This window comes from Rathayibacter sp. AY1D1, from assembly GCF_002932635.1.
Classification (GTDB): domain Bacteria; phylum Actinomycetota; class Actinomycetes; order Actinomycetales; family Microbacteriaceae; genus Rathayibacter.
In genome coordinates this window covers 57092-283389 of record NZ_PSVY01000001.1, presented here as the reverse complement: position 1 = coordinate 283389, position 226298 = coordinate 57092, and the positions used below count along the sequence as shown (strand labels likewise).

Here is a 226298-nt window from a genome sequence, read left to right as displayed (position 1 = left end):
AGATCGACGGCGGCACCAGCGAGGTGCTCCGCGAGCTCGCCGAGCGCCTGCCCGCGCGCCGCACCGCCGCCCTCTGAGCTCCCGCCCGCTCCGCACCCGACCTCCCGAGAGGCCCCTGTGACCCAGCTCACCCTCGTCCGCCACGGCCAGACCGACTGGAACGCCGCCCGGCGCATCCAGGGCAGGAGCGACATCCCGCTCAACGCGACCGGGCGCGCCCAGGCGCGGGCGGCGGCGCGGCTGCTCGCCGACCGGCGCTTCGACGCGGTGGTCGCCAGTCCGCTGCAGCGCGCCTTCGACACCGGAGCGATCATCGCGCGCGGTCTCGGACTCGACGAGCCGCTGGCGGTGCCGGGCCTGGCCGAGCGCGCCTACGGCGAGGCGGAGGGGATGACCGGTCCCGAGCTCGCCGAGCGCTTCCCCGGAGGCATCGAGCGCGCGCCGATCCCCGGCTGCGAGACCCGCGCCGAGGTCGTCGAGCGGGCGACCGCCGCGCTGCTCGAGGTGGCCGAGCGCTTCCCCGACGCGTCCGTCGTCGTCGCCACGCACGGTGCGGTCATCGGCAGCCTGATCCGCGCGCTCAGCAGCGAGGACCTCCCCGTGCACGGCGTCTCGGTCGGCAACGGCTCCCGGCACGACTTCGCGATCGTCGACGGGGCACTGCGCATCGTCGGCGTCGACGACTCCGGCGACGTGGTCGTGGCGGACGTCGACCTCGACGACGTGCTCAGCCCGGCCCCGGGAGCCTGACGGCCCGCCTCCCGGAGGCGGTCCGATCGCCGGACCGCGTCAGCGCCGGCCGAGGTCCTGCAGGAGCCCGAAGAGCACCCGGGCGGAGTCGCGCCAGGAGAAGGCCGCGGCCCGCTCCCTCGCCCGGGCCGAGTGCGTCCGCCACACGGCGCCGTCCTCGAGCGACCGCACGCCGTCCGCGATGCCCTTCGCGCTCGACGGGTCGACGTACACGGCGGCGTCCTGGGCGATCTCGCGGAAGATCGGGATGTCGCTCACCACGACCGGCGTCCCGAGCGCCATCGCCTCGACCAGCGGGATCCCGAAGCCCTCGTCCCTGCTCGCCGTCACGAGAGCGGTCGCCCGCGCGAGCACCGCACGGTACTCCGCGTCCGGCGCCCCCTGGTGGAACACCAGCTTCGCGGTCGGCGCCAGGGCCCGGAGCGTCTCGACGGTCTCGTCGCTCGCCCGGCTCATCAGGTGCAGCTCGTAGTCGGGCAGCAGCCGCATCGCGCGCGCGAGCGTCTCGACGTTCTTGTAGGGCATGAACGAGCCCATGTAGACGAGCGAGCGCGCGGCCGACCGGTCGGGCAGCGATCCCGCCAGAGCGGCGCTCGCCTCGTCGGGCTCGGTCGCCGCGTTCGGGACGACGACCACCGGCCGGGTGGTGAGGCGGTGGGAGCGGATCAGGTCGCGGGTCGTCTCCGAGACGGTGACGACCGCGTCGGCGCGCTGGAGGAGCCTCCGCTGCGGCCACCAGGCGAGGTGGTAGAGCCGCCAGAGCGCGCGCACGGGAGCGGCCAGGTCGCGCGGCGGAGTGCGGTGGCGGTAGTAGATGAGGTCGTGCACGGTCAGGACGAGCCGGTAGCGGCGGCCGAGCGAGCCCATGGTCTGCATCGGCGAGAAGACCACGTCGGGCCGCAGCCGGTTCACCAGCAGCGCGACGAACGGCTCGAACGGGCTGGTCGGCCCGGTCACGCGCTCCCACGGGAGCGACGGGAGCATCGCGAGCTGGCGGCGGTCGCTGATCAGCATGGTCACGTCGTGCAGCTTCGCGAGCTCGCGGACGAGCTCCGCGGTGTAGCGGCTGATCCCGTCGTGCCGCTCGAGCCGGGTGTACCGGCAGTCGACGACGATCCTCATCGGTCGATCCCCTCCTCGAGGGCCGTCCGCAGCACGGCGGCGGCCTCGTCCGGCGTCTCGTAGTGGATCAGGTGGCCGACTCCGTCGATGACGTGCAGGCGGGCGTGCGGCAGCCTCTCGAGCAGGCGGTACTGCGCCGGGAGCGGAGTGATGTCGTCCTGCGCCGCGGCGATCAGCTGCGTCGGCACGCCGATCCGGGAGGCGTACTCGCCGACGTCGTGCGAGACGGAGGCGCGGAACGCCTCGAGGACCGTGTCGCGGGAGGCGAAGGCGCTGAAGTAGCGGTCGTGCTGGTCGTGCACGAAGCGTCGCAGCGCCGGCTCCTTCGTCTTCACCATCGCCAGGCTCATCACCCGCACGATCAGCGGGTCGCTGAGCAGGCGGCGTCCGAGGGGCCCCGGCAGGAGCGCGCCGAGCCGGTAGTAGAGGACGGCGAGCCTGGTCAGGACGCCGCGCGGACCCTGCAGGGCGGGCGCGCCGATCGGGTTGACCAGCACCAGGAGCGGAGCGGGCAGCCCGTCCGCGACGGCCGCGGCCGCGACGATCGAGCCGAAGGAGTGGCCGAGGACGGCCGCCTCGCCGCGGAGCCCCAGCGCGTCGAGGAAGGAGCCGAGCCAGGAGGCGTAGCCGTCCACGTCGTGCGGCAGGCGCGTCATCGGGGTCGAGGCGCCGAAGCCGGGCAGGTCGGGAGCGACGACCCGCACGTCCGCTCCCCCGGCGAGCAGACGGGCGACGACGGGCTCGAGGCCGTGGTGCTCGCCGCGGAACCCGTGCACCAGCACGAGGACGGTCGAGGCGTCCGGAGCGCCGTAGGTCCAGTAGGCGGTGCGGGATCCGGCGACGTCCACCGCGGCCTCGCGGACGGGGACACGGCCGAGATCGGAGGCGTAGGGGGAGGGAGTGGTCATCGCGTTCCTTATCGTAGGGAAACCCCGTCGAAGATCTGGCCGCAACGCCTTGCGTGGCCTCGATCCGAGCCGGGAGCATGATCACGCGCTCGCAACACGGCGCACCGCCCACCCGTCTCGCGAGACGGTCATCCGCTCAGGCAGCAGCAGAAGGAGCACCGTGAGCTTCACGTCGCCGATCCAACTCCCCGGACTCGCCCTCGACCCCCAGTGGTACCGCCGGGCGGTGTTCTACGAGGTGATGATCCGGTCGTACTACGACTCCAACGGCGACGGCGCCGGCGACATCAACGGGCTCGCCTCCAAGCTCGACTACCTGCAGTGGCTCGGGATCGACGCCCTCTGGCTCCCGCCGTTCTACATGTCGCCTCTGCGCGACGGCGGCTACGACGTCTCCGACTTCAAGGCGATCCTCCCCGAGTTCGGCACGATGGAGGACTTCCGCGACCTCGTGCGGAAGGCCCACGAGCGCAACATGCGCATCGTGATGGACTTCCCGCTCAACCACACCAGCGACCAGCACGAGTGGTTCCAGCAGTCCCGGTCCGACCCCGAGGGCCCCTACGGCGACTTCTACGTCTGGAACGACACCGACGACAAGTGGCCGGACATCCGCATCATCTTCGTCGACACCGAGGACTCGAACTGGGCCTTCGACGCCGAGCGCCGCCAGTTCTACTTCCACCGCTTCTTCTCGCACCAGCCGGACCTCAACTTCGAGAACCCCGCCGTGCACGAGGCGATCCACGACGTGGTCAAGTTCTGGCTCGACCTCGGCGTCGACGGCATCCGGCTCGACGCGATCCCCTACCTCTACGAGTCCGACGAGGGCAACGGAGAGGGCGAACCGCCGACCCACGAGTTCATCAAGAACCTCCGCACCATGGTCGACCGCGACTACCCCGGCCGCATCCTGATCGCCGAGGCGAACCAGTGGCCGCGAGAGGTTGCCGCGTTCTTCGGCACGGAGGAGGAGCCCGAGTGCCACATGGCGTTCGACTTCCCGGTCATGCCGCGCATCTTCTACTCCCTCCGCGCGCAGACGGCGAACGAGCTGAAGAAGGTGCTCTCCGAGACGTTCGACATCCCCAGCGGCGCCGCCTGGGGCGTATTCCTCCGCAACCACGACGAGCTCACGCTCGAGATGGTGTCCGAGGAGTACCGCCAGGCCATGTACGGCTGGTACGCCTACGACCCGCGGATGCGCTCGAACATCGGCATCCGCCGCAGGCTCGCGCCGCTGCTGGACAACTCGCGCGCCGAGCTCGAGCTGATCAACGCCCTGCTCTTCTCCCTCGCCGGCAGCCCGTTCCTGTACTACGGCGACGAGATCGGCATGGGCGACAACATCTGGCTCAACGACCGCGACGCGTCGCGCACGCCGATGCAGTGGACGCCCGACCGCAACGCCGGCTTCTCGGCAGCCGACCCCGGCAAGCTCGTGCAGCCGATCGTCCAGTCGCTCGTCTACCACTACAACCAGGTCAACGTGGAGGCGCAGCTGGCGCAGTCCCGCTCCCTGCTGCACTGGATGCGGAACGTCCTGCACGTGCGCCGCGGCCACCCGGCGTTCGGCCTCGGGTCGATGCGCGTCCTGGAGACGGACCACGAGTCGGTGCTCGCCTTCGTGCGGGACTACGCCGGCTCGGGCTCCGAGATGGGCGACCAGCCCGAGGAGGTGCTCTGCGTCTTCAGCTTCAACCACAACCCGGTCTCGGTCACGATCACCGACCCCGAGAACCCCGGATCGACGCTGAGCGACCTGTTCGGCGGCGGCCGCTTCCCCGGATTCTCGGACGACGGCACGCTGACGATGACGCTCGGCACGCAGGGCTTCTTCTGGCTCCACGTCGCCAAGGCGCACGAGGCCCGCTGACCCGGCAGCACGCCGAGGGGCCTCCGGCCGATGTCGGAGGCCCCCTTTAGGCTGTCGGCGTGAGCACCACCGGAACGACCGAGACGCAGACCGAGCCGATGCTGTTCGACGACGCCGAGCAGGAGCTCGTCCCCTCCGAGGGGGCGCGGTGGTTCGATCTGCTGGCCGTGTTCGACCTCGAGACCACCGGCATCGACGTCCGCACGAGCCGCATCGTCACCGCGCACGTCGGCGTGATCGACGCGGCGGGCGAGCCGATCGAGGGCACGACCTGGCTCGCCGATCCCGGGGTCGAGATCCCGGCCGGCGCCTCCGCCGTCCACGGGATCAGCACCGAGCACGCCCGCGCGCACGGCCGCCCCGCCGGCGAGGTCGTGGCCGAGATCTCCGAGGCGCTGCGCTCGCTCCTCGCCCGCGGCATCCCGGTCGTCGTCTACAACGCCCCCTACGACCTCTCGCTCCTCGCCCACGAGGCGCGCCGCTGGGGCGTGCCCGTGCTGCTCGACCCGAGCCCCGTCGTCGATCCGCTCGTGATCGACAAGGCGGTGGACCGCTACCGCAAGGGCAAGCGCACCCTGACCCTCGCCGCCGAGCACTACGGCGTCGCCCTCACCGAGGCGCACGACGCGGGCGCGGACGCGATCGCGGCGGGTCGGGTCGCCCAGGCGCTGGGCCGCGCCTTCGCCGACGAGCTCGGAGTCGGCGCGGAGGCCCTGCACGCGCTCCAGGTCGACTGGTGCCGCACCCAGGCCGAGTCCTTCCAGGAGTACATGCGCCGCGTCCGCGACGAGTCCTTCGTCGCCGACGGGGGCTGGCCGGTCCGCCACTGACCCCTCAGGTCAGCGTGCGCCCCTCGCGCAGGAGCGCCACGTACTCCGCGATCCGCCGCTCCCGCGTCGCCGCCCGCTTCAGCTGCGAGAGGCGGAAGAGGAACGCGAAGCGCTTCTGCCCGCCGACGGTCGCGAAGAAGGCCAGGGCCTGCGGATCCGCGTCGAGCGCCCGCTGGAAGTCGTCCGGCACCTCCGCATCGCGCTGCCGGTAGGCCGCGTCCCAGCGCCCGTCGGCGCGTGCCCGCTCGACCTCGGCCAGCCCGCCCGGCAGCATCCGGCCCTCCGCCAGCAGCCGTGCGACGTGATCGCGGTTGACCTTGGACCACGGGCTAGCGCGACGCCGCGGGGTGAAGGCCTGGAGCTTGAACTGCTCGTCGAAGGCTCCCGCCTGACCGTCGATCCAGCCGTGGCAGAGCGCGATGTCGAGCGCCTCGGCGTAGGTGATCCCCGGATCGACGGCGGCCTTCTTCCGCAGCTTCAGCCGGACTCCGTCCGGGTCGGGCTCGCCGCGGAGGTAGGCGTCCCACTCTTCAGGAGTCGTGAACGGCAGGATCGGCTTGTCGGCGAAGGACACCATGCCGGGACGCTACCGCGCCGGCTCCCCGACGGCCACGGCCCGCCCGTCGGCGCAAGCCCTCGCTCCGCGGACCGCGGCGCTGTGGGATCGGGTGAGCACGTGTTCCCCCTCCCCCCCTCTCGCAAGGAGAAGTCATGCCCACGATCCGCACGGTCACCGTCCTCGGCAGCGGAGTGCTCGGCTCCCAGATCGCCTTCCAGTCGTCCTTCCACGGCTTCGCCGTCACCGTCTACGACCTCTCCGACGACGTCCTCGAGTCGGCGCGCGAGCGGCTCCGCGGTCTCGCGGGCGTCTACGAGTCGGTGCCCGGCGGCGTCGCCGGCGGACCGCAGGAGGCGCTCGACTCCCTCCGCCTCACCTCCGACCTCGCGGAGGCTGTCGCCGACGCCGACCTCGTGATCGAGGCCGTCCCCGAGGACCTGGGCCTGAAGCAGGAGCTGTACGGCCGCCTGGGTGCGCTCGCTCCCGAGCGCACGGTCTTCGCGACCAACTCGTCCACGCTGCTCCCCAGCGACCTGAAGGCCTCGACCGGCCGACCCGACCGGTTCCTCGCGCTGCACTACGCCAACCACGTCTGGGCGCAGAACACGGCCGAGATCATGGGGACGGCGGACACGGACCCCGCCGTGGTCGACGCCGTCGTGGAGTTCGCCGTCTCCAGCGGCCTCGAGCCCATCAGGCTGCAGAAGGAGAAGGCCGGCTACGTCCTCAACTCGCTGCTGGTGCCGCTCCTCAACGCCGCGTCGGGTCTGCTCATGGGCGGCTACGCCGACCACGAGACCATCGACAAGACCTGGAGGATCGGCACCGGCGCCCCTCTCGGACCCTTCCAGATCTTCGACGTCGTCGGTCTGCGGACCGCCTACAACATCGCCGCCGCGGCCCCGGACGAGGCCTCCCAGGCCTTCGCCGCCCACCTGAAGACGGAGTACCTCGATCGCGGCCGCCTCGGAACGGCCACCGGAGAGGGCTTCTACCGCTACTGAGGACCGCCCCGCGGGAACGACGAAGGGCCCCCGACCGTGAGGTCGAGGGCCCTTCGAGGAGTGCTACTTGCCGAAGTTCTTGTAGCGGCTGTTGAACTTCTCGACGCGGCCGGCCGAGTCCATGATGCGCTGCTTGCCCGTGTAGAACGGGTGCGAGGCGGAGGAGATCTCGACGTCGATGACGGGGTAGGTCACGCCGTCGAGCTCGATCGTCTTGCTGCTCTTCGCGGTCGAGCGGGTGAGGAAGGTCTCACCGGACGCGAGGTCGCGGAAGACGATCGCGGAGTACTCGGGGTGGATGTCGGTCTTCATGGTCGTGTCCTGTCGTCGATGGTCCTGAACCGCACCTGTCGTCGACGGGAACGGGTGGATGAGGGCGGGCGCACCGCGAACGGGCCCGAACCAGCTACCGAGAATACCAGACCGGCAGCGTGTGCAGAAGTCGCGCCGCGCCCGGACCCCGGAGCCGGGGTCAGCCGCGGGCGCGGGCCGAGAAGCGCCCGTTCTCGCGGGTGAGAGCGATGTCGAGCCCGAAGGTCTCGGCGAGCGTCGCCTCGGTCAGGGACTCGGCCAGCGGGCCCGCCGCCACCACCGCTCCGTCGCGGAGGAGCAGGGCGTGGGTGAAGCCGTCGGGGATCTCCTCGACGTGGTGGGTCACCATCACGATCGCGGGCGATGCCGGGTCCTTAGCGAAGCCGCCCAGCAGCTGGACGAGCTCCTCGCGGGCGCCGAGGTCGAGGCTCGCGGCCGGCTCGTCGAGCAGGAGCAGCTCGGGGTCGGTCATGATCGCGCGGGCGATCTGGACGCGCTTCTGCTCGCCGTCCGAGAGCGTCCCGAAGGTGCGCTCGGCGAGGTGCTCGAGCTTCCACTCGGACAGCACGCGGCGGGCGCGGCGCTCGTCGATCGCGTCGTAGCCCTCGTTCCAGCGGCCGGTGACGGCGTAGGCGGCGGTCATCACGACGTCGAGCACGCTCTCGCCGGCCGGGAGGCGGCGCGCCATCGCGGTCGAGGCGTAGCCGATGCGCGGACGCAGCTCGAACACGTCGACCCGGCCGAGGGTCTCCTCGAGCAGGTGCGCGGCACCGGTCGAGGGGTAGTTCTGCGCGGCGGCGATCTGCAGGATCGAGGTCTTGCCCGCCCCGTTGGGGCCGAGGATCACCCAGCGCTCGTCCTCGGCCACGTCCCACGACACGTGGTCGAGGATCCGCTTGCCGTTCCGGACGAAGGACACATCGACGAACGAGACAACGCTGGGCATGGGAGCCATTCTAAAGGAGGCGGCCGGGAGGCTCAGACGAGCGAGTCGTAGATCGCCCGGGTGTCCCGCGCGATCTGCGTCCAGCTGAAGTGGCTCTGCGCGCGCTCGCGGCCCGCGGCGCCCATCCGCTTCGCCGTCTCCGGGTCGGCGACGACCTCGGCGAGGACGGCGGCCAGGTCGGCGACGTAGCGCTCCGGGTTCACGGGGGTGCCGGTGCCGTCGGTGACCTGCTCGATCGGGACGAGACGGCCGGTCACGCCGTCGTCGACGACCTCCGGGATGCCGCCGGTCGCCGTCCCGACGACCGCCGCACCGCAGGCCATCGCCTCGAGGTTGACGATGCCGAGGGGCTCGTAGATCGAGGGGCAGACGAACGTGGTCGCGTTCGTCAGGACCGCGGAGAGCTGGTGGCGCGGCAGATGCCGGTCGATCCAGACGACGCCGGTGCGCTCCTCCTGGAGGCTGCGGACGAGGGAGGTGACCTCGGCCATGATCTCGGGGGTGTCGGGGGCGCCCGCGCAGAGCACGAGCTGCACCTCGGGAGGCAGGGTCGCTGCAGCGCGGAGCAGGTAGGGCAGGCCCTTCTGCCGGGTGATGCGGCCGACGAAGACCACGGAGGGGCGCGAGGGGTCGATGCCCAGCTCGGCGAGGACGGCCTCGTCCTCGACCGGGTGCCAGGCGTCGAGGTCGATGCCGTTGTATACCACGTGGACCTTCGCCGGGTCCAGGGCCGGGTAGGAGCGGAGGATGTCCTCGCGCATGCCGCCGGACACCGCGATCACGGCGTCGGCGTTCTCGTACGCCTCCCGCTCGATCCAGCTCGAGACGCGGTAGCCGCCGCCGAGCTGCTCGGCCTTCCACGGACGCAGCGGCTCGAGGCTGTGCGCCGAGACCACGTGCGGGATGCCGTGCAGGAGCTGGGCGAGACGCCCCGCGGCGTTGGCGTACCAGGTGTGGGAGTGGACCAGGTCGGCCCCCGCCGCGTCCTGCGCGATCTGCAGGTCGACCCCGAGGGTCTGCAGCGCGCCGTTCGCCTCGGCGAGCTCCGCGGGGACGGAGTACGCGAACGTGCCCTCCTCCTCGCGCGGCGCGCCGAAGCAGCGCACCACGACCTCCAGGTCGCTGCGCAGCGCCTTGGTGAGCTCGGCCACGTGGACACCGGCTCCCCCGTACACCTCGGGCGGGTATTCCTTGGTCAGCAGATCGACTCGCACCCCCGAACCGTAGTACAGGGCGCTCCCCCGGCGACAGCCGGGGTCCACGGGGAAGCCCGAGCCCCTACTGTGGTGCCATGCAGTCAAAGAAGATCTTCGGCATCGTCCTCGCCGGCGGCGAGGGAAAGCGCCTCATGCCCCTCACGGCGGACCGGGCCAAGCCCGCGGTGCCGTTCGGCGGGCAGTACCGGCTGATCGACTTCGCGCTGTCCAACCTGATCAACTCCGGTCTCACCCAGATCGTCGTGCTGACGCAGTACAAGTCGCACTCGCTCGACCGCCACGTCTCGCAGACCTGGCGCCTCTCCGGGCTCCTGAACTCCTACGTCGCCTCGGTCCCCGCGCAGCAGCGCCTGGGCAAGCGCTGGTTCAGCGGCTCGGCCGACGCGATCCTGCAGAGCCTCAACCTGATCCGCGACGAGAAGCCCGACATCGTCGTCGTGGTCGGCGCCGACCACGTCTACCGCATGGACTTCTCGCAGATGATCGACGCGCACATCACGTCCGGTGCGAAGGCGACCGTCGCGGCCATCCGCCAGCCGATCGAGCTCGCGGACCAGTTCGGCGTCATCCAGCTCGCCGGTGACGAGGCGGGCGACGGCATCGTCCCGACGATGATCTCCGAGTTCCTCGAGAAGCCCAAGGACGCCGTCGGCCTGGCCGACTCCCCGCACGAGGTCCTCGCCTCCATGGGCAACTACGTCTTCGACGCGGACGCCCTGATCGACGCGGTCATCCGCGACGGCGAGTCCTCCACGTCTGACCACGACATGGGCGGCGACATCATCCCCGACTTCGTCGCGCGCGGCGAGGCGGGCGTCTACGACCTCAAGCTCAACGACGTCCCCGGCTCGACCGACCGCGACCGTTACTACTGGCGGGACGTCGGCACCATCGACTCCTTCTTCGAGGCCCACCAGGACCTCATCTCGGCGCTGCCGGTCTTCAACCTCTACAACCAGCAGTGGCCGATCTTCTCGTCGCAGCTGAACTCCCCGCCGGCCAAGATCGTCCGCGACGGCAAGGGCAACATGGGATCGACGGTCGACTCGGTCGTCTCGCTCGGCACCGTGATCTCGGGCGCGCACATCGAGCGCAGCGTCGTCGGGCCCTGGACGGTCATCGAGTCGAACGCGACGGTCACCGACTCGGTGGTCTTCGACAAGGTCCGCATCGGCCCGGACGCGCTGGTCGTCCGCGCTATCCTCGACAAGGACGTCGTCGTCGAGCCCGGTGCTCGAGTCGGCGTGGACCACGACCGCGATCGCGAGCGCGGGTTCACCGTCACCGAGTCGGGCATCACCGTCGTCGGCAAGGGCGTCGTCGTCCACCCGTAGCACCCCCGCGGGTCGAGCTCTGCGCCCCGGCGCGCCCACCCGACCGATCGGACCGGCCCATGAGTGAGCGTCCTGCGACGCCTGCCCGCTTCCTCGTCGTCCTCGACGCGGACTCCACCCTCCTCCAGGACGAGGTGATTGAGCTCCTCGCGGTGCACGCCGGCTCCGAGGAGCGCGTCGCCGCCGTCACGGAGCGGGCGATGCGCGGCGAGCTCGACTTCGGCGAGAGCCTCCGCGAGCGGGTCGCCACTCTCGCCGGGGTCCCGGAGTCGGTGCTCCCCGGTGTGAGCTCGGGCGTCCGCGTCACGCCCGGCGCCGCCGAGCTCGTGGCCGGCGTCCACGCCGCCGGCGGCCGCGTCGGTGTGGTGTCCGGAGGGTTCCACGAGGTCCTCGACCCGGTCGCCGGTGCGCTCGGCCTCGACTTCGTCCGGGCCAACCGCCTCTGCTGCGGGGACGGCCTGCTGACCGGAGCGGTCGACGGGGAGGTCATCGACGCCGCGGCCAAGGCGGAGGCGCTCCGCGAGTGGGCGGCGGTCTCGGGCGTCCCGCCGCAGCGCACGATCGCCGTCGGCGACGGTGCGAACGACCTGGAGATGATGGCGGTCGCCTCCCTCGCGGTCGCCTTCAACGCCAAGCCCCTGGTGCGCGAGCGCGCCGACCTCGTCGTCGGCGGCCTCGACCTGTCGCAGCTGCTGCCTGTCCTCGGCCTCCGCGGCTGAGGCCCGCCTCCCCCGGCCTCAGGAAGGTCAGCGGCCCGCGATCGCGACGAGTCCGGCGCAGCCGAGCGCCAGCGCCCAGCTGACGAGCGAGCCCACCAGGAAGTACTCCGCCTTCTCGCCGCTGCCGCCGTCGCGGGAGATCTCGGGGAAGCGCACGATCCCCTTGGCCGCGAGCACGGCACCGGCGAGGCCGATCGCTCCGGCGAGCGTGAGGCCGGCGATCAGCAGCCGCTCCAGCGGTCCGATCGTGCGCCCGCCCTGGAGGTCCGGCAGGCGGGCGTCGGCCGGCTCCCGACGCGCGAACCGCTCGCTCCAGCGCGGACGCGGCGCGGGCTCGGCCTGCGGGAGCTCGCGGAACAGTGCCGCCCGCACGATCACGTTGCCGCTCTCCAGCAGGAAGAGCCCGGCTCCGACCGCCAGAGCGAGCTGCTCGATCGGAGGGAGCGTGCTCGCGACGATGGTCGGCGCGAGCGGCCCCGTCGGGATGCCGACGGCGCGGTCGACAGCGGTCAGCACCAGGACCGCCGCGACGAGGGCGACGGCCGGACGCAGACCCCCGGGCGGCCGCGCGTTCTCGACGGTCGTGGTCGTCAGCAGCCAGGCTCCGGCCAGGACGACGACGATCGCCGCACCGAGCGGCGGGGCTCCGGCGAGGAGCGCTGCGGTCACGGCTGCGGCGGCGAGCACGGGGATCGCGAGGAGGGCCGCACGGCGGCGGAGGTGCGTGCGCGCGAGGTCGCCGAGGCCGATCACGGCGAGCAGCAGCGCCGTCAGCACGTCTCCTCCAGCAGGCGCGCGCCGGCGAGGAGGGCGCCCGCTCCCGCGCGCCGCAGCGCCTGCGAGACGGCGGGCTGCGAGATCGACTCCTGCTCGCCCAGCTCCTTCTGCGACGCTCCGCGCAGGCTCCCCAGCACGAGTCGGCGATCGCGCGCGCTGAGCGCTCCGACCAGCGCGTCGCGGGAGAGGAGGTAGGCGTTGACGGCCGCCTCGCCGGAGTCCCCGGCGACGAACCATCCGCGGGCCGTGGGCACGGCACCGTCCTCGAGCGCGTGGGCGCGATCGATGGCCTCGCGCGCGCGCCACCAGCCGGACCCGTCCTCGAGGTCCCCGGCGATCCCCGACCCGACCACCCGCACCTCGCCCAGGCCGATGCCCGCGCGGCAGTCGACGCCGGCCGGGAGCGAGAGGCGCGCCTGCAGCGTCGCCCGGAGCGCGGCGTGGACGGAGGGGTAGATCGCCTGGAACTCGTCGCCGACCGTCGGGTGCAGGGGCTGGATCGCCGGGACCGCGGCCTCCACCTCGGCGAAGCCCCGCTCGATCTCGCGCTGAGCACCCGCGCGGTCGACGAGGGAGCGGGAGGTCACCAGATCCAGGAGCACGGCGACGACATCGGAGGAGGTCATCGCATAAGCCTAGAGCTTATATCCGTCGGATATAAGCCCAGGGCTTATCGGTCAGTGGCCCATCCCGAGGCCGCCGTCGACCGGGATCACGGCACCCGAGATGTACGCCGCCTCGTCGCCGGCCAGCCAGCGCGTGACCTTCGCGACCTCGGCAGCGGTGCCGTAGCGGGCGAGCGGGATGCTCTTCCGGTACTCCGCCTGCTGCTCCGGCGAGAGCTCCGCGGTCATGTCGGTCTCGATGAAGCCGGGAGCGACGACATTGGCGGTGATGTTGCGGGCGCCGAGCTCGCGGGTCAGCGAGCGGGCGAAGCCCACGAGGGCGGCCTTCGACGAGGAGTAGTTGATCTGGCCCGGCGACCCGTAGAGGCCGACCACGCTGGAGATGAGGACGACGCGGCCGAAGCGCTGCTTGAGCATCCCCTTCGATGCGCGCTTGACGACGCGGAACGCCCCGGTGAGGTTCGTGTCGACGACGGACGTGAAGTCCTCCTCCGTCATGCGCAGCAGCAGGGTGTCGCGGGTGATGCCCGCGTTCGCCACCAGGATCTCGACCGGGCCCAGCTCGGCCTCGACCTGCGTGAACGCGGCGTCGATGGAGGCGGCGTCGGTCACGTCCGCGACGACGGTGAGAGAGCCCTCCGGACCGGATCCCGAGCGCGCGGTCACGGCGACCCGGTGACCGGCGGCCACGAACTCCTGGGCGATGGCGAAGCCGATCCCCCGGTTGCCCCCGGTGACGAGGACGGTGCGCGGCGTGGTCATGGTGTCCCTCCTGCCGGCGCTCGTGCGGCGCCGGGCGACCCGTACATCCTAGAGGCGCGTCGCGCAACAGATTCCGGGATGAGGCCCTCCCGGCCTGCACCCGCTCGCCGCGACGTAGGCTTGCAGGGCTGTGAAACCACGCGAGACACTCACCTCCCTACCGCCGTCGCCGAGCGCCGAGCGGCGCTCCCGCGCGATCAAGTACTCGATCGCCATGGGCATCAGAATGCTCTGCGTCATCTGCCTGCTCTTCGCCCACGGCTGGTGGCTGCTGTTCTTCGCCATCGGCGCCGTGGTCCTGCCCTACTTCGCCGTCGTGCTGGCCAACGTCGGCAGTGCGGGCGAGCGCGGCAACGTCGAGCGGCCGGGTGCGATCGTCCTCTCCCGGCCGGTCCCGCCGCCCCCCGCCCCCGACTCCGAGGCGCCGACCGGCCCCGAGGGCGGCGACCCGCGGGGAGACCGGCCGTGATCCCGCTCGGCCGGGTCCCCGACGCGCACGCCTGCTCCCGAGCGGGCTGCCCGCGGACGGCGACATTCGCGATCGAGTGGCGGAACCCGAGGATCCACGCGGAGGACCGTCGGAAGACCTGGCTGGCCTGCGGCGAGCACCGGGAGTTCCTGCGCGAGTTCCTCCTCGCCCGCGACTTCCCGCTCGAGGTGAAGCCGCTCTACACGGTCGATCGCGGAGCGGAACGATGAGCGGCGACGCGCCCCGTCCCTCCTGGCGCTTCGTCTTCTCGCGACGCTGGTTCGGCTACCTCGCTCTCGCGATCGTCTTCGCCGTCGCCTGCGTGCTGCTCTCGCGCTGGCAGGTCGCGCGGCTCGACCAGGCCGCCTCGACCAACCGGCTGGTCACGGCGAACTGGACCGCCGACCCGGTGGCGCTCGACGGGCTGCTCCCCGCCGACTCCACGTGGGACGACGCCCTCGAGTACCGCCCGGTCGAGATCACCGGCGTCTACGAGACGCAGGGGCAGACCCTCGTCCGCAACCGGCCCTACAACGGCAACCCCGGCTTCGAGATCCTGACGCCGCTGCGGCTCGACGACGGCAGCGTGTTCGTCGTCGACCGCGGCTGGGTCCCCGTCGGCTCGACCCGGGACTCCCCCGACGCGATCCCCGCGCCGCCCGAGGGGGAGGTGACCGTCGTCGCCCGCCTGAAGCCCGCGGAGGGACGGATCGACGGACGCTCCGCACCGGCCGGACAGATCGCCACGATCCAGCTCGACGACCTGTCGGCGCAGCTGGACGAGCCCCTGCGGACCTCGGCGTACGGCCTGCTGGTCGCCGAGGCGCCGGCGCCGGTCGACGCTCCCCCGCTGGCCGCGATCAAGCCGGTCGCCGACGAGGGCCTGCACATCAGCTACGCCGTCCAGTGGGTGCTGTTCGCCGTCATGGGCTTCGGCGGGCTCGGCTGGGCGATCCGCCACGAGTACCGCATCCGCAACGCCGACGACCCCGAGGTCGTCGCGGCCGAGGAGCGGCGCGAGGAGCGCCGCCGACGCCGCGGCCGCAGCGACTCCGAGGTCGAGGACGAGCTGCTCGACGCCCGCTAGGCGAGCGTGATCAGGTCGAGGTAGTCGGCCGCCCAGTGGTCCTCGGTGCCCTCCGGCATGATCAGGACGCGCTCGGGGTTCAGCGCCTCGACGGCTCCCTCGTCGTGGCTGACCAGGACGACCGCGCCCTCGTAGTGCGCGAGCGCGTCGAGGATCTCCTCGCGGCTCGCGGGGTCGAGGTTGTTGGTGGGCTCGTCGAGCAGGAGCACGTTCGCGCCCGAGACCACGATCATCGCCAGGGCGAGACGGGTCTTCTCTCCGCCGGAGAGGACCCCGGCCGGCTTGTGCGAGTCGTCCCCGGTGAACAGGAACGAGCCCAGGACCCGGCGCGCCTCGGTCTCGGTGAGGTTCGGGCTGGAGGAGACCATGTTCTCGAGCACCGAGCGCTTGACGTCGATCGTCTCGTGCTCCTGCGCGTAGTAGCCGATCCGGAGGCCGTGCCCGGCCTCGATCACTCCGGTGTCGGGCTGGTCGACGCCGCCCAGGATGCGCAGGAGCGTCGTCTTGCCCGCTCCGTTGAGCCCCAGGATGACGACCTTGGAGCCGCGGTCGATCGCGAGGTCGACGGCGGTGAAGATCTCGAGCGAGCCGTAGCTCTTCGACAGGTTCTGAGCCTGCAGAGGGGTGCGACCGCAGGCGGACGGGGTCGGGAACCGGAGCTTCGCGACGCGGTCGACCGCGCGGACCTCCTCGAGCCCGCTGAGCATGCGCTCGGCACGCGCGACCATCTGGTGCGCCGCTGCGGCCTTCGAGGCCTTCGCGCCGAACTTGGCGGCCTGCAGCTGGAGGGCACCGGCCTTCTTCTCGACGTTGACCCGCTCCTTCTTGCGGCGCTCCTCGTCGGCGGCGCGCTGGCGCTGATAGTTCTTCCAGTTCATGTTGTAGACGTCGATGACCTGGCGGTTGGCGTCGAGGTAGAAGACGCGGTTCACGGTCTCGCCGACCAGCTCGATGTCGTGGCTGATCACGATGAAGCCGCCGCGGTAGTTCTTGAGGAACTCGCGGAGCCAGACGACGGAGTCGGCGTCGAGGTGGTTCGTCGGCTCGTCGAGGATGAGCGTGCTCGCGTCGGAGAAGAGGATGCGCGCGAGCTCGATGCGGCGCCGCTGGCCACCGGAGAGCGTCTTGAGCGGCTGGTCGAGGATCCGGTCGGGGAGGTTGAGGTTGCTCGCGATCGACGCGGCCTCCGCCTCAGCCGCGTATCCGCCCAGGGAGAGGAAGCGATCCGTGAGGTTGCCGTACTTCTTCATGCCGGCCTCGCTCACGGAGGTGTCGCTGCTCGACATCGCGACCGTCGCCTCCTGCATGCCGAGCACCAGCTGCCCCAGCCCGCGGGCGTCGAGGATGCGGGTGCGCGCGAGCTCCTCCGGGTCGCCGGAGCGCGGGTCCTGAGGGAGGTAGCCGATCTCGCCGCCGCGGTCGACCGTGCCCTTCGAGGCGATGAGGTCGCCCGCGAGGACCTTGGTCAGCGTCGTCTTCCCCGCCCCGTTGCGGCCGACGAGGCCGACCTTGTCGCCGTCGCCCACCCGGAAGGAGACGTTCTCCATCAGGAGTCGGGCGCCGACTCGGAGTTCGAGGTCGTGCACGCTGAGCACAGTGCTGTCCGTTCCCGCCAAGAAATGGCGTTCGGTTCGGGAGGAGTGGGGCAAGGGGCCGCGATGCGGCAGCCCCCTAGTATATTTCCTGAGCCGCGGGGCGGATCCACGTCCGCTCACCGCGGACGCGCTCGCTCCTCGCTCTCGGGCGACCAGGACTCTCGGAGATCACCCATGTCCCCTTCCTCTTCCGCCCTCCCGCGCCCGGTCCTCGCCGACCGGCTCGTCACCCGCTCCGTCGCGACCGACGCCCTGCTGGTGCTCGCGGGTGCGGGTCTCACCGCGGCGATGGCGCAGCTGTTCATCCCGATGTGGCCGGTCCCCTTCACGGGCCAGACCTTCGCGGTCCTCCTGGTCGGCACGACGCTCGGCGCACTCCGCGGCGCGCTCTCCATGCTCGTGTACGCGCTCGTCGGCGCTCTCGGCGCCCCGGTCTTCACCGAGGGCTCGCACGGCTGGGCGGTCCTCGCGGGTCCCACCGGCGGCTACATCGTCGGCTTCGTCCTCGCGTCGATCGTCACCGGGTGGCTCGCCCAGCGGCAGTGGGACCGTCGCGTCCTCGGCACGCTGGTGACCTTCCTCGCCGGCACCGCCACCATTTACCTCGTCGGCCTGCCCTGGCTGGCCGCCGCCCTCGCCTCGCTGGGGCTGCCAGCCGACCTCGGCTCCGTCCTCTCCGCGGGACTCGTGCCCTTCCTGGTCGGCGACGCGCTCAAGGCGCTGGTCGCCGCCGCGCTGCTCCCCACCACCTGGGCGATGCTCTCGCGACGCTCGCGCTGAGCGGTCGCACGGACGCCGAAGGGCCGGGAGGACGATTCCTCCCGGCCCTTCGGGCGTCCGGCAGAGGTCGAGCCGCCCGGTCCTCCTGCTCGACCTCGGTGGGCACCTCCACCGACTCGACCGGCGGGGACGACGACGGCCCCGGACTCCGGAGCCGTCCCGCCCGGCCGTTCCGACTCCACGACGGACTGCGACCGGCTGAAGACGACAGGAACGCCGAAGGGCCGGGAGGACGACTCCTCCCGGCCCTTCGGCGTCGGTGTGCAGCGGCTAGATCGAGAAGCCGAGTGCGCGCATCATGTCGCGCCCGTCCTCGGTGATCCGGTCGGGACCCCACGGCGGCATCCAGACCCAGTTGATCCGGAACGCCTCGACGATGCCGTCGAGCGACTCGGCGGTCTGCTCCTCGAGCACGTCGGTCAGCGGGCAGCCCGCCGAGGTGAGGGTCATGTGGATGACGAGGGCGTCGTTCTCGTCGTCCCAGCCCAGGTCGTAGATGAGTCCCAGGTCGACCACGTTGACCCCGAGCTCGGGGTCCATGACGTCCTTGAGGGCCTCCTCGACCTGGTCGAAGAGCTTCGGCTCGAGAGTGGTGACCGCCATGATCAGACCGTCGCCGAGGTCAGGAAGCGGTCGTAGCCCTCGTCCTCGAGCCGGGTGGCGAGCTCCTTGCCGCCCTGCTCGGCGACGCGGCCGGCGACGAAGACGTGGACGAAGTCGGGCTGGATGTAGCGGAGGATCCGCGTGTAGTGCGTGATCAGCAGCACGCCGAGACCGGTGCTCTGGTGGGCGCGGTTGACGCCCTCCGACACGATCTTGAGCGCGTCGACGTCGAGGCCGGAGTCGGTCTCGTCGAGGACGGCGAACTGCGGGGCGAGCAGCTCGAGCTGGAGGATCTCGTTGCGCTTCTTTTCGCCGCCCGAGAAGCCCTCGTTGACGTTGCGCGCCGCGAAGGACGAGTCCATGCGGAGGTTCGCCATCGCCGACTTGACGTCCTTCGTCCACGTGCGGATGGCGGGCGCCTCGCCGGCGATCGCGGTCTTGGCAGTGCGGAGGAAGTTGGTGTTGGTCACACCGGGGATCTCGACCGGGTACTGCATGGCGAGGAAGAGGCCCGCGCGGGCGCGCTCGTCGACGGACATGTCGAGGACCTCGACGCCGTCGAGGGTGATCGAGCCGCCGTCGACGTGGTACTTGGGGTGTCCCGCGATCGTGTACGCGAGGGTGGACTTGCCGGACCCGTTGGGGCCCATGATCGCGTGGATCTCACCCTGGTTGATGGTGAGATCGACACCGCGGAGGATCTGCTTGGTCCCCTGCTCGGTCTCGACACTGACGTGGAGATCGCTGATCTGGAGAACGGACATTCAGACTTCCTTCGTGACGGTCGGGTCGATGTAGACGTCGCCGTCGATGATCTCGACGACGAAGACGGGGACCGGCTCGTAGGCCGGGAGGTTCATGGGGGTGCCGGTGCGGAGGGAGAACTGGGAGCCGTGCGCCCAGCACTCGAGGCTGTCGCCCTCGACGAAGCCCTCGGAGAGCGAGATCTCGCCGTGCGTGCACGTGTCGCCGATGGCGTGGATCTCGCCGGCGGAGTCCTGCACGACCGCGATCGCGACTCCGTCGACCTCGACACGCATGGCCTGGTTGGGGATCAGCTCGGAGACCGAGCAGATCATCGCGGCGTTGCTCATGCGGTGACCGCCGCTCCGCGGGAGGAGCCGGTCTGGCCGGCGCTGCCGGCGAGCTCCGCCTCGATCGCGAGCTGCAGGCGGTCCTCGAGCTCGGCGACCTTGATCTGCTGCACGATCTCGCTGAGGAACCCGCGCACGACCAGGCGTCGCGCCTCGTCCTCGCGGATCCCGCGGGACTGCAGGTAGAAGAGCTGCTCGTCGTCGAAGCGGCCGGTCGCCGAGGCGTGCCCCGCTCCGGCGATGTCACCGGTCTCGATCTCGAGGTTCGGGATGGAGTCGGCGCGCGTGCCGTCCGAGAGGACGAGGTTGCGGTTCTGCTCGTAGCTGTCGGTGCCGGTGGCGCTGTTGCGGATCAGGACGTCGCCGATCCAGACGGTGCGCGCGCCCTCGCCCTGCAGCGCGCCCTTGTAGGTCACGCGGCTGCGGGTGTCGGGGGCGTCGTGGTCGACGTACACCTGCTGCTCGAGGTGCTGGCCGCCGTCGGCGAAGTACAGGCCGAAGAGTTCGCCGTCCGCTCCGCGCTCGACGAGGTGCGCCGAGGGGTTCACCCGGACGATGGAGCCGCCGAGGGTGACCACGATGTGCTTCACCTTCGCGTCGCGTCCGACCCGCACGAAGTGGTTGGCCAGGTGCCGGGCGTCATCCGCCCACTCCTGCACGGTGACGACGGTGAGCTGCGCGCCCTCGCCGACGAGGATCTCCACGTTCTCCGCGAGGGAGGCCTCCCCCTCGTTCTGCAGCACGACGACGGCGCGGGCGTAGGGCGCCGCCTCGATGATCGTGTGCGCGGCGCGGGGTGCGGAGCCGAGGCCCGAGCGGACGAGGGTGGCGACCTTCTCGTCCTCGCCCGTCACGCGGACGGCGAGGGCCTTCACGAAGCTCGACCAGGCGTTCGCGGCGGCGCGGTCCTCGGGGAGGCCGGCGGTGCCGATCCGCTGGTCGTCGCGGCCGACCCACGAGACGTCCACACCGTCCACCGCCGCGTGCTCGAGGGGGGCGGGCGAGCCGTCGAGCGCGCCGTCGATCAGATCGCCGAGGCGGGCGACGGGCGTCAGCTTCCAGGCGATCTCGCGGCCGGTGACGGCCTCGAAGGCCTCGACGTCGGCCGACGCGAAGCGCTCGGAGCGCGTCTGCACGGGCGTGAACGCCCCGTCGGAGTGGGCGCTGATGCCCAGGCGCTCAGCGGCGGCCGCGCCGTCGATCTCGGGGGTCGCGGCGCTCGTGGGGACCGTCATCTGGCGGTGGTTCCTTTCGATGGGTGCGGGGCGCCCCGTCCGGGCGCCCCTTCGAGGGGGGAGGCGGGCGTCAACCGACGCTGCCCTCCATCCCCATCTCGATGAGCTTGTTCAGCTCGAGGGCGTACTCCATGGGCAGCTCGCGCGCGATCGGCTCGATGAAGCCGCGGACGATCATGGCCATCGCCTCGTCCTCCGGCAGGCCGCGCGACATCAGGTAGAAGAGCTGCTCCTCGCTGACCTTCGACACCGTCGCCTCGTGGCCGAGCTGCACGTCGTCGACACGGATGTCGATCGCCGGGTAGGTGTCGGAGCGCGAGATGGTGTCGACCAGGAGGGCGTCGCAGCGCACGGTGTTCGCCGAGTGGTGCGCGTTCGCGTCCACCCGGACCTCGCCTCGGTATCCGGCGCGACCGCCGCCGCGGGCGATCGACTTCGAGACGATCGACGACTGCGTGTACGGCGCCATGTGGACCATCTTCGCGCCGGCGTCCTGGTGCTGGCCGGGGCCCGCGAACGCGACGGAGAGGGTCTCGCCCTTGGCGTGCTCGCCGACCAGGAAGATCGACGGGTACTTCATCGTGACCTTGGAGCCGATGTTGCCGTCGATCCACTCCATCGTCGCGCCCTCGTGCGCGATCGCGCGCTTGGTGACGAGGTTGTAGACGTTGTTCGACCAGTTCTGGATCGTCGTGTAGCGCACGCGGGCGTTCTTCTTCACGATGATCTCGACCACGGCCGAGTGCAGCGAGTCCGACTTGTAGATCGGAGCCGTGCAGCCCTCGATGTAGTGGACGTAGCTGTCCTCGTCCGCGATGATCAGGGTCCGCTCGAACTGGCCCATGTTCTCGGTGTTGATCCGGAAGTAGGCCTGCAGCGGGATGTCCACGTGGACGCCCTTGGGGACGTACACGAAGGAGCCGCCGGACCAGACCGCGGTGTTCAGCGCCGCGAACTTGTTGTCGCCCGCGGGGATGACGGTGCCGAAGTACTCCTCGAAGATCTCGGGGTGCTCGCGCAGCGCCGTGTCGGTGTCCATGAAGATGACGCCCTGCTCCTCCAGGTCCTCGCGGATCTGGTGGTAGACGACCTCGGACTCGTACTGGGCCGCGACGCCGCCGACGAGGCGCTGGCGCTCCGCCTCCGGGATGCCGAGCTTCTCGTACGTGTTCTTGATGTCGTCCGGGAGGTCGTCCCAGGTCTGCGCCTGCTTCTCGGTGGAGCGGACGAAGTACTTGATGTTGTCGAAGTCGATGTCCGACAGGTCGGCGCCCCACGTCGGCATGGGCTTGCGCTCGAAGAGCTTCAGGGCCTTCATGCGGCGGTCGCGCATCCAGGCGGGCTCGTTCTTGAGCGCGGAGATGTCGGAGACGACCTCGGGCGAGATGCCGCGTCGCGCGGAGGCTCCGGCGGAGTCCGAGTCGGACCAGCCGAACTCGTAGACGCCCAGGCTCTCGAGCTCGGGGCGGTCGATCAGGATGTCTGACATGTGTACCTCGTTTCCTACCCACTGCTAACCGGTCGGGTCCCGGAGTCATTCCCCCGGGGGTGGCCCGCGGGTGCTCTCCGGCCGGTCGCGCGATCGATCTGATGCGCGGAGCGGATGATGTGCGTCCCTGGATTCCGGAGGTGTGCGTCGGCGCTCCATCGGGCCGTGTGCGGATCACGTGCGCAGGGTGCGTCGAACCGTGACCAGCTTCTCATTCTACCGGCGTCCGCCGTTCAGCGGAACCTCCGCACCTGGGTGTCGGCCGGGCACCGGTGACGTGCCTCCAGACGCGCATGGCCATACCGGTGTCGGTGGTCCGTGATTCGGTTCCGCCATGACGAACGATGCATCGACCCCGATCCCCGCACGACTCGTGACCGCACTGGTGGGCGCCGGCCTGCCGACCGGACCCGCACGGGCGTTCGGCCCTCTCGCCCGCGCGATCGCGGCCGACCTCCCGCTGCGGGCGCTCCCCCGCGTGCTCCTGCGCCTCCGGCGGCACCTGCTCTCCGCCGAGCCGGAGCCCGCGGTCAGGCGGCGGGCTGGAGCTCCTGGGCGGCGTCCCGGCGCTGGGCGCGCACGGTGAACAGCCTCGGGTTGACGTCGAGCAGCACGCGGACCGCGCCGACCCAGATGAGCGCCGAGCCGAGCAGGTGCACCGCGACGAGCGTCTCGGGCAGCGCGGTGAGCGACTGCGCGACCCCGACCAGCGCCTGCAGCACGACGACCACGAGGAAGGCGACCACGCGCCGCCGGGCGAGCTCCGAGCCCGCCGCCCGCGACAGGCGCAGGAGCAGCGCGGCGCCCACGACGAGCACCGCCGTGCCGAGCACGCCGTGGACGACGGTCACGCTCTCCCAGTGGAACTGCATGCGGGGCACCTCCGCGGAGTCGCCGGCGTGCGGGCCGGTCCCCGTCACGAGGGTCCCCACGAGGATCACGAGGAGCGTCAGGCCGACGAGCCCGATGCTGAGCGCCCGCGTCGGGCGGTCAGGCTCGAAGGCCACGGACTGCGAGCGGTGGGCGCGGTGCCACGTCAGTGCGGTGGTGGTGAGGAGGGCGATGGCGAGAACGAAGTGCCCGGCCACGATGTACGGGTTGAGGCCCGAGTGGACGGTCGCGCCGCCCGCGAGGGCGTTCGCGACGACGAGCCAGAACTGCGACCAAGCGAGCCGGGTCATGGTGCGGTCGCGCGGCTTCTGCAGGCGCGCGGCCGTGATCGCCCAGCCCACCGCGACCACGAGGACGCCGGTGAACGCGCGGTTCGTGAACTCGATGAAGCCGTGGATCCCGAGCTCGGGGGTCGAGGTGAGCGAGCCCGGCTCGCACGCCGGCCAGGTGGGGCAGCCGAGGCCAGAGCCGGTCAGCCGGACGACGCCCCCGAAGAAGATGATCAGGATGCTCGCGACGAGCGCCGCGGTGGTCCCCCAGCGCAGTGCGCGCGGACCCAGGGTCACCCGCTCGGCGAGCAAGGAGAACGGCGTCACCATCAGAAGGGGAGCAGCGGGTCGATGCCGACGGCGAGGAAGAGCAGGGTGAGGTATCCGATGGACCCGTGGAACACCCGCATCGGCGAGACGTGCTCGTGACGGATCGCGAGGCTGTAGAGGCGGTGCGTCTCGGCGATGAACCAGACTCCGCTGCCGAGCGCGACCACCGTGTAGAGCACCCCCATTCCGGCGACGGGGATCAGCAGGAGCGAGCAGGCGACGGTGGCCCAGGCGTAGAGGATGACCTGGAGCCCGACGATCGTGCGTCCGCGCACGACGGCCAGCATCGGCACGCCGGCGGCCTGGTAGTCGTCCCGGTACTTCATCGACAGCGGCCAGTAGTGCGGCGGCGTCCAGAGGAAGATGACGGAGAAGAGGATGACGGGGGCCCAGTCGAGCGAGCCGGTGACCGCCGCCCAGCCGATCAGCACCGGCATGCAGCCCGCGATGCCGCCCCACACGATGTTCTGCGGCGTCCGGCGCTTGAGGAAGAGCGTGTAGAACACGACGTAGATCAGGATCGCGGCGAGCGAGAGGCCCGCGGAGAGCCAGTTGGCCGTGAGGCCGAGCCAGACGATCGACAGGACGCCGATCGTGGTCGCGAAGACGAGCGCGGACCGGTCCGAGATCTCCCCGGTCACGAGCGGCCGGTTCTTCGTCCGGTTCATGATCCGGTCGATGTCGCGGTCGAAGTAGCAGTTGAACGCGCCCGCGGACCCGGCGCTCAGCGCGCCGCCGATCAGGACGTTGAGGACCAGCAGCAGATTGGGGATCCCGCCCTGCGCCAGGATCATCGTCGGAGCGGTCACCACGAGGAGCAGCTCGATCACGCGCGGCTTCGTCAGAGCGACGAAGGCCTTCACCTTGCGCGAGAGGGTCGTCGGCGACGCCCCGTCCCGCTCGACGGCGGTGGTCTCCACGACTGCGTCCATTGCTCCTCTAACGATTCGATGATCCCGAACGAGTGTAATGCGCCCGTCCGGGAGCCGGGCCCGGCGTGCACGCTTGTCCAATCGGACGCAGACATATGCGACCACGCAACCCCCGGTCAGCGGCGCACCCCCCTCCGTATACTCGGGACTGCTCGCCAGAGCGCCCGGCACGCACCCGAGCCCGCCCGACGATCGTCGGCACGGGGCCGAGAGGGCCGTCGCCGGAGCATCGTGTCGAAGTCGTCATGCGGCGTGCTCCACCATGCGAGAGGGCGGACGGTCCCCGTCTGCCCCACGTCTCGAGAAGGGTCAGTACCAAGTGTCAGAACTGCAATGGGAATCCATTGACGAGAAGGCAGTCGACACGGCGAGGGTTCTCGCCGCGGATGCGGTCGAGAAGGTCGGCAACGGCCATCCCGGAACCGCCATGAGCCTCGCGCCCGCCGCCTACCTCCTGTTCCAGAAGGTCATGCGCCGCGATCCGTCCGACGCGACCTGGATCGGCCGCGACCGGTTCATCCTGTCGGTCGGCCACTCCTCGCTGACCCAGTACGTCCAGTTCTACCTGGGCGGCTACGGACTCGAGCTCGACGACCTCAAGGCGCTGCGCACCTGGGGCTCGAAGACCCCGGGCCACCCGGAGTACGGCCACACCGACGGCGTCGAGATCACCACCGGGCCGCTCGGCCAGGGCCTCGCCTCCGCCGTGGGCTTCGCCTACGCCTCGCGCTTCGAGCGCGAGCTGTTCGACCCGGAGGCCGCCGCGGGCACCTCCCCGTTCGACCACTTCGTCTACGTGATCGCCGGCGACGGCGACCTGCAGGAGGGCGTCACCAGCGAGGCCTCCTCGCTGGCCGGCCACCAGAAGCTCGGCAACCTGGTCGTCATCTACGACTCCAACCAGATCTCGATCGAGGACGACACCAACATCGCCTTCACCGAGGACGTCAAGGCGCGCTACGAGGCCTACGACTGGCAGGTCCAGGTCGTCGACTGGAAGAAGACCGGCGAGTACCACGAGGACGTCGCCGAGCTGCACGCCGCGATCGAGGCCGCGAAGGGCGAGACCGACAAGCCGTCGCTCATCATCCTGCGCACCATCATCGGCTGGCCGTCGCCGAAGAAGCAGAACACCGGCAAGATCCACGGCTCCGCCCTGGGCGCCGACGAGCTCCGCGGACTCAAGGAGGTGCTCGGCTTCGACCCCGAGAAGACCTTCGACGTCGCCGACGAGGTCATCGGGCACACCCGCAAGGCCGTCGAGCGCGGCCAGGCCCAGCACGCCGAGTGGGACGAGCAGCTCGCCGCCTGGGCGTCCGCGAACCCCGAGAAGAAGGAGCTGCTCGACCGGGTCCTCTCGGGCGAGCTGCCCGAGGGCGTCCAGGAGGCGCTCCCCGTCTTCGAGCCCGGCAAGGAGGTCTCGACCCGCGCCGCGTCCGGCAAGGTCATCAACGCCCTCGCCGGCGTGATCCCCGAGCTGTGGGGCGGCTCCGCCGACCTCGCCGAGTCGAACAACACGACGATCGAGGGAGCCGGCTCCTTCGTCCCGACGGAGTTCTCGACCCACGAGTGGACCGGGAAGAAGGGCGGCCGCGTGCTGCACTTCGGCATCCGCGAGCACGCCATGGGCGCGATCCTCAACGGGATCGTCCTGCACGGCAACACCCGTCCCTTCGGCGGCACCTTCCTGATCTTCTCCGACTACATGCGCCCGGCGGTCCGTCTCGCCGCGCTCATGAAGGCGCCGGCCATCTACGTCTGGACCCACGACTCCGTGGCGCTCGGCGAGGACGGCCCGACGCACCAGCCGGTCGAGCAGCTGTCGACCCTCCGCGCGATCCCGGGCCTGGACGTCGTCCGCCCCGGCGACGCGAACGAGGTCGCCTACGCCTGGAAGACCATCCTCGAGCGCCGCGAGGGCCCCGCCGGCCTCGCGCTCACCCGTCAGAACATCCCGGTGTTCGAGCGCGGCGAGGGCGACGCGGAGGGCGAGACCTTCGCCTCCGCCGCGAACGTCGCCCGCGGTGCCTACATCCTGGCCGAGGCGCCGGGCGGCACCCCGGACGTGATCTTCATCGCGACCGGCTCCGAGGTCCAGATCGCCGTCGAGGCGCGCGAGGCCCTGAGGAGCGAGGGCGTCAACGCCCGCGTCGTCTCGGCTCCGTCCCTCGAGTGGTTCGAGGAGCAGGACGCCGAGTACCGCGAGAAGGTCCTGCCCTCCTCGGTGAAGGCGCGCGTCTCGATCGAGGCCGGCCTGAGCCTGGGCTGGCAGAAGTACGTCGGCGACGCCGGCCGCTCCGTCTCGATCGAGCACTTCGGCGCCTCGGCCGACTACAAGACCCTGTTCCGCGAGTTCGGGATCACCACCGAGGCGGCACTGTCCGCCGCCAAGGAGTCGCTCGCAGCCTCCTGACCCGAAGGCCGCGTCCACCACGGACGCGGCCTTCGCCGTCGGAGCAGCGGCTCCCCTTCACACCACGCACCACCTACGCAGAAGAAGAAGAGACATGACCGAGAACACCCCCACCGCAGAGCTCTCCGCCGCCGGCGTCAGCATCTGGCTCGACGACCTCTCCCGCTCGCGCATCTCCACCGGAGGGCTGCAGAAGCTCATCGAGGAGAAGAACGTCGTCGGAGTCACCACGAACCCCACGATCTTCGCCGCGGCCCTGACCAACGGCGAGTCCTACGACGCCCAGGTGCGCGAGCTCGCCTCCGCCGGCACCTCGGTGACCGACGCCGTCTTCGAGATCACCACCGACGACGTCGCCGCGGCGTCCGACATCTTCCGCCCGATCTACGACGCGACGAACGGCTACGACGGCCGCGTGTCGATCGAGGTCGAGCCCGGCCTGGCGCACGACGCCCAGGGCACCATCGAGCAGGCCAAGGCCCTCTGGGCCAAGGTCGACCGCCCCAACGCGATGATCAAGATCCCCGCGACCGTCGAGGGCCTCGAGGCCATCACGGAGGTCATCGGCTCCGGCATCTCGGTGAACGTCACCCTGATCTTCTCGCTCGCCCGCTACCGCGCCGTCATCAACGCGTACCTGGCCGGCCTCGAGAAGGCCAAGGACGCCGGCATCGACCTGTCGACCATCCACTCCGTCGCCTCGTTCTTCGTCTCGCGCGTAGACACCGAGATCGACAAGCGCCTCGAGGCCGTCGGCACCGACGAGGCCCGCGCCCTCAAGAGCAAGTCCGGCGTCGCCAACGCGCAGCTGGCCTACGAGGTCTTCGTCGAGGCGTTCGCCACCGAGCGCGCCCTGCTGCTCCAGGAGTCCGGCGCCAACCGCCAGCGCCCCCTCTGGGCCTCGACCGGCGTCAAGTCGACCGACCTCCCCGACACCCTCTACGTGACTGAGCTCGTCGCGGCCGGCGTGGTCAACACGATGCCCGAGAAGACCCTCGAGGCGACCTTCGACCACGGCGTCATCACCGGCGACACCGTCACGGGCTCGTACGCCGACGCGAACGCCGTCCTCGACGCCGTCGCGGCGCAGGGCGTCTCGTACGCCGACGTCACCGAGCTGCTCGAGAAGGAGGGCGTGGAGAAGTTCATCGTCTCCTGGAACGAGCTGCTCGACACCGTCACCGCGGCGCTCGAGGGCGCGAAGGCGCAGGCCTGATCATGGCCATCCAGATCCACGTCAGCGGAGACGCCGAGAAGGCCGTCGACCGCGTCGTCCCGGAGCTCGTCGCCGACGAGGTCGCCTCCGGCATCACCGCCCAGGTCCCCACCCTGTGGGGCGCCGCGGCGGAGGAGGAGGCGGCCAAGCGCCTCGGGTGGACCGAGTCGACCACCGTCTCCCGCCCCCTGATCCCCCAGATCCTCGCCCTGCGCGAGGAGTTCCAGGCCAAGGGCGTCGACCACATCGTCCTCGGCGGCATGGGCGGCTCCTCGCTCGCGCCCGAGGTCATCACCCGCACCGCCGGCGTCGAGCTCACCGTGCTCGACTCGACGGCGCCCGGCCAGGTGCTCGCGGCCCTGAACGACCGGCTCGCGTCGACCGCGGTCGTCATCTCCTCGAAGTCCGGCTCGACCGTCGAGACCGCGAGCCAGAAGAAGGCCTACGAGAAGGCGTTCACGGAGGCGGGCATCGATCCGCTCGACCGCATCGTCATCGTGACCGACCCGGGCTCGCCCCTGGACACCTCCTCCCGCGAGGCCGGCTACCGCGTGTTCAACGCCGACCCGAACATCGGCGGGCGCTTCTCGGCGCTCTCCGCGTTCGGCCTCGTGCCGTCCGGGCTCGCCGGCGCCGACATCGAGGCCCTCCTCGACGAGGCGGCCGAGGCCTCCCTCGGGCTCGCCGTGGACTCCCCCGAGAACCCGGGCCTGATCCTCGGAGCGGCGATCGCCGCGACCAGCCCGCGCCGCGACAAGCTCGCGATCGTCGCCGACGGGACCGACATCGTCGGCTTCGCCGACTGGGCGGAGCAGCTCATCGCCGAGTCCACCGGCAAGGACGGCACGGGCATCCTCCCCGTCGTCCTCGGCACGCTGGCCCCCGAGCTCTCGGAGGACCTGCCCGACGTGCAGGTCGTCCGCCTGGTCGAGGACGCCACGGCGCTGCACCTGTTCCCGCGCGACCGCCACGAGGGCGAGATCCTCCTCTCCGGCTCGCTCGGCGCTCAGATGCTGACGTGGGAGTACGCCGTCGCCGTCGCGGGTCGCCTCCTGGGCATCAACCCGTTCGACCAGCCCGACGTCGAGTCGGCGAAGGTCGCGACCCGGGCCCTGCTCGAGAAGCGCCCCGAGCCCGAGGCGCCCGCGTTCACCGACGCGGGCATCGAGGTCACCGGCAGCAGCAGCGTCACCGAGGGCGTCTCGACCGTCGCCGCCGCTGTCGACCGCCTCCTCGCGCAGCTGGGCGACGGCGGCTACGTCTCGATCCAGGCGTACGTCGACCGCCTCGCGCTCCCGCAGCTCGAGGGCGTGCGCGACCTCCTCGCCGCGCAGGCCCAGCGCCCCGTCACCTTCGGGTGGGGCCCGCGCTTCCTGCACTCGACCGGGCAGTACCACAAGGGCGGGGCGCCGACCGGCGTGTTCCTCCAGATCACCGAGCGCTCCGACGTGGACCTCGAGATCCCGGACAGCCCGTTCACCTTCGGCCAGCTCATCCTGGCGCAGGCCGCCGGCGACGCGAGCGTGCTCGCCGAGCACGGCCGGCCGGTGCTGACCCTCACGCTGACCGACCCCGAGGCCGACCTCGAGGCGCTCTTCGAGGCCCTCAACACCTGATCCGACGGGCACGCCGCCGCTGCGCTCTCGAGCGCGCGGCGGCGTGCCCGCGGTCGTCCCGCGACCACTTCCCGGGGCAGCAGCCGGGCCCGCCCGCTCCTCCCCCTCCCTCACCGATAGCAGTGCGCCGGTCCCACCGGCACACAGAAGGACACTGCACATGTCTGTGGACATCACCCCCGAGTTCAACCCGCTGAGGTTGAGCTTCGACCGCCGGTTGAACCGGATCGCCGGGCCCAGCGGCCTCGTCATCTTCGGCGTGACCGGCGACCTCTCCCGCAAGAAGCTCATGCCCGCGGTCTACGATCTCGCCAACCGCGGCCTCCTGCCTCCCGGCTTCGCCCTCGTCGGATTCGCCCGGCGCGACTGGGACGACCAGGACTTCGAGCAGGTCGTCCACGACTCCGTGAAGAAGCACGCCCGCACCGAGTTCCACGAGGAGGTCTGGGCGCAGCTCGCGCAGGGCATCCGGTTCGTGCAGGGCGAGTTCGACGACCCCGAGGCGTTCGCCCGCCTGAAGACGACCGTCGACGACCTCGACCGCGAGCGCGGCACGAACGGCAACTTCGCCTTCTACCTCTCGATCCCCCCGAAGTCCTTCCCGCAGGTCACCGAGCAGCTGCGCAGCTCCGGCCTCGCCGAGCAGAAGGACGGCCAGTGGCGCCGCGTCGTCATCGAGAAGCCGTTCGGCAGCGACCTGAAGACGGCTCGCGAGCTGAACGACGTCGTCGAGTCGGTCTTCCCGCCCGACTCCGTCTTCCGGATCGACCACTACCTCGGCAAGGAGACGGTCCAGAACATCCTGGCCCTCCGCTTCGCCAACATGATGTACGAGCCGCTCTGGAACTCGAACTACGTCGACCACGTGCAGATCACCATGGCCGAGGACATCGGCGTGGGCGGGCGCGCGGGCTACTACGACGGCATCGGAGCGGCGCGCGACGTCATCCAGAACCACCTGCTGCAGCTGCTCGCCCTGACCGCCATGGAGGAGCCGATCTCGTTCGACGCGGCCGACCTCCGTGCGGAGAAGGAGAAGGTCCTCGCGGCCGTCCGCCTCCCCGCCGACCTCTCCACTTCTACCGCCCGCGGACAGTACGCCGGCGGCTGGCAGGGCGGCGAGAAGGTGCTCGGCTTCCTCGAGGAGGACGGCATGAGCCCCACCTCGACCACCGAGACCTATGCCGCCATGCGCCTGGACATCGGCACCCGACGCTGGGCCGGCGTGCCGTTCTACCTGCGGGCCGGCAAGCGCCTCGGCCGCCGCGTCACCGAGATCGCGGTCGTGTTCAAGCGGGCACCGAAGCAGCTCTTCGCCGAGAGCCAGACCACGTCGCTGGGCCAGAACGCGCTCGTCATCCGGGTCCAGCCCGACGAGGGCGTCACCATGCGATTCGGCTCGAAGGTGCCCGGCGCCGGCATGCAGGTGCGCGACGTGACGATGGACTTCGGCTACGGCCACGCGTTCACCGAGGCGAGCCCCGAGGCGTACGAGCGCCTCATCCTCGACGTCCTCCTGGGCGAGCCGCCGCTCTTCCCCCGGCACGAGGAGGTCGAGCTGTCCTGGAAGATCCTCGACCCGATCGAGGAGTTCTGGGCCACGCAGGGCCAGCCCGAGCAGTACCGCCCCGGAACATGGGGCCCCGATTCCGCCGACGAGCTCCTCGCCCGCGACGGCCGCACCTGGAGGCGTCCATGATCGTCGATCTGCCCGACACCACGACGAGCGAGGTCTCGAAGACCCTCGTCAAGATCCGCGAGGAGGGCGGCGCCGTCGCCCTCGGCCGCGTCCTCACCCTCATCATCGCGACCTCCCGGGGTCACGAGGAGGAGGCCATCGAGGCCGCGAACGACGCGTCCCGCGAGCACCCGATGCGCGTCATCGTGGTCTCGAAGGACGACGGCACCACCACGGTCCCGGTCGACGCGACGGCGCGGGTCGACGCGCAGATCCGGGTCGGAGGCGACGCCGGCGCGAGCGAGGTCGTCGTGCTCCGTCCCTACGGAGACGCGGCCGAGGACGAGGAGAGCCTGGTCACGGGCCTGCTCCTCCCCGACGCCCCCGTCGTGGCTTGGTGGCCGAACAGCGCTCCGGACAACGCCTCCGCGTCCCCGATCGGCCGGATCGCCACTCGGCGGATCACCGACGCGTCGGCCCAGTCGAACCCGGCGGAAGCGCTGCACCACCTCGCGTCCACCTACGCCCCCGGCGACACCGACTTCGCCTGGACCCGCCTCACCCTCTGGCGCGCGCAGCTCGCCGCCGTGCTCGACCAGCCGCCCTACGAGCCGATCACGGCCGTCGAGGTCTCGGGCGCGCCCGACTCCCCCTCCACGATCCTGCTCGCCGCCTGGCTGCAGCTCGAGCTCGACATCCCCGTCGACCACGAGCTCACGATCAGCGCGACCGGGTCCAGCGGGATCCACGGCGTCCGGCTCATCCGCGACTCCGGAGTGATCGAGCTCGAGCGCTCGGTGCCCAACGTCGCGACGCTCACGCAGCCCGATCAGCCGGTCCACGACATCTCGCTCCCCCGCCGCAGCCTCCGGGACTGCCTGGCGGAGGAGCTGCGCCGGCTCGACCCGGATGACCTGTACGGTGAAGTGATCTCGCGCGGGGTCGACATGCTCACTGAGAAGGCCGAGGCCCGCAGCGCCTCCTGAGGTGTGGGCGCCCGTCCAGGGCGCCCGCACCTCAGAGCTTCCCGACACGGAGCCGAACCCCGCCGATCGGCACCCGAACCCGAAGGAGTCCCCTGAGATGACCACCGAACGCCGCGTGCTGGTCCACCGCGACAAGCAGACCCTCGCCGGCTCGGTCGCCGCCCGGTTCCTCACCAAGACGATCGACGTCCTCGACGACCTGGGTTCGGCGAACGTCGTGCTCACCGGAGGGACGATGGGAGCCGCCACGCTCAAGGAGATCGGCTCCTCCTCCGCCGCCGGCAACGTGGACTGGTCGCGCGTGCACTTCTGGTGGGGCGACGAGCGCTGGGTGCCCCGCGGCCACGAGGACCGCAACGACGTCCAGGCCGGGGACCTCTTCAGCGTCCTCGATGTGCCGGCGGCGAACGTGCACTCCTACCCGGCCTCGGACGAGGGCCTGGACCTCGACGGCGCCGCCGCTGCCTACGACGCGGAGCTGCGCGAGCACGCCTCCGAGGGGCGCGACTACCCGCGCTTCGACATCACCTTCCTCGGCGTCGGGCCGGACGGGCACATCGCGTCGCTGTTCCCCGAGCGCTCCGCGATCCGCTCCACGACGCCCGGCGTCCTCGCCGTCCGCAACTCTCCGAAGCCGCCGCCCGAGCGCCTCACCCTCACGCTGCCGCTGATCAACCAGTCGGACCGCATCTGGATGGTGCTCGCCGGCGCCGACAAGGCCTCGGCCCTGGGCCTCGCGCTCGCGGGTGCCAGCACGAACGAGGTGCCCGCGTCGGGCGCGTTCGGTCGCAAGCGCACGGTGTTCTTTGTCGACCAGGAGGCTGCGGCCGAGGTCCCCGAGTCGCTCATCGCTCCGAGCTACTGAGGCCGGTCCGGAAACGACGGAAGGCCCGTCCCCTGAGGGGGCGGGCCTTCCGTCGTTCGTCGTGCGGTGAGGATCAGGACGGGGTCGCGGTGCCTCGTCGGGCGCGCAGCTGCTGCAGCGCCTCCTCGAGGAGCTGAGCCGCCTCGGCCTCGGTGCGGCGCTCCTTCACGTAGGCGAGGTGCGTCTTGTAGGGCTCGGTCTTCGCGACCTGGGGCGGGTTCGCCCGGTCGCGGCCCGCGGGGAGACCGGACTGCGGGGAGTCGATCACCTCGGGTATCTCGTCCTCGGGGAGGGCCGCCGAGAAGTGGCGCACCGTCTCATTGCCGAGAGCGTCCCAGTAGGAGACCGCGACGCGCTCCGCGTGGAAGCCCCGGTCCTGCTCGCCCATGGGTCCTGCGCCGACGCGCGAACCGCGGATTGCACTGCCGCCTGATGCCATTGCGAGTACCCCTATGCTCCGGTGGTGAACTTGGTGATGAGTCCGAGCACCACGATGCAGGCCAGCCAGACGACGCCCAGGATCACGGTGATGCGGTTGAGGTTGCGCTCGGCGACGCCCGACGCGCCGAGGTTGGAGGTGACTCCGCCCCCGAACATGTCGGACAGACCGCCGCCGCGCCCCTTGTGGAGCAGGATCAGCATGGTGAGCAGGAGGCTCGTGATGCCCAGGATGACCTGGAGCACGACCTGGAGGATGTCCACGCGGTACCTTTCGAAGTTCTGGCGCGTTGCGCGCCCCGACGAGTATAACGGCGCCTGCGAATCCGCGAGGAATGCGTCGTCCCGTGTTCGGGGCGATGTATACGAGTGTCCGTCGAGGGGCGGAGCGGGTGGCCTCGTCGCGGTGCCCTCGACAACCTCTTCAGTCGCCGGACCGCGAGCCTGTGATCCACGTACCAGCGGACCGATCGAGCCGAACGCGCCACTCTCTCGGAGAGCACCCCGCGACGAGCCGACAGCACCGCACCGGCCAACGCGCGAAGCCGGTGTGGGATCTCCGAGGCGAACCGGCGATCCGCGTCCCAGCGGATCTCCGTAGCCGAACGCATCCCGCTCTCGGAACCGCGCCCCGTCGCGAAGCCGACCCCGCCACGCCGCGCGGGGAGCGGCGTGGACGAAGCGAGGCGAACCGGTGATCCGCGTTCCAGCGGATCGACGTAGCCGGACGCATCCCGCTCTCGGAACCGCGCCCCGTCGCGAAGCCGACCGCGCCACGCCGCGCAGGGAGCGGCGTGGACGACGAGAGGGCGGGCCCGATGGGCCCGCCCTCTCGTCGCAGCAACTCAGACCCCGACGTGGTTCCGGAATCGTGCGATCGCCGCGAACTCGTCGACCTGGAGGCTGGCGCCTCCGACGAGTGCTCCGTCGACGTCGGGCTCGCGCATGAAGCCGGCGATGTTTCCGGACTTCACGGAGCCGCCGTAGAGGATGCGGGTCTTCGCGGCGGTGTCGGCGCCGAGGACGTCGGCGACGACTCCGCGGAGCGCCTTGCAGACCTGCTGGGCCTGCTCGGGCGTCGCGGCCTGTCCGGAGCCGATGGCCCAGACCGGCTCGTAGGCGACGACGAGGTCGGCGTCCGCGGGGAGGCCGGTGAGGGCCTCCTTCAGCTGGGCGACCGGCACAGCCGACGGGCCGTGCTTCTCGAGGTCCTCCGCGGTCTCGCCGACGCAGATGATCGGAGCGACGCCGTGATTGACGGCCGCGGCCGACTTGGCGGCGATGTCCGCGTCCGTCTCGCCGTGGAGCGTGCGACGCTCCGAGTGGCCGACGATCACGTAGTCGCAGTCGAGCTGCTTCAGGAACTGGCCCGAGATCTCACCGGTGTAGGCGCCGCTGTCGAACTTCGAGACGTCCTGCGCGCCGTACTTGAGCGGCAGCTTGTCCGAGTCGACGAGGATCTGCACGGGCCGGAGGTCCGTGAAGGGCGGGAACACCGCGACCTCGACACCGTCGAAGTCGTGGTCGGCGTCCTTGAGGCTCCACGCCAGCTTCTGCACGAAGGCGATGGCCTGGAGGTGGTCCAGGTTCATCTTCCAGTTGCCGGCGATGAGCGGGGTGCGGGCGGCGGTGTCTACCATCCGAGGACCTCCAGTCCGGGGAGGCGCTTGCCCTCGAGGAATTCGAGGCTCGCTCCGCCTCCCGTCGAGATGTGGCCGAACTGGTCGTCGCGGAACCCGAGGGCGCGGACGGCCGCGGCGGAGTCGCCTCCGCCGACGACGCTGAGGCCGTCGACCTCGGTGAGCGCCTGCGCGACGGTCTTGGTGCCCGCCGCGAACGGCTCGAGCTCGAAGACGCCCATGGGGCCGTTCCAGAACACCGTCTCGGACGCCGCGGTGATCTCGGCGAAGTGCGCGGCGGTGTCCGGTCCGATGTCCAGGCCGAGGCCCTTCTCACCGAAGGGCGTGCCCTCGATCGCGTCGGCCGAGGCGACCTGGTGCTCGGCGTCGGGGCCGAACTCCGACGCCACGACGACGTCCGTCGGCAGGACGATCTCCACGCCCAGCTCCTTCGCCTTCGCGAGGTAGCCGAGCACGGTGTCGACCTGGTCCGCCTCCAGCAGGCTGGCGCCGACCTCGTGGCCCTGGGCCTTGAGGAAGGTGAACAGCATTCCGCCGCCGATGAGGATCGAGTCGACCTTCGGCAGCAGGTGCTCGATCACGCCGAGCTTGTCCGAGACCTTCGAGCCGCCGAGGACGACCGCGTAGGGGCGCTCGGGCTTCTCGGTGAGCCGCTCCAGCACCTCGAGCTCGGCCGCGATCAGCGTGCCGGCGGCGCTGGGGAGAAGCTCGGCGAGCTCGTAGACGCTCGCCTGCTTGCGGTGCACGACGCCGAACCCGTCGGAGACGAAGGCGTCGCCGTAGGCGGCCAGCTTCTCGGCGAAGGTGCGGCGCTCGGCTTCGTCCTTGCTCGTCTCGCCGGCGTTGAACCGGAGGTTCTCGAGGACGACGACCTGGCCGTCCTCGAGGGCGTCGACGGCGGCCGACGCCGCCTCCCCGACGGTGTCCTCGGCGAAGGCCACCGGAGCGTCGAGCAGCTCGCCGAGGCGGGCGGCGACGGGAGCGAGGCTGTACTTCGCCTCGGGCTTCCCCTCGGGGCGCCCGAGGTGGCTCACGACCACGACTCGGGCGCCCTCGGAGACCAGACGCTGGAGCGTGGGCACCGACGCGCGCACGCGGCCGTCGTCCGTGATCGTTCCGTCCTTCAGGGGGACGTTCAGATCGCAGCGGACGACGACGCGCTTGCCTGCGAGGGAGCCCAGTGAGTCCAGAGTGCGGAGCGTCACTGCGCGCAGCCCTTAGAGCTTGCCGGCGACGAACTCGGTGACGTCGACGAGGCGGTTGGAGTAGCCCCACTCGTTGTCGTACCAGGAGGCGACCTTGACCTGGCTGCCGATGACCTTCGTGAGGCCCGCGTCGAAGATCGACGAGTGCGGGTCGGTCACGATGTCGCTCGAGACGATCGGGTCCTCGGTGTACTTGAGGATGCCCTTGAGGTCTCCCTCGGAGGCCGCCTTGTACGCCGCGTTGATCTCCTCGACGGTGGCGGGCTTGGTCAGCTCGACGGTGAGGTCGGTGATCGAGCCGGTCGGGACCGGGACGCGGAGGGCGTAGCCGTCGAGCTTGCCGACGAGCTCCGGGATGACCAGGCCGAGCGCCTTGGCGGCACCGGTCGAGGTCGGGATGATGTTGACGGCGGCAGCGCGGGCGCGACGCAGGTCGCTGTGCGGGCCGTCCTGGAGGTTCTGGTCGGCGGTGTACGCGTGGACCGTGGTCATCAGGCCGCGCTCGATGCCGAAGTTGTCGAGCAGCACCTTGGCGAGCGGCGCGAGGCAGTTCGTGGTGCAGGACGCGTTCGAGATGATGTCGTGCGTCGCGGGGTCGTAGGTGTTCTCGTTCACGCCGAGGACCAGGGTCGCGACGTCGCTGCCGGTGGCGGGAGCGGAGACGATGACCTTCTTGGCACCCGCGGTGATGTGCTTGCGCGCGTCCTCCGACTTGGTGAAGCGGCCGGTCGACTCGATGACGACGTCGACTCCCAGCTCGCCCCAGGGAAGGTTCGCGGGGTCGCGCTCCTCGAGGACGATGATCGGCTTGCCGTTGACGACGATGCGGTCGCCGTCGAGCTCGACGGTCGCGTCGAGGCGTCCCGTGATGGAGTCGTACTTCAGGAGGTGCGCGAGGGCCTTGTTGTCGGTGAGGTCGTTGACCGCGACGATCTCGAGGTCGCTGCCCTTGGCGAGGGCTGCACGGAAGAAGTTACGGCCGATACGGCCGAAGCCGTTGATGCCGATCTTGACGGACACAGATATCTCCTGGTGAGGAAAGGCACCTCGACGGTGCAGTGGAGGGGTGGAAGCCGACGACAGGGCGTCCCGGACGCGGGGCCCGGGACGCCGAGATCGCTACGACAGTAGCAGCAGGCCCGAAGTCTTCTCGCGGGCCTTCTCGAAGCGCGCGGAGACGTCGGCCCAGTTCACGATGTTCCAGAACGCCTTGACGTAGTCGGCCTTCACGTTGACGTAGTCGAGGTAGAAGGCGTGCTCCCACATGTCGAGGAGGAGGACCGGGACGGTCGCCGCGGCGAGGTTGCCCTGGTGGTCGTAGAGCTGCTCGATGATGAGCTTCTCGCCGAGAGAGTCCCAGGCGAGGATCGACCAGCCGGAGCCCTGGATGCCGAGGGCCGAGGCGGTGAAGTGGGCGCGGAACTTGTCGAACGACCCGAAGTTGTCGTCGATGGCCGCGGCGAGCTCGCCGACGGGCTTGTCGCCGCCGTCCGGCGAGAGGTTGTTCCAGAACACGGTGTGGTTCACGTGACCGGCGAGGTTGAAGGCGAGGTCCTTCTGGAGCTTGTTCACGTTCGCGAGGTTCTCGCTGTCGCGAGCCTCCTGCAGCGAGGCGAGGGCGGTGTTCGCCCCGGCCACGTACGTCGCGTGGTGCTTGTCGTGGTGGAGCTCCATGATCCGCCCACTGATGTTCGGCTCGAGGGCCGAGTAGTCGTAGGGCAGTTCGGCGAGCGTGTAGTCAGCCATGTGCGATCTCCTGTTCGTGGTCGTCGCTCCCGTGCGACCCGCCGGCGTCTCGGCGTCCTCCGCGAGGCGGAGGAGGAGGGCCGGGAGTGTCTTGAGCGACCCGGTCAGTCTAGCGAGGGGGCCCCTCCGCGTTCGGAGGGCTTGCGTTGTTCGACCAGGAGACACTCAGCGTTCGCCGGGCGGGGCGCGCCGTGCGGCCGGACCTACAGGTCCTGCAGCTCGGCCGGGAGGTTCGCGTCGGTGCCCGGGATGTCGAGGTCGGACGCGCGCTTGTCGGCCATCGCGAGGAGGCGGCGGATGCGGCCGGCGACGGCGTCCTTCGTCATCGGCGGATCGGCGTGGTGGCCGAGCTCGTCGAGGCTCGCTTCGCGGTGCGCGAGGCGCAGGCGCCCGGCGTAGCGGAGGTGCTCGGGGATGTCGTCGCCCAGGATCTCCATCGCGCGCTCGACGCGGGCGCACGCCGCGACGGCGGCCTGGGCGGAGCGGCGGAGGTTCGCGTCGTCGAAGTTGACGAGGCGGTTCGCGGTCGCCCGCACCTCGCGGCGCTGGCGCAGCTCCTCCCAGCTCGCGACGGTCGCGGTCGCGCCCATCAGGGTGAGCATCGCGCTGATGCTCTCGCCGTCGCGGATGACGACCCGGTGGACCCCGCGCACCTCGCGGGACTTGGCCTGGACTCCCAGGCGTCCGGCGGCTCCGACGATCGCCATGGCCGCCTCGTTGCCGGGGCAGATGATCTCGAGCGCCGCGGAGCGGCCCGGGTCGGTCAGCGAGCCCTGGGCGAGGAAGGCGCCGCGCCACAGGGCGGCGAGCTCCTCGCGGGAGCCGGTCGTGAGGCGGTTGGGCAGGCCGCGGACGGGCCGGCCCCGCTGGTCGAGGAGGCCGGTCTGCCGGGCGAGGGTGTCCCCGCCCTCGACGACGCGCACCAGCCAGCTCGTGGTCCTCCGGGATCCGCCGGCCGAGACGATGCTGCCCTCGCTGCGGACGCCGTACAGCTCGGCGAGGTCGCGGCGCACGCGGGTCGCGAGCGGGGCGGAGTCGAGCTCGACCTCGACCGCGAGGCGGTTGGAGATGATGTGCAGTCCTCCGGAGAAGCGGAGGATGGTCGCCAGTTCGGCGGCACGGACGGTGTTCTTGCGCGAGACGATCGCGACCAGTTCGCCCTTGACGTCTGCGGTGAGGGCCACGGAGTCTTCCTTACGTCGGGTGCGCGGCTGAGCGCGCGGGGATCATTCTCGGCCGAGGTCGCGGTGCGCCACGTTGACTGCGACGCCCGGCAGCTCGGCCAGACGGGCCGCGACACGGCCCGCGACCGCGACGGAGCGGTGCTTGCCTCCCGTGCAGCCGATCGCGATGGTCGCGTGGCGCTTGTTCTCGCGCTGGTAGCCGTCGAGCACGGGGCGCAGGGCCCGGGAGTAGGAGTCGATGAACTCCTCGGCGCCCTGCTGGGCCAGCACGTAGTCTCTCACCTCTTCGTCGAGACCCGTGTGCGGACGCAGCTCCGGGATCCAGTACGGGTTCGGCAGGAACCGCGCGTCGGCCACCATGTCGGCGTCCGTCGGCAGCCCGTACTTGAAGCCGAAGCTCATCACCGTGACCTGGAGGCCCGCGCGGCCGGCCTCGGCGAAGCGCTCGGTGATGCTGGTGGCCAGCTGGTGGATGTTGAGGTCCGAGGTGTCGATGACGATGTCGGCCGACTCCCGCAGCTGAGCGAGGCGCGTCCGCTCGGCGGAGATGCCGTCGAGGAGGGTCCCCCGGCCCTGCAGCGGGTGCGGACGGCGCACCTGCTCGAAGCGGCGGACGAGCGCGGCGTCGGTGGCCTCGAGGAACACCACTCGGAGGTCGACCCCGGCGCGCAGCTCGCGGACGATGTCGCCGAGGTCCTCGAAGAAGTCGCGTCCGCGGACGTCGACGACCGCCGCGATCTTCGGCAGCGTGTCCCCTGCACGCTGCGCCAGGTCGACCAGCGGGCGCAGCATCTGCGGCGGCAGGTTGTCGACGACGTACCAGCCGAGGTCCTCCAGCGCGTTCGCGGCCGTGGACCGGCCCGCTCCGGACATCCCCGTGACGATCAGCACGTCCTGCTGCTCGCTCTCCGTGCTCATGCGCTCTCCGTGCTCGTGTCTGCTCGTGTCCTCGGTGCCGGGCACCGGCCGCTCTCCCCCGGAGCGCGGGCCTCCAGCCTAGGGCGTGCCCCCGACGGCGGACCCGTCCGGATGCAGGTGCGCGTGGATCGCGCCCGCCAGCGTCGGGCCGATGCCCTTGACCTCGGCGATCTCGGCCTCGCCCGCCTCGCGGAGCCGGGCGACGGATCCGAAGTGCTTCAGCAGGTCGCGAACTCGCGTGCCTCCGAGCCCGGGCACCTCGGCCAGCTGCGACGAGATGTCGCGCTTGCGACGCGTCCTCTGGTGGGTGATCGCGAAGCGGTGCGCCTCGTCGCGGATGCGCTGGAAGAGGAAGAGCGCATCGCTGTTGCGCGGCAGGATGACGGGGAAGTCGGAGTCCGGCAGCCAGATCTCCTCGAGGCGCTTGGCGATCCCGCAGAGGGTGATGCCGGTCACCCCGGACTCGTCGAGCGCGCGCTGCGCGGCTGCGACCTGCGGCTGACCGCCGTCGACGATCAGCAGCTGCGGGGGGTACGAGAACTTGCGCCGCTTGGCCTCGCCGGTCTCGGGGTCGACCGCCGCGGGCTCGACCGGCTCGCGGAGGTACGCGAGGCGGCGGGTCAGCACCTGGTGCAGCGACTCGGTGTCGTCCGTCGACTCCGCGATGGAGAACCGCCGGTACTGGTCCTTCCGCGCGAGCCCGTCCTCGAAGACCACCATCGAGGCGACGATGTTGGTGCCGCTGAGGTGGGAGACGTCGTAGCACTCCATCCGGAGCGGCGCCTCGCTCATGCCGAGGGCGTCGCGGATGTCCTCCAGGGCCTGCGTCCGAGCGGTGAAGTCGGCGGAGCGGCGGGTCTTGTAGAGCATCAGCGAGTGCTTCGCGTTCTGCGTCGCCGTCTCGAGGAGGGCGGCCTTGTCTCCGCGCTGGGCCGCTCGGAGGCGCACGTTCGTGCCGCGCAGTCCGCTCAGCCACTCCTCGAGCGCCTCGGTGTCCTCGGGCAGCTCCGGCACGACGACCTCCCGGGGCGGGACGTCGCCGGTCTCGTAGGCGGCCTGCAGTGCCGTGTCGACGAGCTCCGCCGTGCTCATGTCGAGCTCCTTGTCGACGACCCAGCCCCGCTCGCCGCGGATGCGCCCGCCGCGGACCCGGAACTGCTGCACGGAGGCGGCGAGCTCGTCGTGGACGATCGCGTAGAGGTCGACGTCCACGTTGTCCTTGAGCACGACCGCGCTCTTGGCGAGGACCGCGTCGAGGGCGGCGGCCTGATCGCGCAGCTTCCCGGCGCGCTCGTACTCCATCGCGGCGGCGGCCTCGCGCATCTCCTTCTCGAGCTCGCCGATCATCCGGCGGTCGTGGCTGCCCATGAAGGCGACGAAGCGGTCGACCATCTCGCGGTGCTCGGCGAAGGTGACGCGGTGGGAGCAGGGCCCGCCGCAGCGGCCGATCTGCGACGCGAAGCAGGGCTTGCCGCTCTGCATGGCGCGCTTGTAGTTGGAGTCGTTGCAGGTCCTGATCGGGAACGCCTTGATCATCAGGTCGATCGTCTCGTGGATCGCCCAGATCTTGGGGTAGGGCCCGAAGTAGCGGGCCTTCCTGATCTTGGCGTTCCGCGTGACCATCACCCGCGGGGCCTCGTCGCCGAGCGTCACCGCCATGTAGGGGTAGGACTTGTCGTCGCGGAACTTGACGTTGAAGGGGGGATCGAACTCGTTGATCCAGGTGAACTCGAGCTGCAGGGCCTCGACGTCGGTGCCGACGACGGTCCACTCGACGCCGGAGGCCGAGGTGACCATCCGCCGGGTGCGCTCGTGCAGGCTCGGCAGCGGGGCGAAGTAGTTGCTCAGCCGCGCGCGGAGGTTCTTGGCCTTGCCCACGTAGAGCACCCGCCCCCGGGCGTCCGTGAAGCGGTACACGCCGGGGAGGGTCGGGATCTCACCCGGCTTCGGCCGGAAGTCGACTGTCTGCGCCATGCCTCTCGCTCGCGTCAGCCGAGGATCTCGGCGAGGAACATGCCGGTGTGGCTGCCCTCGACCTTCGCCACGTGCTCGGGGGTGCCCACCGCGACCACCTGTCCGCCGCCGGCGCCGCCCTCGGGACCCATGTCGATCAGCCAGTCGGCGGACTTGATGACGTCGAGGTTGTGCTCGATGGTGATCACCGTGTTGCCCTTGTCGACCAGGCCGTTGAGGACGAGGAGGAGCTTGCGGACGTCCTCGAAGTGCAGGCCCGTCGTCGGCTCGTCGAGCACGTAGACGCTGCGGCCGTTGGAGCGGCGCTGGAGCTCGGTGGCCAGCTTGACGCGCTGCGCCTCGCCGCCGGAGAGCGTGGTCGCGCTCTGGCCGAGGCGGACGTAGCCGAGGCCCACCTCCACCAGCGTGCGGAGGAAGCGGTGGATCGCCGTGATGGGCTCGAAGAAGTCGGCCGCCTCGGCGATCGGCATGTCGAGCACCTCGGCGATGTTCTTGCCCTTGTAGTGCACGGTCAGTGTGTCGCGGTTGTAGCGCGCTCCCCCGCAGACCTCGCACGCCACGTAGACGTCGGGCAGGAAGTTCATCTCGATCTTGATGGTGCCGTCGCCCGAGCAGGCCTCGCAGCGGCCGCCCTTGACGTTGAAGCTGAAGCGTCCGGGCAGGTACCCCCGCGCCTTCGCCTCGGTGGTCTCGGCGAAGAGGTTACGGATGCGGTCGAACACGCCCGTGTAGGTGGCGGGGTTCGAGCGCGGCGTGCGGCCGATCGGGTTCTGGTCGACGTGCACGACCTTGTCGAGGTTCTCGAGGCCGGTGACGCGCGTGTGCTTGCCCGGCACCTTGCGGGCGCCGTTGAGCTGGTTGGCGAGCACGCGGTAGAGGATGTCGTTCACGAGGGTGCTCTTGCCGGAGCCGGAGACCCCGGTGACCGCGACGAACGTGCCGAGCGGGAACTCCGCGTCGACCTTGCGGAGGTTGTTGGCGTTCGCCCCGACGACCTTGATCATCCGCTTGCGGTCGATCTTCCGCCGCTTCTTCGGGACCTCGATCGCCTTGCGGCCCGAGACGTAGTCGCCGGTGAGCGAGTGGGTGTTCTCGAGCAGCGACTCGTAGGAGCCGGAGTGCACGACCTTGCCGCCGTTGACCCCGGCGCCCGGGCCGATGTCGACGATCCAGTCGGCGGTGCGGATGGTGTCCTCGTCGTGCTCGACCACGATCAGCGTGTTGCCCAGGTCGCGCAGCTTGATGAGGGTGTCGATCAGGCGGCGGTTGTCGCGCTGGTGCAGGCCGATGCTCGGCTCGTCGAGCACGTAGAGCACGCCGGTCAGCCCGGAGCCGATCTGGGTCGCCAGGCGGATGCGCTGCGCCTCGCCGCCCGACAGGGAGGCGGCGGCGCGCGAGAGGTTGAGGTAGTTGAGCCCGACCTCGATGAGGAAGTCGATGCGCGCGCGGATCTCGCGCAGCACCTGCGCGGCGATGTGCGCCTCGCGGTCGGTCAGCTCGAGCCGGCTCATGAAGTCCTGGGCGTCGCCGAGGCTGAGGTCGGCCACGTCCGCGATGCTCGCCCCGTGCACGAGCACGGCGAGCACCTCGGGCTTGAGGCGGGAGCCCTTGCACACGGGGCAGGGCACCTCGCGGAGGAACTCGGACCAGCGGGTGCGCTGGACGTCGGTCTCGGCCTGGACGAACTGGCGCTCGATGTAGGGCACGACGCCCTCGAAGCCCGAGGTGTAGCTCATCTCGCGGCCGTAGCGGTTCTTCCACTTGACCTTGACCTCGAAGTTGTCGCCGTGGAGGACGGCCTGCTGCACCTCGGTGCTGAGGCGCTTCCACGGGGTGGTGAGCGTGAAGCCGAGGTCGCGGGAGAGGCCGTCGAGCAGCTTCTCGTAGTACTGGAACAAGCCCTTGCCCTGGGTGGTCCAGGGGATGATGACGCCCTCGGCGATGCTCAGGTCGGGGTCGCCGAGCAGCAGCTCGTCGTCGACCGACATGCGCGTGCCGAGGCCCGAGCACTCCGGGCAGGCGCCGAAGGGCGCGTTGAAGGAGAAGGTCCGCGGCTCGATCTCGGTCAGCGAGATCGGGTGGTTGTTGGGGCAGGACAGCTTCTCGGAGTAGGTGGTCCAGGCGCCGTCGCCCTCGCCGTCGACGTAGTTGATCTGCACGATGCCGTCGGTGAGCCGCAGGGCCGTCTCGAGCGAGTCGGTGAGGCGCCCGAGGATGTCGGGGCCGGCCACGAGCCGGTCGACCACGACCGAGATGTCGTGCTTGTACTGCTTCTTGAGCACCGGCGGCTCGCTCAGCTGGACGAGCTTCCCGTCCACCATGGCGCGGGAGTAGCCGCCCGCGGTCAGCTCCTTGAAGAGGTCGACGAACTCGCCCTTCTTCTGCGAGACGACGGGGCTGAGGATCTGGTAGCGGGTACCGGTCTCGAGCTCCATCAGCTGGTCGGCGATCTGCTGCACGGTCTGCGCGGAGATCCGCTCGCTGCAGATGGGGCAGTGCGGGACGCCGATGCGCGCCCACAGCAGACGCATGTAGTCGAAGATCTCGGTGATCGTGCCGACGGTGGAGCGCGGGTTGCGGTTCGTCGACTTCTGGTCGATCGAGACCGCGGGGCTGAGGCCCTCGATGAAGTCGACGTCCGGCCGGTCCACCTGCCCGAGGAACTGGCGGGCGTACGCGGAGAGGGACTCGACGTAGCGCCGCTGGCCCTCCGCGAAGATCGTGTCGAAGGCCAGCGAGGACTTGCCCGAGCCCGAGAGACCGGTGAACACCACCATCGAGTCGCGCGGGATCTCGAGGTCGACGTTCTGCAGGTTGTGCACCCGCGCGCCGCTCACCACCAGCTTCGAGGACGACTCGTCGAGCGAGGAGACGAAGCGGTGGAAGGAGGGAGAGGGGGTGGAGGAGGGGTCCGTAACGGCGTTCAGGATCGACACTCCGAAAGTGTATGCGGAGCCACCGACATCGCCCGTGGCGTTCGCTGGGCGCTGATCCGCGGGCCCCTCCCCTTGCGGATCAGCGCCTCCGATCAGGACAGGTGCCCGGCCTTCTCCATCTGGCGGAGCTCGCGCTTGAGCTCCTGGACCTCGTCCCGCAGCCGGGCCGCGAGCTCGAACTTGAGCTCGCCCGCCGCCTGGAGCATCTGCCCGTTGAGGTCGGAGATGATCGCCTCGAGGTCGTTGCCGCCGTTCGCGGCGAGACCCTGACGGCGCAGGTTCGGCGTCGGGCTCTTCTTCTTGGCGTCGCGCCCGGCGAGCAGCTTGGCGGTGTCAGCCCCCTCGCGGGCGAGGGCGTCGGTGATGTCGGCGATCTTCTTCCGCAGCGGCGTCGGGTCGATGCCGTGGTCGAGGTTGTAGGCGACCTGCTTCTCGCGTCGGCGGTCGGTCTCGTCGATCGCGAGCCGCATCGAGTCCGTCACCTTGTCGGCGTACATGTGGACCTCGCCCGAGACGTTGCGCGCCGCACGGCCGATCGTCTGGATCAGCGACGTGGACGAGCGGAGGAAGCCCTCCTTGTCGGCGTCGAGGATCGCCACGAGCGAGACCTCCGGCAGGTCGAGCCCCTCGCGCAGCAGGTTGATGCCGACCAGGACGTCGTACACGCCCGCCCGCAGCTCCGAGAGGAGCTCGACGCGGCGCAGGGTGTCGACATCGGAGTGCAGGTAGCGGACGCGGACGCCGGCCTCCGTGAGGAAGTCGGTGAGCTCCTCGGCCATGCGCTTCGTCAGCGTCGTGACGAGCACGCGCTCGTCGCGCTCGGTGCGGCGCTTGATCTCCTCGAGCAGGTCGTCGATCTGGCCCTTCGTCGGCTTGACGACGATCTCGGGGTCGATCAGGCCGGTCGGGCGGATGATCTGCTCGACGATGCCGTCGGCGATGCCCATCTCGTAGCGGCCCGGGGTCGCCGAGAGGTAGACGGTCTGACCGACGCGCGACTTGAACTCCTCCCACTTCAGGGGCCGGTTGTCCATCGCCGAGGGCAGGCGGAAGCCGTGCTCGACCAGCGTGCGCTTGCGGGACGCGTCGCCCTCGTACATCGCACCGATCTGCGGCACCGTCACGTGCGACTCGTCGATCACGACGAGGAAGTCGTCCGGGAAGTAGTCGAGCAGGCAGTGCGGGGCCTCGCCCGACTCGCGGCCGTCGATGTGGCGGGAGTAGTTCTCGATGCCGGAGCAGAATCCGATCTGCTGCATCATCTCGAGATCGAAGGTCGTGCGCATCCGCAGGCGCTGCGCCTCGAGGAGCTTGTTCTGCTTCTCGAGGTCGGCCAGGCGCACCTCGAGCTCCTGCTGGATGGTGTCGATCGCACGGTGCATGACGTCCTGGCTGGCGACGTAGTGCGAGCCGGGGAAGACCGACACGGAGTCGAGCTTCCGGACGATGTCGCCGGTGAGCGGGTGGAGCGTGTAGAGCGCCTCGATCTCGTCGCCGAACATCTCGATCCGGATCGCGAGCTCCTCGTACATCGGGATGATCTCGATCGTGTCGCCCCGCACCCGGAAGGTGCCGCGGGCGAAGTCGACGTCGTTGCGCGCGTACTGCATCGACACGAACTTGCGGATGAGGCGGTCCCGGTCGACCCGCTGGCCGACCTGGAGCGCCACCATCGCCTCGAGGTACTGCTCGGGCTGGCCGAGGCCGTAGATGCACGAGACGGTCGACACCACGATCACGTCGCGGCGGCTCAGGAGCGAGTTCGTGGTGGAGTGGCGCAGCCGCTCGACCTCGGCGTTGACCGAGCTGTCCTTCTCGATGAAGGTGTCGGTCTGCGGGACGTAGGCCTCGGGCTGGTAGTAGTCGTAGTACGAGACGAAGTACTCGACGGCGTTGTTGGGGAACAGCTCGCGGAACTCGTTGGCGAGCTGCGCGGCGAGGGTCTTGTTGTGCGCGAGCACGAGCGTGGGGCGCTGCACGGCCTCGACGAGCCAGGCCGTGGTCGCGGACTTGCCGGTCCCGGTGGCGCCCAGCAGGACGACATCGGTCTCGCCGGCGTTGATGCGGGCGCTCAGATCGGCGATCGCGCCGGGCTGGTCACCGCTCGGCTTGTACTCGCTGATGACCTCGAACGGGTGCACGGCACGGGTTGGCTCCATGGTTCGAAGCGTAGCCGCGACCACCGACACCAGACGGCGCGTGCGCTGGCGGCGAACGGGGGTGCGCTCTCCGGCCGGGCCGCTCGGCCACGAGGGCGGGTGTCCGGGACGGACCGTCAGCGGGCGAGACGCTCCCACAGCGCGTCGGTCCGAGCGAGCGTCTCCTCCAGCGTGCCGGAGGAGTCGATCACGACGTCGGCGAGGGCGAGGCGCTCCTCGTCGCTCGCCTGCGACGAGACCCGCGCACGAGCCTCCTCCTCGGTCAGTCCCCGGAGGGCGACGAGACGCTCGATGCGGAGGTGCTGCGGCGCGTGCACGACGACCACCTCGTCGAACTCCCCCGCTCCACGGCCCTCGGCGAGGAGGGGGACGTCGTAGACGACCACCGCGGCCGGGTCCGCCTCGGCGGCCTCCGCGAACAGCCGCTGCGAACGGAGGGTCACCGCCGGATGGGTGATGGCATTGAGGTCGGCGCGGGCCGCCGCGTCCGAGAAGACGATCGCGCCGAGCGCCGGGCGGTCGAGCGCGCCGTCCGCGCGGATCACGGACGGGCCGAAGCGCTCGGCGATCGCCGCCAGCGCCGGCTCCCCCGGCTCGACGACCTCGCGCGCGAGGACGTCGGCGTCGACCACCACCGCTCCGTGCTCGGCGAGACGGCGGGCGACGGTGGACTTGCCCGAGGCGATGCCTCCGGTGAGGGCGACGAGATGCACCCGGCCACCCTACCCAGCGCCGTCGCCCGGAACGCCGAACGGCCGGCCCCCGAGGGGACCGGCCGTTCGATGCGATGTGCTCGCGATCAGTTGTTCGAGGACAGCTTCTCGCGGAGCGCGGCGAGCGACTCGTCGTCGGCGAGGGTGCCGCCGGTGGTCGACTCGCTAGTGAAGCCGGCGCCGACCGAGACGCCCTCGGAGACGGTGGCCGCCTCCTCCTGCGACTTGGCGACCTGGGCCTTGTGAGCCTCCCAGCGCGCCTGAGCAGCGGCGTACTCCAGCTCCCAGGCCTCGCGCTGCGACTCGAAGCCCTCGCGCCACTCGTTGGTCTCGGGGTCGAAGCCCTCGGGGTACTTGTAGTTCCCCTGGTCGTCGTACTCCGTGGCCATGCCGTAGAGCGCCGGGTCGAACTCGGTGCCCTCGGGGTCGACGTTCTCGTTCGCCTGCTTGAGCGAGAGGGAGATGCGGCGACGGTCGAGGTCGATGTCGATGACCTTGACGAACACCTCTTCGCCGACCGACACGACCTGCTCGGCGAGCTCGACGTGCTTGCCCGACAGCTCGGAGATGTGGACCAGGCCCTCGATGCCGTCCGCGACGCGGACGAAGGCACCGAACGGGACCAGCTTCGTGACCTTGCCCGGCGCGACCTGTCCGATCGCGTGGGTGCGGGCGAAGACCTGCCACGGGTCCTCCTGGGTCGCCTTGAGCGAGAGCGACACGCGCTCGCGGTCGAGGTCGACCTCGAGGATCTCGACGGTGACCTCCTGGCCCACCTCGACGACCTCGGAGGCGTGCTCGATGTGCTTCCAGGAGAGCTCGGAGACGTGGACGAGACCGTCGACGCCGCCGAGGTCGACGAACGCACCGAAGTTGACGATCGACGACACGACGCCCTTGCGGACCTGACCCTTGTGCAGGTTGTTCAGGAACGTGGTGCGGCTCTCGGACTGGGTCTGCTCGAGGAGCGCGCGACGCGACAGGACCACGTTGTTGCGGTTCTTGTCGAGCTCGAGGATCTTCGCCTCGATCTCCTGGCCGAGGTACGGCGTGAGATCGCGGACGCGGCGCAGCTCGATGAGCGAGGCCGGGAGGAAGCCGCGGAGGCCGATGTCGACGATGAGACCGCCCTTGACGACCTCGATGACCGAGCCGGTGACGACGCCGTCCGACTCCTTGATCTTCTCGACGTCGCCCCACGCGCGCTCGTACTGCGCACGCTTCTTGGACAGGATCAGGCGACCCTCCTTGTCCTCCTTCTGGAGGACGAGGGCCTCGACGCTGTCGCCCACGTTGACGACCTCGGAGGGGTCGACGTCGTGCTTGATGGAGAGCTCGCGCGAGGGGATGACGCCCTCGGTCTTGTAGCCGACGTCGAGGAGGACCTCGTCGCGGTCGATCTTCACGACGGTGCCTTCGATGAGGTCTCCGTCGTTGAAGAACTTCAGAGTCTTTTCGACCGCGGCAAGAAAGTCTTCAGCAGACCCGATGTCGTTGATCGCGACCTGCTTGGTTGCCTTGTCGGTCGTTGCGGTTGTCATTAAGGGATGCTCCAGGATGGATGGGTCTCGGGCGGCGGCCGCCTGCGGGCCTCGCGGCTCGGCGGAGTGGTGACCACTGCGGTGGTGAGGGATGTGCCTCCGGCCCGGGAGCCGCGCTCGACCGGCCGGAGGACCGGCCTTCCTCGCGCGCCGCGGGCACGGCGGCGCCACAGATGTGACACCCCAGCTTAGACGCCCCGGGAGGCGCACGGCAATCTCGCCGCGCCCGTCCAGGCGCGGGTTCCGGAGTCAGCCGGCGAGGGAGGAGCGGAGGGTGTCGAGACCGACGCCGCCGAGGTCGAGCGCCCTCCGGTGGAAGGCCGCGAGCGAGAACGCGGCGCCCTCGCGCGCCTCCGCCTCGTCGCGCAGCTGCTCCCAGATCCGCTGCCCGATCTTGTAGGACGGAGCCTGCCCCGGCCAGCCGAGGTACCGGTTCACCTCGAAGCGCACGAACGCGTCGTCCATGTTCACGTTGGCGCGCATGAAGTCGAGGGCCGACTCGGCGGTCCAGACGGTGCCGGAGCCCGGCATCGCCTTCTGGAGGTGCACGCCGATGTCCAGCACGACGCGCGCCGCGCGCATCCGCTGGCCGTCGAGCATGCCCAGGCGGTCGGCCGGGTCGTCGAGGTAGCCGAAGCGCTCCATCAGCCGCTCCGCGTAGAGCGCCCAGCCCTCGGCGTGGCCGGAGGTCCCGGCGAGCTGACGGCGCCAGGTGTTGAGGCAGGCGCGGTTGTGGACGGCCTGGCCGATCTGCAGGTGATGGCCCGGGACGCCCTCGTGGTAGACCGTGGTCAGCTCCCGCCAGGTGGCGAACTCGGTGACTCCGGCCGGGACCGACCACCACATCCGCCCCGGGCGCGAGAAGTCGTCGCTCGGACCGGTGTAGTAGATGCCGCCCTCCTGGGTCGGCGCGATCCTGCACTCGAGGCGGCGCACCTCCTCCGGGATGTCGAAGGCGGTGCCGGCGAGCTCGCGGACGGAGCGGTCGCTGGTCTCCTGCATCCACGCCTGCAGAGCGTCGACGCCGTGCAGAGTGCGGGCCGGGTCCGCCTCGAGGTGGGCGATCGCCTCGGCGACGGAGGCGCCGGGCAGGATCTCGCGCGCGATCGCCTCCTGCTCGGACGTCATGCGGGCCAGCTCCTCGATCCCCCACTCGTAGGTCTCGTCGAGGTCGACGACAGCGCCGAGGAAGCGGCGGGAGTGCAGCGCGTACAGCTCCCGGCCGACGGCGTCCTGCTCGGTCGCGGCGGGGGCGAGCTCGCCCCGGAGGAACTGCGCGAGCGACCCGTAGGCGGCCGAGGCACGGCGGGCGCCGTCCTCCAGCCGCTGAGCGAGCGACGCGGGCAGGGATCCGGCGGCGGGAGCGGCCTCCGCGGCCAGCTCGGCGAAGAACCCGCGGGGAGCGGCGATCTTCCGCGCCTGCTCGGCGACGAGCTCGACCTGGCGGCGGGCGGGGACCACGCCGGTGCGGATCCCCTCGCGCAGGGTCTCCGCGTAGCCCTCGAGGGCGGCCGGCACGGCCAGCAGCCGCTCGGCGACCGCCTCCCAGTCGGCGACCTCGTCCGTCGGCATCAGGTCGAAGACGTCGCGCAGCTCCTGCGCCGGGGACGCGATCACGTTGAGGTCCCGCAGCGGCAGACCGGCGTCGTGCCCCTCCAGGGAGAGCCGGAGCTCGGCGCCGAGGTCGGCGGCCGTGACGCGGTCGACGTCGTCCACGGGGTCGGCGGCCTCGAGCTCGGCGAGGGCCGAGGCGGTCGCCGCCCGGGCCTGCTCGAGACCGGCCGGCGAGTAGTCGCCCAGACGGCCGTTCGCGCCGCTGCGTCCGATCGCGGTGCCGAGGGTGGGGTCGAGGTCGACGAGCGTGTCGACCCAGCGCTCGGCGACGGCGTCGACGGCGGTGGGCTCGCGGGGGGTGTCGGTGCTCATGCCTCCGAGCCTAGCCAGGCCCTGCGGCCGGCTCAGTGCGCGGCGACGTCCCAGTCGGACCCGTGGCCCACCTGCACCTCGAGCGGGACGCTCAGGTCGGCGGCACCCGCCATCCGGCCGCGGACGACCGCCTCGAGCGACTCCTCCTCGCCGGGGGCGACGTCGAAGATCAGCTCGTCGTGCACCTGGAGGAGCATCCGCGAGCCGAGCCCCTGCTCGTCGAGGTCGGCCTGCACGCCGATCATCGCGCGCTTCATGATGTCGGCGGCCGAGCCCTGGATCGGCGAGTTGAGTGCCGCCCTCTCGGCGTTGTCGCGGAGGACGCGGTTCGCGCTCTGCAGGTCGGGGAACGGACGCCGGCGTCCGAAGATCGTCTCGGTGTAGCCGGTCTCGCGGGCCTGCTCGACGACGCTGCGGAGGTAGTCGCGCACCGCGCCGAAGCGGACGAAGTAGTCGGTCATCAGCTGCTTGGCCTCGGCGCTCGAGATGCGCAGCTGCTTCGACAGGCCGAAGGCGCTCAGGCCGTAGGCGAGACCGTACGACATCGCCTTGACCTTGTTGCGCATGGCCGAGGTGACGTCGCCCGGATCGACGCCGAAGATCCGCGACCCGACGAAGCGGTGCAGGTCCTCGCCGGAGTGGAAGGCCTCGATCAGCCCGGCGTCGCCGGAGAGGTGCGCCATGATCCGCATCTCGATCTGCGAGTAGTCGGCGGTGAGGAGGGTGCTCGCGTCCGCTCCGTGGACGAAGGCGGTGCGGATGCGGCGGCCCACCTCGCTGCGGACGGGGATGTTCTGCAGGTTCGGGTCGTTGGAGGAGATCCGGCCGGTGGCCGTGCCGGTCTGGTCGTAGCTGGTGTGGATCCGGCCGTCGGCGGTGACCGACTTCTCGAGCGTCTCGATGATCTGCTTGAGCTTGGTCGCGTCGCGGTGCTCGAGGAGCAGCCCGAGGAACGGGTGCGGGTGGGACTCCTGCAGGTCGGCGAGGGCGGAGGCGTCGGTGGTGTAGCCCGTCTTCGTGGCCCGGGTGCGCGGCATGTCGAGCTCCTCGAAGAGGACCTGCTGCAGCTGCTTGGGCGAGCCGAGGTTCATCTCGTGGCCGATCTCGGCGAACGCGCGGCTCGCGAGGTCGGCGGCCGAGACGGTCAGCTCGGCGCGGAGGCGCGCCAGCACGTCGGCGTCGATCGCGACGCCGGTGAGCTCCATCGTCGCGAGGACCTGGACGATCGGCAGCTCGATGTCGACGAGCACCGAGAGCATCCCCTCGCCCAGCCGCTCGCGCAGCGGAGCGACGAGCCGGTACGCGTACCAGGCCTCGGTGGCGGGCCCCATCGGCTCGACGGTGGGGACCAGCTGGTTCGGGTCGCCCTGCGCCATGGTCTCGTCGAGGTGCTGCGCGACCTGCGCCGCGAGCGTGGCCGGATGCCCGGTGGGCTGCACCAGCCAGGAGGCGACGCGGGTGTCGAACGCGAGCCCCGCGACGGGGAGTCCGGCCCTCCGAAGCGCCTTGATCTGGGGCTTCGCGTCGGCGAAGTACTTGGGGGCGGGCCCGGCCAGCCACTGCTCGAGCGCGGTGTAGTCGGGCCGCTCGGCGGCCCACGGGACGAACGCCGTCTCCTTCTCGACCGCGAGGCCCACACCCTCGAGCCCGCCGGCTCCGAGCAGGACCTGCACGGCAACCGGCGCGGTGCCCTTCGCCGACACGCGGTCGAGCCAGTGCGCGAGCTCCTCGTCGACCAGGGTGCGGACGGCGGGTGCGGAGGTCGTGACCACGTCGCCCGCCAGGGCCGCGGCAGCGCCGTCGACGCCCTCCTCCGCGGCGATCGTGAGGACCCGCTCCTGCAGGGTCTTGAACTCGAGGCGGCTGAAGATCTCGCGGACCGCGTCGGGATCGATCGGACGGCGCGTCAGATCGTGCGGCCCGAGGGGGAGCTCGACGTCCGTCACCAGCCGGTTGAGGCGGCGGTTGCGGAGCGCGTTCTCCTTCTGCTCGCGTAGCTTCTCGCCGACCACGCCCTTGATCTCGTCGGCGTGGGCGATGATGTCGGCGACCGTGCCGTACTGGTTGACCCACTTCGCGGCCGTCTTGGGGCCGACCTTGTCGACGCCGGGCAGGTTGTCGCTGGTCTCGCCGACGAGGGCGGCGATCTCGGGGTACTGGTGCGGCTCGACGCCGTACTTCTCGAACACCTTGTCGCGGTCGTAGCGGGTGAGCTGCGAGACGCCCTGGGTGGAGGGGTAGAGCAGGGTGACGTCCGGGGTCACCAGCTGGATGGTGTCGCGATCGCCCGAGACGACCAGCACGCGGAAGCCGGCCTCGGCCCCCTGGCGCGCGAGCGTCGCGAGGATGTCGTCGGCCTCGAAGTCCTCCTTCGAGACGGTCCGGATGTTCATGGCGTGCAGCGCCTCCTCGAGGAGGGGGACCTGGCCCTTGAACTCGGGCGGCGTCTCGCCGCGGGTGCCCTTGTACTCCGGGTACTCGCGCGTGCGGAACGAGTAGCGGGAGATGTCGAACGCGACGCCGAGGTGGGTCGGCTTCTCGTTCTTCAGCAGCAGGATCAGCATCGAGAGGAAGCCGTGGATGGCGTTCGTGTGCTGGCCCTCGCGGGTCTGGAAGCTGTCGACCGGGAGCGCGTAGAACGCCCGGAACGCCAGGGAATGGCCGTCGACGAGCAGGAGGGTAGGCTGTTCCGGATCTGACACAGGGCCAGACTACACAGCGCCTCCGACACCGGATCGGCCCGCTCGCGCCCGCCGGTCAGGGCCGCTCCGAGGCTCCAGCGCGAGGAGCGACGTGACCGAGCCGACCCCCACCACGACCGCCTGGATCCGCCCGCCCGCGCTCGACCTGGTCGCCGGGATCGGCCGCGGCATGGGCGAGCTCGCCGAGCGGATGGGGATCCTCTGGCACGAGCTCACCCCGCAGCACTCGGTGGCCTCGATGCCCGTCGAGGGCAACCGGCAGCCGGTCGGCATCCTGCACGGCGGCGCGCACGTCGTGCTCGCCGAGTCGATGGGCTCGATCGCGGCGAACGTGCACGCCGGCGCGGGCCGCCTGGCGATGGGCATCGAGCTGAACGCGAGCCACAGCCGGTCGGTCCACTCGGGCTTCGTGATCGCCACCTGCGACGCGATCCACCTGGGCTCCACCCTCACCACCCACGAGATCGTCGTGCGCGACCAGGAGGGGCGCCGCCTCTCCACCGTGCGGATCACCAACATCATCCGCGACGCCCGCTGACGGGAGCGGACGGGTCCCCCTCGCGGGAGCGGAGGGCGACGACCGCGCCCAGGACCGCGACCGCCGTCGGGACCGCCCGCGCCTGCGAGCGACGGGGGATCGACCGGTCGGCCGCGCCGCTCGGGGACCCGGCACCGCGGCGAGCGGCACTGTCAAGCGACGGCGCGCGACTGTGCCCGGTGGTGCCCGAAGGGCGACACTGAGCGGATGAGCCTTCGCCATCTCCTCAAGAGCCTCCCGTCCATGCCCTCCGAGCTGCCCTCGTTCGATGCGGAGGCGGCTCCGGCCGATCCTCTCGAGCTGTTCGCGCAGTGGCTCGAGGAGGCGAAGGACGCGGGCCAGCTCCTCCCCCACGGCGCCACGCTCTCCACCGCCTCCGACGACGGCACGGTCTCGGCGCGCGTGCTCGTGCTGCGCGAGATCGACGAGGCGGGCTGGGCGTTCTCCACCCATGCCACCAGCCCCAAGGGACGCGCCATGGAGGAGAACCCGCACGCCGCGCTGACCTTCTTCTGGCCGGTCCAGGGCCGTCAGGTCCGGGTCGAGGGCCGGGTCGAGCGCGCCTCCGCGCAGGAGTCGGCCGACGACTTCCGCCGCCGCTCCGAGGCCGCTCGCACCGCCCTGCTCGTCGGACGCCAGAGCGAGCCGATGCGCAGCGCGCAGGACTTCGGCCTCGTCACGCTCCAGACCAGCGTCGCCGTGGGCTGCTCGCCCGCGACGCTCGACCGGGAGTGGGCCGTCTACCGCGTCGTGCCCGAGCGCATCGAGTTCTGGCAGGGCTCGACCGCGCCGGAGCAGGATCACACCCGTCTCGAGTACCGCCCGGGAACGACGGAGGCGGGCGGCTCCCCGTGGGAGCGCGCCCGCCTCTGGCCCTGAGGCCGTGGGCCCTCGGGCCCGGCCTCGCGCTACGCCTTCTTCGTGCTCAGCTGCTCGATGATCGCCTGCGCGACGTCGTGCATGGTGAGCCGGCGGTCCATGGAGGCCTTCTGGATCCAGCGGAACGCCTCGGGCTCGGTGAGCCCCATCTTCTCGTTGAGCAGGCCCTTGGCGCGGTCGACGAGCTTGCGGGTCTCGAAGCGCTCGACCATGTCGGCGACCTCGGCCTCGAGGGTGAGGATCTGGGCGTACCGCGAGAGGGCGATCTCGATCGCGGGCAGCAGGTCGTTGGGCGTGAAGGGCTTCACGACGTAGGCGAGCGCTCCGGCCTCGCTGGCGCGCTCGACGAGCTCCTTCTGGCTGAAGGCGGTGAGCAGGACGACGGGCGCGATGTGCGCCTTCGAGAGGCGCTCGGCCGCCGAGATGCCGTCGAGCTGGGGCATCTTGACGTCCATGATGACGAGATCGGGGCGCAGCTCGGTGGCGAGGGCCACAGCGGTCTCGCCGTCGCCGGCCTCGCCGACGACCTCGAAGCCGTTGTCGCGGAGGATCTCCACGATGTCGAGGCGGATGAGGGATTCGTCTTCGGCGACGACGACCCGACGGGGTGCGGTCGACGAGGGTTCCTGGTCAGTCACGCCGATGAGCCTACGGTATTCTCGACGGGCTGGTGATGAGCCGGTGTGGCGGAATGGCAGACGCGGGGCACTCAAAATGCTCTGTCCGAGAGGGCTTGTGGGTTCGAGTCCCACCACCGGTACCCGCCTGGTCGCGCGGTGCGCGCCTCCGTTCGCTAGCGTCGTCGGATGAGCACCGACCCCTGGCCCCTGTTCTCACTGGAGCTGCGCACGCCGCGGCTCGAGCTGCATCCGGTCCGCGACGCCGACCTCGGCCCTCTCGCCGAGGCAGCCCTCGCGGGCGTGCACGAGAGCGGCCGCTCGCCGTTCCCCTCCCCCTGGGCCGAGGCGCCGGCGGAGCGCCTGCCCGGCGAGCTCGCCCGCTTCCACTGGTCGCAGCGCGCGCAGACGACGCGGGAGGCGTGGCGCGTCGCGTTCGCCGTGGTCGAGGACGGCCGGGTCGTCGGCTGCCAGGACGTGGTCGCCGAGTCCTTCGCCGCCACCCGCACCCTGACCTCGGGCTCGTGGCTCACCCGCTCGGCGCAGGGCCGCGGCCTCGGGCGGGAGATGCGCGCCGCCGTGCTCCTCCTCGCCTTCGACCACCTCGGAGCCGAGGTCGCCGAGAGCGCCGCTCTCGCCTGGAACACCCGCTCGATCCGGGTCTCGGAGGCCCTCGGCTACCGGCCGAACGGGACGCACCGGATCGTCGGTCCGGACGGTGCGCCGGTCGAGGAGCTGCGGTTCCGCGTCACGCCGGAGACTTTGGTGCGGCCGGAATGGACACTGGAGGCCTCGGGGATCGACGCCGCACGAGCGGTCCTCGTCCAGGACCCGCTCGGTCCGCCCTCCCCTGTCTGATTCACCAGAACATCGTGCCCGGCGAGCCCTTGAACGGACCGACCACGCGCGAGGTGATCCAGCCGCCGTAGAAGTCGCCCGGCTGCGGCTGGACCGTCTCGCCGTCGACGGTGCAGGAGTCCATCCGGCCGGGGTAGAGGGCGACCGTGTCGACGAGGGCCTCGAAGCCGGCCATCGGCTCGGGGTACGTCCAGCCCGCCGCCTCCGCGACCGCTCCTCCTCCCCCGCGCACGGTGAGGTAGGAGGCCGCGCCCTTGAACTCGCAGATGCTGCGGCCGGGCGCGGGCTCGAGCGCCCCGGGCGCGAACGAGGACACGGGGAGGTAGTAGACGGGAGGGTGGCTCGTCTCGAGGACGCGGAGAGCGTCACAGGTCTCGGCGACGACGACGCCGCCCAGCCGCACGACCACGTGCTCGGTGGTGGTCTCGACCCTCGGGGGTCGCGGGTAGTCCCAGACGGATTCCTGGCCCTCGGCGGGCGGCAAGCGCTTCATCCCGCTCACGCTACGCGGCGGGGAGCGGTGCTCCGGCGCCTCCCAGAGGATGCCCGGGCGGACGCCGCGGCCCGGCAGATCCCCGCCGCCGGGACGCGCGGGGGCCCCGGTCGCGTAACGTCGTCCCTGCGGCGGAACCCCGAGCCCGCGCGCAGAAGGAATCCAGAGTGCCCACCGAATGCATCCACGGCCTCGACATCGCGCTCTGCGACGTCTGCACCCCGAAGAAGCTCCCCGAGCAGGTCGGCCGTGCCACCCGCGTCCCCGCGCGCGTGCCCGGGACCTCCCGTGCGGCCACCGCCCGCGCCGCCGCCCGCGGCACGGCGCGTGAGAAGCCCCTGCCGAAGGTCGACATCGCCGCGCAGCGGATCTACCACGTCACCCACCTCGACAACCTCGAGGCGATCGTCGCCGCCGGCGCGATCCTGGCGGACCAGCAGCTCCAGGAGCGCCCCGCGATCGACGTCAGCGCCGAGACCACCCGCGAGCACCGCCGTGCCGTGCAGGTGAAGGACGGCGTCAGCGTCGCCGGCTTCGTGCCCTTCTTCCTCTCCCCCGACGCCGCGCTCTGGGCCGACCTGCGCGGCGAGCGGGTCGCTCCGCACTGGTCGCCGAGCGCCCACGAGACCACCGCCTCGCAGTACGTCGTCCTGGTGGGCTCGCTCGCCTCCGCCCCGGTGCTGAGCGACGGCGACGCCTCCCACGTCCTCACGCGCTTCACCGAGGGCGACGCGCTCGTGCGCACCTTCGCGCGCCTCCTGGTCGACGAGCCGGCCCTGCGCAGCGCCGAGGCGCTCGTGCCCGAGCGCTTCCCGCTCGAGGGCGTCGCGACGGTCGGCGTGGCGTCGGTCGCCGCCCGCAACCGCGTCAAAGCTCTCTTCGAGGGCATCGACGCCTCTCCCCGCGTCGCCGTCTACCCGCCGTGGTTCCACCCGGTGGCCGAGGAGGAGTGACCCGGCGCTAGTCGGCCTCGAGGAGGTCGAGGCGGTCGGCCAGGTACCGGCGCAGCGGCATCAGTCCCTGCTCGCCCAGACCGGGCGCCCAGCGCACGAGCACCTCGGAGCCGCGCAGTGCCAGCGGCTCCTGGCCCGACTCGAGCGCTGCGGCGTCCAGCGCGAGGCGCCGCCAGCCGTAGTTGACGATCTCGCCCTCCTGGAACGGACCGTCGAAGGCGGCGCGCCGGATCTCGCGGCGCGCCTCCTGCGACTCGGACTGGTTGTTGGCGTGAAGCGGAGCGACGGCACGAGTGACCGAGCCCGTCGCGAGGAGCTCGCCCTCGCGTCCGAGGAGCACCACGCCGAGGCGCCACGCGCGGGTCACCGGCGCCATCACCGGCTTGCGGCGGAAGCCGAGGATCGCGCGCGGCGTCTGCAGCTCGGCGACGGCCTGGTCGGCGATGCCGCGAGCGTCGAGCTCGGCGGAGACCTGGCGCAGGAGCGCGGCCAGATCGGCGGCGGCCTGCTCGGCCCCGGGTGCTGCGGGCATCGCTCCTCCTCGGCTCGTCCCGCCAGCCTACGGGCGCGGTGTGCACCGGCCACCCCGCTCCGCACCGCTAGCATCGCCTGACGACACCGAGGAGGACGAGCGATGCGCGTCATCATGATGGGCCCGCCCGGCGTGGGCAAGGGCACCCAGGCGGCCGTGCTGTCGCGCGAGCTGGGGGTGCCGGCGATCTCCACCGGCGATCTGTTCCGCGCGCACGTCGCCGACGGCACCGACCTCGGACGGCGTCTGCGGGCGCTCGTGGAGGCCGGCGAGTACGTGCCGGACGAGCTGACGAACGCCCTGGTCGCCGAGCGCATCGCCGAGGAGGACGCCCGGGACGGGTTCATCCTCGACGGCTACCCGCGCACGCTCGCCCAGGTGGACGCGCTGGCGGAGCTCCTCGAGGAGCGGGGCACGCCGCTCTCGTGCGTCGTGCTGCTGACGGCCGACGCGGACGTGGTCCTCGAACGGCTGCACGTGCGGGCGCAGGAGCAGGACCGCGCCGACGACGACCCCGAGGTGGTGCGGAACCGGATCGAGGTCTACGAGCGCGAGACGGCTCCTCTGGCGGAGGTCTACGACGAGCGCGAGCTCCTGGTGCGGATCGACGGCTCCGCCTCGCAGGACGAGGTCGCCGCGAGGATCATCGCGGCGTGCCGGCCCGAGTGAGCCGACCCGCCGCGACGCGGGGTCAGATCGCCGAGGCGAGGACCTCGTCGAGCTTGGCCGAGGCCTCCTCGTCGGTGCCCTTCAGGGCGAGCGAGAGCTCCGACACGAGGATCTGACGCGCCTTGAGGAGCATCCGCTTCTCGCCGGCCGAGACGCCGCCCGCCTGCTCGCGGCGCCACAGGTCGCGGACGACCTCGCTGACGCGGTACACGCTGCCGCTGGCCATCTTCTCCTGGTTGGCCTTGAAGCGGCGGGACCAGTTGCTGGCCTCCTCCGCGACGTCGCTGCGCAGGACGTCGTAGACCGCCTGGACTCCGGCGTCGTCGATGATCTCGCGGACGCCGACGAGCTCGGCGTTCTCGACGGGGAGGGTGATGGTGAGCTCGCTGGTGTGCACGTTCATCGTCATGAACGTCTTCTCGACGCCCTTGACCGAGCGCTTCTCGAGCCCGGTGATCGTCACCGCTCCGTGGTGCGGGTAGACCAGGGTCTCGCCGACCTCGAATGTCATCATGTCGTGCCTTTCGTCGTGGGGCGTGGTGGGAGTGAGGAGTCCAGGGGGCGCAGCGGCGCAGCGGCGAGCCAGGCCGGGAGCAGCGCGACGAGGTGCTCGACCAGCTCCTCGTCGGTGCCGTCGAGGGAGCCGGCGAGCCAGGCGCCGACCACGGAGAGGACGCCGCCGGCCGCGAAGACCGCGGTGAGCTCGGGGTCGACCGCTGCGGGGACGTCGACCCGGGCGAGCACCTCGCGGTGCAGGGCGAGCGCCGTGTCGAGCACGGCGTCGTCGGAGGCGACCCGGGCGGAGGCCCGCGCGCGGAGCCGGGCATGGAAGGCGTGGCGGTCGACCAGCCGCTCGACGAGCCGCGAGTAGCCGCGCTGCAGGGCGTCGGCTCCGGAGCGGTCGGCGGGATCGCCCTCGGCGACGTCGGCGACCACGAGGTCCTGGCGGAGCAGCGCGGAGGCGACTCCCGCCGCGTCGTCGAAGTGGGCGTAGAACGAGCTGCGGCTGATCCCGGCCTCGCGCACGATGTCGCTCACCGCGATGCCCTCGGCCCTCTCGCCGTCGCTCTGCATGACGAGCCGCTCGACCGCGTCGAACACGCGGCGGCGGGTGCGCCGGGCTCGCGGATCGGCGGAGCCGAGCGCCGAGGGGGACTCCGCCGCGGGCACGGAGGCGAGGCGGGCGGGAGTCATCGACGTCAGTCTACCACTTCCCGGACAGGTGTACGGGAAGAGCGTCAGGCGCCGGTGCGAACCTGGTCGAGGCCGGCGATGCGGTCGATCGCGGCCTGCTCGCTCGGCGAGACCCGGCCGAGATACCGGCCCAGGAACACGAACAGCAGGCGGTTCGCCGTGATCGCGGGCCACCACGGGCGCCGGAGGCCTAGGAGCCTCCGCACCTCGGGGCTGAGCGAGGCGACCGCGCCGGCGAACAGCAGCGGGTAGACCACGCCCGCCTCGCCCGGCAGCCGGATGTCGCGGAGGAACCCGACCGCCTCGTGCACGCGTGCGTCGGGCTTGAGCTCGCCCGCGAATCCGGCGAGCTGCGCGCGGAGCTCCGCGACGCTCTCGGGCGGATCCTGCACTCCGAGCAGCCGGCCGGAGGCGGCCCACTCGCGCACGTAGGCGTCGGGGCCGCCGGGGATCCGTCCGCCCCAGATCTCGTGGGCGCCGAGGAACGCGTCGGTGAAGGCGTCGTGCACCCAGAGCAGCAGGCGGGGGTCCTGCGCCGAGTAGGAGCGCTCACGCCCGCCGGCGTCCTCGTAGGAGCCGACGATCCGCTCGTGCACGCCGGTCACCCAGCGCGCCGCTCCGCTCGCCGCGGCGGTGTCGCCGAAGCTGGTGGTCAGGACCCAGCGGACCGTGTTGTCGAGGCGGCCCATCGGGTCCTCGCGGTAGCGGGAGTGGTCGTGCACACCGGCCATCGCTCCGGCATGGAGGGTCTGCATGAGCAGAGCCCGCACTCCGGCGATCATCGTGGGCAGGCCGCCGTTGACCGCCCAGACCGCGCTGCCCGGTCCGAAGAGCCCGGCGTCGTCGCCCTTCTCGAGGGCGACGATCCAGTCGGCGCGGGGGCGGGGGCGGCGGCGTCTCATCCGCTCAGTGTGCGCTCGGATCCTGGGCCGCGGCTGGCCGTTCTGTCACCCTTCGTGGGGCCGTGGTCACTCGGCCAGCAGTTCGCGGACGTCGTCGGCCGACAGCGCCCGGGCGAAGAGCTCGCCCTCGTCGAGCACCGCCGTGCTGAGGCGGCCCTTGCGCTCCTGGAGGCGCACGATCTTCTCCTCGATCGTGTCCGTCGCCACCAGCCGGTACACGTTCACCCGCCGCTCCTGGCCGATGCGGTGCGCGCGGTCGACGGCCTGCGCCTCGGCCGCCGGGTTCCACCACGGGTCGAGGATGAAGACGTGGTCGGCCTCGGTGAGGGTGAGCCCGGTGCCGCCCGCCTTCAGGCTGATCAGGAAGACGGGCGCGGCTCCCGAGCGGAACTCCTCGATCACTCCCGCGCGGTCCCGCGTGGAGCCGTCGACCTGCACGAACGGGATGCCGCGCCGACGCAGCCGCTCCCCCGCCCGCTCCAGGTACGAGGTGAAGGTGCTGAAGACGAGGGCCCGACGGCCTTCCGCGATCACGTCGTCGAGCTGCTCGACGAGCACGTCGAGCTTCGCGGACGGGACGTGCCGGTAGGCCGGGTCGACCAGGGACGCGTCGAGCGCGAGCAGGCGCAGGAGGGTGAGCGATCGGAACACCGTGAAGCGCTGCCGGTCGAGGTCGTCGACCAGGCCCAGGAGCTTCCGCCGCTCGCGCTGGAGGTAGCCGTCGTAGAGCACCCGGTGGGCGGGCGTCAGCGCGACCTCGATCGTCTGCTCCTGCTTCTCGGGGAGCTCCGGCGCCACCGCCTCCTTGGTGCGGCGGAGCAGGAACGGACGCAGTCGCCGGCGCAGTCTCTCGAGGCGGCGGCGCGCGCCCTCGGTGTGGCTGACGGTCCGTCCCTCGGACAGATCGGGCGAGGCGATGCCGACGGGCGCCTCCGCGTGCAGGATCGGCCGGGTGTACTCCTCGCGGAAGCGGCGCAGCGGCGGCAGGAGCCCGGGCGCCACCAGGGCGAGGACCGCCCAGAGCTCGTCGAGCGAGTTCTCCAGCGGTGTGCCGGTGAGCGCGAGCGTGACGGGCGCGCCGACCCCGCGGGCGGCCCGGTGCGTCTGCGAGGCGGGGTTCTTGACGAACTGGGCCTCGTCGAGGATCAGCGCCGACCACGTCCTCGACGCCCAGCGCTCGCCGCCGAGGCGCAGGACCGCGTAGCTGGTGAGGACCACGTCCGCGTCGGCCGGGATCGCGTCGAGCGCGCCCTCCCGCGAGCTCGCGACGACGTGGACGCGCAGGGCGGGCGCGAAGCGCTCGGCCTCCGAGCGCCAGCCCGGCACGACCGAGGTGGGGGCGACCACGAGGAACGGCGCGCGGCGGATCCCGGCGCGGCCCGCCTCCTCGACCGCGTCGAGCATCATGGCCAGCGCCTGCAGGGTCTTGCCGAGGCCCATGTCGTCGGCCAGGATCCCGCCGAGCCCGTGACGGAGGCGGTGCACGAGCCAGGCGTAGCCCGCCCGCTGGTACGGACGCAGCCGGGCGGTCAGGCCCTCCGGCGGCTCCACGTCCTCCGGCGACCCGGCGGCCAGCGCGGAGTCGAGCACGGCGCGCCACGCGTCGGAGGGGACGCTCTCGTCGGCGAGCTCCTCCAGCTCGTTCCACAGCCCGGCCTGGTGCCGGCCGAGCCGCGGTCCCGTCTCCCACTCCTCGAGCTCGTCCGCCCGGGTCAGCAGCTCCCGGAGCCGGTCGAGGCCGGGGTGCGCGAGCGAGAGGTAGGAGTGGTCGACCAGGCGGATGCGGTCGCCGCCCGCGGCCAGAGCGCGGAAGAGGGGCAGGAACGGCACGGTCGCGTCGCCGATGGTCACGACGACGCCGAGGTCGAACCAGTCGGCGCTCTCGGTGTCGACCGCGGTGATGGTGAGCGTGAGCGGTCCGGTCAGCAGGCGGTAGTCCGGGGCCGCGCCCTCGCGCTCGATCCGGACCCCGCCGATCCCCTCCAGCTGCGGGACCTGCTCCACCACGAACACCGCCGCCTCGGCCCCGCGCAGGACCGCACTCGTCCCCGGCTCCGGCACGAGAGCGGACCCGGCCTCGCCGAGCACCGAGCGCACCCGGCGGAGCACCGCGCGCTCGAGAGCGGCGTCGGCCGTGCCGTCGAGCTCGCCCGCGCGATCGGCCGAGCGGCGCCAGTGCCAGCCCACGCTGACGGCGCGCCGCGGCTCGAACGAGACCGTGCAGACCAGGCGCGGGGGCTCCGGATCGTCCAGGACGAGGTCGACGCCCTCCTCGCGCACCGCGACGCGGCCGCGGAGGGCGGGGAGGTGCTCGCCGACGAACTCGGGCACGTCCTCCGCCGGGACCTCCGTCTCCTCGGGGTGGTCGAGGAGCCGCAGCTCCTCGTCGTCGAAGGGCAGGGACGCGGGCGCGAGCAGGAGCGAGGACGGATCGCCGCCCTCGACCGCGTAGACGCCGTGCCGGGCGACCGGACGCGCCGACTCGGGTGCGTGCTCCGCGCCGTCGATCCGCAGGACGGGCCGCAGCCGCAGGCCTCCCGCCTCCGCCGAGACCGTCACCGCCACATGGGCGGGACCGGCGAGGCGGACCGCGCCCTTCTCCGGGGCGAGCAGCGGGATCCCGACGGCCTGCGCCTGCTCGAGCAGCCGCCAGAGCAGCGGGCTCTCGTAGTCGTCGAGGTGGATCCAGTCGGGGTCCTGCCCCAGGTGGACGGTGCGCGTGGCGCGGTGCAGGGCCGCGAACTCGGCGAACCAGCGCTGGTGAGCGGGGTCGAGCGAGAGCCGGTGGGTCTGGAAGTTCAGCGACTTCCAGGTGAGGGTGGTGCGGTTCCAGGCGCCCCCGCGCCCGCGGACGACGGGGCGGGTGGCCAGACGGTGGTCGCGGCGCTCGGCGGCGTCGTAGGTCTTCGCCGTGACGCGCTCGCTCGCCGGCGCCCGCCAGGGATCGTCGGCCCGGCGCACCAGCCGGCGCAGCTCGAACTGCAGCCCGATCGGAGTGAGGACGGGCGGCGACTCGGCCTCGGCGGGTCCGCTGAGCTCGCCGACGCGGGCGCGCCAGGAGGAAGGGGTCGACTCGGGAGGCACCGCCCCATGCTGCCACGCGCCGCCGACACCCCCGCCCGCACCGCGTGACGGGCAGAATCGGAGGATGACCAGCAGCGACTCCCCCGCGCCCACCGTCCTCACCCTCGGCAGCGAGAGCCTGCGCCTCGCCTTGACGACCGCCGGGGCCGAGATGACGTCCCTCCGCGACGACGAGGGCCGCGAGTACCTGTGGCAGGCCGGCCCGGAGTGGCGCCGGCACGCTCCCGTCCTGTTCCCGATCATCGGCCGCCTCCCCGGCGACACGCTGCACCACGACGGCGCGGACCACCGGATGGGCCAGCACGGCTTCGCGCGGGACCGGGTCTTCGAGCTCGCGGGCGTCTCGGCGGACGAGGCGGTGTTCCGGCTCCGGAGCGACGACGCCACGCGCGCGGTGTTCCCCTTCGACTGGACGCTCCTCATCGCCTACGCCGTGACCGGCGCCTCGCTCCGGATCACCCAGACCGTCGAGAACAGGGGTCCCTCTCCGCTGGGCTTCTCGCTCGGGAACCACCCGGCCTTCGCGCTGCCGCTGCCCGAGGGCCGCGGCGAGCACCGCATCCGCTTCGCGCAGCCCGAGCCGGAGGGGTACCGCCGCGCTCCGGAGAACCTGCTGCTCGAGGCGCGCCACCCGGCGCCGCTCGAGGACGGGGTCCTGACAGTGGACGACGCGCACTTCGAGGAGGGCGTGATGATCTTCGACGAGCCGCGCCGGCGGACCCTCCGGCTCGAGGCCGACGGTGCCGCCCGCGCGATCGTCGTCGACACCGGGGACTTCGACGTGGTCGGCGTGTGGAAGCCCGTCGGGGCCCCGTTCGTCTGCCTCGAGCCGTGGCGGAGCGTCCCGACCCCCGAGGGCTGGGACGGCGACATCGTCGACAAGCCGCGCCAGATCGTCCTCGAGCCGGGCGGCCGGCGGTCGCTGTCCTACAGCATCGCGCTGAGCTGAACGTCCGCACGCTGGATCTGCGCGTCGAGCAGCTCGAAGCGGCGGATGATCAGCCCCTCGCGGGTGGCCCAGGGGCAGATCACCAGCGTCTCGATGCCGAGGGCGTCCATGGCCGCCTCCGCGATGAGAGCGCCCGCGAGCAGCTGCGGAGCCCGCAGAGCGGAGACGCCGGGCAGCGCTGAGCGATCGGCCGCGCTGATCGCGGCGAGGCGGGCGGACCACAGCCGGAGGTCGACCAGGTGCAGCTCGCGGCGCACCAGCGGACCGGCGGCGCTCGGAGCGGCGCCGGTGATCCGCGCCAGAGACCGGAAGGTCTTCGACGTGCCTGCGACCAGGTCGGGGCGCCCCAGGGCGAGGAAGCCGCGGACGGGCTCCGCGAGCACCTCGCGGGCGTGACGCCGGGCGGCCTTCACGCTCGTGGCCGAGGCGGGATCGCCGACCAGCAGGTCCCGCGTCACCCGCCCCGCTCCGAGCGGGACCGACACGGCGAGCTCGGGCACCTCGTCCACGCCCATCGAGAGCTCGAACGAGCCGCCGCCGATGTCGAGGTCCAGGATCGAGCCCGCGCCCCAGCCGAACCAGCGGCGCACGGCGAGGAAGGTGGCCGACGCCTCCGCCTCGCCGCCGAGCTCCTGGAGGTGCACGCCCGTCTCGGCGCGGACCCGGTCGAGGACCGCCGCGCCGTTGCCGGCCTCGCGGATCGCCGAGGTCGCGAACGCCAGCAGGTCCTCCGCGCGGTGCTCGCGGGCGACCTCGGCGGCCTCGGTCACGAACGCGATCAGCTCGCGCTGGCCACGCTCGGTGATCTCCCCCGCCTCGTCGAGGTGCGCCACGAGAGCGAGGCTCCGCTTGTGCGAGCGGTAGGGCACCGGGCGGGCGCCGGGGTGCGCGTCGACGAGGAGCAGGTGGACCGTGTTGGAGCCGATGTCGAGCACGCCGAGTCGCATGGGTCCACGGTATCCGCCCGCGGAGGCGCGTCCCGCCACGCGGACCGCCGGGGAACGCCGGAGGGCCCGGCCGCTCGCGCGACCGGGCCCTCCGGGGGTGCTGGACTCAGTGGTCCCAGTTCTCGGCCCTGTCGGCCGAGCTGGACGAGCCGACGATGTGCACCCGCATGTCGTTCGTCGTGCCGGCGCGCCCGGGGGGCGATCCGGAGACGACGACCACGGTCTCGCCCGCCTGGGCGAGGCCCTCGCGGAGCAGCACCGCGTCCACCTGCGCGAACATCGCGTCGGTGTGGTTGACGCGCGGCGTGACGAAGGACTGGACGCCCCAGTTCAGCGCCATGCGGCGCCGGACGGCGGGCTCGGGGGTGAAGCCGATGATCGGGATGCCGTGGCGCAGGCGCGTCATGCGGCGGACCGAGTCGCCCGACTCCGTGAACACGCAGAGGAACTTCGCCTCGACGAACTCCGCGACCTCGGCGGCGGCCAGCGTGACGGATCCGCCCTGGGTGCGGGGCTTGCTCCCCAGCGGGGGGATGCGCTCCAGGCCGTGCTCCTCGGTGGACTCGACGATGCGGGCCATGGTCTGCACGGTGACGACGGGCCAGGCTCCGACGCTGGTCTCGCCCGAGAGCATGACCGCGTCCGCGCCGTCGAGGATGGCGTTCGCGACGTCCGAGGCCTCGGCCCGCGTGGGGCGGGGGCTCTCGATCATCGACTCGAGCATCTGGGTCGCGACGATGACCGGCTTCGCCCAGCGGCGGGCGAGCTCGACGGCGTGCTTCTGCACGATCGGCACCGCCTCGAGGGGCAGCTCGACGCCGAGGTCGCCGCGGGCGACCATGATGCCGTCGAAGACGTCGATGATCTCCTGCAGGTTGTCGACCGCCTGCGGCTTCTCGATCTTGGCGATGACGGGAGCCTTGCGGCCCTCCTCCGCCATGATCTCGTGCACGCGCTCGATGTCGCTGGCGTTGCGCACGAAGGAGAGGGCGATGATGTCGGCGCCGAGGCGGATCGCCCAGCGGAGGTCGTCCTCGTCCTTCTGGGAGAGGGCGGGGACGTTGACCGCGACACCGGGCAGGTTGATGCCCTTGTTGTTCGAGACGTTGCCGGGGACGACGACCTCGGTGACGACCCGGGGGCCCTCGACGGCGGTGACGCGGACAGCGACCTTGCCGTCGTCGATGAGGAGCATGTCGCCCGGGTTCACGTCGTCCGGGAGGCCCTTGAACGTGGTGCCCGAGAGCTCGCGCGTGCCGAGGACGTCCTCGGTGGTGATGGTGAAGACGTCGCCCTCGGCGAGGGCGTACGGGCCGCCCTCGAACTTGCCGAGGCGGATCTTCGGACCCTGCAGGTCGACGAGGATCGCGACCGCGCGCCCGGCGTCGTCCGCGGCCTTCCGCACGATGCGGTAGATGCCTTCGTGGACGTCGTAGGTTCCGTGACTGAGGTTCATGCGGGCCACGTCCACGCCGGCGTCGATGATCGCACGAATGGTCTCGTACGACGACGTTGCCGGGCCGAGGGTGGCGACGATTTTCGCTCGTCTCATTGAGGGGGTGCTCCGTTGTTCTGCGCCCGGAGGCGCGTCGTTAGCGGGGAGGGTGAGCTGATTGCTGGCGGGCCGAGACTATCGCGTCCCGGGGACTAGAGCGTGAAGCCCCGGTCGTTGGGGCCGACCGGCGCCGGCAGCTGGGTCGTGCCCTCGAGGTAGCGGTCGACCTCGGCCGCGACGGAGCGGCCCTCCGCGATCGCCCAGACGATCAGGGACTGGCCGCGCCCGGCGTCGCCGGCCACGAAGACGCCGGGGACGGTGGTCTCGAAGGCGTCGCCGCGCGCGACGTTGCCGCGCTCGGTGAAGGGGACGTCGAGCTGGCGGCCGAGGTGGTCCGCCTCCGGGCCGGTGAAGCCGAGGGCGAGCAGGACCAGGTCGGCCGGGATCTCGCGCTCGGTGCCCGCCTTGGGGACGCGGCGCCCGTCGAGGTACTCGGTCTCGGCCACGCGCACCGCGCGGACCTCGCCGCCCTCGTTCGCGAGGAACTCCACGGTCGACGCGAGGAACATCCGCTCCCCGCCCTCCTCGTGGGCGCTCGAGACCTCGAACACGGTCGGGTCCATCGGCCAGGGCTGGCTGTCCGGGCGCTGCGACGGCGGCTGCTGCCCGATCGCCAGGTTCGTGACCGACGCGGCCTTCTGGCGGTGGGCGGTGCCGATGCAGTCCGCTCCGGTGTCGCCTCCGCCCAGGACGACGACGTGCTTGCCCTCGGCCGAGATCTGCTCGAAGACGCGGTCGCCCGCGATCGCGCGGTTCGACTGCACGAGGTACTCCATGGCGAAGTGCACGCCGTCGAGGTCGCGACCCGGGATCGGCAGGTCGCGCGGCACGAGAGCACCGGTGGCGACCACGACCGCGTCGTAGCGAGCCCGCAGGTCGTCCCAGGTGATGTCGGAGCCGATGTCGACGCCCGCGCGGAACCGGGTGCCCTCGGCCTTCATCTGGTTCAGGCGGAGCTCGAGGTGCTTCTTCTCCATCTTGAAGTCCGGGATCCCGTAGCGCAGGAGGCCGCCGATGCGGTCGTCGCGCTCGTAGACCGCGACGGTGTGCCCGGCGCGGGTGAGCTGCTGAGCGGCGGCGAGCCCCGCCGGGCCGGAGCCGACGACCGCGACGGTCTTGCCGGTCAGGCGCTCCGGCGGGTGCGGCTGCACCCAGTCGTTGCCGAAGGCCTGATCGATGATCGAGACCTCGATCTGCTTGATCGTGACGGCGGGCTGATTGATGCCGAGCACGCAGGACGACTCGCACGGCGCCGGGCAGAGCCGGCCCGTGAACTCCGGGAAGTTGTTCGTCGCGTGCAGGCGCTCGATCGCCTGGCGGCCCTCGCCGCGCCACATCAGATCGTTCCACTCGGGGATCAGGTTCCCCAGCGGGCAGCCCTTGTGGCAGAACGGGATGCCGCAGTCCATGCAGCGGCCCGCCTGCCGGCGCAGCACGGCGGAGTCGCCCTGCTCGTAGACCTCTTTCCAGTCCATCAGGCGGACGGACACGGGACGCCGCTTGGGCAGCTCCCGGTCCTGCACCTTCAGGAACCCCTTGGGATCAGCCACCGGTCACCTCCAGAATCCGTCCCCAGACGACGTCGCCGTCGGGGTCGAGCCCCTCCTCCACAGCGGATGCGCGCGTCGCGAGCACCGCGGCGAAGTCGCGGGGCAGTACCTTGACGAAACGCGAGACCGTTCCGTCGAAATCGTCGAGCATCCCCTGGGCCAGGGTCGACTCGGTCTCCGCGACGTGCCGCTCGAGCAGGTCGCGCAGGATCTCCACGTCGGCGCTGCCGAGCTCGGAGAGGGTCAGCTCGCCGGAGGCGATCGCGTCGCGGTTCACGAGCTCGCGGCGCAGGCCGTGGATGTAGGCCGTGCCGCCCGACATGCCGGCGCCGAGGTTCCGCCCGGTCTCGCCGAGGATCACCGCCAGGCCGCCGGTCATGTACTCGAGCGCGTGGTCGCCCACTCCCTCGACCACCGCGGTGGCGCCGGAGTTGCGGACCAGGAAGCGCTCGCCGACCATCCCGCGGATGAACATCGTGCCCTGGGTCGCCCCGTAGCCGATCACATTGCCCGCGATCACGTTCGTCGAGGCGTCGAAGGTGCTGCGGCGGTCCGGCCGCACCACGATCTGGCCGCCCGAGAGGCCCTTGCCGACGTAGTCGTTGGAGTCGCCCTCGAGCCGCAGCGTGATGCCGGCGGGGAGGAACGCTCCGAGCGACTGCCCGGCCGAGCCGCGGAGCGACACGACGATGGAGTCGGCCGGCAGGCCGTTCTCGCCGAATCGGACGGTGACCTCGTGGCCCAGCATGGTGCCGACGGCGCGCTCGGTGTTCTTGATCTCGCGCTCGATCCGCACGGTGCCGCGGTGGTCGAGCACGTTCGCCGCGAGGCGGATCAGCTCGTTGTCGAAGTGGTGCTCGAGCTCGTGCTCCTGCGCGCGGCCGTGGCGGCGCGGCTCCTCCGCCGTGAAGACCGGTCCGACGAGGATCGGCGTCAGGTCGAGCCCGCTCGCCTTCCAGTGCTCGATCGCCTGGTCGACGTCGAGCAGCTCGCGGTGGCCGACGATCTCGTCGACGCTCCGGAAGCCGAGCTGCGCGAGGTACTCGCGCACCTCCTGGGCGATGAACTCGAAGAAGTTGACGACGAACTCGGGCTTGCCGGAGAACCGCTGGCGCAGCTCCGGGTTCTGCGTCGCGACGCCCACCGGGCAGGTGTCGAGGTGGCAGACGCGCATCATGATGCAGCCCTCGACGATCAGCGGAGCCGTCGCGAAGCCGAACTCCTCGGCTCCGAGCAGCGCGCCGATGACGACGTCGCGACCGGTCTTCATCTGGCCGTCGACCTGCACGACCACGCGGTCGCGCATGCCGTTGAGCATCAGCGTCTGCTGGGTCTCGGCCAGGCCGAGCTCCCAGGGCGTGCCCGCGTGCTTGAGCGAGTTCACCGGGCTCGCGCCGGTGCCGCCGTCGTGACCCGAGACGAGGATCACGTCGGCGAGGGCCTTCGCGGTGCCGGCGGCGACCGCTCCGATGCCCGACTGGCTGACCAGCTTCGCGTGGATGCGCGCCGACGGGTTCGCCCGCTTGAGGTCGAAGATCAGCTGCTTCAGGTCCTCGATCGAGTAGATGTCGTGGTGCGGCGGCGGCGAGATCAGGCCGACGCCGGCGGTCGCATGCCGGGTGCGCGCGATCCACGGGTACACCTTCGTGGGCGGGAGCTGACCGCCCTCGCCGGGCTTGGCACCCTGGGCGAGCTTGATCTGGATGTCGTCGGCGTGGGTGAGGTACATGCTCGTGACGCCGAAGCGGCCCGAGGCGACCTGCTTGATCGCGGAGCGGCGCTCCGGGTCGAGCAGCCGCTCGGTGTCCTCGCCGCCCTCGCCGGTGTTCGACTTGGCGCCGAGGCGGTTCATCGCGATGGCGAGCGTCTCGTGCGCCTCCGGCGAGATGGAGCCGTAGCTCATCGCGCCCGTCGAGAAGCGCTTGACGATCGCCTCGACCGGCTCGACCTCGTCGATCGGGATCGGCGTGCGCCCCGCGGTGTCGAGCTTGAACATGCCGCGGAGGGTCATCAGCGAGCTCGCCTGGTCGTCGACCATCTTCGTGTACTCGCGGAAGACGTCGTAGCGGCGGTTGCGCGTCGAGTGCTGCAGGCGGAACACCGTGTCCGGGTTGAACAGGTGCGGGGCGCCGTCGCGGCGCCACTGGTACTCGCCGCCGACCGCCAGGCGCTCATGCGCGACGATCGCGCCGTCCTCGGGGTACGCGGCGCGGTGACGCGCGGCGTTCTCCTCGGCGACGACGTCGATGCCGATGCCGCCGAGCTTCGAGACGGTGCCGGTGAAGTACTGGTCGACGAACGCCTGGCTGAGGCCGACGGCCTCGAAGGTCTGCGCCCCGGCGTAGCTCGACACGGTGGAGATGCCCATCTTGGACATGATCTTCAGCACGCCCTTGCCGAGCGCCTTGATCACGTTCTTCACGGCCTTCTCCGGCGAGACGTCCGACAGCATGCCGCTGCGGACGAGGTCCTCGCAGGTCTCCATCGCCAGGTACGGGTTGACCGCGGAGGCGCCGTAGCCGATGAGCGTCGCCACGTGGTGCACCTCGCGGACGTCGCCCGCCTCGACCACGAGCCCCACTCGCATCCGGTTCTCGGTGCGGATGAGGTGGTGGTGCACGGCGGCGAGCATCAGCAGCGAGGGGATCGGCGCGAAGTCCTTGGTGGAGTCGCGGTCCGAGAGCACCAGGAACTGCGCTCCCGCGGCGATGGCCTCGTCGGCCTCATCGCACATCTCGTCGATGCGGTCCTGCATCGCGCGGGGTCCCGCGTCGACGCGGTAGAGGCCGCGGATCGTCGTGGTGATGTGGCTCAGCGGGCGCGGCGCGATGTGCTGGATCTTCGCGAGCTCGTCGTTGTCGATGACCGGGAAGTCGAGGACGACCTGGCGCGCGTGCTCGGCACCGGCGGTCAGCAGGTTGCGCTCGGGGCCGAGGCCCAGGCGGAGCGAGGTCACGACCTCCTCGCGGATCGAGTCCAGCGGCGGGTTCGTCACCTGCGCGAAGGCCTGCGTGAAGTAGTCGAAGAGCAGGCGGGGGCGCTTGGACAGGACGGCCACGGGGGTGTCCGAGCCCATCGCTCCGAGCGGCTCCGCACCGGCGCGCGCCATCGGCAGCAGGAGGAGGCGGACCTCCTCCTCGGTGTAGCCGAAGGTGCGCTGGCGGCGGTTGACCGAGGCGGGCGTGTGCACGATGTGCTCGCGCTCGGGGAGGTCCTTGAGGTTGATGCGGCCCTTCTCGAGCCACTCCTCGAACGGACCGGAGGCGGCGAGCTGCCCCTTGATCTCCTCGTCCTCGACGATGCGGCCCTGCTCGGTGTCGACCAGGAACATGCGGCCGGGCTGCAGGCGTCCCTTGCGGACCACCTTCGCGGGGTCGATGCCGAGCACGCCGATCTCGCTGGCGAGCACCACGAGCCCGTCGTCGGTCACGACGTAGCGGCCGGGGCGGAGCCCGTTGCGGTCGAGAGTGGCGCCGACGAGCTCGCCGTCGGTGAAGACGATCGCGGCCGGGCCGTCCCACGGCTCCATGAGCATCGAGTGGTACTCGTAGAACGCGCGGCGCTTCGGGTCGAGCGCGCCGTCCTGGTTCTCCCAGGCCTCCGGCACCATCATCATGACCGCGTGCGGGAGCGACCGGCCGGCCAGGTTGAGCAGCTCGACGGTCTCGTCGAACGAGGCGGAGTCGCTGCGGCCGGGCGAGACGATCGGGAACAGCGGGGCCAGGTCGCCCAGCTCGCGGCTCTTCAGCTGCGACTGGCGCGCGCGCATCCAGTTGCGGTTGCCCTGCACCGTGTTGATCTCGCCGTTGTGGGCGATCATCCGGAACGGCTGAGCGAGCGGCCACGACGGGAAGGTGTTGGTGGAGTACCGGGAGTGCACCAGCGCGAGCTTCGACGCGAAGCGCTCGTCGGACAGGTCCGGGTAGAACGGCTCCAGCTGCAGCGTCGTCACCATGCCCTTGTAGACGAGCGTGCGGCTCGAGAGCGACATGAAGTAGACCTCGAGCTCGCGCTCGACGCGCTTGCGCAGGCGGAAGGTCAGGCGGTCGAGGCGCACGGAGGAGAGGGGCGTGCCGCTCTCGTCGGTCAGCTCGCTCCGGATGAACAGCTGCTCGATCGCCGGCATGGCGGCCCGGGCGAGCGTGCCGATCTCGTCGGGCTGCACGGGCACGGAGCGCCAGCCGACCACGGCGAGGTTCTCCTCGCGGGCGATGTCGGCGATCGTCGACTTGACCCGCTCGCGCTCGAACACGTCCACCGGAAGGAAGGCGTTGCCCACCGCGTACTGGCCCAGCGGCGGGAGCTCGAAGGGAGCGACCGCGCGGAGGAACTCGTCCGGGATCTGCGTGATGATCCCCGCGCCGTCGCCCGTTCCCGCGTCGGAGCCGACGGCGCCGCGGTGCTCGAGGTTGCGCAGCGCGTTCAGCGCGGCGTCGATGATGTCGTGGCCGGCGGTGCCGCGCATGGTGGCGACCATCGCGAGACCGCACGCGTCCTTCTCGGCGGCCGGGTCGTACATCCCCTGCGCCGGCGGCATGCCCAGGAAGGGCACGGCGCGGGCCGGGGTCGAGGGCTGGGCGGAGGCCATGGGAACCGTCCTCACGGGGGTGATGGCTGATCGGGACGTCGCTGGCCCGCGGTGGTGGAGGAGGAGCGGCTCCCCGATCGGGAGGGCCGCAGGGTTCTGCCGTGGCGCGAGCGTCGCGCGCCGCCGGCGGTGCCTGCACGACGACCCGCCCGCGGCAGCGCTCGTGGCTGCGCCGCGATGGGGCGGTCGTGGAGGTGTCGGGCACCCGGGAGGCGGTCGCGGAGGCTCCGCGACCTCCGTCAGGTGCGGGAGACCGTCGGCTTCTCGGCGTCGGTGCCGGAAGCAGGGGTGGTGGTGTCGTCGGAGTCGGACTCGACGTCCTCGAATTCTACCGCAGCCGGGGCGGGCGTCCACTCGCGACCCGGCCGGTAGGCCGAGGGCTCGGCGCCCGGGTGCTCGCGCTTCTGGATCACCACGAGGACCAGGCCGATGACCACGGCGATGAGCGCGGCCCAGACGTTGGTGCGGATGCCCCAGAAGAACTCGCTCGGGTCGATCCGGATGGACTCGAACCAGACGCGGCCGATCCCGTACCAGATCAGGTAGGCGGCGAAGACGGTGCCCCACTGCAGCTTGAGACGGCGCTCGAGCAGGAGGATGACCGCGATGCCGACGACGTTCCAGAGGATCTCGTAGAGGAAGGTCGGGTGGAAGAGCGTGCCCGCCGGGAGGCCGACGGGGAAGGCCGGGTTGGTGGTCTCGATCTCGAGGCCCCAGGGCAGGGTCGTGGGCAGGCCGAAGAGCTCGTGGTTGAACCAGTTGCCCAGGCGCCCGAGCGCCTGAGCGGCGAGCATGCCGGGGGCGAGGGCGTCGGCGAAGGTCCAGAAGCGCACTCCTGTCCAGCGGCAGCCGATGAACGCGCCGACCGCGCCTCCGATGAGCCCGCCGAAGATGGCGTTGCCGCCGTTCCAGATGCGGACGACCTCCCACGGGTCGGCGCCGTCGTAGAAGTAGTCGCCGGGGTGGGTAAGCACGTGGTAGGCGCGGGCGCCGACGATGCCGAGCGGCACCGCCCAGATGATGATGTCGAGCACGACCCACGGCTCCGCGCCGCGGCGCTTGAGGCGCTGGTTCGTCATGATCGTCGCCACGATGATCCCCGCGAGGATGCAGAGCGCGTAGGTGTGGATCGCGAGCGTGAAGGTGCCGATCGTGAGGTCGTACTGACTCCACGCGTCGGGGGGGCTCGGAATGCTCAGCGGTACGGACACCGGTACTCGACCTTTCGAAGGAGGGGGTCCCCCGGGCGCGGCTCGGCCGCGCCCCGGTGGGCATCCCGATTGTAGCGGGAGGGTGTCAGCGCGCGGAGCGCAGGCGGGTGCCCTCGGCGAGGCCGCGGGAGGTCTCGGCGACCGCGTCGACCCCGCCGGACGCCAGCGCCCGCACCAGGGCGGATCCGACGATGGCGCCGTCCGCGTAGGCGAGGATCTCGGCGACCTGCTCGCCGGTCGAGATGCCCAGGCCGACGCACGCGCTCTCGGAGCCGGCGGCGCGGAGGCGGTCGACCAGGGTGCGGGCCGCGGAGTCGACATCGGTGCGCGCGCCGGTGATGCCCATCGTCGAGACCGCGTAGACGAATCCACGGCTCGAGTCGACGGCCTGGCGCAGGCGCGTGTCCGTCGAGGACGGTGCCGCGAGGAACACGCGGTCGAGTCCGAGCCGCTCGGAGACGGCGAGCCACTCGGCGCCCTCGTCCGGGATCAGGTCGGGCGTGATGAGGCCGGACCCGCCGGCCTCGGCCAGATCGGTGGCGAAGCGCTCGACCCCGTACTGCAGGACGGGGTTGTAGTAGGTCATCACCAGGACCGGCACGTCGACGCGCGCCCGGATCTCGCGGACGGCCTCGAAGCCGTGGCGGAGGCGGAAGCCGCCCGCGATGGCGGCCTGGGTCGCCTCCTGGATGACGGGTCCGTCCATCACCGGATCGGAGTAGGGCAGACCGAGCTCGATCGCGTCGACGCCGTTCTCGGCCATGGCCACGGCGGCGTCGATGCTGGTCGGCAGGTCGGGGAAGCCGACGGGGAGGTAGCCGATCAGGGCGCCCGCCGCCTCCTCGTTCCGGCGCCGGACGGTCTCGGCGACGCTCGGTCCGCGGCCGCTCACGACTGCACCGCGCCCTGGTCCATGAGGCCGAAGTAGTGCGCAGCGGTCGTCATGTCCTTATCGCCGCGGCCCGAGAGGTTGACCAGGATGGTGGCCTCGGGGCCGAGCTCGCGCCCGAGCTCCAGCGTGCCGGCCAGCGCGTGCGCGGACTCGATCGCCGGGATGATCCCCTCGGTGCGGCTGAGCAGCATGAGCGCGTCCATCGCAGCCGAGTCGGTGACCGCGCGGTAGTCGGCGCGGCCGATGCTCGAGAGCCACGCGTGCTCCGGGCCGATACCCGGGTAGTCGAGGCCGGCCGAGATCGAGTGCGACTCGACGGTCTGGCCGTCCTCGTCCTGGAGGAGGAAGCTGCGGGCGCCGTGCAGGACGCCGGGGCGACCCTTGCTGATGGTCGCCGCGTGGCGGGGGGTCTCGATCCCGTCGCCGCCGGCCTCGAAGCCGACGAGGCGGACGTCGGGGTCGTCGAGGAAGGCGTGGAAGATCCCCATCGCGTTGGAGCCGCCGCCGACGCAGGCGGTGACCGCGGTGGGCAGCGAGCCGGTCAGCTCGAGGACCTGCTCGCGCGCCTCCTCGCCGATGATCTTCTGGAAGTCGCGGACGAGGGCCGGGAACGGGTGCGGGCCCGCGACGGTGCCGAAGATGTAGTTCGTGGTGCCCACGTTCGTCACCCAGTCGCGCATCGCGTCATTGATCGCGTCCTTGAGGGTGCGCGAGCCGGTCGTCACGGGGATCACCTCGGCGCCGAGCAGGCGCATGCGGGCGACGTTGAGGGCCTGGCGCTCGGTGTCGACCTCGCCCATGTAGACCACGCAGTCGAGGCCGAACAGGGCGGCGGCCGTGGCGGTCGCGACGCCGTGCTGGCCCGCTCCCGTCTCGGCGATGACGCGGGTCTTGCCGATCCGCTTGGTGAGCAGCGCCTGGCCCAGCACGTTGTTGATCTTGTGCGAGCCGGTGTGGTTGAGGTCCTCGCGCTTGAGGATGATCCGCGCTCCGCCGGCGTGCTCGGCGAACCGCGGCACCTCGGTGATGATCGACGGACGGCCGGTGTAGCTGCGGTGCAGCTCCATCAGTTCTGCCGCGAACGCGGGGTCGACCTTCGTGCGCTCGTACTCGGCGCTCAGCTCGTCGAGGGCCTCGACGAGGGACTCGGGGACGTAGCGTCCGCCGAACTCGCCGAAGTAGGGGCCGAGTTCATCCCGGAGTGCCATGGGGGTACCGCCTATCGGTGTGGTCAGTGCGCCAGGAAGCCGGCGAGGGTGGAGACGGGGTCGCCGCCGGTGACGAGAGCCTCGCCCACGAGGACGACGTCGGCTCCGGAGCCGCGGTAGTGCGCGACGTCGTCGGCGGTGAGGACGGCCGACTCGGCCACCTTCACCGCATCGTCGGGGAAGCGCTCGGAGAGGCGGCCGAAGAGGTCGCGGTCGAGCTGGAAGGTGGAGAGGTCGCGGGCGTTCACGCCGATGAGCCGCGCGCCGAGGTCGGCGGCCCGCTCGAGCTCGTCGGCCGAGTGCGTCTCGACGAGCGGGGTCATCCCCAGCTCGAGCACGAGGGCGTGCAGCTCGGCGAGCAGGGGCTGCTCGAGCGCGGCGACGATGAGGAGGACCAGGTCGGCTCCGGCCGCGCGGGCCTCGAGGACCTGGTACGGCTCGGCGACGAAGTCCTTGCGCAGGACGGGGATCGACACGCGCTCGCGGACCGCCTCGAGGTCCGCGAGGGACCCCTTGAAGCGGCGCTCCTCGGTGAGGACGCTGATCGCGCTCGCTCCCCCGAGCTCGTACTGCCCGGCCAGCTCGGCGGGGACGGGGATGTCGGCGAGGGCTCCGCGCGACGGGCTGGCGCGCTTCACCTCGGCGATGATCCTGACGCGCTCGGCGGGGGCCAGAGCGGCCAGGGCGTCGAGGGCGGGCGCCTGGGCGAGCGCGCGGCGCTCGACGGCTTCGAGCGAGGCGCTCTCGCGGCGCCGGGCCGCGTCGGCCAGGGCGCCGGCGGTGAGGTCGGCGAGCACCTAGGCGCGCGCCTTCGGGTTCGCCTTCGCGCCGTTGACGCCGTAGCCCGCCTTGGCCATGCCCATGCCCACGAGCAGACCCACCACGACCAGGCCGGCCGAGAGCCAGACCACCAGGGGCACGTCGAACCAGAACGCGATCGTGCCGATCGTGAATCCGACCAGCATGATGACGACGGCCGTCCACGCTGCGGGCGAGTGGCCGTGGTTGTCGTCGTCGTGCTCGGTGCTCATGGGTCTCCTCCTGGGGGTGCATCGGGACCAGAGCAGTCTAGCGTGAGGCGCCTGAGCGCCCGGCCCCGAACTCGCCTGCGCAGCCGCCTGCAGGAGGCGGGGATGCCGGACCGCCGGACACGACCGCGGCCGGTGTCAGCGGCCCGAGGTGGGGTCGTCGCCGCGCGAGAGCTCGTCCCACGAGACGACCGGGTCGATGTCGCCGTCGTCCGTCTGCACGGTCGACGCGCCGTGGCCGTAGCCGTCGGCGGGCTCGAAGCGGGAGGCGCGCTTCCGCGCCGCTCCCGGCCAGCGGCCCGAGGTCACGAGGACGCCGATCCCGAGCAGCGCGGTGAGCACGCCGCAGACCAGGGCGACGACGGGCCAGGCCGTCGCGGAGGACGAGGCCACGAGCGCCGCGACGGACTGCTCCCCCGCGATGGCGGTCGCCTCGGTGACGAGCGAAGCGCCGGCGCGCACGGGGTCGCCCAGTGCCGTCGCGGCCGCGAGCACCACCGAGGCGCCGAGGACGGCCTGGAGCACACCGAGCACGATCCGGAAGACGGGGCCGGCGATGGCGAGGGCCGCGGCGAGGGCGAGGCCCGCGAGCGCCAGGGCGGAGAGCGCGGGCGCGGCGACGGTCCCGGCCACGTCGATCCGCTGGCCCTCCCCCTCGATCGCGGCCAGGGTCAGCGTGGACCAGGTCTGGGTGGAGGAGGTCAGCTCGAGCGCGGCGAGCAGCACGACCCCGAGGATCGCCGTGTACTTCAGCCGCCGTCCGCTCATGCTCACTCCGCCGGACCGAGGCCGGTGAACGGCACGAGGGGGTCGACGTCGAAGCAGGCGTGCTCGCCCGTGTGGCAGGCTGCGCCGATCTGCTCGACCTGGACCAGCAGGGTGTCGGCGTCGCAGTCGAGGGCGGCACCCCGCACGTACTGCGCGTGCCCGGACGTGTCGCCCTTGCGCCAGTACTCCTGGCGCGAGCGCGACCAGAAGGTGACGCGGCCCTCGGTGAGGGTCCGCCGGAGCGCCTCGCGGTCCATCCAGCCCATCATGAGCACCTCGCGGGTGTCGTGCTGCTGGATGATCGCGGGCAGGAGCCCGGTCGGATCGAAGGCGGCGCGGTCCAGGACGGCGTCGAGCTCGGCGGGGGTCATCGGATCTCGATCCCGGAGGCGGCGAGCGCGCGCTTGACGTCGCCGATCGTCAGCTCGCGGTTGTGGAAGACGGAGGCGGCGAGCACGGCGTCGGCTCCCGCGTCGACGGCCGGAGCGAAGTGCTCGACGGCGCCGGCGCCTCCGGAGGCGATGACCGGCACGGAGCTCAGCTCGCGCATCGCGGCGATCAGCTCGAGGTCGAAGCCCTGCTTGGTGCCGTCGGCGTCGATGGAGTTGACCAGCAGCTCCCCGGCGCCGCGCTCGACGGCCTCGGCCGCCCAGGCCAGGGCGTCGAGCTCGGTCTCGCGGCGTCCGCCGTGAGTGGTGACGACGAAGCCGGACGCCGTGGCGTCGCTCCGCTTGACGTCGAGCGAGAGCACGAGCACCTGCGCGCCGAAGACGTCGGCGATCTCGCCGAGGAGCTCGGGCCGGGCGATCGCGGCGGAGTTGACGCCCACCTTGTCGGCGCCGTGCGCGAGCAGTCGCGAGACGTCCTCGGCGCTGCGCACGCCTCCGCCGACCGTGAGCGGGATGAAGACCTGCTCGGCGGTCGCCCGCACCACGTCGTAGGTGGTCGAGCGGTCGTCGACCGTGGCGGTGACGTCGAGGAAGGTCAGCTCGTCGGCGCCCTGCTCGAAGTAGAGGCGGGCGAGCTCGACGGGGTCGCCCGCATCGCGCAGGTTCTGGAAGTTGACGCCCTTCACGACGCGGCCGGCGGCGACGTCGAGGCAGGGGATGACGCGGACGGCGAGACTCATCGGCTCCCCCTCTACAGGCGCGCGGCGTGGATGGAGGTGACCAGGATCGCGCGGGCGCCCAGGTCGTACAGGCGGTCCATCACCTGGTTCATGTCCGAGCGCGGCACCATCACGCGGACGGCCACCCACTCGGCGTCGTGCAGCGGCGAGACCGTCGGCGACTCGAAGCCCGGGGCGATCGCCGTGGCGCTCTCCAGGAGCGCGACGGGGCAGTCGTAGTCGAGCAGCACGTACTCGCGGGCGACCAGCACGCCCTGCAGGCGGCGCAGCAGCACCGGGATGCCCTCGGGCTCCCCCGCGGCGGAGACCAGGACGGCGGTCGAGTCCAGGATGACCGGGCCGAAGATCTCGAGGCCGGCCTTGCGGAGCGTGGTGCCGGTCTCGACGACATCGGCGATGACGTCGGCGACGCCGAGCTGGATCGCGGACTCGACCGCGCCGTCGAGGCGGATCAGCGTCACCTCGACGCCGTGCTCCCGGAGGAAGCGGCCCACGAGGCCCGGGTAGCTGGTCGCCACGCGGAGGCCGTCGATCTGCGCGAGCTCGTCGTAGCGGCCTGCGGGCCCGGCGAAGCGGAAGGTGGAGTTCGCGAAGCCGAGGCTCGCGATCTCGCGCGCCTCGGAGCCGGAGTCGATCAGGAGGTCGCGGCCGGTGACCCCGACGTCGAGAGCGCCGGAGCCGACGTAGGTGGCGATGTCGCGCGGGCGCAGGTAGAAGAACTCGACCCCGTTGCGCTCGTCGACGACGTGCAGCTCCTTCGGGTCGCGGCGGCCGGTGTAGCCGGCCTCCGCGAGCATCTGACCGGCGGTCTCCGAGAGGGAGCCCTTGTTGGGGACGGCGACGCGCAGGAGCGCCGGGGCGGGGGTGGTGGTCACGGGACGTCCTTCATGACTCGACGGCTGTTCAGGGGGCGGCACGGCTCCTCGGGGAGCGTGCGGGCGCGACGGCGCGGAGCGGAGGCGCACCCCGGCGAGCGGGGCGGGGCTCACAGATGCCGGTAGACGTCGGCCGTCGTCAGTCCCTTGGCGAGCATGAGCACCTGCAGGTGGTAGAGCAGCTGCGAGATCTCCTCGGCGGTGCGCTCGTCGCCCTCGTACTCGGCGGCCATCCACACCTCGGCTGCCTCCTCGACGATCTTCTTGCCGATGAAGTGCACGCCGGCGTCGAGCTCGCGGACGGTGCCCGAACCCTCGGGACGGGCGGCGGCCTTCTCGCCCAGCTCAGCGAAGAGGTCGTCGAAAGTTTTCACCGGGGAAGTCTATACGGCGGCCGGGCGCGGGACGCCTCAGTGCCGGTGCAGGTGAGCGGTCGCCGTCTCGCGCAGCGACGCGATCGCGGCCTCCGGGTCGTCCGCGCCGAAGACCGCGGAGCCCGCGACGAAGGTGTCGGCTCCCGCCTCCGCTGCGATCTCGATCGTGCCGGGTGCGATCCCGCCGTCGACCTGGAGCCAGACGTCGAGCCCGGTGCGGTCCACCACGTTCCGGAGCGTGCGCAGCTTGGGCATCGTCTCCTGCATGAAGGACTGGCCCCCGAAGCCGGGCTCGACCGTCATCACGAGGACCTGGTCGAACTCGGGCAGGAGGTCGAGGTAGTCGTCCACCATCGTGCCCGGCTTGAGCGCGATCCCCGCCCGCGAGCCGATCCCGCGCAGGCGCCGCGCCAGGGCCACGGCGTCGCGCGCGGCCTCGGCGTGGAAGGTCACGGAGAAGGCGCCGGTCTCGGCGTAGTCGGGGGCCCACCGGTCGGGGTCGTCGATCATCAGGTGCAGGTCGAGCGGGCGGGGCGAGACGTCCTGGAGGCGCTGGACCATGGTCAGCCCGAAGGTGAGGTTCGGCACGAAGTGGTTGTCCATCACGTCGACGTGCACGAGGTCGGCTCCGGCGATGCGCTGCAGCTCGGCCTCGAAGTTCACGAAGTCGGCGGAGAGGATGCTGGGGTTGATCCGTGCGGGCATGCGTCCAGCCTAGATCGGAGCGTCCTCGGCGTCCGCCCGGCTGAGCACGCTCCCGCTCCGGAGGGGTCAGGCGTCTCCGGACGCCACCTCGAGGGGCCGGCGGCGGCGGAGGAGCTGGACGAACATGGCGTCGGTGCCGTGCCGGTGCGGCCAGAGCTGCACGTGGAGGGGGCCGTCCGGCAGCGGGAGCGGGTCCGCCGTCACCGCGCGCAGCACGGCCGGCGTGTCGACGAGCTCGAGCTCGTGCCGCTCCTGCGCGAGGGCGAGCACGCGCCGGGTCTCGCCGAGGTGCGGCGAGCAGGTCACGTAGGCCAGCAGCCCGTCGGGAGCGAGAGCCCGGACCGCGGAGTCGAGCAGCTCGCCCTGGAGGGCGGCCAGCGGCTCCACGTCGGCCGCGGACTTGCGCCAGCGCGCCTCGGGCCGACGCCGCAGCGCACCGAGACCGGTGCACGGCGCGTCGAGGAGGATGCGGTCGAACGAGCCCGGCTGCTCGTCGCCCAGGTCGCGCCCGTCGCCGGTGCGCACCTCGACCGACGGGTCGACGGCGGCCAGCGCCTGCCGCACCAGGCCCGCGCGGCCCGGGACCACCTCGTTGGCGAGCAGCGCCGCCCCGCCTGCGCGCGCCTCCGCCGCGAGCAGCGCCGCCTTGCCGCCGGGTCCCGCGCACAGGTCGAGCCAGCGCTCGCCCGGGCGGACCGGCCGTGCCCGGGAGAGCGCCAGAGCGGCGAGCTGGGAGCCCTCGTCCTGCACGCGCACGCGGCCCTCGTGCACCGCGGGGACTGCCTCCGGGTCGCCGCCGGTGCTGGTCATGCCGACCGGCGAGAAGCGGTCGGATTCGGCGCCGGCGATCTCGCCGGGAGACGCCAGGCCCGGCAGAGCCACCAGGTTCACCCACGGAGCCGCGTTGTCGGCGGCGAGCAGCGCGTCGAGCTCGTCGGCCGCCCCCTCCGCCGCCAGCGCCCGTCGCAGGGCGCGCACGATCCACACGGGGTGGGAGCTCAGCGCGGCGATCCGGTCGTCGCCGGAGACCGCGGCCGCGGAGACCCGCTCGCGCCACTCGCCGGCGCCCGAGCGCGAGACCGCGCGCAGCACGGCGTTGGCGAAGGCCACCGCTCCCCGCGAGGAGCCGGCCGCGACGAGCGCGACGCTCTCGTTCACCGCGGCGTGCGGGGCCACGCGGGTCGCGAGCAGCTGGTGCACGCCCAGGCGCAGCGCGTCGAGCACCGGCGCATCGATGCTCTCGACGGACCGGCCGGCCGCGAGGGCGATCACGCGGTCGTAGTAGCCGGACATCCGCAGAGTGCCGTAGCAGAGCTCGGTGGCCAGTCCCGCGTCGGCGGGCGAGAGGCCGGCGGCGCTGATCCGCGCGGGCAGGACCAGGTTGGCGTAGGCGTCCGACCCGCTCACCGCGAGCAGGACGTCGTAGGCGACCCGCCGGGCGGGAGCGGCCTCGCGACGGGCGCTCACGCGAGCACCGTGCTCTCGCGCAGGCCGCGGGCCCAGGCGGCGCCGGCCATCGGGGTCCTGCCGGCGGGCTGGACGGTGACCAGCTCGACCGCTCCGTCCGCGGTGCCGACGAGGGCGCGCCCCGAGTCGAGGCGGACGACGCCGGGAGCGAGGTCCCCCTCGGCCGCGCGGACCGCGAGCACCTTGAGGCGCGCGTCCCCCACCGCGGTCGAGGCTCCGGGCTCGGGAGTCGTTCCGCGCACGAGCGCGAGGACCCGCGCGGTCGGGAGGCTCCAGTCGATCCGGCCGTCGGCGGCGTCGAGCTTGGGAGCGGGGGTCGCCTCTCCGGCCTGCGGAGTCGCGACGGCCGTGCCCTCCTCCAGCGCGTCGACCACGCCGAGGGTGAGGCCGGCGCCGCTCGCGGCCAGCTCCGTCAGCAGCTCGCCCGCGGTGCGCTCCCCCGCGTCGACGGCGAGCTCGGCGTACACGTCACCGGCGTCGAGCTCGGCGACCAGCTGGAAGACGCTCGCGCCGATCCGCGTGTCGCCCGCCATCAGCGCCCGCTGGACGGGAGCCGCCCCGCGCCAGCGCGGCAGCAGGGAGAAGTGCAGGTTGATCCAGCCCAGGCGCGGCACTGCCAGCAGGCGCTGCCGGACGAGGCCGCCGTAGGCCACGATCACGCCGAGGTCGGGGGCGAGCTCCGCGATCCGGTCGGTCACGTCCTCGTCGAGGCGGTTCGCCCGGATCACCGGGATCCCCAGCTCCTCGGCCACGACGGCGACCGGCGAGGGGGTGAGCACGCGCTTGCGTCCCACCGGGGCGTCCTCCCGGGTGACCACGGCCACGACCTCGTGCGCGGAGGCGGCGAGGTCGCGGAGGGTCGGAACGGCGGCGGCGGGCGTGCCGGCGAAGACGAGGCGCACGGGGGTCTCCTGGGGAGTCAGAGGATGTCGGGGTCGTCGAGACGGACCCGGAGCCGGGGGGCCGGCCGGAAGCGGCCGGGCGTGGTCGGCGGGCGACGACGGCGCGTGGCGTTGCGGATCACGGCGGAGCGGAGGCGCGCGGCCACATCCGCACCGCGAGCGTAGTCGAACCGGACGATCGCCCGGACGGAGCCGTCCTCGAGCCCGACAGGACCGAGGACCTCGTGCCGGTCGTCCTCGTCGAGCGCCTCGAGCGCCTCCTCCACCGCGTGCGCGTCGCCGCTCACCGTGGCCAGGCGCACCGCGGGCGGGAAGCGCAGAGCGCGCCGCTCCTGGAGCTCGGCCCGGAGGTACTCGGCCTGCCGCCAGGTCGCCAGGGCGGTCGCGAGCCGGCCGCCGACCCCGACCAGGAGGACCGGCGCGCCCGGGCGGGCCAGCGCCGCGGCGTTCGACCAGGTGCGGAGCGCGTCGTCGGCGACCCGCAGGCTCTCGCGGGCCAGCATCCGCTCGCCGTCCAGCAGCAGGACGGCGTGGTAGCCGCCGTCGGCCCGCGGCTCCGCCCCGCGCGTGGCCACGACGAGCGCGGGCTCGTCGGGGAGGGTGAGCACGGGGCGCTGCCCGTCGGCGACGATCACCTTGGCACCCGGGAAGGCGCGTCCGAGCTCCTCCGCGGTGCGGCCCGCGCCGAGGGAGACGAGGCGCAGAGCCGTCGCCTCGCAGACGGAGCAGGTCCAGTCGGCCGCGATCAGGCCGCACCAGCCGCAGCTCGGCCGCCCGCCCTCGGAGTGCACGCCGAGCGGACCCTGGCAGCGGTTGCAGCGTGCGACGGTCCGGCAGCGGGCGCAGGCGACCACCGGCGCGTAGCCGGGGCGCGCGACCTGGACGAGCACGGGACCGGAGTCGAGGGCCTTCCGCGCCTCCCGCCAGGCGGAGGAGGGGATGCGCGCTGCCGCGTCGTGCTCGTCGGCCGCCCACTGCTGGGCGGTCGGCACGACGTGCGGGCGGCGGCTCGGCCGCGGCTCCACCTCGGTCGCGAAGCCGATCTCGACGAGCCGCTCGACCTCGACCGTGCGCGTGTTGCCGAGCAGGACGAGGCCGGCGCCGCTCTGCTCCTGCCGCACCAGGGCGACGTCGCGCGCGTGCGCGTAGGGCGCGAGCGGCTCGGCGAAGAGTGGATCGCCGTCGTCCCAGAGCCCGATCAGGCCGAGGGCGGAGGAGGGCGCGTAGAGGACGGAGCGGTTGCCGACGACGACCCGCGGCCCGGGATCGAGGCAGCGGACGAAGGCGGAGTAGCGCTCGGCGCCCTTCTGCCGCGCATCGAGGCGCACCACCGCCTCCGCGGGGACGAGGGCGGCGAGGGCCAGCTCCAGCTGCTCCTGGTCGCGGTAGTCGGGGACGGCCAGGATCGCGTCGCGGCCCGCGGCGAGCGTGTCCCGGGCGAGCTCGGCGAGCGTGACGGCCCAGCCGCCGACCCACGCGCCCGAGTCGAGCCTCACGGGAGCCGGCACGGCGCCGACCGCCAGCCGGGCCCCCTCGGCGAGTCCCGCGAAGGAGGCGTCGGGGTAGCCCGTCACGCCGCCCGCCTCGACCGCGGGCGCCGCAGGAGCGGGACCCGCGGCGAGTCGCGCCTTCTCGACGCGGACGTGGCGGCGCGGCACGGCCAGGCGCAGCACGTCGCTCGCGCCTCCGGAGGCGCGGTCGGCCACCCGGCGGGCGAGGGCCCAGACCTCCGGGGTCAGCACGACGAGCGGCGAGACCAGCTCCTCGATGCCGCTGAGCGCTCCGGCGTGCTCGGTCCCCTCCCCCGTCTCGACGACGAACGCGTCGGCGATCCGGCCTCCGGTCCGCAACGGCACCCGCACGCGCACGCCGGGGACCACCTCGCCGCGCAGCGCCTCCGGCACCGCGTAGTCCAGGAGCCGGTCGAGCTGCGGGAGGGGCGAGTCCAGGAGCACGCGCGCGACGGCTCCGCTCGTCGCCATCGCCGCCGCGCCCGCTACGAGAGGCCCGCGGCGGAGCGCAGGTCGTCGACCCGGTCGAGGCGCTCCCAGGTGAAGTCGGGGAGCTCCCGGCCGAAGTGGCCGTAAGCCGCGGTCTGCGCGTAGATCGGGCGGAGCAGGTCGAGTGCGTGGATGATCGCGGCCGGGCGCAGGTCGAAGACCGAGCGGATCGCCTCGGTGATCGTCTCGTCGGAGACGGTGCCGGTGCCGAAGGTCTCGACGTAGAGGCCGACCGGGGCCGCCTTGCCGATGGCGTAGGCGACCTGCACCTCCAGCCGCGAGGCGAGCCCCGCGGCGACCGCGTTCTTGGCGACCCACCGCATGGCGTAGGCGGCCGAGCGGTCCACCTTCGACGGGTCCTTGCCCGAGAACGCGCCGCCGCCGTGGCGGGACGCTCCGCCGTAGGTGTCGACGATGATCTTGCGGCCGGTGAGCCCGGCGTCGCCCTGAGGGCCGCCGATCTCGAAGCGGCCCGTCGGGTTGATCAGCAGGCGCACGGCGGAGGAGTCGAGGTCGACCGTCTCGAGGACGGGGCGGATGACGTGCGCCGCGATGTCCGCGTGGATCGTCTCGGTGCTGACGTGCTCGGCGTGCTGGGTGGACAGGACGACGGTGTCGATGGTGGACGGCGTCGTGCCGTCGTAGCCGATGGTGACCTGGGTCTTGCCGTCGGGTCGGAGGTAGTCGAGCTCGCCCGACTTGCGGACGGCGGCCAGGCGCTCGGCGAGGCGGTGCGAGAGCCAGCTCGGCAGCGGCATGTACTCGGGGGTCTCGTCGGTCGCGAAGCCGAACATCAGGCCCTGGTCGCCCGCGCCCTGGCGGTCGAAGGCGTCCTCGCCCGCCTCGGAGGAGCGGGCCTCGAGCGCCGTGTCGACGCCCGCCGCGATCTCGGGCGACTGCTGGCCGATCGAGACCGAGACGCCGCAGGAGCGGCCGTCGAAGCCCTTCTCCGAGGAGTCGTAGCCGATCTCGACGATCGTGTCGCGCACGATCTTGGGGATCTCGACGTAGCCGCTCGTGGAGACCTCGCCCGCGACGTGCACGAGCCCCGTCGTGACCAGCGTCTCGACGGCGACCCGGCTGTGCGGGTCCTCGCGGAGCAGGGCGTCGAGGATGCGGTCCGAGATCTGGTCGCAGATCTTGTCCGGGTGACCCTCGGTGACGGACTCGGAGGTGAACAGGCGGAGGGGACCGGAGGTCATGCTTCTCTTCTCGTCCCGGCTCGTGCGGACCGGGGTCGTTCGTACCGGGAGTGGCCTGGCGGGCGCGATGCCGGGCGGCAGGCGATCGGCGCCTGGGCGGGCGGACCGGCGGGGCTAGCGCACGACCGCGTCGAGGACGCGATCGGCCACCTCCGCCTTGCTGCCCGAGGCCTCACCAACTATATCGCCGGCCCGATCGAGGACCACGACGGCGTTGCTGTCGCTCTGGAAACCCTCGGCCCAGCCCACCCTGTTGAGGACGAGCAGGTCGCAGCCCTTCCGGGCGATCTTGGCGCGGCCGAGGGCGAGCATCGCGTCCCGGTCCGGCTCGGTCTCCGCGGCGAAGCCGACGACGATCTGCCCCTCCCGCCGGGAGGCGGAGATCTCGGCGAGGACGTCCGGGTTCTTGACGAGCTCGAGGACGAGACGGTCGCCCTGCTGCTCCTTCTTGATCTTCGCGTCGGCGACCGCGGCGGGCCGGTAGTCGGCGACGGCCGCGGCCATGATCACCACGTCCGCGCCGGGGGCCGCGGCGAGGGCGGCCTCGCGCAGCTCGAGCGCGGTGCCCACCGGGAGGACCGTGACGCCCTCCGGCGCCGGCACGTCGAGGTTCGCGGCGAGGAGGGTGACCTCCGCGCCCCGGGCCGCAGCGGCCAGCGCGAGCGCGACGCCCTGCCTGCCGCTGGAGCGGTTGCCGACGAAGCGCACCGGGTCGAGGGGCTCGCGGGTGCCGCCGGCGGTCACGAGGACGCGCACGCCCGCGAGGTCGCGGCGGGCGGAGGCTGAGCGGGCGTGGACGGCGAGGGCCTCCGCCACGATCGTCTCGGGCTCCTCCATGCGGCCGGGGCCCGAGTCGGCGCCGGTGAGGCGGCCGACCGCGGGTCCGACGACGTGCACGCCGCGGGAGCGGAGCACCGCCGTGTTCGCGACGGTGGCGGCGTTCGCCCACATCTCGGTGTGCATCGCGGGGGCGACCACGAGCGGGGCGGTGCTCGCGAGCACCGTGTTGCCGAGCAGGTCGTCGGCGAGGCCGGCGGCGAGTTTGGCGAGCGTGTGCGCCGTCGCGGGCGCGATCACGATGAGGTCGGCGGCCTGGCCGATGGCCACGTGCCGGACCTCGGCGACGCCCTCGTAGAGCTCGGTGTGCACCGGGTTCCGCGAGATGGCCTCGAGGGTGGGCTTCCCGACGAAGCGCAGCGCGGCCTCGGTCGCGACGACGTGCACGTCGTGCCCCGCGAGGACCAGCGCGCGGACGACTCCGACGGCCTTGTACGCGGCGATGCCGCCGGTGATGCCGACGACGACGTTGAGCCGTCGGCCGGCCTCGAGAGAGGAGCCCACCCGGAGGGGACTACTCGGCGAGGGGCTTGGCGACGAGCTTGTCCTCGTTGATCTCGTGCAGTGCGACCGAGAGGGGCTTGTCGTCGATGGTGGAGTCGACCAGCGGGCCGACGTTGTCGAACAGGCTGCCCTCGTGGAGGTCGGCGTAGTAGTCGTTGATCTGGCGGGCGCGCTTGGAGGCGAAGATCACCAGCGCGTACTTGGAGTCGACCTTCGAGAGGAGCTCGTCGATGGGCGGGTCGATGATGCCGAGGTTGTTGGCCATGGATGTCTCCTTGCAGGCGCATCAGCGCCGATCTGCGGCTCCGGAGCAACACGGCGCGCGGGCTCCGAGGGGCGTGTGCCCGGTGGGACCCGGGGCGTCGGCCCGGAGGTGGTCGGTGGCCCGGTGTCAGCGGCCCGGGTCAGCGGGCGCGCCGTCGGCACGAGGCGACATCAATTCTACGACCTCGCGGGCCGCTTCGGGCACGGTGCTGTTGACGACGGCGAAATCGAACTCGTCCTGCGCGGCCAGCTCCACCTTCGCGGTGGCCAGACGGCGCTCCTGCTCCTCCGCGCTCTCGGTGCCGCGGCCGACCAGCCGGCGGACCAGCTCGTCCCAGCTCGGCGGCAGGAGGAAGACCAGCCGCGCGTCCGGCATCCGCTCGCGCACCTGGCGGGCACCCTGGATGTCGATCTCGAGCATCACCTGCCGGCCCTGCTCCAGCGCGGCGTCGATGGGGCCGCGGGGCGTGCCGTAGCGGTGAGCGTTGTGGACGACGGCGTACTCGAGGAACTCCCCCGCCGCGACCATCCGGTCGAACTCGGCGTCGTCGACGAAGTAGTAGCTGACGCCGTCCACCTCGCCCGGACGCGGGGCCCGGGTGGTGGCCGAGACCGAGAGCAGGACGTCCGGGTAGTTCTCGCGGATGTAGGTCGACACGGTGCCCTTGCCGACCGCGGTCGGACCGGCGAGGACGAGCAGGCGGTTGCGGCCGGGGCGGCGCTGCCGCGACTCCCGCTCCTCGAGGAACGACGCCAGGCCCTCGACCTGGCGCCGGCCGAGCCCGCCGAGGCGCTTCGACTCGGCGATCCGCAGCTGGTCCATCACCCGGGGCGTCTTCACCACGCCGAGTGCGGGCACGGCGCGGAGCAGCTCGCTGACGCGCATCCGCCCCTCGACTCCGAGCGGCTCGGCCTGGGCCGCCGCGAGCACGGCGGTCGCGGGGCGGCGTCCGGCGGCGACGGCCTTCTTGACGGCGGCGCGGGCACGGCGCGCCGCGATCGCGGCCTCGGAGGCGGCGCGCCGGTCGACCTCGGGCGGCGAGGGACGGCGCACGGCCTCCGGGCGCGAGGAGGCGCCGGGATCGGGGCTGACGGTTTCAGCGGACAAGGGTCTCCTGGATGTCGGTCGCGCGGCGGGTGATCTCGGCCGCGATCCCCGAGGGGCCGGCGCCGAGCACGCTGCGCGACTCGCTGACGATGGTGGCGGCGCTCAGCGCGCCGAACAGCCGCTGCGCGTCCGCGACGGCTGCGCCCTGGTGGCCGAAGCCGGGCGCGAGCACCGGAAGTGCGGGGTGCAGCGGCTCGTCGATGCCGATGCCGAAGTCGCCCAGGGCGACAGTGGCGCCGAGCACCACGCCGACCGAGCCGATCGACGCGCGAGCGTGAGCGTCGTTCCAGGATGCCACGTCCGCCACGACCGCGCGTGCCACGGTGGATCCCGCCCGGCCGCCGTCCTGCACGAGGGCGCGCTGCACGGGGCGGGCCTCGGGGTTGGAGGTGGCTGCGAGGACGAACACGCCCTTGCCCGCCTCCTCGGCGAGGGTCAGCATCCCCTCGAGGGAGCCGAGCCCCTGGTAGGCCGCCGCGGTCATGGCGTCCGCCTCGAGCGGCGAGCCGGGCCGGAGCCACGCCTCGGCGTAGGCGGTGACGCTCGTGCCGATGTCGCCGCGCTTGACGTCGGCGATCACCAGCAGTCCGGCCTCGCGGGCGTCGGCGAGCACGCGCTCGAGCGCGGCGTAGCCCGCCGAGCCGTGCCGCTCGAAGAACGCGATCTGCGGCTTCACCACGCCCGCACGGCCGGCCGCCGCCTCGACGACCGTTCGGCCGAAGCTCTCGAGCCCGGCCGCGTCGTCGGCGAGGCCCCACGCGTCGAGCAGGTACGCGTGCGGGTCGATCCCGACGCAGAGCCGGCCGTGCGCGGCGAACGCCGCCTCGAGGCGCGAGCCGAAGGAGGCGGTGCCCGCCGCGCCGCCGCTCACGCGGTGCGCTCCGCGCGGCGCAGGGCGTAGTCCTGCAGGCTCGTCACCTCGAAGGGCTCGTTCGCCGCGTCGAGCGAGGCGACCGCCGCCGCGAGCTGGGCGATCGTGGTGAACAGCGGCTTGTCCGCGGCGACCGCGGCGGCGCGGATCTCGTAGCCGTCGGCGCGGGTCGCTCCTCCGCTGGGCGTGTTGATCACCACGTCGACCTCGTCGCGGGCGATCAGCTCGACGATGGAGGGCGCGTCGCCCTCGGCGGTCTCGCTGTACTTGCGGACCACGCGGGCCTGGATCCCGTTGCGATTCAGCACCTCGGCCGTGCCCTCGGTCGCGAGGATGTCGAAGCCGAGCTGACGCAGGCGCAGCGCGGGCAGGACGATCGAGCGCTTGTCGCGGTCGGCGACCGAGATGAAGACGGTCCCGCTCGCCGGCATGCCGCCGTACGCGGCGTCCTGGCTCTTCGCGAAGGCGCGCGGGAAGTCGCGGTCGATCCCCATGACCTCGCCGGTGGAGCGCATCTCGGGCCCGAGCAGCGAGTCGACGATCTGGCCCTCCTTGGTGCGGAAGCGCTTGAACGGCAGGACCGCCTCCTTCACCGCGATGGGAGAGTCCATCGGGACGTCGGAGCCGTCGCGCTCGGGCAGCAGGCCCTCGGCCTTCAGCGCGGCGATGGTCTCGCCCACCATCAGGCGCGACGCGGCCTTCGCGAGCGGGATGCCCAGCGCCTTCGACACGAACGGCACGGTGCGCGAGGCCCGGGGGTTCGCCTCGAGCACGTAGAGCACGCCCTGGCCGATCGCGAACTGGACGTTCAGCAGTCCTCGGACGCCGACGCCCTGCGCGATCGCGAGGGTCGCCTCCCGCACCTGGTCGATCTGGCGGCGGCCGAGCGTCACCGGCGGGAGCGTGCACGCCGAGTCGCCGGAGTGGATGCCGGCCTCCTCGATGTGCTCCATCACTCCTCCGATGTAGAGCTGCTCGCCGTCGAAGAGCGCGTCGACGTCGATCTCGATCGCGTCGTCGAGGAAGCGGTCCACCAGCAGCGGGTGCGCCTCGTCGATGATCCCCTCGCCGGCCATCCGCTCGAAGTAGTCCTCGAGCTGGGGCGTGCCGTAGACGATCTCCATGCCGCGCCCGCCGAGGACGAACGACGGACGGACGAGGACCGGGTAGCCGATCTCCACCGCGACCTCGCGGGCGCCGTCGAGGTCGGTCGCGGTGCCGTTGCGCGGAGCGAGAAGTCCCGCCTCGTCGAGGATCCGCGAGAACGCGCCGCGCTCCTCCGCGAGGTAGATGTTCGCGGGGGTGGTGCCGAGGATGGGCACGCCGGCCGCCTCGAGGCCCGCGGCGAGCCCGAGCGCCGTCTGGCCGCCCAGCTGCACGACGACGCCGACGAGCTCGCCGGACTGCGACTCCGCGTGGATGACCTCGAGCACGTCCTCGAGAGTCAGCGGCTCGAAGTAGAGGCGGTCCGAGGTGTCGTAGTCGGTCGAGACCGTCTCGGGGTTGCAGTTGATCATGATCGTCTCGAAGCCCGCGTCCGAGAGCGCGAACGAGGCGTGCACGCAGGAGTAGTCGAACTCGACCCCCTGGCCGATGCGGTTGGGGCCGGAGCCCAGGATGACGACCTTGCGGCGGTCGGCGGCGACGACCTCCGTCTCCTCGTCGTACGAGGAGTAGTGGTACGGCGTGAGCGCCGGGAACTCGCCCGCGCAGGTATCGACGGTCTTGTAGACCGGGCGCACGTCCAGCGCGTAGCGGGTGCGGCGGACCTCCGCCTCGTCGAGCCCGCGGAGCTCGGCGATCTGCGCGTCCGAGAAGCCGTGGTCCTTCGCCAGGCGGAGGAGTCCGGCGTCGAGGCCGTCGTGCTCGCGCACCAGGTCGGCGATCTCGTTGATCAGCACGATCTGGTCGAGGAACCAGGGGTCGATCTTCGTGGACTCGAACGCCTGCTCGACCGTGGCTCCCAGGCGCAGCGCCTGCTGCACGGTGACGATGCGGCCGTCGGTCGGGGTCCTCGCGATCTCGAGGAGCTCCTCGACCGAGCGCTCCTGCGCGCCCCAGTGGAACGACGAGCCGCGCTTCTCGAGCGAGCGGAGCGCCTTCTGCAGCGCCTGCGCGTAGTTGCGGCCGATCGCCATCGCCTCGCCCACCGACTTCATGGTCGTGGTCAGCGTCTTGTCGGCGGCCGGGAACTTCTCGAACGCGAACCGCGGGACCTTCACGACCACGTAGTCCAGCGTCGGCTCGAAGCTCGCCGGCGTCACCTTGGTGATGTCGTTCGGGATCTCGTCCAGGCGGTAGCCGATGGCGAGCTTCGCGGCGATCTTGGCGATCGGGAAGCCGGTCGCCTTAGAGGCGAGGGCGGAGGAGCGGGAGACGCGCGGGTTCATCTCGATCACGATGATCCGGCCGTCCGCCGGGTCGATCGCGAACTGGATGTTGCAGCCGCCGGTGTCCACGCCCACGTCGCGGATGATCCGGATGCCGATGTCGCGCAGCTTCTGGTACTCGCGGTCGGTGAGGGTCAGCGCCGGTGCGACGGTGATCGAGTCGCCCGTGTGCACGCCGACGGGGTCGACGTTCTCGATCGAGCAGACGACGACCGTGTTGTCGGCCGTGTCGCGCATGAGCTCGAGCTCGTACTCCTTCCAGCCGAGGATCGACTCCTCCAGGAGCACCTCGGTGGTGGGGCTCTGGTGCAGGCCGTCGCCGACCATCCGCACCAGCTCCTCGCGGGTGTAGGCGAAGCCGGAGCCCAGGCCGCCCATGGTGAACGACGGGCGGATGACGAGGGGATAGCCCAGGTCCTCGGCGTACTCGATCGCCTCGTCGACGGTGTGCGCGATGTAGGACTTCGCGACGTCGGCGCCCGCGTCCAGCACCAGCTGCTTGAAGATCTGCCGGTCCTCGCCGCGGTTGATCGCCTCGAAGCTCGCGCCGATGAGCTCGACGCCGTACTTCTCGAGGATCCCGAGGTCGTGCAGCTGGATGGCCGCGTTCAGGGCCGTCTGCCCGCCGAGGGTCGGCAGGATCGCGTCCGGCTTCTCCTTGGCGATGATCGCCTCGATCGCCTTGGGCGTGATCGGCTCCACGTAGGTGGCGTCGGCGAAGTCGGGATCGGTCATGATCGTCGCCGGGTTGGAGTTGACGAGGATCACGCGCACCCCCTCGGCGCGCAGCACGCGGCAGGCCTGGGTGCCGGAGTAGTCGAACTCGACGGCCTGTCCGATGACGATCGGGCCGGAGCCGATGACCAGGACGCTCTGGATGTCTTCCCTGCGCGGCATTACTTCTGCTCTCCGATGCTGCTGGTCGTGGGGATGTCGGTGGGCTCCGAGGCCCCGCGCCCGGCCGTGCGCTGCACGACCATCTCGCGGAAGCGGTCGAAGAGGTGGTTGGAGTCGTGCGGGCCGGCCGCCGCCTCCGGGTGGTACTGCACCGAGAAGGCGGGGATGTCGAGGCAGCGCAGGCCCTCCACGACCGAGTCGTTGAGGGAGTAGTGGCTGACCTCGACGCGGCCGAAGCCCTCGGGCGAGTCCAGCTCGCCCTCGATCGGCGCGTCCACGGCGAACCCGTGGTTCTGCGAGGTGATCTCCACGCGGCCGGTGAGCTTGTCGAGCACGGGCTGGTTGATCCCGCGGTGGCCGAACGGGAGCTTGTAGGTGCCGAAGCCGAGAGCGCGCCCCAGCAGCTGGTTGCCGAAGCAGATGCCGAAGAACGGCAGGTCGGCGCGCAGGGTGGTGCGCAGCAGCTCGACGTGGCGGTCCGAGGCCTCGGGGTCGCCGGGGCCGTTGGAGAAGAAGAGCGCGGACGGGTCGAGCGCGAGCACCTGCTCGGCGGTCACCGACTCGGGCAGCACGTGGACGTCGAAGCCGCGCTCCGCGAGGTAGTTGACCGTCGAGGTCTTCACCCCCAGGTCGATGACCGCGACCGAGCCGACGCGCTCGCCGCGGGCGGGCACCGTGTACTGCTCGTCGGTCGAGACCGAGGAGGAGAGGTTGAGCCCCTGCATCTGCCGGCCGCCGAGGACCAGCGCGAGCTGCTCCTCCTCGGGGAGGGCGAGGTCCTCGCCGGAGAACACGCCGGCGCGCATCGAGCCGGCCGAGCGGATGTGGCGGGTGATCGCCCGGGTGTCGACGCCGGAGATCCCGACGATGCCGTCGGTCTCCAGGTCGTCGCCGAGGGAGCGCTGCGCGCGGAAGTTGGAGACGACGCGGGAGGGGTCGCGGACGACGTAGCCGGCGACCCAGATGCGGCGCGACTCCATGTCCTCGTCGTTGGTCCCGGTGTTGCCGATGTGGGGCGCGGTCTGCACGACGATCTGGCCGGCGTAGCTCGGGTCGGTCAGCGTCTCCTGGTAGCCGGTCATGCCGGTGGCGAAGACGATCTCGCCCAGGGTGCGGCCTCGGGCGCCGTAGGCCTGTCCCCGGAATCGTCGTCCGTCCTCGAGGACGAGGACGGCGGTGGGTTCGGTGCTGAGGCGTGTCGTTGGCACGGACTAGGAGCCCTTCTGGGTCGTGTCGGGGCCGCCGTCGGCGGCTCCGGGGTGGGAGGGGGAGGAACGGGGGCCGGCGAGGCGCTGCAGCTCGGCGACCAGGTGCGCCCGGAGGGCGGGCTCGGCCACGCGGAGGTAGCTGTCGACGGTCTCGTCGCCGCGGGGCGACCAGGAGATCACGAGCAGGCCGCCCTCCTCGACGACGCGGTCGATCACGTAGCTGCCCTGGCCCGCTCCGCGCAGGAGGGAGGCCGGGATCACCGTCTCGCGCTCGCCGACGGGGGCGATCACGACGCCGCGCTCGTGGAGGCGCAGCACAGCGTTGCCGCGGAAGCCGAGCCCCGGCAGCACGACGCGCTCGAGCGGCTGCTCGAAGCGGGTCGTGGCCACGTACGGGAGGTCGACGCGCTCGACCTCGGCGCCCAGCGAGGACGCGGGCACGGGCTCCGGCGCGAGGACGGCCGAGCGGCGGCGCCGCGCGCGCCAGGAGAGCAGCATGCCGACGAAGACGAGGACGACGACCGCGGCGATGACGATCGTGATCGCGGCCCTATCCACGGGAGGCCTTCGCGGAGGCGGCGACGACCGCCGCGTCGACGAGCTCGCCGTCCAGCACGGTCGGGAAGCCCCGGTGGAGGGTGGCGACGACGCGGCCCGGCAGCTCGCGACCGAGGTACGGGGAGTTGCCGCTGCGGCCGCGCAGGTCCTCGACGGAGAAGCGGCGTCGCGCCTCCGGGTCGTAGAGCACGACGTTCGCGGCGGCCCCGACGGCGAGGCCGCGGTCGTAGCCGTCGAGCCGGCCGATGCGGGCGGGGGCGGAGGAGAGCACGCGCGCGACGTCGGACCAGCTCATCCGCCCGTCCTCGACGACGGCGGCGTGCACCACGCTCAGCGCGCTCTCGAGGCCGACCATGCCGAACGCCGCGGCGTCCCACTCGCAGTCCTTCGCCTCGACCGGGTGCGGCGCGTGGTCGGTGGCGACGATGTCGATGGTGCCGTCGGCGAGGGCCTCGCGGAGGGCGAGCACGTCCTCGTCGCGGCGCAGCGGCGGGTTCACCTTGAAGCGGGCGTCGTAGCTCGGCCCGTCCTGGCCGGCGACGGCCTGCTCGGTGAGGAGCAGGTGGTGGGGGGTGACCTCGGCGGTCACGTCGATCCCCCGGGCCTTCGCCCAGCGGATGACGTCGACCGAGCCCGCGGTCGAGACGTGGCAGACGTGCAGGCGGGAGCCCACGTGCTCAGCGAGGAGCACGTCGCGGGCGATGATCGCCTCCTCGGCCACGGCGGGCCAGCCCTGCAGGCCGAGGGCGCTGGAGACGGCGCCCTCGTTCATCTGCGCGCCGACGGTGAGCCGCGGCTCCTGCGCGTGCTGGGCGACGACTCCGTCGAACGCCTTGACGTACTCGAGAGCGCGGCGCATCAGCAGCGCGTCCGAGACGCACTTCCCGTCGTCCGAGAAGACCCGCACGGCCGCGCGGCTGCGGGCCATCGCGCCGAGCTCGGCGAGCGACTCCCCCGCCAGACCCACGGTCACCGCGCCGATCGGGCGGACCGTCGCGTAGCCGGCGTCCTCGCCCAGGCTCTGCACCTGCTCGACCACGCCCGCGGTGTCCTGCACCGGCGAGGTGTTCGCCATCGCGAAGACGGCGGTGAAGCCTCCGGCGGCCGCAGCTCGCGTGCCGGTGAGGATCGTCTCGCTCTGCTCGAACCCCGGCTCGCGCAGGTGGGTGTGCAGGTCGACCAGGCCGGGCAGCGCCAGCAGGCCGTCGGCGTCGATCACGCGGGCCCCGCGCGAGTCGAGGTCGGCGCCGATCTCGACGATCACGCCCCCGTCGATCAGCAGGTCGGCGGTCGACTCGTCGGCGAGCGTCGCTCCCGAGATCAGGATCCGCTCCGGCGCCGTGCTCTGAAGCGGCTGGGCAGTGCTCATCAGTGGACCTCCCGTTCGCCGGACAGCAGCAGGTAGAGCGCGGCCATCCGGACGGACACTCCGTTCGTGACCTGTTCGAGCACCGTGGAGCGGCTCGAATCGGCGGCCGCCGAGGAGATCTCGACGCCCCTGTTCATGGGTCCGGGGTGCATGACGATGGTATCGGGACCCAGCCGGGCGAGCCGCTCGTCGTCGAGGCCCCAGATCCGCGCGTACTCCCGGCCGTTGGGGAAGAACCCGCTCGACATCCGCTCGAGCTGGATGCGCAGGAGCATCACGACGTCGGGGAGCCCGGTGTCGATCGCCTCGTCCAGATCGAAGCGGATGGTCGCGGGCCAGTCGCGCGTGTCGACCGGCACGAGGGTCGGCGGTGCGACCAGGGTCACCTCGGCGCCCAGCGCCGTCAGCAGCCAGACGTTCGAGCGCGCCACCCGCGAGTGCAGGACGTCGCCCACGATCGTGACCGCGACGCCGTCGAGGCTCTTGCCGCGGGACGCGGAGGCGCCGTGCAGGCGCCGGCGGATGGTGAACGCGTCCAGGAGCGCCTGGGTCGGGTGCTCGTGGGTCCCGTCGCCGGCGTTGAGGATCGAGGCGTCGATCCAGCCGCTCGCCGCCAGAACCGCAGGGGCTCCGGAGGCGCTGTGGCGGATGACCACTCCGTCGGCGCCCATCGCGGCGAGCGTCTGCGCGGTGTCCTTCAGGCTCTCGCCCTTGGAGACGCTGGAGCCCTTCGCGCTGAAGTTGATGACGTCGGCCGAGAGCCGCTTCGCCGCCGCCTCGAACGAGATCCGCGTGCGGGTGGAGTCCTCGAAGAAGAGATTGACCACGGTCTTCCCGCGCAGGGTCGGCAGCTTCTTGACCTCGCGGTTCTGCACGTCCGCCATGTCCTCGGCGATGTCGAGGAGTGCGATCGCGCTCGCGCGGTCGAGGTCCCGGGTCGAGAGCAGGTGCTTCACGGAGCCGTCTCCTCGCCGGTGGCCTGCGACTCGATCGCGACCAGGTCCTCACCGTCCGTCTCGACGAGCCGGACGTTGATCCGCTCGCTCAGGCTGCTCGGCAGGTTCTTGCCGACGAAGTCCGCCCGGATCGGGAGCTCGCGGTGTCCGCGATCGACCAGCGCGGCCAGCCGCACGGCTCGCGGACGGCCGATGTCGCTGAGGGCGTCCAGGGCGGCGCGGATGGTGCGGCCCGAGAAGAGGACGTCGTCGACGAGGACCACGGTCCGGCCGTCGATGCTCGCGGGGACGGCGGTGCGCGCGGGGGTGCGGACCGGGTGCCGGGAGAGGTCGTCGCGGTACATCGTCACGTCGAGGGAGCCGGCGAAGACGGGGGGACCGTCCGGCTCGATCCGCGCGATCGTCTCGGCGATGCGCCTCGCGAGGGCGACGCCGCGCGTCGGGATGCCGAGGACGACCAGCGACTCGGGGCCGCGGTTCGACTCGAGGATCTCGTGGGCGATGCGCGTGAGCGCTCGCGTGATGTCAGCGCCGTTGAGCACGATTCGTGCCGTCACACCGACCTCCTTCCCCGCCTCACAGGACGGCTGTTAAAGGAAAAGCCGTGTCGAGTATAGGGGCCGTCGCGCGGCCCGCCGGACGGGCAGCCCGGGAACGACCTCGGCCCGCCCGATCACGGGGATCCGGCGGGCCGAGCATGTCTCCGGGGCGGGTCAGGCCGTCGTGCGGGACTCCGCGACGGAGGCGAGGAGCCCGTTGATGAAGCCCGCCGAGTCGTCGGTCGACAGCGACGTGGCGGCCTCGACGGCCTCCGAGATGGCGACGCCGTCGGGCACCGCGTCGTTGTGCAGGATCTCCCACACCCCGATCCGGAGGATCGCGCGGTCGACCAGCGGCATGCGCGAGAGTGTCCAGCCCTGGGCGAGCCGGGCGATCAGCTCGTCGATCTCGTCAGCGTGGTCGATGACCCCGTCGACGATCTCGCGGGCGTAGAGCCACGAGGCCTCACGGGCCGGCTCGTTCGCCGCTCGCTCGGCCTCGGCGCGCAGCGACTGGGCGAAGCTGATCTGCCGGACGTCGGCGTTGTAGAGGATGTCGAGGGCGCGCTTGCGCGCCTTCGTGCGAGCACTCACGGGAGGCCCGGCTCAGCTGACGCGGCCGAGGTAGTCGCCCGTGCGGGTGTCGACCTTGACCTTCGTGCCCTGCTCGAGGAAGAGCGGGACCTGGATCTGGTAGCCGGTCTCGACCGTCGCGGGCTTGGTGCCGCCGGTCGAGCGGTCGCCCTGGAGGCCCGGCTCCGTGTACGTGATCTCGAGGACGACCGAGGCGGGGAGGTCGATGTAGAGCGGGTCGCCGTCGTGCAGGGCGAGGGTCACGTTCTGGTTCTCGAGCATGAAGTTCGCCGCGTCGCCGACGACCGCCTCGGGGACGGTGATCTGGTCGTAGTCGCTGGTGTCCATGAACACGAAGTCCGCGCCGTCGCGGTAGAGGTACTGGAAGTCGCGGCGGTCGACGTTGGCCGTGTCGATCTTGGCGCCCGCGTTGAAGGTCTTGTCGACGACCTTGCCCGTGAGGACGTTCTTCATCTTGGTGCGGACGAAGGCGCCGCCCTTGCCCGGCTTGACGTGCTGGAAGTCGATGACGTTCCAGAGCTGGCCGTCGATGCTGAGGACGGTGCCGTTCTTGATGTCGGTGGTAGAGGCCATGCGAAGGGGGATCCGTTTCGGTGGAAGTCTGCGCCGGCGAGCCCGGTACGCGGGCGCGGCGATATCGGCCGGTCCGGCTGACCCGTCGAGTGTAGTCGACGCGGCCCCGTCGGCAGAGGAGTCTGGACGCCGCATGCGAATCGCCCCAACGGCGCCGCCCGGGCTCAGCCGAGTCGGACCTACGATCCGATCTCCTGGTACGCCGCGAACAGCAGCGACGTCTCCGGCCCCTGCAGGATGCTCGGGCGGGCGATGTCGTCGAGGACCACGAAGCGGAGCATCCCCGCGCGGGTCTTCTTGTCGCGCTGCATCGCGGCGAGGAGCGTCTCCCATCGTCCGAGCGGGTAGCTCGTCGGCAGGGTCAGCGATTCGAGGACCCGGCGCTGGCGGTCCACCACCGCGTCGCTGAGCGATCCGGTCAGGCGCGAGAGCTCCGCCGCGAACATCATCCCGACGGAGACGGCCGCGCCGTGGCGCCACTGGTAGCGCTCGGCGTGCTCGACCGCGTGCCCGAGGGTGTGCCCGTAGTTCAGGATCTCGCGCAGGCCCTTCTCGGTGAAGTCCTCGCCGACGACCCGCGCCTTGATCCCGATCGACAGCTCGACCAGGCTGCGGAACTCCTCCGACGTCGGGTCGGTGGCCAGGTCGATGTCGGACTCGATGATGTCGAGGATGCGCGGCTCGGCGATCATCCCGTACTTCACGATCTCGCCGAAGCCGGCGAGGATCTCGTTGCGCGGGAGGCTGGTCAGCACGTCGAGGTCGGCGACGACCGCCCGCGGCGCGTGGAAGGCGCCGACGAGGTTCTTGCCCTCGGCCGTGTTGATGCCGGTCTTCCCCCCGACGGCCGCGTCGACCATCCCGAGCACGGTGGTCGGCACCTGCACCAGGTCGACCCCGCGGAGCCAGGTGGCGGCGACGAAGCCGGCCAGGTCGGTGATCGCGCCGCCGCCGAAGCCGACGACCGCGTCCGTGCGGGTGAAGTCCGACTGCCCCATCACCTGCCAGCAGAAGGCCGCCACCTCCACGCGCTTCGCGGCCTCGGCGTCCGGGACCTCGGCGAGCAGCACTTCGTAGCGCTCGAGCAGGCTCTCGCGGATCTCGGCGGCGAGGACCGCGAGGGTCGGCGGGTGCACGATGAGCACCTTCGCGGCCCGGGGGCCGATCGCGTCGGCGAGGCCGTCGAGGAGTCCGCGCCCGACGTGGATGTCGTAGCCGTTCTCTCCGGCGACGGGGATGGCGGTGGTGCCGTCGTTCATGACTGTCTTCCGCTCGGGCGGCTCGTGGCCGCCGGGTCCGATGGTGCAGGGGTGGCGGAGGGGCGCTGCGCGCGCACCCACTCCGCGATCTCGGCGGCGATCAGGGTGATCGGCCGCCGGGAGGTGTCGACCACGGTGTCCGCGAGGGACTCGTAGACCGGGCGCCGCTCGTCGAAGATGCGGACCCAGTCGCCGACCCCGCCGCGCACCAGCGGGCGGGAGCCGGAGCCGAGCCGGTCGCGGACGGCCTCGGCCGTGGTGGTGAGGAGCACGACGGGCACGTCCGCGAGGTCGGCGCGCGTCGCGGGATCGAGCACCGCTCCCCCGCCGAGGCTCAGCACCACGTCGCGACGGACGGCGCGCTCGACGACACGGCGCTCCTCCCGGCGGAAGGCCGGCTCGCCGTGGGCGTCGAAGTAGGGGGCGATCGGGCCGTGGGTGCGCACGAACTCCGCGTCGGAGTCGACGAACCCGGCGCTCAGCGCCTTCGCGACCCGCTTGCCGATCGTCGTCTTGCCGGCGCCCATCGGGCCGATCAGGACGAGGCGGGCGCGGGCCGCGCCGGTATCGTGACCCGCCATCAGCGGGCCGCCGAGGACGCGGCCATCAGGCGAGCCCGAGACCCGGGTCGCTCGCGGCGGCCGTGCGGAGCTCGTCGGGGATGGCGGCGAGGTAGCCCTGCAGGTTGCGGCGGGTCTCGGTGACGCTGTCGCCGCCGAACTTCTCGAGCACGGCGTTCGCGAGCACCAGGGCGACCATCGCCTCCGCGACGACACCGGACGCCGGCACCGCGCAGACGTCGGAGCGCTGGTGGTGAGCGCCGGCTGCCTCGCCGGTGGCGACGTCGACGGTGCGCAGCGCGTGCGGCACGGTCGCGATCGGCTTCATGCCGGCGCGGACCCGCAGCACGGTCCCCGTGCTCATCCCGCCCTCGGTGCCGCCGGCCCGGTCGCTGGACCGGGAGATGCCGGCGGCGGACTGGAAGAGCTCGTCGTGCGCCTCCGAGCCGCGGCGGGTGGTGGTGAGGAAGCCGTCGCCGACCTCGACGCCCTTGATCGCCTGGATCCCCATCAGGGCCGCCGCGAGCTGGGAGTCGAGACGACGGTCCCAGTGCACGTAGGACCCGAGTCCGGGCGGGAGACCGTACGCGAGGACCTCGACCACGCCGCCGAGAGTGTCGCCGTCGTCGTGGGCGCGGTCCACCTCGGCGACCATGAGGGCGCTGGTCGCGGCGTCGTGGCAGCGCAGCGGATCCGCGTCCAGGGCGGCGACGTCGGCCGGGCCGGGCAGCGGCGAGCCCTCGGGCACGCGGACCGGCCCGATGGCGAGGGTGTGGCTGACGAGCGAGACGCCGAGCTCGCCGAGGAAGCGGCGGGCGACGGCGCCGAGGGCGACGCGGGCCGCGGTCTCGCGGGCGGAGGCGCGCTCGAGCACGTTGCGGGACTCGGGGAAGCCGTACTTCTGCATCCCGACGAGGTCGGCGTGGCCCGGGCGGGGCCGTGTGAGCGCGGCGCCGCGGCCCTTGGGCAGGCTCTCGGGGTCACGGGGCTCCGCCGACATGACGTCGACCCAGCGCGGCCACTCCGTGTTGCCGATGCGCAGGGCGATGGGGCTGCCCATCGTCGCTCCGTGCCGGACGCCGGAGGAGATCGTCAGCTCGTCCTGCTCGAAGTTCATCCGGGCTCCGCGGCCGTAGCCGAGCTTCCGGCGCGCCAGATCGGCGCGGATGTCGTCGAGGGAGACGGGGACGCCCGCCGGCAGTCCTTCGAGGACGGCGACGAGTTCGGGACCGTGGGATTCCCCGGCCGTGAGCCAACGGAGCATCCTCCGATTCTGGCACACGAGGTCAGTGCGCCGGACCCGCCGAGACGGCTCGGCGCATCGCCGCGAGCACCTCGTCCTCGCGATCGAGAGGCAGGACCGGGTCGCCGCCGACGAAGATCCGCACCTGCACGAGTGCCTGGTGGAGCAGCATCCCGAGCCCGGAGACGACCGGGGAGCCGCCCTGCTCCCAGCGCCGGGCGAGCGCGCTCGGCCACGGGGAGTACGCCACGTCGAACAGGGTTGAGCCCGCGACCGCCGCGTCGGGCACGTCGAGGCCGTCCGCCGCCCCGCCGGGGAGCGTCGAGATCACCAGTGGCGCTCCGGTGGACCAGTCGGCGAAGGAGCGGACCGAGAGCGGGACGCCGAGCGACTCCGCGAGCGGAGCGAGCTCGACGGCCCTCGACGCCGTCCGCAGGACGAGGTCGACCCGCGCCGCGCCGAGCTCGGCGGCGGCGGCCAGGGCGGAGGCGGCGGTCGCTCCCCCGCCGAGCACCTGGACGCGCTCCGCCGAGACGACGCCCGCCTCGGCGAGGGCGCGCACGATGCCCGCGACGTCGGTGTTGAACCCGCGGAGGCGGGGTGCCGGGCCGGAGCGGTCGACCAGCACGGTGTTGACCGCGCCGGTGACCCGGGCGACCGCGTCCTCCTCCGCCAGCAGCGGTCGCACCGCGTGCTTGAGCGGCATGGTCAGCGACAGTCCGTGCCAGGGCTCACCGGACACGACCTCGGAGAGGGTCGCCTCCGTCGTCTCGACGGCGCGGTAGCTCCAGTCGAGTCCGAGCACCCGGTAGGCGGCCGCGTGCAGCGCGGGCGACTTCGAGTGCGCGATCGGCGCGCCGAGGACCGCGAGGCGGTACCCGGCGGCCGTCACTGGTACTCCGGGTGGTCCCGCATCCAGGCCTGCCACTGGTCGACGGCCGCGTTGTGCTCGGCGTCGGTGGTGGAGTAGACCGTCTCGCCCGTCTCGAGGTTCACCGTGACGAAGTACATCCAGGTGCCGTCCGCGGGGTGCATGACCGCGTCGATCGCCACGTCGCCCGGGTTCGAGATCGGCGCGGGCGGCAGGCCGTCGCGCTGGTAGGTGTTGTAGACGTTGCCGGCGTCGTTCCGCTCGGCGTCCGTGGTCGAGACGCGGTCGGTCGCGCCGGTGCCGTACGCCACGGTCGCGTCCGACTGCAGGCGCCACCCCTGGTCGAGGCGGTTCTGGAACACGCGCGCGACCTTGGGGAAGTCCACGGCGACGCGGGCCTCGCGCTGCACGAGGGACGCGAACACCACGACGCGGTAGCGGTCGTCCGCCGGCACGCCGGCCTGGTCGAGCGACTGGTACATCCGGTCGACCAGCGTCTTCAGGATGTCGTGCGCCGGCGTCGACGGGTCGATGTCGTAGGTCGCGGGGAACAGGAACCCCTCGAGGCTCGTCGCCCCGGCCGGGAGCCCGAACGAGCCCCAGTCGGCGGCGGCCGCCTCGAGGTCCGTCAGCGCGACCCCGGTGCCGTCCGCGATGAGCGGCAGCGCCTCCTTGAGCGCCGTCCCCTCGGGGATGACGAAGGTGTTCGCGAGGCGCGTCGACTCGGAGTCGAGCAGCGCCGACAGTGCGGCCTTGGCGCTCATCTCGGCCTTGAGCGAGTACGCGCCGGGCTGGAAGACGGGCTCCGGGCTCTGGGCGAGGAGCAGGTCGTAGAAGGGGTCGTACGACTTGATGACCCCGTCCGAGACGAGGTTGTTGGCGATGTCGCTGCCGCCGTCGCCCTGGTGGATCGTGAACAGCACCTCGCTCGAGCCGGTGCCGGTGAAGTCGGTCGGCTCGGGCTCGGCGAACAGGCCGCGCACGGGCTCGAGGAAGATCGTGACTGCGATGGCGACGAGCGCGGCGAAGACGCCGAAGGCCAGAAGCCCGCCGATGAGCCCGCGGCGGCTGCGGCGCTTCCTCGCGCCGCCCGTCGCGCGAGCCGCGCGGCGACGCTTCGGGCGCGCGTCCGGGTCGAACGCGGCCGCGTCGTCGCGGCCGCGGGGCTCGGGCACGTCGGGCCCGGTGAAGAGGCGGCCCAGCGGATCGTGCGCCTCAGTCGGCGCGGGCTGCTGCTCCGGAGTCGGGTCGGGCGGAGTCGGCTGCGCCTGCTCGGCGGCGCGGGCGTCGCGGCGGCTCGGGGGGACGTCGGTCACGGGGAGGTCCTTCGTTCGGTTCGAGCAGGACTCCGGCCGGGGTGCCGGCCGAGCGCTCGGAATCGATGGCGTGCTGCAGGATCACCACGGCGGCGACCTGGTCGATCACGGCTCGGGAGCCGCGGGTGGTGCGTCCGGAGCGGTGCAGGGCGCTCTGAGCGGTGACCGTCGACAGCCGCTCGTCGACGAGCCGCACCGGAGCGGTGGGCACCGCCTCGGCGAGCAGTCGAGCGAATCCGCGCGCGTCCTCCGTCGAGGCCGTCTCGGCCCCCGACAGCGACAACGGCAGTCCGACGATGATCGCCTGGGCATCGTACTCGGCGGCGAGGTGAGCGATCCGGGAGACGTCCGAGGATCCGCCGTCAGTGCCCGCCCGCGCGACCGTCTCGACGGGCACCGCGAGCAGGCCGTCGGCGTCGCAGCGGGCGACCCCGATGCGGGCACGGCCCACATCGATGCCGAGCCGGACGCCGAACCGGCTCATTCAGCTGGTCGCTTCCTGCACCACGGCCTCGAGCGCCGCGCCGATGGCGGAGACGTCGGAGCCGCCGCCCTGGGCGAGGTCGTCCTTGCCGCCTCCGCCGCCACCGAGGATCCCGGCGGCGCGCCTGGCGAGCGCACCCGCGCGGCGGCCCTGGTCGCGGGCGGCCTGGTTGGTGGCGACGATCACCGCGGGCTTGCCCGAGACGTCGGCGGCGAGCGCGACGACGGCCGGCTCCTGGCCGAGCCGCTCGCGGACGGAGGTCACGAGGGAGCGCAGCTCGTCGGTCGATCCGGCGGAGCCGATGCTCTCGGCGACGACGGTCGTGCCGCCCACGGTGCGGCGGGTCGCGGCGAGGGCGGGCACCCGGTCGGCGAGGGCCTTGGCCTCGAACGCGGCGATCCGCTTCTCAGCGGCCTTGAGGCTCGCGACGAGCTCGCCGATCCGCTCGGGGAGCTGCTCGCGCGGGGTCTTCAGCGAGGACGAGATCGTGCTGACGAGGGCGCGCTCGGCGGCGAGCTCCTGGAAGGCCTCGCGGCCCACGAGCGACTCGACGCGGCGGTTGGTCGATCCGACCGAGGACTCGCTGACCAGGCTGATCACGCCGACCTCGGACGACCGCCCGACGTGGGTGCCCGCGCAGAGCTCGCGCGACCAGGGCCCGCCGATGTCGACCACGCGGACGACGTCGCCGTACTTCTCGCCGAAGAGGGCCATCGCGCCGAGCGCCTTCGCCTCGTCGATCGGGAGCTCGCGCGTGACGACCTCGAGGTTGTCACGGATCGCCGTGTTGGCGATCTCCTCGATCTCGCTGCGGGTCTCGAGCGAGAGGGCCTGGTTCCACGAGAAGTCCAGGCGCAGGTAGCCCGCCTTGTTGTAGGAGCCGGACTGGTGCGCCTGCGGACCGAGCACCTGGCGCAGCGCGGCGTGGATGAGGTGCGTGCCCGAGTGCGCCTGCGTGGCGCCCCGACGCCAGTCGCGGTCGACGACGGAGGTGGCGGCGTCGCCCACTCCGACCTCGCCGCTGGCGACCTGGACCTTGTGGCTGATGAGCCCCTTGACGGGCTTCTGCACGTCGAGGACCTCGAGATCGAAGCCGGAGCCGACGATGCGGCCGGCGTCGGCCTCCTGGCCGCCCGACTCCGCGTAGAGGCTGGTCGCCTCGAGGATCACCTCGGCGATGTCGCCCGCGACCGCCTTCGTGACGGAGTGCCCGCCGACGATGAGGCCGAGGATGCGCGTCTCGGTGTCGAGCACGTCGTAGCCGGTGAACAGCGTCTCGCCGTGGGCGCGGAAGTCGGCGTAGACCGAGAGATCGGCCAGCGCCGACTTCTTCGACTTCGCGTCAGCCTTCGCACGCGTGCGCTGCGCGGTCATGAGGGAGTCGAACGCCTCGCGGTCGACCGTCAGACCCGACTCCTCGGCGATCTCGAGGGTGAGGTCGATCGGGAACCCGAAGGTGTCGTGCAGGAGGAACGCGGTGTCGCCCGGCAGCGTCGGCGACTCGGCCTTCTTCGTCTTCAGGACCGCGAGGTCGAGGATCTCGGTGCCGGCCGCGAGGGTGCGCAGGAACGCCTCCTCCTCGCCGTAGGCGCTGGTCGAGAGGCGCTCGAACTCCGTGGACACCTCGGGGTAGGCCGACGCCATCGCGTCGCGCGAGGCGGCGAAGAGCTCGGGGAACGTCGCGGTGTCCACTCCGAGCAGGCGCATGGCGCGCACCGTGCGGCGCATCAGGCGGCGGAGGATGTAGCCGCGCCCCTCGTTGGACGGCGTCACGCCGTCCGACAGCAGCATCAGCGAGGAGCGCACGTGGTCGGCGATGACGCGCATGCGGACGTCGTCCTCGTGGACGGCTCCGTAGCGGCGGCCCGAGAGCTCGGCGGCGCGATCGAGGACCGGACGGACCTGGTCGATCTCGTACATGTTCTCGACGCCCTGCTTGAGGAAGGCGACGCGCTCGAGGCCCATGCCGGTGTCGATGTTCTTGCGCGGCAGCTCGCCGAGGATGTCGAAGTCGACCTTGCTCGTGCCCTCGCCGCGGAGGTACTGCATGAAGACGAGGTTCCAGATCTCGACGTAGCGGTCGTCGTCCGTCGCCGGGCCGCCGTCGATCCCGTAGGCGGGTCCACGGTCGAAGAAGATCTCGGAGCAGGGGCCCGCGGGGCCGGGCTGGCCGGTCGACCAGTAGTTGGTGTCCTTGTCCAGGCGCTGGATGCGCTCGTCCGGCAGTCCCGCGATCGTCTTCCAGAGCGCGATCGCCTCGTCGTCGTCCTTGTAGACGGTGACCCAGAGGTCCTTCTCGTCGAAGCCCAGTCCCCCGTCGCTCTCGGCGCCGGTGAGCAGCTCCCAGGCGTAGCCGATCGCCCCCTCCTTGAAGTAGTCGCCGAAGGAGAAGTTGCCGTTCATCTGGAAGAAGGTGCCGTGACGAGGCGTCTTGCCGACCTCCTCGATGTCGTTGGTGCGGATGCACTTCTGCACGCTGGTGGCACGCGGGTAGGGCGCGGGGACCACTCCGGTGAGGTAGGGCACGAACGGCACCATGCCGGCGACGGTGAAGAGGAGGCTCGGGTCCTCGCTCACGAGGGAGGCGGAGGGGACCACGGTGTGGCCGCGGCTCCCGAAGAAGTCGAGCCAGCGGTTGCGGATGTCTGCGGTCTGCATGGGTTCCGTTACGGTTCGGTCGGTGACGACGCGGATGTCGGGCGGCGGGGCGTCAGCCCTCGCCGATGGCGGCCTTCAGTTCGGCCTCGCGCTGGTGGTAGCCCTCGGAGACGGCCTCGCCGAGCTCCTTCGCGGTGCGGTTGATGTCGGCGAAGAGCCGGGCGCCCGCCTCGGTGCGCGAGACCTGGTGGGCGACCGCGAATCCGAGGCCGATCCCGATGACGATCAGGAGGATGTTCTTCACGGGGTGTCCTTCCACAGCGGCGGGGCGGGCGCGACGGCGCGACGACCCGTTCGATTCTAGGGCGCGGGCGCGGCGCTACTTCGAGCGCGGGCGCTTCGTGCGCTTCGCGGCGGAGCGGCCGACCGCGGCTCCGGCCTTGTCGGCCGTCCGTCCGGCGACGAGCACGGCGCGGACTCCGGCGGTGAAGCCGGCGAGCTTGATGAGCGGACCGCCGACGGTCGCGGCCGTGAGAGCGACGAGCGCGTTGACGTTGCCGGTGACCTCGGCGACGTCCTTGGTGATCGTGTCCACCCGCGCGAGCTGGTGGTTGGCCTCGCGGAGGGTGGAGGCCGACTCGTCGAGGATCGGCGTCAGGCCGTCGCTGGCCTGCTTGATGGCCTCGCTCGTGCTGTCGAAGACGCGCCCGAGCTTCCAGAGCGGGACGGCGGTGATCGCCACCAGGATCGCGAACACCCCCGCGGCGATGAGCCCTGCGATGTCTCCACCGGTCACGGTGACCTCCGTTCGATGCCGCCCAGCGCGGCACTCCAGCCTACCGACGGCCCGCGAGAGGGTCGGACGCGGGGACGGGCGCTCGGCTCGGGCGCGACGGCCGGATCGGGCGCAGCGCGGGACTCTCGGAGCGCGGCGGGCACTCCGGATCGCGACCCCGGGAACGGGAAAGGCCCCGGTGCGCACACCGGGGCCTTTCTCTGCGGGGCTGGACTCAGCGGGCCGCGTAGTACTCGACGACGAGCTGCACTTCGCAGGTCACGGGGACCTCGGCGCGCTTCGGGCGGCGCAGGAGCGTCGCCTGCAGCTTGTCGATCTCGACCTCGAGGTAGCCCGGGGTCTTGGGGAGGACGTCGACGTGTCCACCGGCGGCGGCGACCTGGAAGGGCTCGGTGCCCTCGGAGCGGGTCTTGACGTGGATGACCTGGCCCGGCTTCACGCGGAAGGAGGGGCGGTCGACCGTCTTGCCGTCCACCATGATGTGGCGGTGGGTGACGAACTGGCGGGCCTGCGCGGTGGTACGGGCGAAGCCCGAGCGCAGGACGAGGGCGTCGAGGCGCATCTCGAGGAGCTCGACCAGGTTCTCACCGGTCAGGCCCTGGGTGCGGCGCGCCTCCTGGAAGGCGATGCGGAGCTGCTTCTCGCGGATGCCGTACTGGGCGCGCAGACGCTGCTTCTCACGCAGGCGGACCGCGTAGTCGGAGTCGGCCTTGCGCTTCGAGCGGCCGTGCTCACCGGGAGCGTAGGGACGCTTCTCGAGGTAGCGGGCGGCCTTCGGGGTCAGGGGGATGCCGAGGGCGCGCGAGAGGCGCGTCTTCGAGCGGGTACGGGACGTGGTCGACACAGTGGTCCTTCCAAGGTCTGAGAGGTTCGGTCGCAGCTCTCGACCGCCGGCTCCGGGAGGAGGGCGGACGCCGCGGTCGTGTCCTCCGCGGGTGCGGGGGAAGGGTGACCGCAGTGGCGGGCTGCGCGATTCAGAGGGATGCGCTGCTCCGCTCGGCTACAGAGCGGTGGGCAACCTCGCAAGACTATCAGGCCACGGCCTCCCGTGCGGGTCGCGCGAGCTCGCGGTCGGCGCGGTCAGCCCCGGTCGCCGCGGATGATGCGCAGGAGCTTCGCCAGTCGTGCGGAGACGTCGCGCTCGTTGCCGTGCTCGGTGGGCCGGTAGTACCGCGCGCCCTGGAGCGGGTCCGGGAGGTACTGCTGCTCGAGGACGCCGAGGTCGGCGTCGTGCGGGTACCGGTAGCCCTTCCCGTGGCCGAGCTTCTTGGCGCCGGGGTAGTGCGCGTCGCGCAGGTGCGCCGGCACCCGACCCGCGCGGCCCGCGCGCACGTCCGCGATGGCCGCGTCGATGGCGGAGTAGGACGCGTTCGACTTCGGGGCGGTCGCCAGGTGCACGACCGCCTGGGCGAGCGGGATGCGCCCCTCCGGCATGCCGATGAACTGCACGGCGTCGGCCGCGGCGATCGCGACGACGAGCGCCTGCGGGTCGGCCATGCCGATGTCCTCGGACGCGGAGACGATGATGCGGCGGGCGATGAACCGCGGATCCTCCCCCGCCTCGATCATCCGGGCCAGGTAGTGCAGCGCCGCGTCGACGTCCGAGCCCCGGATGGACTTGATGAAGGCGCTGATGACGTCGTAGTGCTCGTCGCCGTTGCGGTCGTAGCGCAGCAGGGCGCGGTCGACGGCGCGCGCGACGACCTCGGTCGTGATCACGGGGAGCGCGGGCTCCTCGGCGGCGGCCTCGACGGGAGCGCCCTCGTCGTCCTCGTCCTCCTCGTCCGGGTCCTCCGCGGCGGCGGCGCGGGCGACCCGGTCGGCCTCGCGGGCCTCCGAGCGGGCGGAGGTGGCGGCGGCCTCGAGCGCGGTCAGCGCCCGCCGGGCGTCTCCGGAGGCGAGCCGCACGATGCTCGCCCGGGCCTCCTCCTCCAGCGTCACCGAGTCGCGCAGACCCCGCTCGTCGTGCAGGGCGCGGTCGACCAGGACGCCCAGGTCGTCGTCGCTGAGCGGCTCGAGGGTCAGCAGGAGCGAGCGCGAGAGCAGCGGCGCGATCACCGAGAACGAGGGGTTCTCGGTCGTGGCCGCGATGAGGATGACCCACCCGTTCTCGACCCCGGGCAGCAGTGCGTCCTGCTGCGCCTTGGTGAAGCGGTGGATCTCGTCGAGGAAGAGCACGGTGGACGTGCCGTAGAGGTCGCGGGTGGAGAGTGCCTCCTCCATCACCTGCCGCACGTCCTTCACGCCCGCCGTGACGGCGGAGAGCTCGACGAAGCGGCGGCCGCTGGAGTGGGCCACCGCCTGCGCGAGCGTGGTCTTGCCCGTGCCGGGAGGGCCCCAGAGGATCACGGACACCGCCCCCCGCTCCCCCGTCGTGTCGGCGGCGAGGGCGACCAGGGGCGAGCCGGGCGTCAGGAGGTGGCGCTGGCCGGCGACCTCCTCGAGGCTGCGCGGCCGCATCCGCACGGCGAGCGGAGTCGCCCCGGAGCGGAGTCCGGCCTGCTGCATGGTCATGCCCTCAGCGTAACGACGGCCTCCGACAGAGCCCCGGCCCGACTGCCCGGCGCGACGGAGCGGCGTTTGTCGCGCCTCCGGCGGTTCTCGTAGGCTCGACGCGGCCTGCGTGCGCGGGCCGCCGCGCCGAAGCCGCGCGGACGAGGACGTCGGAGGATCACGTGGCCCAGGGCAAGTCGAACGACCGCGAGGCGCGCACCCGGCTCCGGGCCTACCAGGCCCGTCAGAGCCTCCACCGCTCGAGGCAGAAGCGGCGCGTGCGCGACAACGTGATCGCGGCGATCGCCGCCGTCGTCGTGATCGGGCTCGCCGTCGTCGCACAGATCCTCTACTTCTCCGGCGGCCCCGGCACCCCGGTCGCCGAGCCGACCTCCTCCTCCGCGACCCCGACACCCGAGGCGACGGGGTCGAACACCGGCGACGTCCCCTCCTCCGACATCGCCGAGGGCCGCGACTGGACGGGCACGCTCACGATCGGGGAGGACCCGCTGGGCATCACGCTCGCCGGCGCCGCCGCCCCGCAGGCGGTGTCCTCCTTCATCTCGCTGACGCGGTCCGGCTTCTACGACGGCGTCTCCTGCCACCGCCTCACCACGGAGGGCCTCTACGTCCTCCAGTGCGGCGACCCGGACGGCGACGGCACCGGCGGACCGGGCTACAGCTACGGTCCCGTCGAGAACGCGCCCGAGGACGGCGTCTACCCGGCCGGGACCATCGCGATGGCCCGCCAGGGCGGCAACGGCTACAGCCAGGGCAGCCAGTTCTTCGTCGTCTACCAGGACACGACCCTGCCCGCCGACGCGGCCGGCGGGTACACCGTGCTCGGGCAGGTCACCTCGGGACTCGACGCCCTCGTCAGCGACGTCGTGTCGAAGGGCACGGCCGACGGATCGGGTGACGGCGCCCCCGCCGAGCCCGTGACCATCACCTCCGTCTCCGTCGAGTAGCCGCACCCGCGGCGTCGTCACGGTCCGCCCGCGCGGGGAGTGCAATAGGCTTGTCGTCACTGCCCGTTCGCGGCCGAGCGCGGTCTTCGGCCCTCCGGCCGTCGAGCCCCACCGGCCGACGACGCGACGGGCACCGAGAAGCACGACATCGAACAGCAAGGTGAGGCTCCGAGCGATGAGTGACCAGCAGCCGTGGGGACGGGTCGGCGACGACGGGACGGTCTACGTCCGCGTCGGCGACGGGGAGCGAGAGGTCGGCCAGTACCCCGATGCGACTCCCGAGGAGGCGCTCGCCTACTACGAGCGCAAGTACACGGAGCTCGCCGGGCAGGTCTCCCTGCTCGAGCAGCGCGCCAAGCGGGGCGCACCCGCCGGAGACGTCGCCCGCACGGTGCAGTCGCTGTCCGCGGCCATCGCGCAGGCGAACGCGGTCGGCGACCTCGAGTCGCTGCAGACCCGGGTCGACGCGCTGAGCGGCTCCGTCGAGGATCTGACCGAGCAGCAGGCGGCCGAGTCGAAGGCCGCGCTGTCCGAGGCACTCGCCTACCGCGAGGCCATCGTCGCTGAGGCCGAGGCCCTGGCGGCTGTCGACCCGGCGAAGACGCAGTGGAAGCAGGCCAGCGCCGCGATCGACGACCTCTTCGCCCGCTGGCAGAACCACCAGCAGCAGGGTCCGCGCCTGCCCAAGAACGACGCGAACGAGCTGTGGCGCCGGTTCCGCGGAGCGCGCACCACGATCGAGCAGAACCGCAAGGCGTTCTTCGCCGACCTCGACTCCGCGCACCGCGAGGCCAAGCAGGCCAAGCAGGCGCTCATCGACCAGGCCGAGGCGCTGGTGCCGCAGGGCGCCGATGCCATCCCGGACTACCGCGCGCTCCTGGAGCGCTGGCGGGTCGCAGGCCGCGCAGGCAAGCGGTTCGACGACGCGCTCTGGGCGCGCTTCAAGGCCGCCGGCGACGCGATCTACGGCGCCAAGGCCGAGATCGTCGCGCAGGAGAGCGTCGAGTACACCGAGAACCTCGACCTCAAGCTCGCCCTCCTCGAGGAGGCGGAGCCGCTCCTGCAGGAGCAGGACCGCGAGAAGGCCAAGCGGGTGCTGCTCTCGATCCAGGAGCGCTGGGACGCCGTCGGCCGCGTGCCGCGCGAGCAGGTGCGCACCGTCGAGGACCGCCTCCGCAAGGTCGAGGCACACGTCCGCAAGCTCGACGAGGAGCACTGGAACCGCAGCAACCCGGAGCGCAAGGCCCGCTCCGAGGGTCTCGCCTCGCAGCTGACCGCCGCGATCCAGAAGCTCCAGGACGAGCTCGACGAGGCGAAGGCGCGCGGCGACCGCGACGCGATCGCCCAGGCTCAGGAGGCGCTCGACGCCCGCAAGGTCTGGCTCGACGCGATCGGCTAGACCCGCGCCGGCGGATCCCTCCACAGATCCGCTCGCGACGCTCCGGAGGGGAGGCGCATCGGCCAGCATGGCCGGATGCGCCTCCCCTCCGTGCTCCTCCCCGGGCACCTCCCTCTCGCGGAGCTGTGCGCCGCCCGCCTCGACGGCGAGCTGGTCGCGCTCGACGAGGGCTTCCTCGTCGCGGACCTGCCCCTGGGGGCGTCCGAGCGGGCCGCCTCCCTGCGCTCGTTGCTCCCCCGCGGCGCCGTCGCCGATCGTCTCTCCGCCGCATGGGTGCACGGGGCGACGCACGGCCCGCCGCCGGTGCACAGCGCCTCGATCGACCGGCGGAAGCGCCGACAGGCGCCGTCGAACCCCCGCCTGCGCTGCCACGAGGTCCTGCTCGACGAGGACGACGTCGTCCTCCTCGGCGGCGCGCCGGTCACGTCGCCTGCTCGCACGCTGATCGACCTCGCCCGGACGGAGGACGCGGGCGCGATCCTCCGGGCGCTCTCTCGGAGCACCCGGACCGGCCTCGACGCCGTCCTCGCGAGGCTGGAGGAGGGCAGCGCCGTCGCCGGACGGAGGATCGTCGGACGACGGCTGCGGGCGGCGCTCGGCGAGGCGCCGCCCGGGGATCAGCCCGCGTTCACCCGGTAGACGTCGTAGACGGCGTCGATCCGGCGCACGGCGTTCAGCACGCGGTCCAGGTGGGTGGTGTCGCCCATCTCGAAGACGAACCGGCTGATCGCCAGCCGGTCGCTCGAGGTGGAGACCGTCGCCGAGAGGATGTTGACGTGGTGCTCCGAGAGCACGCGCGTCACGTCGCTCAGCAGGCCCGAGCGGTCCAGCGCCTCGACCTGGATCTGCACGAGGAAGATGCTCTTGGAGGACGGCGCCCACTCGACGTCGACGATCCGCTCCGGCTCCTTCAGCAGCTCCTGCACGTTGTGGCAGTTCGCCTGGTGCACGGAGACGCCGGCTCCCCGCGTCACGAATCCGACGATCTGATCGCCCGGAACCGGAGTGCAGCACTTCGCGAGCTTCACGAGGATGTCCGGCGCGCCCTTCACGAGGACGCCCGACTCGCTGCTCCGGCTCCGCGGCCGGGGCGAGCGAGGGAGGGTGACCTCGTTCTCGTCCGACTCCGGATCGCCCTGGATGGAGGAGACGACCTTCTCGAGCACCGACTGGGTCGAGACGTGGCCCTCGCCGACGGCCGCGTAGAGCGCCTCGACGTCGTTGTAGCGCAGCTGGCTGGCCACCTCGGTGAAGGTGTCCTGGCTCATCAGCTTCTGCAGCGGCAGGTTCTGCTTCCGCATCGCCCGGGCGATGGAGTCCTTGCCCTGCTCGATCGCCTCGTCGCGCCGCTCCTTGGTGAACCACTGCCGGATCTTGTTGCGGGCCCGGGGGCTCTGCACGAAGTGGAGCCAGTCCTGGCTCGGTCCCGAGTCGGGGTTCTTCGAGGTGAAGACCTCGACCACGTCGCCCGTCGTCAGAGCCGACTCCAGCGGCACGAGGCGCCCGTTGACCTTGGCGCCCATCGTCCGGTGCCCGACCTCGGTGTGCACCGCGTAGGCGAAGTCGACCGGGGTCGCACCGGTCGGCAGGCCGATCACGCGTCCCTTCGGGGTGAAGACGTAGACCTCCTTGGCGCCGATTTCGAAGCGGAGGGAGTCGAGGAACTCGTTCGGGTCGGTGGTCTCCGACTGCCAGTCCGAGAGGTGCGCGAGCCAGGCGAGGTCGGTGTCGTTCGATCCGGAGGTGGGCACCTTGCCGGTGGCCATCTGCTCCTTGTACTTCCAGTGCGCCGCGATGCCGAACTCCGCGTGCTGGTGCATCTCGTTGGTGCGGATCTGGATCTCGACCGCGCGGCCCTTCGGCCCGACGACCGTCGTGTGCAGCGACTGGTAGAGGTTGAACTTCGGAGTGGCGATGTAGTCCTTGAACCGGCCCGGCATCGGCGTCCAGCGGGCGTGGATCGAGCCGAGCACGGCGTAGCAGTCGCGCACCGAGTTCACGAGGACGCGGATGCCGACCAGGTCGTAGATCTCGTCGAACTCGCGACCGCGGACGACCATCTTCTGGTAGATCGAGTAGTACTGCTTCGGCCGGCCGACGACGCGACCGCGGATCCGCCCGGCCCGCAGGTCCTCGCTGATCAGGTCGATGACGTTCTGCACGAACTCCTCGCGCTGCGGCGTCCGCCGCTTCACCAGGCTCTCGATCTCGTTGTAGATCTTGGGGTAGAGCACCGCGAAGGACAGGTCCTCGAGCTCCCACTTGATGGCCTGGATGCCGAGGCGGTGCGCCAGCGGCGCGTAGATCTCGAGGGTCTCGGTGGCCTTGCGGGCCGCGGACTCGGCGGGGACGAAGCCCCAGGTCCGCGCGTTGTGAAGGCGGTCGGCGAGCTTGATGATCAGGACGCGGATGTCCTTCGACATCGCCACGATCATCTTGCGGACGGTCTCGGCCTGCGCGCTGTCGCCGTACTTGACCTTGTCGAGCTTGGTGACGCCGTCGACGAGCATCGCGACCTCGTCGCCGAAGTCCGCGCGGAGCTCGTCGAGCTGGTAGTCGGTGTCCTCGACGGTGTCGTGCAGCAGCGCGGCGGCGATCGTCTTCGAGCCGATGCCGAGGTCGGCGAGGATCTGCGCGACGGCCAGCGGATGAGTGATGTAGGGCTCGCCGCTGCGGCGCTTCTGGTTCGCGTGCGCCCGCTCCGCGACCGAGTACGCGCGCTCGATCAGCGCGATGTCGCTCTTCGGATGGTGCATCCGGACGGTGCGGACGAGGGTGTCGACAGCACCGGAGGGCTGCGCGCGCGAGAAGATCCGCGGGACCAGTCTGCGCAGGGCAGCGGTCGAGGACGTCGTCGTCGTTTCCGTCACGCGAGGATCTCCATCGCCCCATTATCGCCCGTGCGGACGGCGCCGATGACCGTTCCGCCCGGGGCGGACGGCGCCGGCGTCAGCCGATGCGTCCCGGGCGCCCCTCGCCGTCGACCACGTCGCCGCCCGCCGCGGCCCAGGCGGTCATGCCGGCGTCGACGTTGGCGACCTCGTAGCCGGCGCCGTCGAGGGCCTGCGTCACCATCGCGGAGCGGACTCCGGAGTGGCAGACCACCAGGATCGCCGTGTCGGCCGGGAGCTCGTCCTGCCGGGCGCCGATCTCCCCCATCGGGATGTGGTGGGCGGCCGGAGCATGCCCCGCCGCCCACTCGTGCGGCTCCCGGACGTCGAGCAGCCAGACCTCGTCGCGCTCGACGAGTCCGACGGCGTCGGCCGCCGTGACCTGTGCGTAGTCGGCCACGGCTCAGCCCTGCACGGCCGGCGCGGCCGGCGCGGTCGCCTTCGCCCGGGCCGACTCCACGCGCTTGTCGTGCTTGGAGATCTCGGGCTCCCGGCTGCGCAGCTGGGCGTACAGCGGCGCCGCGACGAAGATCGTCGAGTACGTGCCGACGATGATGCCGATCAGCAGGGCGAGCGAGATGTCGCGGAGCGTGCCCGCGCCGAGGACGAACGCACCGATCACGAGGATCGCGGCCACCGGGAGGGCGGCGACGATCGAGGTGTTGATGGAGCGCACGAGAGTCTGGTTCTCGGCCAGGTTCACCGTCTCGGAGAAGGTGCGGGTCGTGCTGCCGAGCGCCTCCACGGTGTTCTCGCGGATCTTGTCGAAGACCACGACCGTGTCGTAGAGCGAGTAGCCGAGGATCGTCAGCAGTCCGATCACCGCCGCCGGCGACACCTCGGTGCCGGTGATGCCGTAGACGCCCGCCACGATCACGAGGTCGTGCAGGAGCGCGACGATCGCCGCGAGCGACATCTTCCAGGTGCGGAAGTACGCCCACATGGCCAGGGCCGCGAGGACCACGAAGATCACCAGGCCGCGCAGGGCCTGCTGGGTCACGTCGTTGCCCCACGCCGCTCCGATGAAGGAGGAGGCGACCTGGTCGGTGGGCACGTCGTAGGCCTCCGACAGGGCGTTCCGCACCGCGGTCGACTCGTCGGTCGAGAGCTGGCCGGTCTGCACGCGGATGGAGTCGTCGCCGACGATGGACACGCGCGGCACGGTCTCCGGAGCGACCGAGGTGACCGCGTCCGTCGCCGTCGCCTGCTCGAGGCTCGACGGCGAGGACACCGTGAACTGCGAGCCGCCGGTGAACTCGATGCCGAAGTTGAAGCCGCCGCGGGCGACCGTACCGAGCAGCGTGATCAGGATCAGGGCGAGCGAGACGAGGTACCACGTGCGGCGCCGGCCGACGAAGTCGATCGATCGCGCACCGGTGTAGAGGTCGTTTCCGAACTGCGAGAAGCTGGCCATCACGCGTCCTTCCCGTTCGAGTCGTTGGAGTCGCGCAGGCCGGCCGCCTCGGCGGCCTTCCGCTCGGCGATGGTCTGGCGCTTGGCCGCCTCACGGGACGCGGAGGCGCGCTTGCCGGCGACCACCTGGTCCTGCGGACGGAAGGCGGCACGGCCGCGGTAGACGGCCCCGAGCGCCCGGGGATCCAGGCCCGACGCCTTGTGCCCCTCGGCGAAGAACGGTCTCGTGGCCATCAGCTGCAGGATCGGGTGGGTGAACAGCGCCACCACGATCAGGTCGATGATCGTCGTGATCCCGAGGGTGAGCGCGAAGCCGCGGACACTGCCGACGGCGAGGAGGAAGAGGACCACCGCGGCGAGCAGGTTCACCATGTCGGACGCGAAGATCGTGCGCAGCGCGCGCCGCCAGCCGGACTCGACGGCGGACTCGAGGCCGCGTCCGTCGCGCAGTTCGTCGCGGATGCGCTCGAAGTACACGATGAACGAGTCGGCCGTGATGCCGATCGCGACGATGAGACCCGCGACTCCTGCGAGCGAGAGGCGCAGTCCCTCCCGCCAGGACAGCAGCGTGACGACGAGGTAGGTGACGATCGCCGCGACGAGCAGCGAGGCGATCGTGACGGCTCCGAGCACGCGGTACTGCGCGATGGAGTAGACGATGACGAGGATCAGGCCGATGAGGCCGGCGAGCAGGCCGCTGGCGAGCTGGGCGGAGCCGAGCGTCGCCGAGATGCTGTCCGAGCTCTGGACCTGGAAGCCGATCGGCAGCGCGCCGTACTTGAGCTGGTCGGCGAGCGTCTTCGACGACTCCTGGGTGAAGGAGCCCGAGATCTGCGCGTTGCCGTCGGTGATGGCGGCGTTCGTCGACGGGGCCGAGATGACCCGGCCGTCGAGGACGATCGCGAACTGGTTCTGCGCACCCTGCAGCGCCACGAGGCGCGAGGTCACGTCGCCGAAGGCCTGCGTGCCCTGGTCGTCGAACGAGAGGTTGACGGCCCAGGTGCCGGTGCTGGCGCCGGAGGAAGTCGTCATCAGGCCGTTCGAGGCGTCCGAGATGTCCTCGCCGGTGATCTCCACCGGGCCGAGGACGTACTTCACCGTCCCGCTGTCGTCGCAGGTGATGAGCGGCTGGTCGGCCGGGGCGAGGTTCGGGTCCTGGCCGTTGAGGTACGCGCAGTCGAACGAGGTGTACTGGGCCTCGAGCGCCGGCGTGAGGTAGGCGAGGTCGCTCGCGTTCGTCGGCGAGGCGGTCGGCTCCGTCGAGAGCGACGGGTCGACGGGTGTCGGCGTGGGCGAGGACGTCGCGTCGCCGCCGACCGAGCTGTTGGTGGCCTGGCTCGCGACGAGGACCGGGCGGAAGTCGAGCTTCGCCGAGGCCTCGATGCGCTGGAGCGTCTCGTCGTCGGGCGTGCCGGGGATCGAGACGACGATGTTGCTCGAGCCCTGGGTCGTGATCTCGGCCTCGGAGACGCCGGACGCGTCGATGCGCTGGCGGATGATCGAGACGGCCTGCGTCAGCTGCTCCGACGAGACGGTGTCGCCGTCGTTCAGCTGCGGCTGCAGGACGATCTGCGTGCCGCCCTCGAGGTCGAGGGCGAGCTTCGGCGTCCAGGAGCCGCCGCCCCAGAGGACGGCCGCCGTGTTGAGTCCGACGAGAGCGAGGATCAGGACACCGAGCCAGCTCAGGGAGCGGCGGGCCTTCCGGACGGGGGTTGATGCGGCCACCCAGGGCTCAGCTTTCTCTTCGGTCGACGGTGATCGGCCCGGGGACGCCCGGGCGTGGAGAAGGGCGGGCGGGCGCCGATGCGCCCGGCCCGCCCAGGAGACTACTGCGCGTCGGGGCGGCGGTCGCGCTCGACCGGGTCCACCAGCGGGTCGCGGTGCGCGGAGTCGCGCTCGCCGAACTCGGGCGAGCCGGTCGCGGTCAGCGGGTCGGCCTCGTCCTCGGTCTCGACGACGACGGCGTTCTCGCTCGGGTCGATGAGCCGGGCGATCGCCTGACGGTGGATGGTCAGCAGCGTGCCGGGGGTCGACTCGATGACGATCTTGTTCGCCTCGTCGTCGATCGACACGACGGTGCCGAAGAGGCCGGAGCCGGTCATCAGCTCCACCCCCGGCTGGAGGTTGTTCTTCATGCTCTCCGCGTCGCGCTGGCGCTTCTTGTTGTTGCGGAACATGAAGATGATCATCACGGCGAGCAGCAGGACGAGCAGGATGATCGTCGGATCCATGGGTGGGCCTTCCGGAGTGGATGGGCGATCCGCCGCGCGGCCTCAGGTCGAGGCGGAGCGGATCGAGCGGCCCGTCGGGCCTAGAGAATCATAGATCATCGGGGAACAGGGGCGGCTGAGCCGCCGTCCCCCGGGGGTCGATGCCGAAGTGGCGGTAGGCGGCGGGGGTCGCCACGCGGCCGCGCGGCGTCCGGGTCAGCAATCCGATCCGCACGAGGAACGGCTCGACGACGGCCTCGACCGTCTCCGCCTCCTCCCCCACCGACACGGCGAGGGTGTTCAGGCCGACCGGCCCCCCGTCGAAGCGGGTCAGCACGATCTCCATCACCGCGCGGTCGAGCCGGTCGAGTCCGAGCGCGTCGACGTCGTAGAGCTCCAGCGCCGCGCGGACGGCGGTCACGTCGGCCCGTCCGCCGTGGACCAGGGCGAAGTCCCGCACCCGCCGGAGCAGGCGGTTGGCGATGCGCGGGGTGCCTCGGCAGCGGCCGGCGATCTCGGCGATCGCGTCCGCGTCGATGTCGAGCTCGAGCAGCCGTGCCGCCCGGGCGAGCACCTGCCGCAGCTCGTCCTCCGCGTAGAACTCGAGGTGCGCGGTGAAGCCGAAGCGGTCGCGGAGCGGATTGGGCAGCAGGCCGGAGCGGGTCGTGGCGCCGACGAGCGTGAACGGGGCGAGATCCAGCGGGACGGACGTCGCTCCCGCCCCCTTGCCGACCATGATGTCGATCCTGAAGTCCTCCATCGCGAGGTAGAGCATCTCCTCCGCGGAGCGCGCCATGCGGTGGATCTCGTCGATGAAGAGGATCTCGCCGGGCAGCAGCGAGGAGAGGACGGCGGCGAGGTCGCCCGCGTGCTGGATCGCGGGGCCGCTGGAGAGCCGCAGGGACGAGGAGCTCTCCTCCGCCACGATCATCGCGAGGGTCGTCTTGCCGAGACCGGGCGGGCCCGCCAGCAGGATGTGGTCCGGGGTCCGGCCCTGCATGGCCGCGGCCTTGAGCAGCAGCTCGAGCTGGCCGCGCACCTTGCGCTGGCCGACGAACTCGCTGAGGTTCCTGGGCCGCAGGGCGCCCTCGAAGGCGACCTCGGCCTCCGATGCGACCTCGGCGCCCAGCACCTCGTCGCTCACGAGCGGGCCGCCGGACCGAGGCGGGCGAGGGCGAGCCGGAGCAGCGCCTGCACGTTCGCGGCGTCGGAGGCCTGCGCGTCGAGCAGGATCTCGTCGACCACATCGGCCGCGGTGCGCTCGGGCCAGCCCAGGCCGACGAGCGCCGCGAGCACGTTCTGCGCGGCGGTGGCGGCGGGACCGGAGCCGCGGGCGGCGCGCGGACGGACGGTCACCTTGCCGGCGAGCGACAGGATGATCAGCTTGGCCGTCTTCGGGCCGATGCCGCTGACCTTCCGGAACACCCCGTCGTCCTCGTCGGCGACCGCCTGCGCGATCCGGTCCGGCTCGACCGCGCCGAGCACGCCGAGGGCGGACTTCGGGCCGACGCCGGTCACGCCGATCAGCAGCTCGAAGATCTCGAGCTGCTCCTCGTCGGGGAAGCCGTAGAGGGTGAGCGAGTCCTCGCGGACGACGAGCACGGTGCTGACCGTGGTCTCGTCGCCGACGCGCATCTCGAGCGCGTGGTGCGGGGTCACGTTCACCGCGTAGCCGACGCCGTGGACGTCGAGGACGGCGAGACTCCCGCGGGCGGAGAGGACGGTGCCGCGGAGGGAGGAGATCACTGCGTCAGTCTAGATGCTCGAACAGGCGTTCGACTCGCGGCCTCGGCGGCGCGCCACGCCCGCTGCGCTGCTGTGCCGCCCGCCGCTCCGTCGGCACCGGCTCCCGCCGACCCGGAGGAGGGCGCGAGAGGGGCCCGCCAGGCGTGGCAGACGGCCAGGGCGAGAGCGTCGGCCGCGTCGGCCGGCCGAGGCGGGGCGTCGAGCCGGAGGACGCGCTGGATCATCGCGGTGACCTGGCGCTTGTCCGCGGCTCCGTAGCCGGTGACGGCGGCCTTCACCTCGCTCGGCGTGTGCATCCCGACCGGGAGCCCGCGCCGGGCCGCCGCGACGAGGGCGACGCCGCTGATCTGCGCGATGCCCATCACGGTGCTGACGTTGTTCTGCGCGAAGACCCGCTCGATCGCGACGGCGTCGGGGCGGTGCTCGTCGAGCAGCGCCTCGAGTCCGTCGCCCAGGGCCAGCAGGCGGCGCTCCAGCGCGTCGTCGGGCGGTGTCCGGAGGACCGTCACGTGCACGAGAGTCGCGCGGCGGTCGCGCGAGACGTCGACGATGCCGACGCCGCAGCGGGTGAGCCCGGGGTCGATCCCGAGGACGCGCATCAGGCCGCCCCTCGGGATCGGGTCGGGCTCACCGCGTCACTCCTCGTTCTCGAGCTCGGCGCGCACCTCGGCCGTGATGTCGAGGTTGGTGTAGACGTTCTGCACGTCGTCCGAGTCCTCGAGCGCGTCGATCAGGCGGAAGACCTTGCGGGCCGTCTCGGCGTCGGCCTCGACCTGGAGGGAGGCGACGAACTCGATGTCGGCGGAGTCGTAGTCGATGCCCGCCTCCTGCAGGGCCGAGCGGGCCGGGACGAGCTCGCTCGGCTCGACGCGGACCTCGAAGCTCTCGCCGTGGTCGAGCACGTCGTCGACACCGAAGTCGAGGACCGCGCCGAGCACGTCGTCCTCGGTGACGCTCTCTCCGTGGGGCACGGAGATGACGCCCTTGCGCGCGAAGTTGTAGGCGACGCTGCCCGGGTCGGCCATGGTGCCGCCGTTGCGGGTCATCGCGGTGCGGACGTCCGCCGCGGCGCGGTTCTTGTTGTCGGTGAGGCACTCGACGAGCAGGGCGATGCCGTTGGGGCCGTAGGCCTCGTACATGATCGTCGTGTAGTCGATGACCTCGCCGGTGAGGCCGGCGCCGCGCTTGATCGCGCGGTCGATGTTGTCGTTCGGCACCGAGGTCTTCTTCGCCTTCTGCACGGCGTCGACGAGCGTCGGGTTGCCGGAGAGGTCGGCGCCGCCGATCTTGGCGGCCACCTCGATGTTCTTGATCAGCTTGGCGAAGGACTTCGCGCGGCGCGAGTCCTTGATCGCCTTCTGGTGCTTGGTCGTGGCCCACTTGGAATGCCCGGACACGGTGCTCCCTCGGAAATCTCGTTTCGTGCGGCCCCCGAGGGCGCCGCTGATGGCAGGGGCCAGTCTATTCGAGAGCCGGTCCGCGCCCGTCTCGGCCCGAGCACCGAGCCTTCCGCGCCCGTCTCGCCGGCGACGAGCCGCCCTCCCCACGCGCCCCCCGCACCGCCGAACGCACGGTCCGCGTGCCAGCGGATCGCTGTAGGCGGACGCGACCCGCTCCACCCGGCCCGCCATCTCCGGAAGCCGACCGCGGCGAGCCGGGCGAGGACCGGCTCGCTACTTGATCAGCCGCGACAGCAGCCGGTCGGCGAGGATCCTGCCGTCGGTCTGGCAGGTGGGGCAGTACTGGAGCGTGGAGTCGTGGAAGACCACCTGGCGGATCGTGTCGCCGCAGACGGGGCACGCCTCTCCTGTGCGGCCGTGGACGCGCATGCCGAGCTTCTTCTCGCGCTTGAGGTCGGCCGCGTGCAGGCCCTCGGCGCGGGCGAGCGCCTCCTCGAGTGTGTAGCGGAGGGCCGCGTAGAGGCGGTCCAGCTCGTCGGCGGTGAGCGCGGCGGGCTTGAAGGGCGACATGCGCGCCACGTGGAGGATCTCGTCGGAGTAGGCGTTGCCGATGCCGGCGATGCGGGACTGGTCGCGGAGGACACCCTTCACCTGCGCCCGGCCCGCCGTGGCGAGGATCGCGCCGAGGATCTCCTCGGTGAACTCCGGGTCCAGCGGATCGGGACCCAGCCGGGCGACGCCCGGGACGTCGAGCGGATCGGCGACGATCGAGAGCGCGAGGCTCTTCTTGGTGCCGGCCTCCGTCACGTCGAGTCCCGACCCGTCGTCGAGGACCAGCCGGGCGGCGAGCGGGCCCCGGCCGGGCTTCGCCGGAGCCGTCGGCCGGTCGGGCCGCCAGCGGACCCAGCCGGCGCGGGCGAGGTGCAGGAGGACGTGGGCCTCGCCGACTGCGATGTCGAGGAACTTGCCGTGCCGCGATACTCCGTGGACGGTCTCGCCGGACAGAGCCGACGGCGGGATGGCGACGGTCTTGAGCGCGGAGATCGCGAACACGTCGAGCCGCTCGAGGACGCGTCCGCCCAGGCGCGCGTCGAGATCGAGGGCGAGGGCCTGGACCTCGGGGAGTTCGGGCATGCGACCACCCTGGCCCGCGGGTCCCGCACCGTCCACCCCTGGCGGAGGGGACGGCAGCGGGTCAGTCGCCGAAGCGCGTCGCCGCGACCTTCCGCAGGAACAGCTCGTGGAACCGGTAGTCGCCGGTGATCTCGGGATGGAACGCCGTCCCGAGGAGGTTGCCCTGCTCGACCGCGACCACCCGCCCGTCGGCGACACTGGCGAGCGCGGTCGCCCGCTCGCCCAGCTCCTCCACGACCGGTGCGCGGATGAAGACCGCGTGCACCGGCGGATCGCCGATGGCCGGCACGTCGAGATCGGTCTCGAAGGAGTCGAGCTGGTTGCCGAACGCGTTCCTCCGGACCGACACGTCCAGGCCGCCGAAGCTGCTCTGGCCGTCGATGCGGTCGAGGACCCGGTCGGCGAGCATGATCAGCCCGGCGCAGGTCCCGTAGACGGGCATCCCCGCACTGATCGCCTCGACGACCGGCTCCGCGAGGCCGAAGAGGCGCGACAGCTTGTCCATCACCGTGGACTCGCCGCCCGGGATGACCAGCCCCGCGACGGTGGCGAGCTCCTCCGGGCGTCGCACCAGCACCACCTCGGCGCCCAGCTCGCGCAGGACGTGCGCGTGCTCGCGGAAGTCGCCCTGCAGCGCGAGGACCCCGACGCGGAGCCCCTCGAGGGACTCCCGCGTCGATCCTGCGCCGGCGAGCGGCGCGTCGGCGCTACCAGCCACGCTCGGCGAGGCGGTGCGGCGCGGGCACGTCGGCCACGTTGATGCCGACCATCGCCTCGCCCAGGCCGCGCGAGGCCTCCGCGACGACCTTCGCGTCGTCGAAGAAGGTGGTCGCCTTCACGATCGCGGCCGCGCGCTTGGCGGGCTCGCCCGACTTGAAGACGCCGGAGCCGACGAACACGCCGTCGGCGCCCAGCTGCATCATCAGCGCCGCGTCGGCCGGGGTCGCGACCCCGCCGGCGGTGAAGAGGACGACGGGGAGCTTGCCGGTCCGGGCGATCTCGACGACCAGGTCGTAGGGGGCCTGCAGCTCCTTGGCGGCGACGTAGAGCTCGTCCTTGGTCATCGCCTTCAGGCGGTTGACCTCGCCGGAGATCGTGCGGATGTGCTTGGTCGCCTCGGAGACGTCGCCGGTGCCGGCCTCGCCCTTCGAGCGGATCATCGCTGCGCCCTCGGTGATGCGGCGCAGCGCCTCGCCCAGGTTGGTCGCTCCGCAGACGAAGGGGACGGTGAAGTTCCACTTGTCGATGTGGTTCACGTAGTCGGCGGGCGAGAGGACCTCGGACTCGTCGATGTAGTCGACGCCGAGCTCCTGCAGGATCTGCGCCTCGACGAAGTGGCCGATGCGCGCCTTCGCCATGACGGGGATCGACACGGCGGAGACGATGCCGTCGATCAGGTCGGGGTCGCTCATGCGTGCGACGCCGCCCTGCGAGCGGATGTCGGCGGGGACGCGCTCGAGCGCCATGACGGCGACCGCGCCGGCGTCCTCCGCGATGCGGGCCTGATCGGCGTCGACGACGTCCATGATGACGCCGCCCTTGAGCATCTCGGCGAGACCGCGCTTGACGCGGCTCGAGCCGAACTGCTCGGGAGCGGACGAGGACGGAGTGGAGGTATCGGTCATGTTCGCGAGTCCTGTTCTGTGCGGCGACTTCCGCCGACGGCAGCTCCGAGTCTACGAGACGGCGCCTACCGCCCGCGGCGCTGGACAGGGGGCCGGGCGGCGGTCTAGAGGCTCGGCCAGGCCGCCGCGAGGCTCGCCCGCACGTCGCCGAGCAGCTGCGGGAGCGCCTTGGTGCGGGCGATGATCGGGAAGAAGTTCGCATCGGTCGCCCAGCGCGGGACCACGTGCTGGTGCAGGTGCGCGGCGATCCCCGCTCCCGCGACCGCGCCCTGGTTCATCCCGAGGTTGAAGCCGTCGTTGTTCGAGACCGAGCGGACGACGCGCATCGCCGTCTGCGTGAGCGCTCCGATCTCGGCCACTTCCTCGGGAGTGGCCTCGTCGTAGAGCGGGATGTGCCGGTACGGGCAGACCAGGAGGTGGCCGGAGTTGTACGGGAACAGGTTCAGCAGGACGTAGGCGTGCTCCCCGCGGGCGACGATGAGGGCCTCCTCGTCGCTCAGCGTCGGCGCCACGCAGAAGGGGCAGTCGTCGGCTCCGGGCTGCCCCTTCTGGATGTAGACCATCCGGTGCGGCGTCCACAGGCGCTGGAACTCGTCGGGAACCCCGGCGAGGTGCGCCGAGCCCTCCGCCCCCTCGGGCACGCAGCCGTCGCTCACGCTCAGACCTGCGCCTTCGAGGCGACGGCCTCGCGGATGCGCGCGACGGCGTCGGCGACCGGGATCCCGTTCTCCTGCGTGCCGTCTCGGAAGCGGAAGCTGACGGCTCCGGCGTCGCGGTCCTTCTCCCCCACGATCATCTGGAAGGGCACCTTCTGCAGCGTGGCGTTGCGGATCTTCTTCTGCATCCGGTCGCTGGAGTAGTCGATCTCGGCGCGGATGCCCGACCGCTTGAGCTCGCCGACGACCTCTTCGAGGTAGGGCAGGTACTCGTCGGCGATCGGGATGCCCACGACCTGGACCGGCGACAGCCAGACCGGGAACGCACCGGCGTAGTGCTCGGTGAGGATCGCGAAGAAGCGCTCGATGGAGCCGAAGAGCGCGCGATGAATCATCACGGGCCGCTTCTTCGAGCCGTCCGAGGCCGTGTACTCGAGCTCGAAGCGCTCGGGCTGGTTGAAGTCGAGCTGGATGGTCGACATCTGCCAGGTGCGGCCGATGGCGTCGCGCGCCTGCACCGAGATCTTCGGACCGTAGAACGCCGCTCCTCCCGGATCCGGCACCAGCTCGAGACCGGAGGCGACGGCGACCGCGCGCAGCGACTCGATCGCCTCCTCCCACTGCTCGGGCGCACCGACGAACTTCGGGTTGCCCTCCTCGTTCGTGGACAGCTCGAGGTAGAAGTCGTCGAGGCCGTAGTCGCGCAGCACCTGCAGCACGAACTCGAGGTTGCGGGTCAGCTCGGCCGACACGTCCTCCTGCGCGACGTAGATGTGGGCGTCGTCCTGGGTCAGGCCGCGCACGCGGGTGAGGCCCTGCAGGGTGCCGCTCTTCTCGTAGCGGTACACGGTGCCGAACTCGGCCAGGCGCAGCGGGAGCTCGCGGTAGCTGCGGCCGCGCGAGCGGAAGATCAGGTTGTGGAACGGGCAGTTCATGGGCTTGAGGTAGTAGTCCTGGCCCTGGCGGGTGACGTTGCCGTCCTCGTCCTGCAGCTCGTCGAGGTGCATCGGGGGGAACATCCCCTCGGAGTACCACTGCAGGTGCCCGCTCGTGAGGAACAGGTCGCCCTTGGTGATGTGCGGCGTGTAGACGAGCTCGTAGTCGTGGGCGAGCAGCTGCTCGCGCATGTACTGCTCGATCTCGTAGCGGATGATCCCGCCCTTGGGGTGGAAGACCGCGAGGCCGGAGCCGATCTCGTCCGGGAAGGAGAACAGGTCGAGCTCGTGGCCGAGCTTGCGGTGGTCGCGGCGCGCCGCCTCCTCGAGGCGGGCCTGGTGCTCGCGAAGCTCGTCCTTCGTGGGCCACGCGGTGCCGTAGACGCGCTGCAGCTGCGGGTTCTTCTCCGAGCCGCGCCAGTAGGCGGCAGCGTTGCGGGTCAGGGCGTAGCCGTTGCCGATCATGCGGGTGTTCGGCAGATGCGGGCCGCGGCAGAGGTCCTTCCAGACCGTCTCGCCGGAACGCGGGTCGACGTTGTCGTAGATGGTGAGCTCGGCGCCGCCGACCTCGACGCTCTCGTCCTCGGCTCCCCCGCCCTTGATCCCGATCAGCTCGAGCTTGTAGGGCTCGCCGGCGAGCTCGGCGCGCGCCTCCTCCTCGGAGACGACGCGGCGCACGAACCGCTGGCCCTGGCGGACGATGCGGTCCATCGCCTTCTCGAGCGCCTTCATCGCCTCGGGCGTGAAGGGCTCCTCGACGTCGAAGTCGTAGTAGAAGCCGTCGGTGACGGGCGGGCCGATGCCCAGCTTCGCCTCCGGGTTGATCTGCTGCACCGCCTGCGCGAGCACGTGGGCCGCGGAGTGGCGGAGGATGTTCAGCCCGTCCGGCGAGGAGATGAGCACCGGCTCGATGCGGTCGCCCGGCACGACGTCGGCGGCGAGGTCCTTGAGCTCCCCGTTGACGCGGATCGCGACCACGGCCCGGTCGGTGAAGTGCGTGAATCCCGTGCCCGCCTCGGTGACGACCGAGTGGGACTCGTTCTCTGCGGGATTCGACGGTTCGTTCGACACGTGCGGGCACTCCTCGGGCTCGGTTGACCCCTCGACTGTAGTCGGCGGCGGCCTCTACCCGAGCGCGTCGAGCACGCGGACGCCGAGCGCGCGCAGAGCGGAGGCGAGCTCGTCCCGGTCGGCGCCGGGGAGCACGAGCGAGCTGCGCTCGAGCTGGTGCAGGAGGACCTCCTCCAGGCCGGGCGGCAGGGAGTCCACGGCGAGCGCCCCCTCGAGTGCGGCGAGCACGGCGACGACGGCCACCGCGTCGCGTGCCGCGAGTCTGCGTGCGCTGATCTCCATGCGTCTCCGTCCGTGTCGTCCGACCCCGTCACCCTGCCGACAGGACGTGCCCCGGAGAGGGGCGCGGGGGCGACCGGTGCGCAATCCGTCCAGGTGGCATCCTGGTCCGATGGGTGCCGGTCCTGCGCTGCAGCGCTTCACGCGCTCCGGGGCCGACCTGGAGGAGGCGCGGCGCTTCTACTCGGACGGCTACGGCGGGTCGGGATTCCGGACGGAACCGGTCGAGCGGCCCTTCTCCTTCCGCTACGACGTCTCCGGGAGCGAGGGCGTGAGCCTGCGGACGTCTGTTTTCCGGGGCTCCGTGTCCGGGGGGCTGCGTCCGGCGGGCGAGTACGTCGTCTCGTGGTTCCTCTCCGGCACGAGCGTGGTGGACCCGGAGGGCGATCGGATCGTCCACCTGCCGGGGCGGCCGGTCGTGTTCCCCAGCGCGCGTCCGTTCGAGTTCGTCAGCCGCGACTTCCAGCAGCGGCTCGTGCACGTGGCCGCCGGCCTCCTCGAGCAGGTCGCGTCCGAGGCCGGCGACGGCGTGCCGCTGCCGCTCGTCTTCGACCACCGCTCGATCGCCTCCGCGTCGGCACTCCCGGGCTGGTGGCGGGCGGTCGACGACTTCGCGGGCGTCCTCCGGTCGGGGCGCGAGGCGACAGCGCTGCAGCTCGTGGCGGCCGAGCGCGGCGTCGCTCTGCACCTGCTCGCGACCTTCGCGCACCGGCCGGTCGTCGTTCCGGCGCAGGTGCTGCGGCCGGGGCTCGAGCACCTGCTGCGTGCCGCCGAGTTCCTGCACGCGTTCGCCGCGTCGCCCGTCACCGTGTCCGACATCGCGACAGCGGCGGGGCTCACTCCGCGGGCGCTGCAGGCCGCGTTCCGGAGGCACTTCGGCGACACTCCGCTCGGCTACCTGCGCGGCGTGCGTCTCGACCGGGCGCGCGTCGAGCTGCGCGAGGGCGCTCCGGGCGAGGAGACCGTGCGCGCCGTCTCCGCGCGCTGGGGCTTCCTCAACCAGGGCCGCTTCTCGGGGGCGTACCACCGCCGCTTCGGCGAGTACCCGGTGGAGACCCTGCGCCGCTGACGCTCAGGCGCCGGGAGCGAGATCGCGGGCGTAGCAGACCGAGTGCTCGGACCCGATGTAGGCGCCGAACGGCGGGATGGCGTGGTAGCCCTCCCGGAGGTAGAACCGCATCGCGTCGGGCTGGAGCGTCCCGGTCTCCAGCACCAGGCGCGTCGTGCCCAGAGCGGCCGCCCGCGCCTCGAGCGCGCGCAGGACGGCCGTGGCCGCTCCGGTGCCGCGGGCGGCGCGGTCGGCGAACATCCGCTTCACCTCGATCGCCCCCGGTCCGAGGACGTCGTCGTCGAGAGGCCGCAGTCCGCCGCAGGCCACCGCCGTGCCGCTCGCGTCGCGGGCGACGAGGAAGACGGGCACGTCGTCGGCCGAGGGCGGCGTGCCGGGCTCGTGGTCGTCGTTGCCGTAACGCTCGTCGAGCTCGCACCGCTGCGCGTCGCGCAGACGCTCGGCGTCCGGGTGGGTCCACGCCACCTCGTCGATGGTCCAGCTCATGAGGGCTCCTCCCGGCCGCGCGGCGGGCACGGCCGAGGCCATTCTGCCGCGCCAGCCCCCTCCGGCCGGCCCGGTGGCAACCCCTTCCGCGCCGGACCGCAGCGGGCGTCGACTGGAGGCCCACCGACGAAAGGACTCACCGTGCTCTCCGACTCCCCCATCGGCCCCGTTCTGCTCTCCCGCGACCTCGCCGCCTCCCGCGCCTTCTACGCCGGCTCCCTGGGACTGAAGGTCCTCGAGGAGAGCGAGTCGGCGATCGCCTACTCCTGCGGCGGCACGCGGCTCACCGTCACCGCCAGCACCACGGGCTCGAAGGACGAGCAGACCAAGGCCGCCTGGCGGGTGGCCGACCTGCGCGCCGAGCTGGACGCGCTGGCGGCTCGGGGCGTGGCTCCGGAGGACTACGACAGCGACGAGCTGCGCACCGAGAACGGCGTGGCCGACCGCGGCAGCGTCTGGGCGTCCTGGATCCTCGATCCCGACGGGAACGCGCTCGGCATCGAGCAGCCCAAGAGCTGATCGGCGCCGCTCTAGACTCGCCCCATGCCCGACGACTCCGCTCCGCTGCCCGCGCCCGGGTGGTACCCGCATCCGGCCGACCTCGGCTCGGAGCTCTACTGGGACGGCGCGGCGTGGACGGACCGGTCCCGCCCGTCCTCCTCGGCGCCCGCTCCCGCCTACGGCACGCCCCCGGGCGCTCCGGAGCAGGAGCTGTACGCCTATCCGTCCGCCCCGTCCTCCGCGGCGGGCCGCAACCCCATGGCGATCGCGAGCCTCGTGCTCGGCGTCCTGAGCCTGCTGATCAATCCGCTGCTGATCCCCTCGATCCTCGCCGTCGTCTTCTCGGCGAAGGGCCGGGCGGCCGCACCGCTCGTCGGAGGCGGTCGCGGGCTCGCGACGGCCGGACTCGTCACCGGGATCCTCGGTCTGGTGTCGGGCGTCTTCACCATCGTCGGCAACCTCTCGGCCGGGGTCCCCGGCCTGACCGGCTGACCGGGGTGCCGCGGCCCTCGACGCCCCGATGACCGCGCGCCGGAGCGCTCCCTGGCTCCTCGTCGTGGCGGTCGCCCTGGTCGCGCTGGTCCTGCGCGGTCCGATCGTCGCCGTCGCGCCCATCATCGACGCGGTGCGCGAGGACCTCGCGCTGTCCGCGGGCCAGGCGGGGATCCTCACCAGCATCCCCGTGCTCTGCTTCGCCCTGGCGACTCCGCTCGCCCTCCTGGTGATCCGCCGCGCGGGACCCGACGCCGCCGTGACCGTCACGGTGATCGGCGTCGCGCTCGGCACGATCGTCCGATCGATCGGCGACGTGGGACCGGCCGTGGCGGGCACCATCCTGATCGGCGTCTCCATCACGATCGGCAACGTCGTCCTCCCCGTCGTGATCCGGCGGGACGTCGCTCCCGAGCGCGTCGACCTCACGACGGGCGTCTACACCGCGGCCCTCAATATCGGCTCGACGATCACCTCGCTCGGCACCGCTCCGCTCGCTCTAACCCTCGGCTGGCGCGGCGCCCTGCTCGTCTGGCTCGCCCTCAACGCCCTCGCTCTGGCCGGCTGGCTCGTGGCCGTGGGGCCTCGGGCGGCCCTGCGTCCGACTCCCCGCCCGTCCCGCGCCGACCGCGCACCGGCCGCACCGGCTCCGCGGATCTTCCGCAGCGCGACCGTGCTGGCGCTCGCGCTCTGCTTCTCGAGCCAGGCGTTCTCGTACTACGGAGTGACGGCGTGGCTCCCCTCGCTGCTCGTCGACCGCAACGGCTTCTCGATCGCGACCGCGGGCGCGAGCGCCTCGGTGTTCCAGCTCGCCGCGGTCGCCGGCGCCCTCGGCGTCCCGCTCCTGGTCCGCAGGCTCGGACCGCTGGGGAGCATCGTGCTCGTCGGCCTCCTCTGGTGCACGGTGCCGGCGGGGCTGCTGCTCGCCCCGCAGCTCTGGGCGCTCTGGTGCGTGCTGGGCGGCGCGGCCCAGGGCGGAGGATTCACGGTGGTCTTCGTGCTCGTCGTGCGGCTCTCCCGCTCCGACGCCCACGCGTCGCGGCTCTCGGCCACGGTGCAGGGGATCGGCTACGCCGTGGCCGCCACCGCCCCGACCGTCATCGGCTTCGCGCACGACGCGAGCGGCGGCTGGGAGGCTCCCCTGCTGACCGTCCTCGCCGCGACCTGCTCCTTCCTCCTCTTCGGCACACTCGCCGCTGCGCGCCAGCGCCGGGCCTGACCCGCGACACGACCGGCCGCGCCGTCAAGGGGGCCGTCCGACGACTGTCGGCCCCGTAGCGTGTCCGCATGGCCGAGCAGAGCACGACCCGCGAGAAGACAGCGCCCGATCCCGACGATTCCCGGAAGCCCGACGACGTCACCGACATCACCAGGCGCTCCTGGTTCTACGTCCTCAAGAAGACGGCTCGCGAGTTCGGCGCGGACCAGTGCACCGACCTCGCCGCCGCGCTCACCTACTACGCCGTGCTCGCGCTCTTCCCCGCCCTGCTCGCGATCGTGTCGGTGCTGGGGCTCTTCGGCCAGGCGCAGGCCACCACCGATCTGGTCCTCGACCTGATCGGGAACCTCGCGTCGAGCGATGTCGTCGACCTGCTGCGCGACCCGATCCAGGCGCTGACCAGCTCCTCCGCCGCGGGTCTCGCCTTCGTGACCGGTGTCGTCGGAGCGATCTGGTCCGCCTCCGGCTACGTCGGCGCCTTCGGCCGGGCGATGAACCGCGTCTACCAGATCGACGAGGGGCGCCCCTTCTGGAAGCTCCGCCCGACGATGCTCGGCGTGACCGTGGTGACGGTCGTCCTGATCGTGATCGCGGCGCTCATCCTCGTGCTCAGCGGACCGGTCGCGACCGCCGTCGGCGACGTCGTGGGCCTCGGCCCCGCCGCCCTCACCGTGTGGAACATCGCGAAATGGCCGGTGCTCGTGGTCATCGCGATCGTGATCGTCGCGATCCTGTACTACTGGGCGCCCAACATCCGCCAGCCGAAGTTCCGCTGGATCAGCATCGGATCGATCGTCGCCCTGGCGATCTGGCTGATCGCCTCGACCGGCTTCGCGTTCTACGTGGCCAACTTCTCCAACTACAACAAGACCTACGGCTCGCTCGGCGCCGTGATCGTCTTCCTCCTCTGGATCTGGATCACCAACATCGCCCTGCTCTTCGGCGCGGAGTTCGACGCCGAGCTCGAGCGCGGACGCGAGCTGCAGGCGGGCATCGAGGCGGAGGAGACCATCCAGCTCCCCCCGCGCGACACCGCCGCGAGCGACAAGAAGGCGGCCGTGCACGAGAAGGACGTCCGCGACGGACGCTGGCTGCGCCTGGCGAGCGAGAACCGCAGCGACGAGGGCGCGGCCCAGGACGACGAGGCCGCGAAGAAGAAGTGACTCAGGACTCGGACGACCAGAGCGCGCGGTAGTAGGCCGCTCGCTCGTCGTCCGGATCCGCACCGTACTCCGCGAGGAGCAGCGGGGTGTGGCCGGGGCCGTAGTTCCAGCCGAGGCTGACCGCGGCGACCGCCAGATCCGCCCAGCGGTCGCCCACGCCCAGGTCGCCGACGTCGACCGTGCCGCTCCAGCGTCCGTCGTCGTCGACGAGCGTGTTCGGAGCGCACGCGTCGCCGTGCACCACGACGGGGTCCACGAGCTCCGGAGCCGCGCCGAGCGCCGACGGCCGGCGCGCGAACCAGGAGTCGCCGCGCAGCTCCTCGGGTACCGCGTCGACGGGGAGCGCGTGGACCGCCCGCAGGCCGGCCGCGATCGCGCGAACGGCCTCCTCCGGCCGGGCTGTCCACTTCGGATCGACGGCGCTCCGCCCGGGCAGCGGTGCGGTGAGGAGCCACTGCCCCTCGTCGTCCTCGCCCGCCTCCAGGATCCGGGGCACGTCGATCCGCCCCTCCAGCCAGCGCAGACGCGCGATCTCGCGACGGAGGTCGAGGCCCGTGGACCGGGGATTCCACTTCAGGTACCCGGCGTCCACGCGGAAGGTCAGCCCGTCGAGCTCGTTGCGCCAGACGAGCGCCGGATCGGTGCCGCCGTTCAGGCGCCTCGCCGGCGACGGGATCCGGACGCCCTCGAGCGAGGACTGCCGTGCGAGGTCGGGACCGCTCATGCCTCCAGGGTAGGCGCCCCGATCCTGAGAGGATCCGCATGCCGCGGACCGCGCCACCCGCCTCCTCCGAGCAGCGCGCCCTTACCCTGACGGGCGTGCCGGAGCAGCCGCCCGGCGCGATCCGGTGACGAGGGAGCCCCCGTGACGCAGAGCGACGACGACCGCGGTCCCGCGCAGCCCGACTTCTCGAAGGAGCAGGAGGGCTACCGTCCCGGGCTCAAGCCCCGGCAGCTGCAGATGATCGCCATCGGCGGCGCGATCGGCACCGGCCTCTTCCTCGGCGCGGGCGGCCGACTCGCCACCGCCGGTCCCTCGCTCGTCGTCGTGTACGCGGTCTGCGGCGTCTTCGCCTACCTGATCCTCCGCGCGCTCGGCGAGCTGGTCCTGCACCGGCCGAGCTCGGGCTCCTTCATCTCCTACGCCCGCGAGTTCCTGGGCGAGAAGGCCGCCTTCGTCGCCGGCTGGATGTACTTCCTGAACTGGGCGATGACCGCGATCGCCGACGTCACCGCGGTGGCCCTCTACGTGAAGTACTGGTCGCTCTTCTCCTCCGTGCCCCAGTGGCTCCTCGCACTCATCGCCCTGGTCGTCGTGCTCTCGCTGAACCTCGTCTCGGTCAAGGTCTTCGGGGAGCTGGAGTTCTGGTTCGCGCTGATCAAGGTCACGGCGCTGGTGGTCTTCCTGGTGATCGGCGTCGTCGTGCTCGCCGCGGGCTGGCCGCTGCAGTCCGGCGGCGTCGCCGTGGACCCCGGGATCAGCCTCTGGAACGACAACGGCGGCATCCTGCCCGGCGGCCTGATCGCCAGCGTCCTGGTCGTCCAGGGCGTGGTGTTCGCCTACTCCGGAGTCGAGCTTGTCGGCACGGCGGCGGGCGAGACCGCGGAGCCGGCGAAGGTCATCCCGCGCGCCATCAACTCGGTCATCCTGCGCATCGCCGTCTTCTACGTCGGCTCGGTGCTGCTGCTGACGCTGCTGCTGCCCTACACGGCCTACTCGAAGGGCGAGAGCCCGTTCGTCACGTTCTTCAGCTCGCTGGGCGACGGCTCCTCGGGCGAGATCGCCGGATCGATCATGAACTTCGTCGTGCTGACGGCCGCGCTCTCCAGCATCAACGCCGGGCTCTACTCGACCGGCCGCATCCTCCGCTCCATGGCGCTCAACGGCTCCGCCCCCGCCTTCACCGGCCGGATGAACAAGCAGGGCGTCCCCTACGGCGGCATCCTGCTCACGGCGAGCATCACCCTGATCGGGATCGTGCTGAACCTCTTCGTGCCGTCCGAGGCCTTCGAGATCGTCCTCAACGTCTCGGCGCTGGGCATCGTCACGGGCTGGGGCATGATCGTCCTCTGCCAGATGCAGCTGCAGCGCTGGGCGGCCCAGGGGCGCCTGGAGCGCCCGTCCTTCCGGATGCCCGGCGCCCCGGTGACCTCGTGGCTCACCCTGGCGTTCCTGGTGATCGTGGTGGTCCTCATCGCCGTCGACTTCCCGACCGGCACCTGGACCGTGGGGATCGTCGCGGTGGTCGGCGTGCCCGCCCTGATCGTGGGCTGGCACGTCGCGAAGCCGCGCATCCTGGCGATCGCGTCCGCCCGTGACGGCTTCACCGGCGCCCACCCCGTGATCGCCGCCCGTCCGGCCTCCGAGGCCAAGCGCGACGGGAACGAGCGGCGCCGCGAGTAGGGCGGGTCAGCGCCGGCGGAGGTAGCGCAGGAGCAGCGTGTCGCCGGCGCTGAGCACGTGCGCCAGGTGCTGCGGGCGCGGTCCGGGGACGTCGCCGCGGGCGAGCCTCCCGGAGTCCCCCGCCTCGAGCGTCGGAGCGACGGTCAGGCAGAGCTCGTCGACGGCGTCCGCGGCGAGGAGGGTCCCGAGCAGCGACGGACCGCCCTCGCAGTGGATCCTGCCGAGCCCCCGCTCCGCGAGCTGCGCCCGCATCCGCGTCGCGTCGAGCTCTGCGTCGCCGCAGACGAGCACGTCGGCGACCTCGGCGAGCTCCGCGCGGCGGCGGGCCGGCGAGGAGCCGGTGGTCACGACGATCGGGCGCACCGGCGCCTCGGTGAAGATCCGCGAGGCGGGATCGAGGTCGAGCGACCCCGAGACGATCGCGAAGACGGGCTGCGGGGCGAGCCCGGTGCCGAGCCGGGCTCGCACGGACTCGTCGCTCAGCACCATCGGACCGTAGCCCTCGGTCCGCACCGTGCCGGCCGCGACGAGCACGACGTCGGCGAGCCGGCGGAGCAGGTCGAACACGCGCAGGTCCGCCGCGCCCCCGAGATCGCCCGAGACGCCGTCGCGGGTGACCGCTCCGTCGACGCTCGCGACGAAGTTGACCCGGAGCCACTGCTCGCCCGCCCCGTCCGCGTAGAGGGCCAGCAGAGCCTCGTCGGACAGGTCCTGCCCGGCCGGCGACAGGCCGTCGATGCGGGCGCTCACGCCGCCGGCTCCGCGTTGTGGCGGAGGAAGACGGGCGCTCGCCAGCCCAGCACCGCCTCCGTCATCCGCACGGCGTCCACCGCCTGGCGCACGTCGTGCATGCGCACGATCCGCGCACCGTTCAGGATGCAGATCACCGCGGCGGCGAGGGAGCCCTCGAGGCGCTCCCCCTGCGGCCGGTCCAGCGCCTCGCCGATGAAGTCCTTGTTGGAGACCGCGGCGAGCACCGGGAAGCCGAGCGCGGCCACCTCGCCCAGCCGGCGGGTGAGCTCGAGCGTGTGCAGGGTGTTCTTGTTCAGGTCGTGACCCGGATCGACGATGATCCTCCCGGCAGGCACTCCACCCGAGAGCGCGCGATCGACGCGGCTCCGCAGGTGGTCGACCACCGTCGCCACGACGTCGTCGTACTCGGGTCTCTCCGGCTCGCTGCGGGGGGCGCCCACGCTATGGGTGATGACGAGCTGGGCGGAGGAGGAGGCGACGACCTCGAGCATCCGGGGATCGTGCAGCCCGCTCGTGTCGTTGATGACGGAGGCGCCCGCGGCGATGCTCGCGCGCGCGACCTCGGCGCTCGTCGTGTCCACCGAGACGACCACGTCGCTCCGCTCCGCGATGCCCGCCACGACGGGGACGACCCGGTCGAGCTCCTCCTGGAGCGTGACAGCGGGGCCGCGGCCGAACGGCACTCCGCCGATGTCCACCCAGTCGGCGCCGAGCTCCGCGGCGCGCACGGCGGCCGCGATGGCGCTGTCCAGGGCGAAGGTGGAGCCCTTGTCGTAGAAGGAGTCGGGTGTGCGGTTCACGACCGCCATCACGGCCACCTGCCGCTCGAAGTCGAACTCTCGTCCGCCGATGTGCCGCGTGGTCATGGGCGCGTCCCTCCCGCTCGGAGCGCCGGGAGAAGGCCGGCGCCGCTCACCCTAGACGAGCGGAGTCGGCGGAGGCTGGAGCGGGCCGCCCTCGAGCAGCGCCTGGAAGAGGACGTGGTCCTGCCACTCCCCGGCGATCCGCAGGTAGCGCCGCGCGACGCCGATCCGCTCGAAGCCGTTGCGCTGCAGCACGGTCTGCGATCCGACGTTGTGGAGGAGCGTCCCGGCCTGCACGCGGTGCAGCCCCAGATCCTCCCGCGCGGTGCGCAGGACGGCTCCGACCGCGCGGGTCATCACGCCGCGGCCCTGCAGACCGCTGTCGAGCCAGTAGCCGAGATCGCCGCTGTCGAAGGCGCCGCGGACGATGTTCGCGAGAGTCAGCCGACCGACGATCACGCCGCCCGCGTCGAGGACGAGCGGGAGGACGCTGCCGGCCCGGTGCGCGGCGAGTGCGTCGGCGACGGCGTCGGTCTGGCCCCCCGCCTCGAAGAAGCGGGTCGAGCGCGTCGGCTCCCAGGGCGCGAGGTGCCGGCGGTTGCGCCGGTACGCGGCGGCGAGGGCAGGTCCGTCGTCCCGCGAGACGAGCCGCAGGAGGGTGCCCTGGTCGTCGACGGGGATCGGGGCGGGCATCCTGCGAGGGTAGCGCCGGAGCCGGGAACGACAGAACCCCCGGCCAGGGGCCGGGGGTTCTCGTGGTGGGCGATACTGGGATCGAACCAGTGACCTCTTCCGTGTCAGGGAAGCGCGCTACCGCTGCGCCAATCGCCCGCTGCTCCGTGCGGAGCGCCTCGCTCGGTGAACGATCGAGGTGGATACGGGATTCGAACCCGTGTATACGGCTTTGCAGGCCGCTGCCTCGCCTCTCGGCCAATCCACCGTGTACGGGATTCGGTGTCGGCGGCCCGAGGGCCGACCAGGTGGGAGGCACCCGAGGGTGCCGTCCCGATGACGCCGGTCCGAGGACCGGTGTTCGAGCGGATGACGAGATTCGAACTCGCGACCCTCACCTTGGCAAGGTGATGCGCTACCGCTGCGCCACATCCGCATGTAGGTCGTACTGGTGTTGCCGTCTTGCGTGTCGTGCTGTCTTGCTGTCTTGCTGTCTGTCCGGCGCTTTCGCTGCCCGGCTCGACCTAGAAGAATGTATACGACAGCGGCGCCGGAATCCAAATCGAGCGGACGCCGATCCCGCCGCTCGGAGTCCGATCCGCGTCTTTCCGCGCGAAACCGGCTCGTCGCCGTCCGTTCACCCGGGCGTGGCGGGCGTCGGCGGTGCATCCGGGCCCCGCGGATCCGCTACGATCGTCTCTCGGGTCGTCCAGCACGTCCCCCTGGGCGATTGGCGCAGTTGGTAGCGCGCTTCCTTCACACGGAAGAGGTCATCGGTTCGAGTCCGGTATCGCCCACCCTCACCCCCGGTCCGTGCTCACGCACTCGGCCGGGGGTTCTCTCGTCCCGCCGCGGTCGTCCTCCGGCCTCGCAGCGCCCAGTCGAAGGAGCCGACCCGCGATGATGGGCCGCTCGCACGCCGTCTCCGGTGCGCTCGCCTGGGCCGTCGCCGCCTCCGTGCCCGCCGTCGCCGGGCCCCTCGGCCTCGCGGGTCTCCCGCTCGACCTCCGACTGGTCGGCCTCGGAGTCGCCGCCGGCTGGGCCCTGGTGCCCGACGCGGACCACGCGAGCGCGACCGTCTCCCGCTCGGCGCCGGCCGCCTCCCTGCTCACCGCGACCGCGGGCCGGATCAGCGGAGGGCACCGGCACGGGATGCACTCGCTGCTCGCGGTCGCCGTCGTCTGGTACCTGGTGCCGGTGCTCACGGCGCTGCGCTTCCCGGTGCCGGTCGTCGGTCCCGTCGCCGTGGCCGCCGTGCTCACGCTGCCCGCCCTCGCGTTCGCCGCGAAGGCCGTCCGGGCCGCCCCCTCCTGGCGCATCGCCTGGGCCGGGGCGACGGTCGTCACGGTCCTGCTCGTCGCGCTCGCCGACGGCACCTGGGCGTGGCTCCGGGTCGCCGCGACGCTGGGCTACCTCGTGCACGTGGCCGGCGACGCCCTCACGACCGGCGGGATCAACTGGCTGTGGCCGCTGCGCGTGCGCCTGCCGCGGCGCCTGCGCCGGACACCGCTGCGCCACGTCTGGACCACCGGAGGCTACGCCGCGCTGCCCGTCCTGGGCTCCTCCGGGTCCTGGCGCGAGACGGTCCTCTACTGGCTCATGTCCGCGGCGACGATCGTGCTCACCGCCTCGATGATCACGGCCGAGCTGCGGTAGCCCGGGGCGCCCTCCTCAGAAGACCTTCCCCGGGTTCATGATCCCCAGCGGGTCGAACACGGCCTTGATCCCGCGCTGGAGCGCCAGCGAGTCCTCGCCCAGCTCCTCCGCCAGCCAGCGCTGCTTGAGCAGTCCCACGCCGTGCTCGCCCGTGAGCGTGCCGCCGAGGGCCAGGGCCGTGCGGAAGAGCTCCGCGGCGGCGTCCCAGACGTCCTCCCCCACGGGTCCGTCCCCCGCGGGCAGCACGAAGTTCGGGTGGAGGTTCCCGTCCCCCGCGTGGGCGACGGTGGGGATGCTGAGCCCCGTCCGCTTCTCGATGCCGCGGATCGCCGCGAACATCGCCGGCAGCGCGGAGCGGGGCACGCAGACGTCCTCGATCAGCACGCGGCCCTCCGCCTCGAGCGCCGGGTGGAAGGCCCGGCGGACGGCCAGCAGAGCCTCACCCTCGGCCGGGTCCTCGGTCGCCTCGGCGGCGCCCCCGGAGGCGGTCACGATCTCGAGGACGCGCTGCGACTCCTCCGCCGCTCCTCCGCCGTCCGTCTGGACGAGGAGGTAGGCGGCACCGCGGTCCAGCATCGCTCCGGTGTAGCGCGAGATCGCGGCGAGCGCCGCCTCGTCCATCAGCTCCATCACCGCGGGACGGAGCCGCGCGGCGGTGATCGCGGCGGAGGCGGCGGCCGCGGCGACGACGCTCGGGAAGTACGCGCCGACCGTGACCACGCGCCCGGACGGGATCGGGCGGAGCTTCACGGTGGCCTCCACGATGACGCCCAGCGTCCCCTCGGAGCCGGTCAGGAGCGCGGTGAGGTCGTACCCGGTGACTCCCTTCACGCTGCGGCGGCCGGTGCGGAGCAGTCGCCCGTCGGGGAGGACGACCGTCAACCCGAGCACCGCCTCCCGGGTCACGCCGTACTTGGCGCACAGCAGCCCCCCGGCGTTCGTCGAGATGTTGCCGCCGATGCTCGAGATCGCGCGGCTCGCGGGGTCGGGCGAGAACACGAGGCCGTGCGGAGCGACAGCGTCCGACAGCGCCTGATTGATGACCCCGGGCTCGACCACCGCCAGCTCGTCCTCGAGCGACACCTCGAGGATGCGGTCCATCGCGGCGGTCGAGAGGACGAGCGCTCCCCCGCTCGCCACTCCCCCGGCAGCGAGGCCCGTTCCCGCTCCGCGCGGCACGACCGGGAGCCGGTGCTCCGTCGCTATGCGCAGCGCCGCCTGCACGTCCTCGACCGAGCGCGCAGCGACGAGCGCGAGCGCGCGACCCGGTGCGGAGAAGCCCGACTTGTCGGTGTGCACGGCCTCGAACCCGGGGCCCTCGGTCAGGACCGCGTCTCCGAGCGCGTCGCGCAGCTGTCGGAGGATCTCGTGGTCGTGCATGGTTCACTCCGTGCGGTCGCGGGCGGGTCCTGCCGATCCTTCCACGGGCGCGGGGCAGGATGGCGGGATGACCGGAGAGACGCGATGGCCGCGGTGACGAGCGCGGGGATCCTGCTGCACCGCGAGGGCCCCTCCGGCACCGAGGTGTTCCTCGGGCGGATGGGCGGCCCCTTCTGGACCCGGCGCCCCCGCGCGTGGACGATCCCGAAGGGCGTGCACACGGGCGACGAGACGCCGCTGGACGCCGCGCGCCGCGAGTTCGAGGAGGAGACCGGCGCTCCTCCGCCCGTCGGGGAGCTGACCCTCCTCGGCGCGTTCCGGCAGAGCGCGGCCAAGACCGTCACGGTCTTCGCCGGGCGCGGACACGCGGACACCGCCTTCGTCGCGAGCAACACCTTCGAGCTGGAGTGGCCGCGGGGCTCCGGCGTGCTGCGCAGCTTCCCCGAGCTGGAGGACGCCCGGTGGCACCCGCTCGACGAGGCCCGCTCGCTGGTGGTGGCCGGGCAGGTCGCCGCCCTCGACGCGCTGGCCGAACTGCTGGCGGATCCGGACGGCGGGGACCGGGCCGGCACCGCCCCCTAGTCCGCGGTCGCGTAGACCCGCAGGCCCAGCGGCACGATCCGCACCACGGCCTCGTCGAATCCGTCGCGGGAGCCGTCGAAGCGCTCGGTCTCGCCGTCGTGCGCCCACTCGGGGTCGTCCCCCGCGGGCCGGCGCGCGCCGACGGTGATCGCCGGCGTCGAGAACGACTCCACCACCGGTGCCCGCCAGCCGGGCACACGGCCGACCACCGGGGTCGCCGTACGGCCGAGCAGGAGCGAGAACGCTCCCCGGGTGCGCGGAGTCCGTCCTGAGTGCAGGATGCGCACGTCGAGGTGGCCGTCGTCGAGCCGACGCCGGGCGAGCGGGGCGGCCGTGCGCGGGTGCTCCTGGTTCACCCCGACGAAGTACGACCAGACGAGCTGCGTGCGCCCGTCGCGCCGGAGCTCGAACGGATCGGTGCGCCGCACGACCGAGAGGGCCGCGATCACGGCGGCGAGCGGCTTCCCGATCCGCTTCTCGCGCTTCTCGCGGGCCGCGACGAACTCCGGGTAGACGCCGATCGAGACCGTGTTGAGCACCGTGACCGGGTCTCCCCCGTCCGCGACGACCTCGGCCACGTCGACGTCGCGGCGCTCGCCGATCGTCGCCGCGTCGAGCGCGTCCTGGACGGTGAGCAGCCCCAGCGCCTTCGCGAAGTGGTTCATGGTCCCGCCCGGCAGCACGAGCAGCGTCATCCCCTCGGCGCGGGCGAGAGCGGCACCGACCGACATGGTCCCGTCCCCGCCGTAGATCCCGAGCACCCGGGGCGGAGAGTCCCCCGAGCGCGCCTCGCGCACCACGTCGGCGAGGTCCTCCCCCTCGGTCAGCCGGTGCACGCGCGCCTTCGGGAACCGGGCCCGGACCAGCGGCTCGGGATCCGGGCGGTGCGAGTCCCGGCCCGCGCCGGGGTTGAGGACCACGAGGAGGGCGGCGCCGTCCCCCAGCGGGCTGCGGTCGACGGGGGGCCGGGTCGCGCGCTCCGAGACGGGCACGTGGCGCGGCTCGGCCGGCAGGACGGCTCGGCCGACGACCGCGACCGCCGCGCCGAGCGCCGCGCCGCCGAGGACGTCCGAGAGCCAGTGGACGCCGACGTGCAGGCGGGAGAAGGCCACGGCGGCGGCGAGCGGGGCGACCGCCGCCCCCACTCGGGGCGACTCGAGCGCGACCCCGGCGGCGAAGGCAGCGGCGCTCGCCGCGTGCCCCGAGGGGAAGGACGCCGACATCGGCACCGTCGCCAGGCGCCGGCCGACCGGGACGTCGACGAGGAGCGGCCGGTCGCCGCCGAACACGCGCTTGCCGACCAGGTTCGCGAGCGCGCTGGCCGCGGCGAGCGAGGCGGTCCCCCGCAGAGCCTCGCGGGGACGGCCCGCCAGGAGCAGCAGAACGCCGACGCCGGCCCAGAGGACTCCGTGGTCCGCGGCCCGGGAGAGCCCCACGAGCGCCCCGTCGACGACGGGCGACGGGCGACGGGCGTTCAGCCGCCGGGCCGCACGAGCGTCCGCCCGGCGCACGACGCGCGGGACGGTGACGAGTCGGCGGAGCAGGACGGACGGGGGTCGGGTTCCGCGGAGGGCCATGCGCTCAGCGTAGGAGGAGGCGCCTCCGCGGTCCCTGGACCGGTCGATGGCGCGCTACACCTCGCCGAAGCCCGACTCGACCAGATCGCCGAGCCGGCCGACCGCCTCCTGTGCCTGCGGCCCCGACGCCGAGAGGACGACCTCGTCCCCGCGGTCGAGCCCCAGCGACATCACGCCGAGCAGGCTCGTGGCGTCCTTGCCGTTCGCGTCGATCCGGGCGTCGAAGGTGGCGGCGAGCGTGACGAAGTCGGCCGCGGGACGGGCGTGCAGGCCGTTCGGGTTGATGAGGCGGACGCGGCGCTGCACGCGCTCGTCACCGGGCGAGGCCTCCTCGGCGGGAGCAGCGAGCGTCTCGACCCGGGCCGACTCCGCGGCGGCGAGCACCTCGTCCAGCGACGCCCCCGTGCCCGCGGCGACGGCGGCCGCGACCGCCCCCTCCACCAGCGGGGCGTCGGCGATCCGGACCCGGGCGCGCGCGTCGTCGTCGAGGAACTCGACCGCGGTCTCCGCCGTCATGATCGCCGAGCCGAGGTCGCAGAGGACGACGACCCCCTCGCCGGAGTCCGCTTCCGCCAGGGCCGCCGTGATGCGGTCGAAGCTGGTGCCGATGCCGCCGTCGTCCGTCCCGCCCGCGGCGACCAGCGCGACCGAGGCCGCCATCTGCTCCGCGAGCTCGACCAGCCCCTCCGCCAGCTGCGCGCTGTGCGAGACCAGGACCAGCCCGACGCTCACGCCGCCGCCTCGGCTGCTGCGCGGAGCAGGAGAACGGTCGACACGCTGCCGGGATCTCGGTGCCCGATGGCGCGCTCGCCGAGGTAGCTGGCGCGTCCCTTGCGGGCGACCAGCGGGTCCGTCGACTCCGCTCCCTTCTGCGCCGCCTCCGCAGCCGCGGCGAGGACGTCGGCCGGAGCCGCTCCCTCCTCGGCGGCGGCCGCGGCCGCGTCGACCGCCGGCGTCCACGCGTCCACCATCGTCTTGTCGCCCACCTCGGCCTTGCCGCGGAGCACGATGCCGTCCCTCGCCGCGGCCAGGAGAGCTGCGACGTCAGCGCCCTCGAGCGCGTCCTCGCCCGCGACCGCGGCGGAGGCCTTCAGGAACGCCGTGCCGAACAGCGGGCCCGAGGCGCCGCCGACGGTGGAGATGAGCGTCGTCGCGACCAGCTTGAGCACGTCCGCCGGGAGCCCCTGCTCCGGCGCCCCGTCCAGCTTCGCGACCACGGCCTGGAAGCCGCGGTCCATGTTCTCGCCGTGGTCCCCGTCGCCGATCGCCCGGTCGAGCGTGATCAGCTCGACCCGGTGCTCCGCGATCGACTCGGCGGCGCGGCGGATCCACGCCGTCGCCCACGCCGCGTCGAGCCCGGCTCCCTGTGCGTCCTGCATGGTCGTCTCCTCCTCGTGGGCCGCTCCTGCGGCTGTCGTTCCGGTCATGGTGTGCGCGCGGGCGCTCAGCGTCCCCACCGCAGCGCCGCGGTCTGCACCGGGGAGTCCCACAGCTCGGTCAGGGCGTCGTCGAGCTTGAGGACGGTGAGCGAGAAGCCCTGCATCTCGAGCGACGTCGTGTAGTTGCCGACGAGGCTGCGTGCGACGGTGATCCCCTTCTCGGCCAGCGCCTCGGCTGCGCGGCGGTAGGCGAGGTACAGCTCGATCTGCGGCGTGCCGCCCATGCCGTTCACCAGGAGCAGCACCTCGTCCCCGGAGGAGAACGGCAGGTCCTCCAGGATCGGGCCGAGGATCCGGTCGACGATGCGGTCGGCCGGCTCCAGCGCGATCTTCTCCCGGCCGGGCTCGCCGTGGATGCCGATGCCGATCTCGATCTCGTCCTCGCCCAGCTCGAAGCTCGGCTCGCCCGCGTGCGGGACGATGCACGGCGTGAGGGCGACGCCCATCGAGCGCACGTTGGCGATCACCGTCTCGGCGATCGTCGCGACCTCGTCGAGGGAGTCGCCCCGCTCGGCCGCCGCGCCCGCGATCCGCTCGACCAGCACGGTGCCGGCCACGCCGCGGCGGCCCGCGGTGTAGAGCGAGTCCTTCACCGCGACGTCGTCATCGACGATCACGCTGCGCACCTCGATCCCCTCGGCGCCGGCGAGGTCGGCCGCGGTCTCGAAGTTCAGGACGTCGCCCGTGTAGTTCTTCACGATGTGCAGCACACCCGCGCCGCCGTCGACGGCCTGCGTGGCCGCGACGATCGGGTCGGGCGTGGGCGAGGTGAAGACGGGACCGGGGACGGCGGCGTCCAGCATCCCGAATCCGACGAAGCCCGCGTGCAGCGGCTCGTGCCCGCTGCCGCCTCCGCTGACGATGCCCACCTTGCCCGAGCGGGGCGCGTCGGCCCGCACCACGAACAGGGGATCCGACACCACCCGGACCAGGTCGGCGTGCGCCAGGCCGAAGCCGGCCACCGACTCCGTGACGACGTTCTTCGGGTCGTTGATGAGCTTCTTCATCGAGGTCTCCTCCAGGATCGGGCCACCACTCGGGCGTCCCGTGACCTGCGGGCGATCCGGCGCGTGGTGGATCGCCGCCCGCACCGTCGCGGACAGCAGCCCCACGTTACGCCCTGCGCTCGCGCCTACGGCAGCGGGACGACGGCGCGCTGCGTCTCGCGGACCCACTCCTCGAGCTTGGCCGTGGCGGCCCCGGAGTCGACGGCCTCCGCCGCGCGGTCCATCGACGTCCGCAGGCGCTCCAGGACGGGCGTGCGCACCAGGTCCGGGTCGCGCGCCAGGTCGAACGCCGCGAGGCCCGCGGCCGCGTTCAGAAGGACGATGTCGCGGACGGGGCCGCCGTCTCCCGCGAGCACCGAGCGCACCACGCTCGCGTTGTAGGCGGCGTCGCGGCCGCGCAGCTCGTCGATCCGGGCGCGGGGCAGGCCCAGGTCGCGCGGATCGAGGTCGTGCTCGACCACGGAGCCGCGCGACACCTCCCAGATGTGGCTGTGACCCGTGGTCGTGAGCTCGTCGAGGCCGTCGTCCCCGCGGAACACCAGAGCCGTCGCCCCGCGCGTCCGGAACACGCCGACGACCAGCGGCACCCGGTCGAGGTGCGCCACCCCGACCGCAGAGGCCTCGGGACGGGCCGGATTGCAGAGCGGGCCGAGGAAGTTGAACACCGTCGGCACGCCCAGCTCGGCGCGCACCGGACCGGCGTGCCGGAAGCCGGGGTGGAAGAGGGACGCGAAGACGAAGGCGATCCCCGTCCGCCGGAACACCTCGGCCACCCGCTCGGGGGAGAGGGAGAGGTCGACCCCGAGTGCCGCGAGCACGTCGGAGGAGCCGGAGGAGGAGGACGCGGCCTTGTTCCCGTGCTTCACGACGGGCGTGCCGGCGGCGGCCGCGATGATCGACGCGGTGGAGGAGATGTTGACGGTCCCGAAGCGGTCCCCGCCCGTCCCGACGATGTCCAGGGCCATCGGGTCCACGTCCAGCGGCACCGCGTGGTCGAGGATCGCGTCGCGGAAGCCGACGATCTCGTCGACGGTCTCGCCCTTCGCCCGGAGGGCCACCAGCAGTCCGGCGAGCTGCGCCGGAGTCGCCGCGCCCTCCATCACCTGCTCCATGGCCCACGTCGCCTCGGAGACGCTCAGATCGGAGGACTCGAGGAGTGCGCTGAGAACGTGCGGCCAGGACAGGGTTTCCGACATGGCTCCCAGATTATGCGACGAGGATCGCCTCCCGGCTAGTGCGACTTCCCTCCCCTGCCATCGGCCATAATGGTCTGTGTGACGAGCACCTCTCTCTCCCCCACGGCCACCGCGCCCGTAGTGAACCGACCCAACCCGGTCGCGGTCGGAACGATCGTCTGGCTGGGCAGCGAGGTCATGTTCTTCGCGGGCCTCTTCGCGATCTACTTCACCCTGCGCAGCACCTCTCCCGAGCTCTGGGGCGCCGAGACCCAGATCCTCAACGTCCCCTACGCGGGCGTGAACACGGTGATCCTCGTGGCCTCGTCGTTCAGCTGCCAGTTCGGCGTGTTCGCCGCCGAGCGGCTGCAGCCGCGCGCGACGGGCCTCAGCCCGTTCAAGTGGGGCATGGTCGAGTGGTTCTTCCTCACCTACGCCCTGGGCGCGGTCTTCGTCTCCGGCCAGGTGCTCGAGTACGCGACCCTCGTCTCCGAGGGCGTCACGCTGTCCAGCAACGCCTACGGCTCCGCCTTCTACCTGACGACCGGCTTCCACGCCCTGCACGTCACCGGCGGCCTCATCGCGTTCCTCCTCGTCATCGGCCGCGGCTTCGCGGTCAAGAACTTCGGGCACAAGGAGGCGACGAGCGCCATCGTCGTCTCGTACTACTGGCACTTCGTCGACGTCGTCTGGGTCGGCCTGTTCGCCGTCATCTACTTCCTCAAGTGACGCGCCCGCCGATGCCCCACTCCACTCCCGACCCCCGCAGGAAGGACGCCTCGATGGCCTCCCCGAAGACGAAGAGCCGAGCCAAGAAGGGTCGCCGCCACCCGCTCGCCACCCTGGCCCTGATCGCCATCGGCCTCGGGCTCACCGGCGGGACCTACGCCGCGGTCGGCGTCGCGACGTCCGCCTCCGCGGAGACGTCGTCCACCAGCCAGCAGACGATCGACGAGGGCTCGAAGCTCTTCGCCGCGAACTGCGCCACCTGCCACGGCCTCGACGCCGCGGGCACCGACAACGCTCCCTCCCTCATCGGAGTGGGCGCGGCGTCGGTCGACTTCCAGGTCGGCACCGGCCGCATGCCGATGCAGATGCACGGCCCCCAGGCGCTCGAGAAGCCGGTGCAGTTCACCGACGAGCAGGTCGGCGAGCTCGCCGCCTACGTCGCGTCGCTGGCCCCCGGCCCCGCGATCCCCGAGGGCGAGGTCCTCGACGGACAGGGCGACGCGGCGAACGGCGCCGAGCTGTTCCGCATCAACTGCGCCATGTGCCACAACGTCGCCGGGGCCGGCGGCGCGCTCACCGAGGGCAAGTTCGCTCCCCCGCTGGGCGGCGTGACCGAGGCGCACATCTACGAGGCGATGGTCACCGGCCCGCAGAACATGCCGGTCTTCAACGACCTGAACATCTCGCCCGAGGACAAGCGCGACATCATCTCGTACCTCAAGTACATCGAGGCCAACCCGTCCCCGGGCGGATTCGCGCTCGGCTCCCTCGGGCCGGTCGCGGAGGGCCTGTTCCTCTGGATCTTCGGCCTCGGCGCGATCGTGGCCCTGACGGTGTGGATCACCGCCCGATCCAACTAGACGACTGCAGCGCCCTGACGGGCGCGACTGACCCACGGCACCGACTGGTGCCGACACGGCGTGAAAAGGAGAACCATGGCAGAGCACGATGAGGGTGGCACGGACCTCGCCACCTCGTCGGCCACCGGGCACGGAACGGCTCCGGCCGGCACCGCGGTCGTGACGCGGGACCGCGTCCAGGACCCGGGCCTCCCGCCGCACCGCCCCCGGATGACCGACCTCGACCCCAAGGTCGAGAAGCGTGCCGAGCGCACGGTGTACACGCTCTTCTACCTCTCCTTCGCGGGCTCGATCTTCGCGGTAGCCGCCTACATGGCGTTCCCGATCACCGAGGACGTCGCGTCGGTCCGGCTGAACACGCTGTTCATCGGCCTGGGCATGTCCCTCGCGCTCCTGGGCATCGGCATCGCCGCCGTCCACTGGGGCAAGCAGCTGATGTCGGACCACGAGGGCATCGACATCCGCCACCCCGTCCGCAGCGCGGAGCCCACCCGCGCCCGTGCGCTCGAGATCTTCGACCAGTCCGACAAGGAGTCCGGCTTCGGCCGCCGCTCCCTCGTCCGGAACAGCCTGATCGCCTCCCTCGTCGTGTTCCCCCTGCCCGCCGTGATCCTGTTCCGGGGCCTCGGCCCGCAGGACCAGAACCCCGTCGCCCTCCTCAAGACCACCCTGTGGGAAGAGGGCACGAGGCTCACCCTGGACCCGTCGGGAGCGCCGATCCTCGCATCGGACGTCACCCTCGGATCCGCCTTCCACGTCATCCCCGAGGGCCTCAACGACGCCGAGGGCAAGCTGGAGGAGAAGGCCAAGGCCGCCGTCCTCCTGATGCGCCTGAAGCCGGAGGACCTCATCGTCAGTGAGGGTCGCGAGACCTGGAACTACGATGGAATCGTCGCCTACTCCAAGATCTGCACGCACGTCGGCTGCCCTGTGGCGCTGTACGAGCAGCAGACCCACCACCTGCTGTGCCCGTGCCACCAGTCGCAATTCGACATCACGCGCGAGGCCGCCGTCATCTTCGGCCCGGCGAAGCGTCCGCTTCCGCAGCTCCCCATCACCGTCGACGCCGAGGGTTACCTGGTCGCCAGAAGCGACTTCACGGAGCCCGTCGGACCGTCCTTCTGGGAGCGATGACTCACATGTCCACCACCACCCCCTCACGCCCCTCCAGCTCCCCCGCGGAGCCCGAGGACGGCGTCATCCTCGGATCCGGCAAGTTCCAGAAGGGGTACGTCGGAGCGGCGTCGAACTACATCGACGAGCGCACGAGCATCTCCGCGGTCGTCAAGGAGTTCGGTCGCAAGATCTTCCCCGACCACTGGTCCTTCCTCCTCGGCGAGGTCGCGCTCTACAGCTTCGTCATCATCCTGCTGTCGGGCACCTTCCTCACCTTCTTCTTCCAGGCCTCGATGGTCGAGACGCACTACGAGGGCAGCTACCTGCCCCTCAAGGGCATCGAGATGTCGGCGGCGATGTCGTCCTCGCTCGACATCTCCTTCGACATCCGCGGCGGCCTGCTGATGCGGCAGATCCACCACTGGGCGGCACTGCTGTTCGTGGCCTCGATCGGCCTGCACATGCTGCGCATCTTCTTCACCGGTGCGTTCCGCAAGCCCCGCGAGCTCAACTGGGTCATCGGCTTCGTCCTCTTCATCCTCGCGATGGCCGAGGGCTTCACCGGCTACTCGCTCCCCGACGACCTGCTCTCGGGCAACGGCCTCCGCATCATCGACGGCATGGTCAAGGGCATCCCGATCGTCGGCACCTGGATCTCGTTCCTGCTCTTCGGCGGCGAGTTCCCGGGCACCGACATCGTCGGCCGCCTCTACACGCTGCACATCCTGCTGCTGCCGGCGCTGGTGCTCGCGTTCATCGCCCTGCACCTCGTGTTCGTGGTCGTCCACAAGCACACCCAGTTCCCCGGTGCGGGCAAGACCGAGCAGAACGTCGTCGGCTACCCGGTGCTGCCGGTCTACGCCGCGAAGGCCGGTGGATTCTTCTTCATCGTCTTCGGCGTCGTCGTCCTCATCGCCTCGCTGTTCACGATCAACCCGATCTGGAACTACGGCCCGTACGACCCCTCGCCCGTCTCCGCGGGAACCCAGCCCGACTGGTACATCGGCTTCGCCGACGGCGCCCTGCGCCTCGTCCCGCCTGGACTCGAGTGGGCCATCCCGGGCATCGGAACCCTGTCGTTCAACATCCTGATCCCGCTCGTCGGTCTCGGACTGTTCATCGCCGTGGTCATGCTCTACCCGTTCCTCGAGGCGTGGATCACCGGTGACAAGCGCGAGCACCACCTGCTCGATCGCCCGCGCAACGCCGCGACCCGCACCGCGATCGGCGCCGCCGGAGTCAGCTTCTACGCCGTCCTCTGGGCCGCCGCCTCGTCCGACCTCATCGCGACGCACTTCCACCTCACGATGGAGGGCGTGATCCACAGCCTGCAGTTCCTGCTCATCGCGGGTCCGTTCATCGCGTACTTCATCACCAAGCGCATCTGCCTGGCGCTGCAGAAGAAGGACCGCGAGATCGCGCTGCACGGCTTCGAGTCGGGCCGCATCGTCCGCCTCCCCGGCGGCGAGTTCATCGAGGTGCACCAGCAGCTCGACGAGTACGAGCGCTGGAAGCTCGTCGGTCAGGACGAGTACGAGCCCCTGATGATCCGTCCGGACTCGCGTGGCCGCATCACCGCCCCGCAGCGCGTCCGCGCCGGCCTCTCCCGCTGGTTCTTCGAGGACCGGATCACCCCCGTCACCCAGAAGGAGCTCGAGAGCTCGCACAGCGAGCACTGATCCTCCCCCGAAGGGCCCGGACGTTCGTTCGTCCGGGCCCTTCGTCGTTCCCGCAGCGGGGCGGCGCCTGTCCTCCGGCGCGGTGGAGGTCGTCGGTGCACCGAGAGCCGGTGAGACCGGATCACAGCGCCTCGACGGCGACAAGCCGGCAGGAACGTGGGGCGATACTCCGGACCTCGAGACCTCCGCTCCTTGAATCACGAGACGCCGTCTCACCGCCGAGCTGGAGACGTCCGCCGCCATCCGATCATGGAGTGAGCCAGCCCCTCTGCGTGCTCGCAGTGTGGTCGTCCGGTGAGGTCCCCGGTCCCCGTACACGTCGAGACGCTCCGGATCGGTTCGAGGGTACCCATTCCCAGCAGGACTATCAGGACTGCCCTCCCCCCCACTCACGGTCGAACCCTCTGTGATCGGCGACGGCGACGCTCGCCGGTGAGACCGAGGATGCGACCTCCGGGCCTCGACGACCGTCGCTGCAGCGGCGTCTCAGGCTCCTTGTGCTCGCACCGACCGGCACGACCCGCTAGACGTACCGAGGAACTCTAAGAGCCGCAGGGGCGCCCGCGGTTCCGCCGGGGTGCGGGCTCCGCTGGGGTCGGAACGGTGTGCAGGAGTCCGTAGGGCAGCGCAGGCGCCAGAACAGGCGCGGCAGGCCCAGTACGGCCGCAGGCGCAGCAGTATCGGCGACCGTAGTGGCCATCACCGCCGGCACACCCACAAGCGCACAGGAGAGCCGCCACAGGCGTAGCCCGCTCACCCGTGACCGGAGCAGGAGCCGTCGCAGCGCTGCTCTGGAAGGGTGACGACGCGGCCCGACGCTGCTGCTCGACGCCGCCCGCTGCGCTCCCCTGCGAGCTTCCGCGTCGCGGGCAGTCGGATGTTCCCAAACGTGCGCCTCCGCGCGGAACGCCTCTGTGTCCTGCCAGCAGGACACCAAGAGAGATCCCGCTCAGCTCGTCATCCCTCACTGAGCGGCCCCGACCCTCACTCCCGGCTCTCACCCGGATGTCCCTGCTCTCACCGGGAGGCTCGATCCCCCACTGATCGGCGAGCGACGCCCCTGCACGAAGCCGAACGGCCGAGCCGACCGGGTCCCGACCGCGTGTCCCTTCCTCCTGGACACACGAAAGGACCGGGTGCACGGAGCCGAAGCCCTCGTGCACCCGGCCCTCGGCCGTGCGATGCGCCCTAGCGAGCGAAGTACCCGCGGTAGTACTCGTACACCCAGCCGGCGATGGCGACCAGGAAGAGTCCGACGGCGATGTAGGTGATCCAGAACCCCACGGCCAGGCCGAGGAATCCGAGGGCCGCGGAACCGCCCAGGATCAGCGGCCACCAGCTCCACGGGCTGAAGAAGCCCAGCTCGGGGTCTCCGTCATCGATGTCCGCATCGAGGCGATCCTCGGGGAGCTCGGCACCCTGCGCCTTGTGGACGCGGCCGACGTAGAACGCGATGAACGCGCCCAGCACGGCCGAGAGGCCGATGCCGACGGTGCCGACCCACTCCACCTGGCCCGTGTCGAGCAGCGACCACACGATGTACGTGATGTCGGCGAGGAGGAAGAAGCCCGCGAGGAGCCAGAAGAGATTGACGTTGGCGCGCATGGCCCTACTTCACCGTGCCTTCGGACTTGTCGTACGTGGGGGCGTCCGGAGCGTCCTTCGCCGGACCGATTCCGACGGGGATGCCGGCCTCGGGGTGGTTGAGGTCGAACGCCGGGGCCTCGCTGCGGATGCGCGGGATCGAGGTGAAGTTGTGGCGGGGCGGCGGGCACGAGGTGGCCCACTCGAGCGACCGGGAGAAGCCCCACGGGTCATTCACCGTCACCTTGGGCGCCTTGCGGGCCGTGATGTACACGTTCAGGAAGAACGGGATCAGCGACACCGCGAGGATCATCGCTCCGACCGTCGACACCTGGTTCATCCAGGTGAAGCCGTCCTCGGGGAGGTAGCTGGCGTAGCGGCGCGGCATGCCGACGACGCCCAGCCAGTGCTGGATGAGGAAGGTGGTGTGGAAGCCGATGAACAGCAGCCAGAAGTGCCATTTGCCCAGCGTCTCGTTCAGCATCTTGCCGGTCCACTTCGGCCACCAGAAGTAGAAGCCCGAGAACATCGCGAAGACGACGGTTCCGAACACGACGTAGTGGAAGTGCGCCACCACGAAGTACGAGTCCGAGACGTGGAAGTCGAGCGGGGGCGACGCGAGGATCACGCCGGTGAGTCCACCGAAGGTGAAGGTGATCAGGAAGCCGATCGCCCAGATCATCGGGGTCTCGAAGGTCACCGATCCGCGCCACATGGTGCCGACCCAGTTGAAGATCTTCACGCCGGTCGGAACCGCGATGAGCATCGTCATCAGCGAGAAGAACGGCAGCAGGACCGATCCGGTGACGTACATGTGGTGCGCCCACACCGTCACGGAGAGGGCGGCGATCGCGATGGTCGCGTAGATCAGCGTCTTGTAGCCGAAGATCGGCTTGCGGCTGAAGACCGGGAAGACCTCGGACACGATGCCGAAGAACGGCAGCGCGATGATGTACACCTCGGGGTGGCCGAAGAACCAGAACAGGTGCTGCCAGAGCAGGACCCCGCCGTTGGCAGCATCGTAGATGTGTGCGTCGAACACGCGGTCGGCGCCGAGGGCGAACATCGCGGCGGCGAGCACCGGGAACGCGAGCAGCACGAGGATCGACGTCACCAGGATGTTCCAGGTGAAGATCGGCATGCGGAACATCGTCATGCCGGGAGCGCGCATCGTGATGATCGTCGTGATGAAGTTCACCGCGCCGAGGATCGTGCCGAAGCCCGAGAGCGCGAGGCCGAAGACCCAGAGATTGCCGCCGAGCCCTGGTGAGAACGTCGTACTCGACAGTGGCGCGTACGCGAACCAGCCGAAGGACGCCGCACCCTGCGGGGTGACGAATCCGGCGACCGCGATGAGCGAGCCGAAGCTGTAGAGCCAGTACGCGAAGGCGTTGAGGCGGGGGAACGCGACGTCGGGGGCGCCGATCTGCAGCGGCATCAGGACGTTGGCGAAGCCGGCGAAGAGCGGCGTCGCGAACATCAGCAGCATGATCGTGCCGTGCATCGTGAACAGCTGGTTGTACTGCTCGCGCGTCTCGACCACGTTCAGGCCGGGCTCGAACAGCTGGGCGCGGATGACCAGGGCCATCACGCCGGCGATGCAGAAGTAGATGAACGACGTGATCAGGTACATGTACCCGATGACCTTGTGGTCGGTCGACGTCATCCAGCGGACGAGGACGTTCGCCTTGCGCTGGACCGGCGGAGTGCCGGCGGTGCGCGTCGGGCGGGGTGCCGTGGCGGTGCTCATGCTCCCTTACTCCTCGTTCTCGCGGGCCGGCGCGCCGGTTCCGGGAAGGTTCGAATTGCGGTTGTACTCGGCGCCGAGCTGACCGGTCTGGCCCGCGTCGCGCAGCGACTGGATGTAGTCGTCGTACTCGCCCTGCGAGACGACCTTGACGTTGAAGAGCATCGCGGAGTGGTACTCGCCGCAGAGCTCGGCGCACTTGCCCGCGTAGGTCCCCTCCTTGAGAGGCGTGACGTACATGTAGTTCGTCTTGCCGGGGATCATGTCCTTCTTGTAGAGGAAGTCGACGACCCAGAAGGAGTGGATCACGTCGCGCGCGTCGAGCTGGATCTTGATCTTCTGTCCGACGGGCAGGTAGAGCGTGGGGATCTCGGACTCGACGAGCGAGCCGGCGGCGTCTCCGCCCTCCTGGTACTGGCCCTGGATGCCGGCGGAGTAGACGTCCTCGTCGACGTAGTTGAAGTCCCACGCCCACTGCTTGCCGTACACCTGGATGGTCTCGTCCGGGTCGTCGTAGGGCTGCTCGATGGCGGCCTGGTCGCGCGCGGTGAAGGCGAAGAAGCCGATCACGAGGATCAGCGGCACGATCGTGTAGAAGATCTCGATCGGCATGTTGTAGCGCAGCTGGACCGGCAGGCCGGTCTGCCCCTTGCGACGGCGGTAGACGACCACCGCCCAGATGGTGAGACCCCACGTGACGACGCCGACGGCGAGCAGGACGATCCAGGAGGTGACCCAGAGTCCGATGACGCGGTCGACGTGGTTCGTCGTGCCGGGTTCGGTGGGGAGCCAGCCCTGGAGCTGCTCTTGCGTGCAGCCCGCGAGGACGAGGGCGAGGGCTCCTGCGACGGGGGCAGCGACCCATCTGCGGATTCGGCGATTGAAGCGCACCGGTGACCTTTCGGAAGACTGGGGACCAGTTCACACGAAACTGTATTAGACCGGCTCCAGCCTACCCTTCCGCTCCGGCGGCCCGGTGCACGACGACCCGCTCTTGACGTCCCGGTCGAGTGGTGCAGTCATGACGAACGGCGCCCGACGGGCCACCGGAGTGGACTGTCGGACGCCGTTCGGAGGCGCTGCGGCCCGGGGCCGCGCGGCGTCAGTGGAAGCTGTCGCCGCAGGCGCAGCTGCCGCCCGCGTTGGGGTTGTCGATGGTGAAGCCCTGCTTCTGGATGGTGTCCTCGAAGTCGATCGAGGCGCCGTCGAGGTAGGGGACGCTCATCTTGTCGACGACGAGGCCGACGCCCTCGAACTCCACCGCGGCGTCGCCGTCGAGGGTGCGCTCGTCGAAGTAGAGCTGGTAGATGAGGCCGGAGCAGCCGCCGGGCTGCACCGCGACGCGCAGGCGCAGGTCGTCGCGGCCCTCCTGCTCGAGCAGGCTCTTGACCTTGGCGGCGGCGGTCGGGGTCATCGAGACGCCGTGGGCCGCGCTGGGCGGGGTGGCGAGGGGGGTCGCCGTCTGGTCGGTCAGTGTGTCTGACATGTCACTCCTCAGGGGACGGGCGGAACGGTCGTCGTGCCTTCCGGGATTCTACGGCTGCAACCCGGGTGGTCACCCGGGTATTCCACGACCGGTGGTCAGTCGCGGTGAGCGGCGGCGCGGAGCAGGAACAGCGCCTCGGTCTGCGCGGCGCGCTTGAAGACGCCCAGGTGCAGCGACTCGTTGGGGCTGTGCGCGCGCGAGTCGGGGTCCTCGACACCGGTGACGAGGATCTGCGCCTCGGGGAACTCGCGCACGAGGTCGGCGATGAACGGGATGCTCCCGCCGATCCCGGTCTCGAGAGGCTCGCGTCCCCAGGCGTCCGCCATCGCGCCCTTCACCAGGTCCACGGCCCAGCCGGTCGCGTCGACCAGGAACGGACTGCCGGTGTCGACGTCCTCGATCGCGAGGTGGGCGCCGAACGGGGAGTTCGCCCGGAGGTGGCTCTCGATGGCGGCGAACGCCTCCTCCGCGTCCTGGCCGGGGGCGATGCGGGCGCTGATCTTCACGCGCACGGACGGGACGAGGGTGTTGGAGGCGTCGACGACGCTGGGCGCGTCGATCCCGGTGACCGTGACGGCCGGCTTCGACCACAGGCGCGAGAGGATCGCGCCGGTGCCGATCGGCGAGACCCCGTCGAGCAGCCCGGAGTCGCGGCGGAGGTCCTCCTCGGTCGTCTCGGGCACCGCTCCGTCGTGCTCGGTGAGGCCGGCGACGGCGACCGAGCCGTCCTCGTTCCAGAGCGTCGCGAGCAGGCGGACCGCCGCGAGCATCGCGTCCGGGACCGCTCCGCCGAGCATGCCCGAGTGCGAGGCGTGCGCGAGAGTGCTGACGGTGAGGGTGAAGGTGACGTTGCCGCGCAGGCCCACCGTCAGCGCGGGGGTGTCGACGTCCCAGTTGTCACTGTCGGCGACGATGATCGCATCCGCGCGGAGGGCGTCGTGGTGCTCGCGGAGGAAGGTGGGGAACGAGCGCGACCCGAACTCCTCCTCCCCCTCGATGAAGAGGACGAGCCCGAGGTCGTGGTCCTCGCCCGCGACCTCGCGGAGTGCGCGCACCGCGGCGAGGTGGGACACGACTCCCGCCTTGTCGTCGGCGGCACCGCGCCCGTACAGGCGGTCGCCGCGCACGGTCGGCTCGAACGGAGGCGTCTCCCACGCCGACTCGGCGCCCTGCGGCTGAACGTCGTGGTGGGCGTAGAGGAGGACGGTCGGCGCTCCGTTGCGGGCGGCGCGGGTGGCCAGGACGGCAGGCTGGCCGAGCACGTCGGTGCCGTCGATCGTGGCGCTGTGGATCGCGACGTCGTCGAAGACGCCCGTCTCGCGCGCGAGCTCGGCGATCGCCTCGGCGCTGGCGGCCACGCGGGTGGCGTCGAAGCCGTCCCACGAGACGGACGGGATCCGCACGAGCTGCCCGAGCTGGGCGAGCGAGCGCGGCAGATCGTCGCGGACGGCGGCGAGGACGGCCTCCTCGTGGGAGGAGAGTGCGGGCGGAGTCGGAGCGTCGTGAGCCATGGAGGTAATCTTAAGAGACCCCCGATTCCAAGGACGTTCCCCGTGGCCAAGCACCCGATCGCAACCGACACGCCCGACGACGCCGGCTCGCCCGGCTCCGGGAAGGGCCGGCCGACGCCGACCCGGCGCGAGCAGGAGCTGGCCCGCAAGCGTCCGCTGGTCGTCACCGACCGCAAGCAGGCCGCCCGCGACGCCCGCGAGAAGGCCGCCGTGTCACGCGAGCAGGCCCGCATCGGCCTGGCCGCCGGTGACCAGCGCTACCTGCCGCTGCGCGACAAGGGTCCTCAGCGCAAGTTCGTGCGCGACTGGGTCGACGCGCGCTTCAGCCTCGGCGAGTTCCTCATCCCGGTGATGGTCGTCGTCCTGCTGCTGAGCTTCTTCCCGCAGCCGGAGCTGCAGTACGCGACGCTCGTCATCCTCTGGGTGTTCTTCCTCCTCGCGGTGATCGACTGCATCCTCCTCGGCATGCGGATGCGCCGGAAGCTCGCCGAGCGCTACGGCGCCGACAAGGTCGAGAAGGGCATCCGCTGGTACGCCGCGATGCGCGCCCTCCAGCTGCGCGTCATGCGACTGCCGAAGCCCCAGGTCAAGCGCCGCGCCTTCCCCGAGTAGTCGGACGGCGGACCACGAAGGGCCCCTGCGGTCGCGCCTCGCGCGGCTCCGGGGGCCCTTCGTGGTGCACGGCGGGTCAGGAGGCGCGGGCCAGTCCCCGGTTGATGTCCCGAGCCCACAGGGGCCCGCGGTAGATGAAGGCGGTGTAGCCCTGGACGAGGGTGGCGCCCGCGTCGAGGCGCTCGCGCACGTCCTCGGCCGTCTCGACTCCTCCGACGGAGATCACGCAGAAGGCCGCGGGGACGACGCCGCGGATCACGCGGAGCACCTCGAGCGAGCGCGCGGCCAGCGGGGCACCGGAGAGGCCGCCGGCGCCGGCCGCCTCGACCACGGCGCGGTCGGTCGAGAGGCCCTCCCGGGAGAGTGTGGTGTTGGTCGCGATGATCCCGTCCAGACCCAGGCGGACGGCGAGCTCGGCGACCCGGCCGACCTCGTCGTCGGAGAGGTCCGGGGCGATCTTGACCAGCAGGGGCGTCGTGTCGGCGGCGTCCTTGACGGCCGCGAGGAGCGGCTCGAGGCGGTCGATCTCCTGCAGGCCGCGGAGCCCGGGGGTGTTCGGCGAGCTGACGTTCACGACGAGGTAGTCGGCGAGCGGCGCGAGCAGGCGTGTGCTGATCAGGTAGTCCTCGATCGCGTCGTCCACCTCGACCACCCGGCTCTTGCCGATGTTCACGCCGATCACGGGGCGGCGGCGCGCGCTGCGCAGCCGGATCAGCCGTTGCGCCGCGGCCTCGGCGCCGTGATTGTTGAAGCCCATCCTGTTGACGACGGCGCGGTCCGCGATCAGCCGGAAGAGGCGCGGCCGGTCGTTGCCCGGCTGCGCCCGAGCGGTCAGGGTCCCGACCTCGACGTGTCCGAAGCCGAGCGCGCCGAAGCCCAGGACCGCGGTGGCGTCCTTGTCGAAGCCGGCCGCGACGCCGAACGGGGTCTCGAAGCGGAGGCCGAGCGTCTCGACCGCGGGCGTTCCGCGCGGGACGGTGGTCCGGCGCAGGACCGGAGCGAGGGCTCCGAGGGCCCGGATCACCGGGAAGCTCAGGTGGTGCGCCCGCTCCGGGTCGAGGCGGCGCAGGACGGTGCGGAACAGGAGCGGGTACACCCGGGCCTCAGATCTCGTCGGCGCTGTGGGGCACGGAGGTGCGCTCGGCGCGGAGCAGGGTGATCGCCGACTCGAAGTCGTCCAGCGAGTCGAACGCCTGGTAGACGCTCGCGAAGCGGAGGTAGGCGACCTCGTCGAGCTCGCGCAGCGGCGGCAGGATGGCGAGGCCGATGTCGTTCGCGTCGATCTGCGACGCGCCCGTGGAGCGGATGCTCTCCTCCACCCGCTGCGCGAGGACGGCGAGATCGGTGTCGGTGACGGGCCGGCCCTGGCAGGCCTTCCGGACGCCGCTGACGATCTTCTCGCGGCTGAACGGCTCCACGACTCCGCTGCGCTTGATCACGACGAGGCTCGCGGTCTCGGTCGTCGAGAAGCGCCGGCCGCACGACGGGCACTGCCGGCGGCGGCGGATCGAGAGGCCGTCGTCGCTCGTGCGCGAGTCGATCACTCGGGAGTCGGGGTGCCGGCAGAAGGGGCAGAACATCGAGGGCCTCTCGGTCTCAGGCGAAGCGGGCGTCGACGGCGTCGCCGTGGGCGGGCAGCGCCTCGGCGTCGCTGAGAGCGCGGATGTGCGGGGCGACGCGCTCGAGCGCACCGCGGTCGTACGAGATCAGCTGCTGCGGCCGGAGGAAGGTGTAGGCGCCGAGCCCGGAGGAGAAGCGCGCCTGCCCGAGGGTCGGGAGCACGTGGTTGGAGCCGGCGAGGTAGTCGCCCAGGCTCACCGGGGTGGTCGGACCGAGGAAGATCGCGCCGGCGTCGTGGATCCGCTCGGCCGTCGCGACGGGGTCGGCCGTGTGCAGCTCGAGGTGCTCGGGGCCGTAGGCGTCGCTGAACGCGCAGGCGAGCTCGAGGTCGTCGACGATCACGAGCGCGGACTGCGGGCCGTCGAGTGCGATGGCCACGCGCTCCGCGTGGTGGGTGGCAGCGGCCTGGGCGGCGACCTCGCGCTCGACGGCGGCGGCGAGCTCGGCGCTGTCGGTGACCAGGACCGCGGAGGCGGCCTCGTCGTGCTCGGCCTGGCTGACCAGGTCGGCGGCGACAAGGCGCGGGTCGGCGGAGTCGTCGGCGATCACGAGGATCTCGGTCGGGCCCGCCTCGGAGTCGATGCCGACCTGGCCGAGCACCTGGCGCTTCGCGGTGGTGACCCAGACGTTGCCCGGCCCGGTGATGATGCTGACGGGATCCAGCCCGATCGAGTCGACGCCGTAGGCCAGTGCGGCGACGGCTCCGGCGCCCCCGACCGCGTAGACCTCGTCGATGCCGAGCAGAGCGGCCGCCGCGAGGATCGTGGGGTGGACGGAGCCGCCGAACGCCTTCTGCGGCGGCGAGACCAGGGCGATGGAGGCGACTCCGGCGGCCTGCGCGGGCACGGCGTTCATGACGACGCTCGACGGGTAGACCGCCTTGCCGCCGGGGACGTACAGCCCGGCGCGGGCGACGGGCTGCCAGCGCTGGGTGACCGTGGCGCCGTCGTCGAGCTCGGTGGTGCGGGGCGGCGCGTAGACTGGGGCGGCCATGATCCAGACTCTCGACCTCCGCGGCTACTCGACCAGCATCTACGGGCGCTCGCCCGGTCTCGATACGCCGCCGCGCGGCTACTCGACCACCAGGAGGACACCGGCGGCCGCAGGCTCGCCCTCCGATCCGCCACCCTCTCGCCCGACCCTCCGAGGCGAACCGGCGATCCGCGTTCGAGCGGATCGCCGTAGCCGTACGCACGACGCTCTTGAGAACCCGGCCACCCTGCCCAGCCGACCGCGCCGAGCCGGGCAGGGACCGGCCCGCCACAGACACCGCGAACCGGCGATCCGCGTGTCAGCGGATCGTCGTAGCCGTACGCAGGACGCCCTTGAGAACCCGGCCACCCTCCCCAGCCGACCGCGCCGAGCCGGGCAGGGACCGGCTCGCCACAGGCACGGCGAACCGGCGATCCGCGTGTCAGCGGATCGTCGTAGCCGTACGCAGGACGCCCTTGAGAACCCGGCCACCCTCCCCAGCCGACCGCGCCGGGCCGGGCAGGGACCGGCTCGCCACAGACACCGCGAACCGGCGATCCGCGTGCCAGCGGATCGTCGTAGCCGGACGCATGACGCTCTCACGAACCCGGCCACCCTCCCCAGCCGACCGCGCCGAGCCGGGCAGGGACCGGCTCGGAATTCAATACAGACAGTTCGGCCCCAGCAGGCTCTTCAGCTCGCCGAAGAGGTCCGGGGTGATGCGCACGGGGAACGGCACCTCGAACACGCGGGCCGTGTCGCCCTTGATGAGCTTCAGGCGCACCTCGGTCTGGCCGGAGTGGCGGATGAGCACGTCGCTGAGCTGCGAGACCGTGTCGGTGGTCGCGCGCGACTCGGGCATCGAGACGGTGAGCGGTCCCGAGTCGCCGTCCTGGCTCATCTCGGGGGCGAACAGGCTGAACGCGTGCAGATTCATCCCGTCGTCGCGCATGCTGACGCGGCCTCTGACGACGACGATGGAGTCGTTCGTGAGCGCCGGGGCGAACTCCTGGTACGCCTTCCCCATGAACATGCAGGTGATCTCGCCGCCGAAGTCCTCGACCTGGATCATCCCGTACTGGTTGCCGGAGGCCTTGGCCATGCGGTGCTGGACGCTCGTGACGAGGCCCGCGACGACCACGGTCTCGCCGTCGGCGATCGTCTCCGAGATCAGCAGGTCGGCGATCGTGGTGCTGTAGTGCTTGGCGAGCTCGGTCTCGAGTCCGGCGAGCGGATGGTCGGACACGTAGAGCCCGAGCATGTCTCGCTCGAAGGCGAGCTTGTCGCGCTTGGCCCATTCGGGCCGCTCGGGCACCTGGATCGCGGCCTGCGGCTCGTCCCAGAGGCTGTCGAAGTCGAAGCCGACCTGGCCGTTCGCCTCGTTGCGCTTCTCCCCCACCGCCGCCTCGACGGCGTCCTCGTGCACCTCGACCAGGGCGCGGCGCGTCGAGCCGAGCGAGTCGAAGGCGCCGGCCTTGATCAGCGACTCGATGGTGCGCTTGTTGGTCACCTGCAGCGGCACCTTGCGGAGGAAGTCGTGGAACGTCTCGAAGCGGCCCTTCTCCTCGCGGGCGGCCCGGATGCCCTCGACGACGTTCATGCCGACGTTGCGGACGGCGCCGAGGCCGAAGCGGATGTCGGTGCCGACTGCGGTGAAGAAGCCGATCGACTCGTTGACGTCCGGCGGGAGCACCTTGATCCCCATCCGCCGGCACTCGTTGAGGTAGGCGGCCATCTTGTCCTTGGAGTCGCCGACGCTGGTGAGCAGCGCGGCCATGTACTCCGCGGGGTAGTGCGCCTTGAGGTATGCCGTCCAGTAGGAGACGACGCCGTACGCCGCCGAGTGCGCTTTGTTGAAGGCGTAGTCGGAGAAGGGCAGCAGGATGTCCCAGAGGGTCTTGACGGCCTCCATCGAGTAGCCGTTGGCGATCATGCCGCCCGAGAAGCCCTCGAACTGCTTGTCCAGCTCGGACTTCTTCTTCTTGCCCATCGCGCGCCGCAGCAGGTCGGCCTGCGCGAGCGTGAAGCCCGCTAGCTTCTGCGCGATCGACATGACCTGCTCCTGGTACACGATCAGGCCGTAGGTCCCTCCGAGCACCTCCGAGAGCGGCTCCTCGAGCTCCGGGTGGATCGGGGTGATCTCCTGCACGGCGTTCTTCCGCAGCGCGTAGTTGGTGTGGGAGTCGGCGCCCATCGGGCCCGGCCGGTAGAGCGCGAGGACTGCGGAGATGTCCTCGAAGTTGTCGGGCTTCATCAGTCGGAGAAGGCCGCGCATCGGGCCGCCGTCGAGCTGGAACACGCCGAGCGTGTCGCCGCGGGCGAGGAGGTCGTAGGCGGCCTGGTCGTCGAGCTCGAGGTCCTCGAGCACGAGGTCCTGTCCGCGGTTGGCGCGGATGTTGTCGAGGGCGTCGTCGATGATCGTGAGGTTCCGCAGCCCCAGGAAGTCCATCTTGATCAGCCCGAGCGACTCGCACGCGGGGTAGTCGAACTGCGTGACGATCTGGCCGTCCTGCTCCCGCTTCATGATCGGGATGATGTCCAGCAGCGGATCGCTGGACATGATGACGCCGGCCGCATGCACGCCCCACTGGCGCTTGAGGTTCTCGAGTCCGAGCGCGGTGTCGAACACCAGCTTGGCCTGCGGGTCCTCGGCGATGACGTTGCGCACGTCGAGCGCTTCCTTGTAGCGCGCGTGGGCGGGGTCGTTGATGCCGCTGAGCGGGATGTCCTTGCCCATGATCGCGGGCGGCATGGCCTTCGTCAGCTTCTCGCCCATCCCGAACGGGAAGCCGAGGACGCGCGAGGCGTCCTTGAGAGCCTGCTTCGCCTTGATGGTGCCGTAGGTGACGATCTGCGCGACGCGCTCGTCGCCGTACTTCTCGGTGACGTAGCGGATGACCTCGCCGCGGCGACGGTCGTCGAAGTCGACGTCGAAGTCGGGCATGGAGACGCGGTCGGGGTTGAGGAAGCGCTCGAAGATCAGGCCGTGGCGCAGCGGATCGAGGTCGGTGATCTTCATCGCGTAGGCCGCCATCGAGCCGGCACCGGAGCCGCGGCCGGGACCGACGCGGATCCCGTTGCGCTTGGACCAGTTGATGAAGTCGGCGACGACGAGGAAGTAGCCGGGGAAGCCCATCTGCAGGATGACGCGGGTCTCGTAGTCCGCCCGGTCGCGCACCTCCTGGGAGATGCCGTCCGGGTAGCGCTCGCGCAGTCCGGCCTCGACCTCCTTCACGAACCAGGTGTCCTCCGTCTCGCCCTCCGGCACCGGGAAGCGGGGCATGTAGTTCGCCGAGGTGTCGAACTGGACGTCGCAGCGCTCCGCGATGAGGAGCGTGTTGTCGCAGGCCTCGGGGTGGTCGCGGAAGACCTGGCGCATCTCGCGCGGCGACTTGAGGTAGAACTCGTCCGCGTCGAACTTGAAGCGCTTGGGGTCGTCGAGGGTGGTTCCGGACTGCACGCAGAGCAGCGCCGCGTGCGAGGTCGCGTCGTGCGCGTGCGTGTAGTGCAGGTCGTTGGTGGCGACCAACGGGAGGTCGAGGTCCTTCGCGAGCCGGATGACGTCGCCGATCACCCGCCGCTCGATGTCGAGGCCGTGATCCATGATCTCGGCGAAGAAGTTCTCCTTGCCGAAGATGTCGCGGTAGTCGGCGGCCGCCTGGCGGGCCTCCTTGTACTGGCCGAGGCGCAGGCGCGTCTGGACCTCGCCGCTCGGGCAGCCCGTGGTGCCGATCAGGCCCTCGGAGTACTGCGAGAGGATCTCGCGGTCCATGCGCGGCTTGAAGTAGTAGCCCTCGATCGACGCGCGCGAGGAGAGGCGGAAGAGGTTGTGCATGCCCGTCGTGGTCGAGCTGAGCAGCGTCATGTGGGTGTACGCGCCGGAGCCGGACACGTCGTCCCCTCCGCCGTCGCCCCAGCGGATGCGGGTCTTGTCGGAGCGGTGCGTCCCCGGGGTGAGGTAGGCCTCGGTGCCGATGATCGGCTTGATCCCCGCCGCCGTCGCGGTGCGCCAGAAGTCGAAGGCGCCGAACACGTTCCCGTGGTCGGTCACGGCGATGGCCGGCATGCCCTCCTCGACCGCCGCGTCGATCAGCGGCTTCACCCGCGCTGCACCGTCGAGCATCGAGTACTCGCTGTGCACGTGGAGGTGGACGAAGGAATCGTTACTCGGCAAGGATGCGCCTCCGGCGGACTGCGGGCAGGGGAGGGATGGCCGGCGACCCGGGAGGGCCCGTGCACACGGCGGGAAGAAGTCTAACCGCGCCGGACGCGGGTCCGGCCGGGAGAGCGCGGATCACTCCCCGCGCAGCACCTCGAGGGCGTGCACCAGGTCGTCGGGGTACGACGCCTCGAACTGCACCCACTCCCCCGAGCCCGGGTGGGTGAAGCCGAGCCGGACCGCGTCGAGCCACTGGCGGGTGAGGCCGAGCCGCTTCGAGAGGGTCGGATCGGCGCCGTACATCGCGTCGCCGACGCACGGGTGGCGCTGGGCGGCCATGTGCACGCGGATCTGGTGGGTGCGGCCGGTCTCGAGGTGGATCTCGAGGAGGGAGGCGAACGGGAAGGCCTCGATCGTCTCGTAGTGGGTCACCGAGGGCTTGCCGTCGGCGCGGACCGCGAACTTCCAGTCCGAGGACGGGTGGCGGCCGAGCGGGGCGTCGATCGTCCCGGCGAGCGGGTCGGGGTGGCCCTGCACGACCGCGTGGTAGACCTTCTCGACCGTGCGGTCGTGGAACGCGCGCTTGAGGTGCGTGTAGGCGCGCTCGGACTTCGCGACGACCATGAGGCCGCTCGTGCCGGCGTCGAGCCGGTGCACGATGCCCGCGCGCTCGGCCGCACCGGAGGTCGACACGGTGAAGCCCGCGGCGGCGAGGGCGCCGAGCACCGTCGGTCCCTCCCAGCCCACGGCGGGGTGCGCGGCCACTCCGACGGGCTTGTCGATCACCACGATGTCGTCGTCGTCGTGCACGATGCCGAGGCCGGGGACCGCCATCGGCACGATCCGCGGCTCCTCGCGCGGGCTCCACTCGACGCTCAGCCAGGTGCCGGCGCGCACGCGGTCGCTCTTGTCGAGGACCCGTCCGTCGGCGCTCACTCCGCCCGCCTCGGCGACCTCGGCCGCGAAGGTGCGCGAGAAGCCGAGCAGCTTCGCGACGGCCGCGTCCACGCGGAGGCCGTCGAGCCCGTCCGGGACCGGCAGCTCTCGGGACTGCGCCATCAGCGTCCGCCGGGGCGGTCGGCGTCGCGGGCCGCCTCCTCGACGGAGGAGGCCGCTGCGGGGGCGCCCGCTCCGGGGACGGCGGGAGCGCCGTCCTCGGAGACGACCTGCTCCTGCTCGTCGCGGCCCGCGCGCTCGCGGGTGCCGTCGAGGCCGACGCCCCGCACGCTCAGGAGGACGAACAGCGCCATCGCCGTGCAGATCGCGATGTCGGCGACGTTGTAGATCGCCGGGAGCAGCCACGGCGTGAAGAGGAAGTCGACGACGTGTCCGAGCCCGAAGGAGGGCTCTCGGAACAGCCGGTCGAAGAGGTTGCCGAGGGTGCCGCCGAGCAGCAGGCCGAAGAAGACGCCCCACGCGGTGGAGCGGATCCGGCGCGAGAACCAGATCACGGCGACGACGACGCACGCCGCGATGATCGAGAAGATCCAGGTCGACCCGCTCGCGAGGGAGAAGGCGGCACCCGGGTTCTTCACGTAGTGCAGGATCAGGACGTCGCCGAGGACGTGGACGTCCTCGCCCAGGGTCAGGTTCGTCGTGACCAGGAACTTCGCGGTCTGATCGATCGCGAAGACCGCGAGCGCGACGAGGCCGAGGGTGACGAGCACCCTCGGCCTGACGTCCGCTGCGGCGGGACTACGCCCCAAAGCCCGACAGCGAGGACTCCGTCGACGCCGGCTGGGTGTCGAGGTCGCGGAGCTGGCCCTCGATGTAGCTCTTCAGCTTCTGGCGGTACTCGCGCTCGAAGGTGCGGAGCTCGTCGATGCGGTGCTCGACCGTCGCGCGCTCCTCCTCGAGCTTCGCGACCTGCTGGCGCTGCTTGGCCTCGGCCTCGGCGACGATGCGGGCGGCCGTGGCACGGCCCTCGGCGACGAGAGCGTCGCGCTTCTCGGCACCCTCGCGCACGTGCTCCTCGTGGAGGCGGCGGGCGAGCTGCAGGAGTCCGCTGGAGCTCTCGGCCTCGTCGACCGGAGCCGACTGCGAGGAGCTGACGGGAGCGACGACCGGTGCGGGAGCCGGGGTGGGCTCGGGCTCGGGCTGCGGCTCCGGCTCGGGTGCCTCGTCGACCACCGGGGCGGGAGCAGGAGTGCTCTCGCGCGGGGCGTCGGAGACTCGGGCGTCCGAGGGGCGGCTGTCGCCGGAGGAGAGGCGCTGACGAAGCTCCTCGTTCTCCTGGTTCAGGCGGCGGAGCTCCACGACGACCTCGTCGAGGAAGTCGTCGACCTCGTCCTGGTCGTATCCCTCACGGAACTTGGTCGGCTGGAACCGCTTGTTGACAACGTCTTCGGGAGTGAGCGCCATGGCTTTCCACCTTCGATTTCAAGTAGGTACACGTTTAACAACGCGCGACTAAAGCTAGCAACTTCAGGCGCACGGCGCAGTGCTGACACCGCGGGGAACGTCCGGACGTGCCAACGATACAGGGACGGTCAGGCGCGCTGGAGCCACGTGGCGATGTACATGCCCACGATGACGCAGAGCATGGTGAGGCTCCAGCCGAAATCGAGCGCGATCGGACCGATCGAGACCGGCTTGATCAGGCGTCGGAAGAAGCCGATCGGCGGGTCCGTGACGGTGTAGACGCCCTCCGCGGCGACGAGGCCGGCACCGCGGGGGCGCCAGTCGCGTCGGATCACGCGGACGAGGTCGAGCACGAACCGCGCCCACATCGCGAAGAAGTAGAGCAGCAGCACGAAGTACAGGACGCTCCCGAGGAGCGAGACGACGGAGGTCACCGGGGGCCAGGGCTCCCCGGGATCAGGACTTCGCGAAGAACGACGCGTCGGCGTCGCTCTCGGCGGAGGCGGAGTCGCCGGCGACGGTGATGTGCGACGGCGAGAGCAGGAAGACCTTGCTCGTCACGCGCTCGATGCGGCCGTAGAGGCCCTGCGAGAGTCCGCTCGCGAAGTCGATGAGGCGGCGGGCGTCCGCATCGCTCATCTGCGAGAGGTTGATGATCACGGGGATGCCGTCGCGGAAGTTCTCCGCGATGACCTGCGCGTCGCGGTACTGCTTCGGGTGGACGGTGAGGATCTCGTTCATCTCGGCGGGTGCCGTCGCCTTCGGGGTCTGGGGGGTGGGCTTGCGGAGCGGGGTGACCGTCGCGCGGGGCTGCTGCACCGGCTCGACGGGAGGGACGGGCTGCACCGGGGAGACCGGTGCGCGGTGGGCCGTCGCCGGGGCCGCCTCGACGGGCTCTGCGCGCTCGTACTCGACCTCTTCGTCGGCGAGTCCGAGGTAGACCATCGTCTTCTTCAGCGGGTTGGCCATGGGGTGTCCTCCGTGTCGTGTGTGCTCCCACAGGTGGGTCACCACGAGGTTAGGTGCGGGCGGGGCGTTCTCCGGTGATTGCCGATCCGATTCGCAGGTGTGTCGCACCCTCCGCGATCGCCTCGGCGAAGTCGTTCGACATGCCCGCCGAGATCGCCGTGGCGGAGGGCTCGACGGCGCGCACGCGGTCGGAGATCGACCGGAGCCGGGCGAAAGCCGGACGGGGCTCCTCGTCCAGCGGAGCGACCGCCATCACGCCGCGCAGCGTGAGGCCGGGCGCCCCGGCGAGAGCCTCGGCGAGGGGCTCGACGTCGGCGGGCGACGCTCCCCCGCGGTCGGGATCCTCGGTGAGGTTGACCTGCAGGAACACGTCGAGCGGCTCCTCCCCCGCCTCCAGCAGCGGGACGAGCGCGAGCCGGTCGACGGAGTGGACCGCGTCGGCGTAGCGGCGCACCTGGCGCGCCTTCTTGCTCTGGAGCTGCCCGATGAAGTGCCAGCGCGCAGCGGTCCCCGCCAGCTCGGCCGACTTCTCCTGCGCCTCCTGGTGCCGGTTCTCGCCGAAGTCGACGACGCCCAGCTCGAGGAGGTCGCGGAGCAGCGACACGGGGTGGAACTTGGTCACCACGATGGTCGTGACCGAGGACGCCTCGCGACCGGCCGAGCGGGTCGCGTCGGCGACCCGCTCGGAGACCTCGGCCCAGCGCGCGGCCAGCTCCGGATCCGGCACGACTACTTGAGGAAGTCGGGGATGTCCAGGTCGCTGTCGTCGTCGTCGAAGGACGGGTCGGCGACAGGGGCCGGGGCGGCGACGGGGGTGCTCGACCAGATCGAGCCAGCCGCAGGGGCGGCGGCGGGAGCCGGGACGGGCTCGGCGGCCGACTCGCTCGCCGAGCTCTGCTGCTGGCGCGGCTGGGCGATCGCGGCCTGAGCGGTCCCGCCCGGCTCTCCGCCGTCGAAGCCCGCGGCGATGACGGTGACGCGCACCTCGTCGCCGAGCGTGTCGTCGATCACGGCACCGAAGATGATGTTCGCCTCGGCGTGCACCGCCTCCTGGACGAGGCGCGCCGCGTCGTTGATCTCGAAGATGCCGAGGTTCGAGCCGCCCTGGATCGAGAGGAGCACGCCGTGCGCGCCGTCGATGCTGGCCTCGAGCAGCGGTGAGGCGACGGCCAGCTCAGCCGCCTTGATCGCGCGATCGGCGCCGCGCGACGAGCCGATGCCCATCAGCGCCGAGCCCGCGCCCTGCATGACCGACTTCACGTCGGCGAAGTCGAGGTTGATCAGGCCGGGCGTGGTGATCAGGTCGGTGATGCCCTGGACGCCGGCGAGGAGCACCTGGTCGGCGGTCGCGAAGGCCTCGAGCATCGAGATGCCGCGGTCGCTGATCTCGAGCAGGCGGTCGTTCGGGACGACGATGAGCGTGTCGACCTCGTTCTTCAGCGTCGCGACGCCGGCCTCGGCCTGCGTCTGCCGACGGCGTCCCTCGAACCCGAAGGGCTTGGTCACGACGCCGATGGTGAGGGCGCCGATCGACTTGGCGATCCGCGCGACGACGGGCGCGCCGCCGGTGCCGGTGCCGCCGCCCTCGCCCGCGGTGACGAAGACCATGTCGGCCCCCGCGAGGACCTCCTCGATCTCCTCGGCGTGGTCCTCGGCGGCGCGGCGGCCGACCTCGGGGTCGGCGCCGGCGCCGAGTCCGCGGGTCAGCTCGCGGCCCACGTCGAGCTTGACGTCGGCGTCGCTGAGCAGGAGCGCCTGGGCGTCCGTGTTGATCGCGATGAATTCGACACCGCGCAGGCCGAGCTCGATCATGCGGTTGACGGCGTTGACGCCACCACCGCCGATGCCGACGACCTTGATCACGGCGAGGTAGTTCTGGTTTGAAGTCACGTCTCCGGCCTCCGGGCTGAACCTTAAACCTGTAGTTGAGGCTTAAAGTTATGCTGAGTATGCATTTGGGGTTCGGCTCCGACGGTAGGCGGAGTCCGGTCGCGCTCCCAGCAGACACGCCCGCAACGCTCGAAAGAACGCGCGGATCCGTCGCCGGTCAGGGCCGGGGCGCCACGACGGCGGCCTGGGGCGAGGACACGTCGTAAGTGCCGACGACGGCGGGGTCGGTCGCGGCCATCAGCTTCTCGAGCACGACGGCCTTGAGCGCCGACTCGTCCGACCCGCCCCAGACGACTTCCGTGCCGTTCTGCAGGGTGAGCGAGACGTCGTCGCCGGTCGTGGCCGTGGCGGCCGTCACCTGCGGAGCGAGCGACGCGGGCAGGGAGCGCAGCACCCGCGCGGTCGCGCGGAAGCCGGCTCCCGAGGCGTCGCCGGACGCGGTGGTGAGGACCGGGTAGCCGGGCTGCGCCGAGTCCGCCGTCTCGATGACAACTCCGGCCGCGTCCACGAGCTCGAAGCGGCCCCCCGCCGCGATCACGCCGAGGGGCGTGCGCTCGACGATCGACACCACGAGGGTGCTCGGCGGCCGGGTCTGCACCGAGTAGCTCTGGATGAGCGGGGACGCGCCCAGCACGCGGCCGACCTCGTCCCGGTCCACCAGGGTGAGCGGGACGCCGAGCTGGTCGTCGAGCTCGCTCTGCAGGGCGGCGGCGTCGACGCGCTGGGTGCCCGAGATCTCGATCGTGCGCACGGCCATGAGCGGCGAGAAGGCCGCGACTCCGACGATGAGGGCGAGGGCGACGAGCGATCCGGCCACGACCAGGGCGATCAGGCGGCGCCGACGCGCGCGCTTCGTGAAGCGGCGGACCTCCCCCCGCTCGTAGCGCCTCCGCTCGCGGGCGGCCCGGGAGACGGCCCGGTTCTCGGCACCGGGCAGGCGCAGGCCCGAGAGGGTGCGGCGGACCGCGCCCGCGCGCGACGGAGTGCGCTCGGCCGGCTCCGGGGCCACGCGGATCGCGGTGACGATCCGGATCGGCTCGGTGTCCGGCTCCGGCTCGCCGCCGCGCGCGGGGACGCTCCGACCGGGCGCCGGAGGGAGTCCGCCGTCGGGCCGCTTCACGGCCGCTCCCCCGCTTCGGGCGCGAGGACCGCGGTCATCGTGCGACCGGCGCGGCCTCGCTCGCGCCGAGCGACTCGAGCACCTGCGGGATGATCCGGTAGACGTCGCCGCAGCCGAGGGTGATGACGAAGTCGCCCTCGCGCGCGATGCCGGCCGTGAGGCGGGCCGCCTCCGCCCAGTCCGGGACGAACGAGACGTGCGACGGGTCGGCGAACTTCTCGCTGACCAGCGCTCCGGTCACTCCGGGCTCCGGATCCTCGCGCGCCCCGTAGACGTCGAGGACGATCGTCTCGTCGGCGTAGCGCTCGAGCGTCGCGGCGAACTCGCGGGCGAAGAGGCGGGTGCGGCTGTAGAGGTGCGGCTGGTGCACGGCGATGATGCGGCCCTCGCCGACCACGGTGCGCGCGGCGGAGAGGGCGGCGGCCACCTCGGTGGGGTGGTGGGCGTAGTCGTCGTAGACGCTGACTCCGCGGACCGCTCCGTGCAGCTCGAAGCGGCGCTCCGTGCCTCCGAACGCCGACACGGCCTCGAGCGAGGCGGCCGGATCGAAGCCCAGGCCCACCAGCACTGCGAACGCGCCGGCCGCGTTGATCGCGTTGTGCCGGCCGGGGATGCGGAGGCGGGCCGAGTAGCGCCTGCCCTCGTACTCGACCGAGAAGCCGACGGGGCCGACGAGGTCGAGGTCGACGACGCGGACGTCCGCCCCCTCGGCCTCGCCGAAGGTCAGCACCCGTCCGCCGACCAGCCGCTCGGTGACGCGGACGGCGCCGGGGTCGTCGGAGGAGATGACGACGAGCTCGCTCGCGGAGGAGGCGAAGGTGACGAAGGCCTCCTCGAACGCCTCCAGCGATCCGTAGTGGTCGAGGTGGTCCGGGTCGACGTTCGTGATGAGGGCGACCGCGGTGTCGTAGAGGAGGAAGCTGCCGTCCGACTCGTCGGCCTCGACGACGAAGACCTCGCCGGAGCCGGCGGCGGAGGAGGTGCCGAGGCTCTCGATGATGCCGCCGTTGACGAAGCTGGGGTCGGCGTCGACGCCGAGCAGGCCGGTGACGATCATGCCGGTCGACGTGGTCTTGCCGTGCGCTCCGGCCACTGCGACCAGGCGCCTGCCGCGCACCAGCCAGGCGAGGGCCTGCGAGCGGTGCAGCACGGGCAGGCCGCGCTCCTTCGCGAGCAGGTACTCGGGATTGTCGGGCCACAGGGCGGAGGTGACGACGACCGCCTCGGCGTCCCCGAGGTTCGCCGCGTCGTGGCCGATGGCGACCGGGACGCCGAGCTCCCGCAGCTGCTCGATGGGGTGGGACTCGCGGACGTCGGACCCGGTGACCCGGTGCCCGGCGTGGTGGAACAGCCGGGCGATCCCGCTCATCCCGGAGCCGCCGATGCCGATGAAGTGGACCGAGCCGAGCTCGTCGGGGACGGTGATGCCGAGGTCGGGCTTGATCACGGGGCTCTCGCTTTCGGGTGGGTCGCGGCGGGCGGGAGGGGCCTCCCGCGGTGCGCCGGATCAGTGTAGACGGTGGGCGGGAGTGCTCTCACGAGCCGCGCGGAGCGGGCTCAGCGCGGAGCGGAGAGGGTCGACTCGATCAGGTCGACGAGCCGCCCGGAGCCGTCGCGGACTCCCACGCGGGCAGCCCGGCGCGCCATCTCGTCGCGACGGGCGGTGTCGCCCAGGAGCGGTACGAGCTCCCGCTGCACCCAGCCGGGGAGGAAGGCGGCGTCCTCGACGAGGACCGCTCCCCCGGCGTCGACGACGCCGCGCGCGTTGTAGCGCTGCTCGCCGTTGCCGACCGGGTACGGGACGTAGACCGCGGGCAGGCCGAGGGCTGTCAGCTCGCTGACGGTCGCCGCCCCCGCGCGGGAGACGGCCACGTCCGCGGCGGACAGCGCGAGGTCCATCCGGTCGCAGTAGGCGAGGAGGTGGTAGCCGGCCACCCCCGGGTCCGTGATCTCGGCACGGTCGCCCGTGATGTGGAGGACCTGGAAGCCGGTGGCGACGAGATCCCGGGCGGCGGCGTGCACCGTCGCGTTGATCCGTCGAGCGCCGAGGGAGCCGCCGGTCACCAGGAGGGTCTGCCGGGACGGGTCGAGGCCCAGCGCCGCCATCGCCTCGTCGCGGCGCGCGGCCCGGTCGAGCTCGGCGATCTCGCGGCGCAGCGGCATGCCGACCACCCGCGCGTGCGGCAGGGGCGTGCCCTCGAAGGCCACGCCGACCGAGCGGGTCGCGCGCGCGCCGAGGCGGTTGGCGAGCCCGGGGCGCGCGTTGGCCTCGTGGACGGTGAAGGGGACGCCGGCGCGGCGGGCCGCCAGGTAGGCGGGTGCTGCCGCGTACCCTCCGAAGCCGACCACCGCGTCGATCCGCCGATCGCGGATCGTCCGGACGATGCCGGCGATGGTCGCGCGGAAGGCTCCGGGGAACCGCAGCGCCGCCGCGTTCGGGCGGCGCGGGAACGGCAGCCGCGGGATCACCGAGAGCTCGTAGCCGCGGAGGGGGACGAGGCGCGCCTCGAGCCCCTCCGCGGTGCCGAGCACGAGCACTTCGTCGCGCGGGTTCCGCCTGCGGATCTCGTCGGCCGTCGCGAGCAGCGGATTGACGTGGCCGGCGGTGCCGCCGCCGGCGAGCAGGTAGCGGGTCACTCCGCCGCCGCCTTCCTGCGGCGCAGCACGCCAGCGCCGGGCAGGGGCGCGGTCTGGGTGCGGGCGAAGGAGAGGACGACGCCGATGGCGAGGAGCGAGCTGAGCAGGGCGGTGCCTCCGGAGGAGATCAGCGGCAGCGGGACCCCCAGCACCGGGAGCACCCCCAGGACGACGCCGATGTTGACGAACGCCTGGCCGATCAGCCAGACCATGATCGCGCCGGTGCTGATCCGCACGAACGGATCGGAGGACGCGTGGATGACGCGGAAGAAGGCGACCGCGAGGACCACGAACAGCGCCAGGACGACGATCGCTCCGATCAGCCCGAGCTCCTCGCCGATGATGGCGAATATGTAGTCGTTGTCCGCGGCGGGCAGCCAGGACCACTTGGCCTTGGAGTTGCCGAGGCCCACGCCGAAGATCCCGCCGGAGGCCATCGCCCAGGTGCCGTGCACCGGCTGCCAGCACGAGTTCTGGTACTCCTCGACGTTGGAGCAGTCGCCGAGGAAGGACATGATCCGGGTGAGGCGGTTGTCGCTGGAGACGGCGAACAGCACCGCTCCGATCGCGCCGACCACCACGATCGGCACGAGGACCTCCATCTGGACGTTCGCGTAGAAGAGCGCGGCGAGGACGATGCCCGCCATGATCACGACCGTGCCCAGGTCGCCTCCGATGAGGACCAGTCCGATCGCCGCGCCGCCGACGATCAGGACGGGGATGAGCGCGTCCTTCCAGTCCTTCGGCGACCGGTAGCGGCGGGCGAGCAGGAGCCCCAGCCAGAGGGCGAGCGCGAGCTTGATGATCTCGGAGGGCTGCATGCTGAAGGCGCCGAGGCGGATCCAGTTGCGGTTCCCGCCGACGGAGTCGCCGAGCGGTGTGAAGAGCACGAGGCACTGGAGGACGCAGCCGGCGATGAGCAGGATCGGCGTCACGCGCTTCCACACGCCGAGGGGCAGCCGCGAGACCACCAGCATCATCGGGATCCCGAGGAGGGCGAATCCGCCCTGGCGCAGGAAGCCGCCGAAGGAGTCGTCGCTCGACACGTAGGAGGTGACCGACGAGGAGGAGAGCACCATCGTCAGTCCGAACAGCACCAGGAAGAGCGTGGTGCCGAAGAGGAGGTAGAAGTTCGGCGAGTGGGAGGCGAAGACCTTCGACAGGACGATCCGCGCGGAGCGGGCCCCGCTCCGGTCCTTCCCGCGCGGCTCAGTGCGCGAGCGGCCCGCGGGGCGGCTCGTCGTCGGAGCGGTCATCGGCTCCCCCTCCCAGGTGTGTCGCCACGGCGGCCGCGAAGGAGCGGCCCCGAGCCGCGTAGTCGAGGAACTGGTCCATCGAGGCCGCGGCGGGTGCGAGCAGGACGACGTCCCCCGAGCGGGCGAGCGTCGCGGCGGCCTCGACGGCCGCCTGCATCACCGCACCAGTGTCGTCCGGCACCGCCTCGCTCACGGGGAGGGCGGGCGCGTGTCGCCGGAATGCCGCGAGCAGCGCCGAGCGGTCGGCGCCGATCACCACGGCGCCCCGCAGGCGGCCGACGTGCGCGGCCACGAGGGCGTCCACGTCGACGCCCTTGAGCAGGCCGCCGACGACCCAGACGACCGACGGGTACGCGCGCAGCGAGGCGTCGGCGGCGTGCGGGTTCGTGGCCTTGGAGTCGTTCACCCAGGTCACCCCGTCGTGCTCGGCGACGACCTGGATGCGGTGGGCGTCGAGCTCGAAGGACGCCAGCGCGGTGCGGACGGCCGTGACCTCGATCCCGCACGCTCGGGAGAGCGCTGCCGCGGCGAGCACGTTCTGGACGATGTGCGGAGCGGCGAGGTTCCGAGCGGCGAGCTCGTCCACGGTGGTGATCTCGAGGGCACTGGTGCGGCGGTCCTCGAGGAAGGCGCGGTCGCAGAGGATGCCGTCGACGATCCCGAAGTCGCTCGGGCCGGGCACGCCGAGGCCGAACCCGATCGCCCGGGCGCCCTCCACCACCTCGGCGTCGAGCACCATCTGCTCGGTCGCCGCGTCGGCGCGGTTGTACACGCAGGCGACGCGGGTGCCGGCGTAGACCTTGCCCTTGGCTGCGCGGTAGGCGTCGAACGAACCGTGCCAGTCGAGGTGGTCGTCGGCGATGTTGAGGCACACGCTCGCGATCGGCTCGATCGCGCCCAGGTAGTGCAGCTGGTAGCTCGAGAGCTCCACGACGAGGACGTCGAAGCCCTGCGGGTCGCGGACCGCGTCGAGCACGGGCACGCCGATGTTGCCGCAGGGGGCGGCGCGGAGGCCGCCGGCCACGAGCATCGTCGCCGTGAGCTGGACGGTCGTGGTCTTCCCGTTGGTGCCGGTGACGGCCACCCATTCCGCCGGAGTGCCGTCGGCGCGCACGACCTTGTCGCGGACGCGCCAGGCGAGCTCGACGTCGCCCCACACGGGGATCCCGGACTCCGCCGCCCACACGAGGATCGGGTGCGTCGGCCGGAAGCCGGGCGACACCACGACCAGCTCCGGTGCGAACGCGTGCAGCTCCTCCGGAGCGGAGTCGAGGCGGTCGGCCCGGTGCAGGCGGGCGCCGATCACCTCGAGCAGGCGCTCGCGCTCCTCGTCGGCGCGGTCGGCGAGGACCAGCACCTCGGAGCCGAGCTCGGTCAGGGTGTCGGCCACCGAGAACCCGGTGACGCCCAGGCCCAGCACGGCGACGCGCAGGCCGCGCCAGTCCGAGTGCCAGCTGCGGAGGGAGTCGGGACGGGCGGGATCGGTCATGCCAGCGACAGCCATTCCAGGTAGAAGAGCCCGACTCCGGCGGCGACGAAGATGCCGGCGATGATCCAGAACCGGACCACGACGGTGATCTCGGCCCAGCCCTTGAGCTCGAAGTGGTGGTGGAGCGGGCTCATCAGGAAGATGCGCTTGCCCCGGGTCAGCTTGAAGTAGATCCGCTGGAGGATGACCGAGCCGGTCACGATGACGAACAGGCCGCCGATGAGGATGACCAGCAGCTCGGTGCGGGTGAGGATCGCCAGGGCCGCGAGCGCGCCGCCGAGGCCGAGCGAGCCGGTGTCGCCCATGAAGATCTGCGCCGGCGAGGTGTTCCACCAGAGGAAGCCCACCAGGGCACCGGAGACGGCCGCCGCGATGATGGCCAGGTCGAACGGGTCGCTCACCTGGTAGCACTTGTCGACGACCTCGGGGTTGAGGTGCTGGTCGAAGCACCACTGGTTCGACTGCCAGAACCCGATGATGACGTAGGAGCCGATCGCGAGGATCGAGGACCCGGTCGCGAGTCCGTCGAGCCCGTCGGCGACGTTCACGCCGTTCGACGTGCTGGTGACGATGATGCAGATCCACAGCACGAACAGGCCGATGCCGATCCAGCCGAGGGAGGCGAAGTCGAACGGCAGGTCGCGGATGAACGAGATCGAGGTGGACGCGGGGGTGAGCCCGTTGGAGTCGCGGACCATGATCGCGATCACCGCGAAGGCCGCGGCGACGATGACCTGGCCGGCGATCTTCGCCCAGCCGCCGAGGCCGAGGCTGCGCTGGTTGCGGGTCTTCAGGAAGTCGTCGACGAAGCCGACGAGTCCGAGCCCGACCATCATGAAGAGCACCAGCAGGGCCGACGGCGCGATCGCCCGGTTGCCGAACAGCATCCCGAGGAAGTAGCCGACCACGGTGCCGATGATGATGACGATGCCGCCCATCGTCGCCGTGCCGTGCTTGACGTGGTGCGACTTCGGTCCGTCCTCGCGGATGAACTGGCCCCACTGCAGGCGGTGGAAGAGGCGGATGAACAGGGGCGTCATCAGGAGCGTGAAGGCTCCCGAGAACGCGCCGGACAGGAGGAGTGCCCTCATCGGTGACGCTCCCCGAGACGGTCGGCGAGGAAGCGCAGCCCCGCGGAGTTGGACGACTTGACCAGCACGGTGTCGCCGGGTCGCAGGTAGTCCTCGAGGAGGTCGAACGCCTCGTCGGAGGTCTCCGCGAAGACGGACTCGCCGCTCCACGACCCCTCGCGCTCGGCCGCGACGTGGATCCGGCGGGCGCCTCGGCCCACCACCACGATCTGGGAGATGTTGAGGCGCACGGCCAGCAGGCCCACGCGCTCGTGCTCCTCGTCGGCCCACTCGCCGAGCTCGCTCATCTCTCCCAGGACGGCGACGGTGCGCCCCCCGGGCTTCGCGATCTGAGCGAGGGTGCGCAGGGCGGCCGCGGTGGAGTCGGGACTCGCGTTGTACGCGTCGTTGATGATGCGGACGTCCTCGCCGCCCAGGACCTCCATGCGGCCGCGCTCGGCGAGGGTGACGGTCGCGAGAGCCTCGACGATCGCGGGCAGCGCCACTCCGACAGAGAGCGCGGCGGCGGTCGCCGCGAGGGCGTTCATCACGTGGTGCTCGCCGAGGACGCGCAGCAGGAGCTCGGCGCGAGCGGCCTCGCGGCCCTCCCCCGCCGAGACCTCGATGGCGAAGCGGGTGCCGTCGGCGGTCGCGTCGATATCGACGGCGCGGACGTCCGCGCTCTCGCCGCGGCCGAACCAGAGGACCCGGGCGGCGGTGCGGCCCGCCATCGAGGCGACCCGGCCGTCGTCGGCGTTCAGCACGGCGACGTCGTCGGCGGTGAGGTCGGCGACCATCTCTGTCTTGGCCTCGAGCGTGCGCTCGATCCCGCCGAACTCGCCGGCGTGCGCGAGGCCCACGGCGAGGACGACGCCGACGTCGGGCCTGGCCATCCGGACGAGGCGGCGGATCTCGCCGACCGCGCTCGCGCCCATCTCGGCGACGAGGAAGCGCGTCGACTCGGACACCTGGAGCATCGTGATCGGCGCGCCGACCTCGTTGTTGAAGGATCCGCGCGGAGCGACCGTCTCGCCGACCCGCTCGAGGACGGTGCGGAGGAGGTTCTTGGTCGTCGTCTTGCCGTTCGAGCCGGTGACGCCGATGACGGTGAGCCCGCCCTTCGCGCGGACGCGGCGGACGACCTCGGTCGCCAGCGCGCCGAGCGCCTCCACGGAGTCGTCGACGAGGACCTGCGGCACGTCGAGGTCGAGCGGGCGCTCCACGATGAGGAGCGCGGCACCGCGCTCGAGAGCGGCGGGAGCGAAGAGGTGGCCGTCGGTGTGCTCGCCGCGCTTGGCGACGAAGATCCCGCCGGGCGCGATCTCGCGGGAGTCGGTCTCGGTCGCTCCGTCGATCACGGTGGCGGCCGTGGCGGACGAGCCGGCCAGGTGGAGGCGTCCGGAGACGGCCTCGGCGATCTCGGTGAGGGTGAGGGCGATCATCTACAGCCAGCCCGCCTCGCGCAGCGCGTGACGGACGTCGTCTCTGGCCGAATACGGCATGTGCACTCCTGCGATCTCCTGGTGGTCCTCGTGGCCGGGCCCGGCGTAGAGGATCGAGTCCCCTTCGCGCGCGAGGGCGACGGCGGCGCGCACGGCGGCGCGCGGGTCGGCGATCTCGTGGATCTCCCGGTCGGGCACGGCGGCCCGGGCGCCCTGGAGGAGCGCGGCGCGGATGGCGGCCGGATCCTCCCAGCGCGGGTGGAAGTCGGTGACGACCACGACGTCGGCGAGGCGGGCGGCGATGCCGCCCATGTCGCTCCGCTTGGTCGTGTCGCGGTCCCCGTCCGCCCCGAACACCATGAACAGGCGGCCAGGCGTGATGGTCCGCAGCGCCTCGAGCGCGTTCTGGAACGCGTCGGGGGTGTGGCCGTAGTCGACGTAGACGCGCGGTCCGCGCTCCCCCGAGACGAGCTCTGCGCGGCCCGGGATGTAGACGTCGAGACGGCTGTCCTCGAGCGCGTGCGCGACGGCGTCCAGGTCGAAGCCCGACTCCACCAGCATCACGATCGCCAGCGCGGCGTTGGACGCCATGTACCAGCCGATCAGCGAGACGGTGACGACGACGGAGCGGTTCTCGGGCCCCTCCAGGCGGAAGGTGGTGCTGTCGGGCGTCGCGTCCAGCACCGTCATCGACCAGTCGGCAGGCGTCGTCGGGGCGACTCCGACGACCGGAGAGCCGGCGAGCGTCGCGACGGGGATGCGGCTGCGCTCGGCGAGCTCGCGCCCCCAGGCGCTGTCGACCGTGACGACGCCGCGGCGTGCGCGCTCCGGCTCGAAGAGGTCGGCCTTGGCCTCGAAGTACTCGCGCAGATCGGAGTAGTCGTCGAGGTGGTCGTGGCTGAGGTTCGTGAAGCCGACGACGTCGAAGACGAGGCCGTCGATCCGGTGCCGCGTGAGCGCCTGCGCCGACACCTCGATGGAGACCGCGCGGACGGCGGACTCGCGCATCCGAGCGAGCAGGCCGTGCAGCTCGCTCGCCTCGGGAGTGGTCAGCGAGCTGACCACGGCGACGTCGCCGATCCGGCGCTCGGCGGTGGAGCTGAGGCCGGAGACGACTCCGAGCCGGCGCAGCAGCGCGTCGAGGATGTAGACGACGCTCGTCTTGCCGTTGGTCCCCGTCACGCCGAAGAGCGTCGGGACGTCCTCGCGGGTCCGGTGGATCCACGCGGCGACGTCGCCGAGGGCGGCCCGCGGGTCGGGAGTCACCAGCACGGGCAGGCCGCTGTCGGCGGCGAGCTCCGCTCCGGCGGGGTCGGTCAGCACGGCGACGGCTCCGGACGCCGCGGCGGCCGACGCGAAGGCCGCGCCATGGGCACGGCGTCCTGCGACACCGACGTAGAGGTCCCCGGACTCGACCTGGTTCGAGTCCAGCGTGACTCCGCTCACCTCGACGCCCTCGAGGCCGCGGACCGGGCCGAGGGAGAACTCGGCCACGAGCTGCGAGAGGCTCCGCGGCACGGGGTGCTCGGGGCGGAGGGAGGACTGCGGGCGAGGGTCGTGCACTGCCCGCTCTTTCTCTCGTTCTGGTGCGTGGATCGTGGTCCCGGCGGGGCTCACCACGTCGTCGGGTACTCGACGGGCGGCACCGTGGACGGCTCCACCCGGTTGGTCTTGAGCACCTGGGTCATGACCTGCTGGAAGACGGGAGCCGTCGCCTGGGACGTGTTCATCTTAACCGGATCGGCGATGGTGACCGTCACGACGTACTCCGGGTCCTCCGCCGGCGCGAGCCCGGCGAGCGAGACGGTGTAGCTCTTCGAGTAGCCGCCCTTGCCGTCGGGCTGCTGCGCGGTACCGGTCTTGGTGGCGATGTTGTAGCCGTCGACGTGGATGTCGTTCGCCAGCCAGCCCTCGTTGTAGTGCGTCTGCAGCATGTCGACGACCTGCTTCGCGGCCGAGCTCGACACCACCTGGGTGCCCGTCGCATCGGGGACGTCCACGACGGAGCCGTCGGCCGTGGTGCAGCCGTCGATCAGCTGCGACGGGAGCCGCACTCCGCCGTTGCCGAGCGTCTGGTAGATGCTCGCGACCTGCACCGCGGTCGCCGAGACGCCCTGGCCGAACATCGTCGTGTAGTTCGTCTGGTTGTCCCAGTCCTGGTAGTCGGCGAGCAGGCCGCCCTCCTCGCCGGGGAAGCCGCTCGTAGTGGGCGTGCCGAGACCGAACTTCTGCAGGTAGTCGTAGCGGGTCTGGGCCGACAGGCGGGAGCCGAGCATCGAGATGCCGACGTTCGACGAGTCCTTGAGGATGCCGGTCAGCGTGTAGTTCGTCGGGGTGTGCGCGAAGTCGTCGCTGAACGAGGCGCCGTCCTTCTCGAAGGAGTCCGGGACGACGACCTGGGTCGTCGGGCCCGCCTGGCCCTGGTCGATCAGCATCGCGGCCGTCATCGGCTTGAAGGTCGAGCCCGGCTCGAACGGCGCGCGGAACGCGCGCGAGCTGCGGTCGGCGGAGGCGCTCGCCTCGACGTTGTTGGGGTCGACGGTCGGCGTCTCGGCCACGGCGAGCAGCTTGCCGGTCTTGACCTCCTGCACCACGACGATCCCGTAGCTGCCGCCGACCTCGGCGACGCGCTGCGAGAGGACCTGCTGGGAGTAGTACTGGAGGTCGGAGTCGATGGTGAGCTTCAGCGTCCCGCCGTCGACGGCCGGGGTCTCCGAGACGGTGCTGCCCGGGATCCGGACGTAGTCGGCGCTGCGCTCGTAGCTCTCGGACCCGTTCTGCCCCGCGAGGCAGGTGTTCTCCGCGTACTCCATGCCCTCCTGGGCCGCTCCGTCCGCCCCGACGTAGCCGACGAGGTTGCCGGCCACCGCGCCGTTGGGGTAGCTGCGTCCCTGCTGGGTCTCGAAGTAGGTCCACGGGATGTCGAGCGCGACGAGCTTCTGGTAGGCCTCGAGGTCGAGCCCCTCCGAGAGGATCAGGTAGTTGGCCTTGGCGTCCTTCGCGAGCGCGGCGTCCACCGCTCCGGTGATCTGCTCGACCGACTGCCCGGTGATCGCGCCGATCTCGGAGGCGGCCTGCTGCACGCTGACCATGACCTTCTGGTCCTCGCCCAGCTCGCGCGGGAACTCGGCCACGTTCTTCGGCGAGGTGGTCAGCCGGTAGCGCGTGGTGGTGTCCGCGAGCACCGTCCCGGAGCGGTCCACGATGGGGCCGCGCTGACCGTAGGTGACGACGCTGTTCGACTGGTTCTGGGCGGCCGCATCGGTGAGCTCGTTCGCCCGCACGATCTGGATGTCCACCAGCTTGCCGATGAAGAGTCCGACGACGGCGACGATGATGACGAACGTGACGGCCGTGCGGCGTCTGCTCGAGCGGTGGTGTCTCACTGCGGCGGTGTCCTTCTTGCTCCGGGCGGGCGGGCCGCCGTTCGTCGGGTCCGGATGGTCGTCGTGCGCCCCGCGGGGCGGGTGCCCGCACGGAGGCGGACCGCGACGCCGTGCGTCAGTGCGTGATGGGCGCGGGCAGCTCGCCCTGCAACGGTACGGCCGCACCGTCGACAGCCGGGGAGGACGCGCTCGCGCCGGGCTGGAGAGCCGGGACGAGGGCGTTGGGCACGAGCGGCGCGGAGGCGGTGCCCGCGACTTCGCTCGACGCGGCGGAGGAGGGGTCGCCCAGCACGGCGCCGTCCGAGAGGCGGAGGTAGACCGGCGCGGTGTTGGCGACCATGCCCAGGCCCTGAGCGGCGGTGGCGAGGTTCTGCGGCGAGCTCAGCGTGTCGACGGCGTCCTGCTTCTCCGCGTTGCTGCGGGTGAGCGACTTCTGCTCGGTCTGCAGCGCCGAGATCTGGTAGGCCCCCTGCGAGAGGCCGACGCTCACCAGGAGCTGGACGACGATGATCGCGAAGAGGCCGGCGACGGCGACGATCCCGTAGACGAGCTTCGGGCGCGACTGCGCCTGACCGGCCGGGACGGCCTCGATGCGGGGGCGGGGCGCCTCCTCCTCGGGGCGTGCTCGGCGGGCGGTGTCGATGACGGCGGGGTCGATGACGGCGGTGGCGCTCATGCGGTGCTCCTGATCCTCTCGGCCGCGCGCAGACGCACGGGTGTCGCTCGGGGGTTGCGGGCCTTCTCGTCGTCGGAGGCGAGCTCGGCTCCGCGGATGACGAGTCGGAACTCGGGTCGGTGCTCCGGCAGCTCCATCGGGAGGCCGGCCGGGGCGGTGGAGGAGGACGCGGCCTGGAGCGCGCGCTTGACGATCCGGTCCTCGAGCGACTGGTACGCCTCGACGACGATCCGCCCGCCCTCGTTGATCCGGCCCAGTGCGGCGGGGATCGCCCGCTCGAGGACGGACAGCTCCTGGTTGACCTCGATCCGCAGCGCCTGGAAGACGCGCTTGGCGGGGTGGCCGTTCCGCTGGATCGCGACCGGGGTCGCCGCCTGGATGATCTCGACGAGACGGCCGGAGCGCTCCAGCGGAGCCTCGCGACGGGCCTCCACGATCTTCTTGGCGTAGCGCGCGGCGAGGCGCTCCTCGCCGTACTCGTGGAAGATGCGGCGCAGGGCGGTCTCGTCGTAGTCGGCGAGGATGCTCGCCGCTGTGAGCGGGGCGGTCGAGTCCATCCGCATGTCGAGCGGCGCGTCCTTGGAGTAGGAGAACCCGCGCTCGGTCTCGTCGAGCTGGAGCGAGGAGACGCCGAGGTCGAAGAGCGCACCGTCGATCGTGTCGATGCCCAGCTCGTCGAGCACGTCGGGCAGCTCGTCGTAGACGGCGTGCACGAGGTCGATCCGGGAGGCGTGGGCGGAGAGCCGCTCCCCCGCGAGCTGCAGCGCCTCGGGGTCGCGGTCCAGGCCCACGAGGTGCAGGCCGGGGAAGCGCTCGAGCAGCGCGAGCGAGTGCCCGCCCATGCCGAGCGTCGCGTCGACGACGACCGCCCCGTCGCGCTCCAGCGCCGGAGCCAGGAGCTCGACGCAGCGCTCGAGCAGCACCGGGAGGTGCCGCTCCTCGGTCGGGCGCGGAGCGCCCTTCGGAGTGTTCTCTGCCATGGCGGTCCCGCCGTTCCCGTTCCTGTCGTCCGATCCCCATCCACCTCGCGTCCGGACACCGGGGAAGGTGCGTCCGGGCGCCGAGTGGCTGGGAGTCGCGCGACAGGACCTAGAACAGGCCGGGGATCACCTCCTCCTGGGTGTCGGAGAACACGGACTCCTGCTCCTGCAGGTAGGTCTCCCAGGCGCCCTGCGCCCAGATCTCGGCGCGGTTGCCCGCTCCGATGACGGTGAGGTCGCGGTCGAGGCCCGCGTAGGCGCGCAGCGGAGCCGGGAGGGTCACACGGTTCTGCTTGTCCGGCGTCTCGGCGCTCGCGCCCGAGAGGAACACCCGGAGGAAGTCCCGCGCCTGCTTGCTGGTCACCGGCGCCTGCCGGATCTTCTCGTGCATGACCTCGAACTCGGCCTGGCTGAACACGTACAGGCACCGCTCCTGGCCGCGCGTGACGACGACTCCGGAGGAGAGCTCGTCGCGGAACTTGGCGGGGAGGATCACGCGGCCCTTCTCGTCGAGCTTGGGGGAATAGGTGCCGAGGAACACGGACTGCCCCCCCCACTTCTTCCGGCCAAGGATGGTGTGTCCTCCACAGTACTCCACTTCCCCCCACTCACAACCCCGGCGCGGCGCGGGGCGCGCCGGAGAGGCCCCGGTCATCCGCGTGTTTCCGCGGAATCGCGACAGTGGGGAGAAGTGGAGGGGGAGGGCCGCGGGAGGGAGGCCGCGGGCACGAAAAAAGGGCCGATCCGTGAGGATCGACCCTGTGGTGGAGCGGAGGGGAGGCTAGCCGCGCCCGTCTCCGCGGTTGTCCCACCTGTCGTTCAGACGGTCCATGAAGCCGGACCCCTGGCGGTTGCCCGAGCGGGGCTTCGACGGACGGCCGACGTCGGGCAGGCCGGGCGCGGAGGAGCCGCCGGCGGCCGGGCGCATGGCCACGATCACGCCGCCGAGCATGAAGGCGAACCCGAGGATGCCGACGAGGGGCTGGCGCACGACCACGCCCGCGACGAGCACGGCGAGACCGAGGATGCCGAGCAGGATGCCGAGCACGAGGGCCCGGTAGTTGGTGCCGCCGCGCCCCTTGCCGACCGCCGCCACGAAATCGGCGTCGTTCTGGTAGAGGTTCCGCTCCATCTCATCGAGGAGCCGTTGCTCGTGTTCCGAAAGCGGCATCGTGACCCCTTCAGGGTGCGGCGTCGACCCTTTCGGGGATCGGCACCGGAATAGGCGGCGTCTGGGCTCGACCGGTCGGGCGGCGCTTCAGTGTAGACCGAGCCCGACGCAGGCACCAGGCACCTTCGGTGCATAGGCTGGTCGGGTGAACCACAGCTCTCGACTGGTCGATCGCGTCCAGCTCCGAATCGATGAATTCCTCACCGGGCGCACGCCAATTCTGCGCTCCATAGGAGAGGACGTCTCCGCCCTCGGCGACCTTTCGCGGGACTTTCTCAGCGGGGGCAAGCGGTTCCGCGCGCGCTTCTGCGAGGCGGGCTGGAACGCGGTGTCGAGCACCTCGAGCGAGGCCCATCCGAGCGGCTCCGATCCGATCGCGAGGGTGGGCGCCGGGCTGGAGCTGTTCCACGCCGCCGCCCTCGTCCACGACGACGTGATCGACAACTCCGACACCCGCCGCGGCGCTCCCGCGGCCCACCGGCGCTTCTCCTCCTTCCACGCCGACGGCGGCTGGACCGGCGACCGCGACGAGTTCGGCCGCTCCTCCGCGATCCTCCTCGGCGACCTCCTCCTGGTCTGGTCGGACGAGATCTTCGCCGCGGCGGAGTGGTCGCTCGGGGATCGAGTCGCAGCCGAGCGCGCGCGCGCGGAGTTCAACCTGATGCGCACCGAGGTCACGCTGGGCCAGTACCTCGACATCCTCGAGGAGAGCGCGTGGGTGCAGCACCCCGAGCACGAGCACCTGCAGCGGGCGGAGCGGGTGGTGGTCTACAAGAGCGCGAAGTACAGCATCGAGGCGCCGCTGGTGATCGGCGGCTCCCTCGCCGGCGGCGACGACGCTCAGCTGGACGCCCTGCGCCGCTTCGGGCTCCCGGTCGGGATCGCCTTCCAGCTGCGCGACGACGTCCTCGGAGTCTTCGGCGACCCGGCAGTGACGGGCAAGCCGGCCGGCGACGATCTGCGGGAGGGCAAGCGCACCGTGCTGCTCGGCCTCGCCCGCGGCGCGTGCTCGCCGGGCGAGCGGGCCGAGCTCGACGCGGTCGTGGGCCGGAGCGACGCCGACGCGGCGTCCATCGCGCGGGCGCAGGAGATCATCGCGGGCAGCGGCGCCCTCGAGCGGCTCGAGGAGCGCATCGACCAGGAGGTGGCCGCGGCGATCGCGGTCCTCCCCGACGCGCCGCTCCGCACGGAGGGCGTGGCGGAGCTGCGCGAGCTGGCAGCCCAGGTCACGGTCCGCACCTCCTAGGAGCGGACCGGCGGGATCAGGCCAGGGCCTGGGCGACCCGCCGGACCTCGGCCTTGCGGCCAGCGCGGAGGGCGACGATCGGGCTCGTGCCCAGGCTCTCCTCGACCGTCAGCATCCAGTCGACCGCCTCGTCGTCGGTGAAGCCGGAGTCGGCGAGCAGGATCGCGGTGCCGCGGATCTCGCTCATCGGCTCCCCGTCGCGGAGGAAGAGGGCGGGGACCTTCAGCACGCCGTCGCGGCGGGTGCCGAGCAGGTGGCGCTCCTCGAGGAGGCGGCGGACCCGGCCGGCGCCGAGCCCGGTCAGCTCCACGAGGTCGGGGACGGTCAGCCACTCGAGCTCGGAATCGGTCGAGGTGGCGGGGGAAGCGGACGAGTCGGTCACGCGTCAAGACTGCCACGAGCCCGGAGGGCCGCCAACTGCGGGCGCCCCGGAGAAGGAGTCGGGCCCGTCCTGCGCCGCCCGGGCGTCGCTCACCGGTTCCCCCGGGGGTCTTGCCTAGACTCGTCGCGTGACCACCAGCCAGCTCGACCCTCTCCTCGGCCGTCTCGTCGACGGCCGGTACGAGGTGCGCTCGAGGATCGCCCGCGGCGGCATGGCGACGGTCTACCTCGCGCACGATCAGCGCCTCGAGCGCCGCGTGGCGATGAAGGTCATGCACGGCCACCTCTCCGACGACGCGACGTTCAAGAACCGCTTCGTCCAGGAGGCGCGCTCCGCCGCCCGTCTCGCCCACCCGAACGTGGTCAGCGTCTTCGACCAGGGCCAGGACTCGGACATGGCCTACCTGGTGATGGAGTACCTCCCCGGGATCACCCTGCGCGACCTGCTCAAGGAGCGCGGCCGACTGACCGCCCAGCAGGTCGTCGACATCATGCACTCCGTGCTCTCGGGTCTCGCCGCCGCGCACCGCGCCGGGATCCTCCACCGCGACCTCAAGCCCGAGAACGTGCTCCTCGCCGACGACGGCCGGATCAAGATCGGCGACTTCGGCCTCGCGCGCGCCGCCTCCGCCAACACCGCCTCCGGTCAGGCCCTCCTCGGCACGATCGCCTACCTCTCCCCCGAGCTGGTCACGCGGGGCACCGCCGACACCCGCAGCGACATCTACGCCATCGGGATCATGATCTACGAGATGCTCACCGGAGAGCAGCCCTTCACGGGCGAGCAGCCGATGCAGATCGCGTACCAGCACGCGAACGACTCCGTCCCGTACCCCAGCGCGACGGTCGCCTCCGTCCCCACCTCGCTCGACGAGCTCGTCCTCTGGGCGACCGAGCGCGACCCGGACATGCGGCCCCGCGACGCCGGTGTCATGCTCGCGCAGCTGCTCGAGGCCGAGCGGCTCATGGACATCACACCGAGCGACCGGCGCGGCGACACGCAGGCGGTCACCCCGCTCCCGGCGCCCGTCGCCGATCCGGCGCCCGCGACGGCCGTCTTCGATACGGCGGAGCCCGGGCAGACCTCGGTCTTCGACCCGGCGCCGGCCCCCGGAGCGGTGCTCGTGGTCGACGAGGACGACGACACCGTCGCCCGGCTCGCGAGCAGGCGCCGCGTCCGACGGCGCCGCGGCGTCCTGCTCACGGTGGTCGTCCTCCTCCTGGCGCTCATCGGCGGCGGGACGGCCTGGTGGTTCGGCGAGGGACCCGGCGCGATCGTGTCGATCCCGGACGTCGTCAGCCAGTCGCAGCAGGACGCGACGGCCCAGCTGCAGGCGCAGGGCTTCGAGGTGCAGCCGCAGGAGACGCCCGACCTCACCGTGCCCGCGGGGACGGTCGTGAGCTCCGATCCGCCCGGCGGGCAGGGGGTGCACAAGGGCTCCGTCATCACGCTGACCGTCTCGAGCGGGCCGCGCCAGCTGCCGGTCCCGTCTCTCGCAGGCCTCTCGGAGGCCGACGCTGCCGCCGCGGTGACGGGCGGCTCCTTCACCGTCGGCGACGTCTCGAAGATCTTCGACGCCGACGTCGACGCCGGTGTGGTCGTCTCCGCGTCGCTGCCTGACGGATCGGCGCTGCCCGAGACGATGTCCGAGACCAGCACCATCGCGATGGTGGTGAGCCTCGGACCGATCCCGAACGTCGTCGGCCTCTCGATCGACGACGCGACGGCGAAGGCGGAGGCGGCCGGTCTCGCCCTCGACCGCAGCGGCGAGGACTGGAGCGACACCGTGGCCGCGGGCGTCGTCCTCACGCAGGCGAACCCGGAGGCGCCCGCCGTGACCGGCGACACCGTCTCGGTCGTCGTGTCGAAGGGGCCCGAGCCCGTCGCCGTGCCGAACGTCGTGGGGATGAACCGCGACGAGGCGAAGGCGGCCCTCGAGGCGGCGGACCTGTCGTGGAGCTACTCCCTGACGACGCTCGGCCCGCTGATCGACGCGGCGCCGAACGAGCTGACCAAGGTCACGAACCAGTCCAACAAGGCCGGCGATCTCGTGCAGCGCGGCACGACGATCCAGCTGTCGATCACCATCACGACCTGACGCCGCCGGTCGAGCTCTCAACGAGGACTCGACCGGCGGTCGGGGTCGGATCAGATCGCGCGGCCCCGGAGCTCCTCCGCCACGAGGAACGCGAGCTCGAGCGACTGCATGTGGTTGAGGCGCGGGTCGCAGACCGACTCGTACCGGGTGGCGAGCGTCGCCTCGTCGATGTGCTCCGAGCCGCCGAGGCACTCGGTGACGTCGTCGCCCGTGAGCTCGACGTGGATGCCGCCCGGGTGCGTCCCCGCGGCGCGGTGCGCCTCGAAGAAGCCCTTGACCTCGTCGACCACGTCGTCGAAGCGACGGGTCTTGTAGCCGGTCGGCGTCGTCAGCCCGTTGCCGTGCATCGGATCGGTCACCCACAGCGGCAGGGCGTCGCTCCGCTTGACGGCCTCGAGCAGCGGCGGGAGGGCGTCGCGGATCCTCCCGGCACCCATGCGGGTGATGAAGGTGAGGCGACCGGGCTCCCGCTCGGGGTCGAGCTTGTCGATCAGCTCGAGCATCGTCTCGGGCGTGGTCGACGGGCCGAGCTTCACGCCGATCGGGTTGCGCACCCGCGACAGGAAGTCGACGTGCGCGCCGTCGAGCTCGCGGGTGCGCTCGCCGATCCAGATGAAGTGGCTGGAGGTGTTGTACGGCGTGCCGGTCCGCGAGTCGATGCGCGTCATGGGGCGCTCGTAGTCCATCAGCAGGCCCTCGTGGCCGGTGTAGAACTCGGTGCGCTTCATGCCCTCGAAGTCGGCCCCGCACGCCACCATGAACTTGACCGCGCGGTCGATCTCGCGGGCCAGCTGCTCGTAGCGCTGGTTCTGCGGGTTCTCGGTGAAGCCCTTGTTCCAGTAGTGGACGAGGCGCAGGTCGGCGAATCCGCCCTGCGTGAAGGCGCGGATGAGGTTCAGCGTCGAGGCGGCGGTGTGGTAGCCCTGCACGATGCGGCGCGGGTCCGCGGCGCGCGACTCCGGGGTGAAGTCGTAGCCGTTGACGATGTCGCCGCGGTAGGCGGGCAGGGTCACGTCGCCGCGGGTCTCGAGGTCGCTCGAGCGCGGCTTCGCGAACTGGCCGGCCATCCGGCCCATCTTGATGACGGGCATGCTCGCGCCGTAGGTCAGGACGACGGCCATCTGCAGCACGGTCTTGACGCGGTTGCGGATCTGCTCGGCGGTCGCTCCTGCGAAGGTCTCGGCGCAGTCGCCGCCCTGCAGGAGGAACGCCTCGCCGCGGGCCGCGGCTCCGAGACGCTCGCGCAGCTGGTCCACCTCGCCGGCGAACACCAGCGGAGGGAGCGCGGCCACCTCGGCGGACGCCGCTCGCACGGCCTCCGCATCGGGCCACTGCGGCTGCTGCTTGATCTCGAGCTCGCGCCAATAGTCCAGGCCGGCGACCACGGAGGGGGCGGCGAGGACGTACGGTTCGTTCGGATCGATGACCACGAGGGTGTTCCCGGTTCTGACGGGCGCCAGCGGCGCGCGGAGGGCCGCCGTCCGGACGGACGGCAGCGGTTGACGAGCTTATCGCCTGGCAGGGCGCTCGGCCGGGAGGGGGCCCCGGCGTCGAGCGGGCGCTCAGCGGGTGAGGGCCGCGCGCTTCTCCTTGACCGAGGTCGCGTAGACGTCGAGGTACTCCTGGCCGCTCAGGGCGAGGAGCTCGTACATGATCTCGTCGGTGATCGAGCGGAGGATGAACCGGTCGCCCTCCATGCCCTCGAAGCGGCTGAAGTCGAGCGGCTCCCCGAAGACGATGCCGATGCGGCCCAGCTTCGGCAGGCGCTTGCCGATGGGCATGATGCGCGCGGTGTCGATCATGGCGACCGGGATGACGGGCACGCGGGCCTCGAGGACCATGCGCGCGACACCGGTGCGGCCGCGGTACATCCGGCCGTCGGGGCTGCGCGTGCCCTCGGGATAGATGCCCAGGGCGTGGCCGCCCGCGAGGACGCGGAGGCCCGTGTTGAGCGAGGCCTCCGACGCCTTGCCACCGGAGCGGTCGATGGGCAGCATCCCCGTGGCGGTGAAGAACGTCCGCGTCGCCCAGCCCTTGAGGCCCTTGCCGGTGAAGTAGTCGCTCTTGGCGAGGAAGACCATGTTCCGCTCGATCACCAGCGGGAGGATCACGGAGTCGATGAAGGAGAGGTGGTTGCTCGCGAGGATCACGCCGCCGTTCTGCGGCACCTTGTCGGCGCCGACCACCCACGGCCGGAAGATCGTCTTCAGGAGCGGGCCCGCGACGATGTGCTTCATGAACCAGTAGAACATCGGGCTCCTCGGCGGTGCGGCGGATCGGGTGCGGCGGGTGCCGCTAGAGGGAGCTCGCGTGCAGGCGCGCCAGGTCGGCGGCCCCCACGACTCCGGCGTCGTTGACGAGCTCCGCGATGCGGAACTCGGGCTCGGGGTGGTAGCCCCGGGCGGGGAGGTTGTCGAGGTAGGCCTGGCGGATGGGGTCCAGCAGGAGGTCGCCCGCCTGCGCCACTCCGCCGCCGATGACGAACATCTGCGGGTCGAGGACGGCGCTCAGGCTGGCCGCCGCCTCGCCCAGCCAGTGGCCGAGCTGTCGCAGCGCCGCGAGGGCGCCGAGGTCGCCAGCGGTGATCAGCTCGGAGATGAGGTGGCCGTTCAGCTCGCCGCCGTTGCGGGCGCGGGCGTCGGCGATGCCCTGGCCGATCCCGCCCGCGTCGGCCAGCTCGCCGGCGAAGCGCTGGAGCGCGCGGCCCGAGCCGTACTGCTCGATGCAGCCGCGGGCGCCGCAGCCGCAGGGCAGGCCTCCGGGGACGACGCGCATGTGCCCGATCTCGGCCGCGGCGCCGAAGCCGCCGCGCAGGAGCCGGTCGTTGATGACGATCGCGCCACCCACTCCGGTGCCGATGGTGAGCATCAGCATGTCGCTGACGAGGCGGCCCGAGCCGTAGCGGAACTCGGCCCAGCCGGCGGCGTTCGCATCGTTCTCGATGATGATCGGCAGGTCGATGCGGGCCGAGAGCTTCTCGCGGAAGGGCTCGTTGCGCCAGTTGATGTTCGGGGCGTAGTAGACGATCGACTGCGAGGCGTCGATGAAGCCGGCGGCGGCGACTCCGACCGCGGAGACGTCTCCCGGGAGCAGGCCGGAGCGCAGATGCTCGACCATCTCGACCACGACGTCGACGATCAGCTCGGGGTGCCCGGCAGGAGTGGGCCGACGGTCCTCGCGGAGGATCCCCCCGAACTCGTCGACCAGGGCTCCGGCGATCTTCGTGCCGCCGATGTCGATCCCGATCGCGTGCACGCGAACCGCCTTCCCGTCGCCACCGGCGCGGCAGCGTCGGCGGGCCGCCCTGAGCGGCGGCCAGGACGAGTGTAGTGACCGCGAGCGCTCCGATGCGGCTCAGCGGCGAGACCCGGCGACGCGTGTCGGCCCTCCTCGCGGAGCCACCCCTGGATCGTTACCCTGAACGGATCCACAGCTTGCGCCGCGCCGGTAGGGTGGAGACGACGTTCATTCAGGTACCGAAGGAGTTGCCGTGGACCAGTTCGATTCCCCCCTGGTGGTTCCGGCCGATCCCCAGGCCAACACGACCGCCCTCCTGCTGGACCGCGTCCGCGAGACACCCGATCGCCCGCTCTTCGCGCTGCCCGACGGCGACGGCTGGCGCGATGTGACGGCGCAGGAGTTCCTCGACCAGGTCACGGCCCTCGCGAAGGGCTTCGTCGCCGCCGGCCTCGAGCCGGGCGAGAAGGTCGGGCTGATCTGCAAGACGCGCTACGAGTGGACGCTGATCGACTTCGCCGTCTGGTTCGCCGGCGGGATCCTCGTCCCGGTGTATGAGACCTCCTCCCCCGCGCAGGTGCAGTGGAACCTCGCCGACTCCGGCGCGCACGCCGTGATCGTCGAGACTCCCGAGCACTTCGCCCGCTTCGACGAGATCCGCGCCGACCTTCCCGAGGTCCGACTCGCCTGGCAGATCGGGCTGGGCGATCTGGACAAGCTCGTCGCGCGCGGCGTCGACGTGCCGGACGCCGAGATCGAGCGCCGCCGCTCGCTGGCGACCGGCACCGACATCGCGACGATCATCTACACCTCCGGCTCCACCGGCCGCCCCAAGGGCTGCATCATCCGGCACTCGAACTTCGTCGAGCTCAGCCGCAACTCGGCGGTCGCCCTGACGGAGCTGATCCACCAGCCCGGCGCGTCGACGCTGCTGTTCATCACCACGGCGCACGTGTTCGCCCGCTTCATCGCGATCCTCTGCGTGCACGGCGGGGTGAAGGTGGGGCACCAGGCCGACACCAGGCAGCTGCTCCCCTCGCTCGCGTCCTTCAAGCCGACGTTCCTCCTGGCCGTGCCGCGCGTGTTCGAGAAGGTCTACAACTCCGCCGAGCAGAAGGCCGAGGCCGGGGGGAAGGGGAAGATCTTCCGCCGCGCGGCCGACGTCGCCGTCGCCCACTCGATGGCGCTCGAGGCGGGCTCGGTGCCGCTCGCGCTGAAGCTGCAGTTCCTCCTCTTCGACCGGCTCGTCTACTCGAAGCTGCGCACCGCCATGGGCGGGAACGTCCGCTTCGCGGTGTCCGGCTCGGCGCCGCTGGGAGACCGGCTCGGGCACTTCTTCCACAGCCTCGGCATCAAGATCCTCGAGGGCTACGGCCTCACGGAGACGACGGCGCCCGCCACGGTCAACCGCACCGAGCGTTTCAAGATCGGCTCGGTGGGCCCGGCGATGCCCGGCGTCTCGATCCGGATCGCGGGCGACGGCGAGATCCAGGTGCGCGGCATCGACGTCTTCGGCGGCTACTGGAACAACGAGGCGGCGACGGCCGAGTCGTTCGACGGCGAGTGGTTCCGCACGGGCGACCTCGGAACCCTGGACGAGGACGGGTACCTGCGCGTCACCGGGCGGAAGAAGGAGATCATCGTCACCGCCGGCGGCAAGAACGTCGCTCCGGCGGCGCTGGAGGATCCGATCCGCGCGAACCCGCTGGTCGGCCAGGTCGTCGTCGTCGGCGATCAGCGCCCGTTCATCGCTGCTCTGGTCACGCTCGACTCCGAGATGCTGCCGACGTGGCTCGCCAACAACGGGCAGGACAAGGGCCTCTCACTCGAGGACGCGGCCGTGAACCCGGTCGTTCTGGCCGAGGTGCAGCGGGCCGTCGATGCGGCGAACGAGCGCGTGTCCCGCGCCGAGTCGATCCGGAAGTTCGTGATCCTCCCGACCGAGTTCACGGAGGCGAGCGGTCACCTGACTCCGAAGATGAGCATCAAGCGCAACGTCATCCTCGCCGACTTCGCCGACACCATCGCCGCCGTCTACTCCGCCGCCCCCGCCACCGAGGGCATCTCCCTCCGCTGACCCCGCGCTCTCCCGCCGTCACCAGCAGGCCGTCCCGATCGCAGCCGCCTCCGGGACAGCGCGCCCAGCTCTATCCCGTCGGCGGAACGCACGACGCTCCTCGGAACGCGCCCACCTCGAAAGGCCGACCGCGCGGAGCCGGGCAAGGACCGGCTCCCCTCGACACAGCCGTATCCGGAAAAGCGCGTCCCAGCGCTTTCCCGTCGGCGGAACGCACGACGCTCCACAGAACGCGCCCACCCCGAGAAGCCGACCGCGCGGAGCCAGGCAGGGACCGGCTCCCCCTCAACACAGCCGTATCCGGGAAATCGCGTCCCAGCGCTTTCCCGTCGGCGGAACGCCCGACGCTCCACGGAACGCCCCCACCTCGCTGAGCCGACCGCGCCGGGCCGGGCAGGGACCGGCTCCCCCCTCAACGCAGCCGTATCCGGTGAAGCGCGTGCCAGCGCTTCACCGTCGGCGGAACGCACGACGCTCCACCGAACGCGCCCACCTCGAAAAGCCGACCGCGCCGGGCCGGGCAGGGACCGGCCCGGAATCGAACTCAGAACCAGTCGGATTCCCGGACGGCCTTCATGGCGGCGCGGCGGTCGTCCTGGGAGAGGCGGTCGAGGTAGAGGCGTCCGTCGAGGTGGTCGCATTCGTGCTGGAGGGCCTGGGCCATGAGGCCGTCGCCTTCGAGGACGATCTCGTTGCCGTCGAGGTCGGTGCCGCGGACCTTCGCGTGCGGGTAGCGGATCGCGGGGTACCAGAGGTTCGGGACGGAGAGGCAGCCCTCGTCGACCGGTCGCGGGTCCCCGCTGAGCTCGATGATCTCGGGGTTGAGGATGTACCCGATGACGCCGTCGACGTTGTAGCTGAAGGCGCGGAGGTTGACGCCGATCTGGGGGGCTGCGACGCCGGCGCGTCCGGGCGGTCGGACGCTGTCGACGAGGTCCTCGACGAGGCCGCGGACGCCGACGTCGACCGTCTCGATGGTCGTGGACCGGGTCTTCAGCACCGGGTCCCCGAAGATGCGGATCTGGCGTTCGGTCATGTGGTGCGCTCCCTCAGGGCCTCCTCCGCGCTCAGGAGGGCGTTCTCGACGACTTCACTCGCTGCGGGGTGCGGCCAGTACTGGCTGCGGGCGAGTCCGCGGATGCCGGTGCCGGCGCTGGCGGCCTGGACGAGCGGCTGAATGAGGATACTGGCCTGCGGCCCGATGATGTGCGCGCCGAGGAGGGCGCCGTCGATGCCGACGACCAGGAGGCAGGCGCTGGAGTCGTCCTCGAGCGCCCAGCCGAAGGCGGTGGAGCCGTACTCCTGGGTGACGGTGACGACGTCCAGGCCCTGGTCCCGCGCCTCGGCCGCGGTGAGCCCGAAGTGGGCGATCTGCGGGTGGGCGAAGATCGCGCCGGGCACCGGCGAGAGGGTGTTGGAGAGCAGCTCGCCCGGGTGCAGGAGGTTGTGCGCCACGAGGCGCGCCTCGTGGTTGGCGACGTGCTTGAGCTGCCAGCGCGACGACACGTCGCCGAGGGCGAAGAGGCCGGGCACGGGGCGTCCGCCGGAGAGGACGCGCTGCTCGGTGTCGACGCTGATCCGGCCGTCCTCGTGCAGATCGATCCCGACGGAGGCGGCGGCGACCGTGTCGCTGTTGGGGTCGCGGCCGAGCGCGACGAGCAGCAGGTCGGTCTCGACCGTCGTGCCGTCGCTGAGGGCGACGCGGAGCCCGTCAGGGCGGGCGTCGACGCTCTCGGCGCTCACTCCGGTGAGCACCGTGTACCGCTCGGCGGCGATCCCGGTGAACCGGCGCGAGACGTCCTCGTCGAGGGCGCGGAGGAGGCGGTCGCCGCGGACGGCGACGGTCACGGCCGTGCCGAAGGAGGAGAAGACGTGGGCGAACTCGACGGCCACGGCGCCGCCGCCGAGGATCAGCATCCGCTCGGGGAGCTCGTCGAGCCGCATGACCGAGGACGAGTCCTGGATGCGGGGGTCCGGCTCGTACGCGGCGAGGAGCGGCCTGGGCCGCGAGCCGGCGGCCACGACCACCTGCGGAGCACTGATGCGGGCACCGCTGGCGCTGACGAGGACGTGCGGGCGGTCGCCGTCTCCGAGCGACTCGAAGCCGAAGCTCTCGCGGAGGACGGTCACGTTCGGGGAGCGCTGATCGCGGTACTCGAAACCGCCCTCGCTGATCGCGTCGATCCGGCCGAACACACGGTCGCGCACCTCGGCCCACTCGGGGCGGCGGAGGCGGGAGTGGACGCCGATCGGGCCGCCCTGGTCGACGTCGGTGACCACGTCGGCGACGTGGACGAACATCTTGGTCGGGATGCAGCCGGCGTTGAGGCAGGTGCCGCCGAACCACTCGCCGTCGTCGAGGATCGCGACCCGCAGGCCGTCGAACTCCGGACCGACGATCGAGTTGCCGGAGCCGGCCCCGACGACGATCAGGTCGAAGGCGTCGGTGGACGCGTCGGGCCCGTCGGTGCGGTCCTGGTGCGCGGCGGACGCCGCCCCGGAGCCCCGGGGCTCAGACACGTCGGACCGGCATGCCCTCGACCACGAGCGCGGCGAGCAGGCGTGCGGCGTCCTTCGTGCCCTCGCGCAGCTGCTCCCACTTCACCACGGAGCCGGCGGCGAGCACCGGGTCGTAGGGGATGCGGACGATGTCGCGGACGCGGGAGCGGAAGTGCGACTCGATCTCCTCCAGCTTCACCAGGCTCGTGCCCTGCGTCGCCGTGTTGAGCGCGACGACCGCGTTGCGCACCAGGGCGCCGTAGCCGTTCGCGTCCAGCCAGGTGAGGGTCTCGGAGGCCAGGCGGGCCTCGTCGACGCTGCCGCCCGAGACGATCACCACCGTGTCGGCGCGCTGCAGCGTGGGCCGCATCACCGAGTGCACGATGCCCGTGCCGCAGTCGGTGAGCATGATCGAGTAGAAGCGCTCGACCAGGTCGGCGACCACGTTGTAGTCGTCCTCGTCGAAGGCCTCGGAGAGCTGCGGGTCGGTGTCGGAGGCGAGGACGTCGAGGCGGGTCTCGTCGCGGGAGACCATCGTCGAGAACTCGGTGAACCCCGTCACGCCGGCCGCGCGGTTCACGACGTCGCGGACGGTCGCCCGCGTCTGCTTGGGGACGCGCTCGGCCAGGGTGCCGCGGTCGGGGTTCGCGTCGACCGCGATGATGCGGTCCTCGCGCGCGTCGGCGAGGGCCATGCCCAGGAGCGTCGTGACCGTGGTCTTGCCGACGCCGCCCTTGCGGGTCATGACCGGGACGAAGCGGGTGCCGCCCTCGAACTGCCGGCCGATCCGCTCGTCCATCGCCTTCCACGCCTTCACCTTCGCGGAGTCGCCGAGGTTGACCGTGTGGAAGGTCAGGCCGTAGAGGAAGCGGTGCCAGCCGCCCGTGGGAGCGGGACGGGTCTTGCGGTTGACCTCCAGGAGCCTGTCCGGGGTGAGCATCGACGCCGACTCGGGGACGGCGGCGCTCGGCGCGGACGGGGCGGGAGCGGCGCTCGAGGACTCGGCGCGGAGGCGGTCGCGGCGCGTGGGGACGGCGGCGGGCTCCCCCGCGGACTCGGACGCCGCGGGCTTCTCGGCGGACTCCGCTCGGGCGGGGATCCCCGCCGAGACCGGTCCGTTCGCGCCGGACGGGTGAGCGGGAGCCGGTGAGGGGGTCGGAGCAGGACTCGGCTCCGGGGGCGCGAGAGCGTGCGAGCGCGAGGGCGGCAGGCCGAGGCGGCCGACGTCGATCGCGTCCTCGTCCTCGACCGGAGCGGGGGCGGTGGAGCGGCGCCGCGGGCCGGGCGGGGTGATCCGCACGCCGTCGGGCAGGAGGGTCGGAGCGGTGTCGCTCGCTCGCGGGGAGTACTGACCCGATTCCCGAGCCGCGTCCATGGCGGTCCGCGGCGTGGGACCGGTGCCGGTGTCGGGCTGTTCGTCGTTGCGCTCATCCATGCGAACGAGCCTCCTTCCGCTCAGGACGAGTGTACCGGCGGGCCCGGATCGCGCCGGGCGGCTTGGTCGGAGCGCGCTCCGACTGCTAGTGCGGCCCGCTTCCGGAGGCGGCGCGGACGGCGCGTGCAGCGAACGGTTAGGTTCTGCCGCCCGGAGGAACGTAAAGTAGTCAGCCATGCATGTACTCAGCGTGAGCTCCCTCAAGGGCGGCGTCGGCAAGACCACGGTGACGCTCGGCCTTGCATCCGCGGCGTTCTCGAAGGGCCTGCGAACGCTGGTCGTCGACCTCGATCCCCAGTCCGACGTGTCGACCGGAATGGACATCAACGTCGCCGGCCACCTCAACATCGCCGACGTCCTGACGTCGCCGAAGGAGAAGATCGTCCGCTCGGCGATCGCCCCCTCCGGCTGGACCAAGGAGCACCACGGCACGATCGACGTGCTGATCGGCAGCCCCTCCGCGATCAACTTCGACGGGCCGCACCCCAGCATCCGCGACATCTGGAAGCTCGAGGAGGCCCTCGCGAGCGTCGAGGCCGACTACGACCTCGTGCTGATCGACTGCGCCCCCTCGCTCAACGCCCTGACCCGCACGGCCTGGGCCGCGAGCGACCGCGTCGCCGTCGTCACGGAGCCGGGCCTGTTCTCGGTGGCCGCCGCCGACCGGGCGCTCCGGGCGATCGAGGAGATCCGCCGCGGACTCAGCCCGCGCCTCCAGCCGCTGGGCATCATCGTCAACCGCGCCCGCGTCCAGTCGCTGGAGCACCAGTTCCGGATCAAGGAGCTGCGCGACATGTTCGGGCCGCTCGTCCTCAGCCCGCAGCTCCCGGAGCGCACCTCCCTTCAGCAGGCGCAGGGCGCGGCGAAGCCCGTCCACGTCTGGCCCGGGGAGAGCGCCCAGGAGATGGCGCACAACTTCGACCTGCTGCTCGACCGCGTCATCCGCACCGGACGCATCGGCGAGCAGGTCCCCGCCGCGACCTAGGGCCGGCGGGTCCGCCGGACTTCTCCGGCTCGAGATCTCGGAACGCGGGCGATGCTCGGTGCCCGAGGAGTGCCAGGGACGGCGCCGGCGGACGCTCGGCGTCGGAGTTCAGCGCGGACTCTCGATGCGCGGGCGGAGCCCATCGTCGGATCCGCAGGGCGGGACACGGACGGAGCCCGTCATCGGACCCGCATGCTAGCGGGCGTGATCGGCGGGGAGCTCGCGTCCGGCGGACGGATCACGCGGGCGGGGCCCGCCATTCGACCAGCTCGGTGAGACTCGGGTGCCGCCCGTTGCCCGCTCAGCACGGCTGCAGGCAGGTCCGCTCCTGATCAGCTGAGCGCGCGGAGGAGACCCCGGAGTCCCCGGGGCCGCGGCCGACCCGCGAGGGGTGGGCGGTCAGCCGACGCGGCGGGAGGCGCGGCGCTGGGCGAGCTCGTCGCCCGGGTCGACCGACTGATGGTCGAGCTCGACGAGGCTCGACTCGACTTCGCGGAGGACCTTGCCGACGGCGATGCCGAAGACGCCCTGGCCGCGGCTGAGCAGGTCGATGACCTCGTCGTTCGAGGTGCAGAGGTAGACGCTCGCGCCGTCGCTCATCAGGGTCGTCTGGGCGAGGTCGTCGACCCCGGACTCGCGGAGCTGGTTGACCGCCGTGCGGATCTGCTGGAGCGAGATCCCGGTGTCGAGCAGGCGCTTGACCAGCTTCAGCACGAGGATGTCGCGGAAGCCGTAGAGGCGCTGCGTTCCGGAGCCGGACGCGCCGCGCACGGTGGGCTCGACGAGCTCGGTCCGCGCCCAGTAGTCGAGCTGCCGGTAGGTGATCCCCGCGGCGCGCGCCGCGACGGCCCCGCGGTAGCCCGCGTCGGCGTCGAGCTCGGGCAGTCCGTCGGTGAACAGGACGAGGTCGCGCTGGCCGCTGACGTCGCGGCTGACTTCTCTCATCCCTGTGCCTCTCGGATCCGGACGCCGGATCCTCCGAACGCGCTCCCTACCGTACCGACCGGCGCAGGCCGAGTAAACGACATCGGCCTCGGCGCCGCGGCGTGTCGCACGGGCCGCCCGACGGCCGGCGGCGCGGCCCTCACGAGCGGGCGATCCGCGAGAGGGCGCTGCGCACCATCGCCCCGCGGATCGTGCCCAGCTGGGTCGCGAGCCCCACCGCGTTCTCGGCAGCGCCGGCGGAGCCGGACGCCTCTCCGCGGCGGGCGCTGGAGGCGACGACGCTCTCGATGAGCGACATCTCGCGCTCGACGGCGACGCGGAGCGGTCGGAGATGGCGGGGCTCGATACCGGATCGGCCGAGGTCGACGAGCGCCTTGAGCGTCGTCACGGCCTCGTCCCCGAACACGTCGCCGCCCCGCACGAGCCCGGCGGCGATGGCCTCCTGGACGAGAGCGGGCGTGGCACCGGACTCGGCCGCGAGGCCCTCGCGGGTCAACCGCGTGGCGGGGCCGAGGAGCGAGGCGCTCGGACCCCCGACACCGGCCGGCAGGGCGGGCTCGCGTCCGGCGTCGATGTCGTCGAGGTATCCGCGGATGACCTTGAGGGGGAGGTAGTGGTCGCGCTGCAGAGCGAGGATCATCCGGAGCCGCTCGACGTCGGAGCCCGAGAACTTGCGGTAGCCGGAGTCGGTGCGGGCCGGCGAGACGAGCCCCTGCTCCTCGAGGAAGCGCAGCTTGGACGGGGTGACGTCCGGGAACTCACTGGTCAGCCTGGCCAGCACCTGCCCGATGCTCAGCAGAGCGGCGGAGCCGGTGGGGAGGGCGCGCGCGGAGGAGCGGCCCACGGCTCACGCGTCCGGAGCGGCGACGAGGTCGGCGCGGGACGCGTAGAAGGTGAGTCGGAACTTGCCGACCTGCACCTCGGAGCCGTCGGTGAGGATCGCGGACTCGATCCGGACCCCGTCGAAGTAGGTGCCGTTCAGGGAGCCGAGGTCGTGGACCTCGAACGCCGTGCCGCGGCGGACGAACTCGGCGTGCCGGCGCGAGACCGTGACGTCGTCGAGGAAGATGCCCGCGTCGGGGTGACGGCCGACCGTCGTGGAGTCGGTGTCGAGGAGGAAGCGGGCGCCGGTGTTCGGTCCGCGGCGCACGACCAGCAGCGCGGATCCCGAGGGCAGAGCCCCGACGGCCTCGGCCTCCTCGCGGGACGCGCGGTTGTCGAGAGCGGCGAGCTGGGCACCGATGTCGTCGGTGAACGTCAGAGTCGTCTCCGTCGACGGCTCACCGGGAACGGAATTGTGCTGGGCGGATGATGCTCCACCGACGGGCTCGACCAAGACGTACCTCCTATCAGGTCAGCGTATCCGAATCGTGACCCTCGTCGGACCCCTGAGCACCTGTGCGGACCCCCAGGACGAGGTCCCGCGTCTGGACGGCGTAGACGATCCCGGCCCACCAGTAGAGGAATGCGCCCCACAGCGCGAAGGCCCAGGCGATGGGGAGCGAGGCGGGCGCGAGGGCCGGGAACGCCTGCCCCAGCATGATCAGCGGGAGCGCGTAGAAGAGGCAGAAGGTCGCGAATTTCCCCAGGTGGTGCACGGGAAGCGGTCCGTAGCCGTTGTTCGCCAGGACGACCGCCAGGACCACGAGCATCAGGTCGCGGGCGAGCAGCACGGCGACCAGCCACCAGGGCACCAGTCCGCGGGCCGCGAGGCCCAGGACGGTGGCGAAGATGTAGAGGCGGTCGGCGGCCGGATCGAGGACGCGGCCGAGGCGCGTCATCTGGTCGAAGCGGCGCGCGATCCAGCCGTCGAGGTAGTCGGTGAGGCTCGAGACGACGAGGGTCAGGAGCGCGAGCGCGTCCTCGCCGAGGACCACGAGCACGAGGAACACCGGCACCAGCGCGAGACGCACCATGCTGAGGACGTTCGGGACCGTCCAGATCCGGTCCTCACCGGTGCGCGCCATGCGCCCAGCCTAGGCGGGGCGCACGGCGGCGTGGTCAGCGCTTGTCGCGCCAGACCCGCTCGAACGGCAGGCGCCAGGCGTGCGGCGCGATCAGCTGGTGGATCGCGTTCGGCCCCCAGGAGCCGGGCGCGTAGAGACGGACGGGCGGCGGATCCTGCAGGAGCGGCGCGGAGACCTCCCAGAGCCGCTCGATGCCCTCCGCGGTGGTGAACAGCGTGTGGTCTCCGCGCATCGCGTCGAGGATCAGGCGCTCGTAGGCCTCGAGCGCGTCGCCCGCGCGGTCGGTCTCCTGGAGCGCGAACTGCATGCTCAGCTTGTCGAGCCGCATGCCGGGACCGGGGCGCTTCCCGTAGAACGAGAGCGAGACCTTCGAGGCGTCCGCCAGGTCGAAGGTGAGGTGGTCCGGGCCGTGGGCACCGACTCCGGAGCCCTGCGGGAACATGCTCTTCGGGGGCTCGCGGAACGCGATCGAGATGATGCGCTGACCCTCGGCCATCCGCTTGCCGGTGCGGAGGTAGAACGGCACTCCCGCCCAGCGCCAGTTGTCGATCTCGCACTTCAGCGCGACGAAGGTGTCGGTCTCGGAGTCGGCGGCGACGCCCGGCTCGTCGCGGTAGCCGATGTACTGGCCGCGCACCACGTTCTCGGGGTTCAGCGGACGCATCGAGCGGAAGACCTTGTTCTTCTCCTCGCTGATGGCCTGGGGCTCCAGCGCGGTCGGCGGCTCCATCGCCATGAACGCCAGCACCTGGAAGAGGTGGGTGACGACCATGTCCTTGTACGCGCCGGTGGACTCGTAGAACTCGGCGCGACGGTCGAGCGTGAGGCGCTCGGGGATGTCGATCTGGACGTGATCGATGAAGTTGCGGTTCCAGATGGGCTCGAAGAGGCCGTTGGCGAAGCGGAAGGCGAGGATGTTCTGCGCCGGCTCCTTGCCGAGGAAGTGGTCGATCCGGAAGATCTGCTCCTCGCTGAAGGTCTCGTGGAGCTCCGCGTTGAGGACGACCGCGCTCTCGAGGTCGACGCCGAACGGCTTCTCCATGATGATCCGCGAGCGCTCGACCAGCCCGGCCTCGGCGAGCATCCGCACGACGGAGAGAGCTGCCCTGGGCGGGACGCTGAGGTAGTGCAGCCGGCTCACGTCCGGGCCGAGGACCGCCTCGGCGTCGGTCACGGCGGCGGCCAGCGCGGCCGGACCGGCGGACTGCGGGACGTAGCGGAGCTTGGACGCGAACTCGTCCCACTGCGCCGGCGTCAGGGAGCGGCTCCCGAACTCGTCGTAGGCCAGCTTCGCGAAGGCGCGGAACGAGGCGTCGTCGTGCTCCTCGAGCGAGGTGCCGACGATCTGCAGGTCCGGTGCGAGGGAGGAGAGCGCGAGGTGGGCCATCCCCGGGATGAGCTTGCGCCGGGCCAGGTCGCCGACGGCGCCGAACAGCACGACGACATGGGGTGCCGCCTGCTCGGTCTGGACGGCGGGAGCGGGGGGTGCGGTTGTCACGGTCACCCCTCGATCATTCCAGTTCGGATCGTGACGCAGGCGTCATGTGCTCGATACGCACCGCCGCTAAGGTCTCTCCCGTGCATCCGTTCTCCGACGCGTCCGCCGCGACCGCAGCACCCGCCTCCGCCACCGCCCCCTCCTCCGCCGACGGGACGACCGCGCCTCCGCTCGACGAGAGGATCCGCGCCGACGTCCACCTGCTGGGCGAGCTGCTCGGCCAGGTGCTCCGCGAGTCGGGCGAGCCCTCCCTCTACGAGGACGTGGAGCGCCTGCGCGCGCTCACGATCAGCGCCTACGACAGCGGCGACGCCGCCGGGACCGCGGAGGCGGAGGAGTTCGTCGCCTCGCTCACGCTCGAGCGCGCCGAGGAGGTCGCCCGGGCGTTCACCTGCTACTTCCACCTCGTCAACGTGGCGGAGGAGTTCCACCGCGTCCGCGTGCTGCGCCGGCGCGAGGCCGACGCCGGCGCGCAGTCGCCCGAGGACTCGATCCTCGCCTCGATGCGCCGGCTGACCGGGGAGCTCGGGGAGGACGAGGCGTTCGCGCGCCTGTCCCGACTGGAGTTCCGCCCGGTCCTCACGGCGCACCCGACCGAGGCGCGCCGCCGCGCAGTGGCCTCGACCATCCGCCGCATCAGCGACCTGCTCGAGCAGCGCGACGACCCGCGCATGGGCGGCGTCGTGCTGGTGGAGATCCGCCGCAAGCTGCTGGCCGAGGTCGACACGCTGTGGCGCACCGCTCCGCTGCGCGAGTCCAAGCCCACTCCCCTCGACGAGGTGCGCACCGCGATGAGCGTCTTCGACGAGTCGCTGTTCTCGGTGCTCCCCCGCGTCTACCGCCGCCTCGACGACGCTCTGCTCGGCGAGGGCTCGGGCACCCGGGCTCCGGTCGCACCGGCCTTCGTCCGCCTGGGCACCTGGATCGGCGGCGACCGAGACGGCAATCCCTTCGTCACCGCCGAGACGACCCTCGCTGCGGTGGACATCGCCTCCGAGCACGTCCTCATGGGCCTCGAGCGAGTCGCCCGCCGCGTGGGCCGCGCGCTGACCCTCGACGCGTCGACCACTCCCCCGTCGGCCGCCGTCGAGGCGCTCTGGGCCTCCTGCGTCGAGCGGGCTCCCGAGCTCGCCGCCGACATCGCCGAGCGCTCGCCCAACGAGGCGCACCGCCGCGTCCTGCTCTTCGCGGCCGAGCGCCTGGCCGCGACCCGGTCCGAGGGGCCGCTGGCCTACTCCGCCGCCGCCGAGCTGCTGGCCGAGCTGCGCACCCTCCAGGAGTCCCTGGTCGAGGCCGAGGACGTCCGCGCCGCCTACGGCGACCTCCAGGACTTCGTCTGGCAGCTCGAGACCTTCGGCTTCCACCTCGCCGAGATCGAGGTGCGCCAGCACTCGAAGGTGCACCGCGAGACGATCGCCGCGATCCGCGCCGGCGAGGAGCTCGACGAGCGCGGCCTCGAGGTCCTGTCGGTGTTCCGGGCGATCGCGAAGGTCCAGGAGCGCTTCGGCACCGACGCGGCGAGGCGGTACATCGTCTCCTTCACGCAGTCGGCCGACGACCTGCGGACGGTCTTCGAACTGGCCGAGGCGGCGACCGACGGCAAGCCGCCGATCATCGACGCGGTCCCGCTCTTCGAGACCTTCGCCGACCTCGACGCCTCGACCGACATCCTCGCCGAGATGATCCGCCTCCCCCAGGTGCAGGCGCGCCTCGCAGCCACCGGCAACCGGCTCGAGGTGATGCTCGGCTACTCCGACTCGTCGAAGGACGTCGGACCGGTCTCGGCGACGCTCGCGCTCTACGACGCGCAGGCGCGCATCGCGCAGTGGGCGGCCGACGAGGGCATCGTGCTCACGCTGTTCCACGGGCGCGGCGGAGCTCTCGGCCGCGGCGGCGGGCCGGCCAACCGGGCCGTCCTCGCGCAGCCGCCCGGATCGGTGGACGGCCGCTTCAAGCTGACGGAGCAGGGCGAGGTCATCTTCGCCCGCTACGGCAACCCGGACATCGCCACCCGGCACATCGAGCAGGTGGCGGGAGCGACGCTGCTCGCCTCCTCCCCCGCGGTCGGCGAGCGCAACGCGGGCGCCGCGGAGCGCTTCGCCGAGGTGGCGGCGACGATGGACCGCGAGTCGCGCCGCCGCTTCTTCGAGCTCGTGAAGGCCGACGGCTTCGCGCCGTGGTTCGCCCGGGTCACCCCGCAGGAGGAGGTGGGCCTGCTCGCCCTCGGCTCGCGTCCGGCCCGCCGCGGCCTCTCCGTCGAGTCGCTCGAGGACCTGCGAGCGATCCCGTGGGTCTTCGCCTGGACCCAGGCCCGCGTCAACCTGACCGGCTGGTTCGGGCTGGGCAGCGCGCTCGAGGCCGTCGGCGACCTCGACCTGCTCCGCGAGGCCTACGCCTCCTGGCCGCTGTTCACGACGATGGTCGACAACGTCGAGATGTCGCTCGCGAAGACCGACGAGGGCATCGCCCGCCGCTACCTCGCCCTCGACTCCCGCGACGACCTCGCCGGACTCGTGCTCGACGAGATGGCGCTCACCCGCCGGTGGGTGCTCTCGATCACCGGCGAGGAGAGCCTGCTCACGGGCCACCGCGTGCTCGGCCGTGCCGTGCGCCTGCGCACCCCGTACGTCAACGCGCTCTCGCTCCTGCAGCTGCGCGCACTGAAGGCGCTCCGCACCGACCCGGGCGGATCCGGGACGGAGCAGAACCAGCGGCTGCTCCTGCTCGCGGTCAACGGAGTCGCGGCGGGGCTGCAGAACACCGGCTGATCCCGGCTCGGAACGACGGAACCCCCGGCGGCCTCACGGCTGCCGGGGGTTCTCGTGCGTCTGCGGGCGCCTCCCGCCTGCGGAGCGGGTCGAGGCGCCGGGCGGATCAGGCCTGCGGGGCGGCGCCGGCCTCCTGAGCGGCCTTCGCCTCCTCGTACTGGCGGCGCACCTCGACCATGTCGAGGCCGCGGACCTGCTCGATCAGGTTGTCGAGCGCGGGGGCGGGCAGGGCGCCGGGCTGAGCCATCAGCGGGATGCCGTCGCGGTACACCACGAGGGTGGGGATGGAGGAGATGCCGTAGCTCGCGGCGAGCTGCTGCTGGTCCTCCGTGTCGACCTTCGCGAACGTGATGTCGGCGTTCTTCTCGCTCGTGGCCTCGAAGACCGGAGCGAACTGCTTGCACGGGCCGCACCAGTCGGCCCAGAAGTCGATGAGGACGATGCCGTCGGCGATCGTCTGGTCGTGGGAGTCGAGGGTCATCGCAGTCGTAGCCATGGGGGATGCAACCGGGTGCCCCCGCGGCCTATTCCCGAGCGGGATCGAGGAGGTCGAGCAGCGAGCGCGGACCGACCACGGCGGCCCCGAGCGCCTCGACGCGGGCGGCCAGTCCACGGTCGGCCGTCACGACGACCGCGGTCTCGAGCGCGCCGACCAGCTCGACGATCGCGTCGTCGCCCGAGCCGTCGGCCGCGTGGACCGTCAGCCGCTCCGTGAGAGCGCCCGCCTCCGGACGGGCGGCGCGCGCCGCTCCCTCGAGCACCACGGCGATGCGCGGCCAGACCGTGTCGGCGTCGATCCCCAGGAGACGGCCGGGGACGCCGGCCTCCGCGAGGCGGGCCAGGGAGGCGAGGAGGCGCTCCGCGGCGCCGGCGCGGTCGCGCCACCAGCCGTCGGGGCGTGAGCCGACCACGTTGGCGGCGTCCACGACGAGCACCGGGATCGAGGAGCCGAGCGCGCGCAGACCCGGCCAGGCCGCTCCGAAGCCCGGGTGCAGCGGCAGGGAGTCGACCTCGTCGGGGGCGACCCAGCGCAGCTCGGTGCTCTCGGCGTCGCTGATGCGGGGAGTGAAGTGCTCGCGGGACTCGGCCAGGACGGTGGAGTAGCTCCACGGTCCGATCACGACGACGCTGGAGAGCACGGGCAGGATCAGGTCGGCGGGGACGCCCGCCTCCTCCTCCGACTCCCGGAGGGCCGCCTCGAAGGCCGTCTCCTCGGGGTGACGGGCGCCGCCGGGCAGCCCCCAGGTGTCGCCGAAGTGGCTCCAGCTGACGCGGTGCTGGAGCAGGACGCGTCCCGACGGATCGCGCAGGAGGAGGCCGGCGGCGCCGAAGCGCCCCCAGAAGCGGCGTCCGTCGCCGATCTCGACCCAGCCGTCGCCGAGCGACGCGTCGAAGGGGTGGCGCGGGAGCACGGCGTCCGCGCCGGGGTCCTCGCTGGTCATGCCCTCCAGCCTCCCACACCGCGCCCGCCGCGCCCGACCCCGACGGGCTGGCAGAATCGGACGATGCGCCGCTCGAGACCCCTCCGCCTCGCGACGCTCGCCTGGCTCGCGCTGATCGCCCTGATCACGCTGACGCCCGCGCCCTACCCGGCCGGGGAGCCCAACGCGCTGATCCGCGGGATCATCGCCTTCCTCGCTTCCACGCCGCTCACCGGCTGGTTCGACTTCGACGTGGCGGAGTTCACTGCGAACGTGCTGCTCTTCGTGCCGCTCGGTGCGCTGATCGCCGCGCAGCTGCCGGCGGGTCGCCGCCTGTGGGCCGCCGTCATCGGGCTCGCCGTGTCGGCGGCCGTCGAGACCGCGCAGCTGCTGTGGCTGCCGACCCGCGTCTCCGACGTGCAGGACCTCGTCTCGAACGGCAGCGGCTCCCTGATCGGCGCCCTGCTGACGATCGCGCTGCTCCGCTTCTCCCCCCGCCGCCGCTCCCGGAAGGACCGCACCGCCCATGCCCGCTGAGACCCTCGTCGTCCTCGACCGACCCTCCCTCGACGCCGAGGCGCACTTGCCGGGAGGACCCGCGCACCGCATCGATCCGAGCGGGCGCGGCGATCTGGACGTCACCGACCTCGGCTTCACCCGCGGCGACGGCGTGTTCGAGACGATCAACCTGGTCGACGGACGGCTGCAGGCGCTCGACGCGCACCTGGACCGCTTCGAGCGCTCGGCCCGGATGCTCGACCTGCCCCGGCCGGACCGGCCCGCCTGGCTCGAGTCGATCGGAGCGGCGGTGGCCGCGCACCCGCCCGTCGCCGAGGCGATGGTGAAGACGATCCTGACCCGCGGCGTCGAGGGCGGCGGGCGGCCCACCGGCGTCGTCTTCGTGCAGACCAGCCCGGACTTCGGCCCGGCCCGCCGCGACGGCGTGCGCGTAGTGCTGCTGGACCGCGGGCTGCGCTCGGACGTGCAGTCGACGTCCCCCTGGCTGCTCGCCGGCGCGAAGACGCTCTCGTACGCGGTGAACCGTGCGGCCGTGCGGGAGGCTGCCCGGCGCGGTGCCGACGACGCCCTGTTCGTGTCGAGCGACGGCTACCTGCTCGAGGGGCCGACCTCGAACCTCGTGCTGCTGACGGGCGGGGAGCTCGTGACTCCTCCGCCGAGCCTCGGGCTGCTGCCCGGCACCACGCAGGCCGACCTGTTCGCGCTCGCGCCGGGCCTCGGCCTCGGGACGGCGGTGCGTCCGCTGCGCTCGGGCGATCTGGAGGCGGCGGACGCGGCGTGGCTGGTCTCGAGCGCGCGCAACGCCGCTCCCGTCCGCGCCGTCGACGGGACCGACCGCCGCGTCGACGCCGACCTCTCGGCCCGGATCAACGCCGCGCTGCTCGCCCGCTGAGCGTCCGACCCTCCTCCGTGGGACGCCCCGCGCCGAGCGCGGACGGCGTCCCGGAGGAGAGAGGGCTCAGGAGAGGCCGTCGACGTCCGCGGGGCCGCGGCTGATCAGTCCGCCGCGGACGTGCTCGACGGTGGGGTCGAGCTGGACCGGATCGCGCTCGTCCGCCGCCTCGTCGTTGATCACGGCCGACACGATGCCGCGCCAGTCGGTGCCCTCGGCCACGGCGTCCTCGGATCCGACGCGGCGTGTGACGAACACGGCCTCCGACTCCTCGCCCGCGTGCGAGATGACGGCGAGGACGCCGACGGTGCGACCGCCCGGGTGCTCGATCCGCCACTCCTCGTGCCCGGACGGGACGAGCGAGAACTCCAGGCCCGCGTGCGGGAAGCCGGTGGGGCGCAGCTCGGACGGGGATCCGCTCTGCGGAGGCGCGCCGCGGGTGGGGACCCCGGCGCCCTCGCCGCTCGTCGTGCTCATGCCGACGTCGCCGCGGGTTCCGCCGGCTCCGGAGCTGTCGTTCGCCGCGACCATGCGGTCGTCGCCGCTCCGCAGCGCGTCGTCCGCTCCGGTGTAGATGCTGTCGTCTCGGTTCATGGGAACCTCCTTGTCGGCGGCCAGTGTAGGACCGCGGGGTGGGTGGCGAGCGGGCGCCGTTCGTAGACTGGGTGGATGCAGATCCCGGTGACCGGTGCCGTGCGGGTGGACGCGTGGCTCTGGGCGGTGCGCATCTACAAGACGCGCTCCGCCGCGACGACCGCGGCCCGGGCCGGCCACATCCGCGTCAACGGCGAGCGGGCCAAGGCGGCGCAGACCGTGCGGGTGGGCGATGAGGTCCGCGCCCGGATCGGCGGCTTCGACCGGGAGCTGATCGTCCGCGGACTCGTGGTCAAGCGGGTCGGTGCGCCGGTGGCCGCCGAGTGCATGGAGGACCGGACGCCCCCGCCGCCACCCCGGGAGTCCGCGCCGGGCGTGATCGTCCGTGACCGCGGAGCGGGCCGCCCGACGAAGCGCGACCGGCGCGACATCGAGCGCCTCCGCGGATTCTGACCGCGCGACCCGCCGGCGGCCTCAGGGGGCGAGTGCGCGCAGGCGCTCCAGGAGCCCCTCCGCCGCCTCGTCGAGGAACCGCTGCTGCAGCTCGTCGCCGACCTGGACGAGGGCGATGTCGGTGAAGCCCGCCTCGATGTAGGGCACGAAGCTCTGGGCGAGCTCGTCGAGGTCGGGGCCGCAGGCGATCTGCTCGGCGACGTCCTCCGGGCGCACGAACTGGCTCGCTCCGGCGAAGCCGGCGGGGGTCGGCAGATCGGAATTGACCGCCCAGCCGCCGGCGAACCAGCGGAACTGCTCGTGGGCCAGCGCCACTCCCTGCTCCTTGTCCGGCGCCCAGCAGATCGGGATCTGGCCGATCGTGCGCGAGGGGGCGGCGTCCGCACCGCGGACCGCGGTCCACTGCGAGATCAGCTCCGCGTCGGGCTCGGTCGTGATGAGGTGGTCGCCGATCGGCGCGAAGCGGGCGATCGACTTCTCCCCCGAGACCGCCAGGCCGATCTCGACCGGCGTGTCCGGCAGGTCCCAGATGCGGGCGGAGTCGACGCGGAAGTACTCGCCCTCCCAGGTCACCAGCTCGCCGGTGTGCAGCTCGCGGATGAGGTGGACGGCCTCCTCGAGCATGTCCTGGCGCACGGCGACCGAGGGCCAGCCCTCGCCGACGACGTGCTCGTTGAGGTTCTCGCCCGAGCCGAGGCCGAGCGTGAAGCGGTCGTCGGAGAGGATCGCGAGCGTCGCGGCCTTCTGCGCGACCACGGCCGGGTGGTAGCGGATGGTCGGCGCGGTGACGTAGGTCGTGAGGTCGATGGTCGACGTGGCCTGCGCGACCGCTCCGAGCAGCGTCCAGGCGTAGGAGGCGTGCCCCTGCTCGGTCAGCCACGGCGAGTAGTGGTCGCTCGAGACCGCGAACTCGAAGCCGAGCCTCTCGGCGTCGACCGCGTAGCCCACCAGCTGCTTGGGTCCGCTCTGCTCGGTCATCAGGGTGTATCCGAATCGCACCATGGTCCGTCCTCGTTCCGCTCGTCGTGGGATGCCCGGGGGCACGTCCCATGGTGGGCGGGGGGCCGGATGCGCGCTAACCCCTTGCCCCGGTCGCGAGCGGCGGCTAGCGCGGTGTCAGACGAAGCGGATGCGGTTCTGCACCCGGGTGCGGACCTCGAACGACTCGCCGTACCCGCCGAGCCGCGGGTCGTCCGTGCCGGAGCGCAGCAGCTGCGGCAGCAGCGAGCGGCGGATGACGACGGCGCCCTGGTGCCTGCCGCGCTCGACCTGCTCGAACGGCTGCTCCAGCGCGTCGTCCGGCACGACCACGACGCTCGTCGAGAACCGGACGCCCAGCTCGCGGCCGAGACGGCGCGCGGCCTTCGCGAGCGAGGCGATCGGCTTCTCGTCCTCGGCGATCCCGGGGCCCTCGAGCTCGCCCTTCTTCAAGCGGACCGGGTCGCCCCAGTCGGCGGAGGTCAGCGCGAGCAGGCCGGCCGGCCCGAGCACGAGGTGGTCGATCTTGAGCCCGCCGTCGCCGACCGCGACGTCGTTCCAGATCGTGTAGGCGATGCCGAGCGCGCCGACGAGCGCGGCCGTCGCCTCCTCGGCCTGAGCCTTCGCGAGCCAGGAGCGGATCTCGCGAGGAGCGGAGCGGACGATCGCCGGGTCGAAGGGGTCCTCGGTCTCGACGCCGCGGCCGAGCCACTCGCGCACCAGGCGCAGGTAGTACTCGCGCGCCGCGCCTCCCGGGTGACCGTAGGAGCGGGCGCGCACGGCCGAGGCGGTCTGCGGGCGCGGCGAGCCGGTGTACGGCGACTGCGGGGAGGACCTCCCGGGGGCGGGAGCGCCTCGGTCGTAGTCGCCGCGGGCGGAGGCGCTGCCGATCCGCTCCCAGGCGAGCTGCACCGCGTGGAACGACGCGGCGTCGCCTCCCGTGTCCGGATGGGTCTCGCGGAGGCGGAGCCGGTACGCCCGGCGGAGCTCGTCGTCGGACGCGGTGGCGGCGACGCCCAGCACCTCGTAGGGGGTGCGGGCGGCGTGGCTGTCGGGCATGTGCTTCCGGAAGGGTCGGGGCGGGGGGTTCCGAGTGTATCGACGCGGGCCGGGCGCCCGGTGGGAGCGCGCACCGCGTCGGCTCGGAACGCGCCGAGCGCCCAGCGGGGGAACGGGCGCCCGGCGGGGGAACGGGCGCCCGGCGGGGGTCAGTGCGCGAGCAGCTCGCGCACCCGCGGGATGACCTGCGTGCCGTAGAGCTCGATGTTGCGCATGATCGCCGGGTGCGGCAGCGTCCCGGCGCTGTACTTGAGGTCGAAGCGGTCGATGCCCAGGGCCTCGACCGTTCGCGCGATCTTCCGGGCGACCGTCTCGGGCGAGCCGAGGTGGATGGCGCCGTCGGGGCCGGCCTCCTCCTCGAAGCGCTCGCGGGTCATCGGGGACCAGCCGCGCTCGCGGCCGATGGCGTCCATCATCGCCTTGTGGTGCGGGAAGTACAGCTCGCGCGCCTCCTCGTCGGTGTCGGCGACGAAGCCGGGCGAGTGCACGGCGACCGGGAGGCGGGGCTGCTCGAGCTGGTCGAGCGCGCGGCCGAAGAGGTCGACATAGGGGCGGAAGCGGGCCGGCGAGCCGCCGATGATCGCCAGGACGAGCGGAAAGCCGTACCGGGCGGCGCGGACGACCGACTCGGGGCTGCCGCCGACGCCGATCCAGGTACGGAGAGTGCCGTTGTCGAGGGTCGGGTAGACGCTCTGCTCGGTGAGCGCGGGGCGGGTCGTGCCCTGCCAGGTGACCGGGCCGCCCTTTATCAGAGCGTGGAAGAGGTCGAGCTTCTCCTCGAAGAGGACCTCGTACTGCGCGAGGTCGTAGCCGAAGAGCGGGAAGGACTCGGTGAAGGAGCCGCGGCCGAGGATGACCTCGGCCCGGCCGCCGGAGAGTCCGTCGAGGGTGGCGAAGCGCTGGTAGACGCGCACCGGGTCGTCCGAGGAGAGGACCGTCACGGCGGAGCCGAGGTGGATGCGCTCGGTGCGGGCCGCGATGGCGGCGAGCACGACGTCCGGTGCGCTCACGGCGAAGTCGGCGCGGTGGTGCTCGCCGATCCCGAAGAAGTCGATGCCGACCCGGTCGGCCAGGACTCCCTCCTCGACCACGTCGCGGAGGACCTGGCCGTGCGGCAGCGGGGCGCCGTCGGGGCCGGCGGTGACGTCGCCGAACGTGTCGACGCCGAACTTGACTTCATGCATACTCATGGACTTCTGCAACCTCCGGGGGTCGACGGCTATTCCTGCGGGCGGGGTCCGACGTCCCCGGGCAGGAGCGCGTCGGAAAAGACGATCCCCGCCTCGAGCGCCGGCTCGCGGTAGGCGCGCCCGAGCGAGGCGACGGTGTCGTGCGCGTTCAGGCCGCTCGGGTTCGGCAGCACCCAGAGCGGCGCGCCCGCCACGTCCTCCTCCTGCCTGCCCTGCACCGCCCTGCGGCTTCCGAACGCGATCCGGTAGGCGGTGATGCCGACGACCGCGACGGCCCGGGGCCGCACCCGCTCCACGGTGGCGACCAGCCGCTGAGCGCCCTCGCGCAGCTCCTCCGCGGTCAGCTCGTCGGCGCGGGCGGTCGCCCGGGAGGCGAGATTGGTGATGCCGACGCCGCGGGAGACGAGCTCCGCGCGGTCCGCGGCGCTCATCCCCTCGGACACGCGCGGCGCGCGCTCGAGGATCCCGGCCGCGACGAGCGCCGGGTAGAAGCGGTTGCCGGGGTGGGCGAAGTGCGCGCCGGTGGCGGCGGTCCACAGTCCCGGGTTGATGCCGACGAAGAGGAGCCGGACGTCGTCGCCCAGCAGGTCCTCGACGGTGCGGTCCTGGAACGCTGCCAGCTCGACGCGGGTGAACGGCATGCGACCATCCTGCCGCGGCGCAAGTCCTCTCGGCACGGGGTCGCCGGTGCCAGCATGGAGGCATGACGAACGCATCCCAGGACCACCCGATCCAGCACGGCAGCGACGACGCGCAGCTCGACGAGAAGCTGCGCGGCGTGCTGCTGCAGGTCGCCGGCGACGCCGAGCTGCGACCGGAGGAGGACGTCGAGACCCTGCTGCGCCAGCGCCTGCGCGACACGCAGATCTCGATCTCGGACGAGGCGATCCCGGGGCTCGCCAAGCGCATCCCCGGACTCATGCAGCGCGGGGGCGGCGACGTGAACCCCGGGGCGCACTAGCCCCGAGGGACGGGCGCGGGCCGAGCGGCCGCTCGGGCCGCGCCGGCTCGCGCTACTCGGGGACCGCCGGGCCCTTGCGGTGGTGGTCGAACACCAGGCTCGTGCGCGTCGAGGCCACCGCCGGGTTCGCCGAGAGGTTCGAGACCACGAAGTCCCGCACGTCGCTGGAGTCGCGGACCGCGACGTGGATGATGAAGTCCTCCGAGCCGCCGAGGAAGAACACCTGCACCACCTCGGGCAGCGCGCGGATCTCCTCCGCGAAGCGCGTGATCGCCTGGCGCTGGCCGACGCGGATGCTGACGCTGATCAGCGCCTGCAGGGTCAGGCCGAGCGCCGCCGGGTCGAGCTCGGCGGTGAAGCCGGTGATGACGCCGCGCTCGACGAGGCCCCGGACGCGTGCGACGCAGGTCGACGGGGCGATGCCGGCGCGCTCGGCGAGCCGGCTGTTGGGCGTCCGCGCGTCGGCGCGGAGGAGGCGCACCAGGGTCCGATCGACCGGATCCAGGTCGTCGAGGTCGTGCAGATCCTTCGGTGGCATGCGCCCGCTCCCTCACTCCGCCGACGAACCTTCGGCCCGTGCGGTGACTTCCGACCGATCCTGCGGAGTTCCTCCGCTCCGGGCACGATCTTCGCACGATGGGGGCAGAGCCGGTGCAGGATCGGCGCCCACCGCCCGCCCCGCGGGCCGCAGCGAAGGAGCCGCCGTGCGCGTCGGGATCCCCACCGAGATCAAGAACAACGAGAACCGGGTCGCCGCCACTCCGGCCGGCGTCCACGAGCTGGTGCGCCGCGGCCACGAGGTCCTCGTCGAGGCCGGCGCGGGCCTGGGCTCGCGCGTGTCGGACGACGACTTCCGCCGCGCCGGCGCCCTCGTCGTCGACGGGCCCGACGAGGTCTGGGGCGAGTCCGAGCTGGTCCTCAAGGTCAAGGAGCCGATCGAGGCCGAGTACCCGCGGATGCGCCGCGACCAGGTGCTCTTCACCTACCTCCACCTCGCCGCCTCCCGCCCGTGCACCGATGCGCTGCTCGCGGCGGGGACGACCTCCATCGCCTACGAGACGGTCCAGCTGGACGACCGGCGGCTGCCGCTGCTCTCGCCGATGAGCGAGGTCGCCGGGCGCCTGTCGATCACGGTCGGCGCCTACCACCTCATGAGTGCCGTCGGCGGACGGGGCACGCTACTCGGCGGGGTCCCCGGCACTCCGAAGGCGAAGGTCGTCGTGATCGGCGGCGGCACGGCCGGCGAGCACGCCGCGGCGAACGCCCTCGGCATGGGGGCCGACGTCACGATCGTCGACCTCTCGCTCCCCCGCCTCGCGCAGCTCGAGAACCGCTTCCAGGGCGCGATCCAGACCCGCACCTCCTCGGCCTACGAGATCGCCGCGCAGCTGGCCGACGCCGACCTCGTGATCGGATCCGTCCTCATCCCGGGCGCCAAGGCGCCCAAGCTGGTGACCGACGAGATGGTCGCCACGATGAAGCCGGGCTCGGTGCTGGTCGACATCGCGATCGACCAGGGCGGCTGCTTCGAGGGCTCGCGTCCGACCACGCACGACGACCCGGTGTTCCCCGTGCACCGGAGCGTCTACTACTGCGTCGCGAACATGCCCGGCGCCGTCCCCGAGACCTCGACCCGCGCGCTCACCAACGCGACGCTCCCCTACGCGCTCGCGCTGGCCGACCGCGGGTGGCGGGCCGCCCTGGCCGCCGACCCGGCGCTCGCCCGCGGCCTGAGCACCCACGACGGCCGGGTGACGAACACCGCCGTCGCCGCGGCCTTCGACCTCCCGGCCGTGCCGGTGGAGTCGCTGCTGCTCTAGGCGCCCGCGGGCGCGAGGCCGAGCCCCCCGAGGATCTCGGCGATCTCCTCCTCCGGAGCGCCGCCCACGTCGACCGTGACGTGGAGCTCGTCGTCGCCGAGGGGCTCGAGCGCCTCGAACTGCGAGTCGAGCAGCGTGGTCGGCATGAAGTGGCCGACCCGCGAGGCTAGCCGCCCGGCGATACGGTCCCTCGATCCCGCGAGGTGCGCGAAGACGAGGTCGTCGCGGCGCAGGACGTCGCGGTAGCGGCGGCGCAGGGCAGAGCAGGTCACGACGACCGAGCCGCCCGCGGCGATCCGCTGGTCCACCACGCGGGCGATCTCGGCCAGCCAGGGCGCCCGGTCCTCGTCGGTCAGCGGGATGCCGGCGTGCATCTTGTCGACATTCGCCTGCGGGTGCAGGTCGTCCCCCTCGAGGAACTCCCAGCCCAGTCGGCGCGCCAGGAGCGACGCGACGGTCGACTTGCCGCTGCCGGAGACGCCCATGACGACGACGGCGCGGACGGGGACGGTGGGAAGAGCGGTCATCAGATACCTCCTACGAAGAGACCGATCAGGAGGACCCCGGCGAGCCCGGTCACCGAGACCAGGCACTCCATCACGGTCCAGGTCTTGAGCGTCTGGCCGATGCTGAGCCCGAGGTACTCCTTCACCAGCCAGAACCCGGCGTCGTTGACGTGCGACAGGAACACCGAGCCGGCGCCGATCGCGAGCACCATGAGGGCGACCATCGGCCCGTCCATGGTCTCGGTCAGCGGCTGGAGGATCCCTGCGGCGGTCACGGTGGCGACGGTCGCGGAGCCGGTGGCGACGCGGATCACGACGGCCACGAGCCAGGCGAGCAGCAGCGCCGAGGCGCCGCTCCCCTCCGCGAGCTGGGCGACCACCCCGCCGATCCCGGTGTCGACGAGGACCTGCTTGAAACCGCCGCCCGCGCCGACGACGAGCAGGATGCCCGCGATCGGCGGCAGCGAGCTCGAGAGCGAGGCCTGCAGCTCGGTGCGGTTCATCCGGCCGCCGCGGCCGAGCAGGACCAGACCGGCCAGGAGCGCGATCCCCAGCGCGATGGTCGGCGTGCCGAGGAAGTCGAGGGCGCCCTTCCAGGCGTCCGTGGAGCCCGGGGCCGCGATGTCGGCGATCGCCTTGCCCAGCATCAGCACGACCGGCAGCAGGATGCTCGCGACCGCGGCGGCGAAGCCCGGGCGGTGCTCGCGCGTCTCGCCCGCGCCCTCGCCGAAGAGCGGCGGCGTCTCCACCGGCGCCCAGCGGGCGGCGACCCGGCCGAAGAGCGGGCCGGCGACGACGACGGTGGGGACCGCGACCAGGACGCCGAACGCGAGGGTCACGCCGAGGTTCGCGCCGAGTGCGTCGATCGCGACCAGCGGTCCGGGGTGGGGCGGGACGAGGCCGTGCATCACCGAGAGGCCGGCGAGCGTCGGGATCGCCACCTTCATCAGCGGCAGACCGCTCCGTCGGGCGACCAGGATCACGACCGGGATCAGCAGCACGAGCCCGACCTCGAAGAACATCGGCAGCCCGATCAGCGCGCCGACGAAGCCCATCATCCAGGGCAGCGCGCGAGTGCTCGAGCGGGCGATGAGGGTGTCCACGATGCGGTCCGCGCCGCCCGAGTCGGCGAGGAGCTTGCCGTACATCGCGCCGAGGCCGATGAGGATGCCGACGCCGCCCATGGTGTTGCCGAACCCCAGCGCGAAGCTGGCGACCGCGTCCGCCGCCGCCAGCCCCGCGATCAGGCCCGTCGTCAGCGCTCCGATCAGCAGGGAGACGAAGGGGTGCAGCTTCAGCCAGGTGATCAGCACGACGATCACGCCGATGCCGACGACGGCGGCGAGGATCAGCTGCCCCTGCCCGGCGGTGGTGGCGGGGGCGTCCCCGGCGGCGGCGCGGAGGGCGGGGAGGAGGATCGGTGTCATGAGCGTCCTTGGTCGAGCCGACGGCCAGCGGCCGGCTTTTGTCCGACATAACCTGCGTGTGTCCCGATCATGCCCGAAGATCGGCCGGGGCGCGACTCCGGCGATGGCAGGATGACCGCATGCCCGCGCCGACGCCCTCGCTGCACCACTCGGTGCTGGACGAGCTCGGTTCGCAGATCGTGCGCGGCGAGCTCGCGCCGGGCACCACCTTCAGCGCCGACGAGCGTGCGGAGCGGCGCGGGGTCTCCCGCTCGGTGATGCGGGAGGCGGTGCGCGTCCTCGAGACGCTCGGGCTCGTGACGTCCCGCCGCCGCGCGGGGACGCGGGTCCAGCCTCCGGAGTGCTGGAACGCCCTGGACACGCGGGTCGTCGCATGGGGACTGGACGGCCCGGACCGGCGGCGCCAGCTGCACCAGCTCAGCGAGCTCCGCCTCGGGGTGGAGCCGCTCGCGGCCCGGCTCGCCGCGGCGAACGCGACCGAGGAGCAGCGGCGGACGCTCACGGAGGCGGGCGACGCCCTCTCCACCCACTCCCGCGCAGCCGACCAGTCCGCCTACCTCGCCGCCGACACCGCCTTCCACCGCTCCCTCCTGGCCGCGTCCGGCAACCGGATGCTCGCGCAGCTGGGCGATCTGGTCGCCGAGGTCCTCGCCGGCCGCACCCGCAACGCGCTCATGCCGCGCGAGGCCGACTCCACCGCGGTGCGGCTGCACCGGGCGGTGGCCGCCGCCGTCGCCTCGGGCGACGCGGACGCTGCGGAGGCCGCGATGCGGGCGATCGTCGAGGAGTCGGACCGGGCGGTGCAGGAGAGCTGACGGGGTTGCACGCCCGCAGCGCCGCGCGCACAGTGGAGCGCATGGTCGAGGGATATACGTCCGCGCAGGTGCGGGCCGCCGAGGCTCCGCACCTGGCCCGGCGGGAGCCGCTGATGCAGCGCGCCGCCGACGGCCTCGCCCGCGAGCTGCGTCTCGTGCTCGCCGGGCGCTCCGACCGCTCCCGTCCGGCCTCGGTGCTCGTCCTGGTCGGTCCGGGCGACAACGGCGGTGACGCGCTCTACGCGGCCGCCGAGCTCTCCTCCTCCGGAACCGACGTCGTCCTCGTCCTCACGGCCGAGCGGGTGCACCGCCGGGGCCTCGCCGTGGCGCTCGACGAGGGCTGCGGGCAGGTGCCGGCCGACGACGCGCCCGGCCTCGCCGCGGCGGTGGCGCGGGCGGACGTCCTGGTCGACGGGATCCTCGGCATCGGAGCGACGGAGCCCGCGCTGCGGGGGCGGCCGCGCGTCGTCGTCGAGGCGGTGCTCGACGCGCTGGAGCGGCGGGCCGAGCGCCCGGTGGTCGTCGCGGTCGACCTGCCGAGCGGCATCCATCCCGACGACGGGTCGGTCCCCGATCCCACCGTGCTGCGCGCCGATGTGACGGTCGCCTTCGGCGCGATCAAGGCCGGTCTGCTGCTGCCTCCGGGCGACTCCTACGCGGGCCGTCTGCGCCTGGTCGACATCGGCCTCGGCCCGGACCTGGCCGGAGTGGAGCCCGCGGTCCGCGAGTGAGCGAGCGGCTCAGGAGGGAGCGAGGAGGTGCGCCTTCTCGGGGTGCTGCTCGAACCACTGCCCGACGTACCAGCACATCGGCACGACGCTCCGCCCGCCGGCGGCCTCGATGTCGTCGACGGCGAAGGAGACCAGCTCCCCTGCGAGCCCGCGGCCTCGGAAGGGCGGGGTCGTGAAGGAGCGGACGAGGGAGACGCTGCCGGGCGCCTCGCGGTAGTCGAGGACGCCCACCAGGGCGCCGTCGAGGTGGAGCTCGTAGCGCGACGCGTCGTCCGCCCGGCGGAAGTCCTTGGCCATGCCTCCAGAGTAGGACGGCCCGGACGGATCAGGCCTCGTCGCCGAGCATCTCGCCGTCGACGTAGAGCCAGCGACCGTCCTCGCGCAGGAAGCGGCTGCGCTCGTGCACGAGGCCGGGGCCGGCGGGCGAGCGGTAGGAGGCGCGGAACTCGACCAGGCCCTCCTCGTCGCCCTCCCCGCCGAACGAGGTGTCGACGATCTGGAGCCGGCGCCACTGGACGTCGGGATCGAGGTCGATGCGGCGCGGCCGGGTCGAGGGGTGCCAGCTCGCGAGCAGGTAGGGAGCGCTGCCGAGGACGTTCGCGCTGTAGCGGCTGCGCATCAGGCGCTCCGCCGTCGGCGAGGGCTCCTCGACGAGGTGGGCGGGGCGGCAGCAGTCGGCGTAGTGGCGGCGGCTTCCGCAGGGGCAGGAGTCGGCGGGATGCATCCGGCCAGTGTGGCAGGCGATGCGACGCCCCCGGCCCGCCGAGGCTCCGGCGAGCGCCGCGACTCCCCGGACCGTCCAGGTGTGCATCCCCTCCACATCCGCTCCGCCGCCTTGAGGGTGCCGCCGGATCCCGGCAACGTGGCCCCCTCATCGACCACGGACGGAAGGAACGACCCGATGCTCACGCTCACCGACAACGCCAGCACCGTCGTCAAGACCATCACCGGGCAGACCGAGACCCCCGTCGAGGGAGGCCTGCGCATCAGCGGCACCGATCTCGACGCCCGCAACTTCGCTGTCGCGGTCGCCGCGGCCCCCGAGACGACGGACGCCGTCGTGGAGCAGGACGGAGCGCGCGTGTTCCTCGACGTCGCCGCCTCCGTCGCTCTCGGCGACAAGGTCCTCGACGCGCAGGTGGACGAGGGCGGCTCCGTCAGCTTCGGGATCGCTCCGCAGGGCTGACCCCGTCGACCCGGAGGCCGCCCCCACCGCAGTGCGGGAGGGCGGCCTCCGTCGTCCCCGGGATCAGGAGAGGACGTCGCGAGTGGTGAAGCGGCCGATCGCGAGCGACCCGAACACGGCGACGTAGGCGAGCTGGAGCAGCGCGTTCTCGCCGAAGGAGCTCCACGCGATCGGGTCGCGCAGGAGGTCGGCGAAGTCGAACCACCGGTCGGTCAGCAGGAACGGGTGGAGGGCGTCCAGCTGCGAGAGCGAGCCGACGATCTGCGCCGCGATGGAGACGACGACGGTGGCCGCCATGGCGCCGACCGGCACATCGGTCAGCGTCGAGATGAAAAGGCCGATCGCCGAGAGCCCGACCAGCGAGAGCGCCGCGTACACGGCGATCGCCAGGGCCCGGCCGATCGCGTCGCCGAGCGGGACGGTGCTGCCGGAGAGCAGCGTCACCGGTCCCGCCGGGAAGAGTGCCAGGCCGATCAGGATCCCGACCACCATGACGGTGAGTGCTGCGGCGAGGCAGAAGGCGAGGGAGGCGGCGAACTTCACCGCGAGCAGCCGCACGCGGCCGACGGGGCTGACCAGCAGGTAGCGCAGCGTCCCGAGCGAGGCCTCGCCCGCGGTCGCGTCGCCGGCAACGACCCCGACCGTGAGCGGGAGGAACAGCGGGACGGCGACCGTGATGGCCGCGAAGCCGGTGAAGAGGCCGTTGCCGGCGATCGCGCCCACGAAAGAGGGCCCGCCTCCGTCCCCGCCCGAGAGCCGCACTGCGACGGCGAGCAGGATCGGGATGGCGGCCAGGGCCGCGAGCAGCGCCCAGGTGCGGCGCCGGCGGAAGAGCAGGGCGAGCTCGGAGGCGAGCAGGGACCCGATCCCTGCGCGGCGGACGGTCGCGTCAGCGCTCGACATCGAAGCCCTCCCCGGTCAGCTCGACGAAGCGCTCCTCGAGCGAGGGGCGGCGGACGGCGAACCCGCGGACGCGGACGTCGGCCCGCACGAGGTCGGCGACCAGCGCCTCGGCCGCGAGCCCGGGCGGCAGAGCGGCGACGACCAGCGGCGGATCGGCGGGGTGCGGGCCCGGCGCGGTGCGCGGCTCCAGACCCCGGGTGTGCAGGGCCACGATCGCGCGCTCGCGGTCGGGCGTCAGCAGCTCGACCGAGGCGGCGTCCCCGCGCAGCTCGTCCAGCCCGCCCTGGGCGACGAGGCGCCCTGTGCGCATGACGGCGGCGTGGGTGCAGAGCTGCTCGATCTCGGCGAGGAGGTGGCTGGAGACGAGGACGGTCGTGCCGTCCTGGTTCAGTCCGCGCACAAGGGCGCGGACCTCGCGGGTGCCCTGCGGGTCGAGGCCGTTCGTGGGCTCGTCCAGCACGATCAGGTCGCGCGGCGAGAGGAGGGCGACCGCGATGCCGAGCCGCTGCTTCATGCCCAGGGAGTAGGAGCCGACCTTCTTGCGCGCCGCGGCCGAGAGGCCGACGCGGGCGAGGGCCTCCTTCGCGCGGGCGTCGCGGGTGCGGGACGAGGTGCCCGCCTCCGCGGCGTCGAAGCGCCGGAGGTTGGCCGCTCCGGAGAGGAACGGGTAGAAGCCCGGCCCCTCGACCAGCGCCCCCACTCGGGGCAGGACCTCGGCCGCGCGCCGGGGCATGGCCTGCCCGAGGACGGTGATGCTGCCCGCGGTCGGCGCGGCGAGGGCGAGCAGCATCCGGATCGTCGTGGTCTTGCCCGAGCCGTTCGGGCCGAGGAAGCCGAAGACGGCGCCGCGGGGAACGGCGAGGTCGAGACCGGAGACCGCTTCCTGGCGCCCGAAGCGCTTGGTGAGGCCCCGCGTCTCGACGGCGAGCTCGCCCGCCGTCACCGAGCGGAGGCCGCGTCGCGGAGCGTCTCGGCCGGGACCGCTCCGGCGAGGACGCGTCCGTCGTCGGTGACGAGGACGGTCAGCAGGGCGGAGGAGAGGATGCGGCCGCCGTCGACCGGCGTGGTGACCGCGTCGAGCGAGGAGAGCGCGTCGGCGTCACCGGCGGGCAGCTCGACGACGCTCGTCCAGCCGGAGCCCGTGGTGGCGACGTCGGAGTGCTCGGCCGTGCCCGCGGCGGGCGCGTCGGAGGCGTCCGCCGCGTCGTCGACCGGAGCGGCCTGCTCCGTCACCTCGGCGCCGGCCGGGGGCGTGAAGGAGAAGAGGGACGCGTCGGGCGTCGAGAAGTCGATGCTCGTGTACGCGACGCTGAACGCGGGCGCGGTGCCCCCGCGGGCCGTCACCGCCACTCCGAGCGGGAGGCCCGTCTCGCCGTCGACCGAGACGGTCACCGAGCCCACGAGGGTGCCGCCGTCGCGGGGCGTGAGCACGAGCTCGTACGCGTCGCGCCCGGCGACGCTGACGTCCGAGCCGACCGCGACCGTGGTCGTCGGGTCGATCGCGGCGAGCAGCTGCTCGGCGGCGGACGACGGCGTGACGACCTGATCGCCCGGCGAGGCCTCGGGGGCTCCGCCCGCGGGAGGCACGAGGTGGGTGGCGGTGTTCGCGCTCGAGTCGTAGATCCAGACTCCGTCGGTCGTCGAGGCGACGACGTCGCGCTCGGCCAGCCGGTCGAGCACCTGGAGGCGCGCGCCCTTCTCGGCGTCGACGTACACGCGCGCCTGGTGCGAGCCCGTGGCGAGCTCGACGAGGGAGTCGGCGGGGTCGGCGGACGCCGAGCCGGCCGAGCCGCCGAGCGCCGAGAGGTCGGGCAGGCCGAGGTCCGAGGTCTGCCGGATCTCGCCGGAGAACGCCGTGGTGTCGCTCTCGGCGACGAAGGCGAGGAGGTCGGCGGCGGACTTCTCGGGGAGGTCTCCCGCGGCGCTCGCCGAGAGGGGGAGGGCGACGGCCGCGGCGACGACGACCGCGGGGACGACGGCGACGGGCGTCCAGCGCTTCCAGTCAATGCTCATGCCGGGAACGCTACGCCTCGAACCTCCGCGGCGGGCCGGGAACGTCCCGGTCCACAGCCTTCCGGAAGGGGGTGCGGTCCGAGACCGCGGCCCCTTCCGGAAGGGGGTGCGGTCCGAGACCGCGGCCGGGATGATCAGGGCATGGACCTCCCGTTCGCGCTCCCCGTCGCCCCGATGCTCGCCAAGGCCGTTCCTGCGGTGCCGGAGCAGACCGCCGTCGCGGGCGGATACTCCTACGAGCCGAAGTGGGACGGGTTCCGCGCGATCGTCTCGGTCTCCGGCGGGGAGTGCGAGATCGGGAGCCGCGGCTCCAAGCCGCTGACCCGGTACTTCCCCG

The 226298-nt window shown here is 72.0% G+C and carries 214 protein-coding genes, 5 tRNA genes and 2 pseudogenes (2 of these 221 running past the window's edge); 55 read left to right on the top strand and 166 right to left on the bottom strand.

The genetic code is table 11. The features are described 5' to 3' along the window. Positions 1–77: the 3' portion of a Sir2 family NAD-dependent protein deacetylase gene (locus tag C5C56_RS01345; RefSeq protein WP_104318996.1), read on the top strand. It extends 793 nt beyond the left edge of the window; the window shows 77 of its 870 coding nt (coding positions 794–870); the start codon falls outside the window, past its left edge; it ends in the stop codon at positions 75–77. 40 nt (positions 78–117) lie between these two features. Beyond that, complete coding sequence (locus C5C56_RS01340; RefSeq protein WP_104232621.1) at positions 118–750, top strand: histidine phosphatase family protein; 633 nt, start codon at positions 118–120, stop codon at positions 748–750. A 39-nt stretch (positions 751–789) separates the two neighbouring features. On the opposite strand, the gene C5C56_RS01335 is transcribed toward C5C56_RS01340, so the two are convergent. Next, positions 790–1872 carry a glycosyltransferase family 1 protein gene (locus C5C56_RS01335; RefSeq protein WP_104225279.1) on the bottom strand — a complete coding sequence of 361 codons (1083 nt, stop codon included), beginning with the start codon at positions 1870–1872 and terminating at the stop codon, positions 790–792. After that, entirely contained in the window at positions 1869–2780 is a 912-nt protein-coding gene (locus C5C56_RS01330; protein WP_104250357.1) for an alpha/beta fold hydrolase, read from the bottom strand. The genes C5C56_RS01335 and C5C56_RS01330 overlap by 4 nt, the downstream gene beginning before the upstream one ends. Positions 2781–2940: 160 nt before the next feature. On the opposite strand from C5C56_RS01330, the gene treS reads away from it, so the two are divergent. Together treS and C5C56_RS01320 are read left to right on the top strand one after the other, a co-directional pair. Then, the gene (gene treS, locus C5C56_RS01325) at positions 2941–4656 is read left to right on the top strand and encodes a maltose alpha-D-glucosyltransferase (RefSeq protein WP_104221970.1); all 1716 of its coding nucleotides are present in this window, start codon (positions 2941–2943) and stop codon (positions 4654–4656) included. A 98-nt stretch (positions 4657–4754) separates the two neighbouring features. Next, positions 4755–5486: a 3'-5' exonuclease gene (locus C5C56_RS01320; RefSeq protein WP_104222136.1), complete on the top strand. Its 732-nt coding sequence runs from the start codon at positions 4755–4757 to the stop codon at positions 5484–5486. A gap of 4 nt (positions 5487–5490) precedes the next feature. Here the strand turns inward: C5C56_RS01320 and C5C56_RS01315 are convergent, their stop codons facing one another. Beyond that, positions 5491–6063: a YdeI family protein gene (locus C5C56_RS01315; RefSeq protein ID WP_104232624.1), complete on the bottom strand. Its 573-nt coding sequence runs from the start codon at positions 6061–6063 to the stop codon at positions 5491–5493. A 134-nt stretch (positions 6064–6197) separates the two neighbouring features. On the opposite strand from C5C56_RS01315, the gene C5C56_RS01310 reads away from it, so the two are divergent. After that, positions 6198–7049 carry a 3-hydroxyacyl-CoA dehydrogenase gene (locus C5C56_RS01310; RefSeq protein ID WP_104287902.1) on the top strand — a complete coding sequence of 284 codons (852 nt, stop codon included), beginning with the start codon at positions 6198–6200 and terminating at the stop codon, positions 7047–7049. A gap of 63 nt (positions 7050–7112) precedes the next feature. Here the strand turns inward: C5C56_RS01310 and C5C56_RS01305 are convergent, their stop codons facing one another. From C5C56_RS01305 to glgA, 3 genes are all read right to left on the bottom strand, one after another. Next, positions 7113–7361, bottom strand: a complete 249-nt coding sequence (locus C5C56_RS01305) for a type B 50S ribosomal protein L31 (protein ID WP_068253003.1) — start codon at positions 7359–7361, stop codon at positions 7113–7115. Positions 7362–7521: 160 nt separating this feature from the next. Continuing rightward, positions 7522–8307, bottom strand: coding sequence for an ABC transporter ATP-binding protein (locus C5C56_RS01300; protein WP_104221964.1), 786 nt, complete (start codon positions 8305–8307; stop codon positions 7522–7524). Positions 8308–8339: 32 nt separating this feature from the next. After that, positions 8340–9521 carry a glycogen synthase gene (glgA, locus tag C5C56_RS01295; RefSeq protein ID WP_104318995.1) on the bottom strand — a complete coding sequence of 394 codons (1182 nt, stop codon included), beginning with the start codon at positions 9519–9521 and terminating at the stop codon, positions 8340–8342. 77 nt (positions 9522–9598) lie between these two features. Between glgA and C5C56_RS01290 the strand changes: the two genes are divergently transcribed. Then, positions 9599–10858 carry a glucose-1-phosphate adenylyltransferase gene (locus C5C56_RS01290; RefSeq protein WP_104221960.1) on the top strand — a complete coding sequence of 420 codons (1260 nt, stop codon included), beginning with the start codon at positions 9599–9601 and terminating at the stop codon, positions 10856–10858. 59 nt (positions 10859–10917) lie between these two features. Further along, complete coding sequence (gene serB / locus C5C56_RS01285; RefSeq protein WP_104287903.1) at positions 10918–11577, top strand: phosphoserine phosphatase SerB; 660 nt, start codon at positions 10918–10920, stop codon at positions 11575–11577. 27 nt (positions 11578–11604) lie between these two features. Here the strand turns inward: serB and C5C56_RS01280 are convergent, their stop codons facing one another. Genes C5C56_RS01280 through C5C56_RS01270 form a run of 3 tightly spaced genes read right to left on the bottom strand, consistent with a single transcriptional unit; the run spans position 11605 to position 13742 of the window. After that, the gene (locus tag C5C56_RS01280; RefSeq protein ID WP_104287904.1) at positions 11605–12354 is read right to left on the bottom strand and encodes a hypothetical protein; all 750 of its coding nucleotides are present in this window, start codon (positions 12352–12354) and stop codon (positions 11605–11607) included. Beyond that, complete coding sequence (locus C5C56_RS01275; protein WP_104287905.1) at positions 12348–12980, bottom strand: SatD family protein; 633 nt, start codon at positions 12978–12980, stop codon at positions 12348–12350. The genes C5C56_RS01280 and C5C56_RS01275 overlap by 7 nt, the downstream gene beginning before the upstream one ends. A gap of 51 nt (positions 12981–13031) precedes the next feature. After that, positions 13032–13742 carry a beta-ketoacyl-ACP reductase gene (locus C5C56_RS01270; RefSeq protein WP_104225284.1) on the bottom strand — a complete coding sequence of 237 codons (711 nt, stop codon included), beginning with the start codon at positions 13740–13742 and terminating at the stop codon, positions 13032–13034. A gap of 196 nt (positions 13743–13938) precedes the next feature. On the opposite strand from C5C56_RS01270, the gene C5C56_RS01265 reads away from it, so the two are divergent. Genes C5C56_RS01265 through C5C56_RS01255 form a run of 3 tightly spaced genes read left to right on the top strand, consistent with a single transcriptional unit; the run spans position 13939 to position 15298 of the window. After that, on the top strand, positions 13939–14211 hold the full coding sequence (locus C5C56_RS01265) for a DUF3099 domain-containing protein (protein WP_374954267.1): 273 nt from the start codon (positions 13939–13941) through the stop codon (positions 14209–14211). Continuing rightward, positions 14208–14441: a hypothetical protein gene (locus tag C5C56_RS01260; RefSeq protein ID WP_104221947.1), complete on the top strand. Its 234-nt coding sequence runs from the start codon at positions 14208–14210 to the stop codon at positions 14439–14441. Before C5C56_RS01265 ends, C5C56_RS01260 begins: the two co-directional genes overlap by 4 nt. Further along, complete coding sequence (locus C5C56_RS01255; protein ID WP_104318994.1) at positions 14438–15298, top strand: SURF1 family protein; 861 nt, start codon at positions 14438–14440, stop codon at positions 15296–15298. The genes C5C56_RS01260 and C5C56_RS01255 overlap by 4 nt, the downstream gene beginning before the upstream one ends. On the opposite strand, the gene C5C56_RS01250 is transcribed toward C5C56_RS01255, so the two are convergent. Next, positions 15295–16893, bottom strand: a complete 1599-nt coding sequence (locus tag C5C56_RS01250; RefSeq protein WP_104221943.1) for an ABC-F family ATP-binding cassette domain-containing protein — start codon at positions 16891–16893, stop codon at positions 15295–15297. The genes C5C56_RS01255 and C5C56_RS01250 overlap by 4 nt on opposite strands. Positions 16894–17067: 174 nt before the next feature. Between C5C56_RS01250 and C5C56_RS01245 the strand changes: the two genes are divergently transcribed. Next, entirely contained in the window at positions 17068–17673 is a 606-nt protein-coding gene (locus C5C56_RS01245; protein WP_104232632.1) for a biotin transporter BioY, read from the top strand. Between the two features lie 270 nt (positions 17674–17943). Here C5C56_RS01245 and C5C56_RS01240 read toward each other — a convergent pair whose 3' ends face one another. The 7 genes from C5C56_RS01240 to C5C56_RS01210 form a co-directional block, all read right to left on the bottom strand. Continuing rightward, positions 17944–18276, bottom strand: a complete 333-nt coding sequence (locus tag C5C56_RS01240) for a metal-sulfur cluster assembly factor (RefSeq protein ID WP_104221939.1) — start codon at positions 18274–18276, stop codon at positions 17944–17946. A gap of 2 nt (positions 18277–18278) precedes the next feature. Then, entirely contained in the window at positions 18279–19040 is a 762-nt protein-coding gene (sufC, locus tag C5C56_RS01235; RefSeq protein WP_104221937.1) for a Fe-S cluster assembly ATPase SufC, read from the bottom strand. Beyond that, positions 19041–19370 carry a non-heme iron oxygenase ferredoxin subunit gene (locus C5C56_RS01230; protein WP_104318993.1) on the bottom strand — a complete coding sequence of 110 codons (330 nt, stop codon included), beginning with the start codon at positions 19368–19370 and terminating at the stop codon, positions 19041–19043. Beyond that, entirely contained in the window at positions 19367–20605 is a 1239-nt protein-coding gene (gene sufD, locus C5C56_RS01225) for a Fe-S cluster assembly protein SufD (protein WP_104318992.1), read from the bottom strand. Before sufD ends, C5C56_RS01230 begins: the two co-directional genes overlap by 4 nt. Positions 20606–20675: 70 nt before the next feature. Then, positions 20676–22094: a Fe-S cluster assembly protein SufB gene (gene sufB / locus C5C56_RS01220; RefSeq protein WP_104221933.1), complete on the bottom strand. Its 1419-nt coding sequence runs from the start codon at positions 22092–22094 to the stop codon at positions 20676–20678. A 530-nt stretch (positions 22095–22624) separates the two neighbouring features. Further along, positions 22625–23584, bottom strand: coding sequence for a heme A synthase (locus tag C5C56_RS01215; protein WP_104246804.1), 960 nt, complete (start codon positions 23582–23584; stop codon positions 22625–22627). Further along, the gene (locus tag C5C56_RS01210; protein WP_104232635.1) at positions 23584–24516 is read right to left on the bottom strand and encodes a heme o synthase; all 933 of its coding nucleotides are present in this window, start codon (positions 24514–24516) and stop codon (positions 23584–23586) included. Before C5C56_RS01210 ends, C5C56_RS01215 begins: the two co-directional genes overlap by 1 nt. Positions 24517–24835: 319 nt before the next feature. On the opposite strand from C5C56_RS01210, the gene tkt reads away from it, so the two are divergent. From tkt to pgl, 6 genes are all read left to right on the top strand, one after another. Further along, positions 24836–26929: a transketolase gene (gene tkt / locus C5C56_RS01205; protein ID WP_104318991.1), complete on the top strand. Its 2094-nt coding sequence runs from the start codon at positions 24836–24838 to the stop codon at positions 26927–26929. Between the two features lie 94 nt (positions 26930–27023). Next, complete coding sequence (tal, locus tag C5C56_RS01200; protein ID WP_104221924.1) at positions 27024–28145, top strand: transaldolase; 1122 nt, start codon at positions 27024–27026, stop codon at positions 28143–28145. Between the two features lie 2 nt (positions 28146–28147). Continuing rightward, entirely contained in the window at positions 28148–29761 is a 1614-nt protein-coding gene (locus C5C56_RS01195; protein ID WP_104221922.1) for a glucose-6-phosphate isomerase, read from the top strand. A 160-nt stretch (positions 29762–29921) separates the two neighbouring features. Next, positions 29922–31460 (top strand): glucose-6-phosphate dehydrogenase, encoded by a 1539-nt coding sequence (zwf, locus tag C5C56_RS01190; protein WP_104225293.1) that lies wholly within the window; start codon positions 29922–29924, stop codon positions 31458–31460. Then, positions 31457–32425: a glucose-6-phosphate dehydrogenase assembly protein OpcA gene (locus C5C56_RS01185; protein WP_104232638.1), complete on the top strand. Its 969-nt coding sequence runs from the start codon at positions 31457–31459 to the stop codon at positions 32423–32425. The genes zwf (C5C56_RS01190) and C5C56_RS01185 overlap by 4 nt, the downstream gene beginning before the upstream one ends. A 97-nt stretch (positions 32426–32522) precedes the next feature. After that, positions 32523–33290, top strand: a complete 768-nt coding sequence (gene pgl, locus C5C56_RS01180; RefSeq protein ID WP_104221917.1) for a 6-phosphogluconolactonase — start codon at positions 32523–32525, stop codon at positions 33288–33290. A gap of 73 nt (positions 33291–33363) precedes the next feature. On the opposite strand, the gene C5C56_RS01175 is transcribed toward pgl, so the two are convergent. From C5C56_RS01175 to polA, 15 genes are all read right to left on the bottom strand, one after another. Continuing rightward, positions 33364–33729, bottom strand: a complete 366-nt coding sequence (locus C5C56_RS01175; protein ID WP_055791968.1) for an RNA polymerase-binding protein RbpA — start codon at positions 33727–33729, stop codon at positions 33364–33366. 11 nt (positions 33730–33740) lie between these two features. Further along, complete coding sequence (gene secG / locus C5C56_RS01170) at positions 33741–33992, bottom strand: preprotein translocase subunit SecG (protein WP_104221915.1); 252 nt, start codon at positions 33990–33992, stop codon at positions 33741–33743. A 581-nt stretch (positions 33993–34573) separates the two neighbouring features. Further along, positions 34574–35368, bottom strand: coding sequence for a triose-phosphate isomerase (gene tpiA / locus C5C56_RS01165; protein WP_104221913.1), 795 nt, complete (start codon positions 35366–35368; stop codon positions 34574–34576). After that, on the bottom strand, positions 35362–36573 hold the full coding sequence (locus C5C56_RS01160; protein WP_104318990.1) for a phosphoglycerate kinase: 1212 nt from the start codon (positions 36571–36573) through the stop codon (positions 35362–35364). The genes tpiA and C5C56_RS01160 overlap by 7 nt, the downstream gene beginning before the upstream one ends. A 12-nt stretch (positions 36574–36585) precedes the next feature. Further along, on the bottom strand, positions 36586–37593 hold the full coding sequence (gene gap / locus C5C56_RS01155) for a type I glyceraldehyde-3-phosphate dehydrogenase (RefSeq protein ID WP_104221909.1): 1008 nt from the start codon (positions 37591–37593) through the stop codon (positions 36586–36588). Positions 37594–37692: 99 nt separating this feature from the next. Next, positions 37693–38319, bottom strand: a complete 627-nt coding sequence (locus tag C5C56_RS01150) for a superoxide dismutase (protein ID WP_104221907.1) — start codon at positions 38317–38319, stop codon at positions 37693–37695. Positions 38320–38522: 203 nt separating this feature from the next. Beyond that, entirely contained in the window at positions 38523–39503 is a 981-nt protein-coding gene (whiA, locus tag C5C56_RS01145; RefSeq protein WP_104318989.1) for a DNA-binding protein WhiA, read from the bottom strand. Between the two features lie 42 nt (positions 39504–39545). After that, positions 39546–40421, bottom strand: a complete 876-nt coding sequence (gene rapZ / locus C5C56_RS01140; protein ID WP_097166020.1) for an RNase adapter RapZ — start codon at positions 40419–40421, stop codon at positions 39546–39548. A gap of 78 nt (positions 40422–40499) precedes the next feature. Further along, on the bottom strand, positions 40500–42395 hold the full coding sequence (uvrC, locus tag C5C56_RS01135; protein ID WP_104268633.1) for an excinuclease ABC subunit UvrC: 1896 nt from the start codon (positions 42393–42395) through the stop codon (positions 40500–40502). Between the two features lie 14 nt (positions 42396–42409). Continuing rightward, positions 42410–45235, bottom strand: a complete 2826-nt coding sequence (uvrA, locus tag C5C56_RS01130) for an excinuclease ABC subunit UvrA (RefSeq protein WP_244229661.1) — start codon at positions 45233–45235, stop codon at positions 42410–42412. Positions 45236–45423: 188 nt separating this feature from the next. Further along, positions 45424–47490, bottom strand: coding sequence for an excinuclease ABC subunit UvrB (gene uvrB, locus C5C56_RS01125; protein WP_104221901.1), 2067 nt, complete (start codon positions 47488–47490; stop codon positions 45424–45426). Between the two features lie 116 nt (positions 47491–47606). Beyond that, the gene (coaE, locus tag C5C56_RS01120; protein WP_104221899.1) at positions 47607–48203 is read right to left on the bottom strand and encodes a dephospho-CoA kinase; all 597 of its coding nucleotides are present in this window, start codon (positions 48201–48203) and stop codon (positions 47607–47609) included. Positions 48204–48289: 86 nt separating this feature from the next. Continuing rightward, positions 48290–49744: a 30S ribosomal protein S1 gene (rpsA, locus tag C5C56_RS01115; RefSeq protein ID WP_104225298.1), complete on the bottom strand. Its 1455-nt coding sequence runs from the start codon at positions 49742–49744 to the stop codon at positions 48290–48292. A gap of 249 nt (positions 49745–49993) precedes the next feature. After that, a complete protein-coding gene (locus C5C56_RS01110) occupies positions 49994–51670 on the bottom strand; it encodes a DUF885 domain-containing protein (protein WP_104318988.1) in 1677 nt (558 codons plus the stop codon). A gap of 32 nt (positions 51671–51702) precedes the next feature. Beyond that, positions 51703–54372, bottom strand: a complete 2670-nt coding sequence (gene polA, locus C5C56_RS01105; protein ID WP_104221893.1) for a DNA polymerase I — start codon at positions 54370–54372, stop codon at positions 51703–51705. A gap of 91 nt (positions 54373–54463) precedes the next feature. Here polA and C5C56_RS01100 point away from each other — a divergent pair, with 91 nt between their 5' ends. Further along, positions 54464–54910 (top strand): PaaI family thioesterase, encoded by a 447-nt coding sequence (locus C5C56_RS01100; RefSeq protein WP_374953047.1) that lies wholly within the window; start codon positions 54464–54466, stop codon positions 54908–54910. Between the two features lie 207 nt (positions 54911–55117). After that, complete coding sequence (locus tag C5C56_RS01095; RefSeq protein ID WP_104295332.1) at positions 55118–55789, top strand: pyridoxal 5'-phosphate synthase; 672 nt, start codon at positions 55118–55120, stop codon at positions 55787–55789. A gap of 29 nt (positions 55790–55818) precedes the next feature. On the opposite strand, the gene C5C56_RS01090 is transcribed toward C5C56_RS01095, so the two are convergent. Further along, the gene (locus C5C56_RS01090) at positions 55819–56427 is read right to left on the bottom strand and encodes an ANTAR domain-containing response regulator (RefSeq protein WP_104221889.1); all 609 of its coding nucleotides are present in this window, start codon (positions 56425–56427) and stop codon (positions 55819–55821) included. A 39-nt stretch (positions 56428–56466) separates the two neighbouring features. Between C5C56_RS01090 and C5C56_RS01085 the strand changes: the two genes are divergently transcribed. Both C5C56_RS01085 and C5C56_RS01080 read left to right on the top strand, forming a co-directional pair. After that, positions 56467–56549 (top strand) — tRNA-Leu (locus C5C56_RS01085). Positions 56550–56595: 46 nt separating this feature from the next. Continuing rightward, positions 56596–57264: a GNAT family N-acetyltransferase gene (locus tag C5C56_RS01080; protein ID WP_104318987.1), complete on the top strand. Its 669-nt coding sequence runs from the start codon at positions 56596–56598 to the stop codon at positions 57262–57264. 1 nt (position 57265) lies between these two features. Here C5C56_RS01080 and C5C56_RS01075 read toward each other — a convergent pair whose 3' ends face one another. Continuing rightward, a complete protein-coding gene (locus tag C5C56_RS01075; protein ID WP_104318986.1) occupies positions 57266–57757 on the bottom strand; it encodes a DUF427 domain-containing protein in 492 nt (163 codons plus the stop codon). 167 nt (positions 57758–57924) lie between these two features. Here C5C56_RS01075 and C5C56_RS01070 point away from each other — a divergent pair, with 167 nt between their 5' ends. Next, positions 57925–58710: a DarT ssDNA thymidine ADP-ribosyltransferase family protein gene (locus tag C5C56_RS01070; RefSeq protein WP_181137543.1), complete on the top strand. Its 786-nt coding sequence runs from the start codon at positions 57925–57927 to the stop codon at positions 58708–58710. Between the two features lie 7 nt (positions 58711–58717). On the opposite strand, the gene C5C56_RS01065 is transcribed toward C5C56_RS01070, so the two are convergent. Then, a complete protein-coding gene (locus tag C5C56_RS01065) occupies positions 58718–59242 on the bottom strand; it encodes a hypothetical protein (RefSeq protein ID WP_104318984.1) in 525 nt (174 codons plus the stop codon). Positions 59243–59344: 102 nt separating this feature from the next. Between C5C56_RS01065 and C5C56_RS01060 the strand changes: the two genes are divergently transcribed. Beyond that, on the top strand, positions 59345–59911 hold the full coding sequence (locus tag C5C56_RS01060; RefSeq protein ID WP_104221879.1) for an adenylate kinase: 567 nt from the start codon (positions 59345–59347) through the stop codon (positions 59909–59911). A 22-nt stretch (positions 59912–59933) separates the two neighbouring features. On the opposite strand, the gene C5C56_RS01055 is transcribed toward C5C56_RS01060, so the two are convergent. From C5C56_RS01055 to C5C56_RS01040, 4 genes are all read right to left on the bottom strand, one after another. Beyond that, positions 59934–60422, bottom strand: a complete 489-nt coding sequence (locus C5C56_RS01055; protein ID WP_068257183.1) for a CarD family transcriptional regulator — start codon at positions 60420–60422, stop codon at positions 59934–59936. Next, complete coding sequence (locus C5C56_RS01050) at positions 60422–61105, bottom strand: TetR/AcrR family transcriptional regulator (protein WP_104221877.1); 684 nt, start codon at positions 61103–61105, stop codon at positions 60422–60424. The genes C5C56_RS01055 and C5C56_RS01050 overlap by 1 nt, the downstream gene beginning before the upstream one ends. 44 nt (positions 61106–61149) lie before the next feature. After that, on the bottom strand, positions 61150–62007 hold the full coding sequence (locus C5C56_RS01045) for an oxygenase MpaB family protein (protein ID WP_104221875.1): 858 nt from the start codon (positions 62005–62007) through the stop codon (positions 61150–61152). A gap of 66 nt (positions 62008–62073) precedes the next feature. Further along, positions 62074–65091 (bottom strand): DEAD/DEAH box helicase, encoded by a 3018-nt coding sequence (locus C5C56_RS01040; protein WP_104319016.1) that lies wholly within the window; start codon positions 65089–65091, stop codon positions 62074–62076. A gap of 64 nt (positions 65092–65155) precedes the next feature. Between C5C56_RS01040 and C5C56_RS01035 the strand changes: the two genes are divergently transcribed. Further along, positions 65156–66040, top strand: a complete 885-nt coding sequence (locus C5C56_RS01035; RefSeq protein ID WP_104221873.1) for an aldose 1-epimerase family protein — start codon at positions 65156–65158, stop codon at positions 66038–66040. Here the strand turns inward: C5C56_RS01035 and C5C56_RS01030 are convergent. The 42 genes and pseudogenes from C5C56_RS01030 to C5C56_RS00825 form a co-directional block, all read right to left on the bottom strand. Then, positions 66019–66987 carry an exopolyphosphatase gene (locus C5C56_RS01030; protein WP_104292123.1) on the bottom strand — a complete coding sequence of 323 codons (969 nt, stop codon included), beginning with the start codon at positions 66985–66987 and terminating at the stop codon, positions 66019–66021. The genes C5C56_RS01035 and C5C56_RS01030 overlap by 22 nt on opposite strands. Positions 66988–67093: 106 nt before the next feature. Beyond that, entirely contained in the window at positions 67094–68539 is a 1446-nt protein-coding gene (gene pyk, locus C5C56_RS01025; RefSeq protein ID WP_104318983.1) for a pyruvate kinase, read from the bottom strand. Positions 68540–68634: 95 nt separating this feature from the next. Further along, complete coding sequence (locus C5C56_RS01020; RefSeq protein WP_104246790.1) at positions 68635–70092, bottom strand: glutamate synthase subunit beta; 1458 nt, start codon at positions 70090–70092, stop codon at positions 68635–68637. Beyond that, positions 70085–74680 carry a glutamate synthase large subunit gene (gene gltB / locus C5C56_RS01015; RefSeq protein WP_104318982.1) on the bottom strand — a complete coding sequence of 1532 codons (4596 nt, stop codon included), beginning with the start codon at positions 74678–74680 and terminating at the stop codon, positions 70085–70087. Before gltB ends, C5C56_RS01020 begins: the two co-directional genes overlap by 8 nt. Before the next feature lie 239 nt (positions 74681–74919). After that, positions 74920–75891, bottom strand: coding sequence for a prolipoprotein diacylglyceryl transferase (lgt, locus tag C5C56_RS01010; RefSeq protein WP_258059820.1), 972 nt, complete (start codon positions 75889–75891; stop codon positions 74920–74922). An 85-nt stretch (positions 75892–75976) separates the two neighbouring features. Further along, positions 75977–76783: a tryptophan synthase subunit alpha gene (gene trpA / locus C5C56_RS01005; RefSeq protein WP_104232657.1), complete on the bottom strand. Its 807-nt coding sequence runs from the start codon at positions 76781–76783 to the stop codon at positions 75977–75979. Further along, positions 76780–77991: a tryptophan synthase subunit beta gene (gene trpB, locus C5C56_RS01000; protein WP_104295337.1), complete on the bottom strand. Its 1212-nt coding sequence runs from the start codon at positions 77989–77991 to the stop codon at positions 76780–76782. The genes trpA and trpB overlap by 4 nt, the downstream gene beginning before the upstream one ends. A 23-nt stretch (positions 77992–78014) precedes the next feature. Beyond that, complete coding sequence (gene trpC / locus C5C56_RS00995) at positions 78015–78788, bottom strand: indole-3-glycerol phosphate synthase TrpC (protein WP_104318981.1); 774 nt, start codon at positions 78786–78788, stop codon at positions 78015–78017. Beyond that, entirely contained in the window at positions 78789–79022 is a 234-nt protein-coding gene (locus C5C56_RS00990) for a DUF6704 family protein (protein ID WP_104221860.1), read from the bottom strand. It lies immediately after the preceding gene. A 135-nt stretch (positions 79023–79157) separates the two neighbouring features. Next, positions 79158–79787 (bottom strand): Trp biosynthesis-associated membrane protein, encoded by a 630-nt coding sequence (locus C5C56_RS00985; protein WP_104260723.1) that lies wholly within the window; start codon positions 79785–79787, stop codon positions 79158–79160. 2 nt (positions 79788–79789) lie between these two features. Continuing rightward, the gene (gene hisI / locus C5C56_RS00980; protein ID WP_104221855.1) at positions 79790–80158 is read right to left on the bottom strand and encodes a phosphoribosyl-AMP cyclohydrolase; all 369 of its coding nucleotides are present in this window, start codon (positions 80156–80158) and stop codon (positions 79790–79792) included. After that, on the bottom strand, positions 80155–80916 hold the full coding sequence (hisF, locus tag C5C56_RS00975; protein ID WP_104221853.1) for an imidazole glycerol phosphate synthase subunit HisF: 762 nt from the start codon (positions 80914–80916) through the stop codon (positions 80155–80157). The genes hisI and hisF overlap by 4 nt, the downstream gene beginning before the upstream one ends. Before the next feature lie 11 nt (positions 80917–80927). Then, complete coding sequence (gene hisG / locus C5C56_RS00970) at positions 80928–81791, bottom strand: ATP phosphoribosyltransferase (protein WP_104221851.1); 864 nt, start codon at positions 81789–81791, stop codon at positions 80928–80930. Positions 81792–81901: 110 nt separating this feature from the next. Further along, positions 81902–82165, bottom strand: coding sequence for a phosphoribosyl-ATP diphosphatase (locus C5C56_RS00965; protein WP_055791842.1), 264 nt, complete (start codon positions 82163–82165; stop codon positions 81902–81904). A gap of 36 nt (positions 82166–82201) precedes the next feature. Beyond that, positions 82202–82870: a ribulose-phosphate 3-epimerase gene (gene rpe / locus C5C56_RS00960; RefSeq protein ID WP_104287920.1), complete on the bottom strand. Its 669-nt coding sequence runs from the start codon at positions 82868–82870 to the stop codon at positions 82202–82204. Positions 82871–82936: 66 nt separating this feature from the next. Next, positions 82937–84337, bottom strand: coding sequence for an RsmB/NOP family class I SAM-dependent RNA methyltransferase (locus C5C56_RS00955; protein ID WP_258065532.1), 1401 nt, complete (start codon positions 84335–84337; stop codon positions 82937–82939). Continuing rightward, positions 84334–85239 (bottom strand): methionyl-tRNA formyltransferase, encoded by a 906-nt coding sequence (locus tag C5C56_RS17705; RefSeq protein ID WP_181027104.1) that lies wholly within the window; start codon positions 85237–85239, stop codon positions 84334–84336. The genes C5C56_RS00955 and C5C56_RS17705 overlap by 4 nt, the downstream gene beginning before the upstream one ends. A 17-nt stretch (positions 85240–85256) precedes the next feature. Beyond that, a complete protein-coding gene (locus C5C56_RS00945; protein ID WP_104297627.1) occupies positions 85257–87221 on the bottom strand; it encodes a hypothetical protein in 1965 nt (654 codons plus the stop codon). Between the two features lie 14 nt (positions 87222–87235). After that, on the bottom strand, positions 87236–88441 hold the full coding sequence (gene metK / locus C5C56_RS00940) for a methionine adenosyltransferase (protein WP_104318979.1): 1206 nt from the start codon (positions 88439–88441) through the stop codon (positions 87236–87238). A 114-nt stretch (positions 88442–88555) separates the two neighbouring features. Beyond that, positions 88556–89782, bottom strand: a complete 1227-nt coding sequence (gene coaBC, locus C5C56_RS00935; RefSeq protein ID WP_104268621.1) for a bifunctional phosphopantothenoylcysteine decarboxylase/phosphopantothenate--cysteine ligase CoaBC — start codon at positions 89780–89782, stop codon at positions 88556–88558. Positions 89783–89792: 10 nt separating this feature from the next. Next, complete coding sequence (gene rpoZ / locus C5C56_RS00930; RefSeq protein ID WP_104221835.1) at positions 89793–90047, bottom strand: DNA-directed RNA polymerase subunit omega; 255 nt, start codon at positions 90045–90047, stop codon at positions 89793–89795. Positions 90048–90173: 126 nt separating this feature from the next. Then, positions 90174–91100 (bottom strand): guanylate kinase, encoded by a 927-nt coding sequence (gmk, locus tag C5C56_RS00925; protein WP_104354723.1) that lies wholly within the window; start codon positions 91098–91100, stop codon positions 90174–90176. 43 nt (positions 91101–91143) lie between these two features. Further along, complete coding sequence (gene pyrF, locus C5C56_RS00920) at positions 91144–92025, bottom strand: orotidine-5'-phosphate decarboxylase (protein WP_104246781.1); 882 nt, start codon at positions 92023–92025, stop codon at positions 91144–91146. Further along, the gene (carB, locus tag C5C56_RS00915; RefSeq protein WP_104318978.1) at positions 92022–95312 is read right to left on the bottom strand and encodes a carbamoyl-phosphate synthase large subunit; all 3291 of its coding nucleotides are present in this window, start codon (positions 95310–95312) and stop codon (positions 92022–92024) included. The genes pyrF and carB overlap by 4 nt, the downstream gene beginning before the upstream one ends. Beyond that, positions 95312–96520: a glutamine-hydrolyzing carbamoyl-phosphate synthase small subunit gene (carA, locus tag C5C56_RS00910; protein WP_104225321.1), complete on the bottom strand. Its 1209-nt coding sequence runs from the start codon at positions 96518–96520 to the stop codon at positions 95312–95314. The genes carB and carA overlap by 1 nt, the downstream gene beginning before the upstream one ends. Before the next feature lie 3 nt (positions 96521–96523). Next, positions 96524–97078: a hypothetical protein gene (locus C5C56_RS00905; protein ID WP_104318977.1), complete on the bottom strand. Its 555-nt coding sequence runs from the start codon at positions 97076–97078 to the stop codon at positions 96524–96526. Continuing rightward, on the bottom strand, positions 97071–98447 hold the full coding sequence (locus C5C56_RS00900; protein WP_104224748.1) for a dihydroorotase: 1377 nt from the start codon (positions 98445–98447) through the stop codon (positions 97071–97073). Before C5C56_RS00900 ends, C5C56_RS00905 begins: the two co-directional genes overlap by 8 nt. After that, positions 98447–99403 (bottom strand): aspartate carbamoyltransferase catalytic subunit, encoded by a 957-nt coding sequence (locus C5C56_RS00895; protein ID WP_104224749.1) that lies wholly within the window; start codon positions 99401–99403, stop codon positions 98447–98449. The genes C5C56_RS00900 and C5C56_RS00895 overlap by 1 nt, the downstream gene beginning before the upstream one ends. After that, a complete protein-coding gene (pyrR, locus tag C5C56_RS00890) occupies positions 99400–99960 on the bottom strand; it encodes a bifunctional pyr operon transcriptional regulator/uracil phosphoribosyltransferase PyrR (protein WP_104224750.1) in 561 nt (186 codons plus the stop codon). The genes C5C56_RS00895 and pyrR overlap by 4 nt, the downstream gene beginning before the upstream one ends. Before the next feature lie 156 nt (positions 99961–100116). Next, a complete protein-coding gene (gene nusB, locus C5C56_RS00885) occupies positions 100117–100536 on the bottom strand; it encodes a transcription antitermination factor NusB (protein ID WP_104224751.1) in 420 nt (139 codons plus the stop codon). Positions 100537–100548: 12 nt separating this feature from the next. Further along, positions 100549–101109 carry an elongation factor P gene (gene efp, locus C5C56_RS00880; protein ID WP_068210208.1) on the bottom strand — a complete coding sequence of 187 codons (561 nt, stop codon included), beginning with the start codon at positions 101107–101109 and terminating at the stop codon, positions 100549–100551. A gap of 179 nt (positions 101110–101288) precedes the next feature. Continuing rightward, complete coding sequence (gene aroB, locus C5C56_RS00875) at positions 101289–102368, bottom strand: 3-dehydroquinate synthase (RefSeq protein ID WP_104225324.1); 1080 nt, start codon at positions 102366–102368, stop codon at positions 101289–101291. Next, complete coding sequence (locus C5C56_RS00870; protein ID WP_104225325.1) at positions 102365–102949, bottom strand: shikimate kinase; 585 nt, start codon at positions 102947–102949, stop codon at positions 102365–102367. The genes aroB and C5C56_RS00870 overlap by 4 nt, the downstream gene beginning before the upstream one ends. 25 nt (positions 102950–102974) lie before the next feature. Further along, complete coding sequence (gene aroC / locus C5C56_RS00865; protein ID WP_104246778.1) at positions 102975–104192, bottom strand: chorismate synthase; 1218 nt, start codon at positions 104190–104192, stop codon at positions 102975–102977. Between the two features lie 22 nt (positions 104193–104214). Then, complete coding sequence (locus C5C56_RS00860) at positions 104215–105063, bottom strand: shikimate dehydrogenase (protein WP_258059240.1); 849 nt, start codon at positions 105061–105063, stop codon at positions 104215–104217. Beyond that, positions 105060–106358, bottom strand: coding sequence for an endolytic transglycosylase MltG (gene mltG, locus C5C56_RS00855; protein ID WP_104318976.1), 1299 nt, complete (start codon positions 106356–106358; stop codon positions 105060–105062). Before mltG ends, C5C56_RS00860 begins: the two co-directional genes overlap by 4 nt. A gap of 10 nt (positions 106359–106368) precedes the next feature. Next, positions 106369–106842: pseudogene (gene ruvX, locus C5C56_RS00850) on the bottom strand (Holliday junction resolvase RuvX); the annotation flags it as partial. After that, positions 106843–109500, bottom strand: a complete 2658-nt coding sequence (alaS, locus tag C5C56_RS00845; RefSeq protein WP_104261517.1) for an alanine--tRNA ligase — start codon at positions 109498–109500, stop codon at positions 106843–106845. A 52-nt stretch (positions 109501–109552) separates the two neighbouring features. After that, the gene (locus C5C56_RS00840; protein ID WP_104225329.1) at positions 109553–109744 is read right to left on the bottom strand and encodes a hypothetical protein; all 192 of its coding nucleotides are present in this window, start codon (positions 109742–109744) and stop codon (positions 109553–109555) included. A 75-nt stretch (positions 109745–109819) separates the two neighbouring features. Next, positions 109820–110236, bottom strand: a complete 417-nt coding sequence (locus tag C5C56_RS00835) for a DUF948 domain-containing protein (RefSeq protein ID WP_104224759.1) — start codon at positions 110234–110236, stop codon at positions 109820–109822. Between the two features lie 214 nt (positions 110237–110450). Further along, positions 110451–111080, bottom strand: a complete 630-nt coding sequence (gene rpsD / locus C5C56_RS00830; protein WP_068210518.1) for a 30S ribosomal protein S4 — start codon at positions 111078–111080, stop codon at positions 110451–110453. 236 nt (positions 111081–111316) lie between these two features. Then, the gene (locus C5C56_RS00825; RefSeq protein WP_104225330.1) at positions 111317–112750 is read right to left on the bottom strand and encodes a replication-associated recombination protein A; all 1434 of its coding nucleotides are present in this window, start codon (positions 112748–112750) and stop codon (positions 111317–111319) included. Between the two features lie 161 nt (positions 112751–112911). On the opposite strand from C5C56_RS00825, the gene C5C56_RS00820 reads away from it, so the two are divergent. The 3 genes from C5C56_RS00820 to C5C56_RS00810 all read left to right on the top strand — a co-directional run bounded on the left by C5C56_RS00820 (position 112912) and on the right by C5C56_RS00810 (position 115735). Next, the gene (locus C5C56_RS00820) at positions 112912–113697 is read left to right on the top strand and encodes a peptidylprolyl isomerase (RefSeq protein WP_104318975.1); all 786 of its coding nucleotides are present in this window, start codon (positions 112912–112914) and stop codon (positions 113695–113697) included. A 175-nt stretch (positions 113698–113872) separates the two neighbouring features. Beyond that, the gene (locus C5C56_RS00815; protein ID WP_104224762.1) at positions 113873–115096 is read left to right on the top strand and encodes a DUF349 domain-containing protein; all 1224 of its coding nucleotides are present in this window, start codon (positions 113873–113875) and stop codon (positions 115094–115096) included. Positions 115097–115171: 75 nt separating this feature from the next. Continuing rightward, positions 115172–115735: a type IV toxin-antitoxin system AbiEi family antitoxin gene (locus C5C56_RS00810; RefSeq protein WP_104225333.1), complete on the top strand. Its 564-nt coding sequence runs from the start codon at positions 115172–115174 to the stop codon at positions 115733–115735. Here the strand turns inward: C5C56_RS00810 and C5C56_RS00805 are convergent. The 15 genes from C5C56_RS00805 to C5C56_RS00735 form a co-directional block, all read right to left on the bottom strand. Next, entirely contained in the window at positions 115714–117966 is a 2253-nt protein-coding gene (locus tag C5C56_RS00805; protein WP_104225334.1) for a bifunctional (p)ppGpp synthetase/guanosine-3',5'-bis(diphosphate) 3'-pyrophosphohydrolase, read from the bottom strand. The two genes, C5C56_RS00810 and C5C56_RS00805, sit on opposite strands and share 22 nt — an antisense overlap. Before the next feature lie 79 nt (positions 117967–118045). Then, positions 118046–118387 carry a rhodanese-like domain-containing protein gene (locus tag C5C56_RS00800; protein ID WP_104224765.1) on the bottom strand — a complete coding sequence of 114 codons (342 nt, stop codon included), beginning with the start codon at positions 118385–118387 and terminating at the stop codon, positions 118046–118048. 3 nt (positions 118388–118390) lie between these two features. Beyond that, entirely contained in the window at positions 118391–119401 is a 1011-nt protein-coding gene (secF, locus tag C5C56_RS00795; protein ID WP_104233316.1) for a protein translocase subunit SecF, read from the bottom strand. After that, on the bottom strand, positions 119401–121125 hold the full coding sequence (gene secD, locus C5C56_RS00790; protein WP_104318974.1) for a protein translocase subunit SecD: 1725 nt from the start codon (positions 121123–121125) through the stop codon (positions 119401–119403). The genes secF and secD overlap by 1 nt, the downstream gene beginning before the upstream one ends. A 101-nt stretch (positions 121126–121226) precedes the next feature. Further along, positions 121227–121631 carry a preprotein translocase subunit YajC gene (yajC, locus tag C5C56_RS00785; RefSeq protein ID WP_104233318.1) on the bottom strand — a complete coding sequence of 135 codons (405 nt, stop codon included), beginning with the start codon at positions 121629–121631 and terminating at the stop codon, positions 121227–121229. Positions 121632–121719: 88 nt separating this feature from the next. Next, the gene (gene ruvB, locus C5C56_RS00780) at positions 121720–122754 is read right to left on the bottom strand and encodes a Holliday junction branch migration DNA helicase RuvB (protein ID WP_104318973.1); all 1035 of its coding nucleotides are present in this window, start codon (positions 122752–122754) and stop codon (positions 121720–121722) included. Beyond that, positions 122751–123356, bottom strand: coding sequence for a Holliday junction branch migration protein RuvA (gene ruvA, locus C5C56_RS00775; RefSeq protein WP_104233320.1), 606 nt, complete (start codon positions 123354–123356; stop codon positions 122751–122753). Before ruvA ends, ruvB begins: the two co-directional genes overlap by 4 nt. Then, positions 123353–123955, bottom strand: coding sequence for a crossover junction endodeoxyribonuclease RuvC (gene ruvC, locus C5C56_RS00770; protein WP_104318972.1), 603 nt, complete (start codon positions 123953–123955; stop codon positions 123353–123355). The genes ruvA and ruvC overlap by 4 nt, the downstream gene beginning before the upstream one ends. Positions 123956–123991: 36 nt before the next feature. Next, the gene (locus C5C56_RS00765) at positions 123992–124753 is read right to left on the bottom strand and encodes a YebC/PmpR family DNA-binding transcriptional regulator (RefSeq protein WP_104224772.1); all 762 of its coding nucleotides are present in this window, start codon (positions 124751–124753) and stop codon (positions 123992–123994) included. A 276-nt stretch (positions 124754–125029) separates the two neighbouring features. Further along, a complete protein-coding gene (locus C5C56_RS00760) occupies positions 125030–125890 on the bottom strand; it encodes an Fpg/Nei family DNA glycosylase (protein WP_104318971.1) in 861 nt (286 codons plus the stop codon). Positions 125891–125951: 61 nt separating this feature from the next. After that, positions 125952–126524: a pyridoxal 5'-phosphate synthase glutaminase subunit PdxT gene (pdxT, locus tag C5C56_RS00755; RefSeq protein WP_244229657.1), complete on the bottom strand. Its 573-nt coding sequence runs from the start codon at positions 126522–126524 to the stop codon at positions 125952–125954. Between the two features lie 73 nt (positions 126525–126597). Next, on the bottom strand, positions 126598–127515 hold the full coding sequence (gene pdxS / locus C5C56_RS00750) for a pyridoxal 5'-phosphate synthase lyase subunit PdxS (RefSeq protein WP_104318970.1): 918 nt from the start codon (positions 127513–127515) through the stop codon (positions 126598–126600). 104 nt (positions 127516–127619) lie between these two features. Continuing rightward, complete coding sequence (locus tag C5C56_RS00745) at positions 127620–128171, bottom strand: HIT domain-containing protein (protein WP_244230646.1); 552 nt, start codon at positions 128169–128171, stop codon at positions 127620–127622. A 2-nt stretch (positions 128172–128173) separates the two neighbouring features. After that, a complete protein-coding gene (gene thrS / locus C5C56_RS00740; RefSeq protein ID WP_244230674.1) occupies positions 128174–130084 on the bottom strand; it encodes a threonine--tRNA ligase in 1911 nt (636 codons plus the stop codon). Positions 130085–130231: 147 nt separating this feature from the next. Further along, positions 130232–130459 (bottom strand): hypothetical protein, encoded by a 228-nt coding sequence (locus C5C56_RS00735; protein ID WP_104224631.1) that lies wholly within the window; start codon positions 130457–130459, stop codon positions 130232–130234. Between the two features lie 109 nt (positions 130460–130568). Here C5C56_RS00735 and C5C56_RS00730 point away from each other — a divergent pair, with 109 nt between their 5' ends. Beyond that, positions 130569–131525 carry an AraC family transcriptional regulator gene (locus tag C5C56_RS00730; protein WP_104327523.1) on the top strand — a complete coding sequence of 319 codons (957 nt, stop codon included), beginning with the start codon at positions 130569–130571 and terminating at the stop codon, positions 131523–131525. 3 nt (positions 131526–131528) lie between these two features. Here C5C56_RS00730 and C5C56_RS00725 read toward each other — a convergent pair whose 3' ends face one another. Then, on the bottom strand, positions 131529–132011 hold the full coding sequence (locus tag C5C56_RS00725; protein WP_104225442.1) for a GNAT family N-acetyltransferase: 483 nt from the start codon (positions 132009–132011) through the stop codon (positions 131529–131531). A 141-nt stretch (positions 132012–132152) separates the two neighbouring features. On the opposite strand from C5C56_RS00725, the gene C5C56_RS17700 reads away from it, so the two are divergent. The 4 genes from C5C56_RS17700 (at position 132153) to C5C56_RS00705 (ending at position 135386) form a co-directional block, all read left to right on the top strand. Then, positions 132153–132530 carry a VOC family protein gene (locus tag C5C56_RS17700; RefSeq protein WP_104246766.1) on the top strand — a complete coding sequence of 126 codons (378 nt, stop codon included), beginning with the start codon at positions 132153–132155 and terminating at the stop codon, positions 132528–132530. 24 nt (positions 132531–132554) lie between these two features. Further along, positions 132555–133004: a DUF2510 domain-containing protein gene (locus tag C5C56_RS00715; protein WP_104267377.1), complete on the top strand. Its 450-nt coding sequence runs from the start codon at positions 132555–132557 to the stop codon at positions 133002–133004. Between the two features lie 28 nt (positions 133005–133032). Next, entirely contained in the window at positions 133033–134223 is a 1191-nt protein-coding gene (locus tag C5C56_RS00710; protein WP_104269504.1) for a CynX/NimT family MFS transporter, read from the top strand. 68 nt (positions 134224–134291) lie between these two features. Beyond that, on the top strand, positions 134292–135386 hold the full coding sequence (locus tag C5C56_RS00705; protein WP_104318969.1) for a YihY/virulence factor BrkB family protein: 1095 nt from the start codon (positions 134292–134294) through the stop codon (positions 135384–135386). Between the two features lies 1 nt (position 135387). On the opposite strand, the gene C5C56_RS00700 is transcribed toward C5C56_RS00705, so the two are convergent. Then, positions 135388–136110, bottom strand: coding sequence for an aminoglycoside 3'-phosphotransferase (locus tag C5C56_RS00700; protein ID WP_104318968.1), 723 nt, complete (start codon positions 136108–136110; stop codon positions 135388–135390). A 141-nt stretch (positions 136111–136251) separates the two neighbouring features. Here C5C56_RS00700 and C5C56_RS00695 point away from each other — a divergent pair, with 141 nt between their 5' ends. Further along, positions 136252–137790, top strand: a complete 1539-nt coding sequence (locus C5C56_RS00695; protein ID WP_258065531.1) for an amino acid permease — start codon at positions 136252–136254, stop codon at positions 137788–137790. Positions 137791–137796: 6 nt separating this feature from the next. Here the strand turns inward: C5C56_RS00695 and C5C56_RS00690 are convergent, their stop codons facing one another. The 6 genes from C5C56_RS00690 to C5C56_RS00665 all read right to left on the bottom strand — a co-directional run bounded on the left by C5C56_RS00690 (position 137797) and on the right by C5C56_RS00665 (position 140454). Beyond that, positions 137797–138540: a pyrimidine reductase family protein gene (locus tag C5C56_RS00690; protein WP_104318967.1), complete on the bottom strand. Its 744-nt coding sequence runs from the start codon at positions 138538–138540 to the stop codon at positions 137797–137799. Then, complete coding sequence (gene folP / locus C5C56_RS00685; protein WP_104318966.1) at positions 138537–139409, bottom strand: dihydropteroate synthase; 873 nt, start codon at positions 139407–139409, stop codon at positions 138537–138539. The genes C5C56_RS00690 and folP overlap by 4 nt, the downstream gene beginning before the upstream one ends. Before the next feature lie 51 nt (positions 139410–139460). Then, complete coding sequence (locus tag C5C56_RS00680; RefSeq protein WP_104225349.1) at positions 139461–140039, bottom strand: GNAT family N-acetyltransferase; 579 nt, start codon at positions 140037–140039, stop codon at positions 139461–139463. A gap of 63 nt (positions 140040–140102) precedes the next feature. Further along, a tRNA-Val gene (locus tag C5C56_RS00675) sits at positions 140103–140177 on the bottom strand. A 38-nt stretch (positions 140178–140215) separates the two neighbouring features. Further along, a tRNA-Cys gene (locus C5C56_RS00670) sits at positions 140216–140286 on the bottom strand. A 96-nt stretch (positions 140287–140382) separates the two neighbouring features. Further along, positions 140383–140454 (bottom strand) — tRNA-Gly (locus tag C5C56_RS00665). 288 nt (positions 140455–140742) lie between these two features. Here C5C56_RS00665 and C5C56_RS00660 point away from each other — a divergent pair. Continuing rightward, positions 140743–140815 (top strand) — tRNA-Val (locus C5C56_RS00660). A gap of 103 nt (positions 140816–140918) precedes the next feature. Continuing rightward, a complete protein-coding gene (locus tag C5C56_RS00655; RefSeq protein ID WP_104261617.1) occupies positions 140919–141674 on the top strand; it encodes a metal-dependent hydrolase in 756 nt (251 codons plus the stop codon). A gap of 15 nt (positions 141675–141689) precedes the next feature. On the opposite strand, the gene C5C56_RS00650 is transcribed toward C5C56_RS00655, so the two are convergent. Further along, positions 141690–143054: an FAD-binding oxidoreductase gene (locus C5C56_RS00650; protein ID WP_104318965.1), complete on the bottom strand. Its 1365-nt coding sequence runs from the start codon at positions 143052–143054 to the stop codon at positions 141690–141692. 84 nt (positions 143055–143138) lie between these two features. On the opposite strand from C5C56_RS00650, the gene C5C56_RS00645 reads away from it, so the two are divergent. Next, complete coding sequence (locus C5C56_RS00645; protein WP_104246759.1) at positions 143139–143636, top strand: NUDIX domain-containing protein; 498 nt, start codon at positions 143139–143141, stop codon at positions 143634–143636. On the opposite strand, the gene C5C56_RS00640 is transcribed toward C5C56_RS00645, so the two are convergent. The 5 genes from C5C56_RS00640 to trpD all read right to left on the bottom strand — a co-directional run bounded on the left by C5C56_RS00640 (position 143633) and on the right by trpD (position 148855). Beyond that, positions 143633–145213, bottom strand: a complete 1581-nt coding sequence (locus tag C5C56_RS00640; protein WP_104318964.1) for a bifunctional phosphatase PAP2/diacylglycerol kinase family protein — start codon at positions 145211–145213, stop codon at positions 143633–143635. The genes C5C56_RS00645 and C5C56_RS00640 overlap by 4 nt on opposite strands. Before the next feature lie 54 nt (positions 145214–145267). Continuing rightward, positions 145268–145945, bottom strand: a complete 678-nt coding sequence (gene dhaM / locus C5C56_RS00635; RefSeq protein WP_104318963.1) for a dihydroxyacetone kinase phosphoryl donor subunit DhaM — start codon at positions 145943–145945, stop codon at positions 145268–145270. Beyond that, entirely contained in the window at positions 145942–146592 is a 651-nt protein-coding gene (gene dhaL, locus C5C56_RS00630; RefSeq protein WP_104261619.1) for a dihydroxyacetone kinase subunit DhaL, read from the bottom strand. The genes dhaM and dhaL overlap by 4 nt, the downstream gene beginning before the upstream one ends. A 65-nt stretch (positions 146593–146657) precedes the next feature. Further along, positions 146658–147659, bottom strand: a complete 1002-nt coding sequence (gene dhaK, locus C5C56_RS00625) for a dihydroxyacetone kinase subunit DhaK (protein WP_104224645.1) — start codon at positions 147657–147659, stop codon at positions 146658–146660. Positions 147660–147784: 125 nt separating this feature from the next. Continuing rightward, entirely contained in the window at positions 147785–148855 is a 1071-nt protein-coding gene (trpD, locus tag C5C56_RS00620; RefSeq protein ID WP_104225357.1) for an anthranilate phosphoribosyltransferase, read from the bottom strand. Between the two features lie 69 nt (positions 148856–148924). Between trpD and C5C56_RS00615 the strand changes: the two genes are divergently transcribed. From C5C56_RS00615 to C5C56_RS00600, 4 genes are all read left to right on the top strand, one after another. Continuing rightward, positions 148925–149563 carry a heme-copper oxidase subunit III gene (locus C5C56_RS00615; protein ID WP_104224647.1) on the top strand — a complete coding sequence of 213 codons (639 nt, stop codon included), beginning with the start codon at positions 148925–148927 and terminating at the stop codon, positions 149561–149563. Between the two features lie 53 nt (positions 149564–149616). Further along, positions 149617–150423 (top strand): c-type cytochrome, encoded by an 807-nt coding sequence (locus tag C5C56_RS00610; RefSeq protein ID WP_104224648.1) that lies wholly within the window; start codon positions 149617–149619, stop codon positions 150421–150423. Positions 150424–150498: 75 nt separating this feature from the next. Continuing rightward, a complete protein-coding gene (locus C5C56_RS00605; RefSeq protein WP_104225358.1) occupies positions 150499–151557 on the top strand; it encodes a ubiquinol-cytochrome c reductase iron-sulfur subunit in 1059 nt (352 codons plus the stop codon). 5 nt (positions 151558–151562) lie between these two features. Further along, positions 151563–153218, top strand: a complete 1656-nt coding sequence (locus tag C5C56_RS00600; protein WP_104224650.1) for a ubiquinol-cytochrome c reductase cytochrome b subunit — start codon at positions 151563–151565, stop codon at positions 153216–153218. Between the two features lie 1188 nt (positions 153219–154406). Here C5C56_RS00600 and C5C56_RS00595 read toward each other — a convergent pair. The 5 genes from C5C56_RS00595 to C5C56_RS00575 form a co-directional block, all read right to left on the bottom strand. After that, positions 154407–154823 carry a cytochrome c oxidase subunit 4 gene (locus tag C5C56_RS00595; RefSeq protein WP_104224651.1) on the bottom strand — a complete coding sequence of 139 codons (417 nt, stop codon included), beginning with the start codon at positions 154821–154823 and terminating at the stop codon, positions 154407–154409. Between the two features lie 4 nt (positions 154824–154827). Then, positions 154828–156552 (bottom strand): cytochrome c oxidase subunit I, encoded by a 1725-nt coding sequence (gene ctaD / locus C5C56_RS00590; RefSeq protein ID WP_104224652.1) that lies wholly within the window; start codon positions 156550–156552, stop codon positions 154828–154830. Between the two features lie 6 nt (positions 156553–156558). Then, positions 156559–157440: a cytochrome c oxidase subunit II gene (gene coxB / locus C5C56_RS00585; RefSeq protein WP_104224653.1), complete on the bottom strand. Its 882-nt coding sequence runs from the start codon at positions 157438–157440 to the stop codon at positions 156559–156561. 211 nt (positions 157441–157651) lie between these two features. Beyond that, positions 157652–158035, bottom strand: coding sequence for an iron-sulfur cluster insertion protein ErpA (gene erpA, locus C5C56_RS00580; RefSeq protein WP_104224654.1), 384 nt, complete (start codon positions 158033–158035; stop codon positions 157652–157654). 95 nt (positions 158036–158130) lie between these two features. Continuing rightward, the gene (locus tag C5C56_RS00575; protein WP_104318962.1) at positions 158131–159546 is read right to left on the bottom strand and encodes a dipeptidase; all 1416 of its coding nucleotides are present in this window, start codon (positions 159544–159546) and stop codon (positions 158131–158133) included. A 42-nt stretch (positions 159547–159588) separates the two neighbouring features. On the opposite strand from C5C56_RS00575, the gene C5C56_RS00570 reads away from it, so the two are divergent. After that, positions 159589–160158, top strand: coding sequence for a DUF3043 domain-containing protein (locus C5C56_RS00570; RefSeq protein ID WP_181027102.1), 570 nt, complete (start codon positions 159589–159591; stop codon positions 160156–160158). Between the two features lie 76 nt (positions 160159–160234). Here the strand turns inward: C5C56_RS00570 and C5C56_RS00565 are convergent, their stop codons facing one another. From C5C56_RS00565 to C5C56_RS00450, 24 genes and pseudogenes are all read right to left on the bottom strand, one after another. After that, positions 160235–161254 (bottom strand): quinone-dependent dihydroorotate dehydrogenase, encoded by a 1020-nt coding sequence (locus C5C56_RS00565; RefSeq protein WP_104224656.1) that lies wholly within the window; start codon positions 161252–161254, stop codon positions 160235–160237. Between the two features lie 7 nt (positions 161255–161261). Continuing rightward, a complete protein-coding gene (gene nrdR / locus C5C56_RS00560) occupies positions 161262–161738 on the bottom strand; it encodes a transcriptional regulator NrdR (protein ID WP_104224657.1) in 477 nt (158 codons plus the stop codon). A gap of 16 nt (positions 161739–161754) precedes the next feature. After that, positions 161755–162783: pseudogene (gene hisD, locus C5C56_RS00555) on the bottom strand (histidinol dehydrogenase); the annotation flags it as partial. 628 nt (positions 162784–163411) lie between these two features. After that, positions 163412–166873 carry a DNA polymerase III subunit alpha gene (gene dnaE / locus C5C56_RS00550; protein ID WP_374954266.1) on the bottom strand — a complete coding sequence of 1154 codons (3462 nt, stop codon included), beginning with the start codon at positions 166871–166873 and terminating at the stop codon, positions 163412–163414. A 171-nt stretch (positions 166874–167044) separates the two neighbouring features. Next, a complete protein-coding gene (locus C5C56_RS00545) occupies positions 167045–167968 on the bottom strand; it encodes an RluA family pseudouridine synthase (RefSeq protein ID WP_104261660.1) in 924 nt (307 codons plus the stop codon). Next, complete coding sequence (gene lspA / locus C5C56_RS00540; protein ID WP_104318959.1) at positions 167968–168576, bottom strand: signal peptidase II; 609 nt, start codon at positions 168574–168576, stop codon at positions 167968–167970. The genes C5C56_RS00545 and lspA overlap by 1 nt, the downstream gene beginning before the upstream one ends. A 28-nt stretch (positions 168577–168604) precedes the next feature. After that, positions 168605–169270: a DivIVA domain-containing protein gene (locus C5C56_RS00535; protein ID WP_104222600.1), complete on the bottom strand. Its 666-nt coding sequence runs from the start codon at positions 169268–169270 to the stop codon at positions 168605–168607. Between the two features lie 128 nt (positions 169271–169398). Further along, on the bottom strand, positions 169399–169704 hold the full coding sequence (locus tag C5C56_RS00530; RefSeq protein ID WP_258059242.1) for a YggT family protein: 306 nt from the start codon (positions 169702–169704) through the stop codon (positions 169399–169401). Between the two features lie 22 nt (positions 169705–169726). Beyond that, positions 169727–170239 (bottom strand): cell division protein SepF, encoded by a 513-nt coding sequence (locus tag C5C56_RS00525; RefSeq protein ID WP_104222599.1) that lies wholly within the window; start codon positions 170237–170239, stop codon positions 169727–169729. Positions 170240–170288: 49 nt separating this feature from the next. Further along, positions 170289–170966: a YggS family pyridoxal phosphate-dependent enzyme gene (locus C5C56_RS00520; protein ID WP_104222598.1), complete on the bottom strand. Its 678-nt coding sequence runs from the start codon at positions 170964–170966 to the stop codon at positions 170289–170291. A gap of 2 nt (positions 170967–170968) precedes the next feature. Next, on the bottom strand, positions 170969–172129 hold the full coding sequence (gene ftsZ / locus C5C56_RS00515) for a cell division protein FtsZ (RefSeq protein ID WP_104222597.1): 1161 nt from the start codon (positions 172127–172129) through the stop codon (positions 170969–170971). A 157-nt stretch (positions 172130–172286) separates the two neighbouring features. Continuing rightward, the gene (locus C5C56_RS00510) at positions 172287–173249 is read right to left on the bottom strand and encodes a cell division protein FtsQ/DivIB (protein WP_104261662.1); all 963 of its coding nucleotides are present in this window, start codon (positions 173247–173249) and stop codon (positions 172287–172289) included. 34 nt (positions 173250–173283) lie between these two features. After that, positions 173284–174696 (bottom strand): UDP-N-acetylmuramate--L-alanine ligase, encoded by a 1413-nt coding sequence (murC, locus tag C5C56_RS00505; protein WP_104261663.1) that lies wholly within the window; start codon positions 174694–174696, stop codon positions 173284–173286. A 110-nt stretch (positions 174697–174806) separates the two neighbouring features. Next, positions 174807–175886, bottom strand: a complete 1080-nt coding sequence (gene murG, locus C5C56_RS00500) for an undecaprenyldiphospho-muramoylpentapeptide beta-N-acetylglucosaminyltransferase (protein WP_104273472.1) — start codon at positions 175884–175886, stop codon at positions 174807–174809. Then, complete coding sequence (gene ftsW / locus C5C56_RS00495) at positions 175883–177142, bottom strand: putative lipid II flippase FtsW (RefSeq protein ID WP_104318958.1); 1260 nt, start codon at positions 177140–177142, stop codon at positions 175883–175885. The genes murG and ftsW overlap by 4 nt, the downstream gene beginning before the upstream one ends. Continuing rightward, on the bottom strand, positions 177096–178646 hold the full coding sequence (murD, locus tag C5C56_RS00490) for a UDP-N-acetylmuramoyl-L-alanine--D-glutamate ligase (RefSeq protein WP_258065530.1): 1551 nt from the start codon (positions 178644–178646) through the stop codon (positions 177096–177098). Before murD ends, ftsW begins: the two co-directional genes overlap by 47 nt. After that, positions 178628–179722 carry a phospho-N-acetylmuramoyl-pentapeptide-transferase gene (gene mraY / locus C5C56_RS00485; protein ID WP_104222591.1) on the bottom strand — a complete coding sequence of 365 codons (1095 nt, stop codon included), beginning with the start codon at positions 179720–179722 and terminating at the stop codon, positions 178628–178630. The genes murD and mraY overlap by 19 nt, the downstream gene beginning before the upstream one ends. Beyond that, positions 179719–181143, bottom strand: coding sequence for a UDP-N-acetylmuramoyl-tripeptide--D-alanyl-D-alanine ligase (murF, locus tag C5C56_RS00480; protein ID WP_104247145.1), 1425 nt, complete (start codon positions 181141–181143; stop codon positions 179719–179721). The genes mraY and murF overlap by 4 nt, the downstream gene beginning before the upstream one ends. Further along, positions 181144–182706: a Mur ligase family protein gene (locus C5C56_RS00475; protein WP_104318957.1), complete on the bottom strand. Its 1563-nt coding sequence runs from the start codon at positions 182704–182706 to the stop codon at positions 181144–181146. It lies immediately after the preceding gene. A gap of 50 nt (positions 182707–182756) precedes the next feature. Further along, positions 182757–184529 (bottom strand): penicillin-binding protein 2, encoded by a 1773-nt coding sequence (locus C5C56_RS00470; protein WP_244229623.1) that lies wholly within the window; start codon positions 184527–184529, stop codon positions 182757–182759. A 115-nt stretch (positions 184530–184644) separates the two neighbouring features. Continuing rightward, positions 184645–185205, bottom strand: a complete 561-nt coding sequence (locus tag C5C56_RS00465) for a hypothetical protein (RefSeq protein WP_104222588.1) — start codon at positions 185203–185205, stop codon at positions 184645–184647. After that, the gene (rsmH, locus tag C5C56_RS00460; RefSeq protein WP_104225374.1) at positions 185202–186185 is read right to left on the bottom strand and encodes a 16S rRNA (cytosine(1402)-N(4))-methyltransferase RsmH; all 984 of its coding nucleotides are present in this window, start codon (positions 186183–186185) and stop codon (positions 185202–185204) included. The genes C5C56_RS00465 and rsmH overlap by 4 nt, the downstream gene beginning before the upstream one ends. Before the next feature lie 109 nt (positions 186186–186294). Next, the gene (mraZ, locus tag C5C56_RS00455) at positions 186295–186726 is read right to left on the bottom strand and encodes a division/cell wall cluster transcriptional repressor MraZ (protein ID WP_104222586.1); all 432 of its coding nucleotides are present in this window, start codon (positions 186724–186726) and stop codon (positions 186295–186297) included. Between the two features lie 240 nt (positions 186727–186966). Next, complete coding sequence (locus tag C5C56_RS00450; protein WP_104318956.1) at positions 186967–187356, bottom strand: DUF3040 domain-containing protein; 390 nt, start codon at positions 187354–187356, stop codon at positions 186967–186969. Between the two features lie 145 nt (positions 187357–187501). Between C5C56_RS00450 and C5C56_RS00445 the strand changes: the two genes are divergently transcribed. Continuing rightward, on the top strand, positions 187502–188602 hold the full coding sequence (locus tag C5C56_RS00445) for a polyprenyl synthetase family protein (RefSeq protein ID WP_104222584.1): 1101 nt from the start codon (positions 187502–187504) through the stop codon (positions 188600–188602). Positions 188603–188618: 16 nt separating this feature from the next. Here the strand turns inward: C5C56_RS00445 and C5C56_RS00440 are convergent, their stop codons facing one another. Continuing rightward, entirely contained in the window at positions 188619–188984 is a 366-nt protein-coding gene (locus tag C5C56_RS00440; protein WP_104222583.1) for an Rv2175c family DNA-binding protein, read from the bottom strand. A gap of 127 nt (positions 188985–189111) precedes the next feature. Between C5C56_RS00440 and pknB the strand changes: the two genes are divergently transcribed. After that, entirely contained in the window at positions 189112–191082 is a 1971-nt protein-coding gene (gene pknB / locus C5C56_RS00435) for a Stk1 family PASTA domain-containing Ser/Thr kinase (RefSeq protein ID WP_104318955.1), read from the top strand. Positions 191083–191132: 50 nt separating this feature from the next. On the opposite strand, the gene C5C56_RS00430 is transcribed toward pknB, so the two are convergent. The 3 genes from C5C56_RS00430 to C5C56_RS00420 form a co-directional block, all read right to left on the bottom strand. Further along, positions 191133–192467 carry a class II 3-deoxy-7-phosphoheptulonate synthase gene (locus C5C56_RS00430; protein WP_104222617.1) on the bottom strand — a complete coding sequence of 445 codons (1335 nt, stop codon included), beginning with the start codon at positions 192465–192467 and terminating at the stop codon, positions 191133–191135. 177 nt (positions 192468–192644) lie between these two features. After that, entirely contained in the window at positions 192645–193334 is a 690-nt protein-coding gene (locus C5C56_RS00425; RefSeq protein ID WP_104222581.1) for a 1-acyl-sn-glycerol-3-phosphate acyltransferase, read from the bottom strand. Between the two features lie 43 nt (positions 193335–193377). After that, the gene (locus C5C56_RS00420) at positions 193378–194337 is read right to left on the bottom strand and encodes an ROK family glucokinase (protein WP_104222580.1); all 960 of its coding nucleotides are present in this window, start codon (positions 194335–194337) and stop codon (positions 193378–193380) included. A gap of 235 nt (positions 194338–194572) precedes the next feature. Between C5C56_RS00420 and C5C56_RS00415 the strand changes: the two genes are divergently transcribed. Then, positions 194573–196396: a long-chain fatty acid--CoA ligase gene (locus C5C56_RS00415; RefSeq protein WP_104247148.1), complete on the top strand. Its 1824-nt coding sequence runs from the start codon at positions 194573–194575 to the stop codon at positions 196394–196396. Positions 196397–196940: 544 nt separating this feature from the next. On the opposite strand, the gene def is transcribed toward C5C56_RS00415, so the two are convergent. From def to C5C56_RS00400, 3 genes are read right to left on the bottom strand one after another with little or no spacing between them, the layout of a single operon-like run. Next, complete coding sequence (gene def, locus C5C56_RS00410; protein WP_104273474.1) at positions 196941–197432, bottom strand: peptide deformylase; 492 nt, start codon at positions 197430–197432, stop codon at positions 196941–196943. Continuing rightward, entirely contained in the window at positions 197429–198916 is a 1488-nt protein-coding gene (locus C5C56_RS00405; protein WP_104288298.1) for a mycothione reductase, read from the bottom strand. The genes def and C5C56_RS00405 overlap by 4 nt, the downstream gene beginning before the upstream one ends. After that, the gene (locus tag C5C56_RS00400; protein WP_258063289.1) at positions 198909–200330 is read right to left on the bottom strand and encodes a MinD/ParA family protein; all 1422 of its coding nucleotides are present in this window, start codon (positions 200328–200330) and stop codon (positions 198909–198911) included. The genes C5C56_RS00405 and C5C56_RS00400 overlap by 8 nt, the downstream gene beginning before the upstream one ends. Positions 200331–200505: 175 nt before the next feature. On the opposite strand from C5C56_RS00400, the gene C5C56_RS00395 reads away from it, so the two are divergent. After that, positions 200506–201315 carry a ParA family protein gene (locus tag C5C56_RS00395; protein WP_104222576.1) on the top strand — a complete coding sequence of 270 codons (810 nt, stop codon included), beginning with the start codon at positions 200506–200508 and terminating at the stop codon, positions 201313–201315. Between the two features lie 399 nt (positions 201316–201714). Here the strand turns inward: C5C56_RS00395 and C5C56_RS00390 are convergent, their stop codons facing one another. The 5 genes from C5C56_RS00390 to zwf (C5C56_RS00370) all read right to left on the bottom strand — a co-directional run bounded on the left by C5C56_RS00390 (position 201715) and on the right by zwf (C5C56_RS00370) (position 205725). After that, positions 201715–202260 (bottom strand): MerR family transcriptional regulator, encoded by a 546-nt coding sequence (locus C5C56_RS00390; protein WP_104222575.1) that lies wholly within the window; start codon positions 202258–202260, stop codon positions 201715–201717. Positions 202261–202399: 139 nt separating this feature from the next. After that, on the bottom strand, positions 202400–203104 hold the full coding sequence (locus tag C5C56_RS00385; RefSeq protein ID WP_104222574.1) for a MerR family transcriptional regulator: 705 nt from the start codon (positions 203102–203104) through the stop codon (positions 202400–202402). A 3-nt stretch (positions 203105–203107) separates the two neighbouring features. Beyond that, positions 203108–203596 (bottom strand): FHA domain-containing protein, encoded by a 489-nt coding sequence (locus C5C56_RS00380; RefSeq protein WP_104222573.1) that lies wholly within the window; start codon positions 203594–203596, stop codon positions 203108–203110. Between the two features lie 13 nt (positions 203597–203609). After that, entirely contained in the window at positions 203610–204227 is a 618-nt protein-coding gene (locus C5C56_RS00375; RefSeq protein ID WP_104222572.1) for a CDP-alcohol phosphatidyltransferase family protein, read from the bottom strand. A gap of 34 nt (positions 204228–204261) precedes the next feature. Beyond that, complete coding sequence (zwf, locus tag C5C56_RS00370; RefSeq protein WP_104225448.1) at positions 204262–205725, bottom strand: glucose-6-phosphate dehydrogenase; 1464 nt, start codon at positions 205723–205725, stop codon at positions 204262–204264. Between the two features lie 44 nt (positions 205726–205769). Here zwf (C5C56_RS00370) and C5C56_RS00365 point away from each other — a divergent pair, with 44 nt between their 5' ends. Continuing rightward, positions 205770–208493: a phosphoenolpyruvate carboxylase gene (locus C5C56_RS00365; protein WP_104222571.1), complete on the top strand. Its 2724-nt coding sequence runs from the start codon at positions 205770–205772 to the stop codon at positions 208491–208493. 106 nt (positions 208494–208599) lie between these two features. Here the strand turns inward: C5C56_RS00365 and trxA are convergent, their stop codons facing one another. Beyond that, on the bottom strand, positions 208600–208989 hold the full coding sequence (gene trxA, locus C5C56_RS00360) for a thioredoxin (RefSeq protein WP_104225382.1): 390 nt from the start codon (positions 208987–208989) through the stop codon (positions 208600–208602). A 28-nt stretch (positions 208990–209017) separates the two neighbouring features. Next, entirely contained in the window at positions 209018–209935 is a 918-nt protein-coding gene (locus C5C56_RS00355; RefSeq protein WP_104318954.1) for an NUDIX domain-containing protein, read from the bottom strand. A 63-nt stretch (positions 209936–209998) separates the two neighbouring features. On the opposite strand from C5C56_RS00355, the gene C5C56_RS00350 reads away from it, so the two are divergent. Next, complete coding sequence (locus C5C56_RS00350; RefSeq protein ID WP_104222568.1) at positions 209999–210451, top strand: VanZ family protein; 453 nt, start codon at positions 209999–210001, stop codon at positions 210449–210451. Further along, the gene (locus tag C5C56_RS00345) at positions 210441–211325 is read left to right on the top strand and encodes an aminotransferase class IV (protein WP_104318953.1); all 885 of its coding nucleotides are present in this window, start codon (positions 210441–210443) and stop codon (positions 211323–211325) included. The genes C5C56_RS00350 and C5C56_RS00345 overlap by 11 nt, the downstream gene beginning before the upstream one ends. A gap of 66 nt (positions 211326–211391) precedes the next feature. Here C5C56_RS00345 and C5C56_RS00340 read toward each other — a convergent pair whose 3' ends face one another. After that, positions 211392–211919 carry a hypothetical protein gene (locus tag C5C56_RS00340; protein WP_104318952.1) on the bottom strand — a complete coding sequence of 176 codons (528 nt, stop codon included), beginning with the start codon at positions 211917–211919 and terminating at the stop codon, positions 211392–211394. 75 nt (positions 211920–211994) lie between these two features. On the opposite strand from C5C56_RS00340, the gene C5C56_RS00335 reads away from it, so the two are divergent. Further along, on the top strand, positions 211995–212372 hold the full coding sequence (locus tag C5C56_RS00335) for an RNA-binding S4 domain-containing protein (RefSeq protein ID WP_181027140.1): 378 nt from the start codon (positions 211995–211997) through the stop codon (positions 212370–212372). 21 nt (positions 212373–212393) lie between these two features. Here the strand turns inward: C5C56_RS00335 and C5C56_RS00330 are convergent, their stop codons facing one another. The 4 genes from C5C56_RS00330 to C5C56_RS00315 all read right to left on the bottom strand — a co-directional run bounded on the left by C5C56_RS00330 (position 212394) and on the right by C5C56_RS00315 (position 216240). Further along, positions 212394–213374, bottom strand: coding sequence for a TIGR03557 family F420-dependent LLM class oxidoreductase (locus tag C5C56_RS00330; RefSeq protein WP_104222565.1), 981 nt, complete (start codon positions 213372–213374; stop codon positions 212394–212396). A 114-nt stretch (positions 213375–213488) separates the two neighbouring features. Beyond that, entirely contained in the window at positions 213489–214409 is a 921-nt protein-coding gene (locus C5C56_RS00325) for a DnaJ domain-containing protein (RefSeq protein ID WP_104247154.1), read from the bottom strand. Between the two features lie 149 nt (positions 214410–214558). Continuing rightward, the gene (locus C5C56_RS00320) at positions 214559–215593 is read right to left on the bottom strand and encodes an LLM class flavin-dependent oxidoreductase (RefSeq protein WP_104318951.1); all 1035 of its coding nucleotides are present in this window, start codon (positions 215591–215593) and stop codon (positions 214559–214561) included. Between the two features lie 35 nt (positions 215594–215628). Next, positions 215629–216240: a mismatch-specific DNA-glycosylase gene (locus C5C56_RS00315; protein WP_104318950.1), complete on the bottom strand. Its 612-nt coding sequence runs from the start codon at positions 216238–216240 to the stop codon at positions 215629–215631. Between the two features lie 62 nt (positions 216241–216302). On the opposite strand from C5C56_RS00315, the gene C5C56_RS00310 reads away from it, so the two are divergent. Further along, positions 216303–216560 (top strand): hypothetical protein, encoded by a 258-nt coding sequence (locus C5C56_RS00310; RefSeq protein ID WP_104318949.1) that lies wholly within the window; start codon positions 216303–216305, stop codon positions 216558–216560. A 52-nt stretch (positions 216561–216612) separates the two neighbouring features. Here the strand turns inward: C5C56_RS00310 and C5C56_RS00305 are convergent, their stop codons facing one another. Continuing rightward, on the bottom strand, positions 216613–217098 hold the full coding sequence (locus C5C56_RS00305; RefSeq protein ID WP_104222560.1) for an Lrp/AsnC family transcriptional regulator: 486 nt from the start codon (positions 217096–217098) through the stop codon (positions 216613–216615). A 166-nt stretch (positions 217099–217264) separates the two neighbouring features. On the opposite strand from C5C56_RS00305, the gene ald reads away from it, so the two are divergent. After that, positions 217265–218380, top strand: a complete 1116-nt coding sequence (gene ald / locus C5C56_RS00300) for an alanine dehydrogenase (RefSeq protein WP_104318948.1) — start codon at positions 217265–217267, stop codon at positions 218378–218380. On the opposite strand, the gene C5C56_RS00295 is transcribed toward ald, so the two are convergent. Next, on the bottom strand, positions 218377–218907 hold the full coding sequence (locus C5C56_RS00295; RefSeq protein ID WP_104225392.1) for a gluconokinase: 531 nt from the start codon (positions 218905–218907) through the stop codon (positions 218377–218379). The genes ald and C5C56_RS00295 overlap by 4 nt on opposite strands. After that, a complete protein-coding gene (locus C5C56_RS00290) occupies positions 218907–220313 on the bottom strand; it encodes a GntP family permease (protein WP_104318947.1) in 1407 nt (468 codons plus the stop codon). Before C5C56_RS00290 ends, C5C56_RS00295 begins: the two co-directional genes overlap by 1 nt. Before the next feature lie 119 nt (positions 220314–220432). On the opposite strand from C5C56_RS00290, the gene C5C56_RS00285 reads away from it, so the two are divergent. Next, positions 220433–221128, top strand: a complete 696-nt coding sequence (locus tag C5C56_RS00285) for a FadR/GntR family transcriptional regulator (protein WP_104318946.1) — start codon at positions 220433–220435, stop codon at positions 221126–221128. 41 nt (positions 221129–221169) lie between these two features. After that, positions 221170–221859: an NAD(P)H-hydrate epimerase gene (locus C5C56_RS00280; RefSeq protein ID WP_104225395.1), complete on the top strand. Its 690-nt coding sequence runs from the start codon at positions 221170–221172 to the stop codon at positions 221857–221859. A 9-nt stretch (positions 221860–221868) separates the two neighbouring features. Here C5C56_RS00280 and C5C56_RS00275 read toward each other — a convergent pair whose 3' ends face one another. After that, a complete protein-coding gene (locus tag C5C56_RS00275; protein WP_104222554.1) occupies positions 221869–222156 on the bottom strand; it encodes a GNAT family N-acetyltransferase in 288 nt (95 codons plus the stop codon). 28 nt (positions 222157–222184) lie between these two features. Then, entirely contained in the window at positions 222185–222583 is a 399-nt protein-coding gene (locus C5C56_RS00270) for a YchJ family protein (RefSeq protein ID WP_104319015.1), read from the bottom strand. Between the two features lie 177 nt (positions 222584–222760). Between C5C56_RS00270 and C5C56_RS00265 the strand changes: the two genes are divergently transcribed. Next, a complete protein-coding gene (locus tag C5C56_RS00265) occupies positions 222761–223045 on the top strand; it encodes a hypothetical protein (protein ID WP_104225397.1) in 285 nt (94 codons plus the stop codon). A gap of 63 nt (positions 223046–223108) precedes the next feature. On the opposite strand, the gene C5C56_RS00260 is transcribed toward C5C56_RS00265, so the two are convergent. From C5C56_RS00260 to C5C56_RS00250, 3 genes are read right to left on the bottom strand one after another with little or no spacing between them, the layout of a single operon-like run. Beyond that, positions 223109–223948: an ABC transporter permease gene (locus tag C5C56_RS00260; protein WP_104318945.1), complete on the bottom strand. Its 840-nt coding sequence runs from the start codon at positions 223946–223948 to the stop codon at positions 223109–223111. After that, positions 223935–224891 (bottom strand): ABC transporter ATP-binding protein, encoded by a 957-nt coding sequence (locus tag C5C56_RS00255; RefSeq protein ID WP_104247162.1) that lies wholly within the window; start codon positions 224889–224891, stop codon positions 223935–223937. Before C5C56_RS00255 ends, C5C56_RS00260 begins: the two co-directional genes overlap by 14 nt. Then, complete coding sequence (locus C5C56_RS00250; RefSeq protein ID WP_104257305.1) at positions 224888–225961, bottom strand: DUF2092 domain-containing protein; 1074 nt, start codon at positions 225959–225961, stop codon at positions 224888–224890. The genes C5C56_RS00255 and C5C56_RS00250 overlap by 4 nt, the downstream gene beginning before the upstream one ends. A gap of 141 nt (positions 225962–226102) precedes the next feature. Between C5C56_RS00250 and C5C56_RS00245 the strand changes: the two genes are divergently transcribed. Beyond that, positions 226103–226298, top strand: partial view of an ATP-dependent DNA ligase gene (locus tag C5C56_RS00245; protein WP_104269168.1) — the beginning only. It continues 857 nt past the right edge of the window; 196 of the gene's 1053 nt are visible here — the first part of the coding sequence; it begins with the start codon at positions 226103–226105; the stop codon falls past the right edge of the window.

Coding starts and splice junctions, on each gene's coding strand:
- C5C56_RS01320 (WP_104222136.1), top strand. CDS start 4,755: ATGCTGTTCGACGACGCCGAGCAGGAGCTCGTCCCCTCCGAGGGGGCG.
- C5C56_RS00285 (WP_104318946.1), top strand. CDS start 220,433: ATGCCCGCGCCGACGCCCTCGCTGCACCACTCGGTGCTGGACGAGCTC.
- mraY (WP_104222591.1), bottom strand. CDS start 179,722: ATGAGGGCACTCCTCCTGTCCGGCGCGTTCTCGGGAGCCTTCACGCTC.
- C5C56_RS00575 (WP_104318962.1), bottom strand. CDS start 159,546: ATGGCTCACGACGCTCCGACTCCGCCCGCACTCTCCTCCCACGAGGAG.
- C5C56_RS00320 (WP_104318951.1), bottom strand. CDS start 215,593: ATGCATGAAGTCAAGTTCGGCGTCGACACGTTCGGCGACGTCACCGCC.
- C5C56_RS00700 (WP_104318968.1), bottom strand. CDS start 136,110: ATGAGCGGTCCCGACCTCGCACGGCAGTCCTCGCTCGAGGGCGTCCGG.
- C5C56_RS01330 (WP_104250357.1), bottom strand. CDS start 2,780: ATGACCACTCCCTCCCCCTACGCCTCCGATCTCGGCCGTGTCCCCGTC.
- uvrB (WP_104221901.1), bottom strand. CDS start 47,490: ATGGAGCCAACCCGTGCCGTGCACCCGTTCGAGGTCATCAGCGAGTAC.
- sufD (WP_104318992.1), bottom strand. CDS start 20,605: ATGACGGTCCCCACGAGCGCCGCGACCCCCGAGATCGACGGCGCGGCC.
- C5C56_RS00735 (WP_104224631.1), bottom strand. CDS start 130,459: ATGGAGATCAGCGCACGCAGACTCGCGGCACGCGACGCGGTGGCCGTC.
- C5C56_RS00650 (WP_104318965.1), bottom strand. CDS start 143,054: ATGCACGACCACGAGATCCTCCGACAGCTGCGCGACGCGCTCGGAGAC.
- C5C56_RS01315 (WP_104232624.1), bottom strand. CDS start 6,063: ATGGTGTCCTTCGCCGACAAGCCGATCCTGCCGTTCACGACTCCTGAA.
- C5C56_RS00450 (WP_104318956.1), bottom strand. CDS start 187,356: ATGCCGCTTTCGGAACACGAGCAACGGCTCCTCGATGAGATGGAGCGG.
- C5C56_RS00335 (WP_181027140.1), top strand. CDS start 211,995: ATGCAGATCCCGGTGACCGGTGCCGTGCGGGTGGACGCGTGGCTCTGG.
- C5C56_RS00315 (WP_104318950.1), bottom strand. CDS start 216,240: ATGCCGTTCACCCGCGTCGAGCTGGCAGCGTTCCAGGACCGCACCGTC.
- C5C56_RS00710 (WP_104269504.1), top strand. CDS start 133,033: ATGACCGCGCGCCGGAGCGCTCCCTGGCTCCTCGTCGTGGCGGTCGCC.
- C5C56_RS01055 (WP_068257183.1), bottom strand. CDS start 60,422: ATGACATTCGAGGTCGGCGAGACCCTGGTCTACCCGCACCACGGAGCG.
- C5C56_RS01230 (WP_104318993.1), bottom strand. CDS start 19,370: ATGAGCAACGCCGCGATGATCTGCTCGGTCTCCGAGCTGATCCCCAAC.
- C5C56_RS01175 (WP_055791968.1), bottom strand. CDS start 33,729: ATGGCATCAGGCGGCAGTGCAATCCGCGGTTCGCGCGTCGGCGCAGGA.
- C5C56_RS00375 (WP_104222572.1), bottom strand. CDS start 204,227: ATGGCGCGCACCGGTGAGGACCGGATCTGGACGGTCCCGAACGTCCTC.
- C5C56_RS00525 (WP_104222599.1), bottom strand. CDS start 170,239: ATGGCCAACCCGCTGAAGAAGACGATGGTCTACCTCGGACTCGCCGAC.
- C5C56_RS00945 (WP_104297627.1), bottom strand. CDS start 87,221: ATGGCGACGAGCGGAGCCGTCGCGCGCGTGCTCCTGGACTCGCCCCTC.
- C5C56_RS00645 (WP_104246759.1), top strand. CDS start 143,139: ATGGCCGCGGTGACGAGCGCGGGGATCCTGCTGCACCGCGAGGGCCCC.
- C5C56_RS00330 (WP_104222565.1), bottom strand. CDS start 213,374: ATGGTGCGATTCGGATACACCCTGATGACCGAGCAGAGCGGACCCAAG.
- tpiA (WP_104221913.1), bottom strand. CDS start 35,368: ATGGTAGACACCGCCGCCCGCACCCCGCTCATCGCCGGCAACTGGAAG.
- C5C56_RS00365 (WP_104222571.1), top strand. CDS start 205,770: ATGTGCTCGATACGCACCGCCGCTAAGGTCTCTCCCGTGCATCCGTTC.
- C5C56_RS01195 (WP_104221922.1), top strand. CDS start 28,148: ATGGCCATCCAGATCCACGTCAGCGGAGACGCCGAGAAGGCCGTCGAC.
- efp (WP_068210208.1), bottom strand. CDS start 101,109: ATGGCCTCTACCACCGACATCAAGAACGGCACCGTCCTCAGCATCGAC.
- pdxS (WP_104318970.1), bottom strand. CDS start 127,515: ATGACCGATACCTCCACTCCGTCCTCGTCCGCTCCCGAGCAGTTCGGC.
- pgl (WP_104221917.1), top strand. CDS start 32,523: ATGACCACCGAACGCCGCGTGCTGGTCCACCGCGACAAGCAGACCCTC.
- C5C56_RS01075 (WP_104318986.1), bottom strand. CDS start 57,757: ATGAAGCGCTTGCCGCCCGCCGAGGGCCAGGAATCCGTCTGGGACTAC.
- C5C56_RS00680 (WP_104225349.1), bottom strand. CDS start 140,039: ATGCCCGCCCCGATCCCCGTCGACGACCAGGGCACCCTCCTGCGGCTC.
- C5C56_RS00730 (WP_104327523.1), top strand. CDS start 130,569: ATGGGTGCCGGTCCTGCGCTGCAGCGCTTCACGCGCTCCGGGGCCGAC.
- C5C56_RS00390 (WP_104222575.1), bottom strand. CDS start 202,260: ATGAGAGAAGTCAGCCGCGACGTCAGCGGCCAGCGCGACCTCGTCCTG.
- erpA (WP_104224654.1), bottom strand. CDS start 158,035: ATGTCAGACACACTGACCGACCAGACGGCGACCCCCCTCGCCACCCCG.
- metK (WP_104318979.1), bottom strand. CDS start 88,441: ATGACCTCCGGTCCCCTCCGCCTGTTCACCTCCGAGTCCGTCACCGAG.
- C5C56_RS00265 (WP_104225397.1), top strand. CDS start 222,761: ATGCTCACGCTCACCGACAACGCCAGCACCGTCGTCAAGACCATCACC.
- C5C56_RS00655 (WP_104261617.1), top strand. CDS start 140,919: ATGATGGGCCGCTCGCACGCCGTCTCCGGTGCGCTCGCCTGGGCCGTC.
- trpB (WP_104295337.1), bottom strand. CDS start 77,991: ATGGCACTCCGGGATGAACTCGGCCCCTACTTCGGCGAGTTCGGCGGA.
- nrdR (WP_104224657.1), bottom strand. CDS start 161,738: ATGTTCTGCCCCTTCTGCCGGCACCCCGACTCCCGAGTGATCGACTCG.
- ctaD (WP_104224652.1), bottom strand. CDS start 156,552: ATGAGCACCGCCACGGCACCCCGCCCGACGCGCACCGCCGGCACTCCG.
- C5C56_RS01050 (WP_104221877.1), bottom strand. CDS start 61,105: ATGACTCCCGCCCGCCTCGCCTCCGTGCCCGCGGCGGAGTCCCCCTCG.
- hisF (WP_104221853.1), bottom strand. CDS start 80,916: ATGAGTCTCGCCGTCCGCGTCATCCCCTGCCTCGACGTCGCCGCCGGC.
- C5C56_RS01290 (WP_104221960.1), top strand. CDS start 9,599: ATGCAGTCAAAGAAGATCTTCGGCATCGTCCTCGCCGGCGGCGAGGGA.
- C5C56_RS01270 (WP_104225284.1), bottom strand. CDS start 13,742: ATGACCACGCCGCGCACCGTCCTCGTCACCGGGGGCAACCGGGGGATC.
- C5C56_RS00465 (WP_104222588.1), bottom strand. CDS start 185,205: ATGAGCGCCACCGCCGTCATCGACCCCGCCGTCATCGACACCGCCCGC.
- C5C56_RS00985 (WP_104260723.1), bottom strand. CDS start 79,787: ATGAGCGGACGGCGGCTGAAGTACACGGCGATCCTCGGGGTCGTGCTG.
- C5C56_RS00810 (WP_104225333.1), top strand. CDS start 115,172: ATGCGCCTCCCCTCCGTGCTCCTCCCCGGGCACCTCCCTCTCGCGGAG.
- C5C56_RS01080 (WP_104318987.1), top strand. CDS start 56,596: ATGAGCACCGACCCCTGGCCCCTGTTCTCACTGGAGCTGCGCACGCCG.
- C5C56_RS00270 (WP_104319015.1), bottom strand. CDS start 222,583: ATGCATCCCGCCGACTCCTGCCCCTGCGGAAGCCGCCGCCACTACGCC.
- C5C56_RS00395 (WP_104222576.1), top strand. CDS start 200,506: ATGCATGTACTCAGCGTGAGCTCCCTCAAGGGCGGCGTCGGCAAGACC.
- C5C56_RS00305 (WP_104222560.1), bottom strand. CDS start 217,098: ATGCCACCGAAGGATCTGCACGACCTCGACGACCTGGATCCGGTCGAT.
- C5C56_RS01310 (WP_104287902.1), top strand. CDS start 6,198: ATGCCCACGATCCGCACGGTCACCGTCCTCGGCAGCGGAGTGCTCGGC.
- C5C56_RS00340 (WP_104318952.1), bottom strand. CDS start 211,919: ATGAACCGAGACGACAGCATCTACACCGGAGCGGACGACGCGCTGCGG.
- C5C56_RS00990 (WP_104221860.1), bottom strand. CDS start 79,022: ATGAGCACCGAGCACGACGACGACAACCACGGCCACTCGCCCGCAGCG.
- murD (WP_258065530.1), bottom strand. CDS start 178,646: ATGGCTGTCGCTGGCATGACCGATCCCGCCCGTCCCGACTCCCTCCGC.
- C5C56_RS00825 (WP_104225330.1), bottom strand. CDS start 112,750: ATGACCATGCAGCAGGCCGGACTCCGCTCCGGGGCGACTCCGCTCGCC.
- C5C56_RS00325 (WP_104247154.1), bottom strand. CDS start 214,409: ATGCCCGACAGCCACGCCGCCCGCACCCCCTACGAGGTGCTGGGCGTC.
- C5C56_RS01065 (WP_104318984.1), bottom strand. CDS start 59,242: ATGCCCGCAGCACCCGGGGCCGAGCAGGCCGCCGCCGATCTGGCCGCG.
- rapZ (WP_097166020.1), bottom strand. CDS start 40,421: ATGAGCACGGAGAGCGAGCAGCAGGACGTGCTGATCGTCACGGGGATG.
- C5C56_RS01275 (WP_104287905.1), bottom strand. CDS start 12,980: ATGACCTCCTCCGATGTCGTCGCCGTGCTCCTGGATCTGGTGACCTCC.
- C5C56_RS00310 (WP_104318949.1), top strand. CDS start 216,303: ATGACGAACGCATCCCAGGACCACCCGATCCAGCACGGCAGCGACGAC.
- C5C56_RS01255 (WP_104318994.1), top strand. CDS start 14,438: ATGAGCGGCGACGCGCCCCGTCCCTCCTGGCGCTTCGTCTTCTCGCGA.
- C5C56_RS01305 (WP_068253003.1), bottom strand. CDS start 7,361: ATGAAGACCGACATCCACCCCGAGTACTCCGCGATCGTCTTCCGCGAC.
- C5C56_RS01045 (WP_104221875.1), bottom strand. CDS start 62,007: ATGAGACGCCGCCGCCCCCGCCCCCGCGCCGACTGGATCGTCGCCCTC.
- C5C56_RS00355 (WP_104318954.1), bottom strand. CDS start 209,935: ATGACCAGCGAGGACCCCGGCGCGGACGCCGTGCTCCCGCGCCACCCC.
- pyk (WP_104318983.1), bottom strand. CDS start 68,539: ATGAGACGAGCGAAAATCGTCGCCACCCTCGGCCCGGCAACGTCGTCG.
- sufC (WP_104221937.1), bottom strand. CDS start 19,040: ATGTCCGTTCTCCAGATCAGCGATCTCCACGTCAGTGTCGAGACCGAG.
- C5C56_RS00295 (WP_104225392.1), bottom strand. CDS start 218,907: ATGACCGCTCTTCCCACCGTCCCCGTCCGCGCCGTCGTCGTCATGGGC.
- rpe (WP_104287920.1), bottom strand. CDS start 82,870: ATGCCCGCACGGATCAACCCCAGCATCCTCTCCGCCGACTTCGTGAAC.
- C5C56_RS01240 (WP_104221939.1), bottom strand. CDS start 18,276: ATGGCGGTCACCACTCTCGAGCCGAAGCTCTTCGACCAGGTCGAGGAG.
- C5C56_RS00275 (WP_104222554.1), bottom strand. CDS start 222,156: ATGGCCAAGGACTTCCGCCGGGCGGACGACGCGTCGCGCTACGAGCTC.
- C5C56_RS00600 (WP_104224650.1), top strand. CDS start 151,563: ATGTCCACCACCACCCCCTCACGCCCCTCCAGCTCCCCCGCGGAGCCC.
- C5C56_RS01300 (WP_104221964.1), bottom strand. CDS start 8,307: ATGCCCAGCGTTGTCTCGTTCGTCGATGTGTCCTTCGTCCGGAACGGC.
- C5C56_RS00705 (WP_104318969.1), top strand. CDS start 134,292: ATGGCCGAGCAGAGCACGACCCGCGAGAAGACAGCGCCCGATCCCGAC.
- rpoZ (WP_104221835.1), bottom strand. CDS start 90,047: ATGGCCAACAACCTCGGCATCATCGACCCGCCCATCGACGAGCTCCTC.
- C5C56_RS01215 (WP_104246804.1), bottom strand. CDS start 23,584: ATGGTGACGCCGTTCTCCTTGCTCGCCGAGCGGGTGACCCTGGGTCCG.
- rpsA (WP_104225298.1), bottom strand. CDS start 49,744: ATGACAACCGCAACGACCGACAAGGCAACCAAGCAGGTCGCGATCAAC.
- secF (WP_104233316.1), bottom strand. CDS start 119,401: ATGGCCAGCTTCTCGCAGTTCGGAAACGACCTCTACACCGGTGCGCGA.
- ftsW (WP_104318958.1), bottom strand. CDS start 177,142: ATGACCGCTCCGACGACGAGCCGCCCCGCGGGCCGCTCGCGCACTGAG.
- murF (WP_104247145.1), bottom strand. CDS start 181,143: ATGATCGCCCTCACCCTCACCGAGATCGCCGAGGCCGTCTCCGGACGC.
- C5C56_RS01245 (WP_104232632.1), top strand. CDS start 17,068: ATGTCCCCTTCCTCTTCCGCCCTCCCGCGCCCGGTCCTCGCCGACCGG.
- alaS (WP_104261517.1), bottom strand. CDS start 109,500: ATGCAGACCGCAGACATCCGCAACCGCTGGCTCGACTTCTTCGGGAGC.
- C5C56_RS01335 (WP_104225279.1), bottom strand. CDS start 1,872: ATGAGGATCGTCGTCGACTGCCGGTACACCCGGCTCGAGCGGCACGAC.
- dnaE (WP_374954266.1), bottom strand. CDS start 166,873: ATGCTCGACGGTGCAGCGCGGGTGAAGCCGCTGATCGACGCGGCGGTC.
- tal (WP_104221924.1), top strand. CDS start 27,024: ATGACCGAGAACACCCCCACCGCAGAGCTCTCCGCCGCCGGCGTCAGC.
- C5C56_RS01030 (WP_104292123.1), bottom strand. CDS start 66,987: ATGCGACTCGGCGTGCTCGACATCGGCTCCAACACGGTCCACCTGCTC.
- C5C56_RS00545 (WP_104261660.1), bottom strand. CDS start 167,968: ATGGCGCAGTCCCGAGAGCTGCCGGTCCCGGACGGGCTCGACGGCCTC.
- C5C56_RS00260 (WP_104318945.1), bottom strand. CDS start 223,948: ATGTCGAGCGCTGACGCGACCGTCCGCCGCGCAGGGATCGGGTCCCTG.
- C5C56_RS00610 (WP_104224648.1), top strand. CDS start 149,617: ATGGCCTCCCCGAAGACGAAGAGCCGAGCCAAGAAGGGTCGCCGCCAC.
- serB (WP_104287903.1), top strand. CDS start 10,918: ATGAGTGAGCGTCCTGCGACGCCTGCCCGCTTCCTCGTCGTCCTCGAC.
- C5C56_RS01035 (WP_104221873.1), top strand. CDS start 65,156: ATGACCAGCAGCGACTCCCCCGCGCCCACCGTCCTCACCCTCGGCAGC.
- uvrC (WP_104268633.1), bottom strand. CDS start 42,395: ATGGCGCAGACAGTCGACTTCCGGCCGAAGCCGGGTGAGATCCCGACC.
- folP (WP_104318966.1), bottom strand. CDS start 139,409: ATGACCACGCGGCACATCGGCGGACGAGAGTTCGACTTCGAGCGGCAG.
- C5C56_RS00425 (WP_104222581.1), bottom strand. CDS start 193,334: ATGTTCTACTGGTTCATGAAGCACATCGTCGCGGGCCCGCTCCTGAAG.
- sufB (WP_104221933.1), bottom strand. CDS start 22,094: ATGTCAGACATCCTGATCGACCGCCCCGAGCTCGAGAGCCTGGGCGTC.
- C5C56_RS01095 (WP_104295332.1), top strand. CDS start 55,118: ATGAGCCTTCGCCATCTCCTCAAGAGCCTCCCGTCCATGCCCTCCGAG.
- C5C56_RS00280 (WP_104225395.1), top strand. CDS start 221,170: ATGGTCGAGGGATATACGTCCGCGCAGGTGCGGGCCGCCGAGGCTCCG.
- C5C56_RS00715 (WP_104267377.1), top strand. CDS start 132,555: ATGCCCGACGACTCCGCTCCGCTGCCCGCGCCCGGGTGGTACCCGCAT.
- gltB (WP_104318982.1), bottom strand. CDS start 74,680: ATGGCCTCCGCCCAGCCCTCGACCCCGGCCCGCGCCGTGCCCTTCCTG.
- C5C56_RS01060 (WP_104221879.1), top strand. CDS start 59,345: ATGCGCGTCATCATGATGGGCCCGCCCGGCGTGGGCAAGGGCACCCAG.
- yajC (WP_104233318.1), bottom strand. CDS start 121,631: ATGGATCCGACGATCATCCTGCTCGTCCTGCTGCTCGCCGTGATGATC.
- C5C56_RS01185 (WP_104232638.1), top strand. CDS start 31,457: ATGATCGTCGATCTGCCCGACACCACGACGAGCGAGGTCTCGAAGACC.
- dhaL (WP_104261619.1), bottom strand. CDS start 146,592: ATGCAGGACGCACAGGGAGCCGGGCTCGACGCGGCGTGGGCGACGGCG.
- carB (WP_104318978.1), bottom strand. CDS start 95,312: ATGCCGCGCAGGGAAGACATCCAGAGCGTCCTGGTCATCGGCTCCGGC.
- C5C56_RS00725 (WP_104225442.1), bottom strand. CDS start 132,011: ATGAGCTGGACCATCGACGAGGTGGCGTGGACCCACCCGGACGCCGAG.
- C5C56_RS00815 (WP_104224762.1), top strand. CDS start 113,873: ATGAGTGACCAGCAGCCGTGGGGACGGGTCGGCGACGACGGGACGGTC.
- C5C56_RS00350 (WP_104222568.1), top strand. CDS start 209,999: ATGCGCCGCTCGAGACCCCTCCGCCTCGCGACGCTCGCCTGGCTCGCG.
- C5C56_RS01210 (WP_104232635.1), bottom strand. CDS start 24,516: ATGGACGCAGTCGTGGAGACCACCGCCGTCGAGCGGGACGGGGCGTCG.
- C5C56_RS00535 (WP_104222600.1), bottom strand. CDS start 169,270: ATGGCGCTCACTCCCGAAGACGTTGTCAACAAGCGGTTCCAGCCGACC.
- dhaK (WP_104224645.1), bottom strand. CDS start 147,659: ATGAAGAAGCTCATCAACGACCCGAAGAACGTCGTCACGGAGTCGGTG.
- C5C56_RS00605 (WP_104225358.1), top strand. CDS start 150,499: ATGGCAGAGCACGATGAGGGTGGCACGGACCTCGCCACCTCGTCGGCC.
- C5C56_RS01110 (WP_104318988.1), bottom strand. CDS start 51,670: ATGAGCACCGACACCCCCCGCGAGCCCACCGCCGTCGACGCCGTCGCC.
- aroB (WP_104225324.1), bottom strand. CDS start 102,368: ATGAACGACGGCACCACCGCCATCCCCGTCGCCGGAGAGAACGGCTAC.
- C5C56_RS00870 (WP_104225325.1), bottom strand. CDS start 102,949: ATGGCGGGTCACGATACCGGCGCGGCCCGCGCCCGCCTCGTCCTGATC.
- C5C56_RS00345 (WP_104318953.1), top strand. CDS start 210,441: ATGCCCGCTGAGACCCTCGTCGTCCTCGACCGACCCTCCCTCGACGCC.
- trpD (WP_104225357.1), bottom strand. CDS start 148,855: ATGTCGGAAACCCTGTCCTGGCCGCACGTTCTCAGCGCACTCCTCGAG.
- hisI (WP_104221855.1), bottom strand. CDS start 80,158: ATGACCCCCGCCGAGCTCGACGCCGTCCTGGACCGCGCCGCCTTCGAT.
- C5C56_RS00900 (WP_104224748.1), bottom strand. CDS start 98,447: ATGAGCACTGCCCAGCCGCTTCAGAGCACGGCGCCGGAGCGGATCCTG.
- C5C56_RS00290 (WP_104318947.1), bottom strand. CDS start 220,313: ATGACACCGATCCTCCTCCCCGCCCTCCGCGCCGCCGCCGGGGACGCC.
- C5C56_RS00250 (WP_104257305.1), bottom strand. CDS start 225,961: ATGAGCATTGACTGGAAGCGCTGGACGCCCGTCGCCGTCGTCCCCGCG.
- ruvC (WP_104318972.1), bottom strand. CDS start 123,955: ATGCGCGTCCTCGGGATCGACCCCGGGCTCACCCGCTGCGGCGTCGGC.
- C5C56_RS00760 (WP_104318971.1), bottom strand. CDS start 125,890: ATGCCCGAACTCCCCGAGGTCCAGGCCCTCGCCCTCGATCTCGACGCG.
- C5C56_RS00400 (WP_258063289.1), bottom strand. CDS start 200,330: ATGGATGAGCGCAACGACGAACAGCCCGACACCGGCACCGGTCCCACG.
- zwf (WP_104225293.1), top strand. CDS start 29,922: ATGTCTGTGGACATCACCCCCGAGTTCAACCCGCTGAGGTTGAGCTTC.
- rsmH (WP_104225374.1), bottom strand. CDS start 186,185: ATGGCAGAGAACACTCCGAAGGGCGCTCCGCGCCCGACCGAGGAGCGG.
- def (WP_104273474.1), bottom strand. CDS start 197,432: ATGACCGAACGCCAGATCCGCATCTTCGGGGACCCGGTGCTGAAGACC.
- C5C56_RS00640 (WP_104318964.1), bottom strand. CDS start 145,213: ATGGCCCTCCGCGGAACCCGACCCCCGTCCGTCCTGCTCCGCCGACTC.
- C5C56_RS01150 (WP_104221907.1), bottom strand. CDS start 38,319: ATGGCTGACTACACGCTCGCCGAACTGCCCTACGACTACTCGGCCCTC.
- C5C56_RS00615 (WP_104224647.1), top strand. CDS start 148,925: ATGGTCTGTGTGACGAGCACCTCTCTCTCCCCCACGGCCACCGCGCCC.
- trxA (WP_104225382.1), bottom strand. CDS start 208,989: ATGGCTACGACTGCGATGACCCTCGACTCCCACGACCAGACGATCGCC.
- aroC (WP_104246778.1), bottom strand. CDS start 104,192: ATGCTCCGTTGGCTCACGGCCGGGGAATCCCACGGTCCCGAACTCGTC.
- C5C56_RS00595 (WP_104224651.1), bottom strand. CDS start 154,823: ATGCGCGCCAACGTCAATCTCTTCTGGCTCCTCGCGGGCTTCTTCCTC.